The sequence below is a fragment of the Streptomyces sp. NPDC042346 genome (assembly GCF_055581845.1).
In genome coordinates, this window is the sequence record NZ_JBVJEH010000003.1 from 596,937 (window position 1) to 822,405 (window position 225,469).

Sequence of the window (225,469 nt, forward strand, 5' to 3'; positions counted from 1 at the left end):
ACGTCGAACGTCGTGCGCCGGGCTCAGGAGCTACTGATCTCGCAGGGGGTCCTGGAAGGCCGTGCGGGCTCCGGTACGTACGTGGCCGAACCCCGTCAGCGTGTGCGCGTGGTCCGGTCGTCGGCGCGCGAGCAGCGGGGAGGTTCTCCGTTCCGCGCCGACATGAACGCCGTGGGGAAGCTGGGGGACTGGGAGAGCCGGACCGAGGCCAAGGTTTCTGCGCCGGCGGAGATCGCGGCGCGTCTCGGTATCGCCGAAGGGGACCTGTGCGTCCGCACCATGTACGAGTTCCTTGCCGACGGTCGGCCCGTACAGCTGTCTACGAGCTGGGAGCCATACGACCTCACGGCCGGCACCGTCGTCGTTCTTCCCGAGGGAGGGCCGCACGCTGGGGTGGGCGTCGCGAATCGCATGGCTGAGATCGGCATCACGGTCAGCCATGCAGTGGAGCAGCCGGAGCCGCGGCAGGCCACCGCCGAGGAGGCGTCGCTCCTGGGGATCCAGAAGGCCTCTCTCGTGACGCACATCCGGCGGACGTACTACAGCGAGCAGGGGCGGCCCGTGGAGACCGCTGACATCGTCGTGCCTGCCGCTTTGTGCGAGATCGTCTATGAGGTACCAGTCAGTCGTTGACAGGCAGCGCCAGTCGACGCGGGAGGGGTGGGCGTGACAGGTGATCTCCAGTTCAGCTGGGAGCTGGGCGGATCTGGATGGGCCGCGTGTCGAATCGCCGACACTGCTGCGGAGCGGAAGTACATCGTCAGCTACTGCACGGACGCTTTGGCCGACTTGCTGTTCGGGGTGACGGGTCTGTACGGGACTTCGTCCGTGCAGCGGGTTTCCTTCGACCTCGAACCGGCCGAGGTGAGGTGGCGGCTCCGGCGCCGCGGGGCAGACGTGTACATCGCTATCTACTCGTTTCCGGACGTGAGCACGAGCTGGGACGCACCCGACGGGGAGGGCACCCTGTCCTGGAGCTCCACACAACCCCGCCGTGTGTTCAGCCACGCAGTCATGGAAGCCGCCCAGGCTGTACGCAGCCTCCATGGCGAGGCCGGCTACCTAGCGAAATGGCATCGGTACCCGTTCCCTGTCGCTGCGCTGCAAGACCTACGGCGACTTCACCAGCGAGACGACGAGTGCGAGCAGTGCCGGAGCAGTCTCGATTTCTGACATCACCAGCTGACATCAACGGGCCCGGACGTGGGCGGTGTCAGGCGGTCGCCGACGGTGTGGTGACATGCGGTCGAGGGCTCTGTGTGGCGGGCCCAAGCGAACTTACAAAGCAGATGTCGGCGGTTCGAAACCGTCCGCGCCCACCAGGAGAAACAGCAGGTGAAAGCCTGTTGCGGCCCCTCAGTCGAAATCGACTGAGGGGCTGTTCTGCGTTCGGATGCCACATAGATGCCACATCCCCATGGAGTCGGACCTGATGGATGTGGCGAAAGGGGATGTAGGCAGCATCGTTCGCCGCGTGCCACGCTCTACGGAATCCCCCGACTGGGTCGCCGCGCGCCGGTGAACCATCGGCGCCCAGATCAGAGCGGCACGCCTCCACGCAAACTTGAGCCAGGAGCAGGTAGCCCACGCGATCCCGATGGACCGGGCCACGTACGTTCGCATCGAGCAGGGCCAGTCCAGCCCGCTTCTCGACACCCTGCTGCTCATCGCTGACGCGCTCGACGTGCCCCTCGCGGAGCTGGTGAGGTAGCCCCGGCCCGGGGGACGGTCCGGCCGGGGCGGTCCTCGAACTGCTATCCCGCGATGATGAAACCGCGGGTGGGCCGGTGGCGGTCGGCAGCTGCCACGCGGGCGAGCACGGCCTCAGTGATGTCCCGCCGGTCGACCGGGTCGATCACTCTCCACTCACCCGCCCGGTTCTTAGGGTCCACCGGTTCGAAGGCCCCGGGGATCCCGTACTTGCGCATCGAGTCGTGCAGTGAAGAAACGTTGCGTGCGTCCATGACTCTCCGTCCGTCGGCAGGCGTCGAGCCTATTCCTCGGGAGGGAGCGAGGCGCAGCTGCCGGGGTTGATCGGGCCGCAGCCGCCGGGCGGGGTGTGCCGGACTACCCCGACCAGTTCCCCGACGCGACCCGTCCAGAGCTCGGCGTCGGGGGTGTAGCCGGCCTGTTCGATGAGGGCGATGGTGCGCGTGATGACGTCCGGGTCGTGGCGGGCCGCGTCGGGGCGCTCGGGGTAGTGGTGGACGAAGCGGCCAAGGCGGCTACACAGGGTTGCGTACGGGTGCGTGTGGAGGATGAGGGCGTGCCAGCCGGCGTCCACCTCGCTGGTGGGTGGGATACGCGCCGTCGGGAACAAGCTGGCGGCGTGCACGAACTTCGTGGCCTCGGTGACGACCCTCTCAGCCGTCGCGGAGTCCATGCCGGGGTTGTCGTCGAGGACCGTGAGGACCGTGCCGGTGAAGTAGGCGTCGCCCAGCAAGTCTCGGACACCGGGCGGGTTGCCGGGCTCGGGACTGGACGAGCAGGGCGTCGGGTTGCCGGTCGTGCAGGCCATGGTTCCTCCAGGCTGGTGGATTTCCGATGGTGCGTGGACCCGCCTCATGTGGGACGGGAGTCAGTAGTGACGCCGACGACAAGGGCGGCGAGGATGCCGAGAGCGATCAGGCAGAAGAGGGCCTGACGCTTCCACTCGCTCATCGGGCCTTGTGAGCGAGCGGGGGCATGCCGGGGCGGCCCACGAACAACGCGTGGCTCTGTGTCTGATGGCGGCGATCGTGGATCGCCTGGAACATGTCGCGGGCGGCGAGGGCCAGGTGCTTGGCGTACGACCACGGGCCGAGCGGGCCGTCCGCGGGCCCGTCCGCCTTGAGCTTGGCCCAGGTCTCGAGGACTGCCCTTCCGCACAGGGGCCGCTCGGCCTCGGGGATCTCCGTGACGCCGGCGGCGAGCGTGATGCAGTGCGTCAGCAGCCTGTTCGTGAGGGCTGCGAGAGACAGCGCGTCCGGGTGGTGCCGCATGCTCATGGCCTGCCGAATGTCGGCCTCGGCTGCTTCCTCGACGTGGTCTTCCACGGCGTCCGCGACCTGAAGGAGGAGGGCGCCGAGGTGCACCTCGACCGTCTGCTCGGGCGGCCTCTCGTGCTTGATCTGCTCCGGCATCGGCTGCTCCCGTCCATCAAGTTGGAGGGGCATCTCCGTCGTTAGCTGTACGCCCCTTCGGCTACGGGTCGATGATGTGTGAGCACGGCACCGAGCAGATAGGCCATCGAGTGGCCACGCATGGCCACGTCGCGGCCACGGCCCAGAGGCACCGCGATGACACCCCACACTGGCGGCATGAGCCGCAACGACGCCCTCCGCGCCGCCCGCCTCCGGGTCGGATGGAGGTCGGCCGACGCGGCAGCGGCCGCGCTCACCGTGCGCGGCCAGGCCCTCCTCGACGACCTGCATTTCACCGTGTCCCCTCGGACATGGCGCCGGTGGGAAGGGCCCCGCCCCGGGTGGCCGTCGGAAGAGACGGCGCTCGTCTTCCACGACGCCCTCGGGCGGCGGCCGGAGGACCTCGGGTTCACCGCACCGCCGGGCTGGATCCGGCCCGAGCACCACGAAGAGACCACCGTGCAGCAGCAGTCCTTCCTCACCGTCACCGCCGCCGCGCTCGTTCCCGGGCCGCTCGCGGCGCAACAGGTGGATCCCGCGCTCGTCGACTACTTTCAGTCCCAGCTCGAAGGCCACTACCGGGCCGACATGCTCCTCGGCCCCCACGACCTCATCGGCACCCTCGGACCGCAATTCCAGCTCATCGACAAGCTCACCCGCAGCGCGACCGGCGAGACCCGCCGCGGCCTGCTCCGGGTCGGGGCCGCGTACGCCGCGCTCGTCGGCTGGCTCTACCAGGACGCCGGTGACTTGAGTGCCGCGGCGTTCTGGCGGGGCATCACGCAGGAGATAGCACTCCGGGCCCGCGACCCGCACCTCATCGGCTACGCCATGGTCAACAGCGCGCAGGTCCGCACCGACCTCGGCGACGGGGCTGGTGTGGTCGATCTGTGCGAGGCCGCCCTCGACGATGACCAGGTCGTCCCGAAGATCCGGGTCATGGCCATGCAGCAGCAGGCCCACGGTGCCAGCCTCCTGCGTGACCGCGACACGGTGGACCGGCTCATCGATGAGGCCGGCCGGATCCTGCCCCGGGTCGACGATGACCTTCCCTGGGGTAACGCCTGTCGCCGGACCCCTGGGTATCTGAAGGTGCAGCGGGCGACTTGTTACGGCCGACTTGGGCTCGGCGCCGAGGCGAGCGACCTGTGGTCGCAGGTGCTCGACGTCGTCCCGGCCACCGCCCGGCGGGACCGCGGGGTCTACATGGCGCGGTATGCGACGGCGGCCGCGACCGCGCGCGAGCCAGAGCAGGCCGTAGAGATCGCCCGGGACGTTGCAGTGATCGCCGTCGAGACGGGATCTGCGCGGATGCTGCGCGAACTAGCCGCCCTGGAGAGGGCGATGAGGCCGTGGCAGGATGCCCCGGTCGGGCGGGGCATCGCCGAGGCTCTGACGCCCGTGACCGAGGGGATCTGGCATGGGTGTGCCTGAGCCGCTGACCGAGACGGAGATTACGGCCGCGCTGGCTGGCGTGCCGGGGTGGGAGCGCGAGGGAGACACGATCAGCCGTACGTACCCGATCCGGTATCACGCGGCGGTGGCTGCGATCGTGACGATCGCGGACCGGTCGCGGCGGGTTCAGCATCATGCGGACCTGGACCTGCGGATGGACCACCTGCGGGCGGCCATCACGACGTACGACGCGGGCTACCGGTTGACGGCTGCGGACTTCGACCTCGCACAGCGGATCGACGCGATCGTCGCAGCGCACCAGGCTCTTCCGCTCGACTGACCCCGGACGCGACGAAGCCGCCCCCTCCGCCCGGAGGCAGAGGGGGCGTGGACCTATGCGGCGGGCGTGTAGTGGACGACGGTGGTCTCAACCGCTTCCGCGTACACGCTTCAGAGCGTCGACCTCGCCTCGGTCGGCAAGCCTGCCGACCGAGGCGCGCCCGCGCTAGAGCTCGACTTCCGCAATCCAAGTCAAGGGTGTGGACGGCCCCACTGTCTACTGCCCGGGTTCAGGGCCCACTGCCCCCTCTACGCCTGGCAGAGGCTGGTCGCCTTCCGGTGCTGGGATTGCAGAGGCGTTCCGGATGTCACCGGTGGTGGCGTCCACGGTGGCTGACAGCAATAGGTCTGCCTGACGTGCCGCCAGGCGCCAGTGGACGCGCCACTTGTCGTCCTGTCGCTCGACCAGGTAGATGGGCTCTTCACGCTTGCCTGTGCCGGGCTTGAGCTTGTGGTGGGATTCGAATCTCTTCCAGGCGTCGCTCTCGCTGATGTCGATCTGCGGCAGCTTGGGGTCATCGACATGTCGGGCGATGAGGTCGGTCAGGCGGCCGGAGGGTTCGATCAGGATGTCCAGGCGCATGGGCATGAGGAGTTTGCCCTGCCACCGGCGCCATTCGACTACCCAGCCGAGACTTGTACTGCTTGCGTCGACCGGCCAGACCTTGACCTTCGAGCCGCGAAGTGCCCAGGGAGCGGTGCGCTGGGCAAAGAGCGTCGCGACCTGCTGAGCCTGTTCTGCCGTGCCTACTGGGCGACTGGCCTCCGGAATTTTGTATGCATACGTCCCTTCTCCCTGGCTGGTAGGGGTGAAGTGGACCGTGAGCTTCTCGCGGTCGGGCCAGGTCAGTTCGACGAAGCCCCCGGGAAGAGGCGCGTTGATGGTGCTGGGGCCTTCGATGTTGTTGTGGAAATTCGCCTTGTCGACGATGTGGGCGTCACCGAAAGTATTCTCAAGCGCTGCGTTGAGGGCCCGAAGTTGTTCAGGACTTGCGGTGGGGGTCGCGGTGGGCAGGACAGCGCGTACCGGCTCGATGGCCGTTGCCCACGCCACGGTGATGAGCAGCAATGCGGCGGTACCTGCGATGGTGCCGCGCCGGACCGCCGTCTGAGCAAGCGGGGTGCCTTGATGGATTCCGCGGCAGATGACGGTGCCGATGGCGGCTCCTGCCAGAACCCCAACGCTGTTGGCAGCAAGATCGTCGGTGTCGCAGAGGCGGGTGATGAAAGGCATCGTGGCCTGCGCGGTCTCCACCGCCGCAGTGAACAAGACTCCGACCGCCGAACTGAAGAGGGGGCGCCTGGTGGCAAGTACGGCGAACAGGCCGAATGGAGCGAACAGCAGAACGTTGAGTTGCCCCTGCGTCGTCGTGAATGTCTCGGCAACGGCGGGGTTGATCGTGCATTCGTAGGTCAGGATCCCACTGCCGCCCCACGTGGTGAGGAAGGCTGGCCCAACGGTCGAGGATGCCCACAGTCCGTAAAACGCAGCTTGAGGGCGATCGATGCGCCGTGCGGCCACGAGATAAACGACGGCGCCGGTTACGAGGGTGGCTGTGATGGCGAACCCGAGAAAGTCGAGATCGTGTTGAAAAACGGCTTTGATCACGTGAGGGCCTGTTCGCAGGAGAAGGCCCGTCCATACCCTCTAGTGAGGTACGGACGGGCCCTGGTATCTGTTGGCGAGGTCTAGCAGGGGTCTGACGCCGGCGTGGTGTAGGTGGTTCCGCCGCTGGTGTAGAGCTTGCCGATGATCGCGGAGCAGCTCGCGCTGATGCCAGCGCTCCTGTTGTAGTGGGCGGGGGCGGCGGTCATGTTTTGCATTGCCCACCAGTTGGTGATGGAAAGACGCTCGTAGCCGAGCTTTGCGTCGAGGGGGCCACTGCGGGTGCGGTAGTAGTTGACGCTCACGTAATTCCCGGAAGGGTTCGTGCCCATAGAAAGAATGCCGTTGTCCAGCTTGGTGCATCGGTCAAAGGTGGTGATCTTTCCGTCGCTGGGGCACGAAGTTGCGCCAGCTGCTGCAGCCGGAATGGCGCCGAGGCCAAGCATTGCGGCTGCGGTTGTACCGACGACGGCTGCACCTATACCAAGTCTCACGAAAGTCCCTTTTCGTCCTCGATCATCAAGCGAACCTGTCGATCCTATGTATTGCCAGGGTCTGGGGTAGGCGTGAAATCGGCCATGTTTGATGTGGTGGCCAACTATTGTCGGCGAGGGTGAGGAAGGGGCGGCCGCGCCGACGAGATGCAGGGGGGTGCCTGTCTCGTGCCCGCGTGCGACTGTGCTGGCGTCAGCCGTCTGGGTGATCACACTCACTGGAGAAACGCTCGGTCTCGGCCCCCTCCGCCCAAAGGCGAAGGGGGCGTGGTGCTTCAGCGGGCGGCGAGTTGTCAGAGGGCGACTAGGACGCCAGCGCTCGCAGTGAGGGCGGCGATGCTCGCGAGCGGCCACCTGCTCTTACAAAGTAGATGTCGGCGGTTCGAAACCGTCCGCGCCCACCAGTACAAAGGCCCCGGACCGATCATGGTCCGGGGCCTTTGACATCCACGATCTGGCAGTGCCCGAGGATCTCCATGACGACGCGGGGAGCGACGCCGGCGGCGGTGAGGAAAGTCGCGGGGAGGTGGTGAGGAAGTCGCCCGTCCGGCTCGGAGGGTCTCGCCGGAGTCGATCGCGGTCGACTGGCCACACACCGGCAGAGGCTGAGGGCCGGATGTCCGCGGTTTACGCGATCCGCCTCCTGGGCGCAGTCGTTGGGAACGGCCCCACGTCCGAAGCCACGACGGCGATCTCCCTCGTCCAACACCTACTGGACCCCGAGACGCCGGACGAGGAGTCCTCGGAAATCCCGGAAGCGCTGCAACGAGGCTTGGTGAGTGGTGGGCGGGGTGGGTCAGACGCCCGACTTTGCTGTCGGGACAACCACGATCTGATTCTCGTCCTCGTAGATGACCCGGCCGGGGTTCGAAGACGCCAAGCGACGGCACTCGACACCATGTGCGGCGAGAAGCTCCAGGTATCCGTCCACACGCTTGATGAGACCTTCAGCGGACGACTTGAACCAGGCCACGGCGCCGGGGTTCACCTCGGGGTCGTACACATCCGGGTCGATTGTGCTCGGATTTGTGTAATTGACGTCGTACCAGTCGTTGTTGGACCTCCAGAACCGGTACTGCTCGTCAGTCAACTTGCCCTGTGCCGCGAGCTCATTGGCAAGAATGAAGACGCCGGGGAAGTGTCCTCGTGAATGCCTTACCGTTCCCTGGAACCGGACATACAACGCTTGTTCCACGATCGCTCCCTCGCACCGATCTTCACCGCCGAACGCGGATCCTAGGCGTAGCTACCTGCCCCTGCCCCTGCCCGCAGCGCGATCTGTGCGTCCGTACCGTGCACGAGTTCGTGTCTCGATTGAGGGGGAAGCGATGGAGTCGCTCGGATATCTCGTCGGCGGCCTGGTCTGGGGCGCCGCGATCGCCGCGCTGCTGGTGACGGTGCTCGGCTCGCTCCTGGTCGTTCGGTGGCGGCGCAAGGCGATCGCCGCCTTGGAACGCGCAGAACGTGATGCGGATGCGCTGCGGGGTTCTGCGCGGGTGGCTGGGGATGACGGGTTCCCGGAGGCGTCGCGGGAGGTCTGAGTTCGGGCGACACACGTGGGGAGTAGGCCGTTCGGAGCGGTGTGCCTCCGTGCTCCGGTCCGCTGCGCTTGCGCCTCCCCTGGCGCGGCGAGCGCTGGGAGGATTCCGTGCGTCCGAACGGTGGCGATGCCGGAGATGGAAGCCGGCGAGGCGACGACTGCCGGCGCGAGCAGTGCCGGGACAGCCCTGAGCGCTGACATCGGCCGGTGACGGCGTGGTCGGGGTCAGGCCTTGATGACTTCGACCTTCTTGTCCCCGGCGCTTGCCTCGACGAGCGGCTTGACCGTGCCGGTCTCCCGGTCGCTGGCCGTGGTGGCTGTCGCTGCCGGGAGGGCCAGGGCTGCCGCGGCGGCCGCGAGGAGGGCGAGGGCGATGGCGGACTCGGTCGTCTTCGTCGTGCGGAGGGGGTGGGCCATGGTGTCCTCCCTGAGGGTCACTGGTCGAAGGTGGGATGAACGTACCTTGGGGCGGGGTGGGGCGTGGGGGAATGGGGAGAGTTGACGTGGGCCTGATCGGGCGGGTGTACTCCGGGGCATGGCTGAGGTGGGGGACGCGCCCGAATCCGCGGTGCAGAGCGGTGAGATGACGCCGCAGCGGTACATCGAGACCAGGCTCGTGCAGTACCAGGAGTGGTACGACACCAAGGCGACCCGGATGAAGGCGATGCATCTGCGGATGCGGACCGTGTCCGTCGTCGGTGGGGCGCTCGTGCCGGTGTTCGTGAACGTGGACCTCGCGTTCGCGCGGGTCACAGCCACGGTGCTGAGCGTCGTGGTCGTCGCCGCCGTGTCGCTGGAGAGCGTGTACCGGTACCGGGAGCAGTGGAAGAACTACCGGTCGACCGAGCAGCTGCTCGGGCACGAGCGCGTGTACTTCGAGACCAAAGTGGGGCCCTACCACGGCCTGTCGAGGCGCGAGGCCTTCTCCGCGCTCGTCGCCCGGGTCGAGCGGGCCATCGCCGGTGAGAATTCGGCGACGTTGAATGTGATGACGCTTGGTGGGCAGGTCAATGCCGATGTGGCGCAGCATGGGGTTCCCGCCGCCCGGCAGGAGTCGGAGCCTTCCTGAGGCGGCCGCGGGCCCCGGGTGCGCCGGGGCCCGCGGTTCGTCAGGTGCGGTGCGGGGTCAGCACCACTTGTAGTCGACCCGCGTCGAGTTGTACGAGCAGTTGTCGACCCACGTGCCGTTGCTCTTGCGCAGCGTCGCCGTGTCCTTGTCGTTGTTCCAGACGTACGCGCCGCGGTTCTGGTAGACGTTCGCGGACGTGTTCGTGCCGCGGCCCGTGCGGACCGTCACGATCTTGCCCTTGCCCAGGGTGAAGGACCCGAAGGTGTACTTGTGGTTCGCGGCGTCCGTGACCGTCCAGCCCCGCAGGTTCACCGCGGCACCGGTCGTGTTGCGTATCTGCACGTACTCGCCGTTGAGGCTCGTGTTCGAGCGCAGGTCCGAGCCCGGGCTGTCGTAGTAGATCTTGTACAGGTGGACCGAGCCGGCGGCCTGGGCCGGCGAAGGCAGCAGCAGGACGCCGGAAGCGGCGGCCGCGGTCAGCGCCGCGAGCGTGCGTGCACGAAGCATGAATGTCCCTCAGTTTCTGCCGGGCACCCGCCGATGGGGCCCGGCGAGCACACAGGATACGCACGTCCTTCACCCCTTCCGCACAAGTTCGGCCAAGGGGGAGGGAGGGGGAGGAGGAAGGGGAGGGCGGTGTGGCGTTCGCCTAGTTTGGGGTCATGGATCGTGACGTACTGCGGATCACCGTTCTCGGGTCCGCCACCCCCTTTCCCCGGCCCGGCAATCCCTGCTCCGGGTACCTCGTCGAGGGCGGCGGCGTCCGTGTCTGGGTGGACGCCGGCACCGGTACCCTCGCCGAGCTCCAGCGGTACGCCGCCCTCGGCGACATCGACGCCGTCTGGATCTCCCACCTGCACGCCGACCACAGCGCCGACCTGCTCACCGCCTATTACGCCTTGTTGTACGCGGGGCTGGACGTCTCGGTACCGGTGGCCCTCTTCGGGCCCGCCGGCATCGCCGACCGGCTCGCCGGGTTCCTGACCAACGGGGCCGAGCGCAGTCCCGTCGAAAGCGCCTTCGCCATAGAGGAGTTGTGCGACGGGCATGTGGCGAGGATCGGTGGTCTCAGCCTTTCGGCCCGGGCCGTCGACCATGGCGGCCTCGACGCCTTCGCGCTGCGCGTCGAGGACCAGGACGGGCGTTCCCTGGTCTACTCCGGCGATTGCCGGCCCTGCCCCTCCCTTGTCGAACTCGCCCGCGAGTGCGACCTGTTCGTCTGCGAGGCCGATGGGGACGTGGCCGGGCACCACTCCGCCGCACAGGCGGGGCGGAGCGCCGCCGAAGCCGGTGCCGGGCGGCTCGTCGTGACCCATGTCGGGTCCGGCGTCGAGCCCGGCGAGGCCGTCGCGATGGCCGCCGCCGAGTTCCCCGGCGACGTCGCCCACGCCGACCCCGGCGCCCGCTTCGAGGTCACGCGTCGAAGTCGTACTCCAGCACGTACGACGACGAGTCGAGCGTCATCTCGTTGAGCTCCACCGCGACCCCGGGGCCCGTGTACGCCGTACGCCCGATCAGGACCACCGGCGTGCCGAACTCCAGGGCCAGCCGCTCCGACTCGTCCGCCGTAGGCATCCGGCAGCGGATCTCCTCACGGAACCTCACCGGCCCGTGCCCCAGCTCGGTCAGCCGGGCGTACGTGCCGCCCGGACCCGTGTCCGGCTCCGTGATCGCCGTCCCGCGCACCAGCTCCGCGGAGAGGTACGAGACCGACAGCAGCACCGGCTTGGCGTCCAGGACGAAACGGCGGCTGCGGACGCACACCGGCGCGCCCGGCGCGAGGTTCAGCGCCCCCGCCACCCTCACGCCGGCCTCCGCCTCCGCCACCTCGATCTGGTCGACCACCAGGGTCCGGTCCTCCACGTCCGCCGACCAGACCGAGCGCCCGCTGCCCCAGTGGTCCCCGGCGAGGCGCGGGATGCCCCGGCGGCGCAGCGGGCGGAAGACCCGGACGAAGACCCCCGCACCCTTGCGGGCCTCGGCGAGACCCTCGGTGCGCAGGACGGAGAGGGCTTGGCGCGCCGTCATCCGGGCCACGTCGTACGTCGACATGAGGTCGTTCTCGCCGGGGAGCCGGTCGCCCGGCGCGAAGGCGCCCGACTGGATCGCGGTTCTCAACTCATCGGCGATGCGCTGGTACTTGGGCCGGCGAACACTGTCCTGGTCAGTCACGGGTGGACCACTCCCTTCATCTGCGGGACACCCTAGGCGCACCCCCGGGCCAGGGTGCACACGTGTGCGCCGTCCCGCCGGGTCGATCCATCCATCGGGGGACATCTCTAGAGATACGTTGACAGGGCGGGGTGGCGCCGCTTCTCTTGTGGTCCCCAGGCTTCAGGAATTCGGGACGGAGGGGATGCGTGCAGCCACTGCCGGAGGTCGGTGACCTCGTCCGCGACGCCGCCACCGGGCGGGTCGGCTTCTATGTGGAGAGCGTCTCCGGGCGCTTTCTGATCCGGACCGTCCACGGCGGAGCCGAGTGGGAGGCCGACCCCGCCGACGTACAGCTCGCCACGCCCCTGCGCGAGCTGCGGGCCCGCGCCGCCGAGATCAACGCGCGCAGCAGGCGTGGCCTCTCGTGAGGTGAGGTGAGGTGAGGTGAGGGAGGGGGCGGGTGGGTGCCGTGTTGTGCGGTGAGGTGCTGATTCGGGGCGATTGTCAGTGGGGCGCGCCACACTGGAAGCATGTGCCGCAGCATCAAGACGCTCCGACCGCCCGCGCTGCCCGAGGAGGCGACCGAGGAGGACTTCCGGGCCGCCGCCCTGCAGTACGTCCGCAAGGTCTCCGGCTTCCGCGCGCCCGCCGCCCACAACCGCGAGGTCTTCGACCGCGCCGTGGACGAGATCACCGAGGCGACCGCGAGGCTCCTCGCCGGCCTGGAGGTGCGCGGGGCGCACCCCGCCGCCGTCAGGAGACCGGAGCCGGAGCCGCAGCCGGACGCCGTATGAGGTACGCGGCGAGGCCGCCCGCCAGGAAGAGCGCGAGGGTCGACACCCCCGCGCTGAACCAGGTCGCGCCCAGCCACTGCCCGCCCAGCCAGCCGAGCCCGACGCTGTAGGACGCCCAGGTCACGCCCGCGAGCGCCGACCACGGCAGGAAGTCCTTGATCCTCCGCTTGGCCGCGCCCGCGCCCAGCGAGACCACGGAGCGGCCCGCCGGGGCGAAGCGCGCGAGCACGACGAGCAGCCCGCCGCCCCGGGCCAGTGCGGTGCCGAGACGTTCCTGCGCCAGGGAGAGGCGGCGCGAGCGGGCGATCGCCCTGTCCAGCCTGGCGCCGCCCCGCCGGGCCAGTCGGTACGCCAGGAAGTCGCCGAGTACGGAAGCGGTGGCCGCGCAGAGGAGCAGCGGGAGGACCGACGGCACGTCGGGGGAGGCCGCGGTGGCCGTCGCCGCGGCCGTGGCGGCGGTGATCACCAGGAAACCGCTCGGCAGCACGGGCAGGAAGACGTCGAGCAGGATCGACGCCGCCACCACCGGGTAGATCCACGGGCCGGCGGTCAACGACCGCAGCGAGCCGAGGCTGTCGAGCAGATTCACGGGCCAGAGCCTACGCGGGGGTCCGGGAGCCCCTTCCGGGCGGGTGCCGGGATGTGCGTGCGGATGGGTGCGGGTGTGGGGGGAAGCCCCTGCCGGGCCGGGGCGGGGCGGGGTTGGGCTGGGCTGGGGTGGTGTGGGGTGGGGCTGGGGGTGGGGCTGGGGGTGGGGCTGGGGTGTGGTGCGCGGCGGGCCGGGTGCCGCGCACGGAAAAGGCCGGAAACCGCCCTCCGGTTTCCGGCGCCTTCCGTCAGGGCGTGGTTCAGGCCGCGATCGGCGCGCCCTGCTTCTCGTGCTCCTCGCCGGTCCTCGTGGCCGCGCCGCTCCCGGCGCCGAAGAGTCCGTCGAGGGCCAGCGCGCCCGGGCCCGTGAAGACGAGCAGGACGAGGGCCCAGCAGAACAGGGCCGCGGTGTCGCCGCCGTTCTGGAGCGGGAAGAGGGCCTCCGGCTGGTGGACCTTGAAGTACGCGTACGCCATCGAGCCCGAGGCGATGAACGCGGCGCTCCGGGTGCCGAGTCCGGCCAGGACCAGGACGCCGCCGACGAGCTGGATCACGGCCGCGTACCAGCCCGGCCAGGTGCCGGCCGGGACGGTGCCGCCGCCCATCGTGCCGCCGAGGACGCCGAAGAGCGAGGCGGCGCCGTGGCAGGCGAAGAGCAGGCCGACGACTATGCGGAACAGGCCGAGCGCGTAGGGCTGGGCCTGGTTCAGGCGGGCTGTGAGGCTGTTCTGGCTGGTGGTGCTCATGGGGGGAACTCCTTCGGCCTGACCCCGTCCGTGGGGAGGACGGGGTGCGGGGGACGGAAACCGACGAAGCCGTAAGGTTAGGCACCCCTCACTAGTACTTGCAAGTTCAACATTCGGCCACCGGGGAGTGTGTGGTGCGGTTCACTCCCCGGGGCCGCCGTGGTGACGGTGGTTCAGGGGGTGTGTGGTCAGCAGCCGTTGAGGACGGACTGCAGGGCGCTCTTCTCCGCCGAGTCGACGCTGAGGTTCCAGTAGTACTTCACGTGCACCCACGCCCGGGCGTACGTGCAGCGGTACGACGTGCGCGAGGGCAGCCACTCCGCCGGGTCCTGGTCGCCCTTCGACTGGTTGACGTTGTCCGTCACGGCTATCAGCTGCGGCCGGGTGAGGTCGTTCGCGAAGGACTGGCGCTGCGCGGTGGTCCACGCGTTGGCGCCCGAGCGCCAGGCCTCGGCGAGGGGGACCATGTGGTCGATGTCGAGGTCGGAGGCGACGGTCCAGGTGGCGCCGTCGTACTCGGAGTACCAGCTGCCGCTGACCGAGGCGCAGCTGGAGTCGGTGACGACGTTCACGCCGTCGCGCTTGAGGACCGTCTCGCGGGTGTTGCAGGCCCCGGACTGGGTGATCCAGTGCGGGAAGAGATCCCGGCTGTAGCCGGAGGAGGAACCTTCCGCCTTGACCGTGAGGGCGGCGAGGTAGGTGCGGGCGGTGGCCGCGCTGACGGGGGTCGGCATGGCGGCCTGGGCGGCCGGTGCCGTGGCGAGGAGGCCGGTGACGGTGAGGGTGGCGGAGGTGGCGAGTACGGCGAGTCGACGCGCGTAGATCATGCCGACGGGCATGGGAACTCCCTTGAGGTGGGGGGACCTTGGCTGGGTGCCGTCCCCGCGGGGGTGCCGGGCGCTGGCCCGGTCATCGTGGCGGCGCCAGGTTTCGTTGGGGGGTGCGCCAGGTAACAGGGTGGCGACATGAGCACGTCACATCAAGGGGTGCGGCGTGACTGATGGAGCGCCAGATTCCGCCCGGCGTCCCCGCGTTGCGCGAGAGCTCTACTGTGGTCGTGTGCTTCTGGACGTGAACGTCACCTTTGGGGCGGTACTCGCCGTCCTGCTCGCCCTCGCCGCCGGCGTCGTCGCCCTCGCGCACCTCGGCCGGGCCCGCGACACCCTGCTCGCCGGCGTGCGCGCCGCCGTCCAGCTGATCGCCGTCTCGCTCGTGATCGGGTGGGTCGTCCGCTCCGTACCGCTGCTGCTCTGCTTCCTGCTCCTGATGTACGCGGTGGCGGTACGGACGGCGGGGCGGCGGGTCGTGCCCGCCCCGGGGCGCGGCTGGTGGTGGGCGGGCGTGCCGATCGCCGCCGCCGTGGCGCCCGTCGTCCTCGCGCTCGTCGTGACCGGACTCGTACCGGTCAAGGGGATCACGCTCGTCCCCGTGACCGGCATCCTCGTCGGCGGGGCGCTCACGGCCACCGTCCTCGCGGGGCGGCGCGCGCTCGACGAGCTGGAGACGCGGCGGGGCGAGGTGGAGGCGGGTCTCGCGATCGGGCTGATCGAGCGGGACGCGCGGCTCGAAGTGGCGCGGAAGGCCGCGGCGGACGCGCTGCTCCCCGGCATGGACCAGACGCGCACGGTGGGGCTCGTGACGCTGCCGGGGGCCTTCGTCGGCATGCTGCTCGGCGGCGCGTCACCGCTGCACGCGGGCGCCGTCCAGCTCTTCGTGCTCATCGCGCTGCTCGCGGTGCAGGCGGTGGCCGCCGCGACCACCCTGGAGCTGGTCGCGCGCGGCCGGATCACCCGGCCCCGGGAGGCGGGCGCGGAGAGCCCTGCGGCGGGGCGGTGGGGGGAGAGGCCTGGGGCGGGGCGCTGAGGGGAGCCCTGCCCGCCGGGGCGTGAGGGGGTTCCCGCGCCGACGTGGTGGGGCCCCTGTGCCAGGGCCGTGGCGAGGGCTCGCGTCAGGGCCCTGGCGCGAGCCTGCGCCAGGGTGGTGGCGGAGCCCTACGCCAGGGCGGTGAGGGTGATCGTGCCGTCGGTCGCCGTTTCGACCCGCAGTCGGGTGAGGTCCTCGACGTGGAGGTCGGGAGCGAAGGCCGCCGCGCGCGGGCCCACGCCCACGATCCGCATGCCGGCCGCGCGGCCCGCCTGGATACCGGCCTCGGAGTCCTCGAAGACGACGCAGTCCGCCGGGGCGAAGCCCAGCTCGGCCGCGCCCTTGAGGAAGCCCTCGGGGTCCGGCTTGCTGGCCCCGACGGACTCGGCGGTGACCCGGATCCCGGGCATCGGCAGGGCCGCCGCCCCCATCCGTGCCTGCGCGAGGGCCTCGTCGGCCGAGGTCACCAGGGCGTACGGCACCTCGGCGATCGCGGCCAGGAAGGCGGGGGCGCCGGGGACGGGTACGACGCCGTCCAGGTCGGCGGTCTCCTCGGCGAGCATCAGCCGGTTGTCGGCGTAGTTCTCGTCCATCGGGCGGTCCGGGAGGAGGACGGCCATCGTCGCGTAGCCCTGGCGGCCGTGGACGACCTTGAGGACGGCGTCCGCGTCGAGACCCTGCCGCTCGGCCCAGCGGCGCCAGCAGCGCTCGACGACGGCGTCCGAGTTGACGAGGGTGCCGTCCATGTCGAGGAGGAGGGCGCGGGCGGTGAGCTGTGCCGGGGTGGTGGCAGGCATCGGGTCTCCCGAGAGGGGTACGGAGAACGAAGCGGTCCCGCCCGCCGGTCAGGGTGTACGGGCGGGGCCACTTTGTTTTTCTACGATACAAAACCGGAGGGCGTCTTGGCCAACCGGTCCGCGTTCCGTGGTCCCGCGGCCGTCCCGGAGGTGCCTCAGAGCCAGGTGCTCCGCTCCAGTGCCTCGCGCGTGTGGGGGCCGTACACGCCCTTCGGATCTCCCTCGATGAACATCCAGGACTGGTAGCTCTTCACCGCGCGCCAGACCTCCTGGCTGTACTCCCCGTCGATGCTGCCGTGGTACGCCCCCGCGAGGGTCAGGCGCTCCTGGAGCTCCACCACCTCGGGGCCGGTGGAGCCGTAGTCCAGGGTGGTCGTGGGCTCCTCGGTCTCCTCGGGGGCCTGCGAGGTGGGCGGGGCCGTGGTCGCGGTCGACGGCGTCGCGGTCGTCGGGGTGGCCGTGGTGGTGGCGGCCGGAGGGGCCGCCGCGCCGGTCGTGGCGCCGGGGGCCGGGGTGGTCCGGGAGCCGGAAGGGGTGGGCGTGGGTGTGGCGGACGGTGAGGCGGAGGCCGAGGTGGTGGTCGGGCGTACGGACGGGGGCGTCGAGCTCGGCTCCGGGGTCTCGGACGACGCGGAGGGGGACGGGGCCTCCGACACGGCGACGTTGAGGGACGCGCTCGTGGTCACTTCGAGCCCGGAGGCCCGGTCGTCGGACGCGTCCGTGCCGCCGAGGACGGCCGCCGCGAAGGCCGCGGTGCCCGCCACGGCGACGGCGGCCACCGCCGCGACCACCATGCCGCGCCTGCGCCCCCCTGTCGGCTCCCGCTCGGCCGCCGGGTCGACGACGCGGCCGACGCCGTGCAGCAACAGCGGCATGGTCTCGGAGGGGTCGCCTTCGGCGTACGGGTCGGCGTACGGGTCGGCGTACGGGTCGGAGTGCGGGTCGGCGTACGAGGCCGGCCCTGGCGCCGCCCCCGGGCCCTCCGGGCGGATCGCCGCCAGCTGGGCCGTCGGCGGGTCCTCCGCCGCGTAGCTCCCGGCAGGCCCCGCAGGCCCGGCGGGCCCGGCAGACCCCATAAGCCCCGCAGGCCCGACAGACCCCGCAGGCCCGACAGGCCCCATACCCCCCGTCGGCTCCGTCGCGTCCAGCGTCACGTACGGACGGATCCGGAGCGGATCGAAGTCCTCGGCCGCCGCTATCTCCGCCTGGGCGCAGGTGCAGCCAGGTCTTTGTCCACCGCATTCAGGACAGGCATGTCCGGTCATGATGGGTCCCCTCCCCGAGACAACTGCGAGCGATTATGCAGCTTGCCCCTGTTCGGCGCTCCGGCCGGAGGGGGCCGGTAGCACCCCCCAGCAGGCCATATAGGGACATTCGGATCAGGATGGAGGAGTTGTCCGAGGAGCGGCCCGAGGAGACATGCCCATGGCCCAGGAAACGAGCCCGTCCCAGCTCGGTGGCGATCCCCTGCCCGGAGAGGGGCAGAGCCACCGCACGGTCCTCGTCGCGATCGGCGCGCTGCTGCTCGGCATGCTGCTCGCCGCCCTCGACCAGACGATCGTCTCCACCGCCCTGCCGACCATCGTCAGCGAACTCGGCGGCATGGAACACCTCTCCTGGGTGGTCACCGCCTACATGCTGGCGTCCACGGCGGCCACCCCGCTCTGGGGCAAGCTCGGTGACCAGTACGGCCGCAAGAAGCTCTTCCAGGCCGCCATCGTCCTCTTCCTCATCGGCTCCGCCCTCTGCGGCATCGCCCAGAACATGCCGCAGCTCATCGGCTTCCGCGCCCTCCAGGGCCTCGGCGGCGGCGGCCTCATGGTCCTGTCGATGGCGATCGTCGGCGACCTCGTGTCCCCGCGCGAGCGCGGCAAGTACCAGGGGCTCTTCGGCGCCGTCTTCGGCGCCACCAGCGTCCTCGGACCGCTGCTCGGCGGCCTCTTCACCGAGCACCTCTCCTGGCGCTGGGTCTTCTACATCAACCTGCCGATCGGGATCGTCGCCCTCTTCGTCATCGCCGCCGTGCTCCACATCCCGGTGCGCTCCACCCGGCACTCCATCGACTACCTCGGCACCTTCCTCATCGCCTCGGTCGCCACCTGCCTCGTCCTGGTCGCCTCCCTCGGCGGCACCACCTGGGACTGGGGCTCGGCGCAGATCATCGGCCTCGCCGTCCTCGGAGCCGTACTCCTCGTCTGGTTCGTGCACGTCGAGCGGCGCGCCGCCGAACCAGTCCTGCCGCTGAAGCTGTTCCGGATTCGGACCTTCACCCTGGTCTCGGTCATCAGCTTCATCGTCGGCTTCGCGATGTTCGGCGCGATGACCTACCTCCCCACCTTCCTCCAGGTGGTGCAGGGCGTCACCCCGACCATGTCCGGCGTTCACATGCTGCCCATGGTCCTCGGCATGCTGATCACCACGACCGCCTCCGGCCAGATCGTCTCCCGCACCGGCCGCTGGAAGGTCTTCCCGATCGCCGGCACGGCCCTCACCGCACTCGGGCTGCTCCTCCTCAACGAGCTGACGGAGAACACCTCCACGTGGGAGATGAGCATCTACTTCTTCGTCTTCGGCGCCGGGCTCGGCCTCGTCATGCAGGTCCTCGTCCTGGTCGTGCAGAACGCCGTCTCCTACGAGGACCTCGGCGTCGCCACCTCCGGAGCGACCTTCTTCCGCTCCATCGGCGCGTCCTTCGGCGTCGCCGTCTTCGGCACCGTCTTCACCAGCCGGCTCACCAGCAAACTCGACGACGTCTTCGCGAGTGCGGCGGGCGCCGGAGAGGAGATCCCGCCCGGCATCGGCCCCGAACAGGTCGCCGCCGACCCGCGCGCCATCGGCGAGCTCCCGGCCGACCTCCGCCCCTCCGTCCTCCACGCGTACGCCACGTCCATCACCGACGTCTTCCTGTACGCGGCGCCGGTCGTCCTCGTCGCCTTCGTCGTCGCCTGGTTCCTCAAGGAGGACAAGCTGCGCGGCGCGGTCACGGCCCCGGACACGAGCCAGACCCTCGCCTCGAACCCCGTCGAGCGCTCCTCGTACGAGGAATGCGCCCGGGCGCTCTCCCTCCTCGGCTCCCGGGAGGGCCGCAGGGAGATCTACGTGAAGATCACCGCCCGCGCCGGGCTCGACCTGCAGCCCGCCGCGAGCTGGCTGCTGCTGCGGATCCGCCGCCACGGCACCGTCGAACCCGCCCGGCTCGCCGAGACCACCCCCGTACCCCTGCGGGTGATCACGGAAGCCGCCCGGCAGGTGGAGGAGGGACGGCTGGCCACCCGTGAGGGAGTCCAGCTCATCCTCACCGAGGAGGGCGTCGAGGTGGCGACGAAGCTCGCCCATGCGCGCGAGGAGTCGCTCGCCGAGCTGCTCGGCGACTGGTGGGGACCCGACCGGCCGACCGACCTCGTGCAGCTGGTGGAGGAGCTGACGGCGGAGCTGAACGGCTCGGACGGGGAGCGCCCGAACACCCCCGAACCGCCGCGCGACCACCACGCGTAGGGGCGAACTCCATGACGGTGAACCCTGTATGACGGCTGTTCAGGGCCCCTCAGTAGGCTGTCCCCTTCAAGATCGCATCACAGGGGGGATGGGCAGGATGAACAGCGGAGAGCCACGTCAGGGCTGGTCGAACGACGGAAACGGCGGGTACGTCGCGAACGGCGCCTACGGCACACAGATACCGGCCGCTCCGGCACGCGCGGCCTCGCACCGAGGGGCCTGGATCGGCGCGGGCGCCACTCTCGTGGCGGCGGTCATCGGTGTCGTCGGCACGTACCTGGTGAGCAGCGGCAAAACCAACGCGGACCCCGCACCGCCCGCCGCACAGGCACCGGCGACCTCGACCACCACGCCCGGCGAGGAAGTCCGGGGCGGCGACGACGCTCCCTCGGACGCGTCGCAGAGCCAGGGCGCCACGGCCGGCACGGACTCCACGGGCGGTACGGACTCCACGCAGTCCCCGGAGTCGTCGGCTTCGGCGACCCCGCCCACGACCCCGCCCGCCACCCCGCCCGCGAAGCCGGCCGGGACGGTCGAGTGGCAGGGCGCCCTGGCGATCACGTTCGATGAGGACAAGGATCTGGACTCCGCGCCCCCCGTGGAGTCCGAGATCAACGAGGAGAACGACTTCTCCGTCTATCCCTTCGGCACGACCCCCATGCTGCGGCCCGAGGCCGGGGCCAAGTCGCTGGTGTGGAAGGACACGGCGAAGGTGCCGACGCACGCGGACTGCGCCGGTGTCGTCGACACCCTGGGGACGTCGACGGACATGAAGATGAAGACGGGCCTGGTCGTCTGCGCCCGCACGAACGACGGCAGGCTCGCCCGGCTGACCGTCAAGGAAGTGACCGGGCAGGGCTCCGACACGAGCGGCGTCTTCGACGTCGTCGTCTGGAGCGGCTGACCCCTCGGTCAGAGCGCGGTCAGAGCACGGTCAGAGCTGCTTGCCGTACCAGATGTCCATGTACGGCCCTGTGCAGTACGCCGGGATCTCCTCGTACCCGTGCCGTGTGTACAGGGCGCGTGCCTCGACCAGGTCCAGGCGGGTGTTGAGGACCATCCGGCGGGCGCCGAGGCCGCGCGCCGCGTCCTCCAGCTCGCCGAGCAGGGCCCCGGCCCCGCCCAGGCCGCGGAAGGCGTGACGCAGGAAGACCCGGGTCAGCTCGGCGCGCTCGCCGCGCTCGCCGTCGAGCATGAGGACCCCGCCGCAGCCGGCCGCCTTGCCCTCGTACCGCGCGACGAAGAACTGCCCGGTCGGCGGGGTGAGGAGCTCGACCCCGTCGTTGGTCAGCCCCTCGTCGATCTCGGCCCCGGTCGCGGGGCGCTTCCAGTAGCGGCTGGCGACGTCGTCGTAGTAGTCACGGCGGAGGGCGGACGCGTCCGGGGTGTCGACGCGCTCGGTGGAGAAGGTCCAGGTCATGCGCGCCATTGTGCGGCGCGCACGGCCTGGGGCGCAGCTCAGTTCTTCGGGGACGCCTGCTGCACGACCTCGAACGACCAGAGGGTGGACCCGGAAGCGGCCGGCTTCGGACGCTCGCCGCCGCCCTCGCCGCCACCGCCGCCGCCGTGCGCGGCCTTCATGGAGCCGTTCATCCAGTTCTGGAAGTCCTCCTCGCTGCGCCAGCGGGTGTAGACGAGGTACTGGTCGGTGCCCTCCAGCGGGCGCAGCAGCTCGAACCACTCGAAGCCGTCGGATCCCTCCACGGACCCGGCGCGGGAGGCGAAGCGCTGCTCCAGGACCTCACGCTGCTCGGCCGGAACGGTCAGGACGTTGATCTTCACCACACTGGGCACACGACACCTCTCAGTACGTACCTGCAGGCCGGGCGCCGTGCCGGGCCTTGATCATGTGTCTGCAGTCTCCTACACCGGCCGTCGGGACGGCGTGAGCGGTCATCATGCTCATGAGGCACGAGGTACGAGGTACGACGGACGAGACAGGGGGCACGGCATGGTCGGGTTCGAGGTGGCGGGTGGGGCGGACGCGGTACGGAGCCTGGCCGCGCGCTGGTTGAGCCGGCTCGACGGCGAGATCGGCGAGATCAGCGAGAGCGGCGACCGCGGTGACTTCGTCGTGTCGCCCGTCGGGTTGTGGCTGGCCCTCGGGGCCGTCGCCTCCGGGGCGCGGGGGCGGACCGGGGAGGAGCTGGCGGGGCTGCTCGGGGTCGAGGGGGAGGCGGCGGCGCGGGCCGTGACCGAGGTCGGGCGGTGGCTCGGGGGGACGGACGGGGTCGCGGTGGCGACCGGGGTGTGGAGCACGATGCCGATCCTGGACGGCTTCCGGCGCGGGCTGCCCGGGGTCGGCTTCGGGGTGCTGCCCGGCGCGGCCTACCAGGCCCTGCCCGACTCGGTCTTCGGAGCGACGGACGACATGTCGTCGGGGGAGATCCCCGACGCCCAGGAGGAGCTCGACGCGTGGGTGCGGCGGGTCACCGGCGGGCGGATGTCGTCCCTGCCGCTCGACCTCGAAGGGTCCGAGGACCTCGTTCTGCTCAACGCCCTCGCCCTGAAGGCCTCCTGGCGGACCGCCTTCCCCGCGCACCTGACCCGCGACGAGCCCTTCACCGACGGGAGCGGCGTCACCCGGCCCGTACCGACCATGCGGCAGCGGATTCCCGCCGCGTGGGTCCGGTACGTGGACGGGGTCGCCGTCGTCGAGCTGCCGTGCGAGGGCGGGGCCCGGGTGCGGTTCGCGCTGGGGGCGGAGGGCGCCGGACCCCGTGACGTACTGCCGGCCGCCTGGGCCGGGGACGGGGACGGGGGCGGGGCTGGGCCCCGGGAGCGGACGCCGCTCGCGGCCGACTCGGTCGACCTCTTGCTGCCGCGTTTCACGCTGCGGACGAAGACCGACGTCCGCCCGCACCTCGACGCCCTCGGCGTCCGGCTCGCGCTGGGGCCCGAGGCCGACTTCTCCGGGATCTCCGCGGCCGACATGTACATCGACAAGGTCCTCCAGGAGGCCGTCGTGGAGGTCGCCGAGGAGGGGGTCGAGGCCGCGGCCGTCACCCAGGTGACGATGACCCGGACTGGGGCCGCGCCCCGCCCCACCGTGGTGGAGCGGATCGCCTTCGACCGGCCCTTCGGCGTCGTCGTCCTCGACGGCGACGGGGAGGTGCCGCTGTTCGTGGGATGGCGGCAGGACGCCCCCTAGGGCCTGTCCGCCACCCCTGGCTGACGCCCCCTGGCCGACAGGCCCTAGCCGACGACGCGGGCCAGCAGCAGGCCGTCGTGGCCCTTCGTGCCGACCGTCTGGAACGCGGTCGCGTCCAGCCGGGGTTCGCGTGCCACCAGTTCGAACATCTCGCGCGTGCCCGTGATCGCCGGGTCGTCCGGGTGCGCGGTGGCGACCTTCCCGCCGCGCACCACGTTGTCGACGACGATCACCGTGCCCGGGCGGGAGAGCTTCAGCGCCCACTCCACGTACCGCGGGTTGTTGACCTTGTCCGCGTCGATGAAGACCAGGTCGAACGGGCCCGCGCCTTCCGCCTCCAGCTGCGGCAGGCTGTCCAGGGCCGCGCCCGTGCGGACCTCGACGAGCTTGTCGAGGCCGGCGCGGGCGATGTTGGCGCGGGCGACGTCCGCGTGGGCGGGGTCGTACTCCAGGGTGATCAGCCGGCCGTCGGCGGGCAGGGCGCGCGCCAGCCAGATCGTGCTGTAGCCGCCGAGGGTGCCGATCTCCAGGATGTTCCGGGCGCCCTGCATCGCGGCGAGCAGGTGCAGCAGCTTGCCCTGGTTCGGGGCGACCGCGATCTCGGGCAGGCCGGCCGCCGTGGACGCGGCGAGCGCGCCGGTCAGCGCCTCGTCGGCCGGGGCGAGCAGCTCGGTGACGTATCGGTCGACTTCGCTCCACTGAGGGTTCGTCATGCGGGCGAACGTACACCTGGGGTGGGGTCCGGACGGCGCCTCGACGCGCGTACGGCGAGGAGCGTCGCCGCCGTCGCGAGCAGCGCGCCGCCGCCGACCGTCGCGAGCCAGGCGGGGATTCCGCCGCCGAACATCAACAGGCGGTCGTGGTAGACGACTTCGCGGTACGGAGTGTCCGCGACCGCGCGGAGGTGGTGGTCGTCGTCGATGCGGTCGGGCTGCGGGAACCGCTGCTCCAGGGCGGTGAGGTAGGTCGGTCCCGAGCCCGCGAGTCCGGCGACCGCGCCCTCCGGGGTGTCGATCCGGCCCGCGAAGGTGACCTCGGGGCTTTCGCCTCCGATGGGGGAGCGCGGCTCCATCCGGTGGTCGGCGAGGATGTGGAGGCCGAGCGTCTGGGCGTTCTTCGCGAGCCGCGACAGCCGCATGGGGTAGACGAGTTCGGGGGAGGCGAAGGCGATCCGCAGCGGGGTGAGCTCGCCGGAGAGGACCGCGTCCTTCTCCTCGGGCGCGAGGCGGACCGCGACGTACTCCCACTTCCGGTCCACGTACGGGCGCAGCGCGCCGGTGAGCCGTTCGGGGAGTTCGAAGCCGTTGGTGCGGAGCCAGTCGCCGAGGGCGTCGGGGTCGGTGGCGGTCAGCCGGGCGACGTCGAAGGGGCCGAGCCGCTCGCGGCCGACGAGCCCGACGCCGGCGTCCGCGCCGGGGGGCGGGGCTCCGACCCCGGCTCCGTCGCCGTAGTCGTCGTCGAACGGCCAGTCGTCCTCGCGCGGCCAGAAGTAGTGGCGGTCGCGCTGCTCGGGCTCCGTGAGCCGGTCGAGCGCGTCGAAGAGCGCCGGGTCGCCGAGGGACACGTCGGCCCGGGCGGGCACCGGCATGATCCAGGCGGCCCGCCGGGCGTTCCCGTGGACGCGGAAGCGCATGACGACGGTCTCGGTGTCGCCGTCCCAGTGGACGGCCGACTCCTCGCGGTCGACGCCGATGCGTTCGGCCTTGTCCGGGATCATGGCGCCGCAGCCGCAGGCGTACGCCGGTGCGACGAGCTGGCCGAGTTGGAGCGCGAGCAGCGCGATGACGATGGTGACGACTCTGCCGGCCAGGGCCCGGCCGGTCAGGCTGGTGGCCAGGGCCCGGCCGGTGGCCAGGAGTCTGGTGGCCAGGAGTCCGGTGGTCGGGCTTGTTCCGTGTGTCCCCCGCATGTGGGGTCGGACGCCGCCCGTGGTGATCCGGTTCCGCCGGGCGCACGGCTCATGCCGTGCGGACCCTGAGTTCCTTCACGCCGTTCAGCCAGGCCGCCCGCAGCCTGCGGGGTTCGCCCGCGAGCGTGAGGTCGGGCAGGACGTCCGCGATCGCGTTGAAGATCAGGTCGATCTCCTTGACGGCGAGCGACTTGCCGAGGCAGAAGTGCGGTCCGCCGCCGCCGAAGCCGAGGTGCGGGTTGGGGTCGCGGGTGATGTCGAAGCGCTCGGGGTCGGTGAAGACCTCGGGGTCGTTGTTGGCGGAGGAGTAGAAGATGCCGACGCGGTCGCCCGCGCTGATCTTCTGCCCGCCGATCTCGGTGTCCTGGGTCGCGGTCCGCTGGAAGGAGACCACCGGGGTCGCCCAGCGCACGATCTCCTCGGCGGTGGTCGCGGGCCGTTCCCGCTTGAAGAGCTCCCACTGGTCGGGGTGGGTGAGGAAGGCGTGCATGCCGTGGCTGATGGCGTTGCGCGTGGTCTCGTTGCCGGCGACGGCGAGGAGGAGGACGAAGAGGCCGAACTCGTCGGAGGAGAGGTTGCCCTGGCCCTCGGCGGCGACGAGCTGACTGACGATGTCGGCGGCCGGGCACTCCTTGCGGGCCGCGGCCATGGTCATCGCGTAGCCGATGAGCTCCATGGCGGCCTCGGCGCCGACCTCTTCGGTGATGGCGTACTCGGGATCGTCGTACGCGATCATCTTGTTCGACCAGTCGAAGATCCGGGAGCGGTCCTCCTGGGGGACGCCGATGAGTTCGGCGATTGCCTGGAGGGGCAGTTCGACGGCGACCTGGGTCACGAAGTCGAAGGTGCCGTCGGGTCCGGCGCCCTGCCGGGCCTCCTCGGCGATGGCGCGGGCGCGGTCGCGCAGGACCGTCTCCAGGCTGCGGATCGCCCGGGGGGTGAAGCCGCGCTGGACGATCTGGCGGACCCGGGTGTGCTCGGGCGGGTCCATGTTGAGCATGATCAGCTTCTGGACGTCGATCTGCTCCTGGGCGATGCTCTCGTTGAAGCGGATCACGGCGGTGTTGAGGTTCGAGGAGAACAACTCCGGGTGCGTGGACACGTACTTGACGTCCGCGTGACGCGTGACGGCCCAGTACCCCTCGTCCTGGAAGCCCGTGACGCCGGCCGGCTGGGGGCACCACCACACGGGGGCGGTCTGCCGCAGTTCGGCGAACTCCGGCAGGGGTACGCGGGTACGGAGGAGGTCGGGGTCCGTGGCGTCGAACCCTTCGGGGAGGTGAGGGCAGGGCATCGGCAACACGCTCCATTATCCGATGATTATCTGATGGCCCATCAGAAACTGCCGGGAAAGTTAGTAACGAGTTCGCCAAGTAGCAAGAGGCGGAGCGAGAACTGTTGCGTCCCGGACCCTTGCGTACCCGAGGTAGCAGTCATAAGACTGCACTCAGAACTAGAACGCGTACTAGTTCCCCCGGGACGCCGACCGGACGAGGTGCCGGGACACCCCGACCGGTCGAGGAGAGGACGAGCTCATGGCCGCGGAACCCGTCATCGTCGAAGCCGTACGCACCCCCATCGGCAAGCGCGGAGGCGCGCTCGCCAACCTCCATCCCGCCTACCTCCTGGGCGAGACCTACCGTGAACTCCTCGGCCGCACCGGCATCCACGCCGACTGCGTCGAACAGATCGTCGGCGGTACGGTCACCCACGCCGGCGAGCAGTCCATGAACCCGGCGCGCACCGCCTGGCTCACCATGGGGCTGCCCTACGAGACGGCCGCCACGACGGTGGACTGTCAGTGCGGCTCCTCGCAGCAGGCCAGCCACATGGTCGCCAACATGGTCGCGGCCGGCGTCATCGACATCGGGATCAGCTGCGGCGTCGAGGCCATGTCCCGCGTCCCGCTCGGCTCCGGCTCCAAGCACGGCCCCGGCAAGCCGTTCCCCGACGAGTGGAACGTCGACCTGCCCAACCAGTTCGAGGCCGCCGAGCGCATCGCCCGCCGCCGCGGCCTCACCCGCGAGCGCGTCGACTCCCTCGGCCTCCTCTCCCAGGAACGGGCCGCCGTCGCCTGGGCCGAGGAGCGGTACAAGCGCGAGACCTTCGCCGTCCAGGTCCCCACCACCGAGGCCGAACAGGCCGCGGGCCAGGGCATGTGGCGGCTCGTCGACCGCGACGAAGGCCTCCGCGACACCACCATGGAGGGCCTCGGGCGGCTCAAGCCCGTCATGCCGACCGCCGTCCACACCGCCGGGAACTCCTCCCAGATCTCCGACGGCGCCTCCGCGATCATGTGGGCCTCCAAACGCATGGCCCGGGCCCTCAAGCTCCGTCCGCGCGCCCGGATCGTCGCCCAGGCCCTCGTCGGCGCCGACCCGCACTACCACCTCGACGGGCCGATCGACGCGACCCGCGCGGTCCTCGGCAAGGCCGGGATGAGCCTGAAGGACATCGACCTCGTCGAGATCAACGAGGCCTTCGCGTCGGTGGTGTTGAGCTGGGCGCAGGTCTTCGACCAGGACCTGGAGAAGGTCAACGTCAACGGCGGCGCCATCGCCATCGGCCACCCCGTCGGCGCGACCGGAGCCCGGCTCATCACCACCGCCTTGCACGAACTGGAGCGCACCGACAAGGAGTTCGCGCTCATCACCATGTGCGCGGGCGGCGCGGTCGCCACCGGGACGATCATCCAGCGGCTCTGACCGTCTGTTCCACGAGCGCGGAGAGGTACGCGGCGGCCGAGGGCGACTCCTGCGCGAGCGCGGCGGCCTGGCCGGCCCAGAGGTTCACGTACTCGGGCCGGCCCTGCTCGGCGGCGGCCCGGCGGATCGGCGCCATCAGCGCGTTCTGCACGGGGTACGGGGGGACGAGCTCCTCGTGGGCCGCCATGTCCCGGACGAAGTCGTTCGGGATGCCCCGCGCCGTACGCCCGGAGAAGAGCCGGGTCAGTACGGTCGTCCGCGACTCCGGGGTGCCGAGGGTCCGCCGGTGCGCCTCGCTCGCCCCGGACTCGCGGGCGGCGAGGAAGCCCGTGCCGATCTGGACCGCGTCCGCGCCGAGCGCGAGCGCTGCGGCGATCCCGCGCCCGTCGGCGATCCCGCCCGCCGCGACGACGGGGACGGACACCGCGTCCGCCACCTGCGGGACGAGCGAGAAGGTGCCGACCAGGGACTCCCGTACCGGCCGGAGAAAAGCGCCCCGGTGCCCGCCGGCGTCGCTGCCGGACGCGACGACCGCGTCCACCCCGGCCTCCTCCAGGGCCACGGCCTCGTCGACCGTGGTCGCCGTGCCCACCACGACGATCCCGCGCCGCCGGGCCTCGGCGACGAGACGGCGCGGCGGCAGGCCCATGACCAGGCTGATCACGGGCGGGGCCGCGGCGAGCAGGGCGTCGAGCTGCTCGTCGAAGTCCGGCCGGGCCCGTACGTCCTCGGCGCTCGGAGCCCGTACGCCGAGCTCCTCGTAGTACGGCCGCAGCCGCTCGACGTGCTCGGCGAGCTCGGCGTGCTCCGCCGGTGCGATGTGCTCGGCGTGCTCGGCCGGGGCGGCGTGCTCGGCCGGCGCGGCCGCCGGGAGTCCGCGTGCCTCGCCCTCCTGTGGCACCCAGAGGTTCACCGCGAACGGGCGGTCGGTGGCCGCGCGGAGCCGGGCCACCAGGGCGGTGATCTCCTCCGGGGTGTGGATGTGGGCCCCGTACGAGCCGAGGCCGCCGCCTTCGGACACCGTCGCGGCGAGCTCGACGGAGGACAGGCCGCCGCCGAAGGGTCCCTGCACGATCGGGAGCGCGATGCCGACGAGCTCGCCGAACCGGCCGGGCGGGAGGGGAGTGGGTGTGGGTCTGGGCGTGGGCGCGGGTGCGGGTGCGGGTGCGGACATGGGGTGGCCTCCGGGGTCGGTCGCGGCGGGGTCTTCCGGGTGCGGTGCCCGCCGGTGCCCCGAACACTAGACGACCGGTCTACTAAAAATCCAGAGCCGAAAACGCCGCAGGCCCCGCCCCTCCGAGAGGAGGGCGGGGCCTTGCGGGTGCGCTGTGCGGCGGCAGGGACTCTTAGTACCAGCCGTTGGCCTGCCAGAACGCCCAGGCGGCGTTCGGGGAGCCGTAGCGCTCGTTCATGTAGTTCAGGCCCCACTTGATCTGCGTGGCCGGGTTGGTCTTCCAGTCGGAACCGGCCGAGGACATCTTCGAGGCCGGGAGGGCCTGGACCAGGCCGTACGCGCCGCTGGACGAGTTGGTCGCGGTGTGGTTCCAGTGCGACTCGTGCTCGACGATCTTGCTGAAGGACGCGTACTGCGAGGAGGGGACGATGTCGCGAGCGAGCTCCTGCGGGCTGGCGGCCGAAGCCGAGCCGGTCGTACCGAGCACCGCACCCGACGCACCCAGCAGCACAGCTGCGGTGGCGGCGATCTTCTTGTTGCGGGCAGAGGCACGAGTGGTGAGCGAGCGGAACAACGTATCTACCTAACGTCGGGAACAAGGGCCGCGCCGGGCGATTTCGGCATGCCGGAACCAGAGCCCGGGAGACCCGGGAACTGGGGGGAACCGGCCGTCCGAAGCGCCGTGATGAACACCGGCTGCCTGGCGACGTCCTCTACAGAACCAGGGCCGGAGCGCCGACGCAACGACCCCTTGTACGAGGAAGGTTCGGACCCGGGCGGAAGGTCCCGGGGGGTGAGTGCAGGGTGGGTGTGGGGGATTTCCGCAGGTCATGCCCTGCTGTGGGGCGATTTGGGCGGGTACGCCTGGCTACTATTTCCGCTCGTACGTGACGTAGGTCCTGTGGGGCGGCTCACCCGCAGCGGCCTTTTCCGGGCCTTCGAATGTGACCTGGGCCTCGAAGTTCGCCCTTCGTGTGGCACGTCGGAGGGCCTTCAGGAGCGTGGATCCGATGGTGAGGGTGAGGACGACGGTGAGGGCGGCGCGGCCGAGGTCCCAGCCGAGGGAGGTCGCGACGACGTAGGCGAGGAAGCGGACCAGGTTCTCGTGGGTCGAATCGCCGGGCACGAAGTAGATTCCACCGCTTCCGTCGCCCGCCGCTACCTCTGCGCCACCGATCGTCACCCAGCCGTAGAGATTGGTGATCGTGCCGTACGCGAACGCCGCCACGAAGCCGTACGCGGCGAGCATCAGCCGCTCACCCCGGCCCCGGAGCCGCTCAGGAGCCGGCAGCAGCCCGGCCCCCATCGTGAACCAGCCCATCGCGAGCATCTGCGTCGGCATCCAGGGGCCCACCCCGCCCGTGAGCAGCGCGGACGCGAACATCGTCACCGAGCCGAGGACGAAACCGAAGCCCGGCCCGAGGACCCGGCCACTCAGCACCATCAGGAAGAACATCGGCTCCAGGCCGGCCGTCCCCGCCCCCAGCGGGCGGAGCGCGGCCCCCACGGCGGCGAGCACGCCCAGCATCGCGATCGCCTTGGCGTCCATCCCGCAGTCGGAGATCGTCGCGATCACGACCGCGATCAGCAGCGGCAGCAGAGCGGCGAAGAGCCACGGCGCATCCGCCGAGTGCGTGGTGACGGCCGAGGACGCGTCCGCGAAGAGCGGCCAGCAGATGCCGACGATCCCGATGAAGGAGACCAGGGCGAGCGCGGTGATCGAGCGCGGGCCGAGCCGGACGGGGCGGGTGCCGGTGCCGGTGCCGGAGTGCTTCACAGCGCCGCCTCCACCTGTTCGACCGTGAGCCAGGGCTGCGGCGCGAGGATCTTGGCGACCTGCGGGGAGAACGCGGGGGACGACACGACGACCTCGGCCGTCGGGCCGTCGGCGACCACCTCGCCGTCCGCGATGATCACCACCCGGTGCGCCAGCTCCGCCGCGAGCTCCACGTCGTGCGTGGCCAGCACGATCGCGTGACCGTCCGCCGCGAGCGCCCGCAGATGCGCGACCAGCCGGGCCTTGGCCGCGTAGTCCAGGCCGCGCGTCGGCTCGTCGAGCAGGAGGAGGGGCGGGCGGCCGGTCAGGACCACGGCCAGCGCGAGCGCGAGGCGCTGTCCCTCGGAGAGGTCCCGGGGGTGGGTGTCGTCCGCGACGCCCGGAAGCAGCTCGGAGACCAGGTCCCGGCAGGTCCCGGGCGCCGCGCCCGCGTCCGCGTCGGCCGCCGCGCACTCGGCGGCGACGGTGTCCGCGTACAGCAGATCCCTCGGCTCCTGCGGGACGAGGCCGACCTGGCGGATCAGCTCGCGGGGGGCGGTGGTGTGGGGGGTGCGGCCGGCGACGTGGACGGTGCCGGAGGTCGGCGGGATCATGCCGACGACGGTGGAGAGGAAGGTGGACTTGCCCGCGCCGTTCCGCCCCATGAGCGCGACGGTCTCACCGGCCCGGACCTGGAGGTCCACCCTGCGGAGGGCTTCGACGCGGCCGCGCCGCACGCCGAGCGCGTCCGCGAGGAGGAGGGGAGTGGTGGGAGTGGCGGGTGTGGTGAGGGTGGGGTCGGTGGCCGGGCCGGTGGCCGGGTCGGTCGTGCGGGTGCGGCGGCGTAGGAACGGGAGGATTCCCCCACCCCGCCCCTTCCCGAAACCGGGGGCGCCGCCCCCGGACCCCCGCGCCTCAAACGCCGGCGGGGCTGAAACGGCTCCCTGCCGGGAAGGCGCTGTGGGGGCCGGAAAATCCCCCTGCGGCGGAGCCGCGCTCGCGCCTGAGTGATCCAGCCCGTCCGGAGTCTGAGGACCGGGGTCCGGGGCGGAGCCCCGGTTTCGGGAAGGGGCGGGGTGGGGGAGCAGCCCCGCAGGGTCCCGCCCTTCCAGCCGGCCCGCCAACCGCTCCTTCAGCTCGCCCGACCTCCGCCGCGCGTCCCGCACCGTCAGCGGCAGCGGGTCCCAGCCCGCCAGGCGGCCCAGCGCCACCACCGGCGGGTGGACCGGTGAGGCCGCCATGATCTCGGCCGGCGGGCCCATGACGCCGTCCGGCAGGAGGATGACCTGGTCCGCGTACTGGACGACCCGCTCCAGGCGGTGCTCGGCCAGGAGGACCGTCGTGCCCAGGTCGTGGACCAGGCGCTGGAGCACCGCCAGGACGTCCTCCGCCGCCGACGGATCCAGCGCCGAGGTCGGCTCGTCGAGGACGAGGACCTTGGGGTGCGGCGTCAGGACCGAGCCGATCGCGACGCGCTGCCGCTGCCCGCCGGAGAGCGTGGCGATCGGGCGGTCGCGGAGTTCCGCGAGGCCCAGGAGGTCGAGGGTCTCCTCGACCCGGCGCCGCATGACGGCCGGGGCGAGCCCCAGGGACTCCATCCCGTACGCGAGCTCGTCCTCGACCGTGTCCGTCACGAAGTGTGCCGACGGGTCCTGCCCGACCGTGCCCACCACGTCCGCCAGCTCGCGCGGCGGATGCGCGCGGGTGTCCCGGCCGTCGACGGTCACCCGGCCGGTCAGGGTGCCGCCCGTGAAGTGCGGGACGAGGCCGGAGACCGCGCCGAGGAGGGTCGACTTGCCGACGCCGGACGGGCCGACGAGCAGGACGAGCTCTCCCTCGGGGACGGTGAGGTTCACGTCGCGCAGGGTGGGCTCGGCACCCTCCTCGTACCTCACCGAGACGTTCTCGAAGCGGATCACGAGCTCTCCTTGGCGACGGTGTCCCGGGGGACGGACTCCCGCGGTGCGGACTCCTGCGGTACGGGGGCCACGAACGCCGGGACCAGGCCCACCAGGATCGACACGGCCGGCCACAGCGGCAGCTCCGGCGCCTCCAGGGGGACGACCCCGGGGTGCAGCGCCTCCGGTGCGTACGCGTTCGCCCAGATCATCAGGACCGCGACCGCCACCCCGGAGCCCGCGACCAGCCAGGCCCGCACGCCCCAGCGGTCGGGCCGGTACCGGGTCCGTACGGTCCGCAGCCCGCCCAGCCGGAGCCCCGCCATGGCCGCGAGGAGCCCCGCGGCGAGCAGCGGCAGCCCGTACCCGGCGCCCTCCGCCGCGAGCAGCCCGTACGAACCGGCGCAGACCCCGAGCAGCCCGCCCAGGGTCAGCGCGTTCGTCGTACGGCGTACGGACGCGGGGACCTGGGCCGTCCGGCCGTAACCCCGCGCGTCCATCGAGGCCGCCACCGCGATCGACCGCTCCAGCGCGCCTTCGAGCACCGGAAGACCGATCTGGAGCACCGCCCGGACCCCGCCCGTGGGGCGGCCCCGGAGGCGGCGGGCGGTCCGCAGGCGCACCACGTCGGCGACCATGTTCGGCGCGAAGGTCATCGCCACGACGACGGCGACCCCGGCCTCGTACAGGGCCCCCGGCAGCGACTTCAGCAGCCGCGCCGGGTTGGCCAGCGCGTTCGCCGCGCCCACGCAGATCAGCAGGGTCGCCAGCTTCGCCCCGTCGTAGAGGGCGAAGACCAGCTGCTCGGCGGTGACCCGGCCCCCGATCCGTACCCCTTGCACCCACTCGGGCAGCGGCACCTCGGGCAGCGTGAACAGGACGTGGGTCCCCGGGATGGGGGAGCCGAGCAGCAGCGAGAAGACCACCCGCAGGAAGACGACGAACAGGCCGAGCTTCACGAACGCCCCGTACGAGCGCGCCCAGGGCGCGTCCGTGCGGCGGGCCGCCACGACGTACCCGGCGACCCCGACGAGCAGGCCGAGCAGCAGCGGGTTGGTCGTGCGCGAGGCGGCGACGGCCAGGCCGAGCGCCCACAGCCACCAGGCTCCGGCGTGGAGGGCGTTCGACCGGTTCGCCACCGGGGCCGTGAACCTGCTGCTGGTGTTCCTGTTGTCGTTCTTGTTGCTGCTGCTACGGGTGGGGCTCATCCGCGACGGCGGGCCTTCCAGATCGCGGCGCCGCCGAGGGCGAGCACGGCCGCCCCGCCGGCGAGCACGCCGATCGACGGGCTGCCGTTCCCCTCGTCGGAGGCGGAGGCGGAGGAGGAAGCGGAGACAGCGGGAGTGGAGGTCGGCGCCGCCGACTGCTCTCCGCTTCCCGTGTTCTCACCGTTCTCCGCGACCTGCTCGCCACAGCCCCGCGCCGGATACCCGGCGATCCCGCACAGCATCGCCGCGCCGTCGTACCGCAGCGGCTTCGCCACCTCGGCCAGGGCCTCCGCGGCCGTCGCGTCCTCGCGGACCTGCGCGCAGCCGACCTCGACCCGCTTCGCCGGGAGCTTCTCGCCGGTCGGGGCGTCCTTCGGGCCGCCGGAGTCGACGACGACCGCGATCCGCTTGCTGCCGTCCTCCTTCTCCACGCCCGCGCAGATCTCCGCGAAGTCGGGGGCGGCGGAGGGCTTGGACGTGTCGCTCGTGCCCTGGCTGATCGCGAAGCGGAAGCCGATCGCGTCGCCGTCGGCGGGGCGGGCGGTCGCCGGGCCCTGGGTGGCGTAGGTCCAGGACGTCCCGCCGTCGCTCTCCCAGAACGACCAGTAGCGGTACCCGGCGGCCTGCGCCGGGGCCGCCGCGACGGCGGTGAGCGTCAGGAGCGCCCCGGCCGCGGCGCCCGCGATCCGGGCCGTACGTCCGGTGATGGCGGTCGTCACTTCTTGCGGCCGCTCACGAGGAAGCCGATGCCGACGCCGACGACCATGCCGATGCCGATGATCCACCAGATGTCGAAGCCGGATTCCTCGTCGTCGCTCGTGGCGGCGGCGGAGGTGTCCGGGCTCTTGGGCGCGGGGCCCAGGGCGTTGAGCTGCTCGACCAGGTCGGTCGTGCCGAACTCGCGGGGGTCGGTCTCCGTCGCGCGGGCGGCCAGGATCAGCTGCGCGTAGGCGGCGGGGCCGCTCTCCTTCGCCCAGGCGGCGGAGTTCTTCTCCAGCCATTCCAGCGCGGGCTGGGCTTCCTTGGCGGCACCGGCGGCGGCGAGCGCCACGACCGCGTCGGCGGTGTTGCCGATGTCCGGCTTCTCCGTCGTGTCGGTGGAGCCGGGCATCGGCGGGGCGGTGAGGTGGCCGGTCTTCGCGAGGGCCTTCGTCAGGTAGGAGGCGCCGTTGAGGGCGGCCCGCTCGATGGTCGGCTTCGTCAGGTCCTGGCAGGTCGGGGCCTGGTCCGGGGAGGCCTTGGTGGAGACGATGCTCTTGCCGAGCCCGGCGAGGGTGGCCGCGGCGGTGGCGTCCGCGTTGGCGAGCAGCTTGCCGGTCTTGTCGGGCTGGTACGCGAACGCGCCGGCGCCGGCCTTGTCGGAGCAGGGCACGGCGAAGGTGAGGAGCGTGTCGTAGGGGGTGCGGCCCTCGGGGGAGGTGAAGGAGCCGGGCTTGACGCCGACCGCGGCGAGGGCGCCGACGATCACCGAGGTGGAGTTGGCGTCGCTGGGGCCGCCGGGGGTGTAGCTCCAGCCGCCGTCCTTGTTCTGCACGGACCGCAGCCAGTCGGCGCCGGCGGTGACGGCCGTGTTGACCTTCTCCGGTTCGGCGGCCTGGCGGCGGACGGCGCCGAGCGCCTGGACGGCGAGGGCGGTGGCGTTGGTGTCCCGCATCGTCTTCGCGTCGCAGGGCTGCGTCGTGTCGGCGCGGTAGGAGCTGAAGGAACCGTCGGCGCACTGCTGGCCGAGGAGCCAGTCCACGGCCTGGTCGGCGGGCTGATAGCCGGTGCCGCGCTGGGCGAGGAAGGCGAGCGACTGGCGCCACACACCGTCGTACGTCGGGTCCGTCGTGCCGTACAGACCGCTGGAGGCGGTGCCGCCGGATGCGGATGCCGACGGGGAGGCCGTATCGGCGGAGGCGGAGGCGGATGCGGATGCGGACGGAGACGGCGCGGCGGCGGCCGGAAGGGCCGCTCCGGTGCCGAGTACGACTGCTGCGGCGGCGAGCGCGGCGGCGCCGCGGCGGACGGTGTTCATGGGGCCCTCTCCTGCGGCCGGGCACCGGCACGCCTCAGGGGCACCAGGCTCCGGCTCCGTATTCCTCGACGGTGCCGGCGGTCACGTCCCGGGCGGGGCATTCCGACTCGCCGCCCTTGGACGGGGCGGCTCACGGTTGCGGGTCAGTGCCGGATTCGCACCGGCTTCCCCCCGTACGGGCATGATGACGACCCGCTCACTCTACCGGCCCGTACGCCCGCCGCCCCGGGGGTGCGAGGCGCCTCACACCGCGACGTACGTGACGGGGTCCGTGTCCCCCGTCGCCTCCGCGCGGCCCAGTTTCACCAGGCGGCGGACGTGGGCCTCGGCCTCGCTGACGGCGATGTTCCGGGAGCCGTGGGGGATCTCCGCCCAGGGCCGGTTCCACTCCATCCGCTCGGCGAGCTGCCAGGGGGTGAGCGGGGTGGCGAGGAGGGCGAGGAGCCCGGTGAGCCGTTCCTCGTGGTGGGCGAGGAGCTCGTCGACCCGGCCGGCGGCGTCGGCGAACGCGTACTGGTGGGCGGGGAGGACCTCGGCGACGCCGAGGCGGCCGATGCGTTCGAGCGAGTCGAGGTAGTCGCCGAGGGGGTCGGTCTCGTGGGCGTCGCCCGGGTGCTCGTACAGCCCGATGTGCGGGGAGATCCCGGGCAGCAGGTGGTCGCCGGAGAAGAGCCGGCCGTGGCCCGGCAGCCCGGCGGGGTGCTCCTCCTCCAGGTGGAGGCAGACGTGGCCCGGGGTGTGGCCGGGCGTCCAGATCGCGCGCAGCCGCCGGCCGGCGAGGTCGAGGAGCTCGCCGGGGACGATCTCGCGGTCGGGGACGGCGGAGCGCAGACCGGGAAGGGTCCGCAGGTGGCCGGCGGCCCGGGCGGCCCGCAGCGGGGCGACGTGCTCCTCGGGGGCGCCGACGGCGGTCAGCTTCTGGACCATGTAGTCGAGCCAGGTGCCGGGTTCGGCCTCGCGGGTGCGGCGGACGACGGCGGTGTCGGCGGCGTGCATCGCGATCCAGGCCCCGGACTCCTCGCGGACGCGGCCGGAGAGACCGTGGTGGTCGGGGTGGTGGTGGGTGATGACGACCCCGTGGATCTCCTGGACGGAGAGCCCCAACGCGTCGAGTCCGCCGGTGAGTTCGGCCCAGGAGTCCGGGTCGTCCCAGCCGGTGTCGACGAGGACGGGACCGCGGTCGGTATCGACGACGTGCACGAGGGTGTGGCCGAGCGGATTGTCCGGGATGGGCACCCGCAAGGACCAGACGCCTCCGCCGTGCTCGGTCACCTGGGTCATGTGCCCTCATCTCTCCAAGACCTCGCGGAGCTTGCTCGACCTTGCCGGGTGCTGCTGTCCGTACTTCTGTCCGTACCGCTGCTCGTTCCGTTGCCCATCATAACTAGAACTGGTATCAGTTCTGAGGCATCGTCAGAGAATTTCATCTCCTCGGGAGGCCGCGGTCATGACCGAGCTTGTGGAGCACGGAAAGCTGTTCATCGGCGGGGAGTTGACCGATCCGCTCGGCGATGCGGTCATCGAGGTGATCTCGCCGCACACCGAGGAGGTCATCGGGCGCGTCCCGCACGCCTCCGCGGCCGATGTCGACCGGGCCGTCGCCGCCGCTCGCCGGGCCTTCGACGAGGGGCCCTGGCCGCGGATGGCGGTCGAGGAGCGGATCGCGGTCGTGACCCGCATCAAGGACGCGATCGCCGTCCGTTACGAGGAGATCGCCCGCTCCATCAGCTCGCAGAACGGCTCCCCGTACTCCTGGTCCGTCCTCGCCCAGGCGCTCGGCGCGATGATGGTCTGGGACGCGGCGATCACCGTCGCCAGGGACTTCGCGTACGAGGAGCGGCGCGGCGGTGTCCTCGGCCCGCTGCTCGTCCGGCGCGAGCCGGTGGGCGTGGTCGCGGCCGTCATCCCGTGGAACGTGCCGCAGTTCACCGCCGCCGCCAAGCTGGGGCCCGCGCTGCTCGCCGGCTGCACGGTGGTCCTCAAGCCCTCGCCGGAGTCGCCCCTCGACTCGTACATCCTCGCCGAGATCGCCACCGAGGCCGGGCTGCCCGAGGGCGTGCTCAGCATCCTGCCCGCCGACCGCGAGGTCAGCGAGTACCTCGTCGGCCACCCCGGCGTCGACAAGGTCTCCTTCACCGGCTCGGTCGCGGCCGGCAAGCGGGTCATGGAGGTCGCCTCGCGCAACCTCACCCGCGTCACCCTGGAGCTCGGCGGGAAGTCGGCCGCCGTGATCCTGCCCGACGCGGACCTGGACACCGCCGTCGCCGGGATCGTCCCCGCCGCCTGGATGAACAACGGTCAGGCCTGTGTGGCCCAGACCCGTATCCTCGCCCCGCGCTCCCGCTACGAGGAGATCGCCGAGGCCTTCGCCGCGGCGGCCGGCGCGCTCGTCGTCGGTGACCCGCTCGACCCGGCCACCCAGGTCGGCCCGCTGGTCGCCCGGCGCCAGCAGCAGCGCTCCCTCGACTACATCGGCATCGGCCAGGCCGAGGGCGCCAAGGTCCTCGCGGGCGGCGGCCGCCCGGCCTCCCTCGACCGCGGCTGGTACGTCGAGCCGACGCTCTTCGGCGGCGTCGACAACTCCATGCGGATCGCCCGCGAGGAGATCTTCGGCCCCGTCATCTGCCTCCTGCCGTACGGGGACGAGGCCGAGGCCCTCCGGATCGCGAACGACTCCGACTTCGGCCTCAGCGGCAGCGTCTGGACCGGCGACGTGGAGCACGGCATCGACTTCGCCCGGGGCGTGCGGACGGGCACGTTCAACGTCAACACCTTCAGCCTGGACATGCTCGGCCCCTTCGGCGGCTACAAGAACTCCGGTCTGGGACGGGAGTTCGGCCCCGAGGGCTTCGGCGAGTACCTGGAGCACAAGATGATCCACCTGCCCGGCGGCTACGAGTCCCCGGCGGCGGAGTGATGGGCGACCGCTGGCACGTCGAGGTCGACCGGAGCGTCTGCATCGGCTCCGGCATGTGCGTCAACCATGCCCCGGCCGCCTTCCGTCTCGACACGGCCCGCCAGTCCCATCCGGTGGAACCGGAGGTGGACGCGGGGGAGACGCTGCTCGCGGCGGCCGAGGGCTGCCCGGTGGAGGCCATCCTGATCGCCCTCGCGGACGGAGGGGAGCCGGTGTTCCCGCCCGAGGAATAGGGGGACGGGGGCCCGTCCCCCGTCCCCCTATTCCTCGGGCGACGGGGGGCCCGGCCACCGTGCGACACTCCCTCGGCACGGCGTCGGAGAGGGCCACGGAGGCGCAGCGGCTGGAGGGCCGGCCGGCCGGGAAGCGGCAGGACCGGACGCTCGACGGGAACGGCTGGCGCATCACGGCCCGTTGTCGTTCCCTTGTGCAAAACTAGGCCCTTGGTCACGGGGGCAAGGGGCCTTCGTGCGCACGTCTTTGGGAGTGTTGTGCGCAAGGCGAAGTGGGTGGCCGCGGCCGCCGGTGTGGTGCTGCTGGTCGCGGGTTGTGGCAGCGAGGGCGGTGCGGACAAGGGCGGTTCGTCGTCCGCGGGTTCGTCCTCGGCCGGCTCGGCGGCGACGGGCGGCTCGGGCGGTTCGGGCGGTTCGGGCGGCGAGCGGCTCGACGGGGCCGCGGTCACCAAGGAGCTGACCGACGCGGCGACGGGGGCCGGCTTCACGCAGGACGCCTCGGGCGAGCAGGTGCCGGCCGAGGTCAAGGACTGCATGGTCAGCTGGACGGCCGACGCCGAGAAGGCCGCCGACCCGGCGAAGTCCTACACGGACACCGTGGCGACCCTGACCAAGGGCGGCTGGACGGAGGAGCGCAGCTCCGGTCAGGGCGGCTCGGTCATCAAGTCCCTGAAGAAGAGCAGCTGGCAGCTCCAGGCCAGCAACCACTCCCAGGGCCCGCTGAAGCTGGTCATGTTCGTCGCCGTCGACAGCGGCCCGGAGTGCGCGGCGGCCATCGCCGAGGAGAACGCCAAGGCCAAGTCCTGACCTTGTGCCGCTCGTGCCCCCGTGCGGGAACGCCGGGGGCGCGGGCGGTGCGGGCGGCGGCGTGAGCGGCGGTGTGAGCAGCGGCGCGGGCGGCGGTGAGGGCGGGACCTCGGCGCGCCTCACGATCCGGCGTGAGCCGGACGCCCCAGCGCGCAGCCGGATGCCCCAGCGCGCAGCCTGACGTCTCAGCGCGCAGCCTGACGCCTCAGCGCGCAGCCTGGCCCGGTGTCGGCGCCGTCAGGTCGATCAGTCGGCAGACCGTCTCGATGTCGATCTTCACCTGCGCGATCGAGGCGCGCCCGGACAGCCAGGTGATCAGCGCCGAGTGCCAGGTGTGCTCGATCACCCGCACCGCCGACAGCTGCTCCGGGCTCGGGTGCTCCGCCCCCATCGCGTCCAGGATGATCGCGGTCGTCAGCCGCGAGACCGTGTCGACCTCGGGGCTCACCCCCCGGTCCGCGAAGGTCAGCGCCCGCACCATCGCGTCGGCGAGCTGCGGTTCCCGCTGGAGTGCCCGGAAGGCCCGCATGAGGGTCTCTGCGACCCGCTCCGCCGGGTCCGTGCCCGCGGGCGGCCGCTTCCGCAGCGTGGTGTGCATGTGCTGGAGCTGGTCCTGCATCGTCGCGACCAGCAGGTGGATCTTGGACGGGAAGTAGCGGTACAGCGTGCCGAGGGCCACCCCGGCCGCCTCGGCGACCTCACGCATCTGTACGGCGTCGAAGCCGCCCCGCGCCGCGAGCTGGGCGCTGGCGTCCAGGATGCGACGGCGCCGCGCCTCCTGGCGCTCCGTGAGGGCCGGTGCCGAGGGGCTGAGGTCCGCTCTGTTGTCTGCGGTCATGAGGTCCCGTTCCGTGCGGTGGGAGCGGAGGTGGGGAGCGACAGTATCGCGGTCCGGCCGTCGTGGCGCGAATCACCTGTTCCGGCTCTCACCGCGGAGCTACCTGCCGGTAGATTCTGTCCTCCTTGAACGCTCAAGAAGATCATGCAAGAAGATCGAGAACGATCAAGTCTGTAACTTGTTCTAGATTAGCGCGAGCGGTTACGCTCCGGCGAAACACGCTCGAAGGGGGTCGCGCATGACCGCGGAAGCCATAGAGGCAAGCCCGGCAAGCCCCCGACAGGGCGTCACCGCGGACGGTGCCGGTCCCTTGCGGATCGCTCTCCTCACGTACAAGGGGAACCCGTTCTGCGGCGGCCAGGGCGTCTACGTCCGCCATCTCTCCCGTGAGCTGGCCCGCCTCGGCCACCACGTCGAGGTCATCGGCTCCCAGCCGTACCCGACGCTCGACGACGGCGTGCCGCTCACCGAGATCGCCAGCCTCGACCTCTACCGCTCGCCGGACCCCTTCCGGACGCCGAAGCGCGACGAGTACCGGGACTGGATCGACGGCCTCGAAGTCGCCACCATGTGGACCGGCGGCTTCCCCGAGCCGCTCACCTTCTCCCTGCGGGCCCGGCGCATGCTCGCCGCCCGCCGCGGCGACTTCGACGTCGTCCACGACAACCAGACCCTCGGCTACGGCCTCCTCGGCGGCCCCCGGGCCCTGGGCGCGCCGCTCGTCACCACGATCCACCACCCCATCACCGTCGACCGGCAGCTCGAACTCGACGCCGCCGCCGACTGGAAGCGCCGCGCCTCCGTCCGCCGCTGGTACGCCTTCACCCGCATGCAGAAGCGGGTCGCGCGCCGGATGCCGTCCGTCCTCACCGTCTCCGGCACCTCCCGCCAGGAGATCGTCGAGCACCTCGGCGTACGCGAGGACCGCATCCGGGTCGTCCACATCGGCGCCGACACCACGCTCTGGTCCCCGGACCAGGCCGTCGCCGAGGTCCCCGGCCGGATCGTCACCACCTCCAGCGCCGACGTGCCCCTCAAGGGCCTGATCCACCTGATCGAGGCGCTCGCCAAGCTCCGCACCGAGAACCCGGACGCCCACCTCGTCGTCGTCGGCAAGCGCGCCGAGGACGGGCCCGTCGCCCAGGCCATCGAGCGGTACGGGCTCGGGGGCGCCGTCGAGTTCGTCAAGGGCATCAGCGACGCCGAGCTCGTCGACCTCGTGCGCTCCGCCCAGGTCTCCTGCGTGCCCTCGCTGTACGAGGGCTTCTCGCTGCCCGCCGCCGAGGCCATGGCCACCGGGACGCCGCTCGTCGCCACCACCGGCGGAGCGATCCCCGAGGTCGCGGGAGCCGACGGCGAGACCTGCCTCGCGGTGCCGCCGGGCGACGCGGGGGCGCTGGCGGCAGCGCTCGGGCGGGTCCTCGGCGACGCGGAGCTCCGCGCCCGCCTCGGTGCGGCGGGTCGGGCCCGGGTCCTGGAGCGCTTCACCTGGGCCCGCGCGGCGCAGGGGACGGCCGACCTCTACCGCGAGGCCGTGGCCGGACAGGGCGCCCGGCAGGGCGTCCGCCGGTGACCGCCCCGCCCACGCGACATCCGCACCGGGTGCATCCGCACCACGTGCACCCGCACCTCACGCATCCGCACCACATGCACCCGCACCACCCCCGTCCCGACCGCGAAGGCAGGCCCTCGTGCTGACCGTCGACTTCACCCGCTTCCCGCTCGCCCCCGGCGACCGCGTGCTCGACCTGGGCTGTGGTGCGGGCCGGCACGCCTTCGAGTGCTACCGGCGCGGCGCCCAGGTCGTGGCGCTCGACCAGAACGGCGACGAGATCCGCGAGGTCGCCAAGTGGTTCGCGGCGATGAAGGAGGCCGGGGAGGCCCCCGCCGGGGCGACCGCCACCGCGATGGAGGGCGACGCCCTCAACCTCCCCTTCCCCGACGACTCCTTCGACGTCGTGATCATCTCCGAGGTCATGGAGCACATCCCGGACGACAAGGGCGTGCTCGCCGAGATGGTCCGCGTCCTCAAGCCGGGCGGCCGGATCGCGATCACCGTCCCCCGCTACGGCCCCGAGAAGATCTGCTGGGCGCTCTCCGACGCGTACCACGAGGTCGAGGGCGGCCACATCCGCATCTACAAGGCCGACGAGCTCCTCGGCAAGATCCGGCAGGCCGGCCTCAAGCCGTACGGCACCCACCACGCGCACGCCCTGCACGCGCCGTACTGGTGGCTGAAGTGCGCCTTCGGCGTCGACAACGACAAGGCCCTGCCGGTCCGCGCCTACCACAAGCTCCTGGTCTGGGACATCATGAAGAAGCCCGCCCTGACCCGGGTCACCGAGCAGCTGCTCAACCCGGTCGTCGGCAAGAGCTTCGTGGCGTACGCGACCAAGCCCCACCTGCCGAAGGCGGACTCCTCGGACGCGGCCAAGTGACGAGTCCCGAGCGGATCGCGGAGCACCTCGTCCTGCCCGGGGTGCTCACCGCCGAGCAGGCCGCCGAGACGGTCACCGGGATACTCGCCGTCCAGCGCGAGGACGGGGCCATACCGTGGTTCCGGGGCCACCACCTCGACCCGTGGGACCACACCGAGGCGGCCATGGCCCTCGACGCGGCCGGCGAGCACGCCGCCGCGGACCGCGCCTACGCGTGGCTCGCCCGCCACCAGAACGCGGACGGCTCCTGGTACGCGGCCTACCACGACGGCGACCCGGACGACGTCAGCGACCGGAGCCGGGAGTCCAACTTCGTCGCGTACATCGCGGTCGGCGTCTGGCACCACTACCTCGCCACCGGCGACGACGCCTTCCTCGACCGGATGTGGCCCGTCGTCTTCGCGGCCGTCGAGTTCGTCCTCGGGCTCCAGCGGCCCGGCGGCCAGATCGGCTGGAAGCGCGAGGCCGACGGCACGCCGGTGAACGACGCGCTCCTCACCGGCTCGTCCTCCGTCCACCAGGCGCTGCGCTGCGCCCTCGCCATCGCCGAGGCCCGCGAGGAGCCGCAGCCCGACTGGGAGCTGGCGGCGGGTGCGCTCGGCCATGCGATCCGCCGGCACCCCGAGCGCTTCCTCGACAAGTCCCGCTACTCGATGGACTGGTACTACCCGGTCCTCGGCGGCGCGGTCACCGGGCCAGAAGCCCTGGCCCGCATCAACGCCGACTGGGACGCGTTCGTCGTGCCCGGCCTCGGCGTGCGGTGCGTGATCCCCAACCCGTGGGTCACCGGCGGCGAGAGCTGCGAACTCGCCCTCGCCCTCTGGGCGATGGGGGAGTCCGACCGGGCCCTCACGATCCTCCAGGACATCCAGCACCTGCGGGCCGCGAACGGCATGTACTGGACGGGGTACGTCTTCGAGGGCGACACGGAGAGCGACAAGGCCATGTGGCCCGAGGAGCAGACCAGTTGGACCGCCGGGTCCCTGCTGCTCGCGGTGGCGGCCCTCGGCGGCGAGGAGGCCACCGTCGCCGTCTTCGGCGGCGAACGCCTCCCGAAGGGCCTCGAACCGGACTGCTGCGGGGCCTGACGCGCACGGAGCCGTCCGGGCCGCGGGCCGGGGCGGCTCAGATCTTCGGGAACGAGATCCGGATCCGGTAGCGCTTCTCCAACTCGCCGACCTTCTTCGGGAGTTCGGTGCGCAAGCGGGCGATGTCGGCGGAGTTGGCGGCCAGGAACCTCCTGGCCGCCCGCTCGCGCAGCGGCTCCCGCGCGGCCTCCACGGGCTTCATGCAGGTCGCGTAGAAGCCCCCGAGCCGGCGACTGCCGGCGGTGTCGGCGGCCTGCATGGTCCGGTCGGCGAGGGCGAAGAAGGCCGCTTCGTCCTTGGCGTCCACCCCCTGCCCGGCGAGGCACTCCCCGAAGCCGCGCCAGGCCCGCTGCGCCTCGGGCGCCCGGTTGACCGAGTCCATCTCCGTGAACCACCCTGACCGCAACGGGCCGTAGATCTGCCGGAGTTCCTGGATCACGGAACCTCCCTCGGTCAGACACCGCCGAAGGGCTGGGCTCGGCGTGGCAGCCGCGTCCGCCTGGGCCGGTGCCACGTGTGGCGCACCGGGAACCCGGGTGTTCCCGCCGAAGCCGTACTCCCGCAGGAAGTCCAGGTCGGGCAGGTCGGAGTACCGGGTGAACATCGGGGGAGGGGAGTCCGGCACGGTTTCGCCTTGTCGGCGCGCACAGCCGTCGACGGCCCAGGCGGCTGCCAGCGCGCCGAAGGCGTCCAGGCCCTGCGCCTGCCGGCCGGCCTCTCCCGTCGTCGGCAGCACCATGGCGGTGACGTCCGCCGGCATGCCGTACGAGACGGTGGCGGACGTCGTGGATGTGGCGGGCGCATCGGCGGACCGCTGGTGAGGGGCGGCCGTGTCCGGGCCGCTCGCGCATGCGCCGACGAGGGGGAGCAGGACGGCACACAGCGCGGCGGCGCCGCGGCGGTGGGTGCGACGTGTGGGACGGGCGGGGCGGGACATGGCTGATGCTGCTTCCTCGGGTTCGGCGACGGGGGGAGCGGGGGCCTGCCTCGCCCGGCGGGCCCCCGTCGTGATCAGTGGGTGACCACGGTCCATTCGCCGCCCTGGAGGAAGGTGCCGACGCTGAACGGTGTGCCGGGGATGAGGTCGGAGATCAGGACGATCTGGTCGACCGCGTACGCGCCGTTCTTCACCTTGATCCAGCCGGCCGAGGCCTGGACCCACGTACCGGAGGCGTTCTTGTAGTAGCCGGCGTAGGGGATGGGGCCGGTCCAGCTGGCCGAGTAGGCGTAGGTCAGGTTCACGTCGTTGCAGGGGCCGGCGGCCTTGTACGCCACCGTGCCCGGGCCGTCGAAGCCCGTCGTGATCCCGGAGGTCACGCACCCGGCGGCCGAGGCCGTGGGGGCGAAGGCGAGCAGCGACGCGGCGGCGACTCCGGCAGCCGCGAGCGTGGCCAGAGACTTGTTCATGAGATTCCCCAGTCTGTGAAGCCGAACAGGCGGCATCACTATCGGACGCCCGTCGGCGGCAGGACCAGGGATGGCGGCATCTCAGGGACGCCCGGGGACGTCCGGGGACGCCCGGGGACGTCCGGGGACGCCTAGGGACGCCCGGGGCCGCCCAGGGACGTCCGTACGTGGGGTACGGACGCCCCGGGACGTCCGTACGCGGGGTACGGACCCGTACGGAGCCGTCCCGGTGGCGGGCGTGCGGGGGCGGGGTGAGGCTGGCGCCACAAGCCCCAGGGAGGTTCCGTCGTGCCCAGAAGTCCTTCGCGCGGTGTCGTGGCGCTGTTGCTGTCCTGCGTCCTGCTCATGACCACCGCTGCCTGCAACGGCGACGACGAGCAGAGCGCGAGCGGTGCCGCGACCCCGACGAGTACGAGCACCTTCGAGAAGCAGAAGCTGGCCAAGACCCGGTTCGTGGCCAACGCGGGTCTCGCCGCGGGTGCCACGTACCAGTGGATCGTGAAGCCGTATCGCGCGGGCAAGTTCGCGAAGGGCGCGGACGGGCGGACCTTCGCCCTCGTGAAGGCCGGGCTCGCGGGCGCGTTCACGTACAACCGGCTCAAGGCGGCGGTCGAGAACGCCAAGGGCGACCCGCTGCTCTCGAAGGCGGTCGCGCCGCTCTCCGCGGGGATCGAGTCGCTCAAGGAGCTCGGCACGAAGCTCCGCAAGGGCGAGGTGGGCGCCGCGGACATCGGCGCCTTCGAGTCCGTCATCAACAGCGTCAAGGACGCCGGCAAGAGCGCCGGTGCCGTGGTGGTCGAGAAGGTGCCGAGCGCCTCGCAACTCGGCGGGTAGTACTAGGAGTTGAGCTCCGCGAGCACGCGGAGTGTGGCGGGGTCCGGTGAGGTGGCCAGCAGGTCCGTCACCGGGCCCCGCCGCCATGTGTCGAGACGCGCGGCGATCCGCTTCCGGGGGCCGACGAGCGAGATCTCGTCGGCGAAGGCGTCCGGCACGGCGAGCACCGCCTCCTCGCGCCGCCCCGCCGCGAACAGCTCCTGGATGCGGCCGGCCTCCTTCGCGTACCCCATCCGCCCCATGAGGTCGGCGTGGAAGTTCCGGGCGGCGTGCCCCATGCCGCCGATGTAGAAGCCGAGCATCGCCTTGACGGGCAGCAGCCCGGCGGCCACGTCCTCGCAGAGCTGCGCGCGGACCATCGGGGCGACGGTGAAGCCCTCGGGGAGCTTCTCGGGGAGCGCGTACACCTCGGCCCAGCGGTCCGGGGACCAGTAGAGGGGCAGCCAGCCGTCGGCGATCGCGAGGGTCTGGGCGATGTTCTTGGGGCCCTCGGCGCCGAGGAGGATCGGGAGGTCGGCGCGGAGGGGGTGGGTGATCGGCTTGAGCGCCTTGCCGAGCCCGGTGCCGTCCTCGCCCGCGTACGGGTGCGCGTGGAAGCGGCCGTCGAGCGCGACGGGCCCCTCCCGGCGCAGCACCTGGCGGATCACGTCCACGTACTCGCGGGTCGCGGTCAGCGGGGAGCGGGGGAAGGGGCGGCCGTACCAGCCCTCGACGACCTGCGGTCCGGACAGGCCGAGTCCGAGCATCACGCGCCCGCCGGAGAGGTGGTCGAGCGTGAGCGCGTGCATCGCGGTCGCGGTCGGGGTGCGCGCGGCCATCTGCGCGACGGCCGTCCCGAGCCTGATGCGGGAGGTGTGCGCGGCGATCCAGGTCAGCGCGGTGAACGCGTCTGAGCCCCAGGCCTCCGCCGTCCACACGGAGTCGTACCCGAGCCGCTCGGCCTCGCGGGCGAGGTCGAGGTGGCCGGGGGAGGGGCCGCGGCCCCAGTAGCCGAGGGCGAGTCCGAGGCGCACGACGAGCCACCTTTCTGACGGTCCGTCAGGTCAGTTTCCCGGACTGTACGCCAACGGCCCCCCGCCCGGAAGGGATTCCGGACGAGGGGCCGTCGAGTGCTACGTGCTACGTGGTACGCGCGCGGTGTCAGCCGCGCTGGATGCCCGTCGTGTCCTGGAGGACACCGCGGCGGCCGTCCTGGGTCTGGGCCACCAGGGCCGGACCGCGCTGCTCGACCGCCAGGTACCAGGTACCGGGGGCCAGTTCGGCGATCGGCGCCTGCGAGCCGTCCTCCGCGTACAGCTGGCGGGCGACCGGCACCGCGAACCAGAACGGCGTGAAGTCCGCACCCGGCTGCGCCGAGGCCTGCGGCTGCGGGGCCGGGGCCTGCGCGGCCTGCGGCTCCGGCTGCTGCGGGGCGTGCGGCTGCGGGGCGTGCTGCTGCGGGGCCGCCTGCGCGCCGAACGGCTGGCCCGCACCCTGCGACGGGTCCTGCGGGGTGCCGAACTGCTGCTGCGCACCCGGGTAGCCGTAGCCGCCGGGGACGCCCGGCTGACCCGGCTGGCCGGGCTGCATGCCGTACGGCTGCGGGGTCTGCGGACGCGGCGCGCCCACGAGCGGGGCCTTCAGGGCGGGCACCAGCGGACCGGCGACGGCGGCACCGGCGAGCACGAGCGCGGCGATCAGACCGAGGATCAGACCGGCACCGGCGTTGTTCGCCTCGAAGATCCACATGAGCAGGGACCAGGCGGCCGCGATGGTGAAGCCGGCACCGACCTGGGGAAGCTCCAGACCGGCCACCTTGCGCTGCTGCGGCAGCCCGCGGGAGACGACGATCAGTGCGGCGCCGACGATGCCGAGGAAGAACGTGCCCCAGCCGAGGTAGGACACCTCCCACGAGTTGGGGGTCTCGTACTGGTCGCAGATCGCGTCGGGGCCGTCGCAGCCGGCGACGCCCAGGAACGAGGCGATGAACAGCACCACCGCTGCTCCGATCAGCACGCCATCGCCTCGGGTGAGGGAGCGGATATTCACGTAAGAATCCTTCGTCGGGTCGTCGTCGCGTCGTCGTCGCGTCGGGGTGGCGCTCAAGGTCGTGGCACGGGGGCGGCCCCATATTACGGAGCGAATCTATCGCTCGCCGGTTCTACCCGTTGAGGTAGGTGGCGATGCCGTCCGCGATGCCCTGGGCGGCCTTCTGCCGCCAGGCCGCCGACGTCAGCAGTGCGGCGTCCTTGGGATCACGCATATTGCCGCATTCGACGAAGACCTTGGGGACGGTTGAGAGATTCAGCCCGCCGAGATCGTCGCGGACGTCCAACCCCGTACCGGACCCCAGGTAGTTGGAGGGGGCCGTGCCCGTCGCGCGCGCGAAGCGGTCCGCGATGTTCTCCCCGAGTTCACGGGAGGGGCCCACGATCGGGGCCGTGTCCGCCGCGCCGGAGCTCACCCGGGCCGGGAGGATCACATGGAAGCCGCGGTGTCCGACGGCCGAGCCGTCCGCGTGGACGGAGACGACGGCGTCGGCACCGGCCTTGTTGCCGGTCTCGGCCCGCTCGTCGATGCAGGGGCCCCAGGGGCGGTCGGCGTCGTGGGTGAGGACCACCTTCGCGCCGCGCGCGGTGAGGAGGTCCCGCAGCCGGTGGGAGACGTCCAGGGTGAAGGCGGCCTCCGTGTAGGCGGCCTCCGTGGCCGTGCCGTTCGTGGAGGTGCCGGTCGTGTCGCACTCCTTGCGGCCCGTGCCGATGTTCACCTTCGCGTTGATCTCCCGGGAGTGCCGGAAGTTCCCGGGGTTGTGGCCGGGGTCGACGACGACGGTCCGGCCGGCGAGGGAGCGGGCCCCCGGCGTCCCGGAGGAGGCCGGGAGCGGGGTGCGGCTCGACTGCCCGGCGGAGCTCGGGGGGCCGGTCGTGGAGGCGAGGGCGGGCGGCGGGGTCTGCGTCCCGCCCTTCCCGGCCGTCGGCGACGCCTCGGAGGCCTCGGAGGCACCGCAGCCGGCGAGCGCGGCGCAGCAGCCGGTGAGGGCCAGCGCGAGGGCGAGGGTACGGGGGGCGGTCTTCCGGTGGTCGTACGGCACTCCGCGACTTTAGGCCCTTCGCGGGGCGAATGCCGGTAGCGGGTAGGTCGCAGCTTGGTCACCGGGTTCGGGAAACCGTGGACGCGTGTGCGTGGACGGTGAAGGGTAGGTGGAAAGAGGCGACGGTGGGGTGTCACCGCGCATGGACCCACGAGGGGAACCGTGGTGGGGGAAGAACCGAACGACGCACGTCCCGAGCCGTCCGACCGGATTCCGGGGGACGGATCGTTAAACAGACCGCCGCAGGGCACGCCCGGCGGCCAGAACGGCGCCGGTAACGGCACCGGCAGCGGAGCGGGCACCGGCGCCGGCGGTGGGGATACGGGCGGGGGCTTCGGCGCTCCGGCGCCCTGGGAGGCCCCGGCGCCCGGCGCACCGGCTCCAGGCGCTCCAGGCACTTCGAGCGCATCGGGCGCATCGGCCCCGGGCGCTTCCGGCGCCCCGGCCCCCGGCTTCGGTCCGCCGCCCGGGACCGGAGCAGGACAGGGGCACGGATACGGCTCCGCCCCCGCGCCCGCCCCCGGCACCGGACCCGCGACCGCGCCCGGCTGGGCGGGAGCGGGCACCTTGCCCCCGCCGCCCGCCGCACCGCCGGGATACGGTCCGCCGCCCGGCTCGGGCCCCGGGCCGCGCGGCGAGGCGAACCCGGCCCAGGCCGCCCTGATAGGCCTGCTCAACCTCTCCTGCCTGGGCCTCGGCTACGTCTTCCTGCGCAACTGGATCGGCGCCGCCGTGTGCTGGGTCGCCACCGCGGCGCTGCTCGTGATGGCGCTCCCCGCCGACGTCGACGGCGTGCCCGCGGGCCTCCTCGTCGGCTACGGCGTCTTCCTGCTCGCCGCCGCCGCCGACGGGGCCCGGCGCGGCCTGCGCGCGACCCTCAGCATCGGCGCCTCCTTCCGGCGCCTCGCGCTCCCGCTCGCCGTCGTGCTCCTCGCCGTCCCTGCGGGCGGCTCGCTCGCCTACGGCGCGGCCCGCGACGAGGCGAAGGAGCAGGCGCTGCTCGACCGGCTCTCCGCGGCGGACGCGCAGGTGAAGTCGGCCGACGGCCTCGCCTTCGACAAGGCCGAGCCGATCCTCGGCAAGGCGCTCGCCGTGTACCAGGACCTCGGCACGAAGCACGCGGGCTCGCGGGCCGGGAAGCTGGTCCCCGCGCGCCTCGACGCGTACTACGAGACGGTCTCCGGCCCGTACGAGGACAAGTCGTACTGCGAGGCGATCGCCCCGCTCAAGCACCTGCGGGGGCTCGGCGGGACCGTCGACAAGGACCTCCTGGGCGCGCGGCCCGACAAGACCGACGAGCCGCTCGCCCACTCCCTCTACGAGTGCGGGACGGCCGCGCTCGGCGTGTACACCGCCACCCCGGCCGCCGAGGACAACCTCAACGAGCTCTACAAGACCTTCCCGAAGTCGTCCCACACCACCCGCGTCGAGCCGGCGGTCCGGGCGGCCATCAAGACGCGTACGACCGCGCTCGACGGCGGCTCCGCGCCCTGCGACACCACCAACGAGCTGCGCACGCTCAAGAGATCCCTCCAGGCCTTGTCGGACCCCTCCCTCGAAGGGGCCACGCGCGAGGCCAAGGAAGCCGTCCAGCGGGGCGACTTCGCCTGCGGGACCGACCAGTTCAAGGACAAGGACTACGCGAACGCGATCAAGACCATGACCGAGTACGCCAAGGAGTACCCGGACAGCCCCCAGGCCGCGCACGCCCGCTCCATCGCCATCGCGGCCGAGATCGCCGAGGAGGAGCCCGCGGCCGGCAAGAACCTGCCGCCGGCGAAGGACCCCGGCGGCAGCCGGATGATCCTGGTCATCAGCAACGACGGGCCGGGCGCCGTCGACGTGCTCTACACCGGTCCGACGAGCGGCAGGGTCACGCTCAAGACCTGCGCGACCTGCACCGAGTACCCGGGCCCGATCCTCTCCCAGGGCAAGAAGGTCAAGGCCTGCACCGGTCCGTCCTCGAAGTACCCGAAGGCGACCCTGCTGCTGCCCGCCGGCGACTACCACTTCCTCCAGAAGCGGGGCGGGAGCACCTCCTCCGCCGGGGACACCAAGACGAGCAAGGTGAAGATCGAACCGGGCTACAGCTACACCAACTGCCTGTACGTGACGTCGAGGTTCTGAGTCCGTTCAGCCCCGGCGGCGCAGGACCCGCAGCGAGTCGGTGACCGAGACCTCGTCGAAGTCGCCCGACTCCAGAGCACGGAGGTAGATCCGGTACGGAGCCTGGCCGCCGTCCTCCGGGTTCGGGAAGACGTCGTGGATGACGAGCAGGCCCCCGGGGGCGACCTTGGGGGCCCAGCCCTCGTAGTCGTTCGTGGCGTGCTCGTCGGTGTGCCCGCCGTCGACGAACACGAGGCCGAGCTGCCCGCCCCACGCCTTCGCGACCAGCGGCGACCGGCCGACGACCGCGACGACGTGCTCCTCAAGCCCCGCCTTGTGCAGGGTCCGGCGGAAGGTGGGGAGGGTGTCCATCAGCCCCACCTCCGGGTCGACGACGGTCGGGTCGTGGTACTCCCAGCCCGGCTGCTGCTCCTCGCTGCCCCGGTGGTGGTCCACGGTCACCGCGACCGTCCCCGCCTGCCGGGCCACGTCGGCGAGCAGGATCGTGGACCGCCCGCAGTAGGTCCCGACCTCAAGCAGCGGCAGCCCGAGCTTGGCGGCCTCCGTGGCCGCCTCGTACAGCGCGAGGCCCTCCCCGACGGGCATGAAGCCCTTCGCGGCCTCGAAGGCGGCAAGGATCTCGGGCGCGGGCACGGACATGGTGGTCTCCTACTGGCGAGTACGCGGCTACGGCCGCCCATCGTGCCCTACGCGTCGCACTCGAACCACACCGTCTTCCCGTCGGCCCTCTCGTCGGCCCCCCACCGGTCCGTCACGGCCTCCACGAGCGCGAGCCCCCGCCCGCTCTCCTCCAGCGGACCGGCCAGCTTCGCGATCACCGTCTCGGGGACGGCATCCGCGACCTCCACCCGCAGCCCGTACGGCTCCCGCAGCATCAGGACGGAGCACCGCCGGCCGGGCACGTGCCGGACGACGTTGGCGATGAGCTCGGTGAGCGCGAGCGTGCCGGAGTCGGCGAGGTGGTCGAGCTCCCACCGCGTGAGGAAGACGCGGAGGATGCGGCGCATGTGACCGGCGGAGTGGTCACCGACGGTGAACCCCATGCGGTAGCTCGTCGCAAGTACCGCAGGATAGGGGTCTGTTGCCTGATTCATGCCACCAGAGTGGGCTCGTTTCGTTACGCTCGGCTACGGACTGAACGCAACGCCTCACCGCGTGAGCTTGGGGGTGACCTCGCCGTGGTCAACATCCGTGCCTTGGATCCCAGCGCCTCGCCGCTGGACTACTACGGATTCGAACTCCGCCGCCTGAGAGAGGGGGCCGGGCTCAGTCAGTCGCAGCTCGGCGACATCCTCTTCTGCACCGGCTCGCTCGTCGGTCAGATCGAGACGGCGAGAAAGGTCCCGACCAGGGAGTTCTCGGAGCGGCTCGACGCGGCGCTGATGACGGGCGGGTTCTTCACACGCCTGGTGGGGCTGGTGCTGAAGAGCCAACTGCCGTCGTGGTTCAGGCCGTACGCGGACATGGAGGCGAAGGCGACGTACATCTGCTCCTTCCAGGTGCAGCTGGTCGACGGCCTGCTTCAGACGAAGAACTACGCCCAGGCTCTTATGGGGGCCAGATTCGAGAACGACCTCGACGTTCTGGTCGCCGCCCGGATCGAGCGCCAGCGGATCCTGGACCGCGAACACCCGCCGCTGTTCTGGGTCGTCATGAGCGAGGCGGCATTGCGCCAGGAGATCGGTGGGCGGGAGGTGATGCGGGAGCAACTGGCTCACCTGTTGGAGATGCAGGAGCGCGAGTGGGTGAAGATCCAGATCCTCCCGTTCGAGGTCGGAGCGCACACGGGATCGCTGGGTTCCTTCACTCTCCTCCGCTTCGACGACGACCCCGACCTCGTCTATACCGAGGACTTCGTCCAGGGGCATTTGACCGTGGATTCGGCCGCGTTCAGGGAGGGGTTGCTCCGTTACGATCACCTCCGAGCGGCCGCTCTTTCAGTGGAGGACTCGACCGCGCTGATCACCCGCGTCATGAAGGAGCACTATGGAGACCAACCGGAACCTGGCGGGCGCGCGCTGGCGTAAGTCCTCGTACAGCGGTGACAACGGCGGTCAGTGCATCGAGTGCGCCCCGCTCGGCACCGCCGCCTGGCAGAAGTCCTCGTACAGCGGCGACAACGGCGGCGAATGCATCGAGGTCGCCGACCTCACCGCTCACGTCGCCGTCCGGGACTCCAAGAACCCCGAAGGGCCCGCCTTCCTCGCCACCCCCGCCGCCTTCACCGCCTTCGTGAGCGCCGCCGTCAAGGGGCGGTTCCGCTGACATGAGCGGCGGCGGGGGATGGTGAGTCCTGGTCGAGACGCACTGCGGCGGGTCTTCGGCCGGGACTGAGTGCCTGGTCAGGCCCCCGCCAGGACCGCCCGCAGCTGCCGTACGCCCGCCTTCCACTCCTCGCCGTCCGACTCCTCCCACAGCTCCAGGAGCTCCGACTCCGGGGTGAGGACCCGGTCGAGCGCCGCTACGGCCAGCGGGCGCAGATCCGCCGGGAGTTCGGGCAGGGGCTGCTTCGGGCCGTACGCCGTCGTGACGGGGTCGCCGCCCGGGCACTGCGCCGCGACCAGTGCCGCCGACGCGATCGCCTGCACCGCCTCGTACGAATCCAGGTAGCCGTCACCGGTCGCGGTCACCTCGTGGAAGGCCGCGCGCAGCACCTCCGCCCGCTTCTCCGGCGGGGCCTCGTCCACGCGGTACGAGAAGTCGGCGGCGGTGTCGTTGTCGAAAGGTCCGATGTCCCAGGTGCCCATGGTGCGTTCGCTCCTCTGTGCGCGTTCTGTTCGCGTTCTCTGGGGATCGTGACAGGCCCCACTGACAACGCCCCCTGGCGCGGGCGGCCGTGCGACGATGCGCCGTCCGTTGCCGATCATGAAAGGACGTGCCCATGCGCGCGTCGTTCAGAGCGCTGCTCGCCGCGCTCTTCTCGATAGGACTGCTCCTCACCGCCGGGACGGGGCCCGCCCAGGCCGACGAGGTCACCCCGCAGACCGCGAAGCCGGTGCGCTTCCTCTCGTACAACGTGTGCGGGGCGAACTGTCCCCTCGCGGACCCGACGGACGGGGGCAGGTCCGCGTGGGTGAACAACCTGGTGAAGGAGATCGACACCTGGGACTCCGACCTCGTCATGCTCCAGGAGCTCTGCTACGGGCAGTGGAAGCTGATCCGTGACGCCCTGTCGCCGCAGTCGCGCGTCGGGCAGGTCAGCTACGACACGGTGTGGGGCGCGGCACTGCCGTCCGCCTCCGGCTGCGGTCAGTGGGACCCGGCCGACCGGCGCTTCGGGCTGGCGATCTTCTCGAAGGGGCAGGGGTCGATCGTGGCCGGGACGCGGACCGTCACGTTCCTCCCCGAGGAGCCCACGGTCCCGACGGAGGACCGCATCCTCCTCTGCGCCCAGGCGCAGTTGGACGGCCGGTCGGCCCGCGCCTGCAACACCCACATCGACTTCCACGACGCGACCACGGCCCTTCAGGTCCCGGCGGTGGCGAATCTCGTCGAGGCCGCCAGGGAGGGCGGCGAGCCGGCGGTCCTCGCGGGGGACTTCAACCAGGTTCCCGACCACCGCGACATGAACTCCCTCTACAACCACGGGGCGGGTTCGACCGGCCGGTTCCAGGAGGTCGACGAGAACGACAAGGAGCAGTTCGCGGGGGTCGACTGCCCGCAGACGGCGGACCGCTGCCGCAGCGGTGAGGCGACCGCCAGCCCGACCTGCTCGGAGCACACCACCGTGACCAGCAAGATCGACTACGTCTTCCTGAGCTACGAGTGGTTCAAGACCGTGCAGGGAGACGCGCTGCCCTGCCCGCCGGGGATGTCCGACCACCACCCCCTGCGCGGCGCGGCGGCCTGGGAGAAGTAACCCCTCCCGGGTCCAGGGCAGGAGGTTCGGCCCGGATTCCCCGAGCCGAAATACTTTCTGACCTTCCGTCAGAATGGAACGTGTTCTAGTCTGCGGCGCATGGGCATCGCCATCACGCACGAACAGCGGGAGCTCGGCCGATCCGTCCGGGGCTGGCTCGCCCGCGCCGTACCGCCCGAAGAGGTCCGCAAGCACCTGGACGTCCCCGACGCCGCCGCCGGACGGCCCGCGTACTGGGACGCCGCCGCCGAGCAGGGCCTCCTCGGGCTCCACCTCCCCGAGGAGTACGACGGCGGGGGCGGCGACCTCGTGGACCTCGCCGTCGTCGTCGAGGAGGCGGCCCGGGCGCTGCTGCCGGGGCCGTACCTCCCCTCCGTACTCGCCGCCGAGGTCCTCCACCGCGCCGGACAGGGGGAGCTGGCCGCCTCGATCGCACGCGGCGAGCGCATCGCCGCCGTCGCCCTCGGCGGCACGGGGAGCCTCACCGCCGTCCGCACCGCGAGCGGCTGGCTCCTCGACGGCGCCGCGCCCCCGGTCCTCGGCGGGGCGCAGGCCGACCTCGTCCTCCTCCGGGCCGCCACCGCCGACGGCTCCGTCTGGCTCGCCGTCGACACCGAAGGGCTCGCCGTACGGGCCCACGAGAGCGCCGACCCGACCCGGCCCACCGGCGAGGTCACCGCGCGCGCCGCCCACGTCCCCGCCGTCCGCGAACTCACCCTCGACGCCGGTCTCGTACGGGACCTCGCCGCCGTCCTCCTCGCCGCCGACGCCTGCGGAACCGCCGCCCGCGCCGTCGAGACCGCCGCCGAACACGCCCGCACCCGCGAACAGTTCGGGCGGCCCATCGGGCAGTTCCAGGGCGTGAAGCACCTCTGCGCCGACATGCTCGTCCGGCTCGAACAGGCCCGCGCCCTCACCTGGGACGCCGCCCGCGCCGGCCACGACGAGGCCCGCTCCCTCACCGCCGCGCTCGCCGCCGCCACCGCCCTCGACGCGGCCTACACCTGCGCCAAGGACTGCATCCAGATCCTCGGCGGCATCGGCTTCACCTGGGAGCACGACGCCCACCTGCTGCTCCGCCGCGCCGTCGTCGCCCGCCAGCTCCTCGGCAGCGGCGACCACCACCGCCTCGCCGCCCTGCGGCAGGCCGCCGACGGTGTCCGGCGCGGCCTCCGCCTCGACCTGCCGCCCGAGGCCGACGCGTACCGCGCCGCCGCCCGCGAGGCCGTCGCCCCCGCCGCCGGGCTCGACCCGGCCGCCGCCCGGCGCGCCCTCGCCCCCACCGGCTACGCGGCCCCGCACCTCCCGGAGCCGTACGGACTCGGCGCGGACCCGCTCCAACAGCTCTCCGTGCAGAGGGAGTTGGATGATGCCGGGATCACCCTCCCCGGGCTCGGGATCGGCGCCTGGGTCGTGCCCTCCCTCCTCGCCCACGGCACCCCGGAGCAGCAGGAGACGCACCTCGGGCCGACCCTGCGCGGCGAACGGCTCTGGTGCCAGCTCTTCTCCGAACCCGGCGCCGGCTCCGACCTCGCCTCCCTCCGCACCCGCGCCGAGCGCACCGAGGACGGCGGCTGGCGGATCACCGGACAGAAGGTGTGGACGAGCGCCGCGCAATGGGCCCACCACGGCATCCTGCTCGCCCGCACCGACCCCGCCGCCCCCAAGCACCAGGGGCTGACCTACTTCCTCGTCGACATGCGGAACACCCCCGGCATCGACATCCGGCCGCTCAAGGAGATCACCGGGGACTCCCTCTTCAACGAGGTGTGGTTCGACGACGCGATCCTCCCCGCCGACGCCGTCGTCGGCGAGGTCAACGACGGCTGGCGGGTCGCCCGCAACACCCTCGGCAACGAACGCGTCCACATGGCCGACCAGGTCGCCTTCGACACCGGCCTCGAAGCCCTCATCGAGCGGGCCGAGCAGGCCGACAGCTCCGTCCGCGCGCGGATCGGGGCGCTCGTCGCCGAGGCGCACGCCCTCGCCTGCATCGGCCTGCGCACCACCCTGCTCCAGGTCTCCGGGCTCGAACCGGGCGCGGGCGCCAGCGTCCGCAAGCTCGTCCAGACCCTCCACCAGCAGAAGCTCGCCGAACTCACCCTCGAACTGCTCGGCCCCGAGGGCGCGTTGCGCGAGGGCCCCGGTGAACGGGCGCTGCACGGAATGCTCATGTCCCGCTGCCTCACCATCGCGGGCGGCACCACCCAAGTACAGCTCAATGTCGTCGCCGAGCGCCTGCTCGGCCTACCGAGGGACTGAGGGGGAACAGCTCATGGGCAAGGCATACGTCGTCGGCGTCGGGATGACGAAGTTCGAGAAGCCGGAGAGCCGGGACTGGCAGTACTGGGACATGGCCAAGGAGGCGGGCACGGCCGCCCTCGCCGACGCCGGAATCCCGTACGCGAGCGTGGAACAGGCCGCCGTCGGCTACTGCTTCCAGGCCTCCACCGCCGGACAGCGGGCCGTGTACGAACTGGGCCTCTCCGGCATCCCCGTCTACAACCTCAACAACAACTGCGCGACCGGCTCCACCGCCCTCATGACCGCCCGCCAGTTCGTCGAGGGCGGCGTCGCCGACTGCGTCCTCGCCCTCGGCTTCGAGAAGATGGCACGCGGCTCGCTGGGCGGGGGAGGCTCGGCGGGCGCCGAGGACTTCAAGACCTCGCCCGTCGCCCGGCACTACGGCATCATGGCCGCCGGCCACGGCTTCGAGATGTCCCCGCCCACCGCGCAGATCTTCGGCAACGCGGCCCGGGAACACATGGAGCGGTACGGGACGACCGAGGTGCAGCTCGCGGCCGTCGGCGCCAAGAACCACCAGCACTCCGCGAACAACCCGAACGCGCAGTTCCAGGACGTCTACACCGTCGACGAGATCCTCGCCGCCAGGACCGTCCACCGGCCGCTCACCAAGCTCCAGTGCTCGCCCACCTCCGACGGCGCGGCGGCGGCCGTCGTCGTCTCCGAGCGGTTCGTCGAGGAACACGGGCTGCGCGGGCGGGCGGTGGAGATCACCGCCCAGGCGATGACCACCGACACCGAGGAGTCGTTCGCCTCAGGGTCCTGCATCGACGCCGTCGGCCGCCCCATGTCCCGGGCCGCCGCCCGCCAGGTGTACGAGCGCTCCGGGCTCGGCATCGAGGACGTCGACGTCATCGAGCTCCACGACTGCTTCTCGATCAACGAACTCCTCACGTACGAGGCGCTCGGCATGTGCGAGGAGGGCGCCTCCGGCAAGCTCGTCGAGTCCGGCGCCACCACGTACGGCGGGCGCTGGGTCGTGAACCCCTCCGGCGGGCTCATCTCCAAGGGCCACCCCCTGGGCGCGACCGGCCTCGCGCAGGCGGCCGAGCTGGTGTGGCAGCTCCGCGGCGAGGCGGGCCCGCGGCAGGTCGTCGGGGCGCGGGTCGGGCTCGCGCACAACATCGGCCTGGGCGGGGCGGCGGTCGTGACCCTGCTGCGGAAGGCGTAGGGCTTCGGGGGCACGGGGCGAGGGGGCGCAGGGTTCGGGGCACGGGGCGAGGGGGCGCAAGGCCTCGGCGGCACGGACCGCAGGGCGTAGGGCTTCGGGGGCGCCGGGCCGCGGGAGGCGTAGGACCGAATCCCCATGTACGGGGCGGAGTCGGTCTGCGACCATGACATTCATGCCGCAGACCGACTCCGCCACGAGCGCTTCCCTCGCCCCCTCGATACGCACCCCCCGCCCGTGGCTGGTCGTCCTGACCGCCTGTGCCGGCCAGTTCCTCGTCGTCCTCGACGTCTCCGTCGTGAACGTCGCACTGCCGTCGATGCGGACCGACCTCGGACTCTCCGCCTTCGGGCTGCAATGGGTGCTCAGCGCGTACTCGATCGCCTTCGCCGGCTTCATGCTCCTCGGCGGACGCGCCGCCGACCTCTACGGGCGGAAGGCGATGTTCCTGCTCGGGCTCGGGCTCTTCACCGCCGCGTCCGTCGTCGGCGGCCTCGCACCCGAGGGCCAGTACCTGATCGGCGCCCGCGCCGTGCAGGGCCTCGGCGCCGCCCTCCTCTCGCCCGCCACCCTGACCCTCGTCACCGGCGCCGTCGCGGCCGGACCCGCCCGCACCCGGGCCATCGGCACCTGGACGGCGGTCGGCGCGGCCGGCGGCGCGGCGGGCGGCTTCGTCGGCGGCGTCCTCGTCGACCTGCTGTCCTGGCGCTGGGTCCTCCTCATCAACGTCCCCATCGGCATCCTCGTCCTCGCCGCCGCGCTCCTCTGGCTCCGCGAGGGCCCCACCGGCACCGGCCGCCGCCTCGACCTGCCGGGCGCCGTCCTCGTCACCGGCGGGCTCGCCACCCTCGCGTACGGCATCGTCCAGACCGAGGAGGCCGGATGGGGCGCCCCGTCGACCCTCCTGACGCTCCTCGGCGGCCTCGCCCTCCTCGCCGTCTTCGTCGCCGTCGAGGCGCGCACGGCGGCCCCCCTGATGCCGCTGAAGATCTTCCGCAACCGGGCCGTGTCGGCGGCCAACGCGTCGATCCTGCTGTGCGGTTCGAGCTCCTTCGGCATGTGGTTCTTCATGACGGTGTACGCGCAGAACGTCCTCGGCTACACCCCGCTCCAGGCCGGCCTCGCCCTCGTCCCCAGCTCCCTCAGCGTCATCCTGGGCTCCAAGCTCGCCCCGCGCCTTATGCCGGCCCTCGGCGCCCGGAACGTCGCCGTGGCCGGCGCCCTCATTGGGGCGGCGGGCTTCGCCTGGCAGTCGACGCTGACCGCCGACGGCACCTTCCTCGGGACGATCCTGGGCCCCGGCGTCGTGATGATGGTGGGCCTCGGCCTGGCCACCACCCCGCTGGCCACGCTCGCCACCTCGCACGCGGAACCGGGCGACGCGGGTCTCGTCTCCGGGCTCGTCAACACCTCCCGCACGATGGGCGGCGCCCTCGGGCTCTCCGTCCTCTCGACGGTCGCCGCGGCGGCGGCCGCCACGCCCGCGAGCGGCTACGTCCCCCTGGAAGGCGACGCCCCGCTCCTGGCCCTCACCGTCTCCCAGGACTACCTGGTCCCCGGCTACGCCATGGCCTTCCGCGTCTCGGCCTGCGTCCTCGTGGTGGCGTCGGTCCTGATGCTCCTGTGGCTCCCGAAGCCGGTCCGGCGCATCGGGTGACCAGGCCCGGGGCGACAATGCCCCGGTGATATCGATCAAGAGCAAGTTCAGAACGGCCGTGACCGCGCTCGCCGTCGGCGCCGCCCTGACCGTCGCGCCGTCGACGTCGGCGTCGGCGGAGCCGGTCCTGACCGTGACGACCGGCGCCCTGTTCAACGACCCGAACAGCACCGAAGCCGCCGCCCGGGGACGGATCCTCTTCCACCTGGCGGACCTCGTCGACGGCGCGGAGGCGGGGTCGTCCATCCGGATCTCCCTCTACCTCTTCCAGTCGGTGTACCTGGCCAACAAGCTGGGCGACGCCCACAAGAGGGGCGTCACCGTCCAGGTCGTCGTCGACGACGACAGCAGGTCGACGGGGCTCGACACCCTGAAGACCCGGCTGGCGGACCCGGCGGGCAGCCCCGACTCCTGGGTCCGCGGCTGCAAGCAGGAGGAGGCCTGCCTGGCCCTGGACCCGGGCACCACGGAGCAGGACCCGAAGGGCACGTACGACAACGTCAACCACAACAAGTTCTTCCTGTTCTCCCGCGCCAAGGGCAAGGGCGACACCTACGCCGACGACGTGGTCGTGCAGGCCTCCGGGAACCTCACCGCGCAGGACACCGACGACTGGTGGAACGACGCGCTGACGGTCGTCGGCAACACGGCCCTGTTCGACGCGTACACCCAGTACTTCGCCGACCAGGCCGCCGCCGCCGTCGGACAGACGCCGCAGGTCGCCGACTACGCGCACGACACCCAGGCGGGCAAGGCCAAGGTCTACTTCTTCCCGCGGGCGACCATCGACCCCGTCGTCAACATCCTCTCCACGGTGGCCCCGGTCGGCACCGCGGACTCCTGCGGCGGCAACTCCCCGGGCTTCGGCACGACCGACGGCCGTACGAAGATCCGCATCGCGCAGGGCCACATCACCCGCACCGACGTCGCCAAGAAGCTCTGGGAACTCGCCAACGCGGGCTGCCAGATCGAGATCGTCTACCGCTCCCTGGACAACTGGAGCGACGCGACCGGCAAGCCCATGTCGGAGGTGGCCAACTGGCTCACCAGGCCGGTGACCGGCAAGGGCCGCATCACCCTCCACCAGCTCGACAACGACAAGCGCGGCGGCTCCGACTCCCACACCAAGTACCTGCTGATCGAGGGCACGTACTACGGCGGCGCGAACAAGAAGATCGTCTTCACGGGCAGCCACACCTACACGCAGACGGCCCTCAGGTACAACGACGAGACGCTGCTCAAGTACGAGGACGCGACGGTCTTCGACGCGTACGTACGGAACTTCGAGTCCCAGCGGACGGCGGCACTGACCGAGGGCCTCTAGGGGGCCGCGGCTCCTACAGCCACCCCTGCTGACGCGCCGCCCGCACCGCCTCCATGCGGTTGCGGGTGGACGTCTTGCCGATGGCGGAGGACAGGTAGTTCCGGACGGTCGACTCCGACAGACGGAGCTTGAGCGCGATGTCCGCGATCGTCGCGCCGTCCACGGAGGCCGCCAGCGCCTCCCGCTCCCGCCCCGTCAGCGGGTTCGGACCCGCGCCGAGAGCGGCGGCCGCCAGCGCCGGGTCGACGACCGTCTCCCCGCGCAGGGCCTTCCGGATCGCCTCGGCCAGCTCCTCCACGGGCCCGTCCTTCACCAGGAACCCCACCGCACCGGCCTCCATCGCCCGGCGCAGATACCCCGGCCGGCCGAAGGTCGTGAGGATCAGCACCCGGCAGTCCGGAACCTCGTCCCGAAGATCGGCGGCGGCGTCGAGACCGCTGCGCCCCGGCAGCTCGATGTCGAGAAGCGCCACATCGGGCCGCGCCAGCAGCGCGGCGTCCACGATCTCGTCCCCCCGCCCGACCTGCGCCACGACCTCGATGTCGTGCTCCATCCCGAGCAACAGGGCCAGCGCCCCGCGCATCATGCCCTGGTCCTCGGCGAGGAGAACCCTGATACCCCTTACCGGGCGGTGGTCCTGCGGCATCTCGGTCACGGGAGACAGAGTAGGACGGACTGCTCGTCGGGGCCCGCCCGGCGGCCCGTGACGTGGTGGTCGAACCACCAGGGCCTGTCCGGCGGATCGCGGCCGGCGGGGCCGGTCCGGGCGCGGTGGGGAGGTGCTCAGCATTCGGGCCGGGGCGGAGTGCCGTCCGGATCCGCGGTCTCCGTGGGGAGTTCCGCGGTGACCCGGAAGCCGCCCCGGGGCGTCGGTCCCGAGTCCAGGGTGCCGCCGGCCGTCGCGACGCGCTCGCGCAGGCCCCGGAGGCCGGTTCCCGGGGGGCCTTCGGTGGGGCCCCGGCCGTCGTCCGTGACCGTGAGGCGGACCCGGTCGGCCGTGCCGTCGAGGGCGATCTCGCAGCGGGTCGCGCCGCTGTGCCGTACCGCGTTCGTCACGGACTCCCGGACGACCCAGCCGAGGAGGGCCTCCGCCTGCGGCTCCAGGAGCGGGCCCGAGCGGCGGACGACCGGCTCGATGCCGGCGGAGGAGAGCGCGTCGCGCGCCCGGTCCAGCTCCGTGGAGAGGCTGCCCTCGCGGTAGCCGGTGACCGCCTCCCTGATCTCGGTGAGCGCCTGGCGGCCCACCGACTCGATGTCCGCGAGCTGGGTCAGGGCGCCGTCGAGGTCGTGCGGCGCCAGGCGGCGTACCGCCTCCGACTTCACCACGACCACCGAGAGCGTGTGGCCGAGGAGGTCGTGCAGGTCGCGGGAGAAGCGGAGCCGCTCCTTCTCCACCGCCGACCTCGCCAGTTCCTCGCGGGTCGTCCGCAGCTGCCGGACCGTCTCGTCCAGGGCGAGGATCGCCGCCGTCACCATGATGGAGATGAACGTTCCGTACACCACGCTGATCGAGTCCCACTCGTCCCGCCACAACGTCACCACCCCGGCCCCCAGGACCACGGGGACGGTGATCAGGGTCAGCTTCCTGCCCCGGCGTACCACCGCCCCCACCGCCAGGCCCAGGAGCGGGAACAGGAGCAGCCACTCCCGGCCGTAGCCGATGGCCAGGGCGAAGGTGAGGAGACCGAGGCAGCCCAGGAGCGTCCAGGTCAGGCGGGATTCGCGGAGCTCCGGTACGAACGCGCGGAAGACGATCGCGATGTAGAGGGTGTTGAAGGTGATCAGGCCGAGGCCGCCGATCCAGGGGTTCGCGGCCTCGCCCCCGAGGAGGTGGGAGAGCGCGCCCATCCCCATCAGGAGCCAGGGGAGGAGGCTCAGCCCGTTCGGGCCCCGGTCCGCGTGGGCCCGTGCCGTCCGTCGCCACCGTCGCCAGGTTCCCATCCCCGCCCGCCTTTCACGCCGTCCGTGCGGAACGACGGTACGAGACCGCCGCGTACACGCCGAAGAGTGCCGTCCACACGGCCACGACGGCCAGGGCCGCCGCCCCCGGCGCCGTGCCCTCCGTCACCGCCACGCCCAGCTCCGCGAAGCGGTTCGTCGGGGTGTACTCGGAGACCGTGCGGAGCCAGGACGGGAAGAGGACCGTCGGGAACCAGAGGCCGCCGACCACCGCGAGGCCGAGGTTGCAGGCCACGTTGACGACTCCCGTCGTCTGGGCGGAGAGGCGGTAGCCGTTGCCGATGCCGAGGAGGGTGAAGGGGAGGGAGCCCAGCCAGAGGACGAGGGTGAGCGCCGGCCACTGCCAGGCCTCCAGCCGTACGCCGTTGGCCAGACCGCCCGCGAGGAGGACGCCCGCGATCGCCGGGAGGACGACCACCGAGCCGGTCAGGGCGCGGCCCGTCACCACCTGGCGCGGGGTCATGGGCGTGACGCGCAGCTGCCGCAGCCAGCCCGTGGACTTGTCCTCGGCGACCCCGGTGCCCAGGGAGAGCGCGGCGCCGAGCGCCCCGTACGCCGCCATGCCGACCATCGAGGCCGTCTTGAACGAGCCGTCGTCCGCACCGAGGTTGGTGAAGAGGAGGTACATCATCACCGGGACGCCGATCGTGGAGATCGCGAAACCGGTGTCGCGCAGGGTGCGGCGGACTTCCAGGCCTACGTATGCGGTGATCATCGGGACGGCTCCAGGTCTGCGGGTGCGGCTTCATGGGTGTGCGCGTGGGCGGCGGCTCTGTGCGTGAGGGCCAGGAACGCGTCGTTCAGCGAGACCGGGGCGACCTCCAGGGCCCGGATCGCGTCCCGCGCGGCCAGGGCGCGGACCGTGGCGTCGGGGTCGTCGGTACGCAGCCGGGCGCGGTCGCCGCGGATCTCGACGGAGGCCACCCCGGGCAGCGCCCCGAGCCACTCCGTCGGGCCGCCCGCCAGGTCGAAGGCGACGAGGCTGCCGCCGGCCGCCCGCTTGAGCTCCTCGCCCGTGCCGTCGGCGAGGAGCCGGCCGGAGTCGAGGACGACGATCCGGTCGGCGTGCGCGTCGGCCTCCTCCAGGTAGTGGGTGGAGAACAGGACGGTGTTGCCCCGGCGCGCGTAGCCGCGCATGGCGTCCCAGAACTCCTGGCGGGCCTCGACGTCGAGGGCGTTCGTCGGCTCGTCCAGGACGATCAGCTCCGGGTTCCCGGCGAGGGCGACGGCGAAGCGGACCCGCTGGACCTGGCCGCCGGAGAGCCGCTCGACCCGGCGGTCCGCCAGGTCGGTGAGGCCGGCGAGCGCCAGGGCCTCCGGCACCGGCATCGGCGAGGGGTACGTCCGGGCGACGAAGGCGACGAGCTCGCGGACCGTGACCCGGGGGATCGGCCGGCCCTCCTGGAGCATCGCGCCCACCCGGCCCGCCGCGACGGCGCGGGCCGGGGTCCCGCCGAGGAGCCGGACCCGGCCGCTGTCGGGCGTGTCGAGGCCGAGGAGCAGGCCGATGGCCGTGGACTTGCCGGCGCCGTTCCGGCCGAGCAGGGCCACGGTCTCGCCGGGCGGGACGGCGAGGTCGAGGCGGTCGACGGCGCGGACCGGTCCGTACGCCTTGGAGGCGGCCTCGAAGGCGACCGCGGGTTCGTTCGTCATGGGGACGACGCTACGGAGCGGGGGCCCCGGCCCGGCAGGCGTGAATGTACGGACCTGGCCGTGACAAATGTCCCGGGAGGCCCCGGGAGGCCACCCGAGGGATTTCTGACGCGCCGTCAGGTGAGGGGTGCGGGGAGGGTTCCCAACTCCTTTCGCCTCGGCTATACATGAGATCCACCGACCTAGAACGCGTTCTAGAACGGCCGCGTTCCGGGACGGTCCCGCACGGCCTCGGTGCGACCGACGGTGCGGACGGTCGCACCGAGGTCTTTCCCCGCCACCTCGCCCACGAGGAGCAGCAGCCCGATGCCGATCGACCCCGCCAAGGCCGTCGCCGCCGAACCCCGCAGCGCCGAGATCTCCTGGGACCACAAGGACGTCCAGCTCTACCACCTGGGACTCGGCGCCGGCTCGTTCCAAGGCAAGCACAGCCCCGCCACGGACCCCGACGAGCTCCGCTACACCCTGGAGTCCAGACTCCACGTCCTCCCCAGCTTCGCCACCGTCGCGGGCGCCGGCATGGGCGTCGTCGGCGGGCTCTCCGCCCCCGGCATCGACATCGACCTCGCCGCCGTCCTGCACGGCGGCCAGTCGGTCACGCTCCACCGGCCCGTCCCCGTCAGCGGCCGGGCCGTCTCCACCTCCCGCGTCGCCGCCGTCTACGACAAGGGCAAGGCCGCCGTCCTCGTCCTGCGCTCCGAGGCCTCCGACGCCGACGGCCCCCTCTGGACCAACGACGCCCAGATCTTCGTCCGCGGCGAGGGCGGCTGGGGCGGCGACCGCGGCCCCTCCGAGCGCCTCGCGCTCCCGGACCGGGCCCCCGACGCCACCGTCGAGCGGCCGATCCGCGAGGAACAGGCCCTGCTCTACCGGCTCTCCGGCGACTGGAACCCGCTCCACGCCGACCCCGAGTTCGCCAAGCTCGCCGGCTTCGACCGGCCGATCCTGCACGGACTCTGCTCGTACGGCATGACCCTCAAGGCCGTCGTCGACACCCTGCTCGACGGAGACGTCACCCGGGTCCGCGCGTACCGCACGCGCTTCGCCGGGATCGTCTTCCCCGGCGAGACCCTGCGCGTCCGGATGTGGTCGGGCGAGGGCAGCGTGCAGGTGACGGTCACCGCCGTGGAGCGCGACGACGCCCCCGTACTCGCCGACACCGTCGTCGAACACTCCTGAGACCTCCCACCCCGTCCCGTACTCCTGAAGGGAGCCGCACCATGCGCGCAGCCGTACTGCACGAGATCGGCCAGGACAAACTCGAAGTCCTCGACGACGTCGAGGCGGTGGGCTTTGGGCCCGGCAAGGTGCGGATCCGCGTCCGGGCCACCGGTCTCTGCCACTCCGACGTCTCCGCGATGAGCGGCGTGCTCCCGCAGCCCGCCCCCTTCATCCCCGGCCACGAGGGCGCGGGCGAGATCCTCGACGTCGGCGACGGCGTCACCCACCTGACCCCGGGCCAGCGCGTCCTGCTCTGCTGGCTGCCCGCCTGCGGCACCTGTCCCGCCTGCAAGCGCGGCCAGACGCAGCTCTGCCTCGCCGGCTTCATGAACGCCGGCACGCCCAACTTCAAGCGCCCCGGCGGGGACGTCTTCGGCTTCGCCGGCACCGGCACCTTCACCGAGGAGGTCGTCGTCGATGCGGGCTGCGCCGTCCCCATCCCCGACGACGTGCCCTTCGACATCGCGGCCCTCATCGGCTGCGGCGTCACCACGGGCCTCGGCTCGGCCATCAACACCGCGAAGGTGGAGGCCGGTTCGTCGGTCGCCGTCATCGGCTGCGGCGGCGTCGGCATCTCCGCGATCCAGGGCGCCAAGCTCCAGGGCGCCGCCCAGATCATCGCCGTCGACCCCGTCGCGTCCCGGCGCGAGGCCGCGCTGCGCTTCGGCGCCACCGAGGCGGTCGCCCCGGACGCGCTCGCCGACGCCAAGCAGCGGATCACCGCGGGGGAGGGCTTCGACTACGTCTTCGAGGTCGTCGGCAGGTCCGCCACCGCCCGAACCGCCTACGAGACGACCCGGCGCGGCGGCACCCTCTGCATCGTCGGCGCGGGCGCCCTCGACGACTTCCTCCAGCTCAACATGTTCGAGCTGTTCTTCGACGAGAAGCGGATCCTGCCGTCCATGTACGGCGGCGGGGACGTCCTCACGTCGTACGAGCGGACCATCGCGCTCTGGCGGGCCGGCCGCATCGACCTGGAGTCGCTCATCACCCACCGGGTGCCGCTGGCCGGGATCAACGAGGCACTGGAGCAGATGCGGACGGGCACGGCCCTCCGCACCTGCATAGAGATCTGAACCCGCACAGGGATCTGACCCCGCACAGAGGCCTGACCCCGCACAGAGATCCGAACGTGCATCGGATCCGAACCCGCATCGAGATCTGCGAGATCTGAGAGGACTTCCGCGAGATGTCACTCCCCCTTGAGGGCTTGAGCGCGATCGTCACCGGCGCCGGACGGGGCCTCGGCCGCGCCGAGGCGCTCGAACTGGCCAGGCTCGGCGCGGCCGTCGTCGTCAACGACTACGGGCAGGCCGGCCGCGACGGCTCCGGAGAGGCCTCCGCCGCGCCCGCGGAGGAGGTCGCCGCGGAGATCCGCGCGGCGGGCGGCCGGGCGGTCGCGCACCTCGGCGACGTCTCCGACTTCGAGACGGCGCGGGGCCTGATCGACCTGGCGGTCGCCGAGTTCGGGAAGCTGGACGTCCTGGTCAACAACGCGGGCATCCTGCGCGACCGGATGGTCTTCTCGATGAGCGAGGACGAGTGGGACTCCGTCGTACGGGTCCACCTCAAGGGCCACTTCAACACCACCCACTTCGCCGCGGTGCACTGGCGGGGCCGCTCCAAGGCGGGGGAGACCGGCGTCTACGGCCGGATCGTCAACACCTCCTCCGAGGCCTTCCTCGCCGGCTCGGCCGGCCAGCCCAACTACGCGGCGGCCAAGGGCGGCATCGTGGGCCTGACGACCTCGTCGGCGCTCGCGCTCGCCCGGTACGGCGTGACGGCCAACGCGATCTGCCCGCGGGCCAGGACCCGGATGACGGAGGACGTCTTCGCGGGCTTCGCGGAGCCGACGGCCGAGGGGGACCTCGACCCGCTGTCCCCGGAGCACGTGGCGCCGCTCGTCGGCTACCTCGCCTCCCCGGCGGCGGCCGGCGTCAACGGCCAGCTGCTCGTCGTCCACGGCGGGATGGTGGCGGTCGTGGACCGGCCCAGGGTGTCGGCCAAGTTCGACACGGCCAAGGAGGCCTTCACGTACGAGGAACTGGACTCCGTACTGACCCCGCACTACGCGTCCCGCCCGGCGGGCGAGACGTTCGCCGCGGCGGAGGTGCTCGGCCTGAAGAAGGGCTGAGGCGGGGACCCCATGGGGGTGGGGGAACGGTGAAGGGCCCCGGGGAGACCCGGGGCCCTTCACCGTGTTGAACCGCTCATGGAACCGCGTGCTGGACTACTCGGTCACTGCCCGTCGGGTTCGCGGCGGTGGCGACCGTGCGGGGAGGACGTGGAGTCCTCCGCCGGCGACGCCTCACCACGATGCCTTCCGGAGCCGTTCGGCTCCTGACCCTCCGTGCTTGCATCCGACATGCTGGAACTCACCCCGTAGAAATCGGTCTTGCTGTGCGGCCAGCGAGTCTAGCCAGCGGGCCTACGGTCCGTCAGAGGAGCCTGCTGCAACGGCACCGGGCGGCAGATCCGGGGCTCGTCGACGGCCACCACCACCGGGACCGGCTCCGGCTCGGGCGGCGTCTCCAGGTCCGCGAGCCCGCACGGCGCCTCGGCCGTCGCGTACGGCAGGCGCAGGACGCCCTCGGCCGTCCACAGCCCCGCGCCGGCCAGCCAGCCCGCGGGCGCGGCCGACTGGGCCATCCGGCGGGACGAGGGCTGCCAGCTCCCCACCCAGCTCCCGCCCGCCGCGTCGATCCGGAGCGCCACCGAGCAGCTCTCCGGCATCAGGACCTGCCCGGGCTGCACCGCGAACGGCGTCACCGCCGCGTCGTCGAGCCGCAGGCACTCCGGGAACCGCACGGGCAGCAGGCTGCCGAGCACGCCCCAGCCGAGCCGCTCGTGCCCCGGCGACGGCGCGTCGGAGCGGATGAGGAGCAGCCCGCTGTCCGGGTCGGCGAGGAGCAGCCGGTCGTCGCTCTCCTCGGTGATCTGGAGCAGCGGCGTCACCTCGCCGCCCCGCTCCAGGTCGACGGCGACGGCCTTCACCGGCCCGCCGTCGAGCCGGCGGTCGAGCGCGAGCATCCGGCCCGTGCGGTCGAGCCACACCCCGCCCGTGCAGCGGCCCCTGACCTCCGCGACCTGCTCGGGGCCGAAGGCGCCGCCCGCGACGAGCCACAGCGTCGTCGTGTCGGGGCCGACGCACATCGCGTACGCGCAGATGCCGTCCGGCGAAGGCGGCAGCAGGACCAGCCGCTCCGATCCGGGTGCCTCCACGGCGCCGAGCTGGAGCTCCCCGGTGGCCGGGCCGGTGGGATAGAGCAGCGAGAACGTGTTCCGCCGCCCGTCCACGCGCCGGGCGGCGAGGACCCGGCCGTCCGCGAGGGGCAGCAGCCGGGTGTGCGGCTCCTCCGGCTGGCCGAGGGGGAGCGGGACGGCGTACGGCTCGGGGCCGTCGAGCGTCCACCGCTCCACGTACAGGGCGTCACCGGCGCCCGCGAGCCTGGCCGCGTACGCGCCGTTGGCCGTGATCGTGAAGCCGGCCGACCCGGTGGGGTCCTTGTCGCGGTCGTCGTCCTCGGCCGCGGTCTCGATGGCACACGCTGTCATCGACTCGTCACCTCCGGCCACGAAGCTAGTTTTCGCACTTCCTGCCGAACAACACGAGCCCGGTCACTTCACACATAAGGGTGGTCGTCCGGCGGTTCGGCTGAGGGGGAGGGGGTGGCTGTGCTGGAGTGACCCGTGATGAGTAAGGTAAGGCGAGCCTAAGCGGAGTCTGTGACTCCGGCCGGTCGTACCCGTATCCCCGTACAGAAGCGCGCACGGCACCACGCAGCAGCGCCTCAAGCAGCCCGTACAGGAGCCTTCTCATGTCCTTCCGCCGTCGCGGCACCGCCACCGTCGTCGCCCTCGCCGCCGCGCTCTCCCTCGCGGCCTGCGGAGGAGGGGACGGAGGCTCCGACACCTCCGCGAAGGAGGACGCGACCAAGAAGAAGGACGTCGCCACCGGCGGCAAGGACTTCGGCGACGCCGCCGCCAAGACCGCGGCCATGGGCACCGACGCGAAGCCGGGCCAGTTCCCGCGCACGCTCACCCACGCCCTCGGCACGACCGAACTGAAGGCCGCCCCCAAGCGGGTCGTCGTCCTCGACGTCGGCGAGCTCGACAACGTCGTCTCCCTCGGCATCCAGCCCGTCGGCTATGCCCCCTCCGAGGGCGACGACGGCATCCCCGCCTACCTCGAGAAGGACGCCGGCGCCCCGAAGTCCGTCGGCACCATCAACAACCTCAACCTGGAGGCCATCGCCAACCTCCAGCCCGACCTCATCCTCGGCAGCCAGCTGCGCGCCGCCGACAAGTACGACGAGCTGTCGAAGATCGCGCCGACCGTCTTCTCCATCCGTCCGGGCTTCACCTGGAAGGAGAACTACCTCCTCAACGCCGCCGCGCTCGACAAGACCGCCGAGGCGAAGACGAAGCTCTCCGCGTACGAGACGAAGGCGAAGCAGCTCGGCGAGGACATCGGCGCGAACAAGCCGACGATCTCCATGGTCCGCTACCTCCCGGGCAAGATCCGCCTCTACGCGAAGGCCTCCTTCATCGGCACGATCCTGGAGGACACCGGTCTGCCCCGGCCCAAGAACCAGCAGATCGACGAGCTCGCCGCCGAGATCAGCCCCGAGAAGATCGACGAGGCCGACGCCGACTGGATCTTCACCGGCGTCTACGGCGACGCCAAGGCCACCAAGAAGGACGCCGCCCAGGCCAACCCGCTCTGGAAGAACCTCAAGGCCGTCAAGGCCGGCCGGGCGAAGGACGTCCCGGACGAGACCTGGTACCTCGGCCTCGGCGTGACCGCCGCGAACAGCGTCCTCGACGACCTGCGCGCCGACCTCGTGAAGAAGTAGACGGAAGAGGGAGTACGCAGGTACGCCCGGACTGCGGGGCACGGGGGACAGGTAGCCTTTCCCCTGTGCCCCGTCTGTCTGAAGTCATCGCCGCGCTCGACGCCCTCTGGCCGCCCCGGCGCGCCGAGCAGTGGGACGCCGTCGGCACCGTCTGCGGCGACCCCGACGCCGAGGTCGGCCGCGTCCTCTTCGCCGTCGACCCCGTCCAGGAGATCGCCGACGAGGCGATCGCCCTCGGCGCCGACCTGCTCGTCACCCACCACCCGCTCTATCTGCGCGGGACGACGACGGTCTCGGCCGGCCACTTCAAGGGCCGCGTCGTGCACGGCCTCATCAAGCACGACATCGCCCTCCACGTCGCGCACACCAACGCCGACACCGCCGAACCCGGCGTCTCCGACGCCCTCGCCGGCGCGCTCGACCTCCGGGTCACCGGCCCCCTCGTGCCCGAGAACAACCTCGGCCGGATCTGCGAACTCGACCACCCCGAGACCCTCGCCGAGTTCGCGGCCCGCGCCGCGAAGCGGCTGCCCGCCACCGCGCAGGGCATCCGGGTCGCCGGCGACCCCGACATGATCGTCCGCCGCGTCGCCGTCAGCGGCGGCTCCGGCGACAGCCTCTTCGACGCCGTACGGGCCGCGGGCGTGGACGCCTTCCTCACCGCCGACCTGCGCCACCACCCGGTCTCCGAGGCCACCCAACAGTCCCCCTTGGGGCTGGTCGACGCCGCCCACTGGGCCACCGAATGGCCCTGGTGCGAGCAGGCCGCCGCCCAGCTCGACGAGATTTCCGACCGCCACGGCTGGGACCTCCGCGTCCACGTCTCGAAGACGGTCACCGACCCCTGGTCCTCCCACCACACCTCTCCTGGAGCCCCCAACTGAACGCCGAGCCCGCCGACCAGATCCGCCTCCTCGACGTCCAGGCCCTGGACGTCCGACTCCAGCAGCTCGCCCACCGGCGCAAGTCGCTGCCCGAGCACGCCGAGATCGAGTCGCTGACCAAGGACCTCACGCAGCTGCGCGACCTGCTCGTCGCCGCGCAGACCGAGGAGAGCGACTGCGGACGCGAGCAGACCAAGTCCGAGCAGGACGTCGACCAGGTCCGCCAGCGCGCCGCGCGCGACCAGCAGCGGCTCGACTCCGGCGCGGCCTCCCCGAGGGACCTGGAGAACCTCCAGCGCGAGATCGTCTCCCTCGCCAAGCGTCAGGGCGACCTCGAGGAGATCGTCCTGGAGGTCATGGAGCGCCGCGAGTCCGCGCAGGAGCGCGTCGCCGAGCTGACCGAGCGGTCTTCTGCCGTCCAGGCCAAGACCGACGACGCCACCGCCCGGCGCGACGCCGCCCAGGGCGAGCTGGACGCCGAGTCCGCCTCCGTCACCAAGGAGCGCCAGCTCGTCGCGGGCTCCGTCCCGGCCGACCTGCTCAAGCTGTACGAGAAGCTGCGCGAGCAGCAGGGCGGCGTCGGCGCGGCGCGGCTGTACCAGCGCAAGTGCGAGGGCTGCCACATCGAGCTCAACATCACCGAGCTCAACGAGGTCCGCGCCGCCGCCCGCGACACCGTCGTCAGGTGCGAGAACTGCCGCCGCATCCTGGTCCGCACCTCGGAGTCCGGTCTGTAATGACGCCTGCTCGTGAGGTGATCGTCGAGGCGGACGGGGGCTCCCGGGGCAACCCGGGGCCCGCCGGTTACGGGGCCGTGGTCCTGGACCCGGTGACGGGCGAGACGCTCGCGGAGGCGGCCGAGTACATCGGCGTGGCGACGAACAACGTCGCCGAGTACAAGGGCCTGGTGGCGGGGCTCACGGCGGCCCGGGAGCTCTTCCCGGACGCCACCGTCCACGTCCGCATGGACTCCAAGCTGGTCGTCGAGCAGATGTCCGGCCGCTGGAAGATCAAGCACCCGGACATGAAGCCGCTGGCGGCCGAGGCCGGCCGGGTCTTCCCGGCGGGCCGGGTCCGCTACGAGTGGATCCCGCGCGAGCTCAACAAGCACGCGGACCGGCTCGCCAACGAGGCGATGGACGCCGGCAAGCAGGGCCGCCGGTGGGAGCCGTCGGCCTCCACGGCCGGCCTGGACGCCTCGGCCGCCCGCAACGCCGCCGCCCCGCCCCCGTCGGGTCCCCCTGGCGACGCGACCGCGGGCGCGGCCCGTGCCCGCGCGGCCCTGGCGACGCGGCCGGGCGGGACGCAGCCGCCCGCCGGAGGCGCGACCTCCGGGGCAGGGTCCGCCGTGACCGGGACTTCCGGTTCTTCCGGTTCTTCCGGTTCTTCCGGTTCTTCCGGGACTTCTGGTTCTTTCGGGACTTCCGGTTCTTCCGCCGGACAGCCCGACGACGGCTTGTTCGCCCACGACGAGGCCCTCGCGGCCCAGGCCCGCGCCTCCCTCGCCTCGGCCACGCACGCGCCGGCCGCCGCGCACGCGGAGGCGACCGGCGACTTCGAGGCCGAGGCCGCCGCCGTACTCCACACGGAGCCGGCCGCACCCGCGCAGGGCGGGACGCCGGAGGCCCAGCCGTCGACGGCAGCCCCCGCCGCGCCCCGGCAGGGGTGGGCCGGGCCCGACATGGGCGCCCCGGCGACGTTCGTACTGCTGCGCCACGGCGAGACCGCGCTCACGCCCGAGAAGCGGTTCTCCGGGAGCGGCGGCACCGACCCCGAGCTGTCGGCGGCCGGACTGCGCCAGGCCGAGGCCGTCGCCGAGACGCTCGCCGCGCGCGGCACCGTCCAGGAGATCGTCAGCTCGCCCCTCACCCGCTGCCGCCAGACCGCCGCCGCCGTCGCCGCCCGCCTCGGGCTCGACGTGCGGGTCGAGCGGGGGCTGCGCGAGACCGACTTCGGGGCCTGGGAGGGGCTGACCTTCGGCGAGGTCCGCGAGCGGTACGGCGACGACCTCGACGCCTGGCTGGCCTCCCCGAAGGCCGCGCCGACCGGCGGCGGCGAGAGCTTCGCGGCCGTCGCCCGGCGCGTCGCCGCCACCCGGGACCGGCTGACCGCCGACCACGCGGGCCGTACCGTCCTCCTCGTCACCCACGTCACCCCGATCAAGACCCTCGTCCGGCTCGCGCTCGGCGCGCCGCCGGAGTCGCTGTTCCGGATGGAGCTGTCGGCGGCCTCGATCTCGGCGGTGGCCTACTACGCCGACGGCAACGCGTCCGTACGGCTCCTCAACGACACCTCGCACCTGCGCTGAGCCGCAGCGGGCGGGAGTGGGCAGGCGGGAGCGGCAGGCGGTAAAGGGCGGGCGGTAAACGGCTGGACCCCGTCCCCGGGGGCGTACCACCATCACCGTTCATGACGTGGTACTTCACCGAGGACGCCGCCGCCTTCCGGGCCGCCGCGGCCGACCTGCTGGCCGCCGAGGCGGCCCGTAACACCGCCGTGCTCACCCTCATGGACTCCGCCGGGCGGCTCGGCTGGTGGGCCGAGCCGGACGGCCGGGTCACCGGGGTGCTCGCGGTGTCCCCGCCCCGCGAGCCCTCCTTCGGGACCGTGACGGTGGAGGCGGCCCGCGCCCTCGCCTTCCCCGCGGGCGAGGAGCCGACGACCGTACGGGGGGAGACGGCGGCCGTCGAGGCGTTCGCGGAGGCCAGCGGGCGCCCCTGGACTCCCATCGCCCGGATGCGGCTCTTCCGGCTCGGCGAGCTCGTCCCGCCGGACCCCGCCCCCGCCGGCCGCCCCCGGGTCGCATACGAGGCCGACATCCCGTTCGTCGCCGCCTGGGCGCGCGAGTTCGCCCGGGACATCGGGGAGGACGTCACGGGCAAGGACTTCACCGGGCACGTCACGGAACGGGTCGCCGACGGCCGTCTCGTCCTCTGGGAGACGCCCGACGGCCGCCCCGTGTCGATGGCGGCCGTCTCGCGCACGATCGAGGGCCAGGCCCGCGTCCACCTCGTCTACACCCCGCCCGCCGAGCGCGGACGCGGCTACGCGGCCGGTGCCACCGCGGCGGTCAGCCGGGCCGCGCGCGACGGCGGCACCGCGCAGGTCCTCCTCTTCACGGACCTCGCCAACCCCACCAGCAACGCCCTCTACCAGCGGCTCGGCTACCGCCCGGTGACCGACCACCTGGGGGTCGAGTTCACCGGCCTCACCCGCCGAGAGCGGTCCTGAGCCCCGCCGCGCCGCGCGCGAGGGCCTCGACCCGGGCCCAGTCGCGGGCCGCGAGGGCGTCGGGCGGCAGCATCCACGTACCGCCGACGCAGCCGACGTTCGGGAGGGACAGGTAGGCGGGGGCGGAGGCGAGGGAGATGCCGCCCGTCGGGCAGAACCGGGCCTGCGGGAGGGGGCCCGCGAGGGACTTCAGATACGGGACGCCGCCCGCCGCCTCGGCCGGGAAGAACTTCATGTCCCGCACCCCGCGCTCCAGCAGCGCCACGACCTCCGAGGTCGTCGAGACACCCGGCAGGAAGGGCACGCCCGACTCCCGCATCGCGTCGAGGAGCCGCTCGGTCCACCCCGGGCTCACCAGGAACCGGGCCCCGGCGCCGACCGCGTCCGCGACCCCGGCCGGGGAGACGACCGTGCCCGCGCCGACGACCGCCTCCGGCACCTCGGCCGCGATCGCCCGGACGGCGTCGAGCGCGGCGGGGGTGCGGAGGGTGACCTCGATCAGCGGCAGCCCGCCGGCGACGAGGGCGCGGGCGAGCGGGACGGCGTCGGCGGCGTCCTCGATCACCACGACGGGGACGACAGGGACGGAGGGGGCTCCCGACGGTTCCGGGGCAAGGTCGAACACGCTCGTCACGCTCGTCATGGGCCTCATCGTGCCCATGGCGAGCGTGACGCGCAACGAGCGTTGCGCAGGGTGCAACAGGAGCTAGTGGATCTCGTCCACCAGCACGTCGAGCGCCCCCGCCTTGCCGCCCTCCTCCACCACGTACTTCAGATCCCGCAGCGCCACGGCCAGCTCCTCCGGCGACCCCGGCTCCGCGCCCGCCTCCAGGAGGCTCCGGACGATCCGGCCCTTCGTCGCCTTGTTGAAGTGACTGACCACCTTCCGGGTCGGCGCGTGCAGCACCCGCACCGTCGCCGTCCGCGCCGCCACGTCGCCCTTCGGCTTCCACGCCGACGCGTACGCCGACGAGCGCAGGTCCAGGACGAGCCCGTCCCCGGCCGCCTCCGGCAGCACGGACGCCATCGCGCCCCGCCAGTGCGCGCCCAGCGCGCCGAGCCCCGGCAGCTTGACCCCCATCGAGCAGCGGTACGACGGAATCCGGTCCGTCACCTTCACCGCGCCCCACAGCCCCGAGAACACCAGCAGGGACCGCCCCGCGCGCTTCCGGGCGCCCGCGTCCAGCGTCGCCAGACCCAGCGCGTCGTACAGGACGCCCGTGTAGACCTCCCCGGCCGGGCGCGCGCCCGCCGTCCGCAGCTCGACGTTCTTCGCGACCTCGCCGCGCAGCCCCTCGCTCAGCCCGAGGACCTCCCGCGCCTTCTCCTCGTCGGCGGCGCACAGCTCGACCAGCTCGTCCAGGACCGCCGCCCGCGCCTCCGCGAGCCCCGGCAGGGACAGCGACTCCGGCTTGAGCGGCGCCCCGCGCCCCGAGGAGGCCTTGCCTTCGGAGGGCGGCAACAGCACGAGCACGGTGGTTCTCCTTCGTACGGACGGGGATGGGGGTGCGGCCCCGGCTGTCCAGCCTACAAAGTGCCGCGCCCCACCCCTCGCCATAGGCTCGACCCATGCCACGCCGCCACATCCACGTGACCGGCGCAGCCGAGGCTCCGCTGCGGGCCGCCCTGCGCGCACTCCGTACCGAGCTCGCGATCCCCGACGCCTTCCCGCCCGCCGTCCTCGCCGAGGCCGAGGCCGTCGCGAAGGCCCCCCGGCTCCCCGCGTACGACGCCACCGACCTGCCGTTCCTCACGATCGACCCGCCGACCTCCACCGACCTCGACCAGGCCATGCACCTGGCCCGCAGGGCCGACGGCGGCTACCGCGTCCACTACGCCATCGCCGACGTCGCCGCGTTCGTCGCACCCGGCTCCGCGCTCGACGCCGAGGCCCACCGGCGGGTCCTCACCCTCTACTTCCCCGACGGCAAGGTCCCCCTCCACCCCGCCGTCCTCTCCGAGGGCGCCGCCAGCCTCCTCCCCGGCGAGCCCCGCCCCGCCCTGCTCTGGCGGATCGACCTCGACGCCGAGGGGCGCAGGGTCGCCACCGACGTCCGCCGCGCCCTCGTCCGCAGCCGCGCCAAACTCGACTACGCGGGCGTGCAGCGGCAGATCGACTCCGGTACGGCCGAGGAACCCCTCGCCCTCCTCCGCGAGATCGGACGGCTCCGCGAAGCCCTCGAAGAGGAACGCGGCGGGATCTCCCTCAGCGTCCCCGAGCAGGAGATCGTCGAGACCGACCACACGTACTCCCTCGCCTACCGGGCGCCGCTCCCCGCCGACGGCTGGAACGCCCAGATCTCGCTGCTCACCGGCATGGCCGCCGCCGACCTCATGACCGCCGCCGGCACCGGCATCCTCCGCACGCTGCCCACGGCCCCCGACGGTGCGGTCGCCCGGCTGCGCCGCTCCGCGCGGGCCCTCGGCGTCGACTGGCCGCACCACGTCTCGTACGCGGACGTCGTCCGCTCCGCCGATCCCACGAACCCGCGCCACGCCGCCTTCCTCCAGGAGTGCACCACCCTCCTGCGCGGCGCCGGGTACACCGTCTTCACCGACGGTCACATCCCCACCCCGGCCGTGCACGCCGCCGTCGCCGACGAGTACACGCACTGCACCGCGCCGCTGCGCCGGCTCGTCGACCGGTACGCGGGCGAACTGTGCGTGGCGGCGGTGGCGGGGAACGAACCGCCCGAGTGGGTACGGGCCGCCCTGCCCGGGCTCCCCGACGAGATGGCCACCGGCTCGCGCCGCGCCAACACCGTCGAGCGCGAGAGCGTCGACATCGTCGAGGCGGCGCTCCTGAGCGAGCGGATCGGCGAGGTCTTCGACGCGTACGTGATCGACGTGAAGGAACGCGAACCGGCCGTCGGCACCGTCCACCTGGAGGACCCGGCGGTCGTCGCCCGGATCGCGGGCGGCACGTCCCACCTGCCGCTGGGGGAGTGGCTGCGGGTCAGACTCGCGGAGGCGGACCCGGGGTCGGCGAAGGTGCTGTTCGCGCCCGTGTGAGCGCGTCGGCCAGCGCCTTCGGGTCGTCGGCGTGGACCCGGACGATCCGTACGGGCCGGGGCGCGCCGAGCAGCCGCGGCGCGTCGACCGGCTCCGTCAGCTCGATGGTGACGGAGGTCTGCGAGCCGACGGCGAGGTTCAGCTCGCCCTCGGTCTTCTCGTGCGAGAACAGCGACTCGCGCCGGACGGCGGCGATCAGGCCGAGCGGTACGGGTACGTCGACGTGCGCGGCCTGCCGCAGCCGCAGGACGTCGCCGGTCAGGACGTGCGGGCGGGTCGCCGAGGCGGCGTGCAGCCCCAGCACGAAGAGCACGGTGTACACGTCGAGGACGAGGACGACCGCGTGGACGACGGGCCAGTCGGCGAGCAGGTACGACATGCCGACCGTCTCGACGAGGCAGACGAACGCGAAGCCGTACATCAGCGCGGCCTGGTCACGGGCGTGCGGGAAGACCCCGTCCGCGCCGGCGACCCCGTGCGGCCGGCGCGCGACCCACCGCACCAGGCTCGTCATCAGCCGCAGCTCGTGCCCGACGAGCCGCAGCACGGGCTCGGGCACGAGCTCCGCCACGGCCTCCCGGGCCGACAGCCCGCGCCGCCGCAGCCGGAGGAAGAGAAGCACCTCGCCGACGACGAGCGCCACGACCACGAGTTCGGCGGCGGCGAGGACGGCCCCCGGGATCCGCACCCCGGCGACCAGACACACGGCGAGGACGAGCTCGGCGGGCAGCGCGGTGTACGCGACGAGCCGCAGGCCCCGGAGGAGCCCCGTCTCGACGCCCCGGAGGCGGCCGGTCATCGGTTCCCCTCCTGTCGCTCCCGCACCAAGGACATCGCCAGGCGGACGGCGGCGGACTGGGCGGGGGCGAGGTCGCCGAGGAAGGCGTCCGCGAGCGCGCCCGCCCCCTCGGCCGGCAGCTCCACGCCCGCCTCGTCCGGCAGACAGTCGGCGAGCACCCGGGCGGCCTCGGCCACCCGGGGGTCGTCGGGCTCCGCCCCGGCGAGGGCGTCGAGCCGCGCGTACACCTCGTGCGCGTACTCCGCGGTCCCGTGCAGCAGGCCCATCAGCCTGGCCCGGTCCTCCTCCGGGACGACGGTGTCGAGCAGGGCGAGGATCTCGCGGTCCTTCGCCGCCATGGGCGAGTCGGACACCGGGCCGAGCCCCGCCAGCAGCTCGCCGAGCTCCGCCGACACGGGCCCCTCGGCGGGCAGCAGCCCGCCCCGCGCCCGGTCGAGCAGCGCGGCGAGCCGCTCCCGCCGCTCCCGGATGACCGCCTCCTGCCGGGCGAGGTCCTCCTCCAGCTCCCGGAGCACCTCCACCAGCCCGCGCCCCTCGTCGTCCGCGAGCACCCCGCGCACCTCGTCGAGCCCCAGCCCCAGCTCGGTCAGCCGCCGGATCCGGGCGAGCAGCACGGCATCCCGGATCCCGTACTCCCGGTACCCGTTGCCCCGCCGCGGGGGCTCGGGCAGCAGCCCCGACTGGTGGTAGTGCCGCACGGCCCGCGGGGTGACCCCGACGAGCGCGGCGATCTCGCCGATACGCATGGCCCCCAGTAGAAACCCTGACGCTGCGACAAGGTCAAGCGTGCTCCGGTACGGCTCGTCGATCATGTGCCACGATCGAGGGAACGACCCCGATCACAGGGACGGCGGGTGCCTCGATGTCCGACGATCACGACATGACTGCCATGCCGCACGAACCGCTCACGCAGGCGGAGTTCCTGCTGGAGGGCTTCCTGGCGCTGGGGACGCCGGAGGGCTTCCGCGCGGAACTGATCGAGGGGGAGATCGTCGTGACACCGCCGCCGGACGGGGAGCACGAGGACTACATCGCACTGATCGTGGAGCAGGTGTACGGGCGCTCCCGGCAGCGGATGCAATTCTCCGGGAACAAGGGGCTGACGCTGAAGGACGTGCCCGACAGTCCGCGGGACCATGTCATCCCGGACGGCACCTTCGCGCCGCGAGAGCTGCGCCTGTACCGGGCCGCCGACTCGTGGATGCCCTGCGAGGGAGTCGCCATGGTGCTCGAGGTCACTTCGACGCGTCCGCAGGCGGACCGTGAGACCAAACGTCGCTGCTACGCCCGGGGAGGTATCCCGCTCTACCTTCTGGTGGACCGGGACACCGGATGTCTGACCCTCTTCAGGGAGCCTGAAGGCGGCGACTACCAGGAGTCGCACATGGTGGCCTTCGGCAAGCGGCTGCCGCTCCCCGAGCCCTTCGGCTTCGATCTGGAGACGGCCGACTTCCTGTGAAACGGCGGGTAGCATGGTCGGCACGGCAGACGAGCCGGGCGGACGGCCGCGTGGAGATCCTCGGATCTTCCCGAGGAACGTCCGGGCTCCACAGAGCAGGGTGGTGGCTAACGGCCACCCGGGGTGACCCGCGGGACAGTGCCACAGAAAACAGACCGCCGGGGGCTTCGGCCCTCGGTAAGGGTGAAACGGTGGTGTAAGAGACCACCAGCGCCTGAGGTGACTCAGGCGGCTAGGTAAACCCCACTCGGAGCAAGGTCAAGAGGGGACACCCCGGTGTCCCTGCGCGGATGTTCGAGGGCTGCTCGCCCGAGTCCGCGGGTAGACCGCAGGAGGCCGGCGGCAACGCCGGTCCTAGATGGATGGCCGTCGCCCCGACGACCGCGAGGTCCCGGGGCACAGAACCCGGCGTACAGCCCGACTCGTCTGCCCCACAGGCCCCTGAGCTGCGACATCGCAGGTCAGGGGCCTTTTCTCGTGGAATCGCGGGCGTCGCCTCACCCCGTCCCGTGACTGGGAGAGCGGTTCGTCGTCGATGTCCGGAGCGTAGTGGGTCAGGTGATCCGGTGCTCCCAGCGCAGGGAGGGGGCCTGGTCGATCCAGTACCGATGGGACGCGGGCGTCACGCGGAGGCATACGGAGTCGATCTCCGGCGCCCCGGCGTCCTGCCAGGCGACGAGGGAACGTTCCACGTCGTCCCACAGGGCCACCGGACCGCCTTGGCGGACGGTCCAGTTCTCGCCGTCGACGAGGAACTCGGCGAACGACTCCCTCTCCGGATCGAACAGGTACCGCAAGGGCGAGCCGTCGCCGCCCGTCGCGCGGACGAACTGAGCGCCGGGCGCCGCCAACTGCGCAAGGAAGGCGGGTATCCACTCCTCCAGGACGAGAGGAGACACCTGAGTGCGTCGCTCGCTGTCCGTGTACGCGGTCCGGGCGGAGAGATCGCCGGCCACGGGGGCCACTGCCTGGGCTCGCGCCTGCATGAAGGAGGAGCGCCCGACGATCGAGCCCTCGGCGGTGCCGTCACCGCCGACGGTCAGCTTCGCGAGGCCGGTTCCCCATGGCCACGAGCCGACCGTGCCGAGGACAACGCCTCCGGGCCTCGTCTGCCTGATCCAGGCGTACGGGATGCGGCGGACCGCGCAGGTGGCGATGACGCGGTCGTACGGTGCCCGGTAAGGGTGGCCGAGGAGGCCGTCGCCCGCCACCGTCCACGTCGAGAAGCCGACGGCTTCGAGAGCCGCATCGGCGCGTGCGGCCACCTGTGCATCGACTTCGACCGTGGTGACGTTGTCCTCGCCGAGGTAGTGGCACATCAGGGCCGAGGAGTAGCCGGTTCCTGTGCCGATCTCCAGGACTCGGCGGCCCGTCGTGAGGTCCAGGGTCTCGATCATGCCGACGACGGTGGCCGGGTCGGTCGAGGAGGAGGTGGGCACGCCCACGACGGGTTCGCCGGCCTGGTCGGCGGTGAGGTGGCCGTCGAGCTGGGTGGTGAGGGTGTCGATGCTGTACGCGATCTTCAGCCACTCGTCCGGGTCCGTGCCTGCGGCGGTGACGGGCCGCCAGGTCCGCCCCTCGTCCAGGAACACTCCCGGGTGGAGGAACCGCTCGCGGGAGACGGTCTCGACGGCTGCACGCAGCCAGGGGGACTTCAGGACGCCTTCGTTCGCGAGCACGGACGCCATGCGGCGTCGCGCGGATGCCGGGTCGGTCATCGGCGGTCTCCTTGTGCGAGTAGGTCGGCGAAGGCGGCGGACATCGGGAGGCCGGTCTCGGTCTCCAGCCATCCCCACTGGCCATTGGGATTCAGTTCCAGCCACCAGTAGTCCCCCGCCCGGTCGACCGCGAGGTCGAAGCTTCCCGACACCAGATCCACTCGGTCCAGGTAGGCGTGCAGCGCCTGGTCCACCCGGTCGGGTAGGTGCTCCACGGTGTAGGTCAGGGCGCTGTAGTCCTTGCGCCAGTCCAGGAGATCGGAGTCGATGCGTACGGCGAACGTATGCCGGCCTACGAGCAGTGCGCGAACGTCGGCGACCTTGTCCACGCGGGCCTGGAACAAGTGGGGCGCGACCCGAACGCTGTCGTCGATCTCGTCGGGGGTGACAGGGGCAGCCCATCCCGTCACCGGCACGCTGTCACGCGTGTAGGGGGTCCATCGCAGCGTCTTGAAGATCGTCTGCCTCTGAGCCCGGACGAACTCGCGGGCCTCGTCCGGGTCGTTGGTGACAAGGGTGGGAGGGATGGTGAAGCCGAGTTGCTGGGCGAGAACGAGCTGCGCGGGTTTGTAGTCGGCTGCGGCAACGCGCAGAGGGTGGTTGACCCAGAGCGGGCCGCCCAGGGCGTAGAGGGTGCCGCCGAGTGCCATTCCGGGCGGCGCCAGTACACCGACCGGACCTGGGATACATCAGCGGTTCTCGACGGGGTGCGCACCTGCCCGATCACCGGGGCCGGGCAGGTGCCGAACCGAGCCGAGACCGTGAGGTCCTCGCCGATGTCGGCGGGGTTGAACCGGACCACCGGCACATCGCGCCGGTTGAGTCCGGTGATCACCATGTCGGCGGTGATGTCGTCCGCCTCGGTGGCCACCAGAACCGGCCTCTCCTCGGTCATGGCCATCAGTCCTGAGTGCTGTCCTGATCGTGACCCTGGTCGTTCCGGGAGTCCGAGTTCGTCGTCGTGGAGGTCTCGGTACCGGAGCTGGTGCCGTGCTTGCCCATCTCGACCACCTGCCCGATGCGGTCGCGGAACACCCCGAGCTGCGTCGTGGGGTCGATGGCGACCGTGGCGTAGGGTCGGCGGATGACCGTCGGGTAGGGCGCGAGTCGACCCGCACCCCACGGCCGCGTGGGGGAGGGGAGTGCGACAGAGGCGGTCATGAGACTCCTTGGCTTGAATGGTGTGGTGCGGGAATCCGCCTGCGCCAAGGGGCGCGGACGGCGATTTGCGGGCCGCGACTCAGGAGCGAGCGGCCTGGATGTTGTCGGCTGCTGCCGTCCACTCGACTCCGGACGCGGGCCGGATGTGCGCGATGCGGACCGTGCCGTGGCTGTGGAGCTCGTGTGTGACGGCGACGAGCACACCCTCCCCACGCGAGGCGATGTCACGGACTTGCGTGTCCAGGAGCGGGTGGTGCTCGTAGCCGTCGGAACTGACCGGGTTCACTCCTCCGGCTCCTGCCGGGCCTCGATGCGGCGCATGAATCTCTCCCAACCGCCGGCCGCCCGTACCCGCAGAGCCCGGCTCGGCGCACCCGGCCGGGGCTCCGGCGGCGTGTACGTACGGCCACTGGCGCCAGGGTTCCTGCGGGGCAGTCCGGAGGTTGTCACGCGGTCGCTCCTCTCCGTGGGGGCACCCGGAGGGTCCTTCGACCTCCGAGTGGCGTGTGACCAGTGAACGACGATCCGTTACCTTCTCCCAGAGCGGACGTCGCGCAATACCCGGGCGTTTTCCAGGCGTTGGCGCATGGCGGGTATGAGTGCGTGAAAGGGTTCTCGTGAGGGGAGACCTATGACGTCGAGGCGTAAGCACTTTGCGGAACGGCGCGCGGCCCGGGGGTACTCTCAGGAGGAATTCGCAGAAGCGCTCTCGGTGGCCGCGTCCACCGTGGTCCGTTGGGAAAGTGGTCGTGCCACCCCGCGTCCTCACCAACGGCCGAAGATCGCAGAGCTGTTGGGAGTGAACCTCCCCGAGCTGGGAGCCCTTCTCTCCGACGAACAGCCAGCCGAAACAGCCGGGCTCTCCGCTGCTCGACCCCTCCTCCATGGTGATGATGACGACATGAAGCGCCGCGAAGTCCTGGGTCTGCTCGCCGTTACGGGTGCGCTGGTCGCTCTTCCCGATTCCGGTGAGGCCGCCCGAGGGCGGGCAGCATCGACGCTCTTGGAGACGGGGGACGCCCTGCATCGCAGCCTCTGGCAGGTCTACGCGCTATCGGATGCCAAGCAGGTCGTCTTCCCTGCGGTGCGCGCACAGCTCCATGTGATGGCGAAGGGACTGACCGAGACCCGTACTGCTGTGGATCGGTCCCGACTGTGTCGGATGACGGCCGACCTCTACCAGCTCGTCGGCGAGCTGTTCTTCGACGCCAACCGGTACACCGACGCCGCGCAGTGCTACACATTGGCCGCCAACGCGGCCTACGCCGGTGGCGACCACGACCTGTGGGCCTGTGCCATGACCCGCCACGCGTACGTCGAGCTGTACGCGCGCCGCGCGCACGCTGCCCAACCCCTGCTCGCGGCAGCTTTCCGCATCGCCCGAAGGGGCGACGACACTCTGTCCACCCGTCACTGGGTCGCGGCCGTCCAGGCGCAGGCGTATGCGGCCGTGGGCGATCTTGACGCGTGCAACCGGGCTCTGGACGAAGCTGAGAAAGTGCACGCCCTCGAAGGCGCTCACTCCCACAACGGCGGCTGGCTCCGCTTCGACGGCTCCCGCCTGGCAGAGGAGAGAGGGGCCTGCTACCTCCAACTGGGCCGACCTGATCTCGCCGAGGAAGCGCTCACCGCAGCCCTTGCCCAGCCTCTGTCCCTGCGTCGCCGCGCTGCTGTTCTGAGCGACCTCGCCGTGCTCGGGGCGCACAGGCGGGACATCGACCAGGTCGTGCACTACGCGGAGCAAGCACTCGGACTGGCCGACCGGTCGAATTCGGGATTCGTCGGCAAGAAGCTGGACGGGCTTCGGGGGCGTCTTGCCCCGCTCATGTCCGATGACCGAGTCTCGACTCTTGATCACCGAATCGCGGCGCTTCCGCGCACCGCATGACGAGAGGGACACGCGCATGAATGACGGCCGGATCTTCCGCGAGGCGTGGATCGACGGTGTGAACAAGCACTATCCCGGCGAGCCGAAGCCCGGCTACGTCACGCCGTGGGACGAGACGCCCGCGTGGGAGCGCGAAGCCGCCACCGCCGTGTACGGGCAGGTGCGCGACTTCATCGAGGTCAGCGGCGGGCACGCGGCCCGGCTCACCCGCGAGCAGAAGGGCCGATTTGTCGCGATCTGCTGGACCGCCCAGATGTTCAGGCACTTCGAAGACCCGAAGCCCGGATATGTTGCCGACTGGTCCGACCTGCCGGTCTGGCAGCGGGAGACGGACGCGGACATCTTCGAACGCATCGAGAGGACCGTCTGATCTCGGGAGCGACGACGTCCCCGTCCGGGCCGATCCGGGCGGGGGCCTCCTGTTACGTAGCCATCGACGTAGCCACGGAAGCACCACCCCTGCACGCTTGTGCAGTTCATAGCGTTGCGGTGACTATCCCCGGCGTACAGCCCGACTCGTCTGTCGGCCCACGTGGGGAGGGCCCCTGATCAGGTTGATGCCTGGTCAGGGGCCCTTCTCGTGTGTCGGCCGCCGGCGAGCCGATCCCCGGCGCGAGGCGGCGTCAGCGGCGGCAGAGGGCCGTGTCCACGACGGTTTCGACGCGCCTCGTGCCCGAGATGTCGGCCGGGATGCTCGTCACCGCGATGTTCGCGGCGTAGCCGTCGTCGGTCGCTCCACCTCGGGTCTCGTATCCCACGATGTCGCCGCCGTGGCCCCAGTAGACGCCGCCGCACGACAGTTTCCTGCTCATGAGGCCCAGGCCGTAGTGGGCGCCGGTGTCGCCGACCGGGACGGTGGTGCGCATCTGGGCGAGCTGGGCGGCCGGGAGGAGGTCGCCGTCGAGGAGCGCGGTGAAGAAGCGGTTGAGGTCGGAGTTGGTGGAGATCATCTGGCCCGCCGCCCAGCCTGCCGACGGGTCGATCTCGGTGTACTCGCGCAGCGGCTCGCCCGCCGGCATCACGCGGTAGCCCTTCGGGTGGGGTTCCCTGATGGTCCTGTCGCCGGGGGCGGGGAAGTAGGTGTGGCGCAGCCCGATGTGCTGGACGACGCGCCGGTCGATCTCCTCGGCGAGGGGGCGGCCGGTGACCTTCTGGACGATGAGGCCGGCCAGGACGTAGTTCGTGTTGCTGTAGCTCCACTTCGTCCCGGGCCGGAACTCGGCCTTGTGCTTGAGGGCGATGTCGACGAGGTCGCGAGGCTCGAAGTACCGGTACGCGATCTCGTCGTCGCTGATCCGGTCCCCGTACTCGGGAAGCCCGCTGGTGTGCTGCAGGAGCTGACGGACGGTGATGCGGCGGCCGTCGTTGCCCTTCCCGCGTACGAGGCCCGGGAGGTAGGTGTCGACGGAGGCGTCGAGGGCGATCTTCCCCTCGCCGACCAGTTGCAGCACGACGACCGCGACGAACGTCTTGGTGTTGCTGCCCATCCGCACCTGGCCGTCCCTCGGCACCTTCGCACCGGTGGCCAGGTCGCCGACGCCCGCGGTGTAGGTACGGGTGCGGCCGTCAGGGCCCTGGACGGTCGCCAGCGCGGCGGGTCGGCCGTCGCGCACCAGTTCGTTCAGGCCCTGCTGGACGGTGTCCGGCCGGGCGGCGGATGCCGTGGCCGGAGCCAGGGCGCCCGTGGTCATGACGGCGACGGCCACCGCGGCCGCGGCCGCCAGCACTCCGCGGCGCCGCGTCGTGGAGGTACGGGGCCCGTGCCAGGTCTGCTCACGCATGAGTCAACTCCAGGGGAATCGTGGGGTGCTGTCGGCTGAGCCGCCCGTCGACCGGGCAGGGCACGATCATGGATTCCGGGGCTCCGGCGCACATCGCGGGAAAGCGGGAGAGCGTGCTCCCCCGATCGGGGGAGGCCGCGCGTGAGCCGCCCGTGGATACTGGCCGATCATGATCAAGGGACTTCGGCCGCTGCTGCGCCGCTCCACGTACTCGGGTGCGCTGTTCGCCTACGGCGCCGTCCTGGCGAGCCTTCCCCTTCTCTCCTTCGCGCTGCTGCCGGCGCTGGCGTGGCGCTCGGCTCCCGAGGGCGTGCAGATCGTCGTGGTCCTGCTCGGCTGGGCGGCACTGATCGGCCTGGTCGGTCTCGCGCGCACCACGCGGCGGGTGCTGGTCGTGTCCGCCCGCCGGCTGCTGAGGGTGTCGTTGCCCGATCCCGTCGCCGTACGTACGCCCACGAGCCGGCCCGGCGACGGGACGGCTGCCGCTGCCGCCGTGCCGTCCCGCGTCGACCGCTGGCGGACTCCTCTCTGGCTGCTGCTGCACGTGGCGCTCGGATGGACGGGAGCACTGGCGAGCGGCGTGCTGCTCTTCGCGGGCCTGACCCTTCCGGGGGGTTGGCTCGACGCCGAGGTGGGGCTGAGCCTGTTCGGCCGGACGGTACGTGTGGAGGGCGGCTGGCAGAGCTGGGCGGTCGCGCTCGGCTGCCTGCTGCTCGCGGCGAGCGTGTGCGTGGTGGTGACGAAGGCCCTGCGCTGGTCGGCGCCCCGGCTGCTCGGGCCGTCCTCGGCCGAGCGGCTCGCGCTGGCGGCCGAGCGGGAACTGCGGCTGGCCGAACGCAACCGACTGGCCCACGAACTGCACGACTCGATCGGGCACACGCTCACGACGACCACGATCCAGGCGGCGGTGGCGGGCGAGGCGCTCTCCGCCGACCCGGTGGCGGCGCGGGCCGCCCTGCGCAGCATCGAGGAGTCGTCCCGGGCCGCGCTGGAGGACCTGGACTACGTCCTCGGCGTCCTGCGCGAACGAGAGGCCGAGACGGCGCCGACCCGCACCCTGGCCGATCTGCCCGAGCTGCTCGACCGGTTGCGGCACACGGGCGCGGTGGTGGAGCTGGAGCTGTCGGGGGACCCGGCGCAGGTGCGGGGGACGCTCTCCCGCGCGGCCTACCGGATCCTTCAGGAGGGGCTGACGAACGCGATGCGGCACGGAGCGGGCGGTCCGATCGAGGTCCGCGTGGCGGCCGCGCCGGACCGGCTGGAGCTCGGTGTGGTCAACCGGACCGGGGACGGGCCGCGTACGAGCACGGGGCCGGGCGCCTTCCCCACGTCCGGGCACGGCCTGCCCGGCCTCGCCGAGCGCGTGCGACTGCTGCACGGCGAGATCGACGCGGGCCCGGACGGGCCGCGGCACTGGCGGTTGGCCGTCCGGCTCCCCGTACGGTTGTCGCCATGACCGGCACCGGCAGCACACCCGTCACCCTCCTGATCGCGGACGACGACGAGGTGACCCGCAGCGGTCTGCGCACCTTGCTCGCGGCACAGCCGGGGCTCGCGGTGGTCGGCGAGGCCGCCGACGGCGTCGAGGCGGTCGAACAGGCACGGCGGCTGCGTCCGGACGTGGTCCTGATGGACGTACGGATGCCGCGCCGCAACGGGATCGAGGCCACCCGGCACCTCCTCGCCGGGTCGGCCGAACCGCCGAAGGTCGTGGTGATCACCACTTTCGAGAACGACGACCACGTCACCGCCGCGCTCAGCGCGGGCGCCAGCGGGTTCGTGCTGAAGCGGCTTCCGGTCCGGCAGATCGCGGAGGCGGTGCGGGTGGTGGCGGCGGGGGAGGCGATCCTCTTCCCGGCGACCCTGCGCCGGATGGTCGCACCCCGACCGCTGCACTCCGCCGAGGCCCTGCCGAGGGCGGCGCTGACGGGGCGGGAGGAGGAGGTGCTGCGGCTGATGGCCACCGGCCTGTCCAACCCGGAGATCGCGGAGTCGCTCACGGTGAGCCTGGAGACGGTGAAGACGCACGTCGGGAACGTGCTGACCAAGCTCGGTGCACAGAACCGGACCCACGCGGTGGTGATCGCGTACGAATCCGGCCTGGTGGTCCCGGGGTTCGCCGGCTGAGCCCCGGAACGTCGTCGGGACTCGTACCGGAGCCGCCCCTCTGATTCCCCACCCCGGGGGACCGGAGGGGCGGCTCTCGTGCACTCCGGGGGGTGGTGTCGTTTCCTGCTGAATCCGGCCACCGGGCCGCTTCAGAAGTGCTCCAGTGGTGCGCTATCGCCCGGGGTGACCTTTCTTCACGGCAGCAGTCGACGTTGTGAAGAAGGAGAGGGTTCCCACGATGGCCTCCATCGACGTACCGCCCACAGGTTCCGGGGTGACACACGGCCATCCGGGACGGACCGCCGCCGTCGCCGCGGTGGCCGTGTTCATGGTGTCCCTGGACAACCTGGTCGTCACCACCGCGCTTCCCGAGCTCCGGGACAGCCTCCACGCCAGCCTCAGCGCCCTGGAGTGGACGGTCAACTCGTTCACCCTGGTCTTCGCCGTGCTCCTGCTGTCCGCCGCGGTCGTCGCCGACCGGTTCGGGCGCAAGCGGCTCTTCACCCTCGGCATCGCCGTCTTCACCGTCGGCTCCGTGATGTCCGCGCTCGCCCCCGGCATGGGGATGCTCATCGCCGGGCGCGGTGTGCAGGGCGTCGGCGCCGCGATCGTCCTGCCGCTCACGCTGACGCTGCTCTCGGCCGCGTACCCGCCGGAGAAGCGCGGAGCCGCGCTCGGCATCTGGGGCGCGGTCGGCGGACTCGCCGTCGCGCTCGGGCCCGTCGTCGGCGGCGTGGTCATCAACTACCTGACCTGGCAGTGGATCTTCTGGATCAACGTGCCGATCGGCATCGCCCTGCTGGCCCTCGCGCCCAGCTGGCTCGCCGAGAGCCACGGCGAGCGCAAGCCGCTCGACCTGGCCGGCACCGTCCTCGCCAGCGTCGGCATCCTCGGTCTCGTCTTCGGTCTCGTCGAGGGCAACGCGGCCGGCTGGACCAGCCTTCGGGTCCTCGGGAGCTTCGCCGTCGGCGTCCTCTCGCTCGTGGCCTTCCTCGTGTGGGAGAGCCGGACCACGCACCCGATGATGCCGCTCTCCCTCTTCCGCAACCGCGGCTTCAACGCCATCAACGGCGTCTCGCTCCTCATGTACTTCGGCATGTTCGGTTCGATCTTCCTGGTCACCCAGTACGTGCAGACCGTGCAGGGCGCCTCGCCGCTCGGCGCCGGTGTCCGGCTGCTCGCCTGGACCGGCATGACGCTCATCGCCGCGCCCATCGGCGGCGTCCTCTCCGACAAGATCGGCGGCCGGCCGATCGTGATCGCCGGCATGGTGCTCCAGGCCGCCGGCCTCGCGCTCATCGCCGCCACCGTCACCGAGACCTCCGGGTTCCTGACGCTGCTCCCCGCCTTCGTGCTCAACGGGCTCGGCATGGGGCTCTACTTCGGCCCCGCCGCCAACCTGGCGCTCGGCGCGGTACGCCGCGAGGACGAGGGCATCGCCTCCGGCGTCAACAACACCATCAGGGAGCTCGGCGGCGTCTTCGGTGTGGCCGCGCTCGCCGCGGTCTTCGCCTCCTACGGCGGCTACACCGACGCCCACACCTTCGTCGACGGCATGGTCACCGCCCTCTGGATCGGTGCCGGCGCCGTCGCCGCCGCGGCCGTCTGGTCGCTGTGGCTCGACGGACGCAAGGAGGTGGCCGGCTCCGGTGAGCAGGGCGTGAGCGAGGTCAAGGCCTCCGGCGCCGGTGCCGAGCGCCCCGTCAAGGAGCCGGTGGGCGCGCGGGGCTGACCTTCCGCCCCCGTACACAGCCCGACCATCCCTGTGGAGGGACCCAGTTGAGGTACGAACGCGACATCTTCATCGCCGGGGTCGGCAGCCGCGTCCCGGCAACCCGCCGGGTGCGCGACGCCGTCGCCGAAGGGCGGATCGACGAGCGCACCGCCCGGCAGATGCGGATGGACAGCGTCGCGGTGTCCGCGTCCGAACCCGGACCGGTGCTCGCCGCCGCGGCCGGCCGCCAGGCCATGGCCCACGCCGGGCTCGGCCCCGCGGACATCGACCTGCTGCTCCACGCCACCGTGCACTACCAGGGCCACGACCTGTGGCCGCCCGCCTCGTACATCCAGCGCGAGGTGCCGTGCGGCGACGGGCCCGCCCTGGAAGTGCGGCAGATGTCCAACGGCGGCATGGCCGCGCTCGACCTCGCCGCCGGATACCTCCTCGGCGGCGACAGCAGGTCGGCGGCGCTGCTCACGGCCGGAGACCGGTTCTGCGAACCGGCCTTCGACCGGTGGCGCTCCGACCCGGGCACCCTCTACGGCGACGCCGGGGCCGCGCTCGTACTCTCCCGGCGCGCCGGGTTCGCCCGGCTGCTCAGCCTCGCCACCGTCGCCGACTCCGACCTGGAGGGCATGCACCGGGGCGACGACCCGTTCGGTACGGCGCCGTTCGTCCGGCACCCCGTCGTCGACATGGAACGCCACAAGCGGGCCTACGTCGGCGGGGCGGGCATGTCGTTCACCGTCGCCCGCGTCGCCGCCGGCCAGCGCGCCGCCCTCAAGAGGGCGCTCGCCGAGGCCGACGTGACCCTGGACCGGATCGACCGCTTCGTCCTGCCGAACCTGGGATGGCGCCGCCTCGACGCCGCCTTCTTCCAGCCCTACGGCATCCCCGAGGAGCGCACCGTCTTCGACTGGGGCCGCACGGTGGGCCACCTGGGCGCCGCCGACCAGTTCGCGGCCCTCGCCCACCTCGCCGCCACCGGCGGACTCCGGCCCGGCGAGCTCTGCCTGCTCGCCGGCATCGGGGCCGGATTCACCTGGTCCTGTGCCGTCGTCCGCGTCCTCGACACCCCGCCGGTGCCGCCGCCGGTGCCTGTTCCCGGTGACGCCGCCGTTCCCGGTGGTGCCGTCGCCGTCTCCGGTGGTGCCGCCCTTCCCGGTGGTGCCGCCGTACCCGGTGGCGCCGTCGCCTCCGGTGGTGCCGTCGTCCCGTCGGTGCCGCCCGCCGCCCCTCCCGTTCCCGCCGCCCCGCTCATATCCACCCACGTGGAAGGACCACAGAAGTGACCCGAGTCGTACGAGTCGTGCGAGGAGCCGCCGCCGAGGCGCTCCGCAGCCGAGCGGGGGTGCGCCCGTGACCCGCAGAGTCGTCATCACCGGCATCGGGGCCGTCGCCCCGGGCGGCGTGGGCGTCAAGGCCTACTGGGAGCTGCTGACCGCGGGCCGCTCCGCCACCCGGACCATCACCCACTTCGACGCCTCGCCGTTCCGCTCCCGGCTCGCCGCCGAGGTCGACTTCGACCCGCGCGCCGCGGGGCTCAGCCCCCAGGAGATCCGGCGCCTCGACCGGGCCGCCCAGTTCGCCGTCGTCAGCGCCCGGGAGGCCCTCGCCGACAGCGGGCTCGACCTCTCCGCCCACGACCCCGGCCGGATCGGCTCCACCCTCGGCAACGCCGTCGGCTGCACCACCAGCCTGGAGCGCGAGTACGTCGTCGTCAGCGACGGCGGACGCAAGTGGGAGGTCGACCACGAGTACGCGGTCGCCGACCTCTACCGCCACTTCGTGCCCAGCTCCATGGTGGCCGAACTCGCCTGGCAGGCCGGCGCCGAAGGCCCCTCCGCCGTCGTCTCCACCGGCTGCACCTCCGGCCTCGACGCCCTCGGGCACGCCGCCGAACTCATCCGCGAGGGCAGCGCCGACGTGATGATCGCCGGAGCGACGGAGGCCCCGATCTCCCCGATCACCTCCGCCTGCTTCGACGCCATTCACGCCACCACCCCGCGCAACGACGAGCCGAACGCCGCCTCCCGGCCCTTCGACCTCACCCGCAACGGCCTCGTGCTCGGCGAGGGCGCCGCCGTCCTCGTCCTGGAGGAGCTGGAGAGCGCCCGGCGCCGGAACGCCCACATCTACGCCGAGATCGCGGGCTACGCCTCGCGCTGCAACGCGTACCACATGACCGGACTCAAGCCCGACGGACGGGAGATGGCCGAGGCCATCGACCGCGCCCTCGGCGAGGCCCGGATCTCCCCGGACGCCGTGGACTACGTCAACGCGCACGGCTCCAGCACCAAGATGAACGACCGCCACGAGACCGCCGCCTTCAAGCGGAGCCTCGGCGCCCACGCCTACGACGTACCCGTCAGCTCCATCAAGTCGATGATCGGGCACTCGCTCGGCGCGATCGGCGCCCTGGAGATCGCGGCCTGCGCGCTCGCCATCGAGCACAACGTGGTCCCGCCCACCGCCAACCTCCACAACCCCGACCCCGACTGCGACCTGGACTACGTGCCGCTGACCGCGCGCGACCACCGCACCGACGTCGTCCTGAGCGTCGGCAGCGGCTTCGGCGGCTTCCAGACCGCGATGGTCCTCGCCGACCCCGACAGGAGGAACCCGTGACCGCGGTAGTGACCGGCATCGGCGTCACCGCGCCCAACGGCCTGGGCGTCGAGGCCTATTGGAAGGCCGCGCTCGACGGGCAGGGCGGTCTCGGCCCCCTCACCCGCTTCGACGCCACGCAGTACCCCACGCGGATCGCCGGCGAGGTCGACGGCTTCGACGCCGCCGAGCACCTGCCCAGCAGGCTCATCCCGCAGACCGACCACATGACGCGGCTCGCCCTGAAGGCCGCCGACGAGGCGCTCGCCGACGCGGCCGTCGACACCGCCGCGCTCGACGAGTACGGCATGGGCGTCATCACCGGCGCCTCCGGCGGCGGCGTCGAGTTCGGCCACCGCGAGCTCCAGAACCTGTGGAGCAAGGGCAAGGAGTACGTCTCCGCCTACCAGTCCTTCGCCTGGTTCTACGCCGTCAACACCGGCCAGATATCCATCCGGCACGGCCTGCGCGGCCCCAGCGGCGTCCTCGTCACCGACCAGGCCAGCGGCATCGACGCCCTCGGCCACGCCCGGCGCCAGCTGCGCCGCGGCACCGGCCTCGTCGTCTCCGGCGGCGTCGACGGGGCGCTCTGCCCGTGGGGCTGGGTCGCCCAGATCGCCACCGGCGAGCTGAGCCGCGTCGACGACCCCGAGCGCGCCTACCTGCCGTTCTCCGCCGAGGCGTCCGGCTACGTGCCCGGCGAGGGCGGGGCGCTCCTCGTCGTCGAGGAGGCCGAGGCGGCCCGCGCCCGCGGTGCCCACCAGGTGTACGGGGAGATCGCCGGATACGCGGCCACCCTCGACCCGAAGCCCGGCTCCGGACGGCCCCCCGGCCTGGAGCGGGCGATCCGCGCGGCCCTCGCCGAGGCCGGGGCCGCCCCCGCCGACGTGGACGTCGTCTTCGCCGACGCGGCCGGCGTGCCCGACCGGGACCGGGCCGAGGCCGACGCGCTCGTCGCCGTCTTCGGCGCCCGCGGCGTGCCCGTCACCGCGCCGAAGGCCGGCACCGGCCGGCTCTTCGCCGGCGGCGGCTCCCTCGACACGGCGACCGCGCTGCTCGCCCTGCGCGACGGCGTGATCCCGCCGACCCCGTACGTCGACGCCGCCGACCCCGCGTACGGCCTCGACCTGGTCACCGGCGCCGCCCGCGAGGCCCGGCTCCGCACGGCCCTGGTCGTCGCCCGCGGCCACGGCGGCTTCAACAGCGCCGTCGTCCTGCGCGGGAGCGGGAGCAACCGGTGAACGGCGCGGCGCCCACCTCGGTGGGTGCGGCGGCGTCGACCTCGGTGGACGCGGCGGCGCCCATCCCGGCCGGTGCGCCGGCGCCCACCCCCGTCATCCTCATGCTGCCGGGGCAGGGGTCCCAGCACCCCGGCATGGCCCACGGCCTCTACGGCACCGAAGGGGTCTTCACCCGGGTCGTCGACGAGGTCCTCGGGCTGCTCGGGGCCGAGGGGCGGCGGGTGCGGGACGACTGGCTGGCCGAGCGGCCGCTCGTCGACATCGACGACGTCACCCGCGCCCAGCCCCTCCTCTTCGCCCTCGACGTCGCCTACGGCACCCTCCTCGCCTCCTGGGGCGTCCGGCCCGTCGCGCTCGTCGGGCACAGCGCCGGCGAGTACGCGGCCGCCGTCCTCGCCGGGATCATGAACCTGCCCGACGCGGTGGCCGCGCTCGACGCCCGCGTACGGGCGCTCGCCACCGCCCCGCGCGGCGGCATGGCCGCCGTGGCCGCGAGCCCGGCGCTGCTCACGCCCTGGCTCACCTCGCAGGTCGTCGTCGGCGCCGTCAACGCGCCCTCCCAGGTGATGATCGCCGGACCCGAGCCCCACCTGTCCGCCGTCACCGACGCCCTCGACGCGGGCAAGCTGACCTGGATGCGGGCCAAGGCCACCACCGGCTTCCACAGCCCCTCCGTCGAGGCGGCCTGCGCGAGCACCCGGCCCGCGTACGAGCGGATCGCCTACAAGGCGCCGCGGACCGTCGTCGTCTCCGGATACACCACGCGAGCCCTGGCCGAACCACAGCTGAGCGACCCGGGGTTCTGGGCGATGCAGCCGGCCAGGACCGTGCTCTTCGGACCGGCGCTCAGCCACCTCCTCGACGGCGAAGGGCCCGTCGGCGGCGGCCCCTTCCTCCTCGTCGAGGCGGGCCCGGGGCAGGGGCTCTCCATGCTCGCCCGCCGCCACCCCGCCGTCACGCGGAACGGATCGGCCGTCGTACCCCTCTCCCCGGTACGGGCGGGAGCCCCGCTCGACATCAAGCAACTGGCGGCCGTGGCACGGAAGTTGCGGGAGCACGGGCATCGGCTCGGGCACCGCGCCCCCACGGACGGCCTCGCCGATCCCGGAGCCCCCGTGGCCCCCGTAGTCCCCGTCGACCCCACCACCCCTTCCACGCGAGAGCGAGAGGACCAGAGATGGACAGCAACAGCGGGCGCCGCGTAGCCCTCATCACCGGCGGCACCAGCGGAATCGGTCTCGCCTGTGCCGAACTCCTCGCCGAGCAGGGGCACGCCGTCTTCGTCTGCTCCCGCAACGAGGACGACGTCCGCGCCGTCGTCGACAAGCTGCGGAGCGCCGGCCACGAGGCCGACGGCATCCGCGCCGACGTCACCTCCAAGCAGGACGCCAAGGACGTCGTCCGGGCCGCCGTCGACCGCTTCGGCCCCCTGCACGTCCTCGTCAACAACGCGGGCCGGGGCGGCGGCGGCATCACCGCCGAACTCTCCGACGAGCTGTGGGAGGACGTCATCGAGACCAATCTCAACGCCGTCTTCCGCCTGACCCGCGAGGCGCTCACCACCGGCGGCATGCTGGAGCGCAAGGCGGGCCGGATCATCAGCATCGCCTCCACCGGCGGCAAGCAGGGCGTCGTCCTCGCCGCCCCGTACTCCGCCTCCAAGCACGGCGTCGTCGGCTTCTCCAAGGCCCTCGGCCTGGAGCTCGCCCAGGCCCGCGCCGGCATCACCGTCAACGCGGTCTGCCCCGGCTACGTCGAGACGCCCATGGCGGGCCGGGTGCGCCAGGGGTACGCCGACCACTGGGGCACCACCGAGGAGCAGGTCCTGGAGAAGTTCCAGGCGAAGATCCCGCTCGGCCGCTACTCCACCCCGGAAGAGGTCGCGGGCCTCGTCGGCTACCTCGCCTCCGACACCGCCGCGTCGATCACCGCGCAGGCCCTCAACGTCTGCGGCGGCCTGGGCAACTACTGACCCGCACGCGGCGGCCCCGGCCGCCCGCACCCTCTCCCGGCGCCGCCCCCTGCGGTGGCGCCGGCCCTCGCCCCCGGAAGGAAGTCCGCCTTGACCACCACCGCCCCGACCGCCCCGACCGTCCACGTCACCCGGCACGAGACCGTCGTCGCAGCCCCGCCCGAGGAGGTCTTCGCCCTGGTGGCGGACGTGACCCGGTGGCCCCAGGTCTTCGGCCCCACCGTGTACGCCGAGGTCACCCAGGACGACGGCACCGACCAGGACCTGCGCATCTGGGCCTTCGCCAACGGCGAGGTCCGCTCCTGGGCCTCGCGGCGCACCCTGGACCGCACCGCGCGCACGATCGTCTTCCGCCAGGTCGTCTCCTCGGCGCCGGTGGCCACGATGGGCGGCGAATGGCGCGTGGAGGAGGACCGGGCCGGCGGCTGCCGGGTGGTCCTGCTGCACGACTACGCCGTCGTCGACGACGACCCCGAGGCCGCCGAGTGGGTGGCCAGGGCCGTCGAGACCAACAGCGTGAAGGAGCTGGCCGCCCTGCGGGACACCGCCGAGCAGGCCGCCGCGGGCGGCGAGGGGGAGGAGCTGACCTTCACCTTCAGCGACAGCGAGCGGATCCAGGGCTCCGCCCGCGACGTGTACGCGTTCCTCGACCGCGCCGACCAGTGGCCCGACCGGCTGCCGCACGTCGCCGCCACCCGCTTCACCGAGGAGGACGGCGGCATCCAGGTCCTCGACATGGACACCCGCAGCCCCGACGGCTCCCTCCACAACACCCGGTCCGTCCGCGTGAGCTTCCCCGAGCGGGGCCTGCTCGTCTACAAGCAGCTGAAGGTGCCGCCGGTCATGGCCGGCCACACCGGGCGCTGGACCATCGTCCAGCACGGCGACGAGGTCACGGCCACCTCCTGGCACACCGTGACCCTGGACCCGGCCGGTGTCCGGCAGGCCCTCGGCGAGAGCGCGACGCTCGCCGAGGCCCGGTCCCTCGTGCGCCACGCCCTCGGCACGAACAGCTCCACCACGCTTCGGCACGCCAAGGCGTACGCCGAGGCCGCCCGGGCGTGACCCCATGAGCACGCTGGGCGGGACCGGGCCGGCGGTCCCGGTCGGCGTGCGGATCGACGCCGTCGAGGCCGCGCTCGGCGATCCCCGCGACCCGGCCAACCCGGTCGGCTGGGCCGCGGTGCTCGCCGCCGACGAGGAGCGCGTCCTGCCCCCGGCGGGCGTCGCGCTCTACGACCGCCTCGGTCTGAATGCCGAGTTCGTGCCGGCCTCCCTCGGAGGCCGGCTGCACGGCACCGACGAGCTCGGGCCCGTCCTGCGCGCCCTGTTCCGCCGCGACGCCGCACTGGGCGTCGGCAGCGCGCTCACCTCCTTCATGGCCGCCACCGCGGTCTGGGCCTTCGGCGACGACGCCCAGCGGGCCAGGACCGCCGAGGCCCTGCTCGACGGGGGCCGCGCCACCATCGCGTACCACCGGTTCGCCCACGGCAACGACTTCGTCAGCGACGAACTGCACGCCCGGCGCACCGCCGACGGCTACCGGCTCGACGGCCGCAAGCGCGCCGTCCACAACGCCCAGGACGCCCGGCTGGTCGTCGCCTTCGCCCGTACCGACGAGGGCGACGACACCGGACGCGGGCATTCGCTCTTCCTGCTCGACGCGGCCGCCCTCACCGGCCCGCGGGTGCGCCGCGGCGAGACCCGCCCGGCCGCCGGGATGCGCGGACTGCGCGTCGGCAGCCTGGAGTTCACCGAGCGCCCGCTGCCCCGCACCGCGCTGCTCGGCAGCTGGGGCGGCGGCGTGCGCCACAGCCTCTCCGTCTTCCCGCTCATCCACGCGGCCGTCCCGTCCATGGTCATCGGGGTCTCCGACACCGCCCTGCGCACCGCCGCCCTCTACGCGACGGAGCAGCGGCCCTTCAGCCGTCCGCTGCCGCAGGTCTCGTACGCGCGGACCGCCGTCGCGGGCGCCTTCGCCGACCTCCTGCTCGCCGACGCCCTGGCCCGCACGGCCGCCCGCGCCCTCCACCTGCTGCCGGGCGGCTCCCCGGTGCTGGCCGCCGCCGCCAAGTACCTGGTCCCGGCGGGGGTCGAGGAGAACCTCAACGCCCTCTCCGTGATCCTGGGCGGCGCCTTCCACGCACGGGACGGCGCCTACGCCATCCTCCAGAAGCACGTACGGGACTTCCCCACGGTCACTTTCGGCCACGTCGGCAACGTTGTCTGCCAGACCGTCATGGCCCAGCACCTGGGATGGATCGGCAGCGGTCGCTGGACCGGCGAAGCGCCCCCGCCCGCCGCGCTCTTCCGCCCGGGGCCCGTGCTGCCGCCCCTGGACCCCGCCGTGTTCACCGCCGCCGACGGCCGGGACGGGCTCTGCGCCCTCCTCGCCGAGGCGCCCGGCGAGCACCGGCTCGCCGGCGACGATCCCGTACTCCGCTCGCTCCGGGCCCAGCTCCGGCTGCTCGCCGCCGAGACCGTCCGTCTCCAGGAGGCCTGCGCCGGCCTCGGCAGGTTCGGCGCGGGCCCCTACCCGTCCCGGGTGTTCCCGCTCACCGACAGGTACGCCCTGCTGCTCGCCGCCGCCGCCGGCTTCGGCGTCTGGCGGGAGAGCCCCCCGGACACCCGCGCCGCAGACCCCGGCTGGCTCGCCGTCGCCCTCCACCGGATCCTGCGCCGCCTCGGCAGGTCCGCCCCGCCGCTCCCGCCCGGGGTCGAGGCCGGCCTCTGCGAGGAGGTCCTGCGCCGGGCCGCCGAGGCCCGCAGCTACGACCTCGACGACCGGGTGCTCGCGGGATGAGCCCGGCACCAGGGCTCGCCGCCGCGCCCGTACCCCGGCACGTACCGGGGCCCCGCGGGCCGTGGGCGCCGGTCGCCCGGGACCTGGCGCGCTGCGGCACCGCCGTCGCGTGGTCCCGGGTGGCGCCGTGGCACCCCGGCCTGACCGACCCCGCGCGGCTGCGGGCGCTGCTCGGCGACGACCGGGCACGGTACGAGGCCCGGCACGGCGCCGACGCCGAGCGGTTCGCCGCCGGCCGGCTGCTGCTCAAGTACACGGCGGCGCAGGCCCTGCGGACGGCACCGGACGGCCTCGAACTCGCCTACGGACTCACCGGCCGCCCCCTCGTACGCGGCAGGCCCGGGGTCGCGCTCAGCCTCAGCCACACCGGCGACCTGCTGTGCGTCGCGGTCACCGTCGTCGGAGGCGTCGGCGTCGACGTGGAGGACGCGGGCCGCCGGCTGTACGACACGGGCCTGGAGCCCCGGATGTGCGCACCCTCCGAACGGGACGCGCTCGCCCGGCTGCCGGAGGCGGAGCGCGACGCCCGGCTGCTGCGGCTCTGGGTGCTCAAGGAGGCGTACACCAAGGCCCTGGCCCAGGGGCGGCTGCTCCCCTTCACGTCCTTCGGCTTCCGGCCGGACGGGGGAGAGGGGGCGGACGGAGGCAAGGCGGACGGGGGAGAGGCGGAATTGCTGCGGTTCGACGGGACGCCCGTGGCCGACCCGGCCTGGCGGTTCACGACCCAGCCGCTGGGCGGCACCCACCTCGTGGGTCTCGCGGTGCGCGACACCCGGCAGGAGGGAGATGCGGAGTGTTCAGATCCGCTCGATCGGTCGTCGAGGAAGACGGCCGAGAATCTCCTTGTAGGAAATCAAAAAGCTTATCAAGTGGCTCAACAGAGCCTGTAGGGAAGGGACTTCCACCATGGCCCGGCTGACGCTTGACACCCTGTTGCAGATCCTCCGCGAGAGCGCGGGCGAGGAGGAGGGCGTGGACCTCGGGGGCGACATCCTCGACACCCCCTTCGTGGAGCTCGGTTACGACTCGCTGGCCCTGCTCCAGGCGACCGGCCGGATCGAGCGCGACTTCGGAGTGGCCCTCCCCGACGACGTCGTGGCCGAGGCGGAGACGCCGGCGCTCCTGCTCGACCTGGTCAACGGCGCGGAGGCCGTGGCGGTCGCCGCCTGAACGGGGCGGTAGAGGGGCGGGGCCCGACCACCGGAAGGTGGCCGGGCCCCGCCCCTTTTCGCCGTCCGCCGTGCGCCTTCGCGGGCATGACCGTGCCCCGGTCACGGGGGATGGGACCGGGGCACGGAGTCGGGTGGGTGTGCGGGTGAGCGCGCGGTGCGGCCGGCGAATCAGAGCGCGGACGTCGGCGGCAGGTCGTCGCGGTCGACGTGCCGGCTGAGGATGCGCAGCGCGCCGTCCTCGCGGTTCAGGACGTCGGTGACGAGGGTGCTGGCCAGCAGGGTGGGACCGCCCTCGCGGGCCGTCGAGGTCACGAGGACGTACGAGCGGGTGAGCACGGTGCCGTCCTCGCGCGGCTCGGCGGTCAGCTGGGTCAGCATGTGCCGGTGCTGCACGCCCTCCGCCGTACGGGCCGCGAACATCGCGGTGACGGCGGGCAGGATGACGGCGCGCGAGACCACCGGCTCGGGGCGGGCGTTGGAGCTGAAGGAGCCGTTCACGGCGAAGCCCTCGGCCCAGGCGACCGCGTCGCCCCCGTCCCCGGCCTGGAAGTGCCGGGCGTAGAACTCCTCGACCTCGTGGCGGAGTTCGGTCTGCGCTCCGGTGGCGGGGGCGTCGGACTGGACGGTCGGCATGGTGTTCCCTCCGGTGGTGGGGCGGTCGGCGGACGCGGTCGGCCCGTGCCCCGCCACCACGGTCGCCGGGGCGCCTCGAAGAGGGCTCGGCCGCTGCTGAAGAGCGGCCGGTTCACAGTCCCTCCAGGGGCGTACGAGGACGCCGTCCGACGATGGCGAGCGGCCGCCCGAGCCCTGATCGCGGGATTCGGCGGCCTCCGCCGCCCGGCCTCCGCCCGCCCACTGCCAAGGAGCATGCCCATGCCTCTGATCGATCTCTCCTCGCCGGTGGACGGCGAGTTCTGGGAGCCGGACACCGTGACCCACACGATCATGTCCGCCGAGGAGGGCGCCCGGCACATGGCCGAGGGCATGAAGCGGGTGTTCGGCATCGACTTCGACACCTCGGTGCTGCCCGACGGGGAGTTCCTCACCAACGACTTCCTCACCCTCACCGCGCACACCGGCACCCACGTCGACGCCCCCGCCCACTACGGGTCGCGCGGCACCTACGGGGTGCCCCGCACCATCGACCAGATGCCGCTCGACTGGTTCCACCGCCCGGCCTTCGTCCTCGACCTGCGGGACGCGGGCACCGGCACGGTCGGCGCCGACCGGCTGCGGAAGGCCGTGGCCGACATCGGGTACGAGCCGCAGCCGCTGGACATCGTGCTGCTCGACACCGGCGCCGCCGCCCGCGTCGGCACCCAGAGCTACTTCACCGACTTCACCGGACTCGACGGCTCGGCCGTGCGCTACCTGCTCGACCTGGGCATCCGCGTCATCGGCACCGACGCCTTCAGCCTGGACGCCCCCTTCGGGCACATCATCAAGACGTTCCAGGAGACCGGCGACCGCGACGTGCTGTGGCCCGCGCACTTCGCCGGCCGGGAGGTCGAGTACTGCCAGATCGAGCGGCTCGCCGGCCTGGAGAGCCTGCCCCGCCCGTTCGGCTTCACCGTCACCTGCTTCCCCGTCAAGATCGCCCGGGCCGGGGCGGGCTGGACCCGGGCGGTGGCGCACGTCCCCGAGTGACCGGAGACGCGGGACGCGGAGCGGGGCGGAACCCTGGAGTAAGGGTTCCGCCCCGTTTCTCTTGCCGTTCCCGCTTCCGCCGTCAGGCCGCGGCGACATCCCCCAGCGGCGGGAGGTCGTCGCGGAGCACGTCGCGCCGGCGCACCTGCCACCCGCCGTCCGCCGCGACCACCTCGTCCTCCATGACGGTGCTCAGGTACGCCTGCGGGGCGCCCTCCCGGGCCGTCTCCACCAGGAGCACGTACGCGCGGGTGGCCAGCGCGCCGTCCGCAAGCTCGGTCACGGCCAGGGAGGTCAGCAGGTGCCGCCGTACGACCCCGTCGGCGCGGCGCGCCTCGCCCAGCCTGCGGGTCGCCGCGCGGATCTTCTCCCGGCCCTGGACCGGGCCGGGCAGCGCGTTGCTCCGGAAGACGGTGTCGTCGGTGAACGTGCCCGCGTACGCGTCGACGTCGTCGCCGTCGGCGGCGTGCATCTGGCGGGCGTAGAAGTCCAGGAGGGACTGGCGGCGGGCGGCGGCGGTAGCGGACACGAAGGCTCCTCGGTCGGGGCGTCGGGCGTCGGGCGTCGGGCGTCGGGCGTCGGGCGCCGAGTGCTGGGCGCCGGGCGCGGCGCGCCGGGTGCGCGGGGCGTGGGGGTGCAGGCTGGCCCCGGCGGCTCGGCGGGCGCTCGGGCGGCCCTTGTTCACCACCGCTCGACGCCCGCTCAAGGACGGCTGGAGAGGCTTCCGGGATCTGCCGGGTGAAGGGAAATGGGGGAGTCGTCGTGGTCGTACAGCGTCTTGGGTTCTCGGAGGGGGCGCCGGTCCTGCTGGGCGAGCTGCCGCGCGAGGCCGCACGCCGGTCCGGGCGGCACGTCGCCGTGGAGGCCGCCGGCACCGCCCTGACGTACGCGGAGCTCGACGCGCGCGTCGACGCGATCGCCGCCCGGCTCGTCGCCCTGCTCGGCACCGGGCGGCGCGAGGTCGTCGCGGTGTCCTCGGTCCTCGGAGCCGACTTCCCCGCCGTCTACTACGCGGTGGCCCGCGCCGGTCACATCGTCGCGCCCGTCAACCCCTTCCTCCCGCCGCCCGTCTGGCAGGGGCTGCTCGGCTCCGTCGGGGCGGCGGCCGTGGTGCTCGCGGCGGACGTACGGGCCAAGGTCGGCCCGGCGCTGGCGGCGGTGCCGTCGCTGCGGGCCGTGGTGACCTTCGAGGAGCTGCCGGGAGCGGAAGAGGCGGCGGAGAACGACGCGGCGGAGAGCGACGCGCCGGGGAGCGACGTGCCGGCGTACGAAAGCGCCCCGACCACACCCGACGACATCGCCGCGATCATGTTCACCAGCGGCAGCACCGGTCGGCCCAAGAGCGTCGCCCTCACCCACCGCAACCTGCTCACCGGCGCCCGGCAGATCGGCGCGGCGCACGGCGTCGGCGCGGACGCCGTCGTCCTCAACGCGCTGCCGCTCTATCACCCGATGCACCTCAACGCCGCCGTCACCGCCGGTGCCACCCAGCTCCTCGCGGCGGGCCCGGACCCGGCCGGCGCGGTCCGGCTGGCCCGGGAGCGGCGCGCCACCCACTTCTACGCCCTGCCGTTCCAACTGGCCGGCCTCGCCGAGCACCCCGAGCCGGCGGCCCTGGCCCTGCCGGACGTCCGGCTCGTCGGCACGGGCGGGCTCCCGCTGCCGCCCGCCACCGCCGACCGGCTGAGCGCGTCCTTCGGCGCGCCCCTCGTCCAGGGGTACGGGCTGACGGAGACGGCGGGCCTCGCCCACTCCGCCGGTGCCGCGGGCGCTCCCGAGGGCTCGGTCGGCCCCGCCCTGCCGGAGGCCGCGACCCGGATCGTCGACCTGACGACCCGGGAGCCGGTCACGGACGGCGGTCTCGGCGAGATCGAGATCTCCGGCCCGCACGTCGCGCTCGGCTACGTCTCGCCGGACGCCGAGGGGCGGCTCGCGGTGGCCCCGGCCGCCGGGCCGGACGGCTGGTTCGCCACGGGCGACGCGGGCCGGCTCTCGCCCGAGGGCGACCTGTACGTCCTCGACCGGGTCGTCGACCTCTACCACCACGCGGGCGCCCTCGTCTCGCCCGGCCGGGTGGAGCGCCGCCTCGCGGCGCACCCCGCCGTCCGGGAGTGCGCGGTGCTCGGCCTCCCCGGACCGGGCACCGACGGGCCGCTGCTGACCACGGCGTTCGTGGCGGTACGGGACGGGGCCGAGGACACGTGGGAGGAGCGACTCGCCGCCGAGGACGGCCCCGAGACCGACCGGGTGCACCGCGTGGTCCGCGTCGGCGCCCTGCCGCGCCTGCCCAACGGCAAGCTGGACAAGGCGGCCCTGCGCGCACTCGGCACCCGCCCCGCAGAGGCGGCGGTCTCCGGATGACCGAGGTCCGGCCCGAGATCGTGCGGCGGCCGCTCGGGGCGACCCGCGACCGCGCCGACGGGTACCGGCACCGGCTCGCCGATCCGCTGCCGAGCCCCCGGGACATGCTGGCCGCCGTCGTCGCGGGGAAGCTCCGGCCGGACAAGTCGCAGGCCGCGCTCATCCCCGTACACCCCGAGCGGCACGCCGGGTTCGGCTCCGCGCCGGACACGACGTCGGCCACCTGGGTGGGGCACGCCACCTACGTCGTACGGATCGGCGGGCTCACCGTGCTCACCGACCCCGTGTGGTCGGACGCCATCCTCGGGGCGGGCAGCAGGCTCACCCCGCCGGGAGTGGAGTGGGACGCGGTCGGGCCGGTCGACGCCGTCGTGATCAGCCACAGCCACTACGACCACCTCGACGCCGCCACGATCGGCCGGCTGCCGCGGACGACACCGGTGTTCGTGCCCGCCGGGCTCGGACGGTGGTTCAGGAATCGCGGGTTCGGCGAGGTCACCGAGCTGGACTGGTGGGAGGAGGCGGAGCTCGGCGGCGTCCGGTTCGGCTGCGTCCCGGCCCGCCACTGGAGCCGTCGAGGCCCCTTCGACCTGTGCCGCACGCTCTGGTCGGGGTGGGTGCTGTCCGGCCCAGGACACCGCGTCTACTTCGCCGGGGACACGGCGTACGGGCCGCACTTCGGGCAGATCGGGGAGGCCTTCCCCGGCATCGACCTGGCGCTGATGCCGATCGGCGCGTACGAACCGCGCGAGCTCCTCTCCCACGCGCACGTCAGCCCGGAGGAGGCCGTGCGCGGCTGCCTCGACGCCGGCGCAGCCAGGATGGCGACGATGCACTGGGGCACGTTCGCGCTGTCGGGCGAGCCGCTGCTCGACCCGCTCGAACGGGCCCGCGCCGCCTGGCGGGAGACCGGCCGCGACCCGGCGGACCTGTGGCCGCTGGCGGTCGGCGAGGGGCGGTCGCTGCCGCCGCCGGGGCCGTAGGAGTCGAGCCGTACGCGCCGTATGAGCCGTTCGAGCCGGACGCGCCGGACGGGATGTGAGGGCATCCCGTCCGGCGCGTCCGCGTATGTGGGGCCGGTCGCTCTGGAAGACCGGTCGCCCGATCCGTCAGCGGCCTCGGGGCACCGAGCGCCAGGAGCCCGCCGCCTGCGAGGTGTGCGACCTGCTCCAGCGCGCCGCGCGGTCGGACCCGGTGCTCTGCGGGCGGGGCGGCTCGCGGTGCAGCGTCGCGAGCAGGGCGGCGGTCACGGCGGCGACCTCCTCCGGCGTGGGGTTGCCGTTCAGGATCCGCAGGGGGCGGACCGGCGTGGCGGTGGAGTCCGCCGGGTGCGGCGGAAGCGGGAACGGGGTCGATGCGCTCATGGCGGTGGCCTCCTGCGGGGGAGGGGCGGGCCCCTCGGGCGGACGGACGGTGGGTGAGGCGGACCTGGGCCCAGGTGTACGGGGCCCGGCCGGACGGCAGGTGTACGGGGTGGGGCCGGACGCCTTCTAGGGCCTGTCCGGCAGGGCGGCGAGGTCCTCAAGGCGGCCGGCGAAGGCCTCGGGCGAGGGCAGGGCGGCGATCGCGGAGCGCAGCCGCTGGGCGGTCGCCAGGGCCCGGCCCCCGTAGAGGAGGTCGGCGAGATGGCGGCGCAGCCGCAGCGGACTCCCGGTCTCCCCGGGCTCCTCGGCGGCGACGAGCCGCCGCCCGGCGCCGATCCGGTCCAGCCGGTCGCCCGCCGGACGGGCGTCGGAGATCACCAGTTGCGTGACGCCGTGGGCGGCGGCCTCCAGGGTCACGTCGGGGCCGCCCTCATGGGCGACGGCCACGCAGGTGGCCAGGACCGGGCCGAGCAACTCCGGTTCCGCGAACCGGACCTGGGGCCCGAGCGTGCCGCCCATGCGGGCCCGCTCGGCGGCGGGCACCAGGACGATCAGCTCGACGTCCAGGCCGAGCGCGGCCCGGGCGACGAGCTGCAGCCGCTCGGGCGACCAGCTCCGCGGGGAACCGGGCGGGCCGGGGCGCAGACACACCCGCAGCAGATGGTGCGGATCGCGCAGCGCGTACGGCAACTGCCCGGCGTGGCAGGTGGGTTGACGTACGGAAAGCGCGTCCGACCCGGCACCCGCGTCGGCGCCGTCGCGCAGCCCGGGCGGGCAGGGGTCGATGCGGACCGGCGCCGGCCCGTCGGCGCTCCGGTGGTCGAGCGGCGTCCACCGTACGACCCGCGCACCGGGGAGCACCCCGGCCGTCGCGTCGCCGTCCTCCGCCGACACCACCAGGTCGGGGTGCCAGCCGGGGCCGGGCGGCGACGTGCCGCGCAGCGCGGCGGAGAGCGGGGCGCCGGGCGGCCCGGCCGTGCGGACCTCGTGGCCCGCGGCCGCGCAGGCCTGCGCGGCGGCCGTCATCGCGAGCAGGTGCGAGACGGAGTGCCGCGCGGTGAACAGGACACGCATGGGTTCCCCCTCCGGCCGCGCCGTGCGCACCTTCGCGCACGCTCTTGCGACCAGGGGACCCCCAGGCGGTCCAGCCTCGTTAGGGGGACGCTGGAGTCCGGACGTCAGGCGTGGTGGGAGGCCTGCCCGGCCCGCTCCCGCAGCTCCTGTCCGAGGCGCCGGAGGTCGGGCGAGGGAAGCAGCCCGAAGCGCTCGTCGAGGCGGGCCGCGACCGTCTCGTACACGGTGAGCGCGCCGGCGACGCGGCCGGAGCGCGCGAGCGCGGTCATCAACAGACCGTGCAGCGCCTCGTGGTGCGGGTGCTCCTCGACGAGGGCGGACAGCTCGGGCAGCAGCCGCTCCCCGGCGCCGAGCCGCACCTCGGCGGTCAGGCACCGCTCCAGTACGTCGCTACGGCTCTGCTCCAGCCTCATCGCTTCGAGGCCGAGGGCGGGACCGTCCTGGACGCCGTCGAGCGCGCGCCCCTTCCACAGGGCGAGGGCCTCCCGGAACAGGGCGGCCGCGGCCGCGTCGTCGCCGGTCTCGAAGGCCGACTGCCCCTGGGCGCACAGCCGGTCGTAGGTGTGGACGTCCACCGTGCCCTCACCGACCAGCAGGGCGTAGCTGCCGGGGCGGGTCACGAGGACGTCCCGGGCGGCGCGCGGGTCCTTGAGGGCCTGGCCGATGAAGTTGCGGAGCTGGAGCACGTACGTCTGGACCGTGATGTGCGCCTTGGGGGCGGCGGCCGCCCCCCACACCTCGTCGACGACGGCGGAGACCGGGACGGCCTGGCCGGCGTGGAGGGCGAGCAGCGCCAGGATCCGGCGGGGCTTGCGCGCGCTCGGGGTGATCGGCACGCCGGCGATGGCAGCGGAGAACGGGCCCAGCATGTCGATCCTCATCGGTGCCTCCTCCTGGTCGTGGGCTCCACCGTCGCACGCGCGTGTGCCGGTGGACCAGTGAGACGGAAACAGGCCAAGGATGAACCGTGCCCGGCCACACCATGACGAATTCACGGTCCGGGCTCACGGCCCGGCGAGGGGCTCGCGGCCCCGGCGAGGGGCTCACCGTCCCGGCGAGGAGCTCACCGTCCCGGCTCACGGCCCCGGCGAGGAGCTCGCAGCCCCGGCAAGGAGCTCACGGCCCCGGCGAGGGGCTCACAGCCAGCCGGAGGTCTGCGCGATCCGGATGGCGTCCACCCGGTTGCGCGCGCCGAGCTTGTAGACGACGGCGGTGAGGTAGTTCCGGACGGTGCCGGCCGAGAGGTAGAGCGCGCCGGCGATCTCGTCGACGTCGTCTCCCTCGGCCGCGAGCCGCAGGACGTCCGCCTCGCGCGGCGTCAGCGGGGACTCGGCGGCCCCCAGCGCGGCGAGCATCAGCTGCGGGTCGAAGACGCGCTCGCCCTTGGCGATGGCGCGGATCGCCTCGGCGAGCCGGCCGGGCTCCGCGTCCTTCAGGAGGAAGCCGCACACCTGCGCGTCGAGCGCCCGGCGCAGATTGCCGGGCCTGCCCAGGCTGGTGAGGATCAGCACCTTGGCCCCGGCCCCCCGCCGGTGCAGGGCCTCGGCCGCCGCGATGCCGTCGACACCGGGCAGCTCGATGTCGAGAACGGCCACGTCGGGCTGCAACTCCTCGACGCGCGGCACGATCTCGGTGCCGGTCTCCAGTTCGGCGACCACCTCGATGTCGGGCTCCAGGGAAATCAGTTCCACCAGAGCACGGCGCAGCATGCGCATGTCTTCGGCGATCAGGATTCTGATCAAGCTTCGTTCCACCCCCGCGGACTCCGTCGACTCCGTGCGTACTCGCACGGCGCGGATGGAGCGTACTGGCTATTTTCGATCCCCGCGCGGGGTGGGGAGGCCGAAATCGTACGACGACGGAGGCGGCCGTGGAACAGCCGCCTCCGTCGTCGTCGTGCGTTCACGAGATCTTCAGGAAGTACTGGGGAGTAGCCCTCTCGGACGCGAGTAAGCGGGAGGTCAGAGGGGCGTCAGAGGGGAGTCAAGCGCAGGTCAAGGGGAGGTCAGAGGAACAGCGGGACCGGGTTGAGTTCCTCGTACGCGGTCGGCGCGGCCAGCCTGCCGAGGCTCACCGGCACGTCGAAGAGACGCCCGGGGGCGAAGCGGTCCCAGAAGTGGCGCATGCCCGGCACGATCACCTTGACCACCGGCAGCCCGACGTCGGGGCGGGTCTGGTCGAGGACGAGGAGCTCCAGGCCGCGTTCGCGCACCGCCGCCCCGACCGCGGCGATGTCGTCGCGGAGGTCGGTGCGCGGCGTGTACGCGAAGTCCGCGGGGCCGCGCAGCGGGGCCTCCGGATCCGGCAGCAGGTAGGGGTGGGCCGCCGCGGTGGCCGTCCGCCACCAGCGCAGCAGCCGCTCGTCCCGGCAGCCGTATCCGGTGCCGTCGGCCCGGACCTCGGCGACGGCCGGCATCATCTGGTTGGCCTCGGCGAGCGCGCGGCACAGCGCGACCTTCGGGTCGAAGTGCGCGCCGAAGCCGAAGAGCATGTCCTCGGCGGGCTTGTCGGTGCGCCGGGTGACGGCGGCGAAGGTCGGGATCCCGAAGTCGGCGGTCACGTCGAGGACCCACACCTCGCGGCCGAGCGAGGCGTGCAGCTCCCGCATCCGGCCGATCCAGGGCTCGTCGAAGGCGTCGAGGTCGACGGCTGCGTGCCGGGTGCGGTTGTACCACCAGAGGGCGACCGCGTCCCGCTCGACCAGTTCCAGGAATCCCTGGACGATCGCGTCCTCCGGGCTGCTGCCGGCGGCGTTGCCGTTGGAGTCGGCCCGGACGTGGCCGAGGCCCGGGGTGCGCGGGGCGTCGAAGTAGAGCAGCGCGGTGGGCAGCAGCCGGTGCTCGCCGCGGGTCAGCGACCAGACCGGGGTCCAGTCGACGGGCGCGTCGTCGTCGAAGGGCTCCATGCCCTGGCGGGGGTCGTACAGCAGGCAGTCGGCGGGGTGGACGGCCCGGTCCGCGACCTCGCGCCAGCTCGCCCGTACGGTCGGCTCGTCGCCCTCGTACATCCCGGAGTGCCGCTCCAGGGACTCGCACAGGGCGCCGACCCGGGCGTCGAGCTCGGTCATGCCCTTGCCGCCGCTCTCGCTGCGCAGCTCGGAGGCGGGGCCGGTCAGGCCGCGCGGTCCCCGGGCGTGGTTGTGGCCGGCGCGGAAGGAGTTGAGCCCGGCGGGGCCGCGGGTGTCGCGCTGCACGGCCTTGACGACGCCGGTGATGGGGCTGATGAGGTGCTCGTACCGCCGGAGGGTCTGTTCGGCGGTGGCGGAGCGGTGGCCCGAGCCGGTGAGGTCGGCCTTGGGGCGGGAGCGCACGGTGACGGGGGCGAGGACCTGCCGCGCGACCAGGCCGGGGTCGCCGCACCCGGCGCACTGCGCGCGGGCCCGCAGCGGGTGCACCCGGGTCGTGAGGCTGAAGGTGTCGAAGGTGAGGACGCCGTCCTGGCCGGGGTGGCGGTGCCCGCCCAGCCACTTGACGCACTCCGCGACGGCGAGCTGGTTGCCGAGGAGGAGGCTCGCGGGCGTCTCGGCCGGCGGATGCGCGACCGGGCGGCCCAGGGCGCGGCGCAGATGCGTCTCGGCGCCCCGGTGGCCCGAGAGCCGGTGGGACAGGCAGTGCCAGCAGGGGCCTTCGCCGGGCCGGAACAGCGGCCCGATCCAGGGGGTGGTGCCGTGCGGCTTCGCGAGCAGCCAGGGCGTGCCCGCGGCGCGCTGTTCCGCGTCGACCTCGGCGAGCTCGGGGTCGAGGTAGTTGTCGCAGACGACCAGGGTGAGCTCGGCGGGGGCGGCGGAGGGGTCGTCGCCGCTGTCCCGCACCAGCAGGCCCGACGCGGTGCAGGCCTGCTCGGCGGACCGGGCGTCGGCGCCGCCGACCGCCCGGACCCGTACGGTCGAGAGGGATAACGGGCCGGGAGCGCCCGCCAGTTCCCAGTACGCGGCGGCGGCCGCCGCCGTGGGGGTCGCCGGCGCCGGGTCGCGGTTCAGGAGATCGGCCTCGTTGAGACGGCCGATCGCCAGGGCGACGTCCCGGGGCGAGCAGTGGGGAGAGGCGTCGGCGACGAGGGACCGGAAGTCCCTGGTGCCGTCGAGGAGCGGTGCGACGACCGCGACCCGCGCGTCGTCGAAGGCGGTGATGCCCCGTTCGGAGATGACGTACGTCGCTTCGCCGGGCACGACCTCGGCCCGCAGATGTTCCTTGAACCCCATGCGCATGCGTGTGCCCCTCCCCCTACGTGTCGGACGTACGGATTCAGTGGCCGGCCGGGGACAGCGGCGCCAGGGCGGCGGCGGGCAGCGCGCGGATGCAGAGCGTCAGCAGGGTGGTGCCGTCGGGGTTTATCGCGGCGTACTCCTCCACGACGGCGCCGAGCCCGGTGGTGGCCGGGATGGCCGGGGCGCTGACGCCCTCGTCGAGGGCGATGCCGGACTCCTTCAGCACGGCGTCCGGGTCGCTGGCGTAGCGGGCGGCGAAGGCCGGGTCCACGAAGGTGTGGAGCATGAGCTCGGCGAAGGCCAGCTCCTGCTCGATCGAGCCGATCTCCAGGGCCGTGATGACAGACTTGTTCATGGCAACTCCCGTGATGTCAGCGGTTGGTGAGGCCGTGAGGCTCGATAGGAGTAGACGAAACTTCGCGACTTCTCCACAAGTGATCACTTCACCCTCACTGGCATGAGATTTTCACCACGGGGATAAAAGCCCCAGTCGGTCGATCAGTCCGCTATACGGGCAGGCGGGCGACCATAATCCGGCCACAGAGCGACATGGACCGGATCCGTGTGGTTATGATCCGGCCATGGGTGGCCCCGGGGGAGGGGCCGACAGGGGGCTGGATCCGATGACAGCACAAGGCACCTCTCGCCTCAGACTCACCTCGCTTCGGCCGGGTGTCACGGAACGGTCCGGCGGCAAAAGGGAGTTGTCGGCCATCAGTTCAGCCGCACCCGCGCCGGGCATCGCCAACGTCCTGGTCGCGGTGGTATTCCTCGGCTACTTGCTGATGCAGGCCGTCAACGTCCTCGAAGCCGAGCCGGGGAGGTCGGAGCTGACCGCGTGTCTCACCATTCCGCCGGTGCTCGCGGCTCTCCAGTACGTGCACTTCGCACCGCACCTCACGCGCCTCAGGCAGCGGCTGCACCCGTGGTCCCTGATCCTCCAGGCGCTGGTCACCTTCGTGCCGTTCGCCCTCTTCGGATGGCACTGGGGAGGCATGGCCGGCTTCCTTGCCGGATCGTTCCTCCTCCGACTGTCGCCGGTCCTGGGCTGGGTGCTCTACGGGCTCACCGTGGCCGGCGTGATGGCGATCTCGGCGACCGAGCAGCTGCGCCCCGTCGACATCGCCTACATGGGCGTCTCGACCGCCCTCACCGGCCTGGTCCTGTACTCGATGGCCCGGCTCGCGATGCTGGCCACCGCCATCCACGACTCGCGCGGAGAGCTCGCCCGCATGGCCGTCGCCAGGGAGCGGCTCCGGTTCGCCCGGGACCTGCACGACCTGCTCGGCTACAGCCTCTCGTCCATCACGCTGAAGAACGAGCTGATCCAGCGGCTGATCATCAGCAACCCGCAGCGCGCCTGCGAGGAGGTCACCGAGGTCCTCGTCATCTCCCGGCAGGCCCTGGCCGACGTCCGCGAAGTGGCGCGCGGCTACCGGGACATGTCCCTCCTCGTCGAGGCCGAGTCCGCCGGCTCGGTGCTGAAGGCGGCCGGCATCAGGTCCGAGATCGAGGTGGACTGCACCGGGCTCTCGTCGATCGCGAACACGATCCTGGCGACCGTGCTGCGGGAGGGCGTCACCAACGTCCTGCGCCACAGCCAGCCCCGTACCTGCACCATCACGACCAGCGTGGATCCCGAGCGGAAGGGATTCATCCGGCTGGAGATCGTCAACGACGGGGTGGGGCAGCGGGGCCTCGTCGCCTCCGACAGCACCGGCACCGGACTGACCAACCTGGCGGCGCGGGCCGCCGCCGTGGGCGGCCGGCTGCGCAGCGGCGTGGACCCCGAGGGCGCCACCTTCCGGCTCCTCGTCGCCGTCCCGGCCGACGCGGCCGCCGTGAAGGACGGTTTAGCCCTCCTGACGGAGGATCCCGGAGCGGCGGAGTGCTGCCCCGAGCCGTCGGCGGCCGAGCGGCGCTCCGCCATGGAGGCCCGGCGCAGCGCCTGACCGGGGCGCGGGCGAGGCCGGGTCCGCCGGGGTGGTCGCGTCACACGCCCCGCAACTCCCGGGCCAGCCGGGCCTCAAGCTCGCTGAGCGGCACGTCGAAGCGGAGCCGCTCCGGGTGTCCGGGCGGCGGGCCGGGCGTCCGGGACGCGGGCAAGGGGACGGGCGAGGTCCAGCGGGCGGGCCTGCGGGCGGGCCAGGACGCCGGTCCGGGTGCGGGCAGGGGTGCGGGCCCGGGTCCGGGTGCGGGCGTGGTGGCGTCCGGGGGCGTGGTTCCCGCGGCCTCCGGGCCGGGTTCCTCGACCTCCCCGTACACGATCCGCCGCACCTGGTCCTCGGGGAGCGGCAGCCAGCACGATCCGAAGGCCACCAGGGCCCGGTAGCAGCCCAGGGCCACCCGTACGAGGTGTCCCAGGGCGCGGTTCGGTACTCCGTCCACCGCTCGTCCTCCGTTCGTGGGCGGCGGCCGGGGCCGGGGGGTCCCTCGGGCCGCCGCCGTCCCCGGAGCGTCGTCCCGGCCGCTCACGTCCCGCTCGAACGCCGGTGGAACGGCGGCGAATCGGCGCCGCTTCAGCAGGAGTGACCGAGGGCTCCGACGAGATTCGAGCGGGCGGTGTCAGCATGCCCCTCAGGGGTCGTCCTGCCGTGAGCCGCCGGACACCTTCAGGACAGGCCGTGGCCGCCGAGAGGAGTGAGGGATGGCTCTGCGCGACGCCCGTCGGGGGGCGGTGCCCGCGAGCGGTCGGGACCCGGTCTGGTGGAGCGGTGGACTCGATCCCGCACGCCCGCTCGTGGTCGTCGTCGGCGGGGCCCTGGGCGGCGGCCCGGAGTGCGCCCGGCTCCTCGGCCGGCTCGTGGCCCACGGCCACGCGGTGGTCGCCCTGCACCTGCCCCGGCCCGTGCCGTGCGCCGAGTGCACCGCGGCCTCCGTCTCCCGGCTGATCGACCGCCACGTCCGCACCACGGACACCCGGCGGACCCGCGTCATCGGCTTCGACCTCGGCGGACGCCCCGCGCTGGCCGCCGCCGCGACCGACCGCCGGATCGCCTCCGTCCATCTCGTCGGCGCCCCGGTCTCCCGGCTCTTCGAGGAGCCCGACCGGATGCTGGCACTTCCGCCGGTGACGGTCGACGCGCTGGTGGACGCGACCGGGGCGGCCGGCGGCGAGCAACTCCCGTACCTCATGGGCGGACTGGCGCTCCTCCCGGAGCAGCTGTACGAGATCCGCGGGACGGTGTGGGTCGGCCACGCCCCCGACGACCCGCTCACCGCGCCGCAGGACCTGGCCCTGCTCAAACTGACCCTGGAGAGCTCCGTGTTCCATGCCTTCGGTCCGACCGGGGGGACGTCACCGCGCGGCGGGTCCGTGCATCGCTGGCTGGTCGACGGGGTACGCCGAGCGGGTTCGCCGGCGCGCTGACCTCGTCCGGGTCGACTCCCGGTCAAGGCTGTCTCCAGCGTCTGTCGACAGGGTGCGAGGGATTGTCCTTTGATGCCCCCTCTGACGCCCTGGGGTGACCATGTACGAACCCGATGAACTGATCGCCGCCGCGCTAGGCGCCGATCCGCAGTGGCAGCCCGACCGGCTGACGCGCACCCGCGCCCGGGTGGCCGAGATCGAAGACGGTCTCGGCGACCCGTGGAGCCCCGACAACCCCGTCGGCCTCGCCGCCGTCCTCGCCGCCGACGACGCGGGGGAGAGCTCCGTCATCGGCGTACGGCGGTTCCAGAGCCTCGGCATGCCGGCCGAGACGGTGCCGGTGGAACTCGGCGGCCGGATGGCCGGCGTCGACCTCCTCGGCCTGCTCATGCGGCCGTTCTTCCGCCGCGACCCGGCCCTCGCCTTCAGCCACGGCTTCACGCCGTTCCTGGGCGCGCAGATGGTGTGGCTGAACGGCGACGCGCGCCAGCGTTCCCGGATGGCCAACGTCATCCTGCGCGGCGGCACGGTGGGCGTGGCCTGCCAGCGCTTCGAGCACGAGAGCGAGTTCCACGCCCAGGAGTTCACCGCCGCCTGGGCCGAGGACGGCATGCTGCGGCTGAACGGCCGCAAGGGTGCCATCAACAACGCCCACAACGCCGAGCTGATCGTCGGCTTCGTCTCGACCGGGGACGGCGCCACCGACTACTCGATCCTGATGTTCGACCCGGCGTCCGTACCGCCCGCGCACGTCCGCGCGCTGCCCCGGCACCGTACGACCGGGGTCCGCGGACTCCAGGCCGCCGGTCTCGAGTTCGTGAACTGCCCGCTGCCCGGCGAGTCCCTCGTCGGCACCTGGGGCGACGGGGTGGCGCTCAGCCTGCGCGCCTACCCGGCCGTGCACGCGGCCTTCCCCTCCATGGCCATCGGCCTCGCCGACACCGCGCTGCGGGCCGCCGTGCGCGCCGCCCAGGAGCGCGACCTCGGCACCCAGGGCGTGGTGGGCGACGCCTCGGCGCGCTCCGCGCTCGCCGGTACGTTCGCGGACCTGCTGATCGCGGACTGCCTGTCCCTGACGGCGGGCCGCTCCACCCATCTGCTGCCCGAGCAGTGCGACGTGCTGGCCGCGGTCACCAAGTACATCGTCCCGAAGATCGTCGGCGAGGCGCTCTACGACCTGTCGGCGGTGATGGGCGACGCCTTCCACGCGGAGAGCGGGCACGACGCCGTCTTCCGCAAGCAGCTGCGCGACCTGTCCACCATCACCTTCGGGCACGTCAGCAGCGCCATCTGCCAGTCCGTGATCGCCCCCTACCTGCCGGCGCTCGCGGTCGTCGACCCGGAGGCCGCCGCGACCCCCGCCGAGCTGTTCCGCCTGGAGGCGCCGCTGCCGCCGCTCGACGGCGAGCGGCTCTCCGGCTTCGGCGGCGGCGACGGGCTCCTCGACTACCTCGGGCACGCCGCCCGCCGGTTGCCCGACGCGCTCACCGGCCACCCGCACGGCGAACTGCTCACCGGTCTCGTGGCCGGCCTGTGCGCGGAGGCCGCCGAGATCCGGCGCGAGGCCGCCGGGCTCGCCGGCGACGAGGACGGGCTGCTCTTCGACACGCGGACCTTCCCCCTCAGCGAGCGGTACGCGCTGCTGCTCGCCGCCTCCGCCTGTGTCGGGGTCTGGCTCAACGCCGGCGTCGGCCCCGACGAGTTCCTCGACGAACCCACCTGGCTCGTCCTCGCCCTGCACCGGCTGCTGCGCCGGGTCGGGCGGTCCGTACCGCCGCTGCCCCGCGAGATCGAGACCCGCCTCTGCGAGGAGGTCCTGGCGCGGGTGCGCGTACCGCAGAGCCTCGACCTGTTCCGTACCGGACTCGCGGGATGAGCACACGGGGGACGAGCACGGCCGTCGTCGACCGCGACTTCCCGCCCGCGCCGAGCCGCGTCGGCGGTCCGGCCGGGCCCTGGGGGAACCTGCTGCGCGACCTGGAGGGCACCGGCTTCGGCATGGTGCACGCCTCGCTCGGCGAGTGGCGCACCCAGCTGCCGCCGGAGGAGGAGCGCAGGGAGCTCCTCGGCCGGGACTGGGAGCGGTACAGCAAGCTCGCCGGCACCCACCTGAGGGAACGATTCTTCGCCACCCGCATGCTCATCCGGCACACCGCAGCCGTCGCCCTGGGCACGGAACCGTACTCCCTGGAGCTGCGGTACGGGCTCAACGGCCGCGTCCACCTCCGCGGCTACGACCAGATCGACGTGAGCCTCAGCCACACCGCCGACCTGCTCCTCTGCGGCATCACCTCCCTCGGCGTCGTCGGCATCGACACCGAACCGGCCACCCGCCGGCTCAGCGGCCAGGACGTCGAACGGCTGATGTGCACCGAACCGGAACGCCGGAGGATCGCCCGCGCCCCCGAGGCGGAGCGCAACGGGCAGCTCCTCGGCCTCTGGACGCTGAAGGAGGCCTACAGCAAGGCGCTCGGGCAGGGACTGCGCTTCCCCTTCACCGAGTTCGGCTTCCGCATGGAAGGCGGGGAGAGGGCGGGGGAGGGGCCCGGCGAAGGGTCCGGCCAGTGGGCCGGTTACGGGGCCGGCGAAGGGGCCGTGGCGGGGCGTGCGCGGCTCGAACGCGCCGACGGCACCCTCGTCGAGGACCACACCTGGCGGTTCGCCACCTGCCCCGTTCCCGGAGGTCACGTCGCCGCCGTCGCCCTCCAGGACACCCGCCGCTCCGGCCGGCCCGACACCCGGGCCAGCACCGCGCTCAACCGCCAGATCCTGGCCGCCATCAAGCGGTCCAGGCCCGCCTGACCTGGATCTACCTGCACTCAAGGGGCCATCGAGTCACCCCAGTCAAGGTGGACGAGCCGGTGGGGCCTCCTCGGGATCCGAGGGGGTTTCACACCGCAGGCGCCCGGGTCGGGGCAGCCGGCCACAAGCCCGCTGCCCCGCCCCCGACGCGCCGGAGCGGATGAATCTGCCGTGGTGAAGGGGTAATTGACGATGGCACAACTCACCCTGCGGGAGCTGGGCGAGATCCTTCTCGAGTTCCAGGACCGGGAGTCGCCGGGAGTCCTCGACACCGGCAGCCTCGACGTCGTCTTCCAGGATCTGGGGTACGACTCGCTGGCGCTGCTCCAGACCACCGGCCGTATCCAACGCGAGTACGGCGTCGAACTGGACCGGGACGGGGTGGCCTCGGCGGAGACGCCGCGCGCGCTGCTCGACCTGGTCAACACCACATTGACTGGAGCGACGGCATGAGGCTCACCGGATTCAGCGAAGTGCTGCCGGGCGATCCCGTCACCAATCGGGACATGGCCGAGCGGTTCGGCCTGCACGAGAAGTGGCTGGACATGATGACGGGGAACCGGACCCGCTACTTCTGCGCGGCCGACTCCCCACCCTCCGTACCCAAGAGCACCGGCGACCTCGCCGTCGCCGCGGCCACCGCGGCCCTCGCGGACGCCGACGTGGACGTCGCGTCCCTCGACTTCCTCGTCCTGACGACCGCGTCCCCCGACCACCTGATGCCGGCCACCGTCAACCTGGTCGCCGACCGCATCGGGCTCAACGACGTCCCCACCTTCCAGCTCATGTCGGGCTGCGCCGGAGCCCTCACCGGCCTCTACACGGCCCGGGCGCTCCTCGCCTCCGGACTCCGCCGCGGCCTCGTCATCGGCGCCGACACCTGCCTCAACTTCTTCCCCTCCAGCGGGCAGATCGAGGCCATGTCGCCGGCCGAGCTCATCAACTTCGCGCTCTTCGGCGACGGCGCCGGCGCGGCCGTCGTCGACGCCGACCCGGACGGCCCCGGCCTCCTCGTCGAGCACCTCTTCCTGCGGACCACCGGCATGGGGCGCAAGCCCGCGCAGATCGCCCGCTGGTTCGGCGTCGAGGGCGCCCCGCTCCTCGACGGGCCCGAAGGACCGCACCGCGAGTCCTGGGGCGAGGAGGACTACAAGGCGATCGAGCACCACGTGCCCGAGCACGCCGAGTCCATCTTCAAGGAGCTCACCGCCGAGACCGGCTGGCAGCTCGACGAGGTCGAGCACGTCCTCCTCCCGCAGCTCAACGGCGTGATGACGGACTCCATCCGCAAGCGCCTCGGCGTCCGCCCCGAGCAGGCCGTCAACTGCGTCGCCGACACCGGCAACAACGGCAACGCCGTCCCCTTCATCCAGCTCAACCGGGCGATGCGGCGCATCCGCTCCGGCCTCGGCGTCGAAGGACGGCTCCTCGTCGCCAACGTCGAGTCCTCGAAGTGGATCACCTCGGGCCTCGCACTGCGCCACCAGAACGGAGCCCGGTGATGTCCGGCGACGCCCTCACCGCACTCCGCGCCCTCAAGCGCGCCGGCATCGCGGACTCCGCCGACCGGGTCCCCGGGCTCCTCCGCTCCCTCGACGACGCCCTCGACCGCGAGGCCGCCGGACTGCTCCTCGGCGGCAAGGCCGTCCGGGCCGCGCTCGCCTCCACCGGCCGGTACACGCCCGTGGCCCTCGGGCTGCTGGCGAGCGCCACCGTGGACGCGCTGCCCCACCTGCTGACCGCCGCGCTCCTCGCCGAGGGCGTCCAGCCCGAGACCGCCGCCACCGGCTTCAACCAGTGGCGGTTCGAGATCCTCTCCGGCGCCCCCAACCTCAAGGAGCCCGCCCCCGCCGTCACCGCCTGCCTCCTCGACGACACCGCCGTCTTCGAGAAGGTCGCCGACCCGCTGGACGCCGCCGAGGTGGAGGCCCGGTGCGCCGCGCTCCCCGCCGAGCTCGACGCCTGGCTGACGGCCTTCGAGGGCGCGCCCGGCGGCGTCGCCGTACTCAACACGCTGCCGCTGTCGGCGCTGCGCCGCGACCGGTACGTCGACTACGCCACCAAGGCCCGCGTCGAAGCGGCCTGGCACCGGATGAACGCCGGCATCCTCGACCTCGCCGGCCGGGCCAACGTCGTGGTGCTCGCCACGGACGGCATCGCGGAGCGCGCGGGCTCGCTCGCCGCCACCGACCGGATGCGGCACATCGCGGGCCACGCCTGGAGCGAGGAGTTCCTCGACGCGTACGCCCACGAGGTCGCCCGGGTCGTCCTGGCCCGCCTCGGCCGCGCCAGGAAGTGCCTCGTCCTCGACCTCGACCACACCCTGTGGGGCGGCGTCGTCGGCGACGACGGGATCCCCGCCCTGAAGATCGGCGGCTCCTTCCCGGGCTCCGCCCACGCCGAACTCCAGTCCCTCGCCAAGGACCTGTCCCGGCAGGGCGTCCTGCTCACGGTCTGCTCGAAGAACGACGACGCCGTCGCGCGGGAGGCCGTGGCCACCCACCCCGACATGGTCCTCGGCCCGGACGACTTCTCCGCCTTCCGCGCCAACTGGGACCCGAAGCCCGGCAACATCGCGTCGCTCGCCGCCGAACTCAACATCGGCAGCGACGCGATGGTGTTCGTCGACGACAACCCGGCCGAACGCGGCCTCATGGAGGCCCAGCGCCCCGAGGTCGCGGTCGTCGCCCTGCCGGACGACCCCGCGGGGTACGCCTCCGCCGTCGCCCGCGCCGGCCTGTTCAACCAGTTCGCCCTCACCGACGAGGACCGCGTCCGCGGCTCCCTCTACCGGGCCCGCGCCCAGCGCGACGAGCTGCGGCAGACCGCCGTCAGCGTCGAGGACTACCTCCGTGAGCTGGCCACCGAGATCACCGTCGAGGAGTACGGGGCGCTCAACGGCGGCCGCATCACCCAGCTCTTCGGCAAGACCAACCAGTTCAACCTGACCGGCATCCGCTACGGCGCCGACGACGTCGCCCGGCGCGTCGAGACCGGCCGGGCCGCCTTCTTCGGCGTCCGCGCCACCGACGCCTTCGGCGACAACGGACTCGTCGGCGCCCTGGCCCTCGTACCGGAGACCGACGGCGACTGGACGATCGAGAACTTCGTCCTGTCCTGCCGGGTCTTCTCCCGCTCCATCGAGCAGACCGTCGTCGGCCTGGTGCTCCGCGCCGCACGCGACGCCGGGGCCCCCGGCGTCCGCGGCCGGCACGTGCCCACGGCCAAGAACGGCCGCTTCGCGGACTTCTACCCCGCCCTCGGATTCACCGGGCAGGACGGCGACTTCCGCCACGACCTCACTCAACTCGCCGAACTGCCCGACTGGGTGGCGGTCGGCACCGGCGAAGGGAAGTTCCATGCCCCCTGAGGCGAACACCGACGACACGACCTCCGACCAGCTGGACGCCGCCGTGGCGACCGTCGTCGAGGCCGTCGCGCAGCTGCTCGACGTCGACGAGGACACCCTCGCCCTCGACGCCCCGCTCCAGTCCGTCGAGGGCTGGGACTCGGTCAACGAACTGCGGATCCTCGTCTACCTGGAGCGCGAACTCGGCGCCCCGCTCGACTACGACCGGTTCACCGCCGCCGAGACCCTCGCCGACCTGGCGTCCCTCGTCGCCGACACCCGGGCCGCCGCCGGAGCCCGGGCATGAGCGCCGTCACCTCGCCGCTCCCCGCCGCCCGCAAGCAGACGTACGTCTTCCTCGAAGACGCCCGGCGCACCTCGCACGTCTATCTGATGACCGAGGTCGACGCCACCGCGCTGCGCGCCGCCCGGAACCGCGCCGCCACCCCGGTCAGCTACGTCAGCTACGTCGTCAAGGCCACCGCCGACGTCCTCGCCGACTACCCGGACGCCCGCGCCGTCCTCCTCGGCGGCCGCTCGCCGAAGCTGACCACCTCGCCCGAGGTCCACGCCAAGGTCCTCTTCGACAAGACCGTCGACGGCCAGCGGTGCGTCGTCTCCGGCATCGTGCGGGACGTCCAGGCCCTCGACGTGACCGCCGTCCAGTCCGGCATCGACCACTACAAGACGGCCGACGTCGACGACCAGGGCCCCTTCGCGAACATCAAGCGGCTCCAGCGCCTGCCCCTGCCGGCCTTCCGCGCCGTCTACCGGACGATGATGCGCAACCCGGTCCGCCGGGCCGCCCTCCAGGGCACCTTCGCCGTGACCTCCATCGGCCACGAGCAGGTCGGCGCGATCCTGCCGCTCATCACCGGAACGCTCGGCCTGGGCGTCGGCCACATCGCCGACGCCCCCGTGGTGCGCGACGGCGCCGTCGCCGTCGCCCCCGTCTTCACCCTCTCGCTCGTCTTCGACCACCGCGTGCTCGACGGCGCGATGGCCGCCGAAATCCTCGCGGGCATCAAGAACCGCCTGGACAACTGGGAGTTGGCATGACCGAATCCGACCGCCGGGACAGCTCCGCCGGAATACCGGACGAGACCGACGTACTGATCGTCGGAGGAGGCCCGGCCGGCTCCCTGCTCGCCTGCCTGCTGGCCCGCCGAGGCATCCGTACCGTCCTCGTGGAGAAGCAGACCAGCCTGGAGCGCAGCTTCCGCGGCGAGACGATCGCCGCGCCGTCGGTGGCCTCGCTCAACCAGCTGGGCTTCGGCCCGGCCCTGCGCGAGCACGGCTTCCTGGAGACCACCGCCGTCACCACGATCGCCGAGCAGCGACCCGTCCTGCGCGTCGACTACTCCAAGTTCGACGGCCTGCCGCTGCCCATCGACATCCCGCAGCCCGCGCTGATCCGCATCTTCAACCGGCACACCGCCGAACTGCCCGGCCACACCTACCTCTCCGGCTGGTCCTTCGCCACCCTCATCGAGGAGGCCGGCACCGTCCGCGGTGCCGTCCTGACCCGGCGCGGCGAGAAGGTCTCCGTCCGCTCCCGCATCGTGATCGGCGCCGACGGCCGCTTCTCCAAGGTCCGCAAGGCGTCCGGTCTCGTCGCCGACGTCCAGCCGATGGCCCGCGACTTCCTCTCCTTCCTCGTGCCCCGCCCGCCCGAGTGGGGCAGCGAGGCCCAGCTCGTCATCGAGGGCGACCGCCACCTGGTGGTCCTGCCGACCTTCCCCGACTCCCTGCGCATCGGGCACAACCTGCCCAAGCGCGGTCTCGGCGACCTGCGGGCCGCCGGCTTCGAGTCCTTCAAGCGCGGCATCATGGCGATCTCCCCGCAGCTCGCCCCGCTCGTCGACGAGCACCTGCACACCTGGGACGACACCGGCTTCCTGGAGATCTTCACCGCCGAGCTGGAGGAGTGGGCCCGCGACGGCCTGCTGCTCATCGGCGACGCCTCGCACACCGCGACCCCCATCCTCGGCCAGGGCGTCAACCTCGCGATGCAGGACGCCATCACCATCGTCCCGGTGATCGCCGCGTCGCTCGCCAAGGGCGGTCAGGACCGGGTCGTCACCAAGGCCGAGCTCGCCGACTTCGTCGCCAAGCGCCGCGCCCACAAGATCCACGTCACCGGCTTCCAGCGGATGCAGGAGCGCCTCCTCGCCATCGGCGACCCGCGCGGCATCCGGCTCCGCCGCCTCCGCTTCCGGCTGCTCAACTCGCTCCCCGGCAAGTACCGGATCTTCAACAAGGTCATCAACGCCCGGCACGACATCGACCCCGTCGACCTCGCCGCCGCCCGGAACGCCCCGGCGCCCGCCCCCGCGTCCGCGAGCCCGATCCTCCAGGAGGCGAGCCGTGACTGACGTGACCGACCTGCCACAGAACAGCGACGGGAACGGCGACGGGAACGTCGACCCCGCGCGGGACATCGCGATCGTCGGCATGGCCGGCCGGTTCCCCGGCGCCCCCGACGTCGACCGCTACTGGCAGCTCCTGCTGGCGGGGGAGGAGGCGGTACGCCCCGTACCGCCCGAGCGCTGGGACACCTCCGCCCAGCTCGACCCCGTCAAGAAGATCCCCGGCATCGCCGGACTCGTCGACGACGTCGACCAGTTCGACCCCGGGTTCTTCGGCATCTCCCCGCGCGAGGCCGAGGAGCTCGACCCGCAGCAGCGCCTCATGCTGGAGGTCGGCTGGCAGACCCTGGAGGACGCGGGCATCCCCGCCTCCCGGGTCCGCGGCACCCGTACCGGCGTCTACGTCGGCGCCCTCTGGCACGACTACGAGCTGGCCCGCAAGGAGCGCGGGGTCCGGACCACCCAGCACAGCGCCGTCGGCAACGGCCTCGACATCGTCGCCGCCCGCCTCTCGTACTTCCTCGGCCTGAGCGGCCCCAGCCTCGTCGTCCAGACGGGCTGCTCCTCCGGTCTCGTCGCCCTGGACCTCGCCGTCGCCGCCCTGCGCTCCGGCGACCTCGAAGGCGCCCTCGTCGGCGGCGTCAACCTGATCCTGATGCCCGACAACTCCATCGGCCTCACCCACTTCGGCGGCCTCTCGCCGGACGGCCACTGCCGGGCGTTCTCCGCCCAGGCCAACGGCTTCGTCCGCGGCGAGGGCGCCATCAGCCTCTACCTCAAGCGGCTCGACACCGCCCTCGCGGACGGCGACCGGATCCACGGCGTCATCGTCAACAGCGCCGTCAACAACGACGGCGGCGGCCACAGCCTCGTCTCCCCGAACGTCGAGGCCCAGACCGAACTGCTCCGCCGGGTCTACGCCGACGCGGGCGTCCACCCCGACCGCCTCCGCTACGTCGAGGCGCACGGCACCGGCACCCTGCGCGGCGACCCGATCGAGGCCGAGGCCCTCGGCACCGCGCTCGGCACCGCCCGCGGCGCCGAGGCAGGCCCCCTCCTCATCGGCTCCGCCAAGTCGAACATCGGCCACCTGGAGGCGGCGGCCGGGCTCGCCGGCATCGTCAAGACCGTCCTCGCCCTCAAGCACCGCACGATCCCGCGCACCCTCCACGCCGAGGAGCTCAACCCGAACATCCCCTTCGGCGAGCTGAACCTCGCGGTCGCCAACGAGGCCGCCGAACTCCCCGCCGACGGCACCTGGTTCGCGGGCGTCAACTCCTTCGGCTGGGGCGGCACCAACGCCCACGTCGTCCTCCGCACGCCCCCGGAGCCCGCCGCCCACGAGCCGGAGCCCGCCGACCCCGGCCCGCTGCTCCTGCCGCTCACCGGACACAGCGACGCGGCCCTGCGGCAGCGGGCCGCCGACCTCCTCGCCGCCCTGCCCGAGGACCCGGCCGCGCCCGGCGCGGCCGCCGAGGTCGTCCGCCTCGCCGCGACCCTCGGCCGGGAGCGCGACCACTTCGCCGCCCGCACGGCCGTCGTCGCCGAGGACGCGAGCGAACTCCTCGACCGGCTCCGGGCGTTCACCGAGCAGCCGGAGGCCGAGCTGCCCGGCACCTTCACCGGGCGCGCCAAGGAGCGCGGCAAGGTCGCCTTCGTCCTGCCCGGCCAGGGCTCCCAGTGGGCCGGCATGGGCCAGGACCTGTACCGGCGGTCGCCGGTCTTCGCCGAGACCGTACGGCGCTGCGCCGAGGCCCTGCGCCCGTACATCGCCTGGGACCTGGAGGCCGTCCTCTCCGGCGCCGCCGGCGACGAGTGGCTCCAGCACAACGACCAGGTGCAGCCCACCCTCTGGGCCATGTCCATCGGCATCGCCGCGCTGTGGCGGGCCGCCGGCGTCGAGCCCGACGTCGTCGTCGGACACAGCCAGGGCGAGGTGACCGCCGCCACCATCGCGGGCCACCTCTCGTACGAGGACGGGGCGCGCATCATCGCCCTGCGCAGCGCGCTCGCCAAGCGCACCGCGGGCCGCGGCCGGATGCTCGCCGTCGACCTCGACGTCGAGGGCGCCCTCAAGGCGCTCGACGGCTTCGAGGACACCGTCTCGCTCGCCGTCAACAACGGACCCTCGTCCTGCGTGCTGTCCGGCGACACCGACTCCGTCCTCATGCTCCGCGAACTCCTGGAGGCCGACGGCACCTTCTGCCGCCTGGTCAACGTGGACTACGCCTCGCACTGCCACCACATGGACGAGCTCACCGACGAGCTGATCGAGGCACTCGCGCCGATCCGCCCCCGGCGCGGCGCCGTCCCCCTGATGTCGACCGTCGTCGGCCGCGAGCTCGACGGCGACTCCCTCGACCCCGCCTACTGGGCGTCGAACCTGCGGCAGCCCGTGCTCTTCGCGGACGCCATGGGCAAGCTCCTCGACGCCGGCGTCACCCACGTCGTCGAGATCAGCCCCCACCCGGTGCTCTCCCCGGCCGTGGAGCAGCTGGCCGCCACCCGGCAGGAGCCGGTGGCCGTCCTCGGCAGCCTGCGCCGCCAGGAGGGCTCCCTCGGCGACTTCACGCAGGCGCTCGCCCGCGCGTACGTCCAGGGCCTCGCGCCCTTCGGCGGGCTGCCCGCCCGGGCGGGCGCCCCCGTGCCCGCCTACCCCTGGCAGCGCTCCCGCTTCTGGCTGCCGGACGCCGTCCGCCGTACCGCGGGACCCGGCGGCCTCGCCTTCGAGTTCTCACCGGCCACCACCGAGCAGGACGTCCACGAGGGCCGCACCGAGCTGTCCCTGAACGACCTGCCGTGGCTGCGCGACCACCAGGTGTACGACGCCGTCGTGCTGCCCGGCGCCGCCATGCTGGCGCTCGCCGTCGCCGCCGCCCGGGCCCGTACCGGCGAGAACCCCGGCGCCCTGCACTCCGTCCGGTTCCGCAGCGACCTCACCCTCACCGACGAGCCGGTCCGCATCGGCGCCGTCTGGCGCGAGGACGGGGCCGCGTCGGCGGGCTTCACCCTCAGCTCGCTCGCCTCCGGGTCCGACGGCTGGACCCGGCACGCCACCGCCCGCGTCGGCGGCGACACCGCCCCCGACCTGCCCGCCTTCCCCGGCACCCCGGCGGACGCCCGGGACGTCGCACCGGACGCCTTCTACGCGTCCTGCGGCGAGCGGGGCCTCAACTACGGTCCCGCGTTCCAGGGCCTGCGCACGCTGAGCGTCGCCGAACGCGAGGCGCTCGCCGAGGTACGGCTGCCGGACCGCTGCCTCGCCGGGGTCCGCCCGGGCGAGCTGCACCCCGCCCTGTGGGACGCGGCGCTCCAGGTCACCCTGGCCCTGCTGCCCGGCGACGCCACCGTCGTCCCCACCGCCGTCCGGCGCGTCGACTACGCCCTGCCGCGCGAGGCCCACGTCTCCGCGCTCCTGGCGCACGCCGTCCGCAACGACGACGACACCTTCGACCTGGTCTGCTACGACGAGGACGCCCGGCCGCTGCTGCGGATGGCCGGCCTCGCCTTCCAGACCATCGACACGGCCACCGCCGAGGGCGTCGACCCGGCGCGCCTGCACCGCTTCGCGTTCCGGCCCGCCGAGGAGGCTCCCGAAGCCCCCGGCGCCGCCGACCGCGTCCCCGGCCACTGGGTCGTCTGCGACGCCTCGGGGCAGGGAGCCCGGCTCGCCGCCGCGCTCACCGCCGCGGGCGCCAGCATCGACGTCCTGAAGGCCGACGGAGCCGAAGCCGACACCCTCGCCGCCGCGCTCCGCGAGAGCGACCGCGCCACCGGCCTCGTCTTCCTCGCGCCCGGCGCCGACCGGGGCCTCGACGCCCAGCGCGCCGGCCTGCTCACCCTCGCCGCCACGGTCAAGGCCGTCACGGCACTGCCCGTGCCGCCCCGGACGTTCGTCGTCACCGACGGCGCCCAGTCCGTACCGGAGGACACGGCACCCGACCCGGGCGCCGCCCTCTACTGGGGCTTCGGCCGCGTCCTGCGCCGCGAGCACCCCGAGCTCGCCGCCACCCTCCTCGACGTCCGCACCACCGCCGACGACTGGGCCGAGACCGCCGCACGGCAGCTGCTCGTCGCCGACGCGGAGGACCAGGTCGTCCTGCGCGGCACCGACCGCCACGTCGGCCGGGTCGTGCGCGGCGAGGAGACCGGAGACACCGAGGGCACCGTCACCGCGCCCTGGGCCGGTCCCGCCCAGCCGTTCCGGCTGAGCCCCGACGGCACCGGACTCTGGGAGGGCCTCGCCTTCCGCCCGCACGCCAGGACGGCGCCCGCCGCCGGACAGGTCGAGGTCGAGGTCACCGCCGCCGCCCTCAACTTCATCGACGTGATGAAGGCGATGGGCACCTACCCCGACACCTCCGCCGGAGCGGGCCTCATCGGCGGCGAGTGCGCCGGCACGGTCGCCGCCGTCGGCCCCGGCGTCACCGGCCTCGCCGTCGGCGACCGGGTCGTCGCCTGCGGCTTCGGCGCCGTCGCCTCCCACCTGACCGTGCCCGCCGGGCACGTCAGGCCCGTCCCCGAGACCCTGACCGACGCCGAGGCGGCGGGACTGCCCCTCGTCACCGCCACCGCCTGGTACGCGCTCGCCGAGCAGGCCCGGCTGGAGTCCGGCGAGACCGTACTGATCCACTCGGCGGCCGGCGGCCTCGGGCTCGCCGCGGTCGGCGTCGCGAAGGCGCTCGGCGCCACCGTCATCGCCACCGCCGGCACCGAGTCCAAGCGCGCCGGACTGCGCGCCCTCGGCATCGACCACGTCTTCGACTCCCGGGACCTGTCCTGGGCCGAGGACGTCGCCTGGGTCACCGGCGGCCGGGGCGTGGACGTCGTCCTCAACTCCCTCTCCGGCGCCGCCATCGACCTCGGTCTCGCCGCGCTCGCCGAGGACGGCCGGTTCGTCGAGGTCGGCAAGCGGGACATCTACGCCTCCCGCACCATCGGCCTCCGCGACTTCGCCAAGGGCATCAGCTTCGCCGCCGTCGACGTCGCGGGGCTCATCACCCGCCGCCCGGAGCGCTTCGCGAAGCTCCTGGACGCCGTGTGGCAGAAGGTCACCGACGGCACCCTGCCGCCGCTGCCCGTCACCCCGTACGCCTTCGACCGGGCCGCCGAGGTGCTCCGCACCATGGCGCGCGGCGAGCACACCGGCAAACTGGTCCTCACCGAGCCCGGCGGGGTCACCGCCGTCGTACCGGAACCGCTCCCCGAGGGGCGGCTGCGCCCCGACGCGAGCTACCTCCTCAGCGGCGGTCTCGGCGCGCTCGGCCTCTCCCTGGCCGAACACCTCGTGGACCACGGCGCCCGCAGCCTCGTGCTCCTCGGGCGCTCCGCACCCGGCGACACGGCCCTGGCCCGGATCGGGGCGCTGCGGGAGCGCGGCGCCACCGTCACCACCTTCCCGGTGGACGTCGCCGACCGGGACGGCCTCGCCGCCGTCCTCGCCCGCGTACGGGCCGAACTGCCCCCGCTGCGAGGCGTGTTCCACGCCGCCGGTGTCCTCGACGACGCGGTCCTCGCCAACCTCACGGGCGCCCGGCTCGACAAGGTCCTCGCCCCCAAGGTGGACGGCGCCCGGCACCTGGACGCCCTCACCGAGGACGATCCGCTCGACCTGTTCGTCCTCTTCTCCTCGGTCGCCGGCCTCGTCGGCAACCCCGGACAGGCGGGCTACGCGGCCGGCAACGTCTACATGGACGCCCTCGCCCAGGCCCGACGGCACCGCGGCAGGCCCGCGCTCGCCGTCCAATGGGGCCCGTTCGCCGACATCGGCCTCGCCGCCGACGAGGCGATCCGCGGCGAACGCCTCGCCGACCACGGCATGACCGGCTTCACGGCCGCCGAGGGCTGGCAGGCGCTGTTCCACCTCCTGGACGCCCCGGGGCAGGTCGTGTCGTACGTCCCGCTGGACGCCCGGCACTGGTTCGACGCGTACCCGGAGACGGCCGCACAGCCCAGCTGGCGTGTCATCGCCGAGCTCGCCAAGGACGGCGCCAGCGGTGCGGGCGGCGGCGCCGAGGAGTTCCTCGGCCGGCTGCGCGGCTCCTCCGACACGGAGCGGCCCGTCCTCGTCGAGGGCAAGATCCGTGAACTCGCGGGCCGTGTACTGCGGCTCGAGGCGGGCTCCATCGACCGTGAAGCTCCTTTCAAGTCACTTGGGTTGGACTCACTGATGAGCCTGGAGCTGCGCAACCGCCTCGAAATGGCCTTCGGGATGAAGCTGTCGCCCACGCTGCTGTGGACCTACGGCACCACGGCGGCCCTCGCGGGAATGCTGACCGGACGCCTCGGCGGAACGGACGACGCCCACCCGTAGGACGAGTGGAGCTCCGCCCGGCTCCTGCAAACCACGTCAGTACGACATGCCGACCGCGAGGGACCTTCTTGTGACGACGCAACCGACCCATGAGGATTCGGCAGACCGGAAGACCGGTGCCGGGCGAAGCACCACCACCCCGCTCAGCCGCGCGATGGACACCATCAAGCGGCTGCGCGGAGAGCTCGAAGAGGCCCGTTCCGGGCAGAGCGGACCGCTCGCCGTCGTCGGCGTCGGACTCCGCCTGCCCGGCGGCATCGTCGACCTCGACGGCTACTGGGAGGCACTCTCCGAGGGCCGCGACCTGGTCGCCCCGATGCCCGAACACCGCAAGGGCCCGTTTGCCGCGGAGTGGGACACCCTCCCGCGCCGGGGCGGCTACCTCGACGAAGTACTGGAGTTCGACGCCGGGTTCTTCGGCATCAGCCCCCGCGAGGCCCGCAGCCTCGACCCCCAGCACCGCCTGCTCCTCGAAGTGGCCTGGGAGGCCCTGGAGGACGCGGCCTTCGCGCCGGAGTACCTCTCCGGCCTCCGGACCGGCCTCTACGTCGGCGTCACCGGCCAGGACTACCGCGACTGGCAGCCCGCGGGCCAGGAGGACGCGTACTGGCTCACCGGCAACGGCCACTGCTTCGCCGCCGGCCGCATCGCCTACACCATGGGCCTGATGGGCCCGGCCGTCGCCGTCGACACCGCCTGCTCGTCCTCGCTCACCGCCGTCCACCTGGCGGGGCAGGCCCTGCGCCGCGACGAGTGCGACGTCGCCATCGCCGCCGGCGTCAACCTGATCCTGTCGCCGCGCTCCACCCGCCTCATCCAGCAGACCAACTCCCTCTCCCCGGACGGTCTCTGCAAGACCTTCGACGCCCGCGCCAACGGCTTCACCCGTGGCGAGGGCTGCGGCGTCGTCGTCCTCAAGCGGCTCTCCGAGGCCCTGCGCGACGGCGACCGGGTGCACGCCGTGATCCGCGGCAGCGCCGTCAACCAGGACGGCCGCTCCTCCGGCTTCACCGCCCCCAACGTCCGCGCCCAGATCGCCCTCATCCAGGCCGCGCTCGACGACGCGGGCCTGACGCCCGCCGCGATCGGCGCCCTGGAGGCCCACGGCACCGGCACCGCGCTCGGCGACCCCATCGAGGTCGAGGCGATCGTCGAGGCCCTCGGCCGCCGCGACGGCGGCGCCCCGCTGCGCATCGGCTCCGTCAAGACGAGCATCGGCCACCTGGAGGCCGCCTCCGGCATCGCCGGACTCATCAGGGGCGTCGCGTCCGTCAAGCGGCGCGCGGTCCCGCCCGTCGTCCACCTGGACACCCTCAACCCCCGCATCGACATCGCCGACACCGGCATCGAGTTCCCGCGCGGCGAGACCCCGTGGACCGGCGAGGACGGCGCGGGCGACTGCCTCGGCATCAGCTCCTTCGGCATGAGCGGCACCAACGCCCACGTGGTCCTCGGCCCGCTCACCGCCGAGGAACTCGCCGCCCCCGCGACCGGCTCCGCCCCCGTCACCGGGTTCGAGATCACCGCCCGCAGCGAGGACGCCCTCCGCGCCTGGGCCGGCCGGCTCGCCGAACGCGTCGCCGAACTCCCCGAGGACGCCTACCCGGCGTTCGCGTACACCGTCACCGAGGGCCGCGCCCGCCACGCCGTCCGCGCCGCGATCACCGCCGGAGGCCCGGCCGACGCGGCCCGCGCCCTGCGCGCCCTCGCCGCCGGCGACACCACCGACGAGGCCGTACGCCTCGACGGCACCGCTTCCCCGGCCGATGCCCTCCCGCGCCAGGTCGCCGACCTGCCGGCCTACCCGTGGGAGCGGGTCCGGTACGCACCGGAGACGGCCGCCCCGGCGACGCTCCGTTCGGCCGCCGCTGCCGACACCGCCGCCGACTCCGCCACCGCCGACTCCGCCACCGCCGTGGAGCCGCTGCCCGCGCTCGCCGTCGAGTGGATCCCGTACACCCCGGCCGCGACCGCCCCCAACACCCCGCTGGTCGTGGCCGGGGACGACAGCGCCGCCGTCGCCCTGCTCGCCGAGGCGGCCCGCACCGCCGGCCGTACCGTCACCGCCCTCGACACCCTCCCCGCCACCACCGAGGAGTGGGCCCGGGTCCGGGGCGAGCACGGCGGCGACCTGCTGCTCGCGCTCGCCGCCGCCCCGCTGCCCGGCACGCTCGACGCCGCCGCGCCCACCGCGCACGCCGCGGCCCTCTGCGCCGCCGCGACCACCGCCGTCCGCGCCCTGCCCGCCGGCACCGGCCGGGTCCACCTCGTCACGGCGGGCGTCCGCCAGGTGACCGGCTCCGACCCGATCGCCGCCGCCGACCACGGCGTCCTGCACGGCCTCGCGCCGGTCCTCGCCCTGGAGTTCCCCGACACCTGGGGCGGGATCGTCGACCTGCCGGCCGTCCCGACCGCCGCCGACGCCACCGCCGCCCTGGCGGCGCTCGCCGACGGTTCCGCCGAGGACCTGATCGCCGTCCGCGCCGGCGCCGCCCACGCCGGGCGCCTGCGGCCCGCCGCCGAAGCGCTGCGCCCGCTGCCCGTCCGCCCCGACGCCACGTACCTCCTCACCGGCGGGCTCGGCGCCATCGGCACCGGACTCGTCCGCGACCTCGCCGCCCGCGGCGCCCGGCACCTCGTCCTCCTCGGCCGCCGGCCCCAGGACGAACTGCCCGCAGAAGCCCGCGAGTTGCTTGCCGAGCTCACGGCCTCCGGCGTCCAAGCCGTCTACGCCTCCGCCGACACCGGCGACGCGGCCCGCCTCACCGAGGCCCTCGCCGTCCTCGACGGCCTGCCGCCCGTCCGCGGAGTGGTGCACGCCGCCGGCAGCATCGACCGGCTGCCGCTCGCCGAGGCCGACGCGGACACCTTCGCGACCGCCCTCGCCGGCAAGTTCACCGGCGCCGCCTGGCTGCGCCTGCTCGCCGCCGACTGGCCGCTCGACTTCCTCGTCCACCTCTCCTCCGTCTCGGCGGTCTGGGGCACCGACGGCTACGGCGCCTACGCCGCGGCCAACGGCGGCCTCGACGCCGTCGCCGCGCTCTGCGCCGCCGAGGGCATCCCGGCGACCAGCGTCGCCTTCGGCCCCTGGGACCTCGACGGCATGGCGAGCCCCGAGGCCCGCGCGCTCCTCGCCCGCATGGGCGTCAGCCCCGTCGCCCCCGCCGAGGGCTTCGCCGGACTCGCCGGAAACGGCACGGGCGCGCACACCGTCGCCTGCCGCCTGGACGCCGAGCGCTTCCGCACGGTCATGAACTCCGTACGAGCCCGGCCCCTGTTCGACGGCCTCACCGGGGCGGACCCGGCCACCGACGCCACGCCCGACACCCCGACCGAAACCCCGGCCGCCGCCTTCGCCAGGGAACTCGCCGAGGCCCCCGAGCACCGCCGCCCCACCCTCGTCACCCGCCGCACCCGCGAGGTCCTCGCCGGCATCCTCGGCCACGACGACGCCACCGCCCTGCCCGAGACCACCGGCTTCCTCGACCTCGGCCTCGACTCGATCATGGCCGTCGACGCGGCCGCCGCGCTCACCGAGACGCTCGGCGTCGACGTCGGCATCGGCGACATCTTCGGCCACCCGACCGTCGAGCGGCTCTCCGCCGAACTGACCGGCCGCCTCGCCGGCCGCACCACGGCCCCCGCGCCGCGCAAGGCCCCGGCCGCCGCCCGCCCCGCACCGGCCCCGGCCGCCGAGGTCACCCCGGCCGCCGGACAGCACCGGTCGACCGACCAGGAGCCCATCGCCATCGTCGGCATGGCCGGCCGCTTCCCCGGCGCCGACTCCGTCGAGGAGTTCTGGTCCCTGCTCGACGAGGGCCGCGACGGCGTCGGACCCGTCCCCGCCGACCGCTGGGACACCGGCACCCTCCACGACCCGGCGGGCGCCCGACCCGGCTCCATCTCCACCGACCAGGGCGGCTTCCTCCGCGACATCCGCCGCTTCGACGCCGCGTTCTTCGACGTCCCGGCCCGCGAGGCCGAGAGCCTCGACCCGCAGCAGCGCCTCCTCCTCGAAGCCGCCTGGCACGCCCTGGAGGACGCGGGCACCGACCCGAAGTCCCTCGCCGGCAGCCGCACCGGAGTCTTCGTCGGCATCTCCAACTCCGACTACGCCCGCGTCCTGGAGAGCGGCGGCCTCGAACCCCTCGACGCCTACTTCGCGACCGGCACCGCGCTGAACGCCGCCGCCGGACGCCTCTCCTACTACCTCGGCGCCCAGGGCCCCGCCCTCGCCGTCGACACCGCCTGCTCGTCCTCGCTCGTCGCCCTCCACCTCGCCGTGCGCTCCCTGCGCTCCGGCGAGACCGACCGGGCCCTCACCGGCGGCGTCAACGTCATCGCCGCACCCTCCTGCTCCGTCGCCGTCAGCCGCGCCCACATGCTCGCCCCCGACGGACGCTGCAAGACCTTCGACGCCTCCGCCGACGGCTTCGTCCGCGCCGAGGGCTGCGGAGTCCTCGTCCTGCGCCGCCTCTCCGACGCCCTCCGCGACGGCGAGCAGGTCCTCGCCGTCATCCACGGCAGCGCCGTCAACCAGGACGGGGCCTCCTCCGGCTTCACCGCCCCCAACGGCACCGCGCAGCGCCAGGTCATCCGCGCCGCACTCGCCGACGCGGGCGTCGAAGGCGCCGAGATCGGCTACCTGGAGGCGCACGGCACCGGCACCTCGCTCGGCGACCCGATCGAACTCGAAGCCGCCTGGGACGTGTTCGGCCCCGGCCGCCGACCCGGCGAACCGCTGCTCATCGGCTCCGTGAAGAGCAACATCGGCCACTGCGAGTCCGCCTCCGGCATGGCCTCCGTCTTCAAGACGGTCCTCGCCCTGCGCAACGGCCGCATCCCCGGCGACCTGCACTTCGAGAACCCCAACCCGCACGTGCCGTGGCGCGACATGAACGTCCGCGTCGTCGACTCCCGCGCCACCTGGGCCCGCGGCGACGCCCCGCGCCTCGCCGGCGTCTCCGGCTTCGGCTTCTCCGGCACCAACGCCCACGTCGTCATCGGCGAGGCACCCGCCCCCGCCGCGCAGACCCCGCCGCGCGACGCCGCCGACGGACTCCTCCTGCCGCTCTCCGCCCCCGACGCGGCCGGTCTCGACCGGCTCACCGAGCAGTGGCGGCGGACCCTGGAGGAGACCCCCGAGGAGGCGCTCGCCCAGCTCACGGCCACGGCCGGCGCGGGCCGTGCCCATCTCCCGGTGCGCCGCGCCGTGTTCGGCCGCGACCGCGAGCAGCTGCTCGCCGCGCTCGCCTCGGCGACCCCGGCCGCCGGCCCGGTCAAGGCGCCCAGGGTGGCGTTCCTCTTCTCCGGCCAGGGCGCCCAGTACTTCGGCATGGGACGCGAACTGTACGAGACGGAACCGGTGTTCAGCGCGGTCTTCGACGCCTGCGACCGGGCCCTCGCCCCGCACCTCGGCGACTCGCTCCTCAACCTGGTCTTCTACGGCGACGACCCGACCGTCGTCAACCAGACCCGGATCACCCAGCCCGCCCTCGTCGCCCTGGAGCTGGCACTCGCCGCGCTCTGGGAGTCCTGGGGCGTCCGCGCCGTGGCCGTCATGGGCCACAGCGTCGGCGAGATCGCCGCGGCCGTCCACGCCGGGGTGATGAGCCTCGACGACGGCATGACGCTGATCGCCCACCGCGCCCGGCTCATGCAGTCCACCGCACCCGGCGGGATGCTGTCCGTCCCGGAGGACCCGGAGACCGTGGCCGCCTGGGCCGCCGAGGCCGGAGTCGACGTCGCCGCCGTCAACGGACCGCAGTCCGTCGTCGTGGCCGGCCCCTCCGACCGGCTCGACGCGCTCGCCGAACGCCTGCGGAACCAGGGCGTACGGTGCCGTCCGCTGACCGTCTCGCACGCCTTCCACTCCCGGCTGATGGACCCGGTCCTCGACGAGTTCCAGCAGGCCCTCGCGGGCCTGGAGTTCGGCGCCCCGAAGCTCCCCGTCATCGCCAACGTCACCGGCACCGAGGCCGGCCCCGACACCTTCACCCCCGCCTACTTCGCCGACCACATCCGCCGGCCCGTCCGGTTCGTCGAAGGCGCCCGCGCGCTGAGCACCCTCGACGTCGACGTGCTCCTGGAAGTCGGCCCCGACCGCACCCTCGTCAACCTCGTCCGGGCCGCCGGACTCACCCCCGACGGCGGCTCCACGCCCTCGCTGCGCCGCGGCGGCCAGGACCGCGCCGTCCTGCTGGGCGCCGCCAAGACGCTCTACGAGCGCGGCCAGAGCCTCGACTGGACGAAGATCACCGGGACCCGCACCGACCGCGCCGCCGCCCCCCGCTACCCCTTCGCCGACACCGCGTACTGGACCACGGCGGGCACCCGCGGCGGCACCGCCACCGGCTCCGCGGCCACCGGGGCCTCCGGCTCCCCGGCCGCCCGCGCCGGCGCCGGACGCCACTGGGGCGCCGAACTCCGCTCGCCCGGCCTCACCGGCCGCGCCTTCTCCTTCGAGCGCAGCTCCGGCTTCCCCGCGTACCTCACCGACCACCGCCTCTACGGCACGGTCGTCACCCCGGCCGCGTCCCACCTCGCCACCGTGCTCTCCGCCCTCGGCAACGACGGCAGCCCCGTCGTCGTCCGCGACCTGATCTGCCCGCGGGCCCTGGTCATCAAGGACGGCGAGGAGTACGAGGCCCAGATCGTCGTCGACCGGCCCACCGCCGACGGCGGCGCCGAACTCTCCGTACAGAGCCTGCTCGACCCCGAGCGCGGCGTCTGGCAGAAGCACATCGGCGGCCGGTACTCCAGCAGCCCCGAGGCCCACCGCCCGCCCGCCGAGAGCCGGACCGCGTTCATCGACTCCAGCGACCGGCACCTGACCAGGGCCGAGTTCTACGACTACTTCCGGGAGCTCGGCTACACCCTCGGCCCGTCCTTCCAGTGGATCGACGAGGTGTGGATCCGGGGCGACGAGGCACTCGTCCGCTACACGATGCCCGAACTCCCCGACGACCCGGCCGGATACGAGCTGTACCCGGGCCTGATCGACTCCTGCTTCCAGAGCATCGCCGTCTTCCTCGTCGACGACGGAGCCGTCGAGGCGCCCTCGCTCGCCATCCCGTTCGCCGCGAAGGAGCTCTCCTTCCACGGCCGCCCGCTCGCCGAAGGCGGCGAGCTGTGGGGCCGGGTGCGCGTCCTGCGCGCCGAACCCCTCCCGAACGACCGGCTGCGCGTCGAGACCGCCGACCTCCACCTGTACGCCAGGGACGCCGTCACCGGCGCCGAGCACAGCGTCTTCACCGCCGACGAGTTCCGCATCCGGCACGCCTCCCGGGCCGTCCTGGAGGCCAGCCTCCGCGGCGACGGCCTCGTCCACACCCTGGACTGGGCGCCGCTCCCCGAGACCCCGGAGGCCGGCGCGAAGCTCGGCGTCCTGGTCCTCGCGGACGATGCCTCCAAGGGCGGAGCCCCCGAGCTCCTCGCCGCGCTGACCGCCGCCGGACACCGGGCCGTCGTCCACACCGGCGACCTGCCCGCCCACCCCGACGCGGACCTCGTCCTCGACGCCCGCTGGGCCGTCCCCGGCACCGGTGACGCGCCCGACGCCCTGCACGCGGCCCAGACCCTCGCCGCCGGCCTGCGGACCCTCCCGCAGACCCAGCCGTACCTCCTGGCCGTCGACGGCTCCGCCGGGCGGGCCCCGCTCCGCGAAGCCCTCTTCGGCATGGCGACCGCCCTGGAAGCCGAGCAGGCCGACCGCCGCCTCACCCGGGTCCGGCTCGACGCCGCCCACTCGGCCCGGCCCCTCGCCGAGCTGATCGGCGCGCTGCCCGGAGAGACCCGGCTCGCGCTGACCGACGACGGCGTACGGGCCGCCCGGCTCGTCAAGGTCGCGGCCGAACCCGACGGGGACCGGCCCGCCGGCGGCGCGCTCGTCACCGGCGGACTCGGGGCCCTCGGCCTCGCCGTCGCCACCGCCCACGCGGCCCGGGGCGGCGACCGCCTCACCCTGATGGCCAGGTCCGCTCCCGGCGAGACCGAGCAGGGCGTCATCGACGGACTGCGCGCCTCGGGCGTCCGCGTCACCGTCGTCCGCGGCGACGTCACCGACCCCGCCGACGTGGCCGCCGCCGTCGCGGCCGCCACCGCCGACGGACCGCTCGGCACCGTCTACCACCTGGCCGGCGTCAACGCCGACGCGGCCTTCGGCTCCCTCACCGATGCCTCGTACGAGAAGGTCTTCCACGCCAAGGCACGCGGCGCGGACGTCCTCGCCGAGGCGATCACCGGACACGACCCGCAGGCCCTGGTGCTGTTCTCCTCGGTCTCGGCCGTCCTCGGCGCCGCCGGACAGGCCAACTACGCCGCCGCCAACGGCTACCTGGACGGACTCGCCGAACGGCTCCGCGACCGGGGCGTCCCCGCCGTCAGCGTCAACTGGGGCCCCTGGGTCCCGGAGGCCAAGGGCGGCATGGCCGCCGCAGCGGCCGTCGAACGCGCCGCGGGCCGGCTCGGCATCCGCGCCCTGTCCGACGCCGACGCGGCCGCCCCGCTCGCCCTCGCGACGGACGCGCCCCTGGCCCGGCTCGTCGTCGTCGGCCTCGACCCCGCCCGGTACGCCGAGCAGAACGCCGGCCACGCCCGCGCCGCCCTGGTCGCCGAACTCACCGGCCCGGCCCCGGCCGCCGAGCGCTCCGGCGCCGACGCCACCGCCGAACCGGCGGGCTGGATCACCGAGCGGCTGCGCGGCACGGACGAGGAGGAGCGCGAGCACGTCCTGCGCGCCGCCGTCCGCTCGCTCGTCGCGCGGATGCTCGGCTCCGACGACGGACTCCCCGCCGACGGCTCCGCCGACGCGGAGGGCTTCTCCGAGCTCGGCCTCGACTCGATCATGGCGATCGACCTGCGGGCCGCCCTCGCCCACGCGATGGGCAAGGACCTGCCCGCCACCGTCGCCATCGACCACCCGAGCGTGCTGTCGATGAGCGAGTTCCTCCTGGCCGAGGACGCCGCGTCGCCGGCCGCCCTCGCCACCACCACCCCCGCACCGGCGACGAAGCCGGTGTCCGCCCTGGTGCCCAGCACCGCCGACACCCCGCAGGCCGGGCCGTCGTCCGAGGAGCTCGACGAGCTGTCCCTCGACGATCTGCTCCAGGCCGTCCACGACGACCTCTCCCAGGAGCGGTGAGCAGGCGATGAAGGCGATACCGACCCCGATACCCGCGCACACGGCGACACCCACCCCCGCAGGAGCAGAGTGATGGCGACCGGCCCCGACACCGCAGCACTGCGGCAGGTCATCCAGGACCAGCTCAAGCTGTCCCGCCGCCTCAAGGACCGCGTGGCCGAGCTGGAGGCCCGCACCCACGCCCCCGTCGCCGTGGTCGGCACCGCGATGCGGCTGCCCGGCGGCATCGACACCCCCGACGCGTACCGGGACTTCCTGTACGCGGCCGACCCCGACACCCGGGCCGTCGGCCCGATCCCCGAGGACCGCACCGGCCTGCGGTCCGTCTACCACCCCGAGCGCGGCAAGGAGGGCCACTCCTACGTCGACCGCGCCGGGTTCCTGGACGACATCGCCTCCTTCGACGCGGCGTTCTTCGGGATCTCGCAGCGCGAGGCCGAGACCATGGACCCGCAGCAGCGCCTGCTGCTCGAAGTGGCCTGGGAGGCCCTGGAGCGCGGCGGCATCGCCGCCCGCCGCCAGGACCGGCTGCCGATCGGCGTGTTCGTCGGCGTCATGGCCTCCGAGTACGGCCGCAGGTTCGTCCACGACGGCGACTACAGCCGCATCGACCCGTACCACTCCACCGGCAGCGGCCACTGCTTCGTCGCCGGCCGGATCAGCTACGCGCTCGGCCTCTCCGGCCCGGCGACCAGCGTCGACACCGCCTGCTCCTCCTCGCTGGTGGCGATCCACCAGGCGGTCAGGGCGCTGCGCGGCGGCGAGTGCGACTACGCGCTCGCCGGCGGCGCCAACCTGATCCTCGGCCCCGACCTGATGGTCTCCCTGTGCCAGGGCGAGGCCCTCTCGCCCGGCGGCAGGTCCCGGAGCTTCCTCGCCGACGCCGACGGCTACGGCCGGGGCGAGGGCGTCGGCATGGTCGCCCTGATGCGGCTCGACGACGCCCTCGCACAGGGCCACCCGGTGCTCGCCGTCGTCCGGGGCAGCGCCGTCAACCACGACGGGGCCTCCTCCGGCTTCACCGTGCCGAGCGGCCCCGCCCAGCAGGAGGTGATCCGCGCGGCCCTGGCCGACGCCCGGGTCGCCCCCGGCTCGGTCGGCTACGTCGAGGCGCACGGCACCGGCACCGCCCTCGGCGACCCCATCGAGGTCGGCGCCCTGGACGCCGTCCTCGGCACCGGCGCGGGGGAGCGGACCGCCCCCGTCGCCCTCGGCAGCGTCAAGGCCCGGATCGGGCACCTGGAGGCCGCGGCCGGCATCGCCGGCGTCCTGAAGCTGGTCCTGATGCTCGGCGACGGGACCGTCCCGGCGGGCGCCCAGCCCGGCGACGGACGCCTCAACCCGCTCATCCCCTGGGACCGGATCGCCCTCACCGTGCCCCGGGAGGCGGCCCCGTGGGCGGGCGCCCCCGAGGACCGCACCGCCGGCATCAGCGCCTTCGGTCTCTCCGGGACCAACGCGCACGCCGTGCTCTCCGCATACCACCCGGCACCCGCCGCCCCCGCGGACGTACCGGCGCACCACCCGGAGCTGCTCACCCTGTCCGCCAAGGACCCCCGGGCGCTCGCCGAGCTGTCCGAGCGGGTGCAGGAGGCGCTGACGGGCCTCGACGCCGCCGGTGTCGCCTCCCTCTGCCACACCCTGCGCGCCGGCCGGGTCCACTTCGGCCACCGGCTCGCCGTCGTCGGCACCGACGCGGCGGCCCTGGCCGACGCCCTCGCCGCCGGGCAGCCGGCGGACGGCGCGCGCTCCGCCGACCGCGTCGTCCTGACGACCGGCCCCGACACCGCCGCCCTGGAAGGCGCGCTGGCCGAACTGGCCCGCCACTACCCGGGGTTGGCCGGAACCATCGGCGCGGAGGGCACGCCCGCCGCCCGGCTGCGGGCCGTCCTGACGCTCCTCGGCGTCAAGACGACCCTCGCCACCGGGGCCGACGCGTCGGCCCCGGGCGCCGCCCGGATCACGGCCGGCGGGCAGACCCTGCCGCTCACCGGCGCCGCCCCCGAGGACGCGCCCCGCCTCCTCGCCGAGGCGCTCGCCACGCTCTACCGGGGCGGCGCCCCCCTGCGGCTCGACCACCTCGGCGCGCCCGGCGCGGTGTTCGTCGACGCCCCGACCTACCCGTTCCAGCGCAAGCGGTTCTGGATCGAGGAGACGGCCCCCGAGCCGGCGCACGCCGTGCCGGTCCCGGTCGCCCCCACCCGTACCGCCCCGCTCGACCGGGCCGAGATCGGCGCCTATCTGACCACCGAGCTCGCCGCCGTCCTCAAGGCGGACGGGGCGCTCGCCCCGGACGTGCCGTTCTGCGAGGTCGGCGGCGACTCCTTCACCGCGATGCTCCTCACCAAGAGCGTCGAGCAGCAGTACGGGGTGGAACTGCCCACCCTGGACTGCCCGGTGGAGATGCCGGTCGCCGATCTCCTCGCCCACCTCAGCGAGCAGGTCTGCGTCGCCATGGGGGTGGACACGTGACCGTCGTGAGGAGCCCGTTCCTGCGGCCCCGCCCGGTCGACGAGCCCGCGGTCCGGCTGATCGGCTTCCACCACGCGGGCGGTTCCGCCGCCGTCTACTACCCCTTCGTCCGGCATCTGCCGGCCGACTGGGACCTGCTCCTGCTCGACCTGCCGGGCCGCGGCAGGCGGGCGGCGGCGCCCCAACTGGACGACATGGCCGAGGTGGTGGAGACCGTCGTCGCCGACGTCCTGCCGTGGGCGGACGACGACGCGCCGTTCGCACTCTTCGGCCACAGCATGGGCTCGGTCGTCGCCCTGGAGACCGCCCGGGCCCTGGAGGCCCTCGGCCGGTACCCGGTGTGGACCGGGGTGTCGGGGCGGGTCGCGCCCGTGCACCCGGGCGTCGGAGCCGTACCGCTGCACGCCCTCGACGACGCCGCGCTCCTCGACGTGATGCTGAACCTCGGCGGCATGCCCGAACGGGTCACCGAGGCCAGTGAATTCCTCGACCGGTTCCTGCGGACCGTCCGCGCCGACCTGAAGGCCGTGGACAACTACCGCCCCGCGCCGGGCCGTTCACCGCTGAGCTCGCCGCTCACGGTGTTCGGCGGCACCCAGGACGCCTGGGCCCCGGCCTCCGCCATGCACCTGTGGCGCCGCGAGACCGGGGCGCGGTTCGCCCAGCGGTTCTTCCCCGGCGGCCACTTCTACTTCCTGGACTCCGGCTTCCCGGCCCTGGCGGACCAGGTGGTCGGCCAGATCGAGGCCTGCCTCGACCTGGCGGACGACGTACAGGTCGCGTAAGCGCGCACCGCACGACACAGCAGTCGCACAGCCCGTCACACACACGCATCACATCAGAGGGAGAACGCACATGCGCTGGGACAACCTGTACGTCGCCGGACTCGGGGCCTACCTTCCGGAGCAGGTCGAGACCGCCGCCGAGGCCGTCGCCGCCGGCCGCTACGACGCCGAGGAGGCCACCTCCAACGGCATCCGCGCCGTCCGCGTGGCCCGCGCCGACGAGCCCGGCCCGGTCATGGCCGCCCACGCCGGCCGCCAGGCCGTCGAGCGCGCCGGCCGCCCCCACGAGGAGTACGACATCGTCCTCCACGGCTGCGTCGGCCACCAGGGCCAGGACTTCTGGACCCCGGTCAACTACGTACAGAACGAGACGGTCGGCGGCACCGGCCTCTCCCTGGAGATCCGGCAGGGCTCCAACGGCGGCCTCGCCGGCCTGGAGATCGCCGCCTCGCACCTCGCGAGCCGCAGCAAGCCCGCCGCCGCCCTCGTCACCACCGGCGACGCCTTCCGGCTGCCGTACTTCGACCGCTGGGGCTCCGACAGCCAGCAGGCGTACGGCGACGGCGCCGGCGCCCTCGTCCTCTCCAACCAGGGCGGCTTCGCCCGCCTCAAGTCCACCGCGACCTACACGGACTCCTCCCTGGAGCCCATCTACCGCGGCACGACGGGCTGGACCGACGGCCCGTTCCTCGACGGCAAGCCGGTCGACCTGCGCACCCGCAAGTCCGACTACCTCCTCAAGGAGGAAGGCGCCTACGACCACGTCATCCAGCAGATGACGAAGAACGCCTCCCAGGTGCTCCAGGAGGCGCTCGACGACGCGGACGCCAAGCTGTCCGACGCCCGCTTCTTCGTCCACGCCAACATCGCGGAGACGATCGCTCAGTTCTCGTTCTACTCGCTGCTCGGCGTGGACCGCGCCACCACCACGTACGACTGGGGCCAGGACTTCGGCCACATGGGCGCCGGCGACCAGCTCATCGGCATGAACCACGTCGTGGAGGCCAGGAACCCGCAGCCGGGCGACCTGCTGATCACCATGGGCGTCGGCGTCGGCTTCATGTGGACCGTCGCCGTCCTGGAGTTCACCGAGTCCCCCCAGTGGTGACGGTCCACCCCCGCCGGCGCGGCGCGCTCACTGGTTCCAGAGGAGCCGCAGCGCCGCGTTGACCAGGAAGATCCCCGCGAATGCCGCCGCCCAGCCCTGCCTCCCCGAGGCGGCCAGGGCGGCGGCGCCGCTTCCGAACCACAGCACCTCGAGCAGCACCCGGCCGCCGCCGTGCACCGCGTACGTGGCACGCGGCGCCCCGAACAGCGCCCACACGGCGATCAGACCGACCGGCACACCCACACCGAGCAGCAGCTTCAGCGGCCACTTGTCGGTCGTGGTGAACCCCCACAGGGCGACCGCCGCGTACACCGAGAGTTCCAGCAGGAACATCACAAGGAGGTTGAAGGCCTTGAGGGACGAGAGCATGAACGACTCCTAGAACGTGCGGGTGCGGGCTTCCGCGGTGCGGGGGTTCCGCGCGGGTGGGCAGATCAGACCGTCAGATCGGTACGGAGCGTGAAACGGGTCAGCCGGGGGTCGGAGCTGAGGATGGCGCGCTGGAGCTCCTGGAGCCGCGGCGACGGCTCCACGCCCAGCTCCTCCACGAGGAAGCCGCGGAGCCCGGTGAACGCCTCCAGGGCCCGCCACTGCTGACCGGACCGGTAGAGCGCCGTCATGTACTGGGCGCACAGGTTCTCGTGCATCGGGTGGCGGGCGGTCAGCACCGCCAGCTCCGACAGCAGCGCGTGGTGCCGGCCGAGCGCCAGATCGGCCTCGACCCGCGACTCCACGACGCACAGGTGACTTTCCTCCAGACGCGTCACCTCCACGCCGAGCCGCAGCCCGTGGTGCACGTCCACCAGCGCCCGGCCGCGCCACACCGCGAGCGACTGCCGCAACAGCCGCGAGCCCGTCTCCCGGTCGCCGAGGTCCAGCGCCCGCCGCCCGGCGGCCGCGAGCCGCTCGAAGGCGTGCACGTCGACCTCCTCCGGCGTGATGTCGAGGAGATATCCGCCGTACCGGGTCGCCAGCACGTCCTTCGCCCGGCGCGGACCCTCCGGCGGCAGCGCCGCCTCGATGCGCTTGCGCAGCTGGAGGATGTACGTCTGCAGCGTCGTCTGCGCACTCCGCGGCGGCTCCATGTCCCACAGCTCCTCCATGAGCGTGGGCACCGGCACTATCTGGCCGGCCTGCAAGGCAAGCAGCGCGAGGATCTGCCGGGGCTTCCCCGCGGTCGGCAGGAGCGCCACCCCGTTCTCCGAAGCCTCGAAGGACCCCAGGACCTTGATGTCCATGCAGCTCCACCCCTCCACTCGCCAGCTCTCATGGTGCTACCGAGTCTGGCCCGCCCGCCTGTTGTGACGACAGTGCCCAGGTCACCGGCCTCCCATGAACCCCGAACGTGCCGATCCATGAGAAATCCATGGTCCGTACGGGGCCGCTGGACGGGAGTGCGAGTCCGGCTCAAGCGCCGCCGCCCACGATCGGCCCGTACCGAATGCCCGTACGGACGATCTGCCCGTACCGGCGAACTGTCCGCACAACGAGGACAGGGCCCGGCCGACGGAGGCGCGCGCGTGAGGAGAGATCATTGACCACGGTATCCAGCCCGGCGGATCGCGAAACCCGGAAGTCCCCGCTGGAATCACTGCGCGCGCTGCGCGCCGACGGCACTCTGGCCGAGAACTACCCGTCCGTCGCCCCGCTCCTCGCCGCCATGGTGTCCGGCGGAGCGGACGCCGACTTCCGGCGGGCCGGCAACCTCCTCGTCCAGCTCGACCGGCAGGCCGTCCTCGCGGCCCGCCCGGACACCGAGACCGCGGTCGTCACCCTCACCGGACACTCCACGATCGGCGGCGTACGAGCCCCGCTGACCGCCGAGTTCGCCCGCCACGGCGTCCTCGTCGAGGACCGCCTCGGCGACTTCGACGCCTACCTGCGCGACCTGCGCGACCCGACGAGCGCCCTGCACGCCCCCGACGTCGACCTGGCCCTGTGGATCATCGACCCGCAGACCCTCCTCGACGAGATGGGCACGCCCTGGCAGGCCGACGACCTCGTACGGACCGCCGAGCGCAAGCTCGCCCAGATCGAGAGCCTCGCCACCGCCTTCACCGGGAACGCCACGGCCACGCTGGTCCTCAACACCGTGCCGCTGCCCCGCAGCGTCACCCACCAGCTCATCGACCACGAGTCCCGGGCCCGCGCCGGCATCGCCTGGCGCGACTTCAACAGCGGCCTCCTGCGCCTCGCCCTCGGCAACCCGCGCATCCACGTCGTCGACCTCGACCCGGTCGTCGCCTCCGGCGTCCCGCTCGACGAGCCCCGCATGGCCGCCTACGCCAAGGCCAACCTCGGCGACGACCTGCTCGCCCGCTACGCCCGGGAGGTCGCCCACCTCTCCCGCATGCTGCGCGGCCGCACCAAGAAGGTCCTCGTCGTCGACGCCGACAACACCCTCTGGGACGGGATCCTCGGCGACGACGGCCCCGACGGCATCGCCGCCGCCACCACCTTCCGGGGCGAGGCCTTCGGCAACTTCCAGCGGGTCGTCAAGCAGATCGGCACCCAGGGCATCCTGCTCGCGGTCAGCAGCAAGAACGACCACGAGCCCGTCGTCCAGGTCCTCAAGGACCACCCCGACATGGTGCTCCGCGAGGCCGACTTCGCCCGCGTCAACGCCAACTGGCAGCCCAAGGACGCGAATCTGCTCGACATCGCCGAGAAGCTCAACCTCGGCGTCGACAGCTTCGTCTTCGCCGACGACTCGCCCTTCGAGTGCGGCCTGGTCGCCGACAGCCTCCCGCAGGTCGCCGTCGTCCGCCTCGACGAAGAGCCCGCCCTGCACATCGAGAAGCTCCTCGCCGACGGCTGGTTCGACACCGCCCGCCTCACCGACGAGGACCGCGCGCGGGCCGCGCTCTACCGCACCGAGTCCGAGCGCGCCGAACTCCTCGAGAACGCCGGCTCCATGGAGGAGTACCTCGAAGGGCTCGGCGTCCGCGTCAAGCTCGCCGAGGCCGGCCCGGGGGACATCGACCGGGTCGCGCAACTCTCCCTGCGCACCAACCAGTTCAACCTGACGACGGTACGGCTCCAGCCGGCGGACGTGACCGCCCGGGTCGACGACCCCGACCACCTCGTCCTCGCGATCCGCTCCGGCGACCGCTTCGGCGACAACGGCGTCGTCGGCGCCGTCTTCGCCCGCCGTACGGGCGAGGAACTCCACATCGACAACATGCTGCTCTCCTGCCGGGTCTTCGCCCGCGGCATCGAGCAGACCGCCGTCGCGAGCCTCCTCGCCCACGCCGCCGCCACCGGCGCCCGCGCGGTCCTCGCGAGCTACCGGCCGACCGCCAAGAACAAGAACGTCCGGGATTTCTGGCCCTCCATGGGCTTCACCCCCACCTCCACGGCGGACGACGAGCTCCACTTCCGCCACGACCTGGAGAACCTCCCGGTCGTCCCCTCCCACATCCTGCTCGACTCCACCCTGGAAGGCACCGCGTCATGACCAAAGAGGACTTCATCCACCTGGTACGCGACGAGCTCGACCTGCCCCTGGGCGTCGACGACCTCTCCGCGGACTTCGACCACGTCGTGAGCTGGGACTCGATGCACATGCTGCGGCTCGTCGCCGCCGTCGAGCGCGAGACCGGCTCCCGCGTCCCCGTCGGCAAGCTGCTGGCCGACCGCAGCCTCGCCGCCATCTACGAGCGCATCAGCGCGGCGTGAACCGCCGAGGAATCCCGCAGAGGCAGGAGAGAACCCCATGAGCATCGACGCCCGGGACACCGCTCGGGACACCACCCGGGACACCACCAGGGCCGCCCGGCCCGCGTCCCCCGAGGCGAAGGCCGGCCCGGCCGGTCCGTCCGCCGCCGGCCCGGAGGCCCCCGCCCCCGGCAAGCGCGGACTGATCCTCGCCGTGGTCGCCGTCGCCCAGCTCGTCTGCGTCCTGGACGCGACCATCGCCAACGTGATGCTGCCCCAGCTCCGCGGCGACCTCGGGCTCGGCACGACGGGCCTGCAGTGGGTGATGAACATCTACGTGCTGCTCTTCGGCGGCCTCATGCTGCTGGGCGGCCGCCTCACCGACGTCTTCGCCCGCCGCACCGTCCTGGTCAGCGGCATCGCCCTGTTCACCCTCGGCTCGCTCGCCGCGGCCACCGCCGACACCGGCGGCATGCTGCTGACCGGCCGCGGCCTCCAGGGCATCGGCGCCGCGGTCCTCTCCCCGGCCGCCCTCTCCATCCTCGTCACGACCTACCCGGAGCCCGCCGAGCGCGCCAAGGCCCTCGGCATCTGGGGCACCGTCATGGGCGTCGGCGCCAGCCTCGGCACCCTCCTGGGCGGCGCCGTCACCGACGTCGACTGGCGCTGGGCGTTCCTCATCAACGTCCCCATCGGGGTGCTGCTGATCGCCGCCGCGTTCGTGTACGTCCCGAAGATCGTCCGCACCGGCGCCCGCCCGCCGGCCGACGTCCTGGGCGCCCTCACCGGCACCCTCGGCCTCCTCGCGCTGGTCTTCGGCATCGTCACCGCCGGCACCGACGGCTGGACCGACGCGACCGCCCTCGGCTCGCTCGCCGCCGCCGTCGTCCTGCTCGCCGTGTTCGTCCGGGTGGAGGCCACCGCCAAGGCGCCGCTGCTGCCCCTGCACCTGCTGCGCCGCCGCTCCGTCGCGACCGGCACCGTCGCCCAGCTGATCACCGCCGGTCTCATGCTGCCGGCGTTCTTCATGCTGCCGCAGTACATGCAGCTCGGCCTCGGCTACACCCCGATGGAGGTCGGCCTCGCCTACATCCCGACCTGTCTCGCGATGCTCGGCGTCTCCGGCGCCGTCCCGGTGCTCATCGCCAAGTTCGGGCCCCGCGTCCCGTACGTCATCGGCACCGTCCTCCTCGCCGTCATGCTGGTCCTGATGCTCGGCGCCGAGACCACCAGCGGCTACTGGTCGCTGCTGCTGCCCGTCACCGCACTGCTCGGCGTCGGCCTGGTGCTCTGCATGATGACGGCCCCGGTCGTCGGCACGCAGGACGCCTCGGAGCAGGACGCGGGCACCACCTCCGCCATCCTCAACGCCTCCACCGAGGTCGGCGGCGCCCTCGCCCTCGCCGTCACGGCGACCGTCGTCGGCTCCCGCCTCGCCGAACTCACCGCCCAGGGAGTCGGCACCGCCGAGGCGTTCACCGAGGCGCTCCAGCGCGGCTTCCTGGTCCTCTTCGTCTGGATCGCCGCCAACCTGGCCATCGGCCTCCTCGGGTTCGCCGGCCGCCCGGCCGCCGAAGCCGACCAGCCGAAGTCCTGACCAGCGCCGCCGGGCGGCCCCCCACCCGCCCGGCGGCCCCGTCCTCCTCTCCCACCCGCGAGGGAACCCGGACAGGAGATCCCCAGCCCGCTCTCTCCGCGCAGAGAGGCAGACAGATGCTCCAGCAACGCCACCGGTCCGCCGCACGGCACGCCGCCCCGGACGCCACCGTCACCGCCGCCCCCGCCCAGGGCGGCCCCGTCGCCCTCCTCCTCGGAGCGGCGGCACCCCACCGGCACCCCGGCGAGGCCGCCGCCAACTCCACGCTCCTGGAGACCTGGTCGAGCGGGGTACGCACCTGGGTCCTCGACCGCGCGGAGCTGCTCGCCGCCCGCGGCCCCGAGGCCCGGATCCTCTCCGACGAGGCGACCGGCCTCGACAGCGTCCACGCCGACGCCTGCGTGGCCTGGGCCCGCGAGCGGAAGGCTGCTGGCCACCGCTTCGACCTCGTCCTCGGACTGCGCGAGGACGTCCAGCTCGCCGCCGCCGTCCTCGCGGCCGCCCTCCACCTGCCCGGCAACCACCCGGACGCCGTCCGCCGCGTGCAGGACACCGGAGCCCGGCTCGCCGCCCTCGCCGCCGGCGGATTCCTCGTCGACGAGGACCCCGACCGGGCACCCGAGGGCACCGCCCTCACCGCCGTCGGCGCCTTCGTCTCCGGCCGGCCCCACGTCTTCCTCCTCGCCACGCCCACCGAGGACGGCTGGTCCCCGGTCACCGAGGGGGACCGGTCCCCCCAGGACGCCGCCGCCGAGGCCGCCGCGGCCGTCCTCCACCTCGGACTCTGCTTCGGCGTCTTCCGGGTGGACCTGCGCGCCACCGAACGGGGCATCGCCGTCTCGGACGTCCGCCTCACCCTCGAAGCCCCCGGCCTCCAGGCCCACCTGGCCCGGACGCTGCCCTGCGTCGAGCTCTTCAACCTCGTGTACGACGACGCCCTGGGCCGTACGACGGCCCTCCCGGCGCCGCCCCTCGCCCCGGCCACCCAGCCGCCCACCGCCCCGGCAGTGCCCCCGTTCGTCCTTCTCGCGGGCGAGCCCGAGGGAGCGGCGGCGGAGCCCCACATATGCCGTGGCACCGACTGAGACCGACCGAACGAGAGCCGGAGACCCCGAATGACCACCGAGCTCGTCCAGCTGCTCACTCCCGAGGGCCGTCGGATCGACCACCCCGAGTACGCCGTCGACCCGAGCGCGGAGGAACTGCGCGGCCTCCACCGTGACATGGTGCTGGCCCGCCGCCTCGACGCCGAGGCCGTCACCCTGCAACGCCAGGGAGAGCTGGCCCTGTGGCCCTCGCTGCTCGGCCAGGAGGCCGCCCAGATCGGCTCCGCCCGCGCCCTGCGGCCCCGGGACCACGCCTTCCCCAGCTACCGCGAGCACGGCGTGGCCCTGGTCAGGGACGTCGACCCGGCCCACCTCCTCGCGCTGTTCCGCGGCGCCAGCAACGGCAGCTGGGACCCCGCCGAACGCAACTTCCACCTCTACACCCTCGTCATCGGCTCCCAGGCCCTGCACGCCACCGGCTACGCGATGGGCATGGCCAAGGACGGCGCCGACACCGCCGTCATCGCCTACTTCGGCGACGGCGCCTCCAGCCAGGGCGACGTGGCGGAGGCCTTCACCTTCGGAGCGGTCTACGACGCCCCGGTCGTCTTCTTCTGCCAGAACAACCAGTGGGCCATCTCCGAGCCCACCGAGCGCCAGATGCGGGCCCCGCTCTACCGGCGCGCCCCGGGCTTCGGCTTCCCCGGCGTCCGGGTCGACGGCAACGACGTCCTCGCGTGCCTGGCCGTCACCCGCGCCGCCCTCGACCACGTACGGACCGGCTCAGGACCGATGTTCGTCGAGGCGTTCACGTACCGCATGGGCGCCCACACCACCTCCGACGACCCGACCCGCTACCGCGACGAGGCGGAGGTCGAGGAGTGGCGCGCCAAGGACCCGATCCTGCGGCTCCGCCGGCTCCTGGAGCGCGAGGGCCACGCCGACGAGGCGTGGTTCGCCGCCCTCGACGAGGAGGCGGAGGCGCTCGCGCGGCGCGTCCGCGAGATCGTCAGGACCATGCCCGACCCCGATCCGACGACGATGTTCGACCACGTGTACGCGGACGCGCACACGCTCGTCGACGAGGAACGTGCCCGGTTCGCCGCCTACCAGGCGTCCTTCGCGGACGCCGGACGGAGCAACTAGTCATGGTCACGAAGAGCCTTCCCGTGGCGAAGGCGCTCAACGAGGCCCTGCGCGCGGCGCTGGAGGCCGACCCCAAGGTCCTGCTCATGGGCGAGGACATCGGAAAGCTCGGCGGTGTCTTCCGGGTCACCGACGGCCTGCAGAAGGACTTCGGCGAGAGCCGCGTCATGGACTCGCCGCTCGCCGAGTCCGGCATCGTCGGCACCGCGATCGGTCTGGCCCTGAGCGGCTACCGCCCGGTCGTGGAGATCCAGTTCGACGGCTTCGTCTTCCCCGCGTACGACCAGATCGTCACGCAGCTCGCGAAGATGCACGCCCGCTCGCAGGGGAAGGTGCGCCTGCCGGTCGTCATCCGCATCCCGTACGGCGGCGGCATCGGCGCCGTCGAGCACCACTCCGAGTCCCCGGAGGCGCTGTTCGCGCACGTCGCGGGCCTGCGGATCGTGTCGCCCTCGACCTCGGCCGACGCGTACTGGATGCTGCGGCAGGCCATCGAGTCCGACGACCCGGTCATCTTCTTCGAGCCGAAGCGCCGCTACTGGGACAAGGGCGAGGTCGACACGGAGGCGCTGCCCGGCGAACTCCACAAGGCGCGGGTCGCCCGCGCCGGCACCGACCTCACCCTCGCCGCCTACGGCCCGATGGTGAAGGTCTGCCTTCAGGCCGCCGCCGCGGCCGAGGAGGAGGGCACGTCGATCGAGGTCCTCGACCTCCGCTCGATGTCCCCGATCGACTTCGACACGATCCAGACCTCGGTCGAGAAGACCGGCCGTCTGGTCGTCGTCCACGAGGCTCCGGTCTTCTACGGTTCGGGCGCGGAGATCGCCGCCCGGATCACGGAGCGCAGCTTCCACCATCTGGAAGCCCCTGTCCTGCGGGTCGGCGGCTACCACGCGCCGTATCCGCCGGCGCGCCTGGAGGAGGAGTACCTGCCGGGCCTCGACAGGGTGCTCGACGCCGTCGACCGCTCGCTGGCGTACTAGGCGTACTAGGGAATAGAGATCATGGCGATTCGCGAATTCAGGATGCCCGACGTGGGGGAGGGGCTGACCGAGGCCGACATCCTCACCTGGTACGTCAAGCCGGGTGACCCCGTCGTGGACGGGCAGGTCGTGTGCGAGATCGAGACGGCGAAGGCGGCGGTGGAACTCCCCGTCCCCTTCGACGGGGTCGTACGGGAGATCGGCTTCCCGGAGGGCACGACGGTGGACGTCGGCGCCGTGATCATCTCGGTCGACACGGAGGGCGCGGCGGGCACGTCGGAACCGGTGGCCCCGGTCGTCACGACGGCCCCGGCCGTCGCGGAGCCCGCCGCGTACGAGCCCGTCGGGGACAAGTCCGTCGGGGACGAGCCCGTCGGGGACGAGCCCGTACGGCCGGAACGCCGGCCGGTCCTGGTCGGCTACGGCGTCGTGGAGTCCTCCGCGAAGCGCCGCCCCCGCAAGCCGGCCCACGGCACGTCCCCCGGCGCCCGCGGCCCCGCCGCCGGCCCGCGCCCGCTGGCCAAGCCCCCCGTGCGCAAGCTGGCCAAGGACCTCGGGGTCGACCTGACCGTCGTCCGCCCCTCCGGCGGCGGAGGCACGATCACGCGCGCCGACGTGCACGCCGCCGCCGTGGTCGACATCGGCACCCGGGAGATCGTGGACCGTCCGGCTGCGACCCCCGCCGCAGCGCTGCCGGACGCCCGGGAGACCCGTATCCCCATCAAGGGTGTGCGGAAGGCGACGGCGGCGGCGATGGTCGGCTCGGCCTTCACCGCGCCGCACGTCACCGAGTTCGTGACCTTCGACATCACGCGGACGATGAAGCTGGTCGAGGAGCTGAAGTCCGACAAGGACATGGCGGGCCTGCGGGTGAACCCGCTGCTCCTCATCGCCAAGGCCGTGCTGGTCGCGGTGAAGCGGAACCCGGACATCAACGCGGCCTGGGACGAGGCGGCGCAGGAGATCGTGCTCAAGCAGTACGTGAACCTGGGCATCGCCGCGGCCACCCCGCGCGGCCTGATCGTGCCGAACATCAAGGACGCGCACGACCGGACCCTGCCCGAGCTCTCGAAGTCCCTGAGCGAGCTCGTCGCCACCGCCCGCGAGGGCAAGACCACCCCGGCGGCCATGCAGGGCGGCACCTTCACCATCACCAACGTCGGCGTCTTCGGCGTCGACACCGGTACGCCGATCCTCAACCCGGGCGAGGCCGCGATCTTGGCCGTCGGTACGATCAAGCTCCAACCCTGGCTCCACAAGGGCAAGGTGAAGGCGCGTCAGGTCACCACCCTGGCACTCTCCTTCGACCACCGACTCGTCGACGGCGAGCTCGGCTCGAAGTTCCTCGCGGACACCGCCGCGATCCTGGAGCAACCGAAGCGGCTCATCACCTGGGCCTGAACGGGCACGTCCACCAGTCGAACTGAGCACAGGGGAGGCACCACACATGGCGCGCGAGTCGGAGTCGGGGTTACCGATCGAGCCGGTCTACGGGCCGGGGGCTCTGGAGGGGTGGGATCCCGCCGGGAAGCTGGGCGAGCCGGGTTCGTACCCGTTCACGCGTGGTGTGTATCCGTCGATGTACACGGGCCGTCCCTGGACGATGCGGCAGTACGCGGGTTTCGGTACGGCGGTCGAGTCGAACGCCCGTTACAAGCAGCTGATCGCGAACGGCACGATGGGTCTGTCGGTGGCGTTCGACCTGCCGACGCAGATGGGTCACGACAGCGATGCGGCGATCTCCTCGGGTGAGGTCGGCAAGGTGGGTGTCGCGATCGATTCGATCGACGACATGCGGGTCCTGTTCGACGGGATCCCGTTGGACAAGGTCTCGACGTCGATGACGATCAACGCCCCCGGTTCGCTTCTCCTCCTGCTGTACCAGTTGGTGGGTGAGGAGCAGGGTGTTCCGGCGGACAAGCTGACGGGCACGATCCAGAACGACGTGCTGAAGGAGTACATCGCGCGGGGGACGTACATCTTCCCGCCGAAGCCGTCGCTGCGTCTGATCGCGGACATCTTCAAGTACTGCCGGGCCGAGATCCCGAAGTGGAACACCATCTCGATCTCCGGCTACCACATGGCCGAGGCGGGGGCCTCGCCCGCGCAGGAGATCGCGTTCACCCTCGCGGACGGCATCGAGTACGTGCGTACGGCCGTCGCGGCCGGCATGGACGTCGACGACTTCGCCCCGCGCCTCTCGTTCTTCTTCGTGGCGCGCACGACGATCCTGGAAGAGGTCGCGAAGTTCCGTGCGGCCCGCCGGATCTGGGCGCGGGTGATGAAGGAGGAGTTCGGCGCGAAGAACCCCAAGTCGCTGATGCTCCGTTTCCACACCCAGACGGCGGGCGTGGCCCTCACGGCCCAGCAGCCGGAAGTGAACCTGGTCCGGGTGGCGATCCAGGGTCTGGCGGCGGTCCTCGGCGGCACGCAGTCGCTCCACACGAACTCCTTCGATGAAGCGATCGCGCTCCCGACGGACAAGTCGGCGCGCCTGGCTCTGCGCACGCAGCAGGTCCTGGCGTACGAGACGGACGTGACGGCCACGGTCGACCCGTTCGCAGGCTCGTACGTCGTCGAGAAGATGACCGACGACGTCGAGGCCGCGGCCCTTGAGCTGATGGCCAAGGTCGAGGACATGGGCGGCGCGGTCGCGGCGATCGAGCGTGGTTTCCAGAAGAGCGAGATCGAGCGCTCGGCCTACCGGATCGCGCAGGAGACCGACAGCGGCGAGCGGGTCGTCGTCGGCGTCAACCGCTACACGATCGACGTCGAAGAGCCCTACGAACCCCTCCGCGTCGACCCCGTCATCGAAGAGGAACAGGCGGCCCGCCTGGCGAAGTTGAGGGCCGAACGCGACCAGACGGCCGTCGACGTCGCCCTCATCGAACTGAAGAAGGCGGCCGAGGGCACGGACAACGTCCTCTACCCGATGAAGGACGCCCTCAAGGCCCGTGCCACCGTCGGCGAAGTCTGCAACGCCCTCCGCGAAGTCTGGGGCACGTACGTCGCCACCGACGCCTTCTAGGAACCGTGGTAGGCCGGCCGGCCCCGCCTCTCCGTCGGAGAGACGGGGCCCGCACGCCTCACGCGCTCCCGGCTCGCGGACCCGACGCGTAGGCCAGCGGCGGCGCGATCGCCTGGACGTCCGCCTGCTCCGCCACCCACAGTCCGATGAACAGCGCGGCGGTCGCCTCAAGCAGCCCGGCCCGTTCGAGGCCGCCCGCGGCCAACGGCTCGCAGCCCGCGTCCCGCACCAGTTCGTGGACCCGCGCGAGCGCCGCCTCGTCGTCCCCGCAGACCGGCACGGCCAAGGGCCGGCCGTCGAAGACCGGCGGGGTCATCCGCCAGACGTCCTCGTGGCAGAGGTTGAACGCCTTGACGACGTGGGCGCTCGGTGCCGCCGAGGCCAGTCGGAGCGCCGCCGAGGGCCCGCCGTCCGTCAGGAGGCGGAAGCCGGGCCCGACCGGGTTGGCGCAGTCGAGCAGCACCTTCCCGGCGAGCGGCTCCCGGAGCTCCCCGACGACGTCCGCGCCCGCCGCGTACGGCAGCGCGGCCAGCACCACTTCGCCGAAGCCGGCCGCCGCCCGCGGGCTGCCGTGCTCCGCGCCGCCCCCGATGCGCGCCGCGAGGTGCCGGGCCTTCCGCTCGTCCCGGCCTCCGACCAGCACCTCGTGCCCGGCGCGCACCCAGTGCGTGGCCAGCGCGTCCGCCATGTTCCCGGTTCCCAGTACGCCGATCCTCATCGATCCGGTCCTCTCCGTGTCCGCCCCTACCGCTTTCGGGACGACACTAGGAAGCCCGTCAGGCACCATTCGGTACGTGACGACCGACGCGTATCTCGCCGACTGCCGTGCCCGCCTCGCCTTCGACCTTCTCTCCAACACCTGGAACGCCGTGCTGATCTGGGTCCTGCGGGACGGTCCCAGGCGCCCCGCCCACCTGCGCGAGCGCATCGGCGGCATCAGTCCCAAGGTCCTCACCGAGACGCTGCGGCGGCTGGAGTTCAACGGGCTGGTGGAACGGAAGGCCTACGCCGAGGCGCCGCCCCGGGTCGAGTACGAACTCACCGAGCTGGGGCGGTCGTTGCTCGGCCCGATCGAGGCCTTCGGGGTCTGGGCGTTCGAGCACGGCGACGAGGTCATGGCCGCCCAGGAGCGGCACGGCGGGTGAACTGGCCCGAGGCGCGGGCGAGTCGGTCTCAGGCGAGGACCTCGATCCGCCACTGGGGGTCGCGGTCGTCCGTCCGGACGAAGACGCGCTTGGGGAGGAGCGAGCGGTCCTCGAAGAGGTCGCGGCCGAGCGCGAGCCCGTTCTGGTCGATGGCGTAGATCCCGTCCCGGAGGTCTTCGAGGCCGGTGACCGTGGTGGCGCCGTGCTCGTCGATGCGCTGGAGGCGCCAGACGGAGGCGGGGGAGTCGTCGGGCCGGACGGCGACCGGGGCCCGCTCGCTGCCCTCCGCGACGACGGTGTCCTCCGTGCCCTTCACGGTGAACCGGAACCCGTCGCCCGCCGGGCCGACCGCCCACTCCGCCGCCTGCTCCTGCTGCACGAGCAGGCCCACCAGCCGCCCGTCCAGGACCCCGACCGGGGCTTCCTTCGCGTACAGCTTGACGACCTTGACGTTGTCCGACATCGAGCCTCCTGTGCTGAGTGCGGCAGTTGTCCCGATCCTGCCCGCCCCGGCCTGGCGCGGGCCAGTGAACACGCGGGTGCGTACGGGCGACACCCGGCCCGCGCGCACGGCCGTGGTGCTCGGGGAGAACGGGCGGCGCGGTGTACGGCTAGGGCATGACGATCCCCGCGAACCAGCTCACCGACCCCGCCGTGCGTGCTTTCGTCACGGCGCTCAACGCCAACGACCGGCAGGCCTTCACCGAGGCCCTCACGTCCGGCGCGACCATGTCCGACGACGGCTCGGAGCGTGACCTCGACGAGTGGACGGAGAAGGAGGTCTTCGCCTCGAACGGGCACATGGAGATCGAGTCCGAGAAGCACGACGGACTCGACCTCGTGGCCCGCTACCGCAACGACGCCTGGGGCGAGATGAAGACGCGCTGGCGGTTCACCGTCGAGGGCGGGAAGATCGCCCGCTTCGAGACCGGCCAGGCGTAACCGCCCCCGTGCATCGGCCGGGGTGCTAGCCCCTGCCGATGTACGGCATCGCCGTCGCCATCACCGTCGCGAACTGGACGTTCGCCTCCAGCGGCAGCGCCGCCATGTGCACCACCGTCGCCGCCACGTCCGATGCGTCCATCACCGGCTCCGCCGCGAGCTGCCCGTTGGCCTGGAGGATGCCGGTCTGCATGCGGGCCGTCATCTCGGTCGCCGCGTTGCCGATGTCGAGCTGGCCGCAGGCGATCCGGTACGGGCGGCCGTCGAGCGACAGCGACTTGGTGAGGCCCGTCATGGCGTGCTTCGTCGCCGTGTACGCGATCGAGTGCGGGCGCGGCACGTGCGCGGAGATCGAGCCGTTGTTGATGATCCGGCCGCCCTGCGGGTCCTGCTCCTTCATGGTCCGGAAGGCCGCCTGGGCGCAGAGGAACGCGCCCGTCAGGTTGACGTCGACGACCGCCCGCCAGGTCTCCGGGTCCAGGTCCTCGACGGGGACGCCGCCGCCCGCGAACGTACCGGCGTTGTTGAAGAGCAGGTCGACGCGGCCGTAGCGGTCCTGTACCGCCGCGAAGAGCGCCCGGACCTCCCCGGCCGAGGTCACGTCCGTCGGGACCGTCAGGAAGTCGCCGGCCGGGAGGGCCGCGGCCGTCTCCTCCAGGGCCGCGGCCCTGCGCCCGGCGAGGGCCACCGACCAGCCGGCCTCCGCGAGGGCCAGTGCCACGCTCCGGCCGATGCCCGATCCCGCTCCCGTCACCACTGCGATGCTCATGGGCGCGGAGCGTACGCGAGACGCGTGCCCCATGAACTCATCCGTCCGACACGTGGATGTTCTGTACCCGACAACGTGAGGTCGTCCTGCCCTCCTCGAATGGCGGAAGCACACCATCCGTCCGGGGAGGGGCACATGGACCACGTACAGGGCCGCACGCAGGGCCATTCCGAGGAACTCCGCGCCGCAGCACGCCACTTCGGCCGCCGCCGGTTCCTCACCGTCACCGGCGCCGCCGCCGCGCTCGCCTTCGCGACCCAGCTGCCCGCCGCCGGCGTCGCGGCCGCCGCCGAGCTCGACGGCCGGCGCGTCACCGAGGACCCGTTCACCCTGGGGGTGGCGTCCGGCGACCCGCTGCCCGGCTCCGTCCTGCTCTGGACCCGGCTCGCCCCCCGCCCCTTCGAGCCCGGCGGCGGCCTGCCCGCGTCCCGCGTCTCCGTCCACTGGGAGCTCGCCCGCGACGAGCGCTTCACCCGGACCGTGCGGCGCGGCCGGGCCACCGCGCACCCGGAGTTCAGCCACACCGTCCACGTCGAGGTCGACCACCTCGACCCCGACCGGGTCTTCTTCTACCGCTTCCGCGTCGGCGACTGGACCAGCCCCGTCGGCCGCACCCGCACCGCCCCGTCGCCCGGCGCCCGCAACTCCGGGCTGAAGCTCGCCGCCGTCTCCTGCCAGGCGTACCACGACGGGTACTTCACGCCCTACCGCCACCTCGCGCAGGAGGACGTCGACGTCGTCTTCCACCTCGGCGACTACCTGTACGAGTACGCCGTCAACGCCACCGGCGGCGCCCGCGCCTACACCGACCGCACCCTCCCCGCCGTCTTCAACCGCGAGACGATCACCCTGGAGGACTACCGGCTGCGCTACGGCCTCTACAAGTCGGACCCCGACCTGCGCGCCGCGCACGCCGCCCACCCCTTCGTCGTCACCTGGGACGACCACGAGACCGAGAACAACTACGCGGGCGGCACCCCCGAGAACGACGTCCCGCCGGAGGAGTTCCTGCTCCGCCGCGCCGCCGCCTACCGCGCCTACTGGGAGCACCAGCCGCTGCGCCGCCCCCAGCAGCCGGAAGGCCCGGACATGCGGCTCTACCGGCGGCTGCGGTTCGGGCGCCTCGCCCAGTTCGACATCCTCGACACCCGCCAGTACCGCTCGGACCAGGCGTACGGGGACGGCTGGCAGGTCCCGGGCCCCGAGTCCGAGGACCCGGCCCGCACGATGACCGGTGCCGCGCAGGAGCGGTGGCTGATCGACGGCTGGCGCTCCTCCCGCACCCGCTGGAACGTCCTGCCGCAGCAGGTCGTGTTCGGCGAGCGCCGCGACCGCTCCACCGCCGACTTCAAGCTCTCCATGGACTCCTGGGACGGCTACCCGGCCTCCCGGCAGCGGATCCTCGCGGGCGCGGAGGCCGCCGGGGTCGAGAACCTCATGGTGCTCACCGGCGACGTCCACGTCGGCTACGGCCTCGACCTCAAGGCCGACTTCCGCGACCCGGCCTCCCGGACGCTGGGCACCGAGATCGTCGCCACCTCGATCAGCAGCGGCAAGGACGGCGCCGACCGGCCGGCCAACTACGACAAGCTCACCCAGGCCAACCCGCACCTGAAGTTCTACAACGGCCGGCGCGGCTACGTGACGGTGGCGCTCGACGAGGACGGCGCCCGCGCCGACTTCCGTACGGTCCCGTACGTGACGACCCCGGGCGCCCCCGTCACCACCGCCGCCTCCTACGTCACCGAGGCGGGCAACCCGGGCCTCACGCCCGCGTAGCGCCCCGCTCGGAGGGATAGCGGACGCCGACGCGCTGCCGTACGGCGTCGAGCGTCCGCATCACCGCGAGCGAACCGCCCAGCGGCACGAGCGGCGACTCCGTCGCGCCCGCCCGCAGGCAGCGCATCACCTCGGCGGCCTCGTGCCGGAAGGAGTGCGGGTCGTCCGTCGACACGAACTCCTCCGGCTCCCGGCCGTCCCGGTGCAGCGTGAACCGCTCCGGGAAGAAGAAGCCGCGCGGCACGTCGATCCGGCCGAGCGTGCCCGTCACGGACGCCGTGAGCGGCGTGTCCGCGACGAGCGAGCAGGACAGCAGCGCCGAGGCGCCCGTGTCCCAGCCCAGCAGCATCGCCGTGTTCAGGTCGACGCCCTCCGGCGAGAGCAGCGCGTGCGCCTGGACGGTGTCCGGCTCGCCGAGCAGCAGCTGCGCGAACGACACCGGGTACACCCCCAGGTCGAGCAGCGCCCCGCCGCCCACCGCCGGGTCCCGCAGCCGGTGGTCGGGCGCGAAGGGGCCCTGGAGCCCGAAGTCCGCCTGGACGGTCCTGACCTCGCCGACGGCCCCGTCCCGTACGAGCTCCGCGAGCCGCCGGACCAGCGGGTTGCAGTACATCCACATGGCTTCCATCAGGAAGAGGCCGCGGTCCCGGGAGAGGGTGACCAATTCCTCCGCCTCGCGGGCGTTGAGCGTGAGAGCCTTCTCGCAGAGCACCGCCTTCCCCGCTTCCAGGGCCAGCCCGGCCGCCTCCCGGTGCGCGTGGTGCGGTGTCGCCACGTACACCACGTCGACGTCCTCGTCGGCGAAGAGCCCGGCCCACTCCCCGTACGCCCGCGGGATCTCGAACCGGTCCGCGAAGGCCTTCGCGGACGCCTCCGTGCGGGACGCCACCGCCACGACCTCGGCGCCGTCGAGCGTCTGCAGGTCCGTCGTGAACCGCTCCGCTATGCCGCCCGTCGCCAGGATTCCCCAGCGAACCGTGTCTCCCATGTTCCCCACCTGTCCCACCCGTCCCTCGACCATGCCGATCGAGCTGAGAGCATAGGCAAGGATTCAACGAAATGGAGCAGTCGATGCCGGAGAGCGGCCAGAAAACAACACAAGGGCACATAACCGAGAGCGCCCCCGTCGCCCCGGCCACCGGCGGAACCCCCGCCGCCCGGAGCGTGGGGCTGCTCGTCACCCTCGTCCTGGGCGGACTCACCGCCCTGCCCCCGCTCTCCATGGACATGTACCTGCCGGCACTGCCGGAGGTCACCGGCGCGCTCCACGCGCCCGCCGCCACCGTCCAGCTCACCCTCACCGCCTGCCTCGCCGGCATGGCCCTCGGCCAGCTCGTCGTCGGCCCCATGAGCGACAAGTGGGGCCGCCGCCGCCCGCTGCTCATCGGCATGGTCGTGTACGTCCTCGCCACCGCCGTCTGCGCCCTCGCGCCCACCGCCGAACTCCTCATCGGCTTCCGGCTGCTCCAGGGCCTCGCGGGCGCCGCCGGCATCGTCATCGCCCGCGCCGTCGTCCGCGACCTCTACGACGGCGTCGAGATGGCCCGCTTCTTCTCCACCCTGATGCTGATCTCCGGCGTCGCCCCGATCATCGCGCCCCTCATCGGCGGCCAGATCCTGCGGATCACCGACTGGCGGGGCGTCTTCTACGTCCTCACCGTCATCGGCATCCTGCTCACCCTCGTCGTCTGGCGCTTCCTCGGCGAGACGCTGCCGCCCGAGCGGCGCCACGAAGGCGGCGTCGGCGACGCCCTGCGCACCATGCGCGGACTCCTCGCCGACCGCGTCTTCACCGGCTACATGCTCGCCGGCGGGCTCGCCTTCGCGGCCCTCTTCGCCTACATCTCGGCCTCGCCGTTCGTCGTCCAGGAGATCTACGGCGCCTCGCCGCAGACCTTCAGCCTGCTCTTCGGCCTCAACTCGATCGGCCTCGTCGTCGTCGGCCAGATCAACGGCAAGCTCCTCGTCGGCCGCGTCAGCCTCGACAAGGCGCTCGGCTGGGGCCTCGGGATCATCCTGCTCGCCGCGCTCGCGCTGCTCCTCATGACCAGCGGCGTCTTCGGCGAGGTCGGGCTCGTCCCGATCGCCGCCGGACTGTTCGTCCTGATGTCCGCGATGGGCCTGGCGATGCCGAACACGAACGCACAGGCCCTGATGCGCACCCCGCACGCGGCAGGCTCCGCCTCCGCGCTCCTCGGCACCTCGTCGTTCCTCGTCGGCGCCGTCGCCTCCCCGCTCGTCGGCATCGCGGGCGAGCACACGGCCGTCCCGATGGCGGTCGTCCAGCTCACCTGCGCCGCCCTGTCCCTGGCCTGCTTCCTGGGCCTGTGCCGCCCGTGGCAGTCGGGCAGGACGGCCACGGGCCTCTGACAGGACGGCCACGGGCCCCCTGACGGGACGGCCACGGGCCCCCTGACGGGACGGCGCCCGGCGAACGGTGGCGCCCGGCGAACGGCGGCGCCGGGCGGGTCAGTACCCCGGGTTCTTGCCCGCGGCGACGGTCCTGACCCGCTCGACCTGGACGTTCGAGACGTGCTCCAGGCCGGCGGGCTCGGTCTCGTTGGCGTCGACGTGCGCGACGACGGTGCCGATCCGCATGACCACATCGGCGGTCGAGTCGTCCGCGAACGCGTCGGTCTCGTCGGCCACGGTGGCCAGGGTCACCGGCTTCGAGGGCTCTCCGTACTCGGCGGACTTCTTCCGCTGCTCGGCGGCCAGACCCTTCATGGCGGCGCGCGCCTGCTCCTCCCTCCCGAACGAGTAGAGCCGGAACTCCACGCGCGTGCCGTCCGAGCTACCCGCGGTCTCCATGTCCTTCCCGCCGACGGCGACGAGCCCGTCACACGCCACGCCCGTCTCCTCGGCGCAGTGCTTGACGGCCTCGGGCCCCTGGACCATGAAGGGATCGCCACCGACGAACCACCCGCCCACGGCGGACTCGATCGGCAGCGCGTTCATCAGACCGGTCGGGTCCAGCCAGACGACCTTCGGCGCGTCCGCCCCGCCGTGCGCCTCCCCGGGAACCCCCGGAGCCTTGTCGCCCCCTGCCGCCGGGCTCCCGCCCTCCTCGCATCCCGTCAGCGCCAGCACCAGCGCCGCCGCCACGGCAGTCCCCCGTACGACAGACCTCACCCGAACTCCTCCTGCGATCTCACGATTTGGCATGGACACTCAACATCATCAACGGTGCGGTGACCAACTCCCGCCCCCGCCCCGACGCTCGTGACCAGCGCCTCAGGGCGGCGGAGGACCGGGACCCGGCCGCCTAGACTGTCGCGGTGAACGCCGTCACCCCTCCCTCCGCCGAGTCCCTGCGCGCCGCCCTCGCCGGGCTCCTCGACGGGCTGCCGCCCACCCAGGCGGCCAAGGCCGTCGAGCGGCTGATCGCCAGCTACCGGGGCACCACCCCCACGGACGCCCCCGTGCTGCGCGACCGCTCCGACGTCGCCGCCTACGCCGCGTACCGGATGCCGGCGACCTTCGAGGCGGTACGGGGCGTCCTCGACGCCCTGCGCGACGCCGCGCCCGAGTGGGTGCCGGGCACGCACACCGACGTCGGCGGCGGCACCGGAGCGGCGAGCTGGGCCGTCGCCGAGGCCTGGGAGGAGGCGCCGCCCCGGACCACCGTCCTCGACTGGGCCGAGCCCGCCCTCGCGCTCGGCCGCGAGCTGGCCGACGGCGCCCTGGACGCCGAGTGGCGGCGCGAACGCATCGGCACCGCCCTGAAGCTCGCGGACACGGACCTCGTCACCGTCTCGTACGTCCTCAAGGAGCTCACCGGAGCCGACCGCACGGCGCTCGTCACCGAGGCGGCACGCGCCGCGCGGGCGGTCGTGATCGTCGAGCCCGGCACCCCCGACGGCTACGAGCGGATCATCGCCGCCCGCACCCTGCTCGTCGACGCCGGATTCACCGTCGCCGCGCCCTGCCCGCACAGCGGGGCCTGCCCGATCGTGCCGGGCACCGACTGGTGCCACTTCTCGGCCCGCGTGAGCCGCTCCTCGCTGCACCGCCAGGTGAAGGGCGGCTCCCTGCCGTACGAGGACGAGAAGTACAGCTACGTCGCCGCCACCAGGTTCCCCGTGACCCCGACGGTCTCCCGCGTCACCCGCAGGCCGCAGATCCGCAAGGGCCTGGTCCAGCTCGACCTGTGCGGCCCCGACGGCCTCGCCCGCGAGACGGTCACGAAGCGCCACGGGCCCCTGTACAAGCAGGCCCGCGACACCGAGTGGGGCGACTCCTGGCCGCCGGAGACCGACGCCTAGGCCGTGTCCGGCCATGATCCGCCGGACGGGACTCAGGGCAGCCGGAGCTCCTGGGTGCAGCACTTCACGCTGCCGCCGCCCTTGAGGAGCTCGCCCAGGTCCATCCCGACCGGCTCGAAGCCGCGCTGCCGCAGCGGCTCGAACAGTCCCACCGCCGCCTGCGGCAGCAGCACGTGCAGACCGTCGCTCACTGCGTTCAGCCCGAGCGCCGCCGCGTCCGCGTCCGTCGCGATCAGCGCGTCCGGGAAGAGCCGGGCGAGCACCTCCCTGCTGCCCGGGGAGAAGGCGGGCGGGTAGTACATGACCTCGTCCCCGGCCTCGTCCAGGACGCACAGTGCCGTGTCCAGGTGGTAGTAGCGCGGATCCACGAGATCCAGACCGATCACGGGCCGGCCGAAGAACTCCTGCGCCTCCCCGTGGGAGAGCGGGCTGGCGCGGAAACCGCGCCCCGCGAGGATCCACGAGGCCGTGACGGCGAAGTCGCCCTCGCCCTCGTTCACGTGCTCCGGGAGCCGCACCGCGTCACCCGGCCAACCGTTCCTGCGGAACCAGGACAGGTGGGCGGCGGCCTCGTCCGCCCGCTCCGGGTAGGCGAACTTCGCGCCGAGGACCCGGCCGTCGACGACGGTGGCGCCGTTCGCCGCGAAGACCATGTCCGGCAGCGCCGGGTCGGGCGTCAGGAGCTCCACGGTGTGGCCCAGCGAGCGGTAGCGGTCGCGCAGGTCCTCCCACTGGGCGAGGGCCAGCGGCAGGTCGACCGGTTTCGTGGGGTCCATCCAGGGGTTGATCGAGTACGTCACCGTGAAGTGCGTGGGTGGGCACATCAGGTAACGGCGGGGCGAGGACGTGCGCGGAGTGGGGCGCAATGAGGGCTCCTCACGAACGGGCGGACGGAAGAACCGAAGATCGGTGGACCCATGGTCCGCCCTGGGCGCCCCGCGCGCTGTGGACCGTTCGGGTGGTTCGCGTCCCCGCCCGCCCCCGCACCGTACGCACCCCTGTTCGGCACCCCGGTTCCGCACTCCGGTCACCCGAGGCGCAGGATGGTGGGACCATGGGCAGAGCCGAACGGGCGAGCATGAGCTGTGAGGGGATAGATGGGCGACGGCATCGGCCGCTACCGCGGCACGGAGAGCAAACTCGCACAGTGGCTGCGCAGGCGCCCGAAACGCACCGCGGCCGACGACGAGAACGACCGCGAGAAGCTGCTCCTGGCCATTGCCGCCGCCGGGCTGCCCCTGGCCCCCGCCGCGTATCCCGTCGGCTACAGCTGTTCCTGTGAGCGGATCGGCTGTCCCACCCCCGCCCGGCACCCCGTCTCCTTCGCGTGGCAGACCCAGTCGACCACCGACCGGGGCCAGATCGAGCGCTGGGCGCGGAACGAGCCCGGGGCGAACTTCATCACCGCCACCGGCATGGTCCACGACGTCCTCGACGTGCCGCTGGCCGCCGGCCGCGCCGCCCTGGAGCGTCTGCTGGCCGAGGGCGTCGAGGTCGGACCGGTCGCCGAGTCCGCCGACGTCGACCCGGTCGGCGGGCGCATGCTCTTCTTCACCGCCACCCGCGGCACCCCCGAGGACGAGGACGAGTGGTGGCCCTGTGAGCTCGACTGCCACCCGGAGACGATGGACGAGCACCCGGGGCTGCGCTGGCACTGCCGCGGCAGCTACGTCCTCGTCCCGCCGGCCCGGCTGCCCGGGGACGAGGAGGCCCACCCGGTGGTCGCCTGGGTCCGCGGACCCGAGCACCCGCTGCCGGACCCGCTGAACCTCCTGGAGACCCTCACCGAGGCCTGTGCGCGCCACGCGGCCGCGCGGGAGGCCGAGGGGGACGGGGAACACACCGCCCACGAGATCGCCTGGCCGCTGACCCGCTGACCCGCTGGCCCGCTGGCCCGCTGGCCTGTCGATCCGCCGGCCCGCTGCCCCGTCGATCCGCCGGCCCGTGGATCCGCCACGAGCCGCCGGTCCGCCGCGAGCCGTCGGTCCGCCGCGGGGTCGTGCCACGAGCCCCCGGTCGGTCCGCCGCGGCGTCCCGCTACGAGCCCTCCGCGCCCACCACGCCCTGGAGCCGGCCCGCGATCGTGACGCCGTCCCGGTCCGTGCCCGCCGGCTTCACCAGGGCCACCTGGTTCGACACCCACTCCTTGGTGACGGTGTTCTTCACCTCGCCGTTGAGCAGCGCCTTGATGTCCGGGGTGACCTTCGGCCGGTAGCCCTTGGCCGCCGTCTGCCGCTCGAAGTACCGGGTCGCGAAGAAGACGAACGCGCCGCCGTCCTTCGTCCGCAGCCCCAGCGGGGCGAAGTCCCCCTGGTCCGCGGTGCGGTCGATGTACTGCGTGGCGAGCCCCGGCCGCTTCGCGGTCTTCTGCCGCCCCTCGCGCCACAGCGAGGTGTGCGGCCCCGCCGCGTACGGCCCCGGCTTCCCGTCCTGGAGGTAGGCCACGTACCCCGCCCCGAGGTCCTCGGGCGCGACGGCGAGGGCGTCGGTGTCCGCGGCGACCGGCACCGCGTACCCCTCCTCCTCGGCGAACTCGGGCACCGCCTGCGGGCTGAGGACCACCAGGTGGGCGACCTCCCACGGCTGCTCGGGCCCGTTGCGGACGAAGGCGAGGACCCAGCGCTGGTCGGAGCTGCCCTGGTCGACGTCCCGGTTCGAGTCGGTGTCCGCGACGAACCAGCGCGGCCAGCCCGCCTTGCGGGGCACGACGAACCGCGCGTCGGTCAGTTCCAGGGGCGTGTGGTTCGGGTTTCCGCCGGGGCTCGTGATCGCCCGCGAGCGCAGGCCCGCCTGGTTGATCGCCCCGAGCGGACCGGTGACCCGGCCCGCGTCCAGGGCGGGATCGTGGGCCTTGTCGGCCCGGTTGTAGGCGGCGGTGAAGTCGGCGAGTGCCTGCGCGGCCTCGCTCTTCGTCACCGCCGGAAGCAGCGCCGTCTCACCGTGGACCGTCACGCAGCCGCTCGCGGCCAGCGCGAGGACGGTGACCGCCGCGGTGGCGGCCAGCGCCCTCACCGGTCGCGCCGGTCGCGGTGAAAGCCGCTCGACCGGTCGCGCCGCACTCCGCTCAACCGGCCGTCTCGGCGCTCGCCTCAGCGTCAACCTTCTCATCGGTCGCCTTCTGCTTCTCCACCCGCACGGACGGACCCGACCCTATCGGGGCCAGGAACAGCGCGAGCGTCGGGATCAGATACAGCGCCCACACCGTGACCTGAAGGACCGTCGGGTCCGGCTGGAAGTTGAAGACGCCCTTGAGGAGCGTGCCGTACCAGCTGTCCGGCGGGATCGTCGCCGAGACGTCGAAGGCCTTGTCCGCGAGGCCGCCGAGGAAGCGCGCCTCCTGGAGGTCGTGCACGCCGTACGCGAGGACGCCCGCCGCCACCACGACCAGCATCCCGCCGGTCCAGGTGAAGAACTTCGCCAGGTTGATCTTCAACGCGCCCCGGTAGAACAGCCAGCCCAGCAGGACCGCCGTGAGGAGGCCGAGGACGACCCCGGCCAGCGGCGCGTACGAGCCGTCCGAGGAGGCACGTACCGACGCCCACACGAAGAGCGCCGTCTCCAGGCCCTCGCGCCCCACCGCCAGGAAGGCGGTCGCGACCAGCGCGCCCGTCCCCATCTGGAGGGCCGCGTCCAGCCGGCCGTGCAGCTCCGTCCTCAGGTGCCGGGCCGTGCGCCGCATCCAGAAGACCATCCAGGTCACCAGCACGACGGCGACGATCGACAGCGAGCCGCCGAGCAGCTCCTGCGCCTCGAACGTCAGCTCCTGCGAGCCGAATTCGAGGCCCGCGCCGAAGGCCAGGGCCACGCCGACGGCCACGCCGATGCCGATCCAGATCGGCCTCAGCGCGTCCCTGCGCCCGGTCTTCACCAGGTACGCGATGAGGATGCAGACGACGAGGCTGGCCTCCAGGCCCTCGCGCAGTCCGATCAGGTAGTTACCGAACACGTCGGTGCTCCTTGTCCGTCAGTCCCGTCAGGAGAACAGTGCCCGGCCCCACCAGTCGCCCTTGTCCCGGACGCCCGGCGGGACGGCGAACAGTGCCGAACCCACGTGCTGGATGTATTCGTTGAGGGCGTCCGAGGCCAGCGAGGTCTGGACGGGGATGAAGCCCTTGCGGACGTCCTTCTGGTACGCCAGGAAGAACAGGCCCGCCTCCAGCCGGCCGAGGCCGTCCGTGCCGTCGGTGAACGAGTAGCCGCGGCGCAGGATCGTCGCCCCGCCGTTGCTGTCCGGGTGGGCGAGCCGGACGTGCGAGTCCGGCTTCATCGCCTTCAGGAACGGCTCGTCGTGCTCCTTGGCCTTGCCGACCGGCGCGCCCTCGCGCTTGTCGCGGCCGAAGATGTCCTCCTGCTCGCCGAGCGGGGTGCGGTCCCAGGTCTCGACGTTCATGCGGATGCGGCGGGCGACGAGGTACGAACCGCCGTCCATCCACGCCGCCGGGCCCTCGGCGTCCTTGCCGGAGACCCACACGTGCTTCGCGAGCCGCTCGGTCTCGGTGCCCGCGATGTTGCGGGTGCCGTCCTTGAAGCCGAAGAGGTTGCGCGGGGTCTGGGCGTCCGGGGTCGTCGAGGACGTCTTGCCGAAGCCCAGCTGCGACCAGCGCACCGCGACCTTGCCGAAGCCGATCCGCGCGAGGTTCCGGATGGCGTGCACGGCGACCTGCGGGTCGTCCGCGCAGGCCTGGACGCAGAGGTCGCCGCCGCTGCGCGCCGGATCCAGGTTGTCGCCCGGGAACTTGGGCAGCGCCACCAAGGCCCCGGGCCGCTTGTCCTTCAGCCCGAAACGCCCGTCGAAGAGCGAGGGGCCGAAGCCGATCGTGAGGGTGAGACGGGACGGCTTGAGGCCGAGGGCCTCGCCGGTGTCGTCCGGCGGGGCCTCCGCGAGACCGCCGTACGCGCCCTCGCCGACCTCGGCGCCGGCCGTCATCCGCTCGGCGGCCCGCGTCCAGTCCTTGAGGAGCTGGATCAGCTCCGCGCGGTCCTTCGTCTTCACGTCGAAGGCGGCGAAGTGCAGCCGGTCCTGTACGGCGGTGGCGATGCCGGCCTGGTGCGCGCCGTGGAAGGGCACGGCCGAGCCGCTGTCCGCGACGGGCGCCGTGGCGTCCCCGTCCCGGGTCAGGGCGACTGCGCCGCCGGCCGCCGCGGCACCGAGCGCGAGCCCGGCACCGCCCCAGCCGATGACCTTGCGGCGGGAGGGCGCCGTGCCCTCGGTCTGCTCCTGGGTTTCCTCGGACATGGCCCCGTCCCTCCTGGTGTTGACGACTACTTGACGACGGCGGCGGCGAGCTTGGAGAGCGGCTCGGCCAGCGCGTTGACGCCGTCCGAGAGCTCCTTGCGCTCGGGCTTGCCGACCTTCTCGTAGGAGGTGAAGACGTAGCTGCTCTTGTCCGTGCGGTACTTGTCGAGCAGCGTGTTCAGCGCGGCGAACTGCTTGTCGAGCTCGGCGACGAGCTTCGCGTCGTTCTTGGTGGCGACCGGCTTGAGCAGCTCGAAGGACTTCTGCGCGCCCTCGACGTTCGCCTTGAAGTCGACGAGGTCGGTGTGGGAGTAACGCTCCTCCTCGCCGGTGACCTTGCCGGAGGCGACCTCGTCGAGGAGCTCCTTGGCGCCGTTGGCCATCGAGGTCGGGGTGATCTCGGCCTTGCCGACGCGCTTCACCCAGTCCGCGAGGTCCTTGTCGAGGGTGTCCGCGAGCTGCTTCTCGGCGGCGCCGAGCTTCTTGTCCTTCCAGAGCGCCTTCTCCAGGCGGTGCCAGCCGGTCCAGTCCTTCGCCGGGTCCTGGCCCTCCTCCAGACCGTCCTCGCGGACGTCGACCTTCGGGTCGATGTCGCCGAAGGACTCGGCGACCGGCTCGGTGCGCTCCCAGCCGATGCGGGACTCGGCGTAGGCCTTCTTGGCGGCCTCGATGTCACCGGCGCGGACGGCGTCGGTGAAGACCTTCACCTTGGGCAGGGTCGCGTCGGCCTGCGCCTGGACGTACTGGCGGTACGCGGCGACGGCGGCGTCCATCTCCGGGGAGCGCTTCGCGGTGGCGGTGCCCGCGCCGGTGACCTTGACCTGCTGGCGGATGCCGTCGCCCTTCATGCCGGGCTTGCAGGCGATGGCGTAGTCGCCGGCCTTGATCTCGGCGGTGAGGGAGGCCTTGGTGCCGGGGCCGATGTTCTCGCGCTCGGCGACGATCCGGTCGTCCGGGTAGAGGACGTAGACCTCGGTCACCTTGGAGCCGCGGTTCTCGACGGCGAGCGTCACGTGACCGGCCGGGAACTCCTTCTTCGAGACCTCGCAGGAGTCGTCCTTGGCGACGACGGTGACCGCGCCGTCCGCGCCCTTGGCGTCGCTCTTCTCGGCGCAGCCCGTGACGGCGGTCAGGGCGGCCGCGGTCGCGGCTGCGGTGACGACGGAGAGGCGGACGGCTCGCATGGGGACTCCAGGAACGCGGGGACAGGGAGTGAGGCGGACCTAACTTAACCGAGGCTTACCTCAGCCATACCCATGCGTCCGGTGATTCAGCTCTCAGCTCCGGCGGGGCGGACACGGGCGGGTCACAGGGTCCTCATGGAGTCCTCATGGCATGGTCAAGGAAAGGTCAAGAGAGGTGAATTGTCCGTTTGTTACTACTCGTTGGTACGGATCGGTACGACGAGGGGGACCCCGGTCCGCGGGTGCGGGAAGACCTCCACGGGCTGCCGGTAGACCCGGCTCAGGAGCTCCGCGTCGAGGACCTCGGAGGGCGGGCCGTCCGCCGCGATCCGGCCGCCGTGCAGCACCGCGACCCGGTCCGCGTGGGCGGCGGCGAGCCCCAGGTCGTGCAGCACGACCACCACCGCGTCCCCGGCCGCCGCGCGCTCCCGGCAGACCCGCAGCACCAGTTCCTGGTGGCGCAGGTCGAGCGCGGCGGTCGGCTCGTCGAGCAGCAGGAGCCCGGCCCGTTGGGCCAGCACCCGGGCCAGCGCGACCCGGGCCCGCTCGCCGCCCGACAGCGCGGAGAACGGCCGCCCGGCGAAGGCCTCGACCTCGGTCGCCGCCATCGCGAGGGCGACGGCCGCCTCGTCCTCGTCCTCCCGCCCGGTCCCGGCCCAGGGCGCCCGGCCCATCCGGACGACCTCGGCGACGGGGAACGGGAAGGAGAGCGCGGCGGCCTGCGGCAGCACCGCCCGGCGCAGGGCGAGTTCACCGGCCGGCCAGTCCCCGGCGGGCCGCCCCCCGATCCGTACCTCCCCCGCGCTCGGGGCGAGGTCGGCGGCGAGCGCGGCGAGCAGCGTCGACTTCCCGGCGCCGTTGGGCCCCACCAGGGCCAGCACCTCCCCGGCCCGCACCCCGATCCCGACGCCGTCGAGCACGGCACGGCCGCCGAGCGCGACGCACAGCCCGACCGCCTCGGCGACGAGTTCGCCGCGCGCGGCGGGGGAGGGGAGCGCCCGGGTGCGCCGCCGGGGGAGCAGTCCTCGGAGCCGTACGGAAGCCCCGGACGTCGTGGGTGCCGCGGATGTCATGCCCAACCACCTTGCTTGCGACGGGTCCTGCGCAGCAGCCAGAAGAAGAAGGGGCTGCCGAGGAGGGCGGTGAGGACGCCCAGGGGGAGTTCGGCCGGGGCCGCGACCGTACGGGCCGCCAGATCGCCGGCCGCGAGGACGACCGCGCCGCCCAGCGCGCTGCCCGGCACCAGGAAGCGGTGGCCGGGGCCGTTCGCCATCCGCAGCAGGTGCGGGACGAGCAGACCGACGAAGGTGATGATCCCGGCGACCGCGACCGCCGCCGCGGTGAGCAGCGCCACCACCAGGATCAGCGCGACCCGCAGCCGCTCCACGTCCACGCCCAGGTGCCGGGCGGGCCGTTCGCCGAGCGCGAGGAGGTCGAGCCGGCGGGAGTGGAAGGGGGCGACGGCCAGACCGAGGAGCGCGCAGGGCAGCACGGCGAGGACCTTGGGCCAGGTGGCCTGGGCGAGCGAGCCGAGCTGCCAGAAGGTGATCTGGGTGACCTGCGCGTTGTCGGCGAAGAAGAGGAAGAGGCCGATCAGCGCGCCCGCGAAGGCGTTGACCGCGATGCCGGTGAGGATCAGGGTCACCACCTCCGTACGGCCGCCCGAACGGGACATCGCGTACACGAGCAGCACGGTCGCCAGACCGGCGACGAAGGCGCAGACGGTCACCGTCCAGTTCCCGAGGAAGGTGAGCCCGAGCGCGATCGCGCCGACCGCGCCGACGGCCGCGCCCGCCGAGATGCCGATGACGCCCGGCTCGGCGAGGGGGTTGCCGAACACGCCCTGCATGAGGGCGCCCGCGCAGCCGAGCGAGGCGCCGACGAGGACGGCGAGGACGACCCGGGGGAGCCGGATGTTCCACAGGACGCTCTCGGCCGTGCGGTCCAGGGCGTGCCCGCCGAGTCCGATCCGGTGCTGGACGGAGGCGAGGACGTCGCCGAGCGGGATCTCGTACGCCCCGATCCCGGCGGAGAGGAGGGAGAGGAGGAGCAGGACGGCGAGGAGGGTGACGGTGAGGACGGTGGAGCGGGCGCGCCGGGGTCGGGGGGCGGGCGGGGCCGCCGCGCTCTTGGCGCCTTCCGTGCTGTCCGTGGCGTCTGTGGCGTCCGTGGCGTCCGTGGCTTTCGTGCCGGCGGTGCGCTGCGGGGAATCCTGGAGTGCCGTCACTTCTCCTCCCCGTACAACTGGCCGACCAGGGACTTCAGGACCTGGTCGGTGCGCGGGCCGTAGTTGAGGAGCACGCCGTCGTCGACGGTGACGACCCGCTTGCCCGCGCCGGCCGGGGTCTGGGCGACACCCGGGATCTTCACCAGGCCGTCGATCCCGCCGACCGAGTCGAGCCCCTTGCTCATGACGAGGATCGCGTCGGGCGCGGCCTGCGCGAGGGCCTCGCTGGTGAGGGGGGTGAAGTCCTTCCTCAGCCCGGACTCCTTGCCCGCGTCGACCGCTCCGGCCGCTTCGAGCAGGGAGCTCGCACCGGACTCGGCGCCGCCGAGCAGATAGACGGCGGCCGAGCCGCGGACGTAGAGGAAGGCCACCCGTGGCTTCTCCTCGCGGGCCGGGATCCCCTTCCGTACGGCGTCGATCCGCTCCTGGGTGCGCTCCTTGAGCGCCGTGCCGGAGTCGCGCACGCCGAGGGCGGCGGCGACCGCGTCGATGCGGGTGCCGACGTCGGCGAGCTCCTTGGCGGGCTTCACGACGACGAGGGGGATGCCCGCGTCCCGGATCTGGGCGATGGCCTCGGCAGGTCCGGTGGTGGACTCGGCGAGGACGACGGTGGGCCGCAGCGAGAGCACGCTCTCGGCGGAGACGTCGTGGGCGCGGGTCACCACCGGGAGTTCCGCGGCCTGTTCGAAGGTCGCGGTGATGTCGCGGGCGACGACCTTCCCGCCGAGACCGAGCGTGAAGACGATCTCGTTGAGGGAGCCGCTGAGCGGCACGATCCGGTCGGTGGAGGTGACGGCGACCGCGCGCCCGTCCGCCGAGGGGACGGTGACGGGGAGTCGGGGCGCGGCCGGGGCGGCGAGCGGCTCGACCCGGTCGGGGGCGGTGGCGGCGCTCTTGGCCGACGACCCGCCCGGGGCGGTCCCGCCGCCGTTTCCGCCGCCGCTTCCGTCACCGCAGCCGGTCGCCGCGAGGGCGAGGGCGAGCGCTGCTGTCAGCGCTCCCGCGAGGCGAGTTCTGCGCACCGGACACCGTCCTGTCGTCGTTCGTTCTGCCGTGTACGGGCCGGAGGGGTTCCGGCCGGGGCTCGATGCAGCTTAGGTTAGCCTTACCTCACTAGCCAGTCCTCGGAGGGGTTCCATGCTGCTGTCCAGACCCGCCCGCGCGCTCGCCGTGACCCTGTTCACGGCCCTGCTCGCCGCCCTGATCCCGGCCTCCGCCGCCCACGCGGAGGACCGCACGGTGCAGGGCGGGCGGCTCGACTGGGGCATCAAGACCTCCTTCCAGAGCTACGTCACCGGGCCCATCGCGCAAGGCAGTTGGAGCCTCACCGGCGGAGCCGCCACCGTCGGCGGCAGCCAGTTCCGCTTCCACTCCGCGCAGGGCTCGTACGACCCCGGGACCGGCACCTTCGAGGCCGCCTTCGCCGGCGGCGTCCACTTCACCGGCCACCGGAAGGCGGACGGCACGAACGAGCTCGACCTCACCGTCAGCCGCCCCCGTGTCGTCGTCCGGGGCGGACACGGCACCCTCTACGCCGACATGGCGAGCAAGGCCAAGGGCAGCGGGCGCATGAGCGTCACGGCGCAGGTGCCGATGGCCACCCTGAACCTCGGCGGCATCGACATGCGCGGCGGCGGCAGCCCCCTCGCCCTCAACGGCGTCCCGGCCACGCTCACCGCGCAGGGCGCCGCGGCCTTCGCCGGCTACTACCCGGCCGGCACGCAGCTCGACCCCGTCAGCCTCACCGTCGACGTCCAGACCCCGAAGCAGGCCGCGCCGACCACCGCACCCACCACCGTGCGGGCCACCCCGCCGGCCACCGAGTCGACGGCGAAGCCCCCCACGAGTCCGTCGCCCACGGCGAGTTCCCCCAATGCGCCCGCGAGCACCAGCCCGATCAGGACCGCGGCGGTCGACTGGGGTGTCCGCCGCACCTTCCGCGAGTACGTCACCGGAGCCATCGCCCAGGGCAGGTGGACCCTCGCCGACGGCGCCCAGGACGGCGGCGCGCTCTTCCGCTTCCCGAGCGGCAAGGGCGCGTACGACGCGAGGAAGCAGACCCTCGACGCGGCCTTCGCGGGCAGCGTCCGCTTCACCGGCGCCCACCTCGACCTCACGCTCTCCGGGGTCACCGCGAAGGTGACCGGCGGAACGGGCACGCTCAGCGCCGACGTCACCAGCGCCGGGACGACCACGAAGGCCGTACCCCTGGTCACCTTCCCCGCCCGGGACTTCGCCCCGGAGAACGGCCTCGCCGCCGTCACCGAGGCACCCGCCACCCTCACCGAGGGCGGCGCCAAGGCCTTCGGCGGGATGTACAAGGCGGGGACCGCGATGGACCCGGTGTCGCTCGCCGTCACCGTCGACGCCACGGCGAAACTGCCGGCGCTCCCGGACCTCGGCAGCGGGGGCACGTCCTCCGCCGCCCCGACGAAGCCGGCCGCCCCGGCCGCCCCCGCCGCTCCGTCCGTCGCGGCGGCCGGGACCTCCGACTCCTCCACCGGCACGTACGTCGCGATCGGCGCGGGTGTGCTCCTCGCCGCCGCGCTCGGGGTCTTCGTCGCCGTACGCCGCCGCCGCACCGGCACCCCCACGGACTGACCCCCATGGGCTTACCCCTGCCGCACACCGCCCCCTCACCCGTACCGCCCGGACGCGCCGCCCCGACGCGCCGCCTCACGCCACGCCCCCACGCCCCGCCTTACGCCACGCCCCCGCGCGCACCCCCCTGCGCCGCCCCCCCCGCACCACCTAGGAGAACCCCCGCCATGGCCACCCCCTTCCGCTTGCGCCGATCCGTCACCCTGGCCGCCGCCGTCGCCACGGCCGCCGCCCTCGGCACGGGCGCCGTCGCCCTCGCCCTGCCCGCCTCGGCCGCCGACGCCGCGCCCCCGATGGCGCTGAGCGACGGCACCCTGGACTGGGGCGTCAAGCAGTCCTTCCGCTCGTACCTGGCGCAGCCCTTCGCCCACGGGAAGACCACTGTCGAGGGCGGCGCCCGGCAGGCCGCGAACAACGGCGTCTTCACCTTCGTCGAGGGCACCGGTACGTACGACACGGGCACCCACGCCACGGCCAACTCCTTCCGCGGCGGCGTCCACTTCGAGGCCCACTCGGGCGCCCTCGACATCCGCATCTCGGACGTCAGGCTGACGACGAAGGGAACGGCGGCGCCGACCGGCGAGATCGTCGCGGACGTCGTCACCAAGGAGAAGGACGGCAGCTTCAGCACGCGTGACGACATCGCCTTCGCCGCGCTCGACATGACGGGCGTCAGGCCGGGCCAGGGTGCGGGCGGCGCCATGGTGTTCAGGGACATACCGGCGAAGCTGACGAAGGACGGCGCCGCGGCGTTCGCGGGCTTCTACAAGGAGGGCGACCAGCTCGACGCGGCCACGCTCACCGTGAAGGCGGGCGCCCGGCCGACGACCGCGCCCCCGACCACGGAGCCGCCGACCACGCCGCCCGTGACCACCGAGCCCCCGACCACCCCGCCCGTCACGCCGACGACCACGGCCCCGACGTCCCCGGCGCCCACCACGACGGCCCCCACGTCCCCCGCGCCCACCACCACGGCCCCGACCTCCCCGACCTCTCCGGCCCCGACCACCACCGCCCCCACGACGCAGCCGCCGACCGACCCGTCCGGCGTCGTCGACGGCAGGCTCACCTGGGGCGTCAAGCAGAGCTGGCAGCGGTACGTCGGCGAGATGTGCGGCGGCTCCGTCACCGCCTCCGGCGGCGCCGTGAAGCGGGGCTCCGCCTACGACTTCGGCTTCGTCAAGGCCGACCTCGACGCCGACGCCCGCAAGGCCGAGGCCGCCTTCTCCGGCAAGCTCGCCTTCGTCTGCGCCGCGCACGGCATCGACTGGACCGTCACGGACCTGAAGGTGAAGGCGACGGGCACCACCGGCACCCTGACCGCCGACATCGCGAGCGCCGCGGGCACGAAGAACGACGTGGCGCTGGTCGATCTGGACCTCTCCCGGGCCGACTGGACCGTGAACAAGGGGCTCGTCACCCTCGCCGACCTCCCGGCGAAGCTGACGGCGGCCGGCTCCGCGACGTTCCACGCCCCCGGCGGCCAGGGCGGCTACCCCGCGGGCACCGAGATGGACCCGGTGACCGTGACCCTCGCGGCCGACGAGGACGCCTCGCTCCCGTCGACCTCCGGCGGCGGCTCGTCCACCACGGGCGGCACAGGCACCACCGGCACCACCGGCGGCTCGTCCACCACGGGCGGCGCCGGGGCCGTCGGCGGTTCCGGCACCGTCGGCGGCACGGGCGCGGCCGGGGGAGCGGGCACGGTCGGCGGCTCCGGTTCCGTCGGCGGCTCCGGGGCCCTCGCCGCCACCGGCTCGGGCACCCCGACGGGCCTCCTCCTCGCCGCCTCCGGCCTGATCGCCGGCGCGGGCGCGGCCGTCGTCATCACCGTCCGCCGCCGCGCGACGGAGTCCTGACCGACACCCCCTCTACCGCCACCCCCCAACAGGCAGGGCCGTCCCCGATCCCCGGGTGCGGCCCTGCCGCTTCGATCGCCGGTGAAGCGAGACCTCCTAGTGGTTGAATTCCGCCATGAACACGACTGCCACTGACATCGACGTCCTCCGGGTCTTCTGTGCGGGCGACGGAGGCCACGGCAACGCTCTCGGGGTCGTACGGGACCCCCGGCACCAGCCCGACGAGGCCTCCCGGCAGGCGCTTGCCAAGGAGCTCGGCTTCAGCGAGACGGTGTTCGTGGACGACCCGGAGCGCGGGCACGTCGACATCTACACCCCCGGCGTGCGGCTGCCGTTCGCCGGGCACCCGCTCATAGGTGCCGCCTGGCTGCTCGACCTGGAGGTCGTCTGCCCGCCCGCCGGTGAGGTGTGGGTGCGTGGGGACGGGGAGTTCACCTGGATCGCGGCGCGCGCCGAGTGGGCCCCGCCGCGGACGCTGCGCCAGTACGGCTCCGTCGCCGAGGTGGAGGCCTTGGAGGTGCCCGAGCCCGGCGAGTGGATCTACGCCTGGGCCTGGCAGGAGGAGGCCGCGGGCCGGGTCAGGGCGCGCGGGTTCCCGGGGCGCGGCGACGGCATCGACGAGGACGAGGCGACCGGTGCGGCGGCGCTGCTCCTGACGGCACAGCTGGGACGGGCCCTGAACATCACGCAGGGCCGGGGTTCGCAGCTGCTCACTGCCCCCGGCCCTGACGGCATCGTGGAGTTGGGCGGACGCGTCCGCCTGGAGGGAACGCTCACGCGCTAGTCACTCGCGGGCTGGTCACTCACGCGCTGGTCGCTCACGCGCTGGTCGCTCACGCGCTGAGCGGGAACTCGCCTCCCAGCTGGTGGAAGACCGCGCTGTTGAAGGCGAAGGCGCGCTTGCACTCGTCGACGATCCGCTGCTTCTCCAGGTCGTCCGCGTTCACCGCGTCGAGCAGCTCCCGGTAGGTCCGCTTGAACGCGGCGGGGTTGCCGATCTCGTCGAAGACGTAGAACCGCACGCCGTCGCCCTTGCGCGCGAAGCCCCAGGTCCGCTCCGCCTTGTCGCGGATGATCTGGCCGCCCGACAGGTCGCCCAGGTAGCGCGTGTAGTGGTGGGCCACGTAACCGGCGGGCCAGTCACGGGCGCACTCCGCGACCCGCTCGGCGTACGCGACGGTGGCGGGCAGCGGGGAGACCCCGGCGCGCCAGTCGGAGCCGCGCAGATGGGCGAGGTCCTGCTCCAGGGCGGTCGTGCGGAACAGCTCGGTCTGTATGAAGGGCCCGGCGACCGGGTCCTCGCGCAGCGCCTCCGCCCCCTCCTCCAGGGCGCGGTAGACGAACCAGAGCTGCTCCGTGTAGCGGGCGTAGGCGTCGACGGCGAGGCGTCCGCCCAGGAGGTCGCCCATGAAGGACGACGTCTCCGCCTCCGTGTGCTGCTCGTGCGAGGCCGTACGGATGAGCGTGGAGAAGGGCGTGTCCAAGGCGTGCCTCCGGGACCGATGGGACGGGAACCAGTGCTGATCCTGCCAAGTTAGGCATACCTAAGTCAACTGGTTCCCGACGTCCTGTCGGTAAAAACGTACCCGTTCGAGAGGTCAGGGCAACGTAAGAATTTCGGCCCCGTTCTCGGTCACGACGAGCGTGTGCTCGAACTGCGCGGTCCGCTTCCGGTCCTTGGTGACCACGGTCCAGCCGTCGTCCCACATGTCGTAGTCGTGCGTGCCGAGCGTCAGCATCGGCTCGATCGTGAAGGTCATGCCGGTCTTGATCTCGGTGGTGTGGTGGGGGGAGTCGTAGTGCGGGACGATCAGGCCGGAGTGGAACGACGAGTTGATGCCGTGCCCGGTGAAGTCGCGGACGACTCCGTACCCGAAGCGCTTGGCGTACGACTCGATGACCCGCCCGATGATGTTGATCTGGCGGCCCGGCCGCACGGCCTTGATGGCCCGGTTCAGCGACTCCCGGGTCCGCTCCACGAGCAGCCGCGACTCCTCGTCGACGTCGCCGCAGAGGTAGGTGGCGTTGTTGTCGCCGTGGACGCCGTTGATGTACGCGGTGACGTCCAGGTTCACGATGTCGCCGTCCCGCAGCACCGTGGAGTCCGGGATGCCGTGGCAGATGACCTCGTTGACCGAGGCGCAGAGAGACTTCGGGAACCCGCGGTAGCCGAGGGTCGAGGGGTAGGCGCCGTGGTCGCACATGTACTCATGGGCGACCCGGTCGAGCTCGTCGGTGGTGACCCCCGGAGCGATGTGCTTGGCGGCCTCCTCCATCGCCTGCGCGGCGATGCGGCCGGCGATCCGCATCCGCTCGATGGTGTCGGAATCCTGCACCTCGGGCCCGCTGTACGGGGCCGGGGCGGGCTTCCCGACGTACTCGGGGCGGCGGATGGAGCCCGGGACGGAGCGGTGGGGGGAGAGCTCCCCCGGAACGAGAAGCGACTGGCCAGACATGTCAGCGAGTCTAACGACCGCGTCTGGGGCAGCATGGTCTCGGAGGAAGGAGCCGACGACGATGGCCCTGTTCAAGAAGAAGACCGTGGGCAAACCCGGCGAGTGGTACTACTGCCTGGAGCACAAGAAGGTCGAGGAGGGCCCGGAGTGCCCGGCGAAGAACCGATTCGGCCCGTACGCCAGCCGTGAGGAGGCCTCCCACGCGATGGAGACCGCCCGCGAGCGGAACCTGGAGTGGGAGACCGACCCGCGCTGGCACGAGGGCGGGCGGCCGGACGAGAACCCCCCGGCCTGACGGCCTGACGGCCTGACCCGGGACGGGGGGCCGGCCGGGACCGTTCACACGGCCCCGGCCGCCTCCCGGGCCGCGGCGGCCTCCTGCTGGGCCTTGCGGCGCAGCGAGTCCTCGTCCGTCTCGGAGTCGTACGTGAGCAGCTTCGGCAGCGCCAGGCAGAGCAGCCCCACCGAGGCGACACAGGCCACGCCGCCCGACCAGACGGCCGCCCTGGTGCCCGTCCAGCCGGCCATCACGCCCGCCCGGACCTGACCCAGCTGAGGGCCGACGCTGTAGGACAGCACCTCGATGCCGGCCAGCCGCCCGCGCAGCTCCTCCGGGATCGTCTGGTTCCAGATCGTGGCCCGGCCGAGCCCGCTCAGCATGTCGCCGGCGCCCGCGAAGGCCAGGCAGAGCAGGACGAGCCAGATGTTCCCGAACCAGCCGGCCGCCGCGATCGCCAGACCCCAGCCGGCGGCGCCGCCCACCACGAGCAGCCCGTGCCGCCGCACCCTCGACGTCCAGCCGCTGGTCAGACCGAGCACCAGCGAGCCGACCGAGCCCGCCGCGTACATCAGGCCGAGGGACCAGTCCGCGTCCAGCTCGTCCGCGAGGAACGGGAAGATCGTGTTCGGGAAGGCGAAGAACATCGCCGCGAGGTCGATCGCGTACGTGCCGAGCAGCACCGGCCGCGACCAGGCGTACCGCGCGCCCTCCGCGATGCCCCGCAGCGAGGGCTTCTCCGCGTCGTGCGCGGGCGGCGCGGGGGAGAGCCGGCGGCACATGAGCACCGAGGCGGCGAAGCCGACGATCGTCACCGCGTACGCCGGGGCGTGCCCCGCCAGCGCGACGACGAGCCCCGCGACCGACGGTCCCGCGATGGAGCCGATCTGCCAGCGCAGGGAGTTGAGGGCCGCCGCGGCCGTCTGCTGCTCGTGCGGCACGATCCGGGCGAGCAGCGAGTCGAGCGCGGGACGCTGGAGCCCCGCGAGCGCGGAGACACCGGCCGCGACCACGTACAGCGGCCAGAGCATCGGCTCCGGCAGCAGCGCGTTGAGCAGCAGGAGCAGGGCGAGCACGCCGAGACCCGCCTCCGTCCCCACGATCACCTTCCGCCGGTCGACGGCGTCGGCGAGCGCGCCGCCGTACAGCCCGAAGACGACCAGCGGCACCAGCTCGACCGCGCCCATCGCACCGACCGCGAGCGGCGAGTTCGTCAGCTCCTTGATCTGGAGCGGCAGGGCGATCATCGCCATCGCGCTGGCGAAGTAGGTCACGAGCCCCTGGATCCACAGGAGCCGGAAGTCGCGGGACGCGCGCCAGGGAGCCAGATCGGGCAGGAGGGCGGAGAGCTTGGAGGAGCGTTTGGCGGAGGGTTCGGGGGAGGCAGAGGACACGAGGGGTCATGTTCCGGCCAGGAGAACGCCCGGGCAACCGAATATGCCGGCAGGCGGGCCGGTTCCCCTCTTCTCCCAGCGAGCCGGTTCCCCTCGTCTACCAGCGAGCCGGGTCCCCTCGCCTACCAGCGGGCCGGTGGCGGTGCCGTCAGCCGGTCGGCGAGGTCCGAGAGCCGGTCCCGGAAGCGACGGCTCCCGCGCGGCGACGGCAGGCTGTTCTCCCCGGCCGCCGCGCTCACCAGGTGCTGCACCGTGTCCAGGTCGACCTCCGCGCCCTCCGCCACCGTGAGCGTCTCGTGGGCGAGGCCCCGCACCTCCGCGTCGCCGCCGTCGAGCGAGAGCACCGTCGCCCCCGCCCGCCGGGCGTCGTGCACCCGCTGGAGCAGCCCCGCGTCCGGCCGCTCCGGCGCCACCATCAGCAGCGTCGCCCCGCGCCCCGCCGCCTCCAGACGGCCGAGACCGACCGCCAGATGCGCCGGGTCACCCGGCCGCACCCGGTGCCGTACGAGCGTGGGCGCCAGCTCCGGCAGCCCCGACCAGGCCGCCTCGTCGACGAGGTGCGCCGCCAGGTGCCAGGGCTCGTACTCCTCCGTGCCGACGAGCAGCAGACCGCCCCGGTGCGGCACGACCGAGGAGCGGAGCGCCCCCGCGAAGCGGCGGGCCGCCCGCGGCCACTCCGTCCCGGCGAGCACTTCCCGCAGCAACGCGACCCGTACGGCATCCATGGGGTGGCATCCTGCCGCAGCGGCGCCCCGGGCGTGGCCGGTTGTGGTCGGTTCCACCCGTACGGGACGGGCCCCGGCGCCCCGACCGCTCGGTAATGTCGGCCCATGACTTCCTCGACTGCCTCCACCTCCACCGACTCCACCGCCACCCCCAAGCCCGCCCCCAAGGACCCGTGGGACCTCCCCGACGTCTCCGGGCTCGTCGTCGGCGTCCTCGGCGGCACCGGCGAGCAGGGCCGCGGCCTCGCCTACCGGCTCGCCAAGGCCGGCCAGAAGGTGATCATCGGCTCCCGGGCCGCCGACCGCGCGCAGGCCGTGGCCGAGGAGCTCGGCCACGGCGTCGAGGGCGCCGACAACGCCGAGTGCGCCCGGCGCAGCGACATCGTGATCGTCGCCGTGCCGTGGGACGGACACGCCAAGACCCTGGAGTCGCTGCGCGACGAGCTCGTCGGGAAGCTCGTCGTCGACTGCGTCAACCCGCTCGGCTTCGACAAGAAGGGCGCCTACGCCCTGAAGCCCGAGGAGGGCTCCGCCGCCGAGCAGGCCGCCGCGCTCCTCCCGGACTCGCGGGTGGCCGCCGCCTTCCACCACCTCTCCGCCGTCCTCCTCCAGGACGCCTCCCTGGAGGAGATCGACACGGACGTGATGGTCCTCGGCGAGGAGCGCGCCGACGTCGAGCTCGTCCAGGCGCTCGCCGGCCGCATTCCCGGCATGCGCGGCGTCTTCGCCGGCCGCCTGCGCAACGCCCACCAGGTCGAGTCGCTCGTCGCGAACCTGATCTCGGTGAACCGGCGCTACAAGGCCCACGCGGGCCTCCGGGTCACCGACATCTGAGCCGGTCCCGGCCGGGCGCGCGGCATGGGGGACACTGGACGGGCACCAGCAGCCGTACCCGGACAGGAGCCGTCCCCCATGCCCCGCCTCGCCCTCTACGCCCTCGTGGTCTGCGCCCTGGCCGTCGCCGCGGCCGTCGTCTCCTTCGTCCAGGGCAGCTTCCTGGGCGTGATCTGGGTCCTCCTCGCGGGCCTCTCCTCGAACATGGCGTGGTACTACGTCCGCCGAGCGAAGATCGAAAAGCAGACCGCCGCCGCACCGCAGAGCTAGGGCCTACCCGGCCCTAGACCCGGCAGAACTCCGGCGTCTCCTGCCAGAACCGGAACAGCTGCGCACCGCAGTACCGGCTGTCCTCCGACACCCCGAGGGTCTGCATCAGCGCGTCGATCGCGTCGAAGAAGGCGCCGTTGACCGCCGGCACGAACAGCAGCGCGATCACGATGAAGAAGCCGTACGGCGCGTACGGCTCGATCTGCCGCTTCACCTTGTACGACAGCCAGGGCTCCACGACGCCGTAGCCGTCGAGGCCCGGCACCGGCAGGAAGTTCAGGAGCGCGGCGGTCACCTGGAGGAACGCCAGGAACGCCAGCGCGTACCGGAAGGCGACGGGCACGCCGTCCAGCGCGTCCAGCCAGAACGGCGCGGTGCAGACCAGCGCGAAGAGGACGTTCGCCAGCGGGCCCGCCGCCGAGATCAGGCTGTGCTTCCAGCGCCCCTTGATCCGGCCCTGCTCGATGAAGACCGCCCCGCCCGGCAGACCGATCCCGCCCATGATCACGAACAGCACGGGCAGGATGATGCTCAGCCACGCGTGGGTGTACGCGAGCGGGTTCAGGGTCAGATAGCCCTTCGCCCCGACCGTGATGTCCCCGCCGTGCAGGGCGGTGCGGGCGTGCGCGTACTCGTGGAGACAGAGCGACACCACCCACGCCGAGGTCACGAAGAGGAACACCGCGAGCCCGGGCAAGGCGGCGAAGTCCGTCCACACCGCCCAGCCGGTGACGGCCATGACGGCGAGGATCGCCAGGAAGACGGGGCTGATCCGCCGCTCGTGACGCCGGGTGGTGGCCGTGCTCATCGCGGGAACTCCCAGGGGACGAAGGGCTGGTGTGCGGGAAACGTACCGGGTGGCGGACGAAGTTCCGGGGCGGGGGCGCCGCCGACGTACGGGCCGTCCCTCCTGCCCTGCGTCGCTCCCTCCCCGCATCGGATGCCCCCGTCCGCGCGCCCCGCTTCCGGGGGTGGGTGGCTTCTCGCGGAGAATGGGGGCGTGCGTTACTCCCTGCTCGGCCCGACCCTCGCCCATGCGCCCGACGGTGCCGCCGTGAACGTCGGCGGTCCGCGCGTGCGGGCGCTGCTGACCGTGCTCGCCCTGCGGGCCGGCCGGACCGTGCCCGTACCGGCCCTCGTCGACGAGGTCTGGTACGGCGACGAGCCGCCCGCCGACGCGGTCGCCGCGCTCCAGGCCCTCGTCGGGCGGCTGCGCCGGGCCCTCGGGCGGACCGAGGTGATCTCGGCCGACGGCGGCTACCGGCTCGACGCCCGGCCCGAGGACGTCGACGCCCACCGCTTCGAGCACCTCACCGCCGAGGGCGTCGCCGCACTCGCCGGCGGGGGCGCCGCGCGGGCCGCCGCCCTCCTCGACGAGGCCCTCGGGCTCTGGCGCGGGCCCGCCCTCGCCGACCTCCCGGACCGGGACACGGAGGCCGCCCGCTGGGAGGCCCGCCGCCTCGACGCCCGCCGCGCCAGACTCGACGCGGCCCTCGCGCTCGGCGAGGCCACCGCGGCCCTCCCCGAGCTGACCGCGCTCTGCGCCGCCCACCCCCTGGACGAGCCCCTCCAGGCCCTGCGGATCCGCGCCCTGCGGGACACCGGCCGCGCCGCCGAGGCGCTCGCCGCGTACGAGTCGGTCCGCCGCGCCCTCGCCAACCGCCTCGGCACGGACCCCTCCCCGACCCTGCGCGCCCTCCACACGGAGCTGCTGGCCCCGGAGCCGAAGCCGCGGCCGAAGCCGGCGACGAGGCCGGAGCCGACGCCGGCCCCCGGCCGTCCCGGGAACCTCCGCGCCCGGCTGACGAGCTTCGTCGGGCGGGACGAGGAGATCGTCGCCCTCCAGGAGGACCTGCGGGGCGCGCGGCTCGTCACCCTGCTCGGGACCGGCGGGGCGGGCAAGACCCGGCTGTCGCAGGAGGCCGCCGAGCGGGGCGCCGGGGCATGGCCCGACGGCGTCTGGGTGGCCGAGCTCGCGTCCGTACGCGACCCGGAGGCCGTGCCCGAGGCCGTCCTCGCCGCCGTCGGCGCCCGCGAGACCGTGCTGCGCGGCGCAGGAGCCGAGGAGCTGCGCGCCGGGGACGACCCGCTCGCCCGGCTCGTCGAGCACTGCGCCGGGCGCCGGATGCTGCTGCTCCTCGACAACTGCGAGCACCTCGTGGCGGCCGCCGCCGACCTGGCCGAGACCCTGCTCGCCCGCTGCCCCGGGCTCCGGGTCCTCGCGACGAGCCGGGAGCCGCTGGGCGTGCCGGGCGAGGTGGTGCGCCCGCTGGGACCGCTGCCCACGGAGACCGCGCTGCGCCTCTTCGGGGAGCGGGGCACGGCGGTCCGCCCCGGTTTCCGCACCGCGGAGGACCCGGAGGCGGCGGCGGAGATCGTCCGCCGCCTGGACGGGCTGCCGCTGGCGATCGAACTGGCCGCGGCCCGGCTGAGGATGCTGACCCTGCGCCAGATCGCGGACCGGCTCGACGACCGCTTCCGGTTGCTGACCTCGGGCGCCCGGACCGTACTGCCCCGCCAGCAGACGCTGCGCGCGGTCGTCGACTGGTCCTGGGACCTCCTCGACGACCCCGAACGGGCCGTCCTGCGCCGTCTGTCGGTGTTCACCGGCGGCAGCGACCTGGAGGCGGCGGAGGCGGTGTGCGCGGGCACCGACACCCACGCCGACGCCCGGGCCCACGCCGACGCCCCGGCCCACCCCGACGCCCCCGTCCACGCTCACGCTCACGCCGACGTCCTCGAAGCGCTCGGCTCCCTCGTCGACAAGTCCCTCGTCGTCTCCGCACCCGGCGAGACCGGCATGCGCTACCGGCTCCTGGAGACCGTCGCCGAGTACGCGGGGGAGCGCCTCGACGAGGCCGGGGAGCGGCCGGCGACCGAGCGGCGGCATCTCGCGTACTACCGCGAGCTGGCCCGCCGCACCGACCCCGAGCTCCGCGGCTCCGGACAGGTCGCCGCCATCACCCGCTTCGGCACCGAGTACGGCAACCTCCGCACCGCCCTGCGCCGGGCCGTCGCCGCCCGCGACGAGGACGAGGCGCTCGTCCTCGTCCACTCCCTGCTCTGGTACTGGCAGATGCGCGACCTCCGCACCGACGCCCTGCACTGGGCCCGGGCCGCCGCCGCCCTCGGGCCCGACCCGTTCACGCCGCCCGCCGCCCCCGTCGTCCCCCTGCACGAGCCGTGCACGGCCGCCCCGCCGCCGCTCTCCGAGGAGCAGCGCTGGGAGGCCCGGCGCGGGGTGCGGCTGGTGGAGCTCCTCAACATGGACCACGAGACCGGGCGCTGGACCAGCCCCGAAGGCGTGCGCCGGCTCCGTGAGATGACCGCCGTCTACGAGCCCGGCCTGCCGCAGACCTGTCGGCTGCCCGGCTCCTTCGCCGTCTTCGCCGTCCTCCTCATCGGCGAGGCTGGCCGGCTCCGCGAGCTCCTCGACATGACGGTCGGGGCCTGCCGGCGCCACGGCTACGACTGGGAGCTCGCCAACGCCCTCCAGCTGCGTGCCAACATGTTCGCCAACCGGGGCGACCTGGCCGTCGAGGCGATCGCCGACGCCGACGAGAGCCTGGAGCTCTTCCTCCGGCTCGGTGACGCCTGGGGTGCGGCCGAGGCGCTCTCCTCCCGCGCGGAGGCCCACGAGCGGCGGCTCGAGTTCGAGGAGGCGGCCGAGGACTTCGCCGCCGCCATCGACTGCGCGGAGCGTATCGGCGCCCAGTCGCAGATGGCGCTCCTGCGGGCCCGGTACGCCGGGACGCTCGTCGAGACCGGGCGGGTCGACGAGGGGGAGGCGATCCTGCGCGAGATCGTGGCAGGCGGCCACGGCTGGGGCCACGAACCCCTGCTCGGTGCCCGCATCTTCCTCGCCCTGGCGCTCGGCCGCAGCGGTCGTACCGCCGAGGCCCGCGAGCATTTGCACGCGCTGCGGGGGGAGTTCGGCTCCGAGACCCTGTCCATCTTCGAGGGCTTCACGCTCGGCAGCCTGGCCTGGCTGGACGCCGTGGACGGGCGGTACGGCTCCGCGCTCGCCCTCGCGGGGGAGGCGTACGAGCGCTCCCTCGGCTCCCTGTCGATGATGGTCGCCCCGCAGATGCCGGCGGTCCACGTCGTCGTCGCCGCCTGGGCGCTTTCCGGCCTCGGTGGTCCCTCCGCGCGGTTCGCGGCGACGCTCCTCGGGGCCGGGGCGGGTCTCGTTCCGCCCGGGCACCTGCCGCCGCCGCTGGAGCGGGAGAACCTGGCCACGGCCACGGAGCTGACCCGGTCCGTCCTCGGCGAGGAGGAGTTCGCCGCGGCGTACGCCGAAGGCGGCGGCCTCTCCTTGGAAGAGACCGCCGCCCTGCTCGGCCGCGCCGCCGACGCGATCAGTGAGCGCGCCGAGTCCTGAACCCCGTCTTTCCGGTCAGGTCTTCTTGCGGAACTTGGTGACCGCGAGCGGCGCCGTGACGACCGTGATCACCAGCGCCCAGCCGAGGGTCATCCACACGGAGTGGGCGACCGGACCGCCGTTGATCAGGTTCCGGGCGGCGTCGGCGAGGTTCGACAGCGGGTTGTAGTCGGTGAAGGTCTCCAGCCAGCCCGGCATCGACGTCGTCGGGGCGAAGATCGAGGAGCCGAACTGGAGCGGCATCAGGACGAGCATCGCCATGCCCTGGACGGCCTGGGCCGTCTTGAGGGTGAGCCCGAGCAGGATGAAGATCCACATCAGCGAGGCGCCGAAGACCATCGACAGACCGATGGCGGCGAAGAGGTGGAGCACCGAGGTGTGGATCTCCAGGCCGAGCAGGAAGCCCATGCCGAGCAGGATCGCGGTGGCGATCAGCATCCGGCCGACCTCGACGACGATCTTCGCGATCAGGACGGAGGACCGGGCGATCGGCATCGTCCGGAACCGGTCCATGACCCCCTTCTTGAAGTCGTCGTTGATGCCCACGCCGACGGCCATGGCGATGTTCATGCCCATCATCGCCATCAGGCCGGGCGTCACGTAGTTGACGTAGACGTCGTTGTTGCCCTTGCCGGAGATCGCGCCGCCGAAGACGTACACGAACAGCAGGATGAAGATGATCGGCATCAGGACGGCGTCGAACATCGACTCCGGGTCCTGCTTGATCTGGAGGGCGTTGCGGCGGGCCAGGGCGCCGATGTGGCGGAGATTGGCCCGCAGCCCGATCCGGCCCTCGGCGGACGGCGCGGGGCGCGCCGGAGCCGTCCTCGGGGTGTCGCCGGGGGCCTTGGTGGCAGTGGTCGTGGTGGTCGTGGTCGTGCTCACGCGGCGACCTCCTCGCTGATCGCGTCGGACACGTCGGTCTTCTGGCCGGTGATCGCGAGGAACACCTCGTCCAGGCTGGGCAGATGGGTCCCGATGTGGGCGATGCCGAAGCCGCGCGCCCCGAGCAGCGCCACGACGGCGGTCAGCTGCTGGTCGGTGAGGATCGGCACGTACAGGGCGCCCTCGTCGGGCACGACGGTCGAGCCGGCGATGCCGTCGAGACCGGTCTCGCGGAGCGCGGCGGCCATCGCGGACAGCTGGTCCGGGTCGACCGGGCGGATCTTCAGGGTCCGGCCGCCGACCTTCGCCTTGAGCTCGTCGACGCCGCCCTTGGCGATGACCTTGCCCTTGTCGATGACGGTCAGCTCGCTCGCGAGCTGCTCCGCCTCCTCCATGTACTGGGTGGTGAGGAGGACGGTGACGCCCTCGGAGACCATCCGCTGGACCTCGTCCCACACCTCGTTGCGGGTGCGCGGGTCGAGACCGGTCGTCGGCTCGTCCAGGTAGAGGACGGAGGGCTGCCCGATCATCGAGGCGGCGAGGTCGAGCCGGCGGCGCATGCCGCCGGAGTAGGTCATCGCGGCGCGCTTGGCGGCGTCGGTGAGGGAGAAGCGCTCCAGCATCTCGTCGGACCGGCGTCGGGCGTCCTGCCGGGACAGGTCGAGCAGCCGCCCGATCATGTAGAGGTTCTCCCAGCCGGAGAGCTTCTCGTCGACGGAGGCGTACTGGCCGGTGAGGCCTATGGTGCGGCGCAGTTGGCGGGGGTGCTTCACCACGTCGTAGCCGGCGACGGTGGCGGTCCCGGAGTCCGGGACGAGGAGGGTGGACAGGCAGCGGACGAGGGTGGTCTTCCCGGCGCCGTTCGGCCCGAGGACCCCGAGGACGGTGCCCTCCCGGACGTCCAGGTCGACCCCGTCGAGGGCCTTCGTCGCGCCGAAGTGCTTCACGAGGCCCCGGACCTCGACGGCGTTGGTGTGTGATCGCGTCATGGCAGCCACTACACCAGCCGCCACCGACAATCCCCCGACAGACGACCGACAGCCCGCCGATGGGGGATGTCGGCGGGCTGTCGGAGGTGCCGCAGTGGCTTCGGGGGACTCTCCGTCGAACTAGTGGAAGGTGTGCTCCTCGGCGGGGAACGCCCCGCCGGAGACGTCCTCGGCGAAGGCGCGCGCGGCGTCGCCGAGCGTCTCGCGGAGGTTGGCGTACTGCTTGGTGAAGCGCGGGACCTTGCCGCCGGTCAGACCGGCCATGTCGGTCCAGACGAGGACCTGCGCGTCGGTGCCGGCGCCCGCGCCGATGCCGATGGTCGGGATGTGCAGCGAGCGGGTGACCTCGGCGGCCAGTTCGGCCGGTACGAGTTCGAGGACGACCGCGAAGGCGCCCGCGTCCTGCGCCGCCTTGGCATCGCTGAGCAGCCGGTGGGCGGCCTCGTCGGTACGGCCCTGCACCCGGTAGCCCATCGTGTTGACGGACTGCGGGGTGAGGCCCAGGTGGGACATGACGGGGATGCCGGCCTGGACGAGCAGCTCGGTCTGGGCCAGGGAGCGCTCGCCGCCCTCCAGCTTGACCGCGTTGACCCCCGCGTCCTTGATCAGCCGGGTGGCGTTGCGCAGGGCCTGGACGGGCCCTTCCTGGTACGAGCCGAAGGGGAGGTCGCCGACGACGAGGGCGCGCTTGGTGCCCCGGACGACGGCGGCGGAGAGGATCGTCATCTCGTCCATCGTGACCGGCACGGTGGTCTCGTAGCCGAGGTGACAGTTGCCCATCGAGTCGCCGACGAGGATCACGGGGATGCCGGCCTCGTCGAAGACGGACGCGGTCATCGCGTCGTAGGCGGTGAGCATGGGCCACTTCTCGCCGCGGGCCTTGGCGGCGGCGATGTCGTGGACGGTGATGCGGCGCGTGCCCTGGCCGCCGTACAGCGACTTGCTGCTGTCGGCGGGTGATTTCTGGGCAGCCTGAAGCGTCATGGGGAACGGCTCCTTCGTCATCTCGAGGCGCCCTGACGGCGTCCCCGGACCACATCCATGGTGGCACTTCGCCGGGCGGGCGGGGAAGTGGGCCGGAGTGGCGCTGTTCACACCGGTGCAACGTCCCGCGTCGCGTAAAGACGTCGCGTAAGGACGTCGCGTAAAGACTCCGCCAGGTTTTTCGATACGAGACGGTCTCGTATCGAAATAGGGTTAGGGTGATCGGCATGTCGCAGCCGTCCCCTGCTCCCGCCCCTGCCCCTGCCCCGCCCCGGATACCCGAGGCCGTCCACCGGCGCCGCTGGGCCGTCCTCGGCGTCCTCATGCTCAGCCTGCTGATCGTCGTCCTCGACAACTCGATCCTGAACGTCGCGGTCAGGACGATCGCCGCCCCCGCGCCCACCGGCATCGGCGCCACCCAGAGCGAGCTGGAGTGGGCGATCAACTCCTACACGCTCGTCTTCGCCGGCCTCCTCTTCACCTCAGGTCTGCTCGGCGACCGCCTCGGCCGCAAGAAGGTGCTGCTCTTCGGCATCACCGTCTTCGGCATCGGCTCCGCCCTCGCCGCCCTCTCCGGCTCCCCGGACGAGCTCATCGCCTACCGGGCCGTCATGGGCCTCGGCGCCGCGTTCGTCATGCCCGCGACCCTCTCCGTCCTCATGAACGTCTTCGAGCGGGACGAGCAGCCCAAGGCCATCGGCATCTGGGCCGGCGGCGTCGGCCTGGGCATCGCGATCGGACCGATCGCCGGCGGCATCCTGCTCGAACACTTCTGGTGGGGATCGATCTTCCTCGTCAACGTCCCCGTCGTGCTCCTCGCCCTCGCCCTGATGATCTGGCTGGTCCCCGACTCCCGTGACCCGAAGCCGGGCCGGATCGACGTACCCGGCGTACTGCTCTCCGTCCTCGGACTCGTCCTCCTCGTGTACGGGATCATCCGCGGCGGCGAGCTCGCGAGCTTCACCGACGTCACCGTCCTCGCCCCGGTCCTCGGCGGCCTCGCGGTCCTCGTCCTCTTCGTCCTGCACGAGCGGCGCAGCGACCACCCGGCCATCGACATGGCGTACTTCAGGAAGCCCGCGTTCTCGGCGGCCGTCGCCGCGATCGCCCTCGTCTTCTTCGCCCTCATGGGCGTGACCTTCTTCTCCGCCTTCTACCTCCAGAGCGTGCGCGGCTACAGCGCGCTCCAGTCCGGGCTGCTGATCCTGCCGCTCGCCGTCGCCCAGATGGTGTTCTCGCCCCGGGCGCGGCTCGTCGTCGACCGCTTCGGCGCGAAGGCCGTGTGCACCGTCGGCATGCTGCTCGTCGCCGCGGGCCTCGCCGCCTTCGCCTTCTTCGACGCCTCGACGCCGATCTGGGCGATGGAGGTCGTCTTCTTCGTCCAGGGCGCCGGAATGGCGCACATCATGCCGCCGGTCACGGTCTCGATCATGCAGGCGCTGCCCCGGGAGAAGGCGGGCTCCGGCTCGGCGGTCAACAACACCTTCCGGCAGGTCGGCGGCGCGATGGGCGTGGCCGTCCTCGGGTCGGTGCTGTCCTCCACGTACCGCGGGGAGATCGAGGGACACCTCGGCGGCGTCCCGGCGGCCCTGCGCGACACGGCGGGCGAGTCCATCGAGGCGACGCTCGCGGTCGCGGAGAAGCTCGGTCCGGCCGGCCGGGACCTCGTGGCCCCCGCGTACGACGCCTTCCTCGGCGCCATGCACGTCACGGCGGTCGCCTCCGCCGTGATCGCCCTGATCGGCGCGGCCGTGGTGGCCGGCTTCCTCCCGGGCCGTACGCCGCAGGGCGCCGGTCCCGACGCCACCGCTCCGGACGGTGCCACTCCGGACGGTGCCACTTCCGACGCCACCGCACCGGACGCCACCGCTCCGGACGGTGCCGCCCGGCGGGCCGCCGTACCCGGGCCCGGCGCCGAGGCGGGAGAATCGGCCCGTCGATAGGCCGACGGCCGGCCACCGGAGGAGAGGCGGAGCGCACGTGTCGCTGCAGGACGGCGGGACCCCGGAACCCCACGACGACGGGCCGCGGCCCGTGGGCTGCGGGGGTCCGGGCCCCGAGGCGGGTCCCGAGGCCGGGCCCGCCCGGCGGGGGCGGCCGCGGAGCGAGGCGGCCGAGCAGGCGATCTTCGACGCGGCCATCACGCTCCTGGAGGGCGGCACCCCGCTCGCCGAGCTGTCCATCGAGAAGCTCGCCCGCACCGCCGGCGTCGGCAAGGCCACCATCTACCGGCGCTGGCCCGGCAAGGAAGAGCTCTTCGTCGACCTGCTCCGCTCCGTGGAGCTCCCGGACCCGGTGCTGCCCGGCACCTCGGTCCGGGACGACCTCGTGACGCTCCTGGAGTCGATCCGGCAGCGGGGCCTCGCCAAGCGGACCTCCGCCCTCCTCCACAACGTGTTCTCGCAGATGCAGCTCTATCCCAAGCTGTGGGACACGTACCACCACACCGTGATCGAGCCGCGCCGCCGCCTCGGCCTGGACGCGGTGCGGCGCGGGATGGAGCGCGGCGAGCTCCGCGACGACCTCGACGTCGAGCTCGTCAACGACCTCTTCACCGGCCCCCTGCTCCTCCGTACCGTCATCCGCCCCGGCGGCACCCTGGAGCCCGGCCTCGCCGAGCGGATCGTCGACACCGTCATGGAAGGCCTCCGCCCCCGCACCTGATCCGCCCGCGCACCCGATCCGCCCCGTGCCTGATTCGCCCGCGCACCCGATCCGCCCCGTGCCCGATCCGCCCGCCGCCCCGGTCGGCGGCCCGGACGAATGTGCGCGTTCTGTCACAGGGCCCCCGCCCGCGCCACCTGCAGGAACCCGCCACGCGCGAGTGTCGTCCCTGGGGGAGTACGACGGACCCGGGATCGCCTAGTGTCGGCACCGGGTCACGCAAGACGGCAAGGCAGCAGTGAGGACAGTGCGATGGCGCGGGTGGACATGACGGAGACCGAGTACGGCGGCGACGGGAACGGGCCCACCGGTTCCGGATCCCGGTTCCGGACCGCCCTCGACGGCCTCCGCCGCGACCGCGGCATCTGGCGCCGGGGCATCCTGATCGCCGCCGCGGCGGTGGCGCTGACCCTCCTGATGGTGTTCCACGCCGAGATCCCCAACAAGATCGGCAACCTCGGCAGCCTGACCGAGACCTTCCTGCCCTGGCTGGGCCTCTTCGTCCCCCTGCTGCTCGTACTCGCCCTGGTACGCCGCTCCGCCACCGCCCTGATCGCCCTGCTGCTGCCGTCCGTGGTCTGGCTCAACCTCTTCGGCGGCCTCGTCGCCGACAAGTCGGCCTCCGGCGGCGACCTGACCGTCGCCACCCACAACGTCAACGCCGACAACCCGGACCCCGAGGGCACCGCCCGCGGGCTCGCCGCGTCCGGCGCCGACGTGCTGGCCCTGGAGGAGCTCAAGGGCGACATGGTCCCGACGTACGAGCGGGGCCTGGCCGAGGCGTACCCGTACCACTCCGTCCAGGGCACGGTCGGCCTCTGGAGCAAGCTGCCCCTGCGCGCCGCGCAGCCCGTCGACATCCGGATGGGCTGGACCCGCGCCATGCGCGCCACCGTGGTGACCCCCCAGGGCGAGGTCGCGGTGTACGTCGCCCACCTGCCGTCCGTCCGGGTCAAGCTGAACGCGGGCTTCACCGCCAACCAGCGCGACAACAGCGCCAACGCCCTCGGCGAGGCCATCTCCCACGACAAGCACGAGCGGATCGTCCTCCTCGGCGACCTCAACGGCACCATGAACGACCGCTCGCTCAACGCGGTCACCTCGCAGCTGCGCTCCACCCAGGGCGCGGCGGGCGACGGCTTCGGCTTCAGCTGGCCGGCCTCGTTCCCGATGGCCCGGATCGACCAGATCATGGTGAAGGGCGTCGAACCGATGTCGTCCTGGGCGCTGCCGGAGACGAAGAGCGACCACCTCCCGATCGCCGCCCGCGTGAAGCTCTGAGGGTCGGGGCGAAACCTTCCCTTCATCCCCCGGAAGCCGCGGGGAAGAATCCACCTGAGAGTCTTTGTTCCGACGAAGAACTATCTTCGGGACATTCCGGAAAGGCTCTCCCCATGCCCCTGGCGCTGCTCGCGCTCGCCGTCTCCGCCTTCGGCATCGGCACGACCGAGTTCGTGATGATGGGCCTCCTGCCCAACGTCGCCGACGACCTCGGCACCTCCGTCCCCACCGCCGGGTACCTCGTCTCCGCGTACGCGATCGGCGTGGTCGTCGGCGCCCCGTTGCTCACGGCCCTCGGCTCGCGGATCCCGCGCAAGCGGATGCTGCTCCTGCTGATGGCCCTGTTCGTCGTCGGCAACCTCGCCTCCGCGTTCGCCCCCGGCTTCGGCTGGCTCGTCGCCGGGCGGGTCCTCGCCGGACTCCCGCACGGGGCGTTCTTCGGCGTCGGCGCGGTCGTCGCCGCCCGGCTCGTGCCCGAGGACCGGCAGGCGCGGGCGGTGGCCACGATGTTCCTCGGCCTCACCGTCGCCAACATCCTCGGCGTACCGGCCGCGACCCTCCTCGGCCAGCACCTCGGCTGGCGGGCCACCTTCCTCGTCGTCACGGTCATCGGCCTCCTGGCCATGGTGGCGCTCGCCCGCCTCGTGCCGTACGTCCCCCTGGACGAGCGGCAGGGCCTGGGCCGCGAGATCCGGGCCCTCGGCCGCCCGCAGGTGCTCCTCGGCCTGCTCACCGCGGTCTTCGGCTTCGCGGGCGTCTTCGCCGTGTACTCCTACCTCGCCTCGATGACGACCGAGGTGATGGGCTTCGGCGAGTCCACCGTCACGATCGTCCTCGCCCTCTTCGGCCTCGGCATGACGGGCGGGGCGCTCGCCGCGGGCCCGCTGACCGACCGCGCGCTCCGCCCGACGCTGTACGGCTCCCTGGCGGCCCTCGTCCTCGCCCTGGTCGCCTTCCGCTTCACCGTCCACGTGCCGTGGCTGGCCCTCGTCACGGTCGTCGTGCTCGGCGCGGTCGGCTTCATGACCACCACCCCGCTCCAGATGCTGGTCATGCGCAAGGCCAAGGACGCCCCGACGCTCGCCTCCGCCTCCAACCACTCCGCCTTCAACCTCGCCAACGCCGGCGGCGCCTGGGCGGGCGGCGCCGCCGTCGCCGCCGGCTGGGGCTGGACCTCCCCGGCCCTCGTCGGCGCGGCCCTCACGGTCGTCGGCCTCGCGATCGCGGCGCTCGCGGGCCTGCTCGACCGGGCCCCCGCGACGGCGGAGGGGGCCTCCCGCGTCGTGGCGGGAAGCCCCTTCGACCCCGACGACAGGAGGGCCGGGACGGTCAGGGGGACGTCGTCGTCTCCCGCCAGCGGTTCGTGATCGGGAGCCGGCGGTCCTTGCCGAAGCCCTTCGCAGAGATCTTGGTGCCCGGCGGGTACTGCCGTCGCTTGTACTCCGCCGCGTCCACCATCCGCAGCGTCCGCGCGACGACCTCCTCGTCGAAGCCGGCCGCCACGATCTCGTCCTTGCCGCGGTCCGCGTCCACGTACAGCGCGAGGATCCCGTCGAGGACGTCGTAGTCCGGCAGCGAGTCCGTGTCCACCTGGCCCGGGCGCAGCTCGGCGCTGGGCGGCTTCGTGATCGAGTCCTCCGGGATCGGCGGGGTCATCCCGCGGTCCTCGGCGGCCCGGTTGCGCCAGCGCGCGAGCCGGAAGACGGTCGACTTGTAGACGTCCTTGATGGGCCCGAACGCGCCGACGGAGTCGCCGTACAGCGTCGAGTAGCCCACCGCCAGCTCGGACTTGTTGCCCGGCGCGAGGACGATGTGGCCCTCCTGGTTGGAGAGGGCCATCAGCGTCGTGCCGCGCAGCCGGGACTGGAGGTTCTCCTCGGCGAGGCCGGTGAGTCCCAGCGACGCCATGTACGCGTCGAACATCGGCTCGATCGACACCGTCCGGTAGTGGAGACCGGTGCGGCGGGCCAGCTCGGCCGCGTCGCCGCGCGAGTGGTCGGAGGAGTACTTGGAGGGCATCGACACCCCGTACACGTTCCCCGCGCCGACCGCGTCGCAGGCGATCGCCGCGACGAGCGCCGAGTCGATGCCGCCGGAGAGCCCGATCAGGACCGAGCGGAAACCGTTCTTCGCGACATACGCCCGCAGTCCCACGACCAGGGCCGAGTAGACCTCCTCGTCGTCGTCGAGCCGGTGCGCGTACCCGCCCGCGAGCTCCGGCTCGTACGCGGGCAGCGGCTTCCCGGAAAGCACCACCCGGTCGATCCGCAGCCCGTCGCCGGTGCCCTCGCCCACGACCCCCTCCGGGGCCTCCGGGTCGGCCGCCGGCAGCTCCAGGTCGACGATCACGCTGCCCTCGACGAACTGCGGGGCGCGCGCGATCACTTCGCCCGCCGCGTCCACGACGATCGAGTCGCCGTCGAAGACCAGCTCGTCCTGACCGCCCGTCGACGCCAGGTACGCCGTGACGCAACCGGCCTCCCGGGCCCGCCTGCGGACCAGTTCGAGCCGCGTGTCGTCCTTGTTCAGCTCGTACGGCGAGGCGTTGACCGACAGGAGCAGCCCCGCCCGCGCGGCGCGCGCCGCCGGGACCCGGCCGCCCTCCTGCCAGAGGTCCTCGCAGATCGCCAGGGCCACGTCGACGCCGTGGACGCGGACGACCGGCAGGGTGTCGCCCTGGACGAAGTAGCGGTACTCGTCGAAGACGCCGTAGTTGGGGAGGTGGTGCTTGGCGAAGCGCAGCGCCACCTCGCCGCGGTACAGCACGGCGGCGGCGTTCTCCGGTGAGCCGGCGGGCCTGCCGAGCCTCGGCGCGGCCCGCTCGGAACGGTCCAGGTAGCCGACGACGACCGGCAGCTCGCCGAAGCCCTCGTCCGCGAGCCGCCGGGCGAGCCCGCGCAGGGCCTCCCGGGACGCCTCGACGAAGGAGGGCCGCAGGGCCAGGTCCTCGACGGGGTAGCCGGTCAGCGCCATCTCGGGGAACGCGACGAGATGCGCGCCCTGTCCGGCGGCGTGCCGGGTCCAGTGGACGATCGCCTCGGCGTTCCCGGCGATGTCTCCGACGGTCGAGTCGATCTGATTCAGGGCGAGGCGTAGTTGAGGCACCCGGCCAGTGTAATCGTCACACCGACGCGATGTCCCGGAAAACGCCCCGGCAGGTCCCACGCCCGCCCCACGCCCGACCTGCGGTCCGCCTCGCGCCCGACCTGCGATCCGCCCGCGCTCTCGACATGCGGCCCGCCCCCGCCCCGCTGATCATGGGCCCATGACGACCACTGACGACCCGGCAGAGTCGGCACGTCCCACCGCCGGTGACGCGGCGACGGTCCAGGACGACGGCACGAAGAGGCAGGGGGTCCGGGGGCGTCCCCCGGGAATGAACAGCATCTCCTGGCTGACGCTCGCCTTCATGACCACCGCGTCCGTCGCGAGCCTGCGGCCCTCGCCGTCGATGGCCATCTACGGCCTCGCCGCGATCTTCCTCTACCTGCTCCCGGCCATCGTCTTCCTGCTCCCCACCGCCCTCGTCGGCGCCGAGCTCGCCTCCGGCTGGTCCGGCGGCATCTACCGCTGGGTCGGCGAGGCCCTCGGCAAGCCGCTGGGATTCCTCGCGGTCTGGTGCCAGTTCGCCATGACCATCGCGTACTACCCGAGCCTGCTCGCGTACGTCGCCTCGACCTTCGCGTACGTCATCGACCCCTCCCTCGCCGAGAACGGTCTCTACGTCGCGATCGTCATCGTCGTCGTCTACTGGAGCGGGGTCTGGATCTCCTCGCGCGGGACGAAGGCGATCGCCGGGCTCTCCTCCTTCGGCCTGATCATCGGCACCCTCATCCCCGGCGTCCTGCTCGTCGTCCTCGGCCTGGTCTTCCTCGGCCAGGGCAACCCCTCCGCGCAGCCCATGAGCGCCGACCACTGGCTCCCGCCGTGGACCGGCCTCGCCAGCCTGGTCCTCATCGTCAACAACTTCCTGTCCTACGCGGGCATGGAGATGAACGGCGTGCACGTCTCCTCGCTGCGCGAGCCCAAGCGCGAGTACCCGAAGTCGATGTTCCTGGCGACCGGCCTCGTCCTGCTGATCTTCATCCTTCCGGCCCTCGCCATCGCCTGGGTCATGCCCTCGGCGCAGCTCAGCCTCACCGCCGGACTCATGCAGGCCTTCCAGGCCTTCTTCGACCACTTCTCCATCGGCTGGATGACCAAGGTCGTCGGCCTCATGCTGGTCTGCGCCGCCCTCGGCGGCATGCTCACCTGGCTCGCCGGACCCGCGAAGGGCCTCGTCCTGCTCTCCCGGCAGGAGGGCTACCTGCCGCCCGCGCTCCAGAAGTTCAACAGGAACGGCGTCCCGCAGAACATCATGATCGCGCAGGGCGTCGTGACCACCCTGATCGGCGTCCTGTACGCCTTCAGCGACAACGTCTCCAGCGCCTACTGGATGTTCTCCGTCATCACCGTGCAGATCTACCTGATCGCGTACCTCCTGATGTTCGTCGCCGTCGTCAAGCTCCGCAGGAGCCGGCCGGAGGTCGAACGGGGCTTCCGCGTCCCCGCTGTCCAGTGGGTCGCCGGCATCGGCTTCGTCTCCTCCGTCGCCGCGCTCGTCATCGGCTTCGTCCCGCCCGACCAGTTCGGCGACCAGCCGCTCTGGCGCTACCTGCTCATCGTCGGCGGCGGACTGTTCGTCCTCGGCATCGCCATCCCGGCCGCGCTCCTCAAGTACCGCAAGCCCAGCTGGGTCCACCCCGACCACAGGGAACCTTCCGGTACGCCCTGACGTTCGAACCACCATGCCCGGAAAGGTGCCCGAGAAGGCGACGAGAGCGGCAGCGGTCCTGCTCGGCCTCGGCGCGCTCGCGTACACCGCCTGGCTCCTCGAAGTCCTCGTCCGGACCGGGCTCGACCCGGTCCGGACGTACGTCTCCGAGCTCGCCGCCGCCGACCAGCCCCTCGGCGGCCTCTTCCGCGCCACCGACCTCGCGGCCGGCCTCCTCGTCCTCGCCGGCGCGCTCGCCGGGCTCGCCGCGACCCGAGGACCCCGGCGGCACGGCCCCTGGGCGCTCGGCGGCTGGATCGCCCTCGCCGTCTTCGGGGCCGCCACCGTCGCCGACTCCCGGCTCCCGCTCAGCTGCACCCCCACCGCCGACCCGGAGTGCGCGGCGCGCGAGACCGCCGGTCTCGTGCCCGCCACCCATACGGCCCACGCCGTCAGTTCGAGCCTCGCCATGACCGGCGCCCTCGCCGCGATGGTCGCCCTGACCGTGGCCGCCTGCCGGTACGGCCACTGGCGCCCCCTCGCCCGTACCGGCCCGGCCCTCGTCGTCCTGGAGCTCGCCGCCACCGCCTGGACCCTGGCGGCCGTCGCCGCCTTCGAGGCCGGCAAGGGCACGTGGTCGCTGGGCGCGGGCCAGCGGCTCCAGGTCCTCCTGGTGGCCGTGTGGCTCGCCGTCCTCGCCGGCTCCCTCGTGCGGAGGCGGGCGCGATGACCTTCGTACGGATCGGGGGAGTGGCCCACCACGTGGTCGTCGAGGGCTCGGGACCCGTCTGCGTCCTGAGCGCCGGTCTCGGCCTGAGCTGGTTCGACTGGGACCCGGTCGTGCCGCTGCTCGCCCCCTACCGCACCGTGGTCCGCTTCGACCGCCCCGGCCACGGCCTCTCCGCCCCCGCGTCCGCGCCGCCGACGGCGGCGGGCGAGGCGGCCCGGATCGCGTCGCTCCTCGACGCGCTGGACGCATCGGACGCGCTGGGCGGGCTGGACGTGCCGGGCGGCCACCAGGTCCCCGTCACCGTCGTGGGCCACTCCCTCGCCGGGTTCCACGCGGAGGCCTTCGCCCGCCTCCACCCCACCCGTACCGCCGCACTTGTCCTCGTCGACTCCTCGGTGGAGGAGCACCCCCGCCCCTCCCGTACGACCGCCGTCTCCCGGGTCCTCGGCAGGGCGCTCTCCGCCGCCGGCGTCCCCGCCGCGCTCGGCCCGGCCCTCCGCCGGGCATCCGTACGGCGGGACCCGGCGCCCACGGAGCTGATCCGCCGCGTCTACGGGACCTCACGGGTCCTGCGCGGCACCCTCCTGGAGAACGCCCACTACGGCGCCGTCGCCGCCGAACTCCTCGACCTGCGGGAGCGGTTCCCCCTCCCGCCCGGCCTGCCCGTCACCGTCCTCGCCGCCCCCGACGGCTCCGCCCGCTGGGAGCGCCGGCAACGCGCGCTGGCCCGACGGCTCGGCGCCTCCTACGAGGCGGCCGTGCCGTCGGGCCATCTGGTCATGCTGGACCGCCCGGACGCGGTGGCCCGAGCCGTGCTGCACCCGGGTCAGGTCGCGGCGTAGACGCTCGCGCAGAAGCCCTTGATCTGCTCGTCCGACAGATGCTGGGCCAGATCCGCCTCGCTGATCATGCCGACGAGCCGCTTGCCCTCGATGACGGGGAGCCGCCGGATCTGGTGGCTCTGCATCTCCTCCAGGACCGCGCCCACGTCGGCGCCCGCCTCGACCCAGCGCGGGGTGCCCTTGGCCATCTCGCCACAGGTGATCTTGGCCGGATCGTGGCCCATGGCCACACAGCCGATCACGATGTCGCGGTCCGTGAGGATGCCGCAGAGCCGTTCGTTCTCGTCGGCGATGGGCAGCGCGCCCACGTTCAGGTTGCGCATCATCTGCGCGGCACGGTCGAGCGTCTCGTGTGCGGGGATCCACTGGGCCCCGGGATGCATGATGTCCTTCGCCGTGGTCATGAGCTGCGTACCTTTCGTCGACGTCGTCGCACGAACGTCCCCGAGCCCACCCATTGTCGGCGCGCGACACGGCCCCCGCGACCGCAAGGGGTCACGGGGGCCGTCAAGGCCTTGCGGGATCGGGCCGCCGCGCGGCTCAGGCCCCGCGCGGCTCAGGCCCCGCGCTGCTTCAGCATGTCGGCCATCAGCAGGATCTCGGACCGCTGCGCGTCGACCATGCCCTGCGCGAGGTCGCGCTCGACGCCCGGGGCGCACTTGGCCACGCAGCCCTCGGCCATGTGGACCCCGCCCTTGTGGTGCTCGGTCATGAGCTTCAGGTACAGGACCTCGGCCTCCCGGCCGCTCGCCTTGCGCAAGGCGTCCATCTGCGCGTTGGTCGCCATGCCCGGCATCAGCGCGCCGTCCTGGTCACCGCTGCCGCCCATGCCGCCCATGCCCATCCAGGCCATCGGCTCGACACCGGACTGGAGCTTCGGCAGCCCCCACATGTCAAGCCAGCCGAGCATCATGCCCCGCTGGTTGGCCTGGGTGTTGGCGATGTCGTACGCGAGACGGCGCACCGCCTCGTCCCGGGTGCGGTCCCGGACGATGAACGACATCTCGACGGCCTGCTGGTGGTGGACGGACATGTCCCGGGCGAAGCCGGCGTCCGCGGAGTCGGTCGCGGGGGTACGCGGCGCCTCGTCGCGCTCGGCGGAGGCGACGGTGACGGCGCCCCCGGCGAAGAGCAGCGCGAGCGCGACGGCGGTGACGGCCGCCCACTGCGTCCGCCCGCCCCGGCGCCGCGCGGCGGGCGCGAACTCCTCGTCCGCCCCGGTCCCCTCGCTCGCCGACCGGCTCACCGACCTGCTCACTGGTCGACCCCGCCGGTGCAGGCGGCACCCGGCTCGGGGGTCTGCGGGCCCTGGACGTACTTCGTGAAGAAGGCGTCGATCCGCGGGTCGGTGGCGCTGTCCACGGTCACCTGCTTGCCCCAGGCGGACAGCATGATCGATCCGGTCTGGTCGTCCACCGGGCTCATCAGCGTGTACTTGGTCTTGCCGACCTTCTCGGCCAGCTTCTCGACGTCGGCCTTGTCGGCCTTCTTGTTGTACGTCACCCAGACGGCGCCGTGCTCCAGCGAGTGCACGGCGTTCACGTCGTTGATCGCCTTGTCGTAGACCACGCCGTCGCAGTTCATCCAGACCGGGTGGTGGTCACCGCCGACCGGCGGCTTCATGTCGTACTTCACCGGGGTCTCGACGTGGTTGCGGCCGAGCTTCTTCGCGTCCCAGGTCTGCTCGGCCTTGATGGGGGCCTTGGCGGCGGCCTCCTTCGCGTCCTGCTCGTCGGACTTCTTCAGCAGCACGAAGGTGCCGAAGCCGACGAGGCCGAGGACGACGACTCCGGAGACGCCGATGGTGATCAGACGGTTGCGGCGCTCGCGGGACTGCTCGGCGCGGCGCATCTCCTCTATTCGGGCGCGGCGGTCGGCGTTGGCGGAGCGGTTGGCGGCCATGGTGATGTCGTCCTTCTTCAGGGATGGGGTGGAGTTCGGAGCGGGACACGCGGGGAGCGGGCGGCAGGCCCGCCGCCGCTATGTCCGGAGAACTTGAAGGACGTGCAGGTCCGGCGCGCGCGGCCGGACGCCGGACCGGCGGGCCGGGCCGTCACCGGAGGGCGGGTCGAGGCGCGGGAGCCGGCCCTCCGCGTGGAGCGGGGGGTCGACCGGCGCCGCGCTGAGCACCGCGGGGGAGAGGGAGGGGACGAGGGAGCAGCCGTCGCGTTCGTACGGGCAGATGTACTCGGCCACGGCCACCGACGCGTGTGCGCCGTACGCCTCCGGGGCCGCCTCGTGATGGGGGTCGGGCCCGGGCCCGGTCCCCAGACAGACGAAGAGCGCGGCAAGGAGCGTCGCCACGGCACTCACCAGTGCCATGGGACGCGCGTGTCGGAACAGGCGTACGAGCCGCGTGGCCCCCATGGGCGCAGATCGTAGTGGGCGCGAGCCCTCCGTGGGCCGAACGGGGTACCACTCGGTACCGGCGAACGATCACGACACCCCCGAATCCGCCTCCTCCCGTTACCTGCGTCACACCCGAGCAGGCACTATGGGTGTGCAACGTGCGCGAAACCATGTGGTGGGATGCTCAGGTGCCCCCCGATGCATCGGAGGCGGTGGGAGCAGGCGGCCTGACCAGCGAGGATGGGTGTGGAAATGGACAAGCAGCAGGAATTCGTGCTCCGTACGCTCGAGGAGCGCGACATCCGCTTCGTGCGCCTGTGGTTCACCGATGTGCTGGGCTTCCTCAAGTCGGTGGCCGTGGCGCCCGCCGAGCTTGAGCAGGCCTTCGACGAGGGCATCGGCTTCGACGGCTCGGCGATCGAGGGTTTCGCCCGCGTATACGAATCGGACATGATCGCCAAGCCGGATCCGGGCACCTTCCAGATCCTGCCGTGGCGCGCCGAGGCCCCGGGCACGGCCCGGATGTTCTGCGACATCCTGATGCCGGACGGCTCGCCGTCCTTCGCGGACCCGCGGTACGTCCTCAAGCGGGCCCTGGCCAAGACCTCCGACCTCGGCTTCACCTTCTACACCCACCCCGAGATCGAGTTCTTCCTCCTGAAGGACAAGCCGCTCGACGGCACGCGGCCCACCCCGGCCGACAACTCGGGCTACTTCGACCACACCCCGCAGAACGTCGGCATGGACTTCCGCCGCCAGGCGATCACGATGCTCGAATCGATGGGCATCTCGGTGGAGTTCTCCCACCACGAGGGCGCGCCGGGCCAGCAGGAGATCGACCTCCGCTACGCGGACGCCCTCTCCACCGCGGACAACATCATGACGTTCCGCCTGGTCATGAAGCAGGTCGCGCTCGAACAGGGCGTCCAGGCCACCTTCATGCCGAAGCCGTTCTCCGACTACCCCGGCTCGGGCATGCACACCCACCTGTCGCTCTTCGAGGGCGACCGGAACGCCTTCTACGAGTCGGGTGCCGAGTACCAGCTCTCCAAGGTGGGCCGCTCCTTCATCGCGGGCCTCCTGAAGCACGCGGGCGAGATCTCCGCCGTCACCAACCAGTGGGTCAACTCGTACAAGCGCATCTGGGGCGGCTCCTCCCGCACGGCCGGCTCGGGCGGCGAGGCCCCCTCGTACATCTGCTGGGGCCACAACAACCGCTCGGCCCTCATCCGCGTCCCCATGTACAAGCCGGGCAAGACGGGCTCGTCCCGCGTCGAGGTCCGCTCCATCGACTCGGGCGCCAACCCCTACCTGACGTACGCGGTCCTCCTCGCGGCCGGCCTCAAGGGCATCGAAGAGGGCTACGAACTCCCGGCCGGCGCCGACGACGACGTCTGGGCCCTCTCCGACGCGGAACGCCGCGCGATGGGCATCGAGCCGCTCCCGCAGAACCTGGGCGAGGCGATCGCCCTCATGGAGAAGAGCGAACTGGTCGCGGAGACCCTCGGCGAGCACGTCTTCGATTTCTTCCTGCGCAACAAGAAGCAGGAGTGGGAGGAGTACCGGAGCGAGGTCACCGCCTTCGAGCTCCGCAAGAACCTGCCGGTCCTGTAGGGGACTTGACGATCCGGGCCGGTGGCGGGCAGCCACCGGCCCGGCCGTTGCCGGAGGAAATGCGTTGCCCGGCGGACGGGGAGCGGCTCACACTGCCCCGGTGAAGATCAGTGCTGTCGCCACCGAGCGGCTTCTTTTGCACCCGTTGAGCGTGGCCGAGGCCGAGCGCATCCTCGCTGGGGAGCCCGGGGACCAGGACCTGTGGGGCGACGGGTATCCCGGGGCCGGGGACGTCCGCGCGAGCACCGGGTTCCTGCGCGGGGTCGCCGAGCGGGGGGACCCGGGGGCGTTCCGGCTCTACGAGATACGGCTCCGGGACAGCGGTGTCGCCGTCGGCGGCATCGGGTTCCACGGGCCGCCGGACGAGCTGGGGGTCGCCACCATCGGGTACGGGCTCACGCCCGGAGTGCGCGGGAACGGGTACGCCTCCGAGGCCCTGCGGGCGGTCCTGGAGCTCGCCCGGCAGGCCGGCGCCGAAGGGGTCAAGGGCGACGCCGACGTCGACAACCCGCCCTCCCACCGGGTGATGGAGGCGGCCGGGATGGCACGCGTCGCCGCGGACGAGAAGCTCGTCCACTTCTACGTAGGGTTCTAGACCGGCTCTCCGTGGGGTTCCAGACCGGCTCCAGCCGCTACCGTCTGGCCGTATGCCGGAATCATCCCGTTCCCGCGTCTGGTACGCCGCCTACGGCTCCAACACGCATGCCGAGCGCCTCGGGTACTACCTCGCCGGCGGCCGTCCGCCCGGAGCCGCGCGGACGTTTCCGGGGTGCCGGGACCCGAGCCCGCCGGAGCGGTCGGTGGCCCTGCTGATGCCCGGGCGCGTCTACTTCGCGACCGAGTCGCCCGTGTGGGGAGGCGGCCGGGCCTTCTACGACCCGTCGGCGGACGGCACCGCCCGCGGCGTCGCCCACCTGCTCACCGTCGGACAGTTCTCCGACATCGCCGCGCAGGAGATGTACCGGCCGCCCGGGACCGACCTCGATCTCGCCGAGGTGCTCGCCACCGGGCGCCGCTCGCTCGGGCCGGGCCGGTACGAGACCCTCGTCTCTCCCGGCCTCCTCGACGGCCTGCCCGTCCTCACCTTCACCGCGCCGTGGCCGATGCCGGTGCCGGCGGACTCCGGCGAGCTGCGGCCGCCCTCCGCCGCGTACCTGCGGCAGCTGGCGGCCGGGCTGAACCTGGCCGGGGCCTGGAGCCCCGCCGACACCGCCGCCTATCTCGCCGGCTGCCCCGGCGCGGCCGGGCACTGGACCCCGGAGGCCGTGACCGCCCTCAGCGCTCCGACAGCTCCGACGGGGCCTCCTGGACCACCCAGCCGTTGCCGTCCGGATCCTCGAAGGTCATGAACGAGTTCCAGGTGTCGCCCTTCCCGTCCTCCCAGCCCTTCTCGCCGACGTGCATCACGGGCGAGACGTCGACGCCCCGCTCGACCAGCTCCGCCCGCGCCGCCTCGATGTCCGTGACGCAGAGCTGGAGGCCGTGCAGGCTGCCGGGGGCCATCTCCTTGGTGCCCGGCATCGTCGGCATGCCGCTCAGCATCGCGATCGAACATCGCGAGCCCGGCGGTGTCGCCTGGACGATCCGCATGCCCGGTGCCACCTCGTCGTCCAGGTCGATCGTGAAGCCGCACTTGTCGCCGTAGAACTTCTTGGCCCGGTCCATGTCGGTCACGGGGACCGGGACGACCTCCAGGGTCCAGTTCACGTCTGCTCCTCTGCTCCTCGGAAACGCCAGCGGGTCTGGCCGAACGGCTCGCCCTTGGCGAAGCCGAAGACCGTACGAGGCGCGACCGCGAACACCAGGGCCGTACCACCGTCGCCCACGAACGCCCCGTCCCGCACGCCGAACCGCCAATCCGGGCCGTACTTCTCCGTGTACGCCGCCGCCAGGGCCCGCAGCCGGTCCTCGTCCGTCACCCGGGCCGCCTCGCCCTCGACCACCAGGTCGAGGCCCTCGTCGAGCGCGCCGGAGCCGGTGGTGAGGACCACCGACGCGTTCTCGGCGAGATTGCGGGCCTTCCGCTCGTCCGGCCCGGTGCAGAAGTGCAGGGCCCCCGCCGACCAGACCGCGATGAGCGGCGTGACATGGGGGCGGCCCTCCGGGCGGACGGTCGTCAGCCAGAAGACCTCGGCCGCCGCGAGCCGGGCGGCCGCGTCGGACCAGGGCAGCGGGGCCGCCCGGGGATCGCTGTAGCGGGGGTCGAGGGAAGTACGCGGGTCCATGACCGGCCGTCCTTTCGTTCGCGGCTCCCGGGAAGTCGCTGCGCCCGGGAAGGGGCCACGAAAAGGAGACCGGTCCGCCCGCCCGAACTCATCGGTCGCCGGCCCGCGCGTCCGTGGGGATCCCTCGGTCGGCCCACACACCCGCCCGAACTCATCGGCCCGCGGGCGTCCAGTGCAGCCTGCCGTTCAGGCCGATCGCCGCGACTCCGTCCGTCCCCGCGTCGGGCGCCCCGGAGAACAGGAACCGCTCCAGCGTCCATGTCGGCCGGGTCGCGCCCCGCCCCAGCGGGGCCGTCGCCAGGACGCCCGTACGGGAGCGGACCGCGAGCATGCCCTCGCCGCTCACCGAGGCGCTGCCCCGGGACCCGCCCACCGAGCCGCCGGTGGAGCCGCCCACCGCCCCGCTCACCGGGCCGAAGCCCGCGACGCCGCCCACCAGCTCCCGCATGGGGGAGACCAGGCCGGCACCCGAGAAGTCGGCGGACCGCAGGTCGTTGGAGGACGGCTTGCGGAACCAGAGCCGTACGCCCTCGCCGCCCGGCATCGGGCTCGCGCTCAGCGCCAGCGTCGTCGCCGGCAGGCCCGTCCGGACCGGACCCGTCAGCGGGCCGCCGGGGCGCTGCGCCGCCCACGCCAGGACGGTGTTCGGGGTGCTCGCGAAGACGTATCCGCGGCCCGCCGAGTCGGTCGCCGCCACCGGGTCGCCGTGCACGTCGGCCCCGCCGAGCGTCCGCCACGGGCCCCAGCGGCCGTCCGCGCCCTGCTCGCGCGCCGCGAGCCGGTGACCGCTGTCCCGCAGGACCAGGGTCACCCGGCCGTCGGGGCCCACGGTCACGGCGGGCGCGCTGATGTCGGAGGTGCCGCTGACGTCGTCCAGCTCGGGCGTGCCGAGCGAGCGCCACGGGCTGAAGGAGCCGCCCCTCGTCGTCTGCTCGGCCGTCACCACCTCGCGCCGGTAGTCCGCCGGTCCGGTGCCGAGCGTGGTCCGGGTGCCGAAGACGGCCAGGCGGCCGTCGGACAGCAGGGTGGAGGTGACGCCGCTGTCCAGGCCGCCGCCGGGCAGCAGTACCGGTCCCTGCCAGGCACTCGCGCCCGCCGCCTTCCGCCAGGTCGCGAGGCGTCCGTCGAGGACGGAGAAGGCGTGCAGCCCGCCGTCCCGGTCGCGCTGCACCCAGGAGGTGGAGGTGCCCCGGGCGTACCGGATGGTGTGCGTCCAGCCCCGGCCCGCGGGCCGCGCGGCCACCTTCAGGTCGCCGCAGCCCGAGACGGTCCCGCAGTCGTTGACCCCGTCCATCCACGCGTACGTCTTCAGGGTCTTCAGCTTCGCGTCCGCCGTCTCGGGGTCGAGCGTGTGCGGGAGGACGCTGGTCGGGTAGCCGAGGTAGTTCTGGACGCCGAGGTGCGGGTGCCCGGGGAGGTCCGCGTACCGGGCGAGCGCGGCCTGGACGAACCGCGCGCCGTACAGGTGGTCCTGGTGGTCCTGGTAGCGGTCCGTGCCGGGGACCTTGCCGGAGGTCGGGTCCTGCATCCGGACGAAGGTCGGCCGGAAGCGTTCCAGGACCCCGGTCACCGTCGCGACGACCTGCTCCTTGGTGTACGTGAAGTCCGCCGCGACCGGGGTGCCGGAGGCGCGCTGGGAGGCGAGCGCGGGGATCCGGCCGTGCCACAGGCCGTTCAGGCTCTCGGGGCGGTCGCCGTTGGTCGCCCCGGCCTCGCGCATCTGCAGCCAGACCAGCTTCACGTGCGGCTTCGCCCGCAGGGTGTCCAGCTCGGCGGTCGCGCCGCCGGCCGTGGGGATCGCGACCCGGTCCCAGGGGCTGATGCGGCTGCCGGTGGCCATCTCGGCGTACGCGGCGCGGATGCCGTTCTGCCGGGCCTCGGCGTACCCCGCCTTGTCGGGCTCGGTGCCGGCGGCGTCGCGCGGGCGGGCGTTGACGCCGTCCGACTCGCCGGAGGTGAGGTAGACGGAGGTCAGGGGGCTGCCGGAGCGGATGGACTGGGAGGTGTCCGGGTTCATGAAGAACAGGTCGTCGTCGGGGTGCGCCACGATCTGCACCACGGACGCGCCGTCGGACGCGGCGGCCGGCGCCTCCGCCGGGCGTGCCTTCCCGGGCGCCTCGACCGGGCGTATCCCCCCTCCCGCGGGTGTCCGCGGGGGAACGGGAACCGCGGCCGCCGAGGAGTCCGGCGCCGTCGTCACCGACAGCAGACCGGCGAAGGTGCCGCCCACCAGGACGGCCGTCACGGCCGTCGTGACGACTCTGCGTCGGGGGACCCCGCGACGGGAGGCGGCGGCGGGACGGCGGGGGAGGCGGACGGGCATCGGTGAGGGCGCGCTTTCACAGGGAAGAGAAGGACGGGACATCGGTCGGTCGGGCGTGCGGGGGTGGTGCACGCACAACAAGACGGACTTTCAAGAAATACGGTTCATTGGGTCCGAAAAGCGATCGATGTGCGAGATGTCACGTGTGATCCGCTTCGATCCGAAGGCCTGGGCGCCCGCGCCCCCCACTCCGGATAGGCTCGATCTCCCGGGCCCGACCTTGTGGGAGAACCGGGACGGGCGTGCGTGGAGGGAGCGGTCGGATGACGGTGCCGGGGCGCAGGAGCAGTACGTTCTCACGTCTGCTGCGGCACGGGTTCACCGATCCCTCGGGGGCCGAACGGCTCCTCGACGTGCCCGAACTGTCCGCCCTCCGCGGCGACGCCGTCCTCCTCGACGCCCTCGGCGCCACCGCCGATCCGGACCTCGCCCTGCGCGGTCTGGTCCGGCTCGTCGAGGCCCAGCCCGAGACCGAGCGGCAGACCCTCACCTCCACCCTGCTCTCCGCCAAGCCCTTCCGGGACCGGCTCCTCGGGGTGCTCGGCGCCTCCGAGGCCCTCGCCGACCACCTGGCCCGCCACCCCCGCGACTGGGAGACCCTCGTCACGTACGAGGCGGCCGACCTGCACCCGGGGGTCGCCGAGTTCGAGCAGGGGCTCGCCGACGCCACCGACGCCGTCTCGCTGCGCGTCTCCTACCGCCGCTGCCTGCTCGCCATAGCGGCCCGAGACGTGTGCGGCACGACGGACGTCGCGCAGGCGGCCGCCGAGCTCGCCGACCTGGCGACGGCGACCCTGCGCGCCGCGCTCGCCATCGCCCGTACCGCCGCGCCCGCCGACGCCGCCCAGTGCCGCCTCGCCGTGATCGCGATGGGCAAGTGCGGCGGCCACGAGCTCAACTACGTCTCCGACGTGGACGTGATCTTCGTCGGCGAGCCGATGGAAGGTGCCGACGAGGGGAAGGCGCTCCAGGCGGCGACCCGGCTCGCCTCGCACCTCATGCGGATCTGCTCCGAGACCAACATCGAGGGCACGATCTGGCCGGTCGACGCCAACCTCCGCCCCGAGGGCCGCAACGGCCCCCTCGTCCGCACCCTCTCCTCCCACCTCGCCTACTACCAGCGCTGGGCGAAGACCTGGGAGTTCCAGGCGCTGCTCAAGGCGCGCGCGGTGGCGGGCGACCCGGAGCTCGGCGCCCAGTACATCGACGCCGTCTCCCCGCTCGTCTGGCAGGCCGCCGAGCGCGAGAACTTCGTCCCCGACGTGCAGAAGATGCGCCGCCGGGTCGTCGACAACATCCCCGTCGCCCAGGTCGAGCGCGAGCTCAAGCTGGGCCCCGGCGGTCTGCGGGACGTCGAGTTCGCCGTCCAGCTCCTCCAGCTCGTGCACGGCCGCAGCGACGCCGGCCTGCACAGCGGCACGACCCTGGACGCGCTCGCCGCGCTCGCCGCCGGCGGCTACGTCGGCCGCGCCGACGCGGCCCAGCTCGACGAGGCGTACCGCTTCCTGCGGGCCATGGAGCACCGCATCCAGCTCTACCGCCTGCGCCGCACCCACCTCGTCCCCGAGGACGAGGCCGACCTGCGCCGCCTCGGCCGCTCCCTCGGCCTGCGCACCGACCCGGTTACCGCGCTCAACAAGGAGTGGAAGCGGCACGCCGCCGTCGTCCGCAGGCTGCACGAGAAGCTCTTCTACCGGCCGCTGCTCGACGCCGTCGCCCAGCTCGCCCCCGGCGAGATCCGGCTCAGCCCGAAGGCGGCCGGGCAGCGCCTCGAAGCCCTCGGCTACCGGGACCCGGTCGCCGCCCTGCGCCACCTGGAGGCGCTCTCCGCCGGGGTGAGCCGCAAGGCCGCGATCCAGCGGACGCTGCTCCCGGTGCTGCTCGGCTGGTTCGCCGACTCGGCCGACCCGGACGCCGGCCTCCTCGGCTTCCGCAAGGTCTCCGACGCCCTCGGCAAGACCCCCTGGTACCTCCGGCTCCTCCGGGACGAGGGCGCCGCCGCCGAGAACCTCGCCCGGGTGCTGTCCGCCGGGCGCCTCGCCCCCGACCTGCTGCTCCGCGCCCCCGAGGCGGTCGCGATCCTCGGCGACCCGGAGGGCCTGAAGCCGCGCGGCCGGGACCACCTGGAGCAGGAGGTCCTGGCGGCGGTGGGCCGCGCGGACGACGCCGAGCAGGCGGTCGCGGCGGCCCGCGGAGTGCGCCGCAGGGAGCTGTTCCGTACCACCGCGGCCGACCTCATCGGCTCGTACGGCACCGAGGACAACCCCCGGGAGTCCGACCCCGGCGCGCTCGTCGACCGGGTGGGGGAGGCCGTCACCGACCTCAACGCGGCGACGATCGCGGGCGCCCTGCGGGCCGCCGTGCGCGCCGAGTGGGGCGAGACGCTCCCGACCCGGTTCGCCGTCATCGGCATGGGCCGCTTCGGCGGACACGAGCTGGGATACGGCTCCGACGCCGACGTGCTGTTCGTGCACGAGCCGCGCGAGGGCGTCGACGAGCAGGAGGCGACGCGGGCCGCGAACAAGGTGGTCTCGGAGATGCGGCGACTGCTCCAGCTCCCCACCGCCGACCCGCCGTTGCTGATCGACGCGGACCTCAGGCCGGAGGGCAAGAGCGGCCCGCTGGTCCGCACCCTGAAGTCGTACGAGGCCTACTACCGCCGCTGGTCGCTCGTCTGGGAGAGCCAGGCCCTGCTGCGCGCCGAACCCATGGCGGGCGACCGGGAGCTGGCGGACCGGTTCATCGAGCTCGTCGACCCGCTGCGCTATCCCGCCGAGGGCCTCGGCGAGGACGCGGCCCGCGAGATCCGCCGCCTCAAGGCCCGGATGGAGTCCGAGCGGCTGCCGCGCGGCGCCGACCCGACGCTCCACGCCAAGCTGGGGCGCGGCGGCCTGAGCGACGTCGAGTGGACGGTCCAGCTGCTCCAGATGCGGCACGGCTGGGCGGAACCGGGGCTGCGGACGACCCGTACCCGCGAGGCCCTCTCCGCCGCGCACGCGGCGGGCCTGATCGGGACGGAGGAGGCGCAGACCCTCGACGAGGCCTGGGTCCTCGCGACCCGCGTCCGCAACGCGGTGATGCTGGTCCGCGGCCGCCCCGGCGACACCTTCCCCTCGGAGCCGCGCGAACTGGCGGCGGTCGGACGGTACTTGGGGTACGTCCCCGGCCACGTCGGGGAACTGGTCGACGACTACCGCCGCGTCACCCGCCGCGCGAGGGCCGTCGTCGAGGAGCTGTTCTACGGGGCGTAGGACCCCTCACTTCAGGTACGGGGCGAGCAGGGTGCTCCACGCCTCCTGCATCTGTGTGTACTCGCCGGGGCAGCGGACGGCGCGGGACTCCGGCAGGAAGCCCTCGGGGTTGGCCTCGGTGCGGACCACGAACTCGTAGGTCTTCGGGTCGGAGCCGTACAGCCAGCAGATGGCGTTGTAGTAGCGCTGTGAGTCCAGGGCGTGATCGTCGGCGACCTTGTCGCTGAGGTCGCCCTGCTCGGAGAGTTCGGCGAGGGCGCCCCACGCCTCGATGTCGCTGATCGCGTACCCCTGGTGGAGCGAGTCCTCGGAGAGCAGCAGCGTGGCGAGCTGGTCGGCCGAGTCCTCCTCCCGGCCCGTGGCGGGAAGGTCGTAGACATCGATGAGGGCGTGCGCGAGCTCATGGAAGACCGTGCTGTTGGAGACGCCGATGACGTCCTCGTCGGTGGCCCGGGCCTGCTCGGCGGGAGTGCCCTCGGTGTTGCGCTCCGAGAAGATCCCGCGGAACAGCGCGGCGTACTCGTAGCAGAAGAGGATGGCCTGGGACTCCGGATCCCAGTAGGCGTTGGGAGGGTCGCAGCTCACCGCCACCAGGGGGATGTCCCGGGGCAGGCCGATCTGGGCGTTCGCGTGGGCGGCGGCGCTCTCCAGGACCTCGTTCTCCTGGAGGAACTGCTGCTCGGTCAGGCCCGCCTCGGTCTGGGCGGGTTGGTAGCTCACGACGAGCCCTCCGGGACCGGGCACGGCGGGCGCGGCGGGTGCGGCGGTCGTGGTGGACGCGCCGAGGGTAAGGAGGGCGGTGGCGGCGAGAGCGGCGGCCCATCTGCGGTGGAAGCGCATTCTCTGCCTCCTGTCACGGGACCACCGCGGGCGGTGGACCGTGTCGGGGGAGTCGGAGCGGCCGGGACCCCGAGGGCCGTACACCCTCAGGATAGGGCCGCCGACATGCGCGAGCATGTGCGTCGCGGCGTCGCGGCGGTCGGCGATCCCCTGCCGCCCCCGCCCCCCGGTCCCTACGGGGCGTAGACCTCCCGGACGTGGGCCAGGTACCCCGTGAGCGCCAGCTCGAAGGCCTGGTCCGCGCGCCCCTCGGGCACCGCGCCGAGCGCGCGGGCCAGTCGGGGGGTCGCCGTCTCGTCGGCGAGCTCCCACATCGCCTCCGGGGCGGCGAGGTCGAGCGCCGAGCCGAGGACCAGGTTCTCCAGGGCGATGATCACCGGCATGACGTCCGGCAGCGCGAACCCGGCGTCGAGGAGGAGGCCGACGGCCTGCTCGTACTGGGCGAGGACCTTGGGCGCGCGCACCGGTGAGGTCATGAGCAGCGGGATCGCGCGCGGGTGGGCGGCGAAGGCGGCGCGGTAGGAGCGGGCCCAGGCGGCCATGCCCTCGTCCCAGGGGGTCAGCTCCAGCGTCCCGCCGTCGATCGCGGCGGCCACCCGCTCGCGGAGCAGTTCCACGATCCCGTCCCGGCCGTCCACGTGGTGGTAGACGGACGCGGTCTGCACGCCGAGCCGTCGCGCGATCTGCGGGACGCTGAACTCGCCCTGCTCGTCGACGATTTCGAGCGCCGTGGTGGTGATCCGCTCCCGGTCGAGGAGAGGTCTGCGCGGCCGGCCCATGAATCGTCACTCCCTGTTCAGGTCCACTTGGGGTCCACGTCGGGTCTTCCCGAATCGTCGGAGCCGAGGTTACATTGCGAAAACCGAAAGCCTTTAGGTTTCCTGCCGTGGAAGGGCTTCCCCACCCATGTCCTCACCCATGCCCAAGGGCACCCCCGACGAGCCACCGGGGCTGAGAACCGGCACGCTCAGCACCGCCGACATCTCCTTCTTCGTCGTCTCCGCCGCCGCCCCGCTGACCGTCATGGCCGGCGTCGCCCCCGTCGCCATCCTGCTCGGCGGCATCGGCGCCCCCGTCGGCTACCTCCTGGCCGGCCTCACCCTCACCGTCTTCGCCGTCGGCTTCACCACCATGAGCCGCCACGTCCGCAGCGCCGGCGCCTTCTACGCGTACATCACCCGCGGCCTCGGCCGACCGATCGGCATCGCCGCCGCCCTCGTCGCCATGCTCGGCTACAACGGCATGGAGATCGGCGTGTACGGGCTCCTCGGCTCCGCCACCTCGGACACCGCCACCGCCCTGACCGGCCACCACGTCCCCTGGCTGCCCGTCTCCCTCGCCGGCCTCCTGCTGATCTGGTACGGCGGCTACCGCTCGATCGACTTCGGCGCCAAGCTCCTCGGCGTCCTCCTCGTCGCCGAGACCGGCATCCTCGTCCTCCTCGCCGGCGGCGTCCTGATCGACGGCGGCGCCCACGGCCTCTCCCTCGGCGGCCTCGCCCCCGCCCACGTCCTCACCGGCGGCACCGCCGCCGTCCTGGCCTGCGCCTTCGCCGCCTTCACCGGCTTCGAGTCCACCGTCATCTACCGGCGCGAGGCCAAGGACCCGGAGCGCACCATCCCCCGCGCCACCTACCTCGCGGTCGCCTTCCTCGGCCTCTTCTACGCCTTCGTCGTCTGGACCGTGATCCAGGCCTTCGGCGAGGACAAGGTCGTCCAGGCCGCCGCCGACGACCCCGGCGGCCTCTTCTTCGCCGCGATCACCACCTACGTCGGAGCCTGGGCCGCCGACCTGATGCACGTGCTCATCGTCACCAGCGTCCTCGCGTCCCTCCTCGCCTTCCACAACGCCATCAACCGCTACACCCTCTCCCTCGCCGAGGAGGGCGTGCTGCCGAAGACCCTCGGCCGGATCCACTCCCGCCACCGCTCCCCGTACGTCGCGGGGGCCGCGCAGACCGTGCTCGGCGCCGTCGTCGTCCTCGCCTTCGCGCTCGCCGGGGCCGACCCGTACCAACAGCTCCTGCTCTGGGTGAACACCCCCGGCATGCTCGGCCTGATGGTCCTCCAGCTGCTCGCCGCGCTCGCCGTGCCCTTCTTCTTCCGGCGGATCGACCACAGCGAGGGCCTCCTCCGCACGGTCGTCGCCCCCGTCACCGCCTTCGTCCTGCTCGCCGGGGCGATCGGGCTCGTCGCCGCCAACATCGAGCTCTTCACCGCGGCCTCGACGACCGTCAACACCGTGCTCGTCTCGCTCGTCCCCGCCGTCTTCCTCCTCGGGCTCCTCCTCGCGTACCGGCTCCGCCGCACGCGCCCCGAGGTCTACGCGAACTTCGCCACCGAACCCCCTACCGAAGGGACCGACCCCTCGTGTCCGCACCCGACCTCGTCCTCGTCAACGCCCGAGTCCGCGACCCCGAACTCACCGGCGCGACCGCCATCGCCGTCCATGGCGGACTGATCACCGCCCTCGGCGACGCCGCCGACGCCCGCTCCTGGGCCGGACCCGGCACCGAGACCGTCGACCTGGCCGGCGCCACCCTCACGCCCGGCCTCACCGACGCCCACAGCCACCCCGTCTGGGGCCTGGAGATGTACACCGGCACCGACCTCTCGGGCGTCACCGACCTCGAAGGACTCCGCGCCGCCCTCAGGACCGCCGAGCGCCGCGACGGCTGGGTCCTCGGCTTCGGCCTCGACCACAACGCGTTCGGCGGCCGGCCGGTCCACCGCGACCTGATCGAGGACGTCCTCGACGGCGCCCCCGCCCACCTGCGCCTCTACGACGGACACTCCGCCCTCGTCAGCGCGACCGCCCTCAGGGCCGCGGGCATCGACGGGCCGCGCGCCTTCACCCAGCGCTCCGAGATCGTCATCGGCGCCGACGGCCGCCCCACCGGGCACCTCGTCGAGCACGCCGCCATGGACCTGCTGACCCCGGTCCTGCCCGCCCAGCCGTACGCCGAGCGCCGCGACCGGCTCGTCGAGCTCCTCACCGGCATGGCCGCCACCGGCCTCACCGGCGCCCACGTCATGGACCTCGGCGGACACGACGTGCCCGGGCTCCTCGCCGCCCTGGAGGAGGACGGCGACCTGCCGCTGCGCCTGCGCCTCGCGCCCTGGTGCATGCCGGGCGCCACCGAGGAGGAGCTGGACGGCTTCGTACGCCTCCAGGAGCGGGCCGGCCGGCTGTGGCGGATCGGCGGCGTGAAGTTCTTCATGGACGGCACCGTCGAGGGCGGCACCGCCTGGCTGGACCACGCCGACTGCCACGGCCAGGGCACCGCCGCCTTCTGGCCCGACCCGGCCGCGTACTCCGCCGCCGTGGCGCACCTCCACCGCGCCGGGGTCGGCACCGCCACCCACGCGATCGGGGACGCCGCCGTCCGGCACGTCCTCGACACCGTGGAAGCCCTCGGTACGGGCGGTCCCCGCCACCGCGTCGAGCACATCGAGACGGTCCCCGACGACCAGCTCGGCCGCTTCGCCGCGCTCGGGGTCGTCGCCTCCATGCAGCCGCCGCACACCGCGTACACCCGCGCCGACCACACCGACGAGTGGTCCAAGCGGCTCGGCGAGGAGCGGGCCGCCCGCGCCTGGCGCTGCCGCGACCTGCGCGAGGCCGGGGCGCACCTCGCCCTCGGCTCCGACTGGCCCATCGCCCACCACGACGCCCGTCAGGTCCTCGCCACCGCCCGGGCCCCGCGCGGCGCGGCCTCGGCCCGGCACGGGCTGACCGGTCTGATGGCCCTGGAGGGCATGACGACGCACGCGGCGGTCGCGGCGGGGGAGGAGACGGTCGCCGGCCGGATCGCCCCGGGCTTCCGGGCCGACCTCACGGCCTTCGCCGCGGACCCCGTGGAGGCCCCGGCGGACGAGGTCGCAAAGACAGCGATCCGGCTCACCGTCACCGGTGGCCGGATCGCGTACAGGCAGGACTGAGCGGCGGGACCCGCTACCTCCGGGAACCGACCGGGCGCTCCGCCTCCTGGTCCGCGTCCTCCGTGCTCTCCGGCGGGCGCGGACCACCCTGGGCGACGGGGACGGCCGGCTCCACCAGCTTCGGGAGCCGGTGCGGCCGGGAGCCGTACCAGAAGTACGAGACGAGGAAGCCGAAGGCCAGGCAGATCATGCCGCCTACCGCGTCCAGCCAGAAGTGGTTGGCGGTCGCGACGATCACGACGAGCGTCACCGTCGGGTAGAGCAGGCCCAGGATCCTCGCCCAGGGCGCCTTGGCCAGCAGGAAGATCGTCAGCCCGCACCACAGCGACCAGCCGATGTGCATCGACGGCATCGCCGCGTACTGGTTCGACACGTGCTTGAGGTTGCCCGAGGCCATCGAGCCCCACGTCTCGTGGACGAGGACCGTGTCGATGAAGTTCTGGCCGGTCATGAGCCGCGGCGGCGCGAGCGGGTACAGGTAGTAACCGACCAGTGCCACACCGGTGGTGGCGAACAGGACCGTACGGAACGCCGCGTAACGGCCCGGCTGCCATCGGTACAGCCACACGAGCACACCGATGGTCACGACGAAGTGCAGCGTCGCGTAGTAGTAGTTCATCGACACGATCAGCCAGGTCACCGAGTTCACGGCGTGGTTGACGGCGTGCTCGAAGGCGAGGCCGAGGGAATCCTCGGTCCGCCAGATCCAGTCCGCGTTCTTGAGCGCCTGCGTCTTCTGCTCCGGCACCGCGTTGCGGATCAGCGAGTACGTCCAGTAACTGATCGCGATGAGCGCGATCTCGAACCAGATCGTGGGTCGGCGCGGTACGCGCCCACGCATGCGGGACCACCTGCCGTCGGCCACGATGGGTGACGACGGGGTCGTCCGGTCGTCCAAACTCTTCACGGTCGTTTCACCCATAGGCAGAGAGTTTGCCAGATCCCGTCCCTCCGACCGATCATCCCCCGGTCGGGTTCCGAGCGCACCCGCTCCCTCTCAGGAAGGAGGGGTTCTCCCCCAGGAGACCCTCAGCCGGAGGACGGGGCCGACGCCGTCGAACCGCGAACGACCAGCTCAGGCATGAAGACGAACTCGGAGTGCGGTGCCGGGGTGCCCCCGACCTCTTCGAGCAGCGCGCGGACCGCGGCCTGGCCCATCGCCTGCACGGGCTGGCGGATGGTGGTCAGCGGCGGATCCGTGAAGGCTATGAGCGGAGAGTCGTCGAAGCCGACGACGGAGACGTCCCGGGGCACGTCGAGCCCCTGCTGCCGGGCCGCCCGGATCGCACCGAGCGCCATCATGTCGCTCGCGCACACGACCGCCGTGCAGCCGCGGGAGATCAGCGCACCGGCCGCCGCCTGGCCGCCCTCCAGGGTGTACAGGGAGTGCTGGATCAACTCCTCGGACTCCTCGGGGCCGAGGCCGAGCCGCTCCTCCATGCCCTTCTGGAAGCCCTCGATCTTGCGCAGCACCGGAACGAACCGCTTGGGACCGACCGCGAGCCCGATCCGGGTGTGGCCGAGCGCCGCCAGGTGCGTCACCGCGAGCCGCATCGCCGCCCGGTCGTCGGGCGACACGAAGGGCGCCTGGACCTTGGGGGAGAAGCCGTTGAGGAGGACGTACGGGACGCCCTTGCCGCGCAGCTGGTCGTAGCGCGTCATGTCGGCGGTGGTGTCGGCGTGCAGCCCGGAGACGAAGATGATGCCGGCGACGCCCCGCTCCACCAGCATGTCGGTGAGCTCGTCCTCGGTGGATCCGCCGGGGGTCTGGGTGGCGAGGACCGGCGTGTACCCCTGCCGGGTCAGGGCCTGCCCGATGACCTGCGCGAGCGCGGGGAAGATCGGGTTGTCCAGCTCGGGGGTGATGAGGCCGACGAGCCCGGCGCTGCGCTGACGCAGTCGTACGGGCCGCTCGTAGCCGAGCACGTCGAGTGCGGCAAGCACGGATTCACGGGTGGCGGTGGCCACACCGGGCTTGCCGTTGAGCACGCGGCTGACTGTGGCTTCACTGACCCCCGCCTGGGCTGCGATGTCGGCAAGCCGCGCGGTCATGAGGATGGACTGTACCGGTCACAGCGCGTATTGCCCACCGAACGCCCGTCGGGGTGGATTCGGGGCGGATGTCGCGAGATTGCGCAAGGTCTTGCAAGGCTTGCGGCGCGAACCGCCGGAGGCCGGTGCGCCGCCATGAGGGCGTTCTGTCCGGAAGTGGGCTGCTCCGGCCCCTGTCAACCGACCCTTCGGCAACCTTCGGGACACGCGGATGTAACGATCCCCGGGTCTTGCAGAAATTTCACGCAAGGTCTTTCGGCGCGTTTTCATCCCTGTTACGTTCCTGCCAACCCGGAGCGCCGCGAGGGAGCGGTCGCAATGAGGAAGGTTCGACCCCCTCGTCTCCCCGGGATCACTGAAGGAGTTCACATGCGGCGTGGCATAGCGGCCACCGCGCTGGTCGCGGCCCTGGGCGTTTCCCTGGCGGCGTGCGGGAGTGGCAGCGGTTCGGACGGCGGCGGCTCGAAGGGCTCCGGCGAGCTCTCCGGCACCGTGACCTGGTGGGACACGTCCACGGTCGGCTCCGAGGACAAGGTCTTCAAGAAGGTCGCCGAGGACTTCAAGAAGCAGCACCCCAAGGTCACCGTCAAGTATGTGAACGTGCCCTTCGGTGAGGCGCAGAACAAGTTCAAGAACGCGGCCCAGTCCGGCTCCGGCGCCCCCGACGTCATCCGCTCCGAGGTCGCCTGGACCCCCGAGTTCGCGGACCTCGGCTACCTGGCCCCGCTGGACGGCACCACGGCCCTGAAGGACGCGGACGACTTCCTGGAGCAGGCCGCCGCCTCCACCAAGTACAACGGCAAGACCTACGGCGTCCCGCAGGTCATCGACTCCATGGGCATCTTCTACAACAAGAAGATCTTCAAGGACGCCGGCGTCGAGGTCCCCAAGACCGTCGCCGATCTCAAGACCGTCTCCGCCAAGATCAAGGAGAAGACCGGCAAGACCGGCCTGTACCTCCGCGGCGACGACGCGTACTGGTTCCTCTCCTTCCTGTACGGCGAGGGCGGCAACCTCGTCGACGCCGAGAAGAAGACGGTCACCGTCGACAACGAGGCCGGCGTGAAGGGCTTCAAGGTCGTCAAGGACCTCGTCGACTCGGGCGCGGCCAAGACCGACGCGACCGACGGCTGGAACAACATGCAGACGGCCTTCAAGGACGGCAAGGTCGCCATGATGATCAACGGCCCGTGGGCCGTCGCCGACACCTACGCCGGCAAGGAGTTCAAGGACAAGGCCAACCTGGGCATCGCCCCGGTCCCGGCCGGCTCCGCCGGTCAGGGCGCCCCGCAGGGCGGTCACAACCTCGCCGTCTACGCGGGCTCCAAGAACCTCGACGCCTCCTACGCCTTCGCCGAGTACATGACCTCGGCCGAGACGCAGGCCACGGTCGCGAAGGAGCTCAGCCTCCTCCCGACCCGCCAGTCCGTCTACCTCAAGTCGGACGTCGCCACCAACGAGATGATCACGTTCTTCAAGCCGGTCGTCGACAAGGCCGTCGAGCGCCCCTGGATCCCGGAGACCGGCAGCCTCTTCGCGCCGCTCGTCACCGAGTACACCAAGGTCCTCACCGGCCAGACCTCCCCGGACGCGGGCGCCAAGGCGACGGGTGACGCCTACCGCAAGCTCCTGAAGGACTGGAAGTAGCGGGAAAGACGCAGGCGAAGCCGCAGGCGCAGCAGTAGCGAAGACGCAGGAAGAAGAAGGAAGGCAGGCCGGCTGATGGCTGTGGACACCCCCAGCCAGTCGGTGGCGAAGGCCGCGGGCGACAGTGTCGCCCGCGGCCGGAGCCGCGGAACTGGCAAGTCCCGGCGCGCTGCGAAGCGCTCACTCTCCACCCACTGGTACGCCTGGGCGATGGTCGCCCCGGTGATCGTCGTGATCGCCGTGATCATCGGCTACCCGCTGATCCGCGGCATCTACCTGTCGCTGACGAACGCCAACGAGCGGAACGTCGCCCGGTCGATCGGCGTCAACGAGATCCCGGCCACCTACGACTTCGTCGGCCTGGACAACTACGCCGACGCGCTCACCGGCAGTCAGTTCCTGTCCACCCTGGGCTGGACGCTGCTGTGGACGGTGTCCTGCGTCTCGCTGACCTTCGCGCTCGGCCTCGGCCTCGCCAACATCCTCAACCGCAAGATCGCCGGCCGCTCCGCGTACCGGCTGCTGCTGATCCTGCCCTGGGCCGTGCCCGGCTTCGTCTCCGTCTTCGCCTGGCGCTTCCTCTACAACCAGGACAACGGTCTGCTCAACAAGGTCCTCGCGGGCGGCGGCATCGACGCCGTCCCGTGGCTGAACGACCCCACCTGGGCCAAGTTCTCGGTCATCCTCGTCAACGTCTGGCTCGGCGTCCCGTTCATGATGGTCGCCCTCCTCGGCGGGCTCCAGTCCATCCCGAGCGAGATGTACGAGGCCGCCGAGATGGACGGCGCCAACGCCTGGCAGCGGTTCCGGCACATCACCATGCCCGGGCTCCGCTCGGTGTCGACGACGGTGATCCTGCTCTCCACCATCTGGACCTTCAACATGTTCCCGGTGATCTTCCTGCTCACCCGGGGCGGGCCCGGCGAGGCCACCCAGATCCTCGTCACCCAGGCCTACAAGTTCTCCTTCGAGGTCAGCCCGCGGGACTTCGCCCAGTCGTCGACGTGGGGCGTCCTGATCCTGGTCCTCCTGATGCTCTTCGCCGCGGTCTACCGGCGAGTCCTCCGCAAGCAGGGAGAAGTCTGGTGACCACCACGACCCCCACCCGCCGTGCCACCCGCCGTGCCACTCCCCAGGCCGCTCCCCGGACCGTGAACGCCCCGGTCCGCGGCCGCCGTTCGCCGCTCGCCTCGGTCGCCCTGCACCTCACGCTCATCGTGGCGTCCGTGATCGCCGTCTTCCCGGTGCTGTGGGTGCTCCTGACCTCCCTGAAGCCCGCCGAGTTCGCGATCACCACGGACTTCTTCAAGGAGACGACGCTCGAGAACTACACGAACCTCCTGAGGGACACCCCGTTCCTCACCTGGTTCGGCAACTCGCTGCTCGTCGCCGGCCTCACCACCGTCGTCGGCGTCTTCATCTCCGCCACCACGGGCTACGCCGTCAGCCGCTTCCGCTTCCCCGGCAAGCGCGGACTCATGTGGACCCTGCTCATCACGCAGATGTTCCCGGTCGCCGTCCTCATCGTGCCGATCTACAACATCATGGCGTCGATGGGTCTGCTCAACCAGCCGGTCGGCCTGGTCATCACCTACCTGACCATCGCCGTCCCGTTCTGCGCCTGGATGATGAAGGGCTTCTTCGACACCATCCCGCGCGAGATCGACGAGTCCGGCTACGTCGACGGACTCACCCCCTTCGGCACCTTCTGGCGGCTCATCCTGCCGCTCGCCAAGCCGGGCATCGCCGTGACGGCCTTCTACTCCTTCATCACCGCCTGGGGCGAGGTCGCCTACGCCTCCGCCTTCATGGTCGGCGACGAGAACCTCACGCTCGCCGGCGGACTCCAGAAGTTCGTCAACCAGTACGGCGCCCAGTGGGGCCCGATGGCCGCGGCCTCCGTGCTCATCGCCGTCCCCGCCGCCCTGGTGTTCCTCTTCGCCCAGCGGCACCTCGTCACCGGCATGTCGGCCGGTGCCGTCAAGGGCTGACGGCCCTGAGCACCCCGCCCGAACACACCTCCTTACCTCCCAGGGAAGACATGACCCAGCATCTCGCCACCCCGGCCGACGCCCCCACCACCGGCACGCACACGGGCTGGTGGAGAGACGCGGTGATCTACCAGGTCTACCCGCGCAGCTTCGCCGACGGCAACGGCGACGGCATGGGCGACCTGGAGGGTGTCCGCAGCCGGCTGCCGTACCTCAAGGAACTCGGCGTCGACGCCGTCTGGCTCTCCCCGTTCTACGCGTCGCCGCAGGCCGACGCCGGATACGACGTCGCCGACTACCGGGCCATCGACCCGATGTTCGGCTCGCTCCTCGACGCCGACGCCGTGATCCGCGAGGCCCACGAGCTGGGGCTCCGGATCATCGTCGACCTCGTCCCCAACCACTCCTCCGACCAGCACGAGTGGTTCCAGCGGGCACTGCGCGAGGGCCCCGGATCGCCGTTGCGCGAGCGCTACCACTTCCGTCCCGGCAAGGGCGAGAGCGGCGAACTGCCGCCCAACGACTGGGAGTCCATCTTCGGCGGCCCCGCCTGGACCCGCACCCAGGACGCCGACGGCACCCCCGGCGAGTGGTACCTCCACCTCTTCGCGCCGGAGCAGCCCGACTTCAACTGGGAACACCCGGCCGTACGCGACGAGTTCCGCTCCATCCTGCGCTTCTGGCTCGACATCGGCGTCGACGGCTTCCGCGTCGACGTCGCCCACGGCCTCGTCAAGGCCCCGGGCCTCCCCGACATCGGCGCCCACGACCAGCTGAAGCTGCTCGGCAACGACGTCATGCCCTTCTTCGACCAGGACGGCGTCCACGAGATCTACCGCTCCTGGCGCAAGGTCCTCTCCGAGTACGACGGCGAGCGCGTCCTCGTCGCCGAGGCCTGGACCCCGACCGTCGACCGCACCGCGAACTACGTGCGCCCCGACGAGATGCACCAGGCCTTCAACTTCCAGTACCTGGGCACCCACTGGGACGCCGCCGAGCTGCGCCGCGTCATCGACGACTCGCTCGCCGCGATGCGCCCGGTCGGCGCCCCCACCACCTGGGTGCTCTCCAACCACGACGTCACCCGGCACGCCACCCGCTTCGCCAACCCGGCGGGCCTCGGCACCCAACTGCGGACCGCCGGCGACCGCGAGCTCGGCCTGCGCCGGGCCCGGGCCGCGACCCTGCTGATGCTGGCCCTGCCCGGCTCGGCCTACGTCTACCAGGGCGAGGAGCTCGGCCTGCCGGACGTCACCGACCTGCCCGACGAGGTCCGCCAGGACCCGTCGTTCTGGCGGGCCAGCGGCCAGGACGGCTTCCGCGACGGCTGCCGGGTGCCGATCCCGTGGGCCGTCGAGGGCCCCTCGTACGGCTTCGGCGACGGCGGCTCCTGGCTGCCGCAGCCCGCGACCTGGGGCGCGCTGAGCGTCGAGGCGCAGGCCGGCGACCCCGGCTCCACCCTGGAGCTGTACCGCAGCGCGCTCGCCGTGCGCCGCGAGCGTCCCGAACTCGGTGCGGGCGAGTCGCTGGAGTGGCTGGAGGCGCCCGAGGGCGTCCTGGTCTTCCGGCGCGACGGTTTCGTCTGCACCGCCAACACCACCGGCCGGGCCATCTCCGTCCCGCTGCCCGGCCGGTTCCTCCTCTCCAACGAGGAGATTCGGATCGTCGACGACGAGATCGAACTCCCCGCGGACACCACCGTCTGGTGGGCGGTGTGACGATCCCCCTGCCGCGGGGCGCCGGGAACGGCGCCCCGCGGCTCGCGGACATCGCGGCCCAGTCCGGTGTCAGCGAGGCCACCGTCAGCCGGGTCCTCAACGGCAAGGCGGGGGTGGCCGGAGCGACCCGGCACAAGGTGCTGGCCGCGCTCGACGTGCTCGGCTACGAGCGTCCCGTACGGCTCAAACGCCGCAGCGCGGGCCTCGTCGGGCTCGTCGTGCCCGAGCTGACCAACCCGATCTTCCCGGCGTTCGCGCAGGTCGTCGAGCAGGTCCTCGCCGGCCACGGCTACACGCCGGTGCTCTGTACGCAGATGCCCGGCGGCGCCACCGAGGACGAGCTCGTCGAACAGCTCGTGGAGCGCGGGGTGTCCGGCATCGTCTTCCTCTCCGGGCTGCACGCGGACGCCACCGCCGACCCCGCCCGCTACGCGCGCCTCGCGGCCCGGGGCGTGCCGTTCGTCCTCATCAACGGCTACAACGAGCACATCGACGCCAACTTCGTCTCCCCGGACGACCGGGCCGCGGCCCGCATGGCCGTGCGGCACCTCGTCGAGCTGGGCCACGAGCGGATCGGGCTCGCCATCGGCCCCACCCGGTACGTGCCGTCGCGCCGCAAGGCCGAGGGCTTCGCCGCCGAGCTGTACGAGCTCCTCGGCATCGAACGGGCCGAGGCCGAACGGTTCATCAGGCCCACGCTGTTCGGCGTCGAGGGCGGGCACGCGGCGGCCGACATCCTGCTCCGCGAGGGGTGCACGGGCATCGTCTGCGCCTCCGACCTGATGGCGCTCGGCGTGATCCGCGCGGTCCGCGCCCGGGGCCTCGACGTGCCCGGGGACGTCTCCGTCGTCGGCTTCGACGACTCGCCGCTCATCGCCTTCACGAGCCCGCCGCTCTCCACCGTGCGCCAGCCGGTGCAGGCGATGGCGACGGCGGCGGTCGGCGCGCTCCTGGAGGAGATCGAGGGAAACCCCGTGCAGCGCACGGAGTTCGTCTTCCAGCCGGAGCTGGTGGTCCGCGGCTCCACGGCGCAGCCGCCCGGCAGGGTCCCGCAAGTCCTTTCGTAACAACTTGCGTTGAGGTGTCCGG

The 225,469-nt window shown here is 72.9% G+C and carries 204 protein-coding genes, 1 other RNA gene, 4 pseudogenes and 1 riboswitch; of the genes and pseudogenes, 113 read left to right on the forward strand and 96 right to left on the reverse strand.

All coding sequences use genetic code 11. The features are described from left to right. From ACZ6K0_RS16350 to ACZ6K0_RS16360, 3 genes are all read left to right on the forward strand, one after another. Positions 1-633 (forward strand): GntR family transcriptional regulator (locus tag ACZ6K0_RS16350; protein ID WP_469576235.1); only part of this gene is annotated, 633 nt, incomplete at its 5' end. A gap of 33 nt (positions 634-666) precedes the next feature. Continuing rightward, entirely contained in the window at positions 667-1,173 is a 507-nt protein-coding gene (locus ACZ6K0_RS16355; RefSeq protein WP_469228621.1) for a hypothetical protein, read from the forward strand. A gap of 364 nt (positions 1,174-1,537) precedes the next feature. Continuing rightward, positions 1,538-1,711: a helix-turn-helix domain-containing protein gene (locus tag ACZ6K0_RS16360; RefSeq protein ID WP_469576372.1), complete on the forward strand. Its 174-nt coding sequence runs from the start codon at positions 1,538-1,540 to the stop codon at positions 1,709-1,711. Between the two features lie 43 nt (positions 1,712-1,754). On the opposite strand, the gene ACZ6K0_RS16365 is transcribed toward ACZ6K0_RS16360, so the two are convergent. The 3 genes from ACZ6K0_RS16365 to ACZ6K0_RS16375 form a co-directional block, all read right to left on the reverse strand. Beyond that, complete coding sequence (locus ACZ6K0_RS16365; RefSeq protein ID WP_469228620.1) at positions 1,755-1,964, reverse strand: hypothetical protein; 210 nt, start codon at positions 1,962-1,964, stop codon at positions 1,755-1,757. 29 nt (positions 1,965-1,993) lie between these two features. Beyond that, positions 1,994-2,518, reverse strand: coding sequence for a glycine-rich domain-containing protein (locus tag ACZ6K0_RS16370; RefSeq protein WP_469228618.1), 525 nt, complete (start codon positions 2,516-2,518; stop codon positions 1,994-1,996). A 139-nt stretch (positions 2,519-2,657) separates the two neighbouring features. After that, positions 2,658-3,122 (reverse strand): DUF6415 family natural product biosynthesis protein, encoded by a 465-nt coding sequence (locus ACZ6K0_RS16375; protein WP_469228617.1) that lies wholly within the window; start codon positions 3,120-3,122, stop codon positions 2,658-2,660. Between the two features lie 177 nt (positions 3,123-3,299). Between ACZ6K0_RS16375 and ACZ6K0_RS16380 the strand changes: the two genes are divergently transcribed. Together ACZ6K0_RS16380 and ACZ6K0_RS16385 are read left to right on the forward strand one after the other, a co-directional pair. Beyond that, the gene (locus tag ACZ6K0_RS16380) at positions 3,300-4,556 is read left to right on the forward strand and encodes a Twin-arginine translocation pathway signal (RefSeq protein WP_469228615.1); all 1,257 of its coding nucleotides are present in this window, start codon (positions 3,300-3,302) and stop codon (positions 4,554-4,556) included. Beyond that, positions 4,543-4,857, forward strand: coding sequence for a 4a-hydroxytetrahydrobiopterin dehydratase (locus tag ACZ6K0_RS16385; protein WP_469228613.1), 315 nt, complete (start codon positions 4,543-4,545; stop codon positions 4,855-4,857). The genes ACZ6K0_RS16380 and ACZ6K0_RS16385 overlap by 14 nt, the downstream gene beginning before the upstream one ends. Before the next feature lie 216 nt (positions 4,858-5,073). Here ACZ6K0_RS16385 and ACZ6K0_RS16390 read toward each other — a convergent pair whose 3' ends face one another. The 4 genes and pseudogenes from ACZ6K0_RS16390 to ACZ6K0_RS16405 all read right to left on the reverse strand — a co-directional run bounded on the left by ACZ6K0_RS16390 (position 5,074) and on the right by ACZ6K0_RS16405 (position 8,151). Next, the gene (locus ACZ6K0_RS16390) at positions 5,074-6,465 is read right to left on the reverse strand and encodes a VanZ family protein (protein ID WP_469228612.1); all 1,392 of its coding nucleotides are present in this window, start codon (positions 6,463-6,465) and stop codon (positions 5,074-5,076) included. Between the two features lie 80 nt (positions 6,466-6,545). Beyond that, entirely contained in the window at positions 6,546-6,908 is a 363-nt protein-coding gene (locus tag ACZ6K0_RS16395) for a hypothetical protein (protein WP_469228610.1), read from the reverse strand. A 499-nt stretch (positions 6,909-7,407) separates the two neighbouring features. Beyond that, positions 7,408-7,485: pseudogene (locus tag ACZ6K0_RS16400) on the reverse strand (tyrosine-type recombinase/integrase); the annotation flags it as partial. A gap of 267 nt (positions 7,486-7,752) precedes the next feature. Next, the gene (locus ACZ6K0_RS16405; protein ID WP_469228609.1) at positions 7,753-8,151 is read right to left on the reverse strand and encodes a hypothetical protein; all 399 of its coding nucleotides are present in this window, start codon (positions 8,149-8,151) and stop codon (positions 7,753-7,755) included. A 133-nt stretch (positions 8,152-8,284) separates the two neighbouring features. Here ACZ6K0_RS16405 and ACZ6K0_RS16410 point away from each other — a divergent pair, with 133 nt between their 5' ends. After that, a complete protein-coding gene (locus tag ACZ6K0_RS16410; protein WP_469228607.1) occupies positions 8,285-8,497 on the forward strand; it encodes a hypothetical protein in 213 nt (70 codons plus the stop codon). 224 nt (positions 8,498-8,721) lie between these two features. On the opposite strand, the gene ACZ6K0_RS16415 is transcribed toward ACZ6K0_RS16410, so the two are convergent. Then, entirely contained in the window at positions 8,722-8,913 is a 192-nt protein-coding gene (locus ACZ6K0_RS16415) for a hypothetical protein (protein WP_469228606.1), read from the reverse strand. Positions 8,914-9,031: 118 nt separating this feature from the next. On the opposite strand from ACZ6K0_RS16415, the gene ACZ6K0_RS16420 reads away from it, so the two are divergent. Further along, a complete protein-coding gene (locus ACZ6K0_RS16420; protein WP_376404903.1) occupies positions 9,032-9,565 on the forward strand; it encodes a DUF4231 domain-containing protein in 534 nt (177 codons plus the stop codon). A 57-nt stretch (positions 9,566-9,622) separates the two neighbouring features. Here the strand turns inward: ACZ6K0_RS16420 and ACZ6K0_RS16425 are convergent, their stop codons facing one another. Next, on the reverse strand, positions 9,623-10,072 hold the full coding sequence (locus tag ACZ6K0_RS16425; RefSeq protein WP_376404901.1) for a lamin tail domain-containing protein: 450 nt from the start codon (positions 10,070-10,072) through the stop codon (positions 9,623-9,625). Between the two features lie 155 nt (positions 10,073-10,227). Here ACZ6K0_RS16425 and ACZ6K0_RS16430 point away from each other — a divergent pair, with 155 nt between their 5' ends. Next, positions 10,228-11,037 carry an MBL fold metallo-hydrolase gene (locus ACZ6K0_RS16430; RefSeq protein ID WP_469228603.1) on the forward strand — a complete coding sequence of 270 codons (810 nt, stop codon included), beginning with the start codon at positions 10,228-10,230 and terminating at the stop codon, positions 11,035-11,037. Here ACZ6K0_RS16430 and ACZ6K0_RS16435 read toward each other — a convergent pair. Beyond that, the gene (locus tag ACZ6K0_RS16435) at positions 10,979-11,737 is read right to left on the reverse strand and encodes a GntR family transcriptional regulator (protein WP_376404896.1); all 759 of its coding nucleotides are present in this window, start codon (positions 11,735-11,737) and stop codon (positions 10,979-10,981) included. The genes ACZ6K0_RS16430 and ACZ6K0_RS16435 overlap by 59 nt on opposite strands. Positions 11,738-11,925: 188 nt before the next feature. Between ACZ6K0_RS16435 and ACZ6K0_RS16440 the strand changes: the two genes are divergently transcribed. Together ACZ6K0_RS16440 and ACZ6K0_RS16445 are read left to right on the forward strand one after the other, a co-directional pair. Further along, positions 11,926-12,147 (forward strand): hypothetical protein, encoded by a 222-nt coding sequence (locus ACZ6K0_RS16440; RefSeq protein WP_469228602.1) that lies wholly within the window; start codon positions 11,926-11,928, stop codon positions 12,145-12,147. 102 nt (positions 12,148-12,249) lie between these two features. Beyond that, positions 12,250-12,513 (forward strand): DUF2277 domain-containing protein, encoded by a 264-nt coding sequence (locus ACZ6K0_RS16445; RefSeq protein WP_376404892.1) that lies wholly within the window; start codon positions 12,250-12,252, stop codon positions 12,511-12,513. Here ACZ6K0_RS16445 and ACZ6K0_RS16450 read toward each other — a convergent pair. The 3 genes from ACZ6K0_RS16450 to ACZ6K0_RS16460 all read right to left on the reverse strand — a co-directional run bounded on the left by ACZ6K0_RS16450 (position 12,473) and on the right by ACZ6K0_RS16460 (position 14,686). Next, positions 12,473-13,096: a DedA family protein gene (locus tag ACZ6K0_RS16450; RefSeq protein ID WP_376405220.1), complete on the reverse strand. Its 624-nt coding sequence runs from the start codon at positions 13,094-13,096 to the stop codon at positions 12,473-12,475. The genes ACZ6K0_RS16445 and ACZ6K0_RS16450 overlap by 41 nt on opposite strands. A 265-nt stretch (positions 13,097-13,361) precedes the next feature. Next, the gene (locus ACZ6K0_RS16455; RefSeq protein ID WP_469228600.1) at positions 13,362-13,847 is read right to left on the reverse strand and encodes a DoxX family protein; all 486 of its coding nucleotides are present in this window, start codon (positions 13,845-13,847) and stop codon (positions 13,362-13,364) included. Positions 13,848-14,035: 188 nt separating this feature from the next. Beyond that, positions 14,036-14,686, reverse strand: coding sequence for an HNH endonuclease family protein (locus ACZ6K0_RS16460; RefSeq protein WP_469228599.1), 651 nt, complete (start codon positions 14,684-14,686; stop codon positions 14,036-14,038). Positions 14,687-14,906: 220 nt separating this feature from the next. Here ACZ6K0_RS16460 and ACZ6K0_RS16465 point away from each other — a divergent pair, with 220 nt between their 5' ends. Then, complete coding sequence (locus ACZ6K0_RS16465; RefSeq protein ID WP_469228597.1) at positions 14,907-15,710, forward strand: ABC transporter permease; 804 nt, start codon at positions 14,907-14,909, stop codon at positions 15,708-15,710. Between the two features lie 128 nt (positions 15,711-15,838). Here the strand turns inward: ACZ6K0_RS16465 and ACZ6K0_RS16470 are convergent, their stop codons facing one another. Continuing rightward, positions 15,839-16,507, reverse strand: coding sequence for an HAD-IA family hydrolase (locus tag ACZ6K0_RS16470; protein ID WP_376404883.1), 669 nt, complete (start codon positions 16,505-16,507; stop codon positions 15,839-15,841). A gap of 155 nt (positions 16,508-16,662) precedes the next feature. Further along, entirely contained in the window at positions 16,663-17,583 is a 921-nt protein-coding gene (locus tag ACZ6K0_RS16475) for a peptidoglycan-binding domain-containing protein (RefSeq protein ID WP_469228596.1), read from the reverse strand. 349 nt (positions 17,584-17,932) lie between these two features. On the opposite strand from ACZ6K0_RS16475, the gene ACZ6K0_RS16480 reads away from it, so the two are divergent. Both ACZ6K0_RS16480 and ACZ6K0_RS16485 read left to right on the forward strand, forming a co-directional pair. Continuing rightward, a complete protein-coding gene (locus tag ACZ6K0_RS16480) occupies positions 17,933-20,002 on the forward strand; it encodes an MDR family MFS transporter (protein WP_469228594.1) in 2,070 nt (689 codons plus the stop codon). 97 nt (positions 20,003-20,099) lie between these two features. Then, a complete protein-coding gene (locus tag ACZ6K0_RS16485) occupies positions 20,100-20,906 on the forward strand; it encodes a hypothetical protein (protein WP_469228592.1) in 807 nt (268 codons plus the stop codon). Positions 20,907-20,936: 30 nt separating this feature from the next. Here the strand turns inward: ACZ6K0_RS16485 and ACZ6K0_RS16490 are convergent, their stop codons facing one another. Beyond that, positions 20,937-21,431: a GNAT family N-acetyltransferase gene (locus ACZ6K0_RS16490; protein WP_469228591.1), complete on the reverse strand. Its 495-nt coding sequence runs from the start codon at positions 21,429-21,431 to the stop codon at positions 20,937-20,939. A 29-nt stretch (positions 21,432-21,460) separates the two neighbouring features. Continuing rightward, positions 21,461-21,796 (reverse strand): antibiotic biosynthesis monooxygenase family protein, encoded by a 336-nt coding sequence (locus ACZ6K0_RS16495; protein ID WP_469228589.1) that lies wholly within the window; start codon positions 21,794-21,796, stop codon positions 21,461-21,463. Positions 21,797-21,953: 157 nt separating this feature from the next. Here ACZ6K0_RS16495 and ACZ6K0_RS16500 point away from each other — a divergent pair, with 157 nt between their 5' ends. Continuing rightward, the gene (locus tag ACZ6K0_RS16500) at positions 21,954-23,153 is read left to right on the forward strand and encodes a serpin family protein (protein ID WP_469228587.1); all 1,200 of its coding nucleotides are present in this window, start codon (positions 21,954-21,956) and stop codon (positions 23,151-23,153) included. A 44-nt stretch (positions 23,154-23,197) separates the two neighbouring features. On the opposite strand, the gene ACZ6K0_RS16505 is transcribed toward ACZ6K0_RS16500, so the two are convergent. Genes ACZ6K0_RS16505 through ACZ6K0_RS16515 form a run of 3 tightly spaced genes read right to left on the reverse strand, consistent with a single transcriptional unit; the run spans position 23,198 to position 26,356 of the window. After that, positions 23,198-23,866, reverse strand: coding sequence for an O-methyltransferase (locus tag ACZ6K0_RS16505; protein ID WP_376404869.1), 669 nt, complete (start codon positions 23,864-23,866; stop codon positions 23,198-23,200). Continuing rightward, the gene (locus ACZ6K0_RS16510) at positions 23,863-25,062 is read right to left on the reverse strand and encodes a DUF2330 domain-containing protein (RefSeq protein ID WP_469228585.1); all 1,200 of its coding nucleotides are present in this window, start codon (positions 25,060-25,062) and stop codon (positions 23,863-23,865) included. The genes ACZ6K0_RS16505 and ACZ6K0_RS16510 overlap by 4 nt, the downstream gene beginning before the upstream one ends. Positions 25,063-25,111: 49 nt before the next feature. Next, a complete protein-coding gene (locus ACZ6K0_RS16515) occupies positions 25,112-26,356 on the reverse strand; it encodes a cytochrome P450 (RefSeq protein ID WP_469228584.1) in 1,245 nt (414 codons plus the stop codon). Between the two features lie 241 nt (positions 26,357-26,597). On the opposite strand from ACZ6K0_RS16515, the gene ACZ6K0_RS16520 reads away from it, so the two are divergent. Next, on the forward strand, positions 26,598-27,767 hold the full coding sequence (locus tag ACZ6K0_RS16520) for a steroid 3-ketoacyl-CoA thiolase (protein ID WP_376404863.1): 1,170 nt from the start codon (positions 26,598-26,600) through the stop codon (positions 27,765-27,767). Here the strand turns inward: ACZ6K0_RS16520 and ACZ6K0_RS16525 are convergent. The 8 genes from ACZ6K0_RS16525 to ACZ6K0_RS16560 form a co-directional block, all read right to left on the reverse strand. Continuing rightward, complete coding sequence (locus ACZ6K0_RS16525; protein WP_469228582.1) at positions 27,751-28,941, reverse strand: NAD(P)H-dependent flavin oxidoreductase; 1,191 nt, start codon at positions 28,939-28,941, stop codon at positions 27,751-27,753. The genes ACZ6K0_RS16520 and ACZ6K0_RS16525 overlap by 17 nt on opposite strands. Positions 28,942-29,113: 172 nt before the next feature. Then, on the reverse strand, positions 29,114-29,515 hold the full coding sequence (locus ACZ6K0_RS16530) for an aggregation-promoting factor C-terminal-like domain-containing protein (RefSeq protein WP_376404859.1): 402 nt from the start codon (positions 29,513-29,515) through the stop codon (positions 29,114-29,116). Positions 29,516-29,812: 297 nt separating this feature from the next. Continuing rightward, positions 29,813-30,718, reverse strand: coding sequence for an ECF transporter S component (locus ACZ6K0_RS16535; RefSeq protein WP_469228581.1), 906 nt, complete (start codon positions 30,716-30,718; stop codon positions 29,813-29,815). After that, positions 30,715-32,616: an ABC transporter ATP-binding protein gene (locus tag ACZ6K0_RS16540; RefSeq protein WP_469228580.1), complete on the reverse strand. Its 1,902-nt coding sequence runs from the start codon at positions 32,614-32,616 to the stop codon at positions 30,715-30,717. The genes ACZ6K0_RS16535 and ACZ6K0_RS16540 overlap by 4 nt, the downstream gene beginning before the upstream one ends. Continuing rightward, entirely contained in the window at positions 32,613-33,803 is a 1,191-nt protein-coding gene (locus tag ACZ6K0_RS16545; RefSeq protein WP_469228578.1) for an energy-coupling factor transporter transmembrane component T, read from the reverse strand. Before ACZ6K0_RS16545 ends, ACZ6K0_RS16540 begins: the two co-directional genes overlap by 4 nt. After that, the gene (locus ACZ6K0_RS16550; RefSeq protein ID WP_376404851.1) at positions 33,800-34,522 is read right to left on the reverse strand and encodes an SCO2322 family protein; all 723 of its coding nucleotides are present in this window, start codon (positions 34,520-34,522) and stop codon (positions 33,800-33,802) included. The genes ACZ6K0_RS16545 and ACZ6K0_RS16550 overlap by 4 nt, the downstream gene beginning before the upstream one ends. Continuing rightward, positions 34,519-35,820: a prenyltransferase/squalene oxidase repeat-containing protein gene (locus ACZ6K0_RS16555; RefSeq protein ID WP_469228576.1), complete on the reverse strand. Its 1,302-nt coding sequence runs from the start codon at positions 35,818-35,820 to the stop codon at positions 34,519-34,521. The genes ACZ6K0_RS16550 and ACZ6K0_RS16555 overlap by 4 nt, the downstream gene beginning before the upstream one ends. Positions 35,821-35,915: 95 nt before the next feature. Further along, positions 35,916-35,991: riboswitch (cobalamin riboswitch) on the reverse strand. A 72-nt stretch (positions 35,992-36,063) separates the two neighbouring features. Next, a complete protein-coding gene (locus tag ACZ6K0_RS16560; protein WP_376404847.1) occupies positions 36,064-37,101 on the reverse strand; it encodes an MBL fold metallo-hydrolase in 1,038 nt (345 codons plus the stop codon). A 166-nt stretch (positions 37,102-37,267) separates the two neighbouring features. On the opposite strand from ACZ6K0_RS16560, the gene ACZ6K0_RS16565 reads away from it, so the two are divergent. From ACZ6K0_RS16565 to ACZ6K0_RS16575, 3 genes are all read left to right on the forward strand, one after another. Then, entirely contained in the window at positions 37,268-38,737 is a 1,470-nt protein-coding gene (locus ACZ6K0_RS16565) for an aldehyde dehydrogenase (protein WP_469228574.1), read from the forward strand. Continuing rightward, a complete protein-coding gene (locus ACZ6K0_RS16570) occupies positions 38,737-38,970 on the forward strand; it encodes a ferredoxin (RefSeq protein ID WP_376404837.1) in 234 nt (77 codons plus the stop codon). Before ACZ6K0_RS16565 ends, ACZ6K0_RS16570 begins: the two co-directional genes overlap by 1 nt. A 258-nt stretch (positions 38,971-39,228) precedes the next feature. Beyond that, positions 39,229-39,777: a hypothetical protein gene (locus tag ACZ6K0_RS16575; protein WP_469228572.1), complete on the forward strand. Its 549-nt coding sequence runs from the start codon at positions 39,229-39,231 to the stop codon at positions 39,775-39,777. 205 nt (positions 39,778-39,982) lie between these two features. Here the strand turns inward: ACZ6K0_RS16575 and ACZ6K0_RS16580 are convergent, their stop codons facing one another. After that, positions 39,983-40,615 carry a TetR family transcriptional regulator gene (locus ACZ6K0_RS16580; protein ID WP_376404833.1) on the reverse strand — a complete coding sequence of 211 codons (633 nt, stop codon included), beginning with the start codon at positions 40,613-40,615 and terminating at the stop codon, positions 39,983-39,985. A gap of 238 nt (positions 40,616-40,853) precedes the next feature. Between ACZ6K0_RS16580 and ACZ6K0_RS16585 the strand changes: the two genes are divergently transcribed. From ACZ6K0_RS16585 to ACZ6K0_RS16595, 3 genes are all read left to right on the forward strand, one after another. Then, entirely contained in the window at positions 40,854-42,188 is a 1,335-nt protein-coding gene (locus ACZ6K0_RS16585; RefSeq protein WP_469228570.1) for a glycosyltransferase family 4 protein, read from the forward strand. Between the two features lie 118 nt (positions 42,189-42,306). Further along, positions 42,307-43,053 carry a class I SAM-dependent methyltransferase gene (locus ACZ6K0_RS16590; protein ID WP_376404829.1) on the forward strand — a complete coding sequence of 249 codons (747 nt, stop codon included), beginning with the start codon at positions 42,307-42,309 and terminating at the stop codon, positions 43,051-43,053. Further along, the gene (locus tag ACZ6K0_RS16595; protein ID WP_469228569.1) at positions 43,050-44,141 is read left to right on the forward strand and encodes a prenyltransferase; all 1,092 of its coding nucleotides are present in this window, start codon (positions 43,050-43,052) and stop codon (positions 44,139-44,141) included. Before ACZ6K0_RS16590 ends, ACZ6K0_RS16595 begins: the two co-directional genes overlap by 4 nt. A 37-nt stretch (positions 44,142-44,178) precedes the next feature. Here ACZ6K0_RS16595 and ACZ6K0_RS16600 read toward each other — a convergent pair whose 3' ends face one another. Together ACZ6K0_RS16600 and ACZ6K0_RS16605 are read right to left on the reverse strand one after the other, a co-directional pair. Then, positions 44,179-45,078 (reverse strand): hypothetical protein, encoded by a 900-nt coding sequence (locus ACZ6K0_RS16600; RefSeq protein ID WP_469228567.1) that lies wholly within the window; start codon positions 45,076-45,078, stop codon positions 44,179-44,181. Positions 45,079-45,152: 74 nt separating this feature from the next. Then, positions 45,153-45,548, reverse strand: a complete 396-nt coding sequence (locus ACZ6K0_RS16605; protein WP_376404822.1) for a hypothetical protein — start codon at positions 45,546-45,548, stop codon at positions 45,153-45,155. A gap of 288 nt (positions 45,549-45,836) precedes the next feature. Between ACZ6K0_RS16605 and ACZ6K0_RS16610 the strand changes: the two genes are divergently transcribed. Then, positions 45,837-46,382 (forward strand): hypothetical protein, encoded by a 546-nt coding sequence (locus tag ACZ6K0_RS16610; protein WP_376404820.1) that lies wholly within the window; start codon positions 45,837-45,839, stop codon positions 46,380-46,382. A gap of 2 nt (positions 46,383-46,384) precedes the next feature. Here the strand turns inward: ACZ6K0_RS16610 and ACZ6K0_RS16615 are convergent, their stop codons facing one another. The 3 genes from ACZ6K0_RS16615 to ACZ6K0_RS16625 all read right to left on the reverse strand — a co-directional run bounded on the left by ACZ6K0_RS16615 (position 46,385) and on the right by ACZ6K0_RS16625 (position 49,452). After that, on the reverse strand, positions 46,385-47,395 hold the full coding sequence (locus ACZ6K0_RS16615) for an LLM class F420-dependent oxidoreductase (RefSeq protein ID WP_376404818.1): 1,011 nt from the start codon (positions 47,393-47,395) through the stop codon (positions 46,385-46,387). A gap of 127 nt (positions 47,396-47,522) precedes the next feature. After that, positions 47,523-48,410: a hypothetical protein gene (locus tag ACZ6K0_RS16620; RefSeq protein ID WP_469228565.1), complete on the reverse strand. Its 888-nt coding sequence runs from the start codon at positions 48,408-48,410 to the stop codon at positions 47,523-47,525. A gap of 112 nt (positions 48,411-48,522) precedes the next feature. Further along, positions 48,523-49,452 (reverse strand): N-acetylmuramoyl-L-alanine amidase, encoded by a 930-nt coding sequence (locus tag ACZ6K0_RS16625; protein WP_469228563.1) that lies wholly within the window; start codon positions 49,450-49,452, stop codon positions 48,523-48,525. Between the two features lie 567 nt (positions 49,453-50,019). On the opposite strand from ACZ6K0_RS16625, the gene ACZ6K0_RS16630 reads away from it, so the two are divergent. Continuing rightward, positions 50,020-51,579: a hypothetical protein gene (locus tag ACZ6K0_RS16630; protein WP_469228561.1), complete on the forward strand. Its 1,560-nt coding sequence runs from the start codon at positions 50,020-50,022 to the stop codon at positions 51,577-51,579. A gap of 6 nt (positions 51,580-51,585) precedes the next feature. Here the strand turns inward: ACZ6K0_RS16630 and ACZ6K0_RS16635 are convergent, their stop codons facing one another. Both ACZ6K0_RS16635 and ACZ6K0_RS16640 read right to left on the reverse strand, forming a co-directional pair. Further along, complete coding sequence (locus ACZ6K0_RS16635; RefSeq protein ID WP_469228560.1) at positions 51,586-52,218, reverse strand: class I SAM-dependent methyltransferase; 633 nt, start codon at positions 52,216-52,218, stop codon at positions 51,586-51,588. Positions 52,219-52,265: 47 nt separating this feature from the next. Then, complete coding sequence (locus tag ACZ6K0_RS16640) at positions 52,266-52,622, reverse strand: ATP-binding protein (RefSeq protein ID WP_469576263.1); 357 nt, start codon at positions 52,620-52,622, stop codon at positions 52,266-52,268. 135 nt (positions 52,623-52,757) lie between these two features. On the opposite strand from ACZ6K0_RS16640, the gene ACZ6K0_RS16645 reads away from it, so the two are divergent. Both ACZ6K0_RS16645 and ACZ6K0_RS16650 read left to right on the forward strand, forming a co-directional pair. Next, positions 52,758-53,606 carry a helix-turn-helix domain-containing protein gene (locus tag ACZ6K0_RS16645; RefSeq protein ID WP_376404805.1) on the forward strand — a complete coding sequence of 283 codons (849 nt, stop codon included), beginning with the start codon at positions 52,758-52,760 and terminating at the stop codon, positions 53,604-53,606. After that, positions 53,566-53,844, forward strand: coding sequence for a DUF397 domain-containing protein (locus ACZ6K0_RS16650; protein WP_469228557.1), 279 nt, complete (start codon positions 53,566-53,568; stop codon positions 53,842-53,844). The genes ACZ6K0_RS16645 and ACZ6K0_RS16650 overlap by 41 nt, the downstream gene beginning before the upstream one ends. A gap of 77 nt (positions 53,845-53,921) precedes the next feature. Here the strand turns inward: ACZ6K0_RS16650 and ACZ6K0_RS16655 are convergent, their stop codons facing one another. Further along, positions 53,922-54,326 carry a DUF4259 domain-containing protein gene (locus tag ACZ6K0_RS16655; protein ID WP_376404801.1) on the reverse strand — a complete coding sequence of 135 codons (405 nt, stop codon included), beginning with the start codon at positions 54,324-54,326 and terminating at the stop codon, positions 53,922-53,924. A 134-nt stretch (positions 54,327-54,460) separates the two neighbouring features. On the opposite strand from ACZ6K0_RS16655, the gene ACZ6K0_RS16660 reads away from it, so the two are divergent. The 5 genes from ACZ6K0_RS16660 to ACZ6K0_RS16680 all read left to right on the forward strand — a co-directional run bounded on the left by ACZ6K0_RS16660 (position 54,461) and on the right by ACZ6K0_RS16680 (position 61,891). After that, complete coding sequence (locus ACZ6K0_RS16660; RefSeq protein ID WP_469228555.1) at positions 54,461-55,438, forward strand: endonuclease/exonuclease/phosphatase family protein; 978 nt, start codon at positions 54,461-54,463, stop codon at positions 55,436-55,438. A gap of 99 nt (positions 55,439-55,537) precedes the next feature. Then, a complete protein-coding gene (locus ACZ6K0_RS16665) occupies positions 55,538-57,700 on the forward strand; it encodes an acyl-CoA dehydrogenase (protein WP_469228554.1) in 2,163 nt (720 codons plus the stop codon). Positions 57,701-57,713: 13 nt separating this feature from the next. Beyond that, positions 57,714-58,913: a lipid-transfer protein gene (locus ACZ6K0_RS16670; protein ID WP_376404795.1), complete on the forward strand. Its 1,200-nt coding sequence runs from the start codon at positions 57,714-57,716 to the stop codon at positions 58,911-58,913. Positions 58,914-59,076: 163 nt separating this feature from the next. After that, on the forward strand, positions 59,077-60,567 hold the full coding sequence (locus tag ACZ6K0_RS16675; protein WP_469228552.1) for an MFS transporter: 1,491 nt from the start codon (positions 59,077-59,079) through the stop codon (positions 60,565-60,567). A 25-nt stretch (positions 60,568-60,592) separates the two neighbouring features. After that, positions 60,593-61,891 (forward strand): phospholipase D-like domain-containing protein, encoded by a 1,299-nt coding sequence (locus tag ACZ6K0_RS16680; protein WP_469228550.1) that lies wholly within the window; start codon positions 60,593-60,595, stop codon positions 61,889-61,891. 13 nt (positions 61,892-61,904) lie between these two features. Here the strand turns inward: ACZ6K0_RS16680 and ACZ6K0_RS16685 are convergent, their stop codons facing one another. From ACZ6K0_RS16685 to ACZ6K0_RS16700, 4 genes are all read right to left on the reverse strand, one after another. Beyond that, positions 61,905-62,537: a response regulator gene (locus ACZ6K0_RS16685; protein ID WP_376405218.1), complete on the reverse strand. Its 633-nt coding sequence runs from the start codon at positions 62,535-62,537 to the stop codon at positions 61,905-61,907. Between the two features lie 137 nt (positions 62,538-62,674). Continuing rightward, a complete protein-coding gene (locus ACZ6K0_RS16690; RefSeq protein WP_469228549.1) occupies positions 62,675-63,832 on the reverse strand; it encodes a sensor histidine kinase in 1,158 nt (385 codons plus the stop codon). Between the two features lie 13 nt (positions 63,833-63,845). Further along, a complete protein-coding gene (locus ACZ6K0_RS16695; protein WP_469228548.1) occupies positions 63,846-64,565 on the reverse strand; it encodes an ABC transporter permease in 720 nt (239 codons plus the stop codon). Next, positions 64,562-65,503 (reverse strand): ABC transporter ATP-binding protein, encoded by a 942-nt coding sequence (locus ACZ6K0_RS16700; protein WP_376404785.1) that lies wholly within the window; start codon positions 65,501-65,503, stop codon positions 64,562-64,564. Before ACZ6K0_RS16700 ends, ACZ6K0_RS16695 begins: the two co-directional genes overlap by 4 nt. Positions 65,504-65,809: 306 nt before the next feature. On the opposite strand from ACZ6K0_RS16700, the gene ACZ6K0_RS16705 reads away from it, so the two are divergent. The 3 genes from ACZ6K0_RS16705 to ACZ6K0_RS16715 all read left to right on the forward strand — a co-directional run bounded on the left by ACZ6K0_RS16705 (position 65,810) and on the right by ACZ6K0_RS16715 (position 68,858). Continuing rightward, entirely contained in the window at positions 65,810-66,682 is an 873-nt protein-coding gene (locus ACZ6K0_RS16705; protein ID WP_469228547.1) for a MaoC/PaaZ C-terminal domain-containing protein, read from the forward strand. Positions 66,683-66,723: 41 nt separating this feature from the next. Then, complete coding sequence (locus tag ACZ6K0_RS16710; protein WP_469228546.1) at positions 66,724-67,800, forward strand: Zn-dependent alcohol dehydrogenase; 1,077 nt, start codon at positions 66,724-66,726, stop codon at positions 67,798-67,800. Positions 67,801-67,913: 113 nt separating this feature from the next. After that, the gene (locus ACZ6K0_RS16715) at positions 67,914-68,858 is read left to right on the forward strand and encodes a 3-oxoacyl-ACP reductase (RefSeq protein ID WP_024758182.1); all 945 of its coding nucleotides are present in this window, start codon (positions 67,914-67,916) and stop codon (positions 68,856-68,858) included. Between the two features lie 281 nt (positions 68,859-69,139). On the opposite strand, the gene ACZ6K0_RS16720 is transcribed toward ACZ6K0_RS16715, so the two are convergent. Continuing rightward, a complete protein-coding gene (locus ACZ6K0_RS16720) occupies positions 69,140-70,279 on the reverse strand; it encodes a hypothetical protein (protein ID WP_469228544.1) in 1,140 nt (379 codons plus the stop codon). Between the two features lie 263 nt (positions 70,280-70,542). On the opposite strand from ACZ6K0_RS16720, the gene ACZ6K0_RS16725 reads away from it, so the two are divergent. The 5 genes from ACZ6K0_RS16725 (at position 70,543) to ACZ6K0_RS16745 (ending at position 75,695) form a co-directional block, all read left to right on the forward strand. Continuing rightward, positions 70,543-71,580: an ABC transporter substrate-binding protein gene (locus ACZ6K0_RS16725; protein ID WP_469228542.1), complete on the forward strand. Its 1,038-nt coding sequence runs from the start codon at positions 70,543-70,545 to the stop codon at positions 71,578-71,580. A 65-nt stretch (positions 71,581-71,645) separates the two neighbouring features. Continuing rightward, the gene (locus ACZ6K0_RS16730; RefSeq protein WP_376404774.1) at positions 71,646-72,464 is read left to right on the forward strand and encodes a Nif3-like dinuclear metal center hexameric protein; all 819 of its coding nucleotides are present in this window, start codon (positions 71,646-71,648) and stop codon (positions 72,462-72,464) included. Further along, positions 72,461-73,201: a zinc ribbon domain-containing protein gene (locus tag ACZ6K0_RS16735; protein ID WP_376405217.1), complete on the forward strand. Its 741-nt coding sequence runs from the start codon at positions 72,461-72,463 to the stop codon at positions 73,199-73,201. The genes ACZ6K0_RS16730 and ACZ6K0_RS16735 overlap by 4 nt, the downstream gene beginning before the upstream one ends. After that, positions 73,201-74,772: a histidine phosphatase family protein gene (locus tag ACZ6K0_RS16740; RefSeq protein WP_469228540.1), complete on the forward strand. Its 1,572-nt coding sequence runs from the start codon at positions 73,201-73,203 to the stop codon at positions 74,770-74,772. The genes ACZ6K0_RS16735 and ACZ6K0_RS16740 overlap by 1 nt, the downstream gene beginning before the upstream one ends. A 101-nt stretch (positions 74,773-74,873) precedes the next feature. Next, a complete protein-coding gene (locus tag ACZ6K0_RS16745; protein WP_469228539.1) occupies positions 74,874-75,695 on the forward strand; it encodes a GNAT family N-acetyltransferase in 822 nt (273 codons plus the stop codon). On the opposite strand, the gene eda is transcribed toward ACZ6K0_RS16745, so the two are convergent. Then, positions 75,673-76,338 carry a bifunctional 4-hydroxy-2-oxoglutarate aldolase/2-dehydro-3-deoxy-phosphogluconate aldolase gene (gene eda, locus ACZ6K0_RS16750; protein WP_469228537.1) on the reverse strand — a complete coding sequence of 222 codons (666 nt, stop codon included), beginning with the start codon at positions 76,336-76,338 and terminating at the stop codon, positions 75,673-75,675. The two genes, ACZ6K0_RS16745 and eda, sit on opposite strands and share 23 nt — an antisense overlap. A 63-nt stretch (positions 76,339-76,401) precedes the next feature. Further along, positions 76,402-77,169 (reverse strand): peroxide stress protein YaaA, encoded by a 768-nt coding sequence (yaaA, locus tag ACZ6K0_RS16755; protein WP_469228536.1) that lies wholly within the window; start codon positions 77,167-77,169, stop codon positions 76,402-76,404. Between the two features lie 95 nt (positions 77,170-77,264). On the opposite strand from yaaA, the gene ACZ6K0_RS16760 reads away from it, so the two are divergent. After that, positions 77,265-78,707, forward strand: coding sequence for an RNB domain-containing ribonuclease (locus tag ACZ6K0_RS16760; protein ID WP_376404764.1), 1,443 nt, complete (start codon positions 77,265-77,267; stop codon positions 78,705-78,707). Here the strand turns inward: ACZ6K0_RS16760 and ACZ6K0_RS16765 are convergent. Both ACZ6K0_RS16765 and ACZ6K0_RS16770 read right to left on the reverse strand, forming a co-directional pair. Next, positions 78,652-79,506 carry a hypothetical protein gene (locus ACZ6K0_RS16765; RefSeq protein ID WP_469228534.1) on the reverse strand — a complete coding sequence of 285 codons (855 nt, stop codon included), beginning with the start codon at positions 79,504-79,506 and terminating at the stop codon, positions 78,652-78,654. The genes ACZ6K0_RS16760 and ACZ6K0_RS16765 overlap by 56 nt on opposite strands. Continuing rightward, the gene (locus ACZ6K0_RS16770) at positions 79,503-80,252 is read right to left on the reverse strand and encodes a MerR family transcriptional regulator (protein WP_376404760.1); all 750 of its coding nucleotides are present in this window, start codon (positions 80,250-80,252) and stop codon (positions 79,503-79,505) included. The genes ACZ6K0_RS16765 and ACZ6K0_RS16770 overlap by 4 nt, the downstream gene beginning before the upstream one ends. Positions 80,253-80,386: 134 nt before the next feature. Here ACZ6K0_RS16770 and ACZ6K0_RS16775 point away from each other — a divergent pair, with 134 nt between their 5' ends. Next, a complete protein-coding gene (locus ACZ6K0_RS16775; protein ID WP_376404758.1) occupies positions 80,387-80,965 on the forward strand; it encodes a Uma2 family endonuclease in 579 nt (192 codons plus the stop codon). A 30-nt stretch (positions 80,966-80,995) separates the two neighbouring features. Continuing rightward, positions 80,996-81,394: RNase P RNA component class A (gene rnpB, locus ACZ6K0_RS16780), an RNA gene on the forward strand. Between the two features lie 125 nt (positions 81,395-81,519). On the opposite strand, the gene tgmC is transcribed toward rnpB, so the two are convergent. The 5 genes and pseudogenes from tgmC to ACZ6K0_RS16805 all read right to left on the reverse strand — a co-directional run bounded on the left by tgmC (position 81,520) and on the right by ACZ6K0_RS16805 (position 84,294). Next, positions 81,520-82,683: an ATP-grasp peptide maturase system methyltransferase gene (gene tgmC, locus ACZ6K0_RS16785; RefSeq protein ID WP_469228532.1), complete on the reverse strand. Its 1,164-nt coding sequence runs from the start codon at positions 82,681-82,683 to the stop codon at positions 81,520-81,522. Next, a pseudogene (locus ACZ6K0_RS16790) lies at positions 82,680-83,578 on the reverse strand (MvdC/MvdD family ATP grasp protein). Before ACZ6K0_RS16790 ends, tgmC begins: the two are co-directional and overlap by 4 nt. A 5-nt stretch (positions 83,579-83,583) precedes the next feature. Then, positions 83,584-83,844 carry a putative ATP-grasp-modified RiPP gene (tgmA, locus tag ACZ6K0_RS16795; protein ID WP_469228531.1) on the reverse strand — a complete coding sequence of 87 codons (261 nt, stop codon included), beginning with the start codon at positions 83,842-83,844 and terminating at the stop codon, positions 83,584-83,586. A gap of 79 nt (positions 83,845-83,923) precedes the next feature. Further along, the gene (locus ACZ6K0_RS16800) at positions 83,924-84,130 is read right to left on the reverse strand and encodes a hypothetical protein (protein ID WP_469228530.1); all 207 of its coding nucleotides are present in this window, start codon (positions 84,128-84,130) and stop codon (positions 83,924-83,926) included. Next, on the reverse strand, positions 84,127-84,294 hold the full coding sequence (locus tag ACZ6K0_RS16805) for a hypothetical protein (protein WP_469228528.1): 168 nt from the start codon (positions 84,292-84,294) through the stop codon (positions 84,127-84,129). The genes ACZ6K0_RS16800 and ACZ6K0_RS16805 overlap by 4 nt, the downstream gene beginning before the upstream one ends. 181 nt (positions 84,295-84,475) lie before the next feature. Here ACZ6K0_RS16805 and ACZ6K0_RS16810 point away from each other — a divergent pair. The 3 genes and pseudogenes from ACZ6K0_RS16810 to ACZ6K0_RS16820 all read left to right on the forward strand — a co-directional run. Then, positions 84,476-84,601: pseudogene (locus ACZ6K0_RS16810) on the forward strand (helix-turn-helix domain-containing protein); the annotation flags it as partial. A 144-nt stretch (positions 84,602-84,745) separates the two neighbouring features. Then, positions 84,746-85,732 carry a transcriptional regulator gene (locus ACZ6K0_RS16815; RefSeq protein WP_469228835.1) on the forward strand — a complete coding sequence of 329 codons (987 nt, stop codon included), beginning with the start codon at positions 84,746-84,748 and terminating at the stop codon, positions 85,730-85,732. 16 nt (positions 85,733-85,748) lie between these two features. Further along, complete coding sequence (locus tag ACZ6K0_RS16820; protein WP_453327132.1) at positions 85,749-86,102, forward strand: hypothetical protein; 354 nt, start codon at positions 85,749-85,751, stop codon at positions 86,100-86,102. Between the two features lie 253 nt (positions 86,103-86,355). Here ACZ6K0_RS16820 and ACZ6K0_RS16825 read toward each other — a convergent pair whose 3' ends face one another. After that, positions 86,356-87,513 (reverse strand): serine hydrolase domain-containing protein, encoded by a 1,158-nt coding sequence (locus ACZ6K0_RS16825; RefSeq protein WP_376404756.1) that lies wholly within the window; start codon positions 87,511-87,513, stop codon positions 86,356-86,358. Positions 87,514-87,682: 169 nt separating this feature from the next. On the opposite strand from ACZ6K0_RS16825, the gene ACZ6K0_RS16830 reads away from it, so the two are divergent. From ACZ6K0_RS16830 to ACZ6K0_RS16885, 12 genes are all read left to right on the forward strand, one after another. After that, positions 87,683-88,969: a sensor histidine kinase gene (locus tag ACZ6K0_RS16830; RefSeq protein WP_376404754.1), complete on the forward strand. Its 1,287-nt coding sequence runs from the start codon at positions 87,683-87,685 to the stop codon at positions 88,967-88,969. Further along, a complete protein-coding gene (locus ACZ6K0_RS16835; protein WP_376404752.1) occupies positions 88,966-89,640 on the forward strand; it encodes a response regulator in 675 nt (224 codons plus the stop codon). Before ACZ6K0_RS16830 ends, ACZ6K0_RS16835 begins: the two co-directional genes overlap by 4 nt. A 220-nt stretch (positions 89,641-89,860) precedes the next feature. Then, positions 89,861-91,354 (forward strand): DHA2 family efflux MFS transporter permease subunit, encoded by a 1,494-nt coding sequence (locus ACZ6K0_RS16840; RefSeq protein WP_376404750.1) that lies wholly within the window; start codon positions 89,861-89,863, stop codon positions 91,352-91,354. Between the two features lie 47 nt (positions 91,355-91,401). Further along, a complete protein-coding gene (locus ACZ6K0_RS16845; protein WP_376404748.1) occupies positions 91,402-92,634 on the forward strand; it encodes a ketoacyl-ACP synthase III family protein in 1,233 nt (410 codons plus the stop codon). 67 nt (positions 92,635-92,701) lie between these two features. Continuing rightward, positions 92,702-93,970, forward strand: a complete 1,269-nt coding sequence (locus ACZ6K0_RS16850; RefSeq protein ID WP_024758999.1) for a beta-ketoacyl-[acyl-carrier-protein] synthase family protein — start codon at positions 92,702-92,704, stop codon at positions 93,968-93,970. Beyond that, positions 93,967-95,190: a ketosynthase chain-length factor gene (locus ACZ6K0_RS16855; protein ID WP_469228525.1), complete on the forward strand. Its 1,224-nt coding sequence runs from the start codon at positions 93,967-93,969 to the stop codon at positions 95,188-95,190. The genes ACZ6K0_RS16850 and ACZ6K0_RS16855 overlap by 4 nt, the downstream gene beginning before the upstream one ends. Then, entirely contained in the window at positions 95,187-96,395 is a 1,209-nt protein-coding gene (locus ACZ6K0_RS16860) for an acyltransferase domain-containing protein (RefSeq protein WP_469228524.1), read from the forward strand. The genes ACZ6K0_RS16855 and ACZ6K0_RS16860 overlap by 4 nt, the downstream gene beginning before the upstream one ends. Then, the gene (locus tag ACZ6K0_RS16865) at positions 96,368-97,162 is read left to right on the forward strand and encodes an SDR family NAD(P)-dependent oxidoreductase (protein WP_361970487.1); all 795 of its coding nucleotides are present in this window, start codon (positions 96,368-96,370) and stop codon (positions 97,160-97,162) included. Before ACZ6K0_RS16860 ends, ACZ6K0_RS16865 begins: the two co-directional genes overlap by 28 nt. A gap of 90 nt (positions 97,163-97,252) precedes the next feature. Then, entirely contained in the window at positions 97,253-98,227 is a 975-nt protein-coding gene (locus ACZ6K0_RS16870) for an aromatase/cyclase (protein WP_469228522.1), read from the forward strand. Between the two features lie 4 nt (positions 98,228-98,231). Continuing rightward, on the forward strand, positions 98,232-99,965 hold the full coding sequence (locus ACZ6K0_RS16875) for an acyl-CoA dehydrogenase family protein (protein WP_376404739.1): 1,734 nt from the start codon (positions 98,232-98,234) through the stop codon (positions 99,963-99,965). Continuing rightward, on the forward strand, positions 99,962-100,855 hold the full coding sequence (locus ACZ6K0_RS16880) for a 4'-phosphopantetheinyl transferase family protein (protein WP_469228520.1): 894 nt from the start codon (positions 99,962-99,964) through the stop codon (positions 100,853-100,855). Before ACZ6K0_RS16875 ends, ACZ6K0_RS16880 begins: the two co-directional genes overlap by 4 nt. A 16-nt stretch (positions 100,856-100,871) precedes the next feature. Then, positions 100,872-101,135 carry an acyl carrier protein gene (locus ACZ6K0_RS16885; protein WP_376404735.1) on the forward strand — a complete coding sequence of 88 codons (264 nt, stop codon included), beginning with the start codon at positions 100,872-100,874 and terminating at the stop codon, positions 101,133-101,135. A 170-nt stretch (positions 101,136-101,305) separates the two neighbouring features. Here ACZ6K0_RS16885 and ACZ6K0_RS16890 read toward each other — a convergent pair whose 3' ends face one another. Further along, complete coding sequence (locus ACZ6K0_RS16890; RefSeq protein ID WP_376404733.1) at positions 101,306-101,770, reverse strand: nuclear transport factor 2 family protein; 465 nt, start codon at positions 101,768-101,770, stop codon at positions 101,306-101,308. A 240-nt stretch (positions 101,771-102,010) separates the two neighbouring features. On the opposite strand from ACZ6K0_RS16890, the gene ACZ6K0_RS16895 reads away from it, so the two are divergent. Further along, positions 102,011-102,784 carry a cyclase family protein gene (locus tag ACZ6K0_RS16895; RefSeq protein ID WP_469228518.1) on the forward strand — a complete coding sequence of 258 codons (774 nt, stop codon included), beginning with the start codon at positions 102,011-102,013 and terminating at the stop codon, positions 102,782-102,784. Between the two features lie 82 nt (positions 102,785-102,866). On the opposite strand, the gene ACZ6K0_RS16900 is transcribed toward ACZ6K0_RS16895, so the two are convergent. Beyond that, entirely contained in the window at positions 102,867-103,313 is a 447-nt protein-coding gene (locus ACZ6K0_RS16900) for a nuclear transport factor 2 family protein (protein WP_469228516.1), read from the reverse strand. A 233-nt stretch (positions 103,314-103,546) separates the two neighbouring features. Between ACZ6K0_RS16900 and ACZ6K0_RS16905 the strand changes: the two genes are divergently transcribed. After that, positions 103,547-105,145, forward strand: coding sequence for a class I adenylate-forming enzyme family protein (locus tag ACZ6K0_RS16905; RefSeq protein ID WP_469228515.1), 1,599 nt, complete (start codon positions 103,547-103,549; stop codon positions 105,143-105,145). Further along, entirely contained in the window at positions 105,142-106,128 is a 987-nt protein-coding gene (locus tag ACZ6K0_RS16910) for an MBL fold metallo-hydrolase (protein WP_469228513.1), read from the forward strand. Before ACZ6K0_RS16905 ends, ACZ6K0_RS16910 begins: the two co-directional genes overlap by 4 nt. A gap of 126 nt (positions 106,129-106,254) precedes the next feature. On the opposite strand, the gene ACZ6K0_RS16915 is transcribed toward ACZ6K0_RS16910, so the two are convergent. From ACZ6K0_RS16915 to ACZ6K0_RS16940, 6 genes are all read right to left on the reverse strand, one after another. Beyond that, positions 106,255-106,509 (reverse strand): acyl-CoA carboxylase epsilon subunit, encoded by a 255-nt coding sequence (locus tag ACZ6K0_RS16915; protein WP_376404722.1) that lies wholly within the window; start codon positions 106,507-106,509, stop codon positions 106,255-106,257. 126 nt (positions 106,510-106,635) lie between these two features. Continuing rightward, positions 106,636-107,583 (reverse strand): nucleotide disphospho-sugar-binding domain-containing protein, encoded by a 948-nt coding sequence (locus ACZ6K0_RS16920; protein ID WP_376404720.1) that lies wholly within the window; start codon positions 107,581-107,583, stop codon positions 106,636-106,638. Between the two features lie 104 nt (positions 107,584-107,687). Beyond that, positions 107,688-108,464, reverse strand: a complete 777-nt coding sequence (locus ACZ6K0_RS16925) for an AfsR/SARP family transcriptional regulator (RefSeq protein WP_376404718.1) — start codon at positions 108,462-108,464, stop codon at positions 107,688-107,690. 255 nt (positions 108,465-108,719) lie between these two features. Continuing rightward, positions 108,720-109,325: a response regulator transcription factor gene (locus tag ACZ6K0_RS16930; RefSeq protein ID WP_376404716.1), complete on the reverse strand. Its 606-nt coding sequence runs from the start codon at positions 109,323-109,325 to the stop codon at positions 108,720-108,722. 263 nt (positions 109,326-109,588) lie between these two features. Further along, the gene (locus ACZ6K0_RS16935; protein ID WP_469228511.1) at positions 109,589-111,784 is read right to left on the reverse strand and encodes a TOMM precursor leader peptide-binding protein; all 2,196 of its coding nucleotides are present in this window, start codon (positions 111,782-111,784) and stop codon (positions 109,589-109,591) included. Positions 111,785-111,827: 43 nt separating this feature from the next. After that, the gene (locus ACZ6K0_RS16940) at positions 111,828-112,145 is read right to left on the reverse strand and encodes a hypothetical protein (protein ID WP_376404712.1); all 318 of its coding nucleotides are present in this window, start codon (positions 112,143-112,145) and stop codon (positions 111,828-111,830) included. 349 nt (positions 112,146-112,494) lie between these two features. On the opposite strand from ACZ6K0_RS16940, the gene ACZ6K0_RS16945 reads away from it, so the two are divergent. After that, positions 112,495-113,742: a histidine kinase gene (locus tag ACZ6K0_RS16945; RefSeq protein WP_376404710.1), complete on the forward strand. Its 1,248-nt coding sequence runs from the start codon at positions 112,495-112,497 to the stop codon at positions 113,740-113,742. 40 nt (positions 113,743-113,782) lie between these two features. Here ACZ6K0_RS16945 and ACZ6K0_RS16950 read toward each other — a convergent pair whose 3' ends face one another. After that, positions 113,783-114,178 carry a DUF6059 family protein gene (locus ACZ6K0_RS16950; RefSeq protein ID WP_469228509.1) on the reverse strand — a complete coding sequence of 132 codons (396 nt, stop codon included), beginning with the start codon at positions 114,176-114,178 and terminating at the stop codon, positions 113,783-113,785. 259 nt (positions 114,179-114,437) lie between these two features. Here ACZ6K0_RS16950 and ACZ6K0_RS16955 point away from each other — a divergent pair, with 259 nt between their 5' ends. The 14 genes from ACZ6K0_RS16955 to ACZ6K0_RS17020 all read left to right on the forward strand — a co-directional run bounded on the left by ACZ6K0_RS16955 (position 114,438) and on the right by ACZ6K0_RS17020 (position 143,500). After that, on the forward strand, positions 114,438-115,160 hold the full coding sequence (locus ACZ6K0_RS16955) for an alpha/beta fold hydrolase (protein WP_376404706.1): 723 nt from the start codon (positions 114,438-114,440) through the stop codon (positions 115,158-115,160). A gap of 100 nt (positions 115,161-115,260) precedes the next feature. After that, complete coding sequence (locus tag ACZ6K0_RS16960; RefSeq protein ID WP_376404704.1) at positions 115,261-117,036, forward strand: acyl-CoA dehydrogenase family protein; 1,776 nt, start codon at positions 115,261-115,263, stop codon at positions 117,034-117,036. Next, positions 117,033-117,962, forward strand: a complete 930-nt coding sequence (locus ACZ6K0_RS16965; RefSeq protein WP_469228506.1) for a 4'-phosphopantetheinyl transferase family protein — start codon at positions 117,033-117,035, stop codon at positions 117,960-117,962. The genes ACZ6K0_RS16960 and ACZ6K0_RS16965 overlap by 4 nt, the downstream gene beginning before the upstream one ends. Before the next feature lie 192 nt (positions 117,963-118,154). Beyond that, positions 118,155-118,415 (forward strand): acyl carrier protein, encoded by a 261-nt coding sequence (locus ACZ6K0_RS16970; protein WP_024758534.1) that lies wholly within the window; start codon positions 118,155-118,157, stop codon positions 118,413-118,415. After that, complete coding sequence (locus ACZ6K0_RS16975) at positions 118,412-119,464, forward strand: 3-oxoacyl-ACP synthase III family protein (RefSeq protein WP_376404699.1); 1,053 nt, start codon at positions 118,412-118,414, stop codon at positions 119,462-119,464. Before ACZ6K0_RS16970 ends, ACZ6K0_RS16975 begins: the two co-directional genes overlap by 4 nt. Further along, positions 119,464-121,332: an HAD-IIIC family phosphatase gene (locus ACZ6K0_RS16980; RefSeq protein WP_469228504.1), complete on the forward strand. Its 1,869-nt coding sequence runs from the start codon at positions 119,464-119,466 to the stop codon at positions 121,330-121,332. Before ACZ6K0_RS16975 ends, ACZ6K0_RS16980 begins: the two co-directional genes overlap by 1 nt. Further along, on the forward strand, positions 121,322-121,618 hold the full coding sequence (locus ACZ6K0_RS16985) for an acyl carrier protein (protein WP_376404695.1): 297 nt from the start codon (positions 121,322-121,324) through the stop codon (positions 121,616-121,618). The genes ACZ6K0_RS16980 and ACZ6K0_RS16985 overlap by 11 nt, the downstream gene beginning before the upstream one ends. Next, positions 121,615-122,370: a 2-oxo acid dehydrogenase subunit E2 gene (locus ACZ6K0_RS16990; RefSeq protein ID WP_469228502.1), complete on the forward strand. Its 756-nt coding sequence runs from the start codon at positions 121,615-121,617 to the stop codon at positions 122,368-122,370. Before ACZ6K0_RS16985 ends, ACZ6K0_RS16990 begins: the two co-directional genes overlap by 4 nt. Further along, positions 122,367-123,686, forward strand: a complete 1,320-nt coding sequence (locus ACZ6K0_RS16995) for an FAD-dependent oxidoreductase (protein WP_469228500.1) — start codon at positions 122,367-122,369, stop codon at positions 123,684-123,686. The genes ACZ6K0_RS16990 and ACZ6K0_RS16995 overlap by 4 nt, the downstream gene beginning before the upstream one ends. Continuing rightward, positions 123,679-129,993: an SDR family NAD(P)-dependent oxidoreductase gene (locus ACZ6K0_RS17000; RefSeq protein ID WP_469228499.1), complete on the forward strand. Its 6,315-nt coding sequence runs from the start codon at positions 123,679-123,681 to the stop codon at positions 129,991-129,993. The genes ACZ6K0_RS16995 and ACZ6K0_RS17000 overlap by 8 nt, the downstream gene beginning before the upstream one ends. Before the next feature lie 154 nt (positions 129,994-130,147). Then, the gene (locus ACZ6K0_RS17005; protein ID WP_469228498.1) at positions 130,148-139,135 is read left to right on the forward strand and encodes an SDR family NAD(P)-dependent oxidoreductase; all 8,988 of its coding nucleotides are present in this window, start codon (positions 130,148-130,150) and stop codon (positions 139,133-139,135) included. A 72-nt stretch (positions 139,136-139,207) separates the two neighbouring features. Beyond that, positions 139,208-141,607: a beta-ketoacyl synthase N-terminal-like domain-containing protein gene (locus ACZ6K0_RS17010; protein ID WP_376404685.1), complete on the forward strand. Its 2,400-nt coding sequence runs from the start codon at positions 139,208-139,210 to the stop codon at positions 141,605-141,607. Beyond that, positions 141,604-142,392 (forward strand): thioesterase II family protein, encoded by a 789-nt coding sequence (locus ACZ6K0_RS17015; protein ID WP_376404683.1) that lies wholly within the window; start codon positions 141,604-141,606, stop codon positions 142,390-142,392. The genes ACZ6K0_RS17010 and ACZ6K0_RS17015 overlap by 4 nt, the downstream gene beginning before the upstream one ends. Before the next feature lie 70 nt (positions 142,393-142,462). Beyond that, positions 142,463-143,500, forward strand: a complete 1,038-nt coding sequence (locus ACZ6K0_RS17020) for a ketoacyl-ACP synthase III family protein (RefSeq protein WP_376404681.1) — start codon at positions 142,463-142,465, stop codon at positions 143,498-143,500. Between the two features lie 27 nt (positions 143,501-143,527). On the opposite strand, the gene ACZ6K0_RS17025 is transcribed toward ACZ6K0_RS17020, so the two are convergent. After that, complete coding sequence (locus ACZ6K0_RS17025; protein WP_024761882.1) at positions 143,528-143,869, reverse strand: YrdB family protein; 342 nt, start codon at positions 143,867-143,869, stop codon at positions 143,528-143,530. 65 nt (positions 143,870-143,934) lie between these two features. Further along, positions 143,935-144,738, reverse strand: a complete 804-nt coding sequence (locus ACZ6K0_RS17030) for an AfsR/SARP family transcriptional regulator (protein WP_376404677.1) — start codon at positions 144,736-144,738, stop codon at positions 143,935-143,937. Between the two features lie 296 nt (positions 144,739-145,034). Between ACZ6K0_RS17030 and ACZ6K0_RS17035 the strand changes: the two genes are divergently transcribed. From ACZ6K0_RS17035 to ACZ6K0_RS17070, 8 genes and pseudogenes are all read left to right on the forward strand, one after another. After that, a complete protein-coding gene (locus tag ACZ6K0_RS17035; protein WP_469228497.1) occupies positions 145,035-146,957 on the forward strand; it encodes an HAD-IIIC family phosphatase in 1,923 nt (640 codons plus the stop codon). Further along, positions 146,954-147,178 carry a phosphopantetheine-binding protein gene (locus tag ACZ6K0_RS17040; RefSeq protein ID WP_024761885.1) on the forward strand — a complete coding sequence of 75 codons (225 nt, stop codon included), beginning with the start codon at positions 146,954-146,956 and terminating at the stop codon, positions 147,176-147,178. Before ACZ6K0_RS17035 ends, ACZ6K0_RS17040 begins: the two co-directional genes overlap by 4 nt. A 37-nt stretch (positions 147,179-147,215) precedes the next feature. Then, a complete protein-coding gene (locus ACZ6K0_RS17045) occupies positions 147,216-148,754 on the forward strand; it encodes an MFS transporter (RefSeq protein ID WP_376404673.1) in 1,539 nt (512 codons plus the stop codon). A 116-nt stretch (positions 148,755-148,870) separates the two neighbouring features. Next, the gene (locus tag ACZ6K0_RS17050; protein WP_469228495.1) at positions 148,871-149,839 is read left to right on the forward strand and encodes a hypothetical protein; all 969 of its coding nucleotides are present in this window, start codon (positions 148,871-148,873) and stop codon (positions 149,837-149,839) included. Between the two features lie 39 nt (positions 149,840-149,878). Next, a pseudogene (gene pdhA / locus ACZ6K0_RS17055) lies at positions 149,879-150,946 on the forward strand (pyruvate dehydrogenase (acetyl-transferring) E1 component subunit alpha); the annotation flags it as partial. Positions 150,947-150,948: 2 nt separating this feature from the next. Continuing rightward, on the forward strand, positions 150,949-151,929 hold the full coding sequence (locus ACZ6K0_RS17060) for an alpha-ketoacid dehydrogenase subunit beta (protein WP_469228493.1): 981 nt from the start codon (positions 150,949-150,951) through the stop codon (positions 151,927-151,929). Between the two features lie 21 nt (positions 151,930-151,950). Beyond that, a complete protein-coding gene (locus ACZ6K0_RS17065) occupies positions 151,951-153,330 on the forward strand; it encodes a dihydrolipoamide acetyltransferase family protein (RefSeq protein WP_469228491.1) in 1,380 nt (459 codons plus the stop codon). A 46-nt stretch (positions 153,331-153,376) separates the two neighbouring features. After that, positions 153,377-154,957: an acyl-CoA mutase large subunit family protein gene (locus ACZ6K0_RS17070; protein WP_469228489.1), complete on the forward strand. Its 1,581-nt coding sequence runs from the start codon at positions 153,377-153,379 to the stop codon at positions 154,955-154,957. 58 nt (positions 154,958-155,015) lie between these two features. Here the strand turns inward: ACZ6K0_RS17070 and ACZ6K0_RS17075 are convergent, their stop codons facing one another. Next, positions 155,016-155,675, reverse strand: coding sequence for an NADPH-dependent F420 reductase (locus tag ACZ6K0_RS17075; RefSeq protein WP_469228488.1), 660 nt, complete (start codon positions 155,673-155,675; stop codon positions 155,016-155,018). Between the two features lie 76 nt (positions 155,676-155,751). On the opposite strand from ACZ6K0_RS17075, the gene ACZ6K0_RS17080 reads away from it, so the two are divergent. Then, the gene (locus ACZ6K0_RS17080) at positions 155,752-156,102 is read left to right on the forward strand and encodes a winged helix-turn-helix transcriptional regulator (protein ID WP_469228486.1); all 351 of its coding nucleotides are present in this window, start codon (positions 155,752-155,754) and stop codon (positions 156,100-156,102) included. A 28-nt stretch (positions 156,103-156,130) separates the two neighbouring features. Here the strand turns inward: ACZ6K0_RS17080 and ACZ6K0_RS17085 are convergent, their stop codons facing one another. Beyond that, complete coding sequence (locus tag ACZ6K0_RS17085) at positions 156,131-156,565, reverse strand: hypothetical protein (protein ID WP_469228484.1); 435 nt, start codon at positions 156,563-156,565, stop codon at positions 156,131-156,133. Between the two features lie 155 nt (positions 156,566-156,720). On the opposite strand from ACZ6K0_RS17085, the gene ACZ6K0_RS17090 reads away from it, so the two are divergent. Continuing rightward, the gene (locus tag ACZ6K0_RS17090) at positions 156,721-157,044 is read left to right on the forward strand and encodes a nuclear transport factor 2 family protein (protein ID WP_376404656.1); all 324 of its coding nucleotides are present in this window, start codon (positions 156,721-156,723) and stop codon (positions 157,042-157,044) included. Between the two features lie 25 nt (positions 157,045-157,069). On the opposite strand, the gene ACZ6K0_RS17095 is transcribed toward ACZ6K0_RS17090, so the two are convergent. Then, positions 157,070-157,846 (reverse strand): SDR family oxidoreductase, encoded by a 777-nt coding sequence (locus ACZ6K0_RS17095; RefSeq protein ID WP_469228482.1) that lies wholly within the window; start codon positions 157,844-157,846, stop codon positions 157,070-157,072. A gap of 102 nt (positions 157,847-157,948) precedes the next feature. On the opposite strand from ACZ6K0_RS17095, the gene ACZ6K0_RS17100 reads away from it, so the two are divergent. Next, positions 157,949-159,592, forward strand: a complete 1,644-nt coding sequence (locus ACZ6K0_RS17100; protein WP_469228480.1) for an alkaline phosphatase D family protein — start codon at positions 157,949-157,951, stop codon at positions 159,590-159,592. Here ACZ6K0_RS17100 and ACZ6K0_RS17105 read toward each other — a convergent pair. Next, positions 159,579-160,580 (reverse strand): Gfo/Idh/MocA family protein, encoded by a 1,002-nt coding sequence (locus ACZ6K0_RS17105; protein WP_469228479.1) that lies wholly within the window; start codon positions 160,578-160,580, stop codon positions 159,579-159,581. The genes ACZ6K0_RS17100 and ACZ6K0_RS17105 overlap by 14 nt on opposite strands. 83 nt (positions 160,581-160,663) lie before the next feature. On the opposite strand from ACZ6K0_RS17105, the gene ACZ6K0_RS17110 reads away from it, so the two are divergent. Continuing rightward, positions 160,664-161,962 carry a Bcr/CflA family multidrug efflux MFS transporter gene (locus ACZ6K0_RS17110; RefSeq protein ID WP_376405215.1) on the forward strand — a complete coding sequence of 433 codons (1,299 nt, stop codon included), beginning with the start codon at positions 160,664-160,666 and terminating at the stop codon, positions 161,960-161,962. A gap of 99 nt (positions 161,963-162,061) precedes the next feature. On the opposite strand, the gene ACZ6K0_RS17115 is transcribed toward ACZ6K0_RS17110, so the two are convergent. Beyond that, on the reverse strand, positions 162,062-162,724 hold the full coding sequence (locus ACZ6K0_RS17115; RefSeq protein WP_469228477.1) for a hypothetical protein: 663 nt from the start codon (positions 162,722-162,724) through the stop codon (positions 162,062-162,064). A 146-nt stretch (positions 162,725-162,870) separates the two neighbouring features. Here ACZ6K0_RS17115 and ACZ6K0_RS17120 point away from each other — a divergent pair, with 146 nt between their 5' ends. Then, entirely contained in the window at positions 162,871-163,857 is a 987-nt protein-coding gene (locus ACZ6K0_RS17120) for a small ribosomal subunit Rsm22 family protein (protein WP_376404645.1), read from the forward strand. Positions 163,858-163,889: 32 nt separating this feature from the next. On the opposite strand, the gene ddaH is transcribed toward ACZ6K0_RS17120, so the two are convergent. Next, positions 163,890-164,723, reverse strand: a complete 834-nt coding sequence (gene ddaH, locus ACZ6K0_RS17125; RefSeq protein WP_376404643.1) for a dimethylargininase — start codon at positions 164,721-164,723, stop codon at positions 163,890-163,892. Positions 164,724-164,954: 231 nt separating this feature from the next. Here ddaH and ACZ6K0_RS17130 point away from each other — a divergent pair, with 231 nt between their 5' ends. Next, positions 164,955-165,734 carry a bifunctional DNA primase/polymerase gene (locus ACZ6K0_RS17130; RefSeq protein WP_376404641.1) on the forward strand — a complete coding sequence of 260 codons (780 nt, stop codon included), beginning with the start codon at positions 164,955-164,957 and terminating at the stop codon, positions 165,732-165,734. Positions 165,735-165,894: 160 nt separating this feature from the next. On the opposite strand, the gene ACZ6K0_RS17135 is transcribed toward ACZ6K0_RS17130, so the two are convergent. The 7 genes from ACZ6K0_RS17135 to ACZ6K0_RS17165 all read right to left on the reverse strand — a co-directional run bounded on the left by ACZ6K0_RS17135 (position 165,895) and on the right by ACZ6K0_RS17165 (position 173,526). Continuing rightward, positions 165,895-166,965, reverse strand: a complete 1,071-nt coding sequence (locus ACZ6K0_RS17135; RefSeq protein ID WP_469228475.1) for an SCO2278 family lipoprotein — start codon at positions 166,963-166,965, stop codon at positions 165,895-165,897. Then, positions 166,922-167,803: an iron uptake transporter permease EfeU gene (efeU, locus tag ACZ6K0_RS17140; protein ID WP_376404637.1), complete on the reverse strand. Its 882-nt coding sequence runs from the start codon at positions 167,801-167,803 to the stop codon at positions 166,922-166,924. Before efeU ends, ACZ6K0_RS17135 begins: the two co-directional genes overlap by 44 nt. A 27-nt stretch (positions 167,804-167,830) precedes the next feature. Further along, positions 167,831-169,093, reverse strand: coding sequence for an iron uptake transporter deferrochelatase/peroxidase subunit (efeB, locus tag ACZ6K0_RS17145; RefSeq protein ID WP_469228473.1), 1,263 nt, complete (start codon positions 169,091-169,093; stop codon positions 167,831-167,833). Between the two features lie 26 nt (positions 169,094-169,119). Next, positions 169,120-170,277: an iron uptake system protein EfeO gene (efeO, locus tag ACZ6K0_RS17150; RefSeq protein ID WP_376404633.1), complete on the reverse strand. Its 1,158-nt coding sequence runs from the start codon at positions 170,275-170,277 to the stop codon at positions 169,120-169,122. 194 nt (positions 170,278-170,471) lie between these two features. Continuing rightward, on the reverse strand, positions 170,472-171,350 hold the full coding sequence (locus tag ACZ6K0_RS17155) for a heme ABC transporter ATP-binding protein (RefSeq protein WP_469228471.1): 879 nt from the start codon (positions 171,348-171,350) through the stop codon (positions 170,472-170,474). Next, complete coding sequence (locus tag ACZ6K0_RS17160) at positions 171,347-172,504, reverse strand: FecCD family ABC transporter permease (RefSeq protein ID WP_469228470.1); 1,158 nt, start codon at positions 172,502-172,504, stop codon at positions 171,347-171,349. Before ACZ6K0_RS17160 ends, ACZ6K0_RS17155 begins: the two co-directional genes overlap by 4 nt. Next, positions 172,501-173,526, reverse strand: a complete 1,026-nt coding sequence (locus tag ACZ6K0_RS17165; protein ID WP_469228468.1) for a heme/hemin ABC transporter substrate-binding protein — start codon at positions 173,524-173,526, stop codon at positions 172,501-172,503. The genes ACZ6K0_RS17160 and ACZ6K0_RS17165 overlap by 4 nt, the downstream gene beginning before the upstream one ends. A 115-nt stretch (positions 173,527-173,641) precedes the next feature. Here ACZ6K0_RS17165 and ACZ6K0_RS17170 point away from each other — a divergent pair, with 115 nt between their 5' ends. The 3 genes from ACZ6K0_RS17170 to ACZ6K0_RS17180 all read left to right on the forward strand — a co-directional run bounded on the left by ACZ6K0_RS17170 (position 173,642) and on the right by ACZ6K0_RS17180 (position 177,748). Further along, positions 173,642-175,105 (forward strand): HtaA domain-containing protein, encoded by a 1,464-nt coding sequence (locus ACZ6K0_RS17170; protein WP_469228467.1) that lies wholly within the window; start codon positions 173,642-173,644, stop codon positions 175,103-175,105. Between the two features lie 167 nt (positions 175,106-175,272). After that, positions 175,273-176,964 carry an HtaA domain-containing protein gene (locus ACZ6K0_RS17175; RefSeq protein WP_469228466.1) on the forward strand — a complete coding sequence of 564 codons (1,692 nt, stop codon included), beginning with the start codon at positions 175,273-175,275 and terminating at the stop codon, positions 176,962-176,964. A gap of 115 nt (positions 176,965-177,079) precedes the next feature. After that, the gene (locus tag ACZ6K0_RS17180) at positions 177,080-177,748 is read left to right on the forward strand and encodes a PhzF family phenazine biosynthesis protein (RefSeq protein ID WP_376404621.1); all 669 of its coding nucleotides are present in this window, start codon (positions 177,080-177,082) and stop codon (positions 177,746-177,748) included. 49 nt (positions 177,749-177,797) lie between these two features. Here ACZ6K0_RS17180 and ACZ6K0_RS17185 read toward each other — a convergent pair whose 3' ends face one another. Both ACZ6K0_RS17185 and map read right to left on the reverse strand, forming a co-directional pair. Further along, entirely contained in the window at positions 177,798-178,448 is a 651-nt protein-coding gene (locus ACZ6K0_RS17185) for a biliverdin-producing heme oxygenase (RefSeq protein ID WP_469228465.1), read from the reverse strand. 114 nt (positions 178,449-178,562) lie between these two features. Next, entirely contained in the window at positions 178,563-179,420 is an 858-nt protein-coding gene (map, locus tag ACZ6K0_RS17190) for a type I methionyl aminopeptidase (RefSeq protein WP_453560521.1), read from the reverse strand. Positions 179,421-179,481: 61 nt separating this feature from the next. On the opposite strand from map, the gene ACZ6K0_RS17195 reads away from it, so the two are divergent. Continuing rightward, positions 179,482-179,715 (forward strand): hypothetical protein, encoded by a 234-nt coding sequence (locus ACZ6K0_RS17195; RefSeq protein ID WP_376404615.1) that lies wholly within the window; start codon positions 179,482-179,484, stop codon positions 179,713-179,715. A 44-nt stretch (positions 179,716-179,759) separates the two neighbouring features. Here ACZ6K0_RS17195 and ACZ6K0_RS17200 read toward each other — a convergent pair whose 3' ends face one another. Together ACZ6K0_RS17200 and ACZ6K0_RS17205 are read right to left on the reverse strand one after the other, a co-directional pair. Then, positions 179,760-181,091 (reverse strand): MFS transporter, encoded by a 1,332-nt coding sequence (locus tag ACZ6K0_RS17200; protein ID WP_469228463.1) that lies wholly within the window; start codon positions 181,089-181,091, stop codon positions 179,760-179,762. A 122-nt stretch (positions 181,092-181,213) separates the two neighbouring features. Further along, positions 181,214-181,816: a hypothetical protein gene (locus ACZ6K0_RS17205; protein WP_125747711.1), complete on the reverse strand. Its 603-nt coding sequence runs from the start codon at positions 181,814-181,816 to the stop codon at positions 181,214-181,216. Positions 181,817-181,921: 105 nt separating this feature from the next. Here ACZ6K0_RS17205 and npdG point away from each other — a divergent pair, with 105 nt between their 5' ends. Continuing rightward, complete coding sequence (gene npdG, locus ACZ6K0_RS17210) at positions 181,922-182,650, forward strand: NADPH-dependent F420 reductase (protein ID WP_376404611.1); 729 nt, start codon at positions 181,922-181,924, stop codon at positions 182,648-182,650. Positions 182,651-182,674: 24 nt separating this feature from the next. Beyond that, positions 182,675-182,920 carry a hypothetical protein gene (locus ACZ6K0_RS17215; protein WP_469228462.1) on the forward strand — a complete coding sequence of 82 codons (246 nt, stop codon included), beginning with the start codon at positions 182,675-182,677 and terminating at the stop codon, positions 182,918-182,920. Positions 182,921-182,933: 13 nt separating this feature from the next. Here ACZ6K0_RS17215 and ACZ6K0_RS17220 read toward each other — a convergent pair whose 3' ends face one another. After that, positions 182,934-183,728 (reverse strand): site-2 protease family protein, encoded by a 795-nt coding sequence (locus ACZ6K0_RS17220; RefSeq protein WP_469228460.1) that lies wholly within the window; start codon positions 183,726-183,728, stop codon positions 182,934-182,936. Positions 183,729-183,920: 192 nt separating this feature from the next. Here ACZ6K0_RS17220 and ACZ6K0_RS17225 point away from each other — a divergent pair, with 192 nt between their 5' ends. Next, positions 183,921-187,301: an AfsR/SARP family transcriptional regulator gene (locus ACZ6K0_RS17225; RefSeq protein ID WP_469228459.1), complete on the forward strand. Its 3,381-nt coding sequence runs from the start codon at positions 183,921-183,923 to the stop codon at positions 187,299-187,301. Positions 187,302-187,316: 15 nt separating this feature from the next. On the opposite strand, the gene ACZ6K0_RS17230 is transcribed toward ACZ6K0_RS17225, so the two are convergent. The 3 genes from ACZ6K0_RS17230 to panB form a co-directional block, all read right to left on the reverse strand. Beyond that, positions 187,317-188,186: an ABC transporter permease gene (locus ACZ6K0_RS17230; RefSeq protein ID WP_376404603.1), complete on the reverse strand. Its 870-nt coding sequence runs from the start codon at positions 188,184-188,186 to the stop codon at positions 187,317-187,319. Beyond that, entirely contained in the window at positions 188,183-189,175 is a 993-nt protein-coding gene (locus ACZ6K0_RS17235; RefSeq protein WP_376404601.1) for an ATP-binding cassette domain-containing protein, read from the reverse strand. The genes ACZ6K0_RS17230 and ACZ6K0_RS17235 overlap by 4 nt, the downstream gene beginning before the upstream one ends. Positions 189,176-189,295: 120 nt before the next feature. After that, complete coding sequence (gene panB, locus ACZ6K0_RS17240) at positions 189,296-190,159, reverse strand: 3-methyl-2-oxobutanoate hydroxymethyltransferase (RefSeq protein WP_469228456.1); 864 nt, start codon at positions 190,157-190,159, stop codon at positions 189,296-189,298. Positions 190,160-190,386: 227 nt separating this feature from the next. Here panB and ACZ6K0_RS17245 point away from each other — a divergent pair, with 227 nt between their 5' ends. The 4 genes from ACZ6K0_RS17245 to ACZ6K0_RS17260 all read left to right on the forward strand — a co-directional run bounded on the left by ACZ6K0_RS17245 (position 190,387) and on the right by ACZ6K0_RS17260 (position 195,471). Further along, entirely contained in the window at positions 190,387-192,102 is a 1,716-nt protein-coding gene (locus ACZ6K0_RS17245; protein WP_469228455.1) for an MFS transporter, read from the forward strand. Positions 192,103-192,139: 37 nt separating this feature from the next. After that, positions 192,140-192,823, forward strand: coding sequence for a TetR/AcrR family transcriptional regulator (locus tag ACZ6K0_RS17250; protein WP_376404595.1), 684 nt, complete (start codon positions 192,140-192,142; stop codon positions 192,821-192,823). Between the two features lie 252 nt (positions 192,824-193,075). Next, positions 193,076-194,104: an endonuclease/exonuclease/phosphatase family protein gene (locus tag ACZ6K0_RS17255; protein WP_376404593.1), complete on the forward strand. Its 1,029-nt coding sequence runs from the start codon at positions 193,076-193,078 to the stop codon at positions 194,102-194,104. Between the two features lie 113 nt (positions 194,105-194,217). After that, on the forward strand, positions 194,218-195,471 hold the full coding sequence (locus ACZ6K0_RS17260; protein ID WP_469228453.1) for an MFS transporter: 1,254 nt from the start codon (positions 194,218-194,220) through the stop codon (positions 195,469-195,471). Here ACZ6K0_RS17260 and ACZ6K0_RS17265 read toward each other — a convergent pair. Continuing rightward, the gene (locus ACZ6K0_RS17265; protein ID WP_469228451.1) at positions 195,434-197,209 is read right to left on the reverse strand and encodes an NAD+ synthase; all 1,776 of its coding nucleotides are present in this window, start codon (positions 197,207-197,209) and stop codon (positions 195,434-195,436) included. The genes ACZ6K0_RS17260 and ACZ6K0_RS17265 overlap by 38 nt on opposite strands. A gap of 160 nt (positions 197,210-197,369) precedes the next feature. On the opposite strand from ACZ6K0_RS17265, the gene ACZ6K0_RS17270 reads away from it, so the two are divergent. From ACZ6K0_RS17270 to ACZ6K0_RS17280, 3 genes are read left to right on the forward strand one after another with little or no spacing between them, the layout of a single operon-like run. After that, positions 197,370-198,878, forward strand: a complete 1,509-nt coding sequence (locus ACZ6K0_RS17270; RefSeq protein WP_469228450.1) for an APC family permease — start codon at positions 197,370-197,372, stop codon at positions 198,876-198,878. 13 nt (positions 198,879-198,891) lie between these two features. Continuing rightward, positions 198,892-199,587: a DUF998 domain-containing protein gene (locus ACZ6K0_RS17275; RefSeq protein WP_469228448.1), complete on the forward strand. Its 696-nt coding sequence runs from the start codon at positions 198,892-198,894 to the stop codon at positions 199,585-199,587. Next, entirely contained in the window at positions 199,584-200,429 is an 846-nt protein-coding gene (locus ACZ6K0_RS17280) for an alpha/beta fold hydrolase (RefSeq protein ID WP_469228446.1), read from the forward strand. Before ACZ6K0_RS17275 ends, ACZ6K0_RS17280 begins: the two co-directional genes overlap by 4 nt. On the opposite strand, the gene ACZ6K0_RS17285 is transcribed toward ACZ6K0_RS17280, so the two are convergent. The 4 genes from ACZ6K0_RS17285 to ACZ6K0_RS17300 all read right to left on the reverse strand — a co-directional run bounded on the left by ACZ6K0_RS17285 (position 200,414) and on the right by ACZ6K0_RS17300 (position 202,751). Beyond that, positions 200,414-200,833, reverse strand: coding sequence for a CBS domain-containing protein (locus ACZ6K0_RS17285; protein WP_376404580.1), 420 nt, complete (start codon positions 200,831-200,833; stop codon positions 200,414-200,416). The genes ACZ6K0_RS17280 and ACZ6K0_RS17285 overlap by 16 nt on opposite strands. A gap of 152 nt (positions 200,834-200,985) precedes the next feature. Then, on the reverse strand, positions 200,986-201,564 hold the full coding sequence (locus ACZ6K0_RS17290) for a DUF305 domain-containing protein (RefSeq protein WP_376405213.1): 579 nt from the start codon (positions 201,562-201,564) through the stop codon (positions 200,986-200,988). Between the two features lie 119 nt (positions 201,565-201,683). Next, positions 201,684-202,331 (reverse strand): DUF3105 domain-containing protein, encoded by a 648-nt coding sequence (locus ACZ6K0_RS17295; RefSeq protein WP_469228445.1) that lies wholly within the window; start codon positions 202,329-202,331, stop codon positions 201,684-201,686. A gap of 78 nt (positions 202,332-202,409) precedes the next feature. Next, positions 202,410-202,751 (reverse strand): hypothetical protein, encoded by a 342-nt coding sequence (locus tag ACZ6K0_RS17300; protein WP_376404576.1) that lies wholly within the window; start codon positions 202,749-202,751, stop codon positions 202,410-202,412. Between the two features lie 279 nt (positions 202,752-203,030). Between ACZ6K0_RS17300 and ACZ6K0_RS17305 the strand changes: the two genes are divergently transcribed. The 3 genes from ACZ6K0_RS17305 to ACZ6K0_RS17315 all read left to right on the forward strand — a co-directional run bounded on the left by ACZ6K0_RS17305 (position 203,031) and on the right by ACZ6K0_RS17315 (position 205,741). Then, positions 203,031-204,392, forward strand: a complete 1,362-nt coding sequence (locus tag ACZ6K0_RS17305; RefSeq protein WP_015033133.1) for a glutamine synthetase family protein — start codon at positions 203,031-203,033, stop codon at positions 204,390-204,392. Positions 204,393-204,492: 100 nt separating this feature from the next. Continuing rightward, positions 204,493-204,987, forward strand: a complete 495-nt coding sequence (locus ACZ6K0_RS17310) for a GNAT family N-acetyltransferase (protein ID WP_469228443.1) — start codon at positions 204,493-204,495, stop codon at positions 204,985-204,987. 52 nt (positions 204,988-205,039) lie between these two features. Then, on the forward strand, positions 205,040-205,741 hold the full coding sequence (locus ACZ6K0_RS17315) for a histone deacetylase (RefSeq protein ID WP_469228441.1): 702 nt from the start codon (positions 205,040-205,042) through the stop codon (positions 205,739-205,741). Here ACZ6K0_RS17315 and ACZ6K0_RS17320 read toward each other — a convergent pair. The 3 genes from ACZ6K0_RS17320 to ACZ6K0_RS17330 form a co-directional block, all read right to left on the reverse strand. After that, positions 205,668-206,099 (reverse strand): VOC family protein, encoded by a 432-nt coding sequence (locus ACZ6K0_RS17320; RefSeq protein WP_376404570.1) that lies wholly within the window; start codon positions 206,097-206,099, stop codon positions 205,668-205,670. The genes ACZ6K0_RS17315 and ACZ6K0_RS17320 overlap by 74 nt on opposite strands. After that, positions 206,096-206,617 (reverse strand): pyridoxamine 5'-phosphate oxidase family protein, encoded by a 522-nt coding sequence (locus tag ACZ6K0_RS17325; protein WP_469228440.1) that lies wholly within the window; start codon positions 206,615-206,617, stop codon positions 206,096-206,098. The genes ACZ6K0_RS17320 and ACZ6K0_RS17325 overlap by 4 nt, the downstream gene beginning before the upstream one ends. Before the next feature lie 151 nt (positions 206,618-206,768). Continuing rightward, a complete protein-coding gene (locus ACZ6K0_RS17330) occupies positions 206,769-208,862 on the reverse strand; it encodes a PIG-L family deacetylase (protein ID WP_469228438.1) in 2,094 nt (697 codons plus the stop codon). Positions 208,863-209,203: 341 nt separating this feature from the next. Here ACZ6K0_RS17330 and ACZ6K0_RS17335 point away from each other — a divergent pair, with 341 nt between their 5' ends. Then, positions 209,204-212,191, forward strand: a complete 2,988-nt coding sequence (locus ACZ6K0_RS17335; protein ID WP_376404565.1) for a bifunctional [glutamine synthetase] adenylyltransferase/[glutamine synthetase]-adenylyl-L-tyrosine phosphorylase — start codon at positions 209,204-209,206, stop codon at positions 212,189-212,191. A gap of 6 nt (positions 212,192-212,197) precedes the next feature. Here ACZ6K0_RS17335 and ACZ6K0_RS17340 read toward each other — a convergent pair whose 3' ends face one another. Together ACZ6K0_RS17340 and ACZ6K0_RS17345 are read right to left on the reverse strand one after the other, a co-directional pair. Beyond that, positions 212,198-213,031: a DUF4344 domain-containing metallopeptidase gene (locus ACZ6K0_RS17340; protein WP_469228437.1), complete on the reverse strand. Its 834-nt coding sequence runs from the start codon at positions 213,029-213,031 to the stop codon at positions 212,198-212,200. 173 nt (positions 213,032-213,204) lie between these two features. Next, complete coding sequence (locus tag ACZ6K0_RS17345) at positions 213,205-213,810, reverse strand: TetR/AcrR family transcriptional regulator (RefSeq protein ID WP_376404561.1); 606 nt, start codon at positions 213,808-213,810, stop codon at positions 213,205-213,207. Between the two features lie 127 nt (positions 213,811-213,937). Between ACZ6K0_RS17345 and ACZ6K0_RS17350 the strand changes: the two genes are divergently transcribed. Together ACZ6K0_RS17350 and ACZ6K0_RS17355 are read left to right on the forward strand one after the other, a co-directional pair. Continuing rightward, on the forward strand, positions 213,938-215,491 hold the full coding sequence (locus ACZ6K0_RS17350; protein WP_469228435.1) for an APC family permease: 1,554 nt from the start codon (positions 213,938-213,940) through the stop codon (positions 215,489-215,491). Next, a complete protein-coding gene (locus ACZ6K0_RS17355; RefSeq protein ID WP_469228433.1) occupies positions 215,401-216,972 on the forward strand; it encodes an amidohydrolase in 1,572 nt (523 codons plus the stop codon). Before ACZ6K0_RS17350 ends, ACZ6K0_RS17355 begins: the two co-directional genes overlap by 91 nt. 13 nt (positions 216,973-216,985) lie before the next feature. Here the strand turns inward: ACZ6K0_RS17355 and ACZ6K0_RS17360 are convergent, their stop codons facing one another. Both ACZ6K0_RS17360 and ACZ6K0_RS17365 read right to left on the reverse strand, forming a co-directional pair. Further along, positions 216,986-217,894: a phosphatase PAP2 family protein gene (locus ACZ6K0_RS17360; protein ID WP_376404555.1), complete on the reverse strand. Its 909-nt coding sequence runs from the start codon at positions 217,892-217,894 to the stop codon at positions 216,986-216,988. Between the two features lie 107 nt (positions 217,895-218,001). Next, positions 218,002-219,024, reverse strand: a complete 1,023-nt coding sequence (locus ACZ6K0_RS17365) for a LacI family DNA-binding transcriptional regulator (protein WP_037643490.1) — start codon at positions 219,022-219,024, stop codon at positions 218,002-218,004. Positions 219,025-219,393: 369 nt separating this feature from the next. Between ACZ6K0_RS17365 and ACZ6K0_RS17370 the strand changes: the two genes are divergently transcribed. The 5 genes from ACZ6K0_RS17370 to ACZ6K0_RS17390 all read left to right on the forward strand — a co-directional run bounded on the left by ACZ6K0_RS17370 (position 219,394) and on the right by ACZ6K0_RS17390 (position 225,447). Continuing rightward, the gene (locus ACZ6K0_RS17370; RefSeq protein WP_469228431.1) at positions 219,394-220,671 is read left to right on the forward strand and encodes an extracellular solute-binding protein; all 1,278 of its coding nucleotides are present in this window, start codon (positions 219,394-219,396) and stop codon (positions 220,669-220,671) included. 75 nt (positions 220,672-220,746) lie between these two features. After that, a complete protein-coding gene (locus tag ACZ6K0_RS17375) occupies positions 220,747-221,760 on the forward strand; it encodes a carbohydrate ABC transporter permease (protein ID WP_469228429.1) in 1,014 nt (337 codons plus the stop codon). Between the two features lie 62 nt (positions 221,761-221,822). Next, positions 221,823-222,662 carry a sugar ABC transporter permease gene (locus ACZ6K0_RS17380; RefSeq protein WP_376412936.1) on the forward strand — a complete coding sequence of 280 codons (840 nt, stop codon included), beginning with the start codon at positions 221,823-221,825 and terminating at the stop codon, positions 222,660-222,662. A gap of 50 nt (positions 222,663-222,712) precedes the next feature. After that, the gene (locus tag ACZ6K0_RS17385) at positions 222,713-224,380 is read left to right on the forward strand and encodes a glycoside hydrolase family 13 protein (RefSeq protein WP_376412924.1); all 1,668 of its coding nucleotides are present in this window, start codon (positions 222,713-222,715) and stop codon (positions 224,378-224,380) included. Continuing rightward, positions 224,368-225,447 carry a LacI family DNA-binding transcriptional regulator gene (locus ACZ6K0_RS17390; RefSeq protein WP_469228428.1) on the forward strand — a complete coding sequence of 360 codons (1,080 nt, stop codon included), beginning with the start codon at positions 224,368-224,370 and terminating at the stop codon, positions 225,445-225,447. The genes ACZ6K0_RS17385 and ACZ6K0_RS17390 overlap by 13 nt, the downstream gene beginning before the upstream one ends. Positions 225,448-225,469 lie beyond the last annotated feature (22 nt).

Coding starts and splice junctions, on each gene's coding strand:
- ACZ6K0_RS17110 (WP_376405215.1), top strand. CDS start 160,664: ATGCCGGAGAGCGGCCAGAAAACAACACAAGGGCACATAACCGAGAGC.
- ACZ6K0_RS16455 (WP_469228600.1), bottom strand. CDS start 13,847: ATGAGCACCACCAGCCAGAACAGCCTCACAGCCCGCCTGAACCAGGCC.
- ACZ6K0_RS16640 (WP_469576263.1), bottom strand. CDS start 52,622: ATGGGGTTCACCGTCGGTGACCACTCCGCCGGTCACATGCGCCGCATC.
- ACZ6K0_RS16600 (WP_469228567.1), bottom strand. CDS start 45,078: ATGTCCCGCCCCGCCCGTCCCACACGTCGCACCCACCGCCGCGGCGCC.
- ACZ6K0_RS16885 (WP_376404735.1), top strand. CDS start 100,872: ATGGCCCGGCTGACGCTTGACACCCTGTTGCAGATCCTCCGCGAGAGC.
- ACZ6K0_RS17155 (WP_469228471.1), bottom strand. CDS start 171,350: ATGACATCCGCGGCACCCACGACGTCCGGGGCTTCCGTACGGCTCCGA.
- ACZ6K0_RS17040 (WP_024761885.1), top strand. CDS start 146,954: ATGACCAAAGAGGACTTCATCCACCTGGTACGCGACGAGCTCGACCTG.
- ACZ6K0_RS16430 (WP_469228603.1), top strand. CDS start 10,228: ATGGATCGTGACGTACTGCGGATCACCGTTCTCGGGTCCGCCACCCCC.
- ACZ6K0_RS17215 (WP_469228462.1), top strand. CDS start 182,675: ATGGGGGACACTGGACGGGCACCAGCAGCCGTACCCGGACAGGAGCCG.
- ACZ6K0_RS16910 (WP_469228513.1), top strand. CDS start 105,142: ATGACCGAGGTCCGGCCCGAGATCGTGCGGCGGCCGCTCGGGGCGACC.
- ACZ6K0_RS17365 (WP_037643490.1), bottom strand. CDS start 219,024: ATGACCGCGCGGCTTGCCGACATCGCAGCCCAGGCGGGGGTCAGTGAA.
- ACZ6K0_RS16975 (WP_376404699.1), top strand. CDS start 118,412: ATGAGGCTCACCGGATTCAGCGAAGTGCTGCCGGGCGATCCCGTCACC.
- ACZ6K0_RS16725 (WP_469228542.1), top strand. CDS start 70,543: ATGTCCTTCCGCCGTCGCGGCACCGCCACCGTCGTCGCCCTCGCCGCC.
- ACZ6K0_RS17375 (WP_469228429.1), top strand. CDS start 220,747: ATGGCTGTGGACACCCCCAGCCAGTCGGTGGCGAAGGCCGCGGGCGAC.
- ACZ6K0_RS17260 (WP_469228453.1), top strand. CDS start 194,218: ATGCCCCTGGCGCTGCTCGCGCTCGCCGTCTCCGCCTTCGGCATCGGC.
- ACZ6K0_RS17325 (WP_469228440.1), bottom strand. CDS start 206,617: ATGGACCCGCGTACTTCCCTCGACCCCCGCTACAGCGATCCCCGGGCG.
- npdG (WP_376404611.1), top strand. CDS start 181,922: ATGACTTCCTCGACTGCCTCCACCTCCACCGACTCCACCGCCACCCCC.
- ACZ6K0_RS17070 (WP_469228489.1), top strand. CDS start 153,377: ATGGCGCGCGAGTCGGAGTCGGGGTTACCGATCGAGCCGGTCTACGGG.
- ACZ6K0_RS16865 (WP_361970487.1), top strand. CDS start 96,368: ATGGACAGCAACAGCGGGCGCCGCGTAGCCCTCATCACCGGCGGCACC.
- ACZ6K0_RS16605 (WP_376404822.1), bottom strand. CDS start 45,548: ATGAACAAGTCTCTGGCCACGCTCGCGGCTGCCGGAGTCGCCGCCGCG.
- ACZ6K0_RS17175 (WP_469228466.1), top strand. CDS start 175,273: ATGGCCACCCCCTTCCGCTTGCGCCGATCCGTCACCCTGGCCGCCGCC.
- ACZ6K0_RS16420 (WP_376404903.1), top strand. CDS start 9,032: ATGGCTGAGGTGGGGGACGCGCCCGAATCCGCGGTGCAGAGCGGTGAG.
- ACZ6K0_RS16445 (WP_376404892.1), top strand. CDS start 12,250: ATGTGCCGCAGCATCAAGACGCTCCGACCGCCCGCGCTGCCCGAGGAG.
- ACZ6K0_RS16815 (WP_469228835.1), top strand. CDS start 84,746: ATGAAGCGCCGCGAAGTCCTGGGTCTGCTCGCCGTTACGGGTGCGCTG.
- ACZ6K0_RS16745 (WP_469228539.1), top strand. CDS start 74,874: ATGACGTGGTACTTCACCGAGGACGCCGCCGCCTTCCGGGCCGCCGCG.
- ACZ6K0_RS17050 (WP_469228495.1), top strand. CDS start 148,871: ATGCTCCAGCAACGCCACCGGTCCGCCGCACGGCACGCCGCCCCGGAC.
- ACZ6K0_RS16970 (WP_024758534.1), top strand. CDS start 118,155: ATGGCACAACTCACCCTGCGGGAGCTGGGCGAGATCCTTCTCGAGTTC.
- ACZ6K0_RS16770 (WP_376404760.1), bottom strand. CDS start 80,252: ATGCGTATCGGCGAGATCGCCGCGCTCGTCGGGGTCACCCCGCGGGCC.
- ACZ6K0_RS17075 (WP_469228488.1), bottom strand. CDS start 155,675: ATGAGGATCGGCGTACTGGGAACCGGGAACATGGCGGACGCGCTGGCC.
- ACZ6K0_RS16545 (WP_469228578.1), bottom strand. CDS start 33,803: ATGAGCCCCACCCGTAGCAGCAGCAACAAGAACGACAACAGGAACACC.
- ACZ6K0_RS17060 (WP_469228493.1), top strand. CDS start 150,949: ATGGTCACGAAGAGCCTTCCCGTGGCGAAGGCGCTCAACGAGGCCCTG.
- ACZ6K0_RS16375 (WP_469228617.1), bottom strand. CDS start 3,122: ATGCCGGAGCAGATCAAGCACGAGAGGCCGCCCGAGCAGACGGTCGAG.
- panB (WP_469228456.1), bottom strand. CDS start 190,159: ATGACGCTTCAGGCTGCCCAGAAATCACCCGCCGACAGCAGCAAGTCG.
- ACZ6K0_RS16365 (WP_469228620.1), bottom strand. CDS start 1,964: ATGGACGCACGCAACGTTTCTTCACTGCACGACTCGATGCGCAAGTAC.
- ACZ6K0_RS16690 (WP_469228549.1), bottom strand. CDS start 63,832: ATGGGAACCTGGCGACGGTGGCGACGGACGGCACGGGCCCACGCGGAC.
- ACZ6K0_RS17195 (WP_376404615.1), top strand. CDS start 179,482: ATGGCCCTGTTCAAGAAGAAGACCGTGGGCAAACCCGGCGAGTGGTAC.
- ACZ6K0_RS16935 (WP_469228511.1), bottom strand. CDS start 111,784: ATGGGGTTCAAGGAACATCTGCGGGCCGAGGTCGTGCCCGGCGAAGCG.
- ACZ6K0_RS17170 (WP_469228467.1), top strand. CDS start 173,642: ATGCTGCTGTCCAGACCCGCCCGCGCGCTCGCCGTGACCCTGTTCACG.
- ACZ6K0_RS16580 (WP_376404833.1), bottom strand. CDS start 40,615: ATGACCGCAGACAACAGAGCGGACCTCAGCCCCTCGGCACCGGCCCTC.
- ACZ6K0_RS16925 (WP_376404718.1), bottom strand. CDS start 108,464: ATGAGGATCGACATGCTGGGCCCGTTCTCCGCTGCCATCGCCGGCGTG.
- ACZ6K0_RS17180 (WP_376404621.1), top strand. CDS start 177,080: ATGAACACGACTGCCACTGACATCGACGTCCTCCGGGTCTTCTGTGCG.
- ACZ6K0_RS17105 (WP_469228479.1), bottom strand. CDS start 160,580: ATGGGAGACACGGTTCGCTGGGGAATCCTGGCGACGGGCGGCATAGCG.
- ACZ6K0_RS16840 (WP_376404750.1), top strand. CDS start 89,861: ATGGCCTCCATCGACGTACCGCCCACAGGTTCCGGGGTGACACACGGC.
- ACZ6K0_RS16740 (WP_469228540.1), top strand. CDS start 73,201: ATGACGCCTGCTCGTGAGGTGATCGTCGAGGCGGACGGGGGCTCCCGG.
- ACZ6K0_RS17010 (WP_376404685.1), top strand. CDS start 139,208: ATGGCGACCGGCCCCGACACCGCAGCACTGCGGCAGGTCATCCAGGAC.
- ACZ6K0_RS16720 (WP_469228544.1), bottom strand. CDS start 70,279: ATGACAGCGTGTGCCATCGAGACCGCGGCCGAGGACGACGACCGCGAC.
- ACZ6K0_RS17360 (WP_376404555.1), bottom strand. CDS start 217,894: ATGGGTGAAACGACCGTGAAGAGTTTGGACGACCGGACGACCCCGTCG.
- ACZ6K0_RS17045 (WP_376404673.1), top strand. CDS start 147,216: ATGAGCATCGACGCCCGGGACACCGCTCGGGACACCACCCGGGACACC.
- ACZ6K0_RS17030 (WP_376404677.1), bottom strand. CDS start 144,738: ATGGACATCAAGGTCCTGGGGTCCTTCGAGGCTTCGGAGAACGGGGTG.
- efeB (WP_469228473.1), bottom strand. CDS start 169,093: ATGTCCGAGGAAACCCAGGAGCAGACCGAGGGCACGGCGCCCTCCCGC.
- ACZ6K0_RS16820 (WP_453327132.1), top strand. CDS start 85,749: ATGAATGACGGCCGGATCTTCCGCGAGGCGTGGATCGACGGTGTGAAC.
- efeO (WP_376404633.1), bottom strand. CDS start 170,277: ATGCGAGCCGTCCGCCTCTCCGTCGTCACCGCAGCCGCGACCGCGGCC.
- tgmC (WP_469228532.1), bottom strand. CDS start 82,683: ATGACCGACCCGGCATCCGCGCGACGCCGCATGGCGTCCGTGCTCGCG.
- ACZ6K0_RS16520 (WP_376404863.1), top strand. CDS start 26,598: ATGGCCGCGGAACCCGTCATCGTCGAAGCCGTACGCACCCCCATCGGC.
- ACZ6K0_RS16875 (WP_376404739.1), top strand. CDS start 98,232: ATGAGCACGCTGGGCGGGACCGGGCCGGCGGTCCCGGTCGGCGTGCGG.
- ACZ6K0_RS16980 (WP_469228504.1), top strand. CDS start 119,464: ATGTCCGGCGACGCCCTCACCGCACTCCGCGCCCTCAAGCGCGCCGGC.
- ACZ6K0_RS17350 (WP_469228435.1), top strand. CDS start 213,938: ATGTCCTCACCCATGCCCAAGGGCACCCCCGACGAGCCACCGGGGCTG.
- ACZ6K0_RS16555 (WP_469228576.1), bottom strand. CDS start 35,820: ATGAACACCGTCCGCCGCGGCGCCGCCGCGCTCGCCGCCGCAGCAGTC.
- ACZ6K0_RS17280 (WP_469228446.1), top strand. CDS start 199,584: ATGACCTTCGTACGGATCGGGGGAGTGGCCCACCACGTGGTCGTCGAG.
- ACZ6K0_RS16830 (WP_376404754.1), top strand. CDS start 87,683: ATGATCAAGGGACTTCGGCCGCTGCTGCGCCGCTCCACGTACTCGGGT.
- ACZ6K0_RS17205 (WP_125747711.1), bottom strand. CDS start 181,816: ATGGATGCCGTACGGGTCGCGTTGCTGCGGGAAGTGCTCGCCGGGACG.
- ACZ6K0_RS17335 (WP_376404565.1), top strand. CDS start 209,204: ATGACGGTGCCGGGGCGCAGGAGCAGTACGTTCTCACGTCTGCTGCGG.
- ACZ6K0_RS17285 (WP_376404580.1), bottom strand. CDS start 200,833: ATGACCACGGCGAAGGACATCATGCATCCCGGGGCCCAGTGGATCCCC.
- ACZ6K0_RS17315 (WP_469228441.1), top strand. CDS start 205,040: ATGCCGGAATCATCCCGTTCCCGCGTCTGGTACGCCGCCTACGGCTCC.
- ACZ6K0_RS16490 (WP_469228591.1), bottom strand. CDS start 21,431: ATGGCGCGCATGACCTGGACCTTCTCCACCGAGCGCGTCGACACCCCG.
- eda (WP_469228537.1), bottom strand. CDS start 76,338: ATGACGAGCGTGACGAGCGTGTTCGACCTTGCCCCGGAACCGTCGGGA.
- ACZ6K0_RS16570 (WP_376404837.1), top strand. CDS start 38,737: ATGGGCGACCGCTGGCACGTCGAGGTCGACCGGAGCGTCTGCATCGGC.
- ACZ6K0_RS17095 (WP_469228482.1), bottom strand. CDS start 157,846: ATGGGGCACGCGTCTCGCGTACGCTCCGCGCCCATGAGCATCGCAGTG.
- ACZ6K0_RS17100 (WP_469228480.1), top strand. CDS start 157,949: ATGGACCACGTACAGGGCCGCACGCAGGGCCATTCCGAGGAACTCCGC.
- ACZ6K0_RS16995 (WP_469228500.1), top strand. CDS start 122,367: ATGACCGAATCCGACCGCCGGGACAGCTCCGCCGGAATACCGGACGAG.
- ACZ6K0_RS17245 (WP_469228455.1), top strand. CDS start 190,387: ATGTCGCAGCCGTCCCCTGCTCCCGCCCCTGCCCCTGCCCCGCCCCGG.
- ACZ6K0_RS16710 (WP_469228546.1), top strand. CDS start 66,724: ATGCGCGCAGCCGTACTGCACGAGATCGGCCAGGACAAACTCGAAGTC.
- ACZ6K0_RS16395 (WP_469228610.1), bottom strand. CDS start 6,908: ATGCTTGGCCTCGGCGCCATTCCGGCTGCAGCAGCTGGCGCAACTTCG.
- tgmA (WP_469228531.1), bottom strand. CDS start 83,844: ATGACCGCCTCTGTCGCACTCCCCTCCCCCACGCGGCCGTGGGGTGCG.
- ACZ6K0_RS16370 (WP_469228618.1), bottom strand. CDS start 2,518: ATGGCCTGCACGACCGGCAACCCGACGCCCTGCTCGTCCAGTCCCGAG.
- ACZ6K0_RS16990 (WP_469228502.1), top strand. CDS start 121,615: ATGAGCGCCGTCACCTCGCCGCTCCCCGCCGCCCGCAAGCAGACGTAC.
- ACZ6K0_RS16700 (WP_376404785.1), bottom strand. CDS start 65,503: ATGACGAACGAACCCGCGGTCGCCTTCGAGGCCGCCTCCAAGGCGTAC.
- ACZ6K0_RS17370 (WP_469228431.1), top strand. CDS start 219,394: ATGCGGCGTGGCATAGCGGCCACCGCGCTGGTCGCGGCCCTGGGCGTT.
- ACZ6K0_RS16915 (WP_376404722.1), bottom strand. CDS start 106,509: ATGAGCGCATCGACCCCGTTCCCGCTTCCGCCGCACCCGGCGGACTCC.
- ACZ6K0_RS17020 (WP_376404681.1), top strand. CDS start 142,463: ATGCGCTGGGACAACCTGTACGTCGCCGGACTCGGGGCCTACCTTCCG.
- ACZ6K0_RS17135 (WP_469228475.1), bottom strand. CDS start 166,965: ATGAGAAGGTTGACGCTGAGGCGAGCGCCGAGACGGCCGGTTGAGCGG.
- ACZ6K0_RS16895 (WP_469228518.1), top strand. CDS start 102,011: ATGCCTCTGATCGATCTCTCCTCGCCGGTGGACGGCGAGTTCTGGGAG.
- ACZ6K0_RS16660 (WP_469228555.1), top strand. CDS start 54,461: ATGCGCGCGTCGTTCAGAGCGCTGCTCGCCGCGCTCTTCTCGATAGGA.
- ACZ6K0_RS16515 (WP_469228584.1), bottom strand. CDS start 26,356: ATGCCCTGCCCTCACCTCCCCGAAGGGTTCGACGCCACGGACCCCGAC.
- ACZ6K0_RS16765 (WP_469228534.1), bottom strand. CDS start 79,506: ATGACCGGCCGCCTCCGGGGCGTCGAGACGGGGCTCCTCCGGGGCCTG.
- ACZ6K0_RS17005 (WP_469228498.1), top strand. CDS start 130,148: ATGGACACCATCAAGCGGCTGCGCGGAGAGCTCGAAGAGGCCCGTTCC.
- ACZ6K0_RS16675 (WP_469228552.1), top strand. CDS start 59,077: ATGACATTCATGCCGCAGACCGACTCCGCCACGAGCGCTTCCCTCGCC.
- ACZ6K0_RS16670 (WP_376404795.1), top strand. CDS start 57,714: ATGGGCAAGGCATACGTCGTCGGCGTCGGGATGACGAAGTTCGAGAAG.
- ACZ6K0_RS17385 (WP_376412924.1), top strand. CDS start 222,713: ATGACCCAGCATCTCGCCACCCCGGCCGACGCCCCCACCACCGGCACG.
- ACZ6K0_RS16425 (WP_376404901.1), bottom strand. CDS start 10,072: ATGCTTCGTGCACGCACGCTCGCGGCGCTGACCGCGGCCGCCGCTTCC.
- ACZ6K0_RS16475 (WP_469228596.1), bottom strand. CDS start 17,583: ATGGGGTCTGCCGGGCCCGCCGGGCCTGCGGGGCCTGCCGGGAGCTAC.
- ACZ6K0_RS17085 (WP_469228484.1), bottom strand. CDS start 156,565: ATGTCGGACAACGTCAAGGTCGTCAAGCTGTACGCGAAGGAAGCCCCG.
- ACZ6K0_RS17235 (WP_376404601.1), bottom strand. CDS start 189,175: ATGACGCGATCACACACCAACGCCGTCGAGGTCCGGGGCCTCGTGAAG.
- ACZ6K0_RS16470 (WP_376404883.1), bottom strand. CDS start 16,507: ATGCCTGCCACCACCCCGGCACAGCTCACCGCCCGCGCCCTCCTCCTC.
- ACZ6K0_RS17340 (WP_469228437.1), bottom strand. CDS start 213,031: ATGCGCTTCCACCGCAGATGGGCCGCCGCTCTCGCCGCCACCGCCCTC.
- ACZ6K0_RS17065 (WP_469228491.1), top strand. CDS start 151,951: ATGGCGATTCGCGAATTCAGGATGCCCGACGTGGGGGAGGGGCTGACC.
- ACZ6K0_RS17305 (WP_015033133.1), top strand. CDS start 203,031: ATGGACAAGCAGCAGGAATTCGTGCTCCGTACGCTCGAGGAGCGCGAC.
- ACZ6K0_RS16460 (WP_469228599.1), bottom strand. CDS start 14,686: ATGCCCGTCGGCATGATCTACGCGCGTCGACTCGCCGTACTCGCCACC.
- ACZ6K0_RS16705 (WP_469228547.1), top strand. CDS start 65,810: ATGCCGATCGACCCCGCCAAGGCCGTCGCCGCCGAACCCCGCAGCGCC.
- ACZ6K0_RS16415 (WP_469228606.1), bottom strand. CDS start 8,913: ATGGCCCACCCCCTCCGCACGACGAAGACGACCGAGTCCGCCATCGCC.
- ACZ6K0_RS16960 (WP_376404704.1), top strand. CDS start 115,261: ATGTACGAACCCGATGAACTGATCGCCGCCGCGCTAGGCGCCGATCCG.
- map (WP_453560521.1), bottom strand. CDS start 179,420: ATGTCTGGCCAGTCGCTTCTCGTTCCGGGGGAGCTCTCCCCCCACCGC.
- ACZ6K0_RS16965 (WP_469228506.1), top strand. CDS start 117,033: ATGAGCACACGGGGGACGAGCACGGCCGTCGTCGACCGCGACTTCCCG.
- ACZ6K0_RS16825 (WP_376404756.1), bottom strand. CDS start 87,513: ATGCGTGAGCAGACCTGGCACGGGCCCCGTACCTCCACGACGCGGCGC.
- ACZ6K0_RS16955 (WP_376404706.1), top strand. CDS start 114,438: ATGGCTCTGCGCGACGCCCGTCGGGGGGCGGTGCCCGCGAGCGGTCGG.
- ACZ6K0_RS16385 (WP_469228613.1), top strand. CDS start 4,543: ATGGGTGTGCCTGAGCCGCTGACCGAGACGGAGATTACGGCCGCGCTG.
- ACZ6K0_RS16380 (WP_469228615.1), top strand. CDS start 3,300: ATGAGCCGCAACGACGCCCTCCGCGCCGCCCGCCTCCGGGTCGGATGG.
- ACZ6K0_RS17130 (WP_376404641.1), top strand. CDS start 164,955: ATGGGCGACGGCATCGGCCGCTACCGCGGCACGGAGAGCAAACTCGCA.
- ACZ6K0_RS16650 (WP_469228557.1), top strand. CDS start 53,566: ATGGAGACCAACCGGAACCTGGCGGGCGCGCGCTGGCGTAAGTCCTCG.
- ACZ6K0_RS16655 (WP_376404801.1), bottom strand. CDS start 54,326: ATGGGCACCTGGGACATCGGACCTTTCGACAACGACACCGCCGCCGAC.
- ACZ6K0_RS16585 (WP_469228570.1), top strand. CDS start 40,854: ATGACCGCGGAAGCCATAGAGGCAAGCCCGGCAAGCCCCCGACAGGGC.
- ACZ6K0_RS17090 (WP_376404656.1), top strand. CDS start 156,721: ATGACGATCCCCGCGAACCAGCTCACCGACCCCGCCGTGCGTGCTTTC.
- ACZ6K0_RS17300 (WP_376404576.1), bottom strand. CDS start 202,751: ATGGCACTGGTGAGTGCCGTGGCGACGCTCCTTGCCGCGCTCTTCGTC.
- ACZ6K0_RS17025 (WP_024761882.1), bottom strand. CDS start 143,869: ATGCTCTCGTCCCTCAAGGCCTTCAACCTCCTTGTGATGTTCCTGCTG.
- ACZ6K0_RS17295 (WP_469228445.1), bottom strand. CDS start 202,331: ATGGCCGCCAACCGCTCCGCCAACGCCGACCGCCGCGCCCGAATAGAG.
- ACZ6K0_RS16985 (WP_376404695.1), top strand. CDS start 121,322: ATGCCCCCTGAGGCGAACACCGACGACACGACCTCCGACCAGCTGGAC.
- ACZ6K0_RS16775 (WP_376404758.1), top strand. CDS start 80,387: ATGACTGCCATGCCGCACGAACCGCTCACGCAGGCGGAGTTCCTGCTG.
- ACZ6K0_RS17220 (WP_469228460.1), bottom strand. CDS start 183,728: ATGAGCACGGCCACCACCCGGCGTCACGAGCGGCGGATCAGCCCCGTC.
- ACZ6K0_RS16880 (WP_469228520.1), top strand. CDS start 99,962: ATGAGCCCGGCACCAGGGCTCGCCGCCGCGCCCGTACCCCGGCACGTA.
- ACZ6K0_RS16835 (WP_376404752.1), top strand. CDS start 88,966: ATGACCGGCACCGGCAGCACACCCGTCACCCTCCTGATCGCGGACGAC.
- ACZ6K0_RS16695 (WP_469228548.1), bottom strand. CDS start 64,565: ATGATCACCGCATACGTAGGCCTGGAAGTCCGCCGCACCCTGCGCGAC.
- ACZ6K0_RS17275 (WP_469228448.1), top strand. CDS start 198,892: ATGCCCGGAAAGGTGCCCGAGAAGGCGACGAGAGCGGCAGCGGTCCTG.
- ACZ6K0_RS16565 (WP_469228574.1), top strand. CDS start 37,268: ATGACCGAGCTTGTGGAGCACGGAAAGCTGTTCATCGGCGGGGAGTTG.
- ACZ6K0_RS16480 (WP_469228594.1), top strand. CDS start 17,933: ATGGCCCAGGAAACGAGCCCGTCCCAGCTCGGTGGCGATCCCCTGCCC.
- ACZ6K0_RS16940 (WP_376404712.1), bottom strand. CDS start 112,145: ATGAACAAGTCTGTCATCACGGCCCTGGAGATCGGCTCGATCGAGCAG.
- ACZ6K0_RS16560 (WP_376404847.1), bottom strand. CDS start 37,101: ATGACCCAGGTGACCGAGCACGGCGGAGGCGTCTGGTCCTTGCGGGTG.
- ACZ6K0_RS16920 (WP_376404720.1), bottom strand. CDS start 107,583: ATGCGTGTCCTGTTCACCGCGCGGCACTCCGTCTCGCACCTGCTCGCG.
- ACZ6K0_RS17255 (WP_376404593.1), top strand. CDS start 193,076: ATGGCGCGGGTGGACATGACGGAGACCGAGTACGGCGGCGACGGGAAC.
- ACZ6K0_RS16525 (WP_469228582.1), bottom strand. CDS start 28,941: ATGTCCGCACCCGCACCCGCACCCGCGCCCACGCCCAGACCCACACCC.
- ACZ6K0_RS16665 (WP_469228554.1), top strand. CDS start 55,538: ATGGGCATCGCCATCACGCACGAACAGCGGGAGCTCGGCCGATCCGTC.
- ACZ6K0_RS17345 (WP_376404561.1), bottom strand. CDS start 213,810: ATGGGCCGGCCGCGCAGACCTCTCCTCGACCGGGAGCGGATCACCACC.
- ACZ6K0_RS16505 (WP_376404869.1), bottom strand. CDS start 23,866: ATGACGAACCCTCAGTGGAGCGAAGTCGACCGATACGTCACCGAGCTG.
- ACZ6K0_RS16685 (WP_376405218.1), bottom strand. CDS start 62,537: ATGCCGCAGGACCACCGCCCGGTAAGGGGTATCAGGGTTCTCCTCGCC.
- ACZ6K0_RS16410 (WP_469228607.1), top strand. CDS start 8,285: ATGGAGTCGCTCGGATATCTCGTCGGCGGCCTGGTCTGGGGCGCCGCG.
- ACZ6K0_RS17270 (WP_469228450.1), top strand. CDS start 197,370: ATGACGACCACTGACGACCCGGCAGAGTCGGCACGTCCCACCGCCGGT.
- ACZ6K0_RS16485 (WP_469228592.1), top strand. CDS start 20,100: ATGAACAGCGGAGAGCCACGTCAGGGCTGGTCGAACGACGGAAACGGC.
- ACZ6K0_RS16715 (WP_024758182.1), top strand. CDS start 67,914: ATGTCACTCCCCCTTGAGGGCTTGAGCGCGATCGTCACCGGCGCCGGA.
- ACZ6K0_RS16635 (WP_469228560.1), bottom strand. CDS start 52,218: ATGTCCGTGCCCGCGCCCGAGATCCTTGCCGCCTTCGAGGCCGCGAAG.
- ACZ6K0_RS16760 (WP_376404764.1), top strand. CDS start 77,265: ATGCCACGCCGCCACATCCACGTGACCGGCGCAGCCGAGGCTCCGCTG.
- ACZ6K0_RS16890 (WP_376404733.1), bottom strand. CDS start 101,770: ATGCCGACCGTCCAGTCCGACGCCCCCGCCACCGGAGCGCAGACCGAA.
- ACZ6K0_RS16510 (WP_469228585.1), bottom strand. CDS start 25,062: ATGCGGGGGACACACGGAACAAGCCCGACCACCGGACTCCTGGCCACC.
- ACZ6K0_RS16500 (WP_469228587.1), top strand. CDS start 21,954: ATGGTCGGGTTCGAGGTGGCGGGTGGGGCGGACGCGGTACGGAGCCTG.